Genomic DNA, 230686 nt, shown 5'->3' with positions numbered 1-230686 from the left:
CAGGATTGTCTGTTAAAGCAAGTCTGGCAGGGTTATAGTATACAGCACCAAGATCAGAAACACCACCGATAACAGAACCACTCAGTAACATCGATTGGCTACCATAGTTTCTGGTCCAGTAATGAGAGTTTTGCCCTACTGATGAATAGTATGAAAGCAGTATTAGGATTAAGAAATATCTAATCTGCATTTAGTTAGTTGTTAAGATGATATACATAGGAATTTACACATTTTTTATGTGGGATTTTTACAAATTTTTGTACTTTTTATAACCTGTTTAACAATAGGTTTGAATCAGATACCTGATATTTGATTACTTAAACTCCTTTACCAATGATCAAGTCTGACCTTAGAATAATTTTTAGAAAGCTTAAAAGGCATCTTTCCTTTACATTTATCAATGTCATAGGGCTCTCAATTAGTATGTCCGTAATATTTCTAATTTCAATTTACTTATACAGTGAATTGTCATTTGATGATTTTCATGAAAAAAGTGACAGGATAGAAAGGTTAACCATGCATATTCAAAAACCTGGATATGATATGCATTGGGCAAGGGTGAATTTTGATCTGGTAAATCAACTTGAAGATGAGTTTTCAGAAATCGAACACCTGATCAGGTTTCAGGATTATTATCCACGGAATTTTATAGTTGGAGAAAATTCTTTTCAATTGGAAAATGCCTATTCAGTAGATAAGGACGTATTTGAGGTGTTTGATTTTGAATTATTAGAAGGGGACTCAAAGTATGCTTTAGAAAAGCCAAACTCAATAGTATTGACTGAGTCAACTGCTATGAAATTCTTTGGTAGTACCGATGTAATTGGTAAAGAAGTTGAATTGATACAACCAGATGGAGTTACCAAAGTCAGATATCTGGTAACTGCATTAATGAAAGACTTGCCTGAAAACACTCATTTACCGGTAAATTTATTGACCTCTATTAATGGAGAAGATCAAAGAACAGGTTGGGCCTATGTATACTTACTGCTAAATGATAAAGGTGATGCTAAATCTCTTGAAAGTAAATTTGGGCCTTTTATTTCTGAATTTGGTGGAGAGGATATGAAAGGAGTGCATTTTAAACTCCAAAACCTGGGATCAATACATTTAAATTCAGATCTGGCCAGAGAGATTATCCCAAATGGCAATACTACATATATTTACTTATTTGCCTTGGTAGGGATGGTGATTCTAATCTTGTCTGTAGTCAATTTTATTAATTTAAATGCGGCCAAATCTATCAGAGCGATAAAAGAGGTAGGGGTAAGAAAAGTGTTGGGTTCAACTACTTCTGACTTGAAGAAGTATTATTTTCTGGAATCTTTCCTTGTGGTTCTAGTGGCAGCGATTATTTCTATTGGAGTTACATTTATTACTCTGCCATATTTTAAACAGCTTACTGTTCTTGAAATTAATATTTATCCATTTGTAGGTCTGTTTTTCATATTAGTGATATTAATTTCTTTTGCCGGAGGGTATTTCCCTTCATTTTTCCTGTCAAAGCAAAAAATAGCAGATTCTTTCAGAAATAAAATAGCAGGAATTGAAGTTCATTCACGGTTTAGCCCTCGAAATATATTGATAGCGGGGCAGGTTGTATTATGTATAATTACAATATCAGTTGCCTTAATCACCAGTTCTCAATTCAGTTTTATAGTCAACAAGAATTTGGGTATTGATAAAGATCAGGTACTGGCAATTACCAACATCCCAGGATCTGTTAAATGGAAAATGAATAGGTATCGAAATTCTTTAAATAGCATTTCTGGTGTTAAAGGAGTTACAACTGCAATGGAAGTTCCTTCAAGAGAAATCAGAGATTCAGGGCCTGTTTATGCTGAAGGAAAGATAGCTGAAGATAACAAGGATGTGTCAATGGATATGCAGGTAGTTGATAAGACCTTTATAGAAGTTATGGGGCTTAGCCTAATATCAGGACGCAATTTTTCGAAGTTTAAGAGTAATGATATATCAGAAGAAATAGATAAGGATATATATGGTCATCTTCAGAATTCACCCCGTGAATATATAATCAATGAAACAGCTATGAAAACTGTCGGATGGGATAGTCCGGAGGAAGCAATAGGAAAAATGTTTAGCTGGAGCATTGGGGGTATACAGCTTCAAAAAGGACCAATTATCGGAGTTGTTAAAGATTACCATCAGGAAACCTTGAAAAATGGTGTTGACCCGGTTGTATTTATCAATGAGCCTGTATGGGTAAATAATATTCTGGTTAAAATTGAAGGCAAAAATGTTGATAACACCCTTAATCAGATAATTACGGCATGGGAGGATAATTATCCGGGTTTGCCAATCACTTATAGCTTCCTGGACGATCTTTATGATAAATTATATCGGTCAGAAAAGAACCAGCTTACTTTGATCTATATCTTTTCTTCATTAGCAATTTTAATTGCTTTTGTTGGAATGTTTGGGGTGATCTCTTATTCTATGAAGTCAAGAGAAAAGGAATTAGCTGTTCGAAAAATACATGGAGCGACATTAAAATCATTGGGAGTATTAATGACAAAGGATTTTTTATTGATTACTGTTCCAATACTTCCATTTGCTTTTTGGGCGACTTATAAAATGATGGAAAAATGGTTGTCAAATTATGTGTATAAAATAGATATCGAAGTTTGGCATTTTCTTGTGGCACCAGCAATTATACTGCTCGTGATCAGCATAAATATAAGTCTTCAGTTATTGAAAGCATCGAGTAAAAATCCTGCTTTGATTTTGAAATCTGAGTAAAAGAATCTACTCAGGCTTTAATCCACTAACAAGATATAATAATGCCCCTCCTGATGAATGGTATTCTCCATGCTGGATAGCATATGATTGCCTTGAATTGGCAAAGCTGTATTTGTATTGGTAGGTTTTATAAAAGTCGAGGTATTTAGTTCCTAATGCTTCGAAATAGGTGAGATCGGAAAGTCCTTCTTGTTGTTGCAACCCAGCTTCATCCCACTGGTCAATAGCTGCTTTTTGTTCACGTTTTGTGTATGGTGGATAAAGTGGAATGGCTTTGTCTGACTGATACACTTTAATTCTTTTCATTCCCAGTCGATTCATTACTCCTGGCAGCAAATCTCCAAAGCTACTGTCACCACGGCCAAGTTTTTTCTTGCCTTCTTCGACTATCATGGCATATTTTACATGATCAAGTCGGCTTTTCAGACTGTCTTGCCTGCTCAAAGAGGTTTGAATTAAGGCCTGAACACTATTATTTGGTTCTACACATAATAATAATCCTCCAGGTTTTAATACCCTTATCATTTCCTTGATTGCCTCATCAGGCTTTGGAACATGGATTAACAAGGTTTGACATGTTACTAAATCAAATTCATTATTATTAAAAGGAAGTGTTGAAACGTCAGATTGGACTACTTTAAATCTTTTTAGATTAGAGAAGTGATCATGAGAAAAAGAAGCTGTGTCAACTGTATAATTTTCTTCTTTGTCAACACCTGTGAGATCTACAGTTTCGCCAAGATATGGTATTAGTTTTTTACTCCAATGTCCATGACCGAATCCCACATCAAGAACTTTGTTGTAATTTTCCAGATTTAATCTTTTTGCAATCAATTCAAGAAAGTCATCATTCCACCAATGATCACGATAATTTCCAAAATATGCTTCTGAATGGCCTCCTTCGTTTTGATTCATACGTAAAATTAAATGATTACCCTGATTACTTCATCTGAGAATATAATAAATATTATTCAGCCAGAGAATCTCGTTTTATTAATCATTAAAATAACTATACCTTTGCAATATGAGTTTACCTATTTTGCCTAATTCTTTTATAGAACTTAATCCTGAACAGAGTGTATTTTTAGCCGAATTATCTTTAGCCGAAATAGACTATATCGTTGTTGGAGGTACTGCTATGAAAGTATATGGGATAGAACCTTCTTCGGAAGACCTGGATGTATTATTCAATCCGGTTGAAGCTAATGTTAAAAAATTGATCAAGATTGTGCATGATATGGGGTATATAGAAGCTGCTTTTCATTTGATGCGGTATAACAAGCCTTTGTATCTGGAATTGGGGTATGGAGAATCAAAAATTGACCTGCTAAATGAAACTCCGGGACTTGAGTTTACTCAGGCATTTTACGATGCCAATGATGTCTTGATGAATAACATTCAGGTGTCAGTTTTAAGTGTAGAGGATTTACTGAAAAATAAATCAATGCTGGATGAATCACATCACCAAAGAGATATAAATCACATTCTTTCGGCTTATGCCAACTACTCTAACAACTAAATCATAAAGAAATATTCTTTTTTTCTTTTGACGAGGATATCGCTGCTTCAATGATTTTTATTGTGTTTAGCCCATCAATTCCTGTTACTTCAGGAGTGGATTTTTCTAGTATTGATGTAGCAATATTGCTGTAATAACCTCTGTAATCACCAGGTATTGCAGTTAAATTTTCTTGTGTGCCATCCGGATGAATTATTTTAGGTTGCCTTTCACTAGATTGTTTTCCCCATAATGATGGTGAATCCGCTGGAGTTTTACCCTTTTTTAATAATGCTTCCTGAGGATCAAGTCCATATTTTAAATATGCTCCTTTAGTTCCCTGGACCAGGATTTTTGGTCCTTGCCATGACGCTAGCATTCCGGCATTTAATGTGACTCTTTTATCAGGATAAAAAAGGATTATAGTAAACCTATCTTCAACTACCGCTTCAGGTCTTTGCTTTCTAATGTCAGCATAAACTTCATCTGGCATTCCAAATAAACATACAGCCTGATCAATAAGGTGTGGGCCTAGATCATAGAGTATCCCACCTCCCGGGACATCTTTTTCTCTCCAGTTGTCTTTCAGAAAATCCCTGAACCTATTAAAAGAAATCCCGGCATCAACAATATTTCCTAATCTGTCCTCTTTTATTACTTTTTGCAAGGTCAGAAAATCAGTATCCCATCTTCTGTTATGGTAGACAGATAATACAAGATTCTTTGAATTTGCCAGTTTTATAAGTTCTTCAGCCTCTTTTGAAGTTACTGTCATTGGTTTGTCAATAACCACATTTTTGCCTGCTTCCAGAGCTTGCTTTGCTAGTTGAAAATGAGTTTCATTTGGAGTGGGAATAACTATCAAATCTACATTACTTGCTAATAGATCTTCATATGATTGAAATATATTAACATTTGGATAAGTCTCTTTTATGGTATGCTCAGCCTGGGGATTACTTGTGTTTATTGCTACTAATTCTGTTTTTGAACAAGATGCAATAATTGGAGCATGGAAAACGCTTCCGGCCATACCAAAGCCGGAAATTCCAACTTTGATTGTTTCATTAGATTGGCTCATAATTTTCTAACATTAATATTTAGGAATTTTCCCAGAATCTCCAGGTTTGGCAAAAGTGTTTTGAGTTCGGTATCTTTTAGTAGAAGGAAATTTTCTCGACTACTATGTAAATAAGCTACGTATCGGTTTTTAGGTTTAATTATGCCTTTGCCTTCCGGTTTTTCAGTGTCAACATAAAAGATATGGTCGGCAACTGTATATTGCTCAGGTTTCCCAAATCTTAGTAATAGGATTGAAGTATATCTTTTGATTATTTTATCCTTTTTGTCAATAACAACTCCTTCGTAAGATAGCAAGACAATTAGAGCAGCAACTGAATTAAGAAGACCAATCACCGGATGAGATTTAATGTAGAAAAAACCTACTATTATAAGGATTATGCCGAAGAATCTGAAAGGGATTGCGAATACTTTGGGTCCCTTGATATCAATGATGTTGCCTCTCATATTCAAATATACAATTTATCAGTTAATAGAAGCTATCAAAATTAAAATGAATAGCCTGTAGAATATGAGTTCTGAATGTGATAATGTAACTTTAAAACAAGCCGGATTATTATGGAAGGGTTAAATGGAAATTTGTATACAGACTTGTATCAACTGTCTATGGGGCAGGCATATTTTGATAAAGGGCAGCATGAGAAGGAAGCTTCATTTGACTATTTTTTTAGGAAAATCCCTTTTGAAAATGGTTATGTGATAACTGCAGGCTTGGAAGAAGTTCTGGAGTCATTACAAGATTTTCATTTCCGGCCTGAAGAATTAGAATATCTTAGTAGCCTTGGGTTTAAAAAGGAATATCTGAACTTTTTAAAGGGCTTGCGGTTTTCAGGTGATATTTATGCAGTCCCGGAGGGTAGTGTAGTTTTTCCCTATGAACCGGTAATTAAAGTAGTTGGACCCATGGTCGAGGCTCAGCTGATAGAAACCATGTTGCTAAATCAAATGAATTTTCAATCATTGATAGCAACTAAGGCTGCAAGAATTCGATTGGTTTCCGGTGATCGACCCTTGGCTGAATTTGGGATGCGGAGAGCACAAGGATGGGGTGCTATGCAGGCCTCACGAGCGGCAGTAATTGGAGGGTTTGATTCAACTTCTAATGTCCTTGCAGGGCAGAAATATGGAATCCCCGTTACCGGTACAATGGCCCATTCATATATTCAAAGCCATGATGATGAACTTACAGCATTCAGGAATTTTGCAGAAACCCGTCCCGAAAACTGTGTCTTATTAATCGATACCTATAATACCCTGCGATCCGGATTACCTAATGCTATTACCGTAGCCAGGGAAATGCGTGAGCGAGGACAGGAATTAGCTGGAATCAGGCTCGATAGCGGTGACTTAGCCTATCTTTCAAAAGAAGCTCGAAAGACTTTGGATAATGAAGGCTTTTCAAATGTGAAAATTGTAGCGTCAAACCAGTTAGATGAAGGGGTGATCAAAAGCTTACAAGAGCAAAATGCAGCGATCGATATTTATGGGGTAGGTACAAATTTAGTTGTAGGCAAGCCCAATAGTGCCTTAGATGGTGTTTATAAATTAGCATTTGCCGATGGAAGTCCACGATTAAAGATCTCTGAAAATATTCAGAAACTTACCTTGCCTGGAATGAAACAGGTATGGAGATACATGGATAATAACGGAAAATATCTGGCTGATGCAATTGCCCTTGATGAAGAAGAAGCTCCAGAGCTGATGGTTCACCCCTATGAGCCGGATAAATCGATGTCATTAAAAGGAAAGGATAGTTTCAGGCTTTTGGAGCAAGTTGTGCGAAAAGGCGAAAGGATTTCTGAAAAAAGAAGTCTCGAGAATATCAAAACCTCGGCAAAAGAAAATTTGTCAAGGTTGCCAGTTGAGCATAAACGATTTAATTATCCACATATATACAAAGTAGGAATCAGTGAGCAGCTACTAGATTTAAGGCAATCATTAAAGAATAAAAGTACAGCAAAACTATGAAGGCATTACTCATTGTTGATGTTCAATATGATTTTTTGCCAGGTGGAGCTTTAGCAGTGCCTAATGGAAATCATATCATCGAAGGTATAAACGATATAGTTGAAAGATTTGAAATAGTTGTAGCTACACAGGACTGGCATCCGGATGGACATTTTAGTTTTGCTAGTAGTCATGAAGGCAAACATCCCTTTGAAGAATTAGAAATTGAAGATGGAAAGCATCAGACTCTATGGCCAGATCATTGTGTTCAGGGGTCAAAGGGAGCCGAAATTTCTCATGATTTGGATACTAATGCCATTCAGGCAGTAATTAGAAAGGGAATGGATCCACAAATAGATTCTTATAGTGGTTTTTACGATAATTTCAGAAAAAGAAATACAGGTCTTTCCGGTTACTTAAAAGAACGACAAGCTACTGACTTATATGTATGTGGATTAGCAGCGGATTATTGTGTGTTCTATACGATAATGGATGCCAAAAGAGAAGGGTTTGATACTTTTTTCTTAGAAGATTTGACCAGACCAATTGATCATAAAGGATATGCTAAGGCCAGATTAATTATGGAAAACGAAGGGATAGAATTAATTAATTCTAAAAACATTCAATAGACTAAGCAACCTTTCATTAATTACCTGCATCATAGTAGTAAAAGAAATCTACAACAAAACCATTAGAATATGAAACCATATGTATTACTGCTATTGACTGTATTTGCTATACAGGGGATTTTTGCACAGAATGAAGATGATGAAAGGGCGAGAAGAAGTAAAACTTACCATAAAGTTGGAGGGGAGCTTATTTTTCAATTTGCCGATGTTCAGCGATTTGGAGATGACTTGAGTGGACCTATGAGGTTTAGTGCCGTTTTTCACTTAAATAGTGAATGGCATGTTGATTTTAGCAATCACTTTGGAATGTATATTGGTGGTTCGATCAGAAATATCGGAATGATTACCCGTGATGAACTTCAGTATAATGATGGAGATAATAAAGTTAAAAGAAGAGCCTATACAGTTGGATTACCACTTGCATTTAAATTAGGTAATTTTGAAGAGAATATATTTTTCTTTGGTGGAGGAGAAATCGAAGTACCTTTTGCCTATAAAGAAAAACTGTTTATCGACGGCAGAAAAGAAGCTAAGAATATTGAGTGGTTTTCTGGTAAAGTAAATCCGGTTTTACCAAGTGTATTTGCCGGGTTTCAATTCCCTGGTGGAACCAACTTAAAGTTTAAATATTATTTAACAGACTTCCTTAAGGATAGTTATTCGGGAAGATCTTTTGGTCAGGATGATAATTTTTCTTCATTTGGGAAATCACAGATATTTTATATCTCTATCAGTCATAATTTGAGAGTGAAAAATGTGTGTGATGAGATAAAAAGCTGGTAATAATATACTTATTTTATAATAAAAGGATAGCTGATGATTTAATTAGCTATCCTTTATTTTTTTTGAGTAAACCTATTAATAATACAATATGTTTGGGTGCGCAATCGAGTGCAGGCAAAAATAAAATGAGCATAATTTAATTTTTTATTAGTAATTTTACATCTCAAATCCAACCCGCCAATTCAGGCGGTTTTTTTTAATCATATAAATTCACCTTATGAGTACACAAACAATTCAAAGAACCAAAGCACAAGAATCAAGACAAGCTATTGAACGCCTTTATATCGTAATGAGGCATTTATTCTATCGTGGTTACTACAAACCATTAGGTGCTTCGGGTCAGGCTTTGCTTAATTCGCTCCGAATATTGAGCCCCGAGATTTATGGAAGTATGAATGACTCGGAGAAAGTAGAGCTGGATGGACTTGTGTATGTAATCGACAGGCTACCCAAGGGGATAGAAGAATGTAGGTTTATCAAGCTGACCTCCGAAGAGGGGTATGATCATTCTACTTTCGAAGTTATTGTACCTTCAAAGAGAAGAAGAAATTGTTACCGGGTAGACAAAGAAACAATGTGTATCGAGGTTACACGTGGACGTTCTGAGATTTATGATGTACTGACTCATCTTACATTCTTGTATAATGAGGCTATCAAAATCAAGAATAATGCGACAAATGAAAAGGGTTTGAAAAGACGCGAGTGGGAAAAACTCGAAGAGATTGTACTAAGAAAAGGTGGTAAATTAGACAAAGAAAACAGGGAAGTAGCATTCACTTATCTTTCTACTTTGTTAGGCAGAACTTATGAGGAATCTGAAAACGCTTATTTGAGATTAGAATCAAATAGAGCCGAAAATAACGGGCTGTTTCAGATAGTTTACTGGTTAGGAAAGCTGGCAATTGAATCAGAAGAGGAGGGGAATTCTCGTGAAGTTAGCTTCTCTTCAACATTAAGAGAACGAATTGGTCATCACATTTATGGTGAACAGTGGGCAAACAGAATAAAATCGGTTCTTTCTAAGAAAGATCTTCTAGACAGGCCAATACACATAATAAGTGCCAACCTGCATTCAGTAGTTAATAGCATTTATGCTAAGTCAGCTATTACAGACTTTAAGAAGAGCGATATTTCCTTTGAAGATATGATTGTAAAGATTGCCAAGGATGATACCGGGACTCTTCAAAAAAGCATCTATGACTACGCTAATAAAAACGGAATGATATTTATCGAGAGCAGAAGTGGGACAAACCTTTCTGTTCAAATAATTGATACCGAAAAATCACCTTCCAAATCTGTACATGAGGAACTTGGTTTAGATCCAAAATACATAAAAGAGCAGAAACCTGTAATTTTTGTAATGGATTATGCATTTGGCGAGCAGGCTTTTGAAACAATGGATGAACTTCTAAAACCATATTATAAAGATAACGGTGAAGAAGTGAAGATGAATATATCATCAATATCAATCATGGGGAAAGCCGGAATACTTGAAGGTGATAAAGGTGATATCATGGTTCCGAATTCACACATTTTTGAAGGGACTACAGACAACTATCCTTTTGATAATGACCTTAAGGTAGAAGATTTTAAGAATGAAAAAGCTGATGCTTATGTTGGTCCGATGGTTACGGTACTTGGAACAAGTTTACAAAACAGAGATATCTTGCAATACTTCAAGGAAAGTTCATGGAGTAGTGTTGGGCTGGAAATGGAAGGCGCTCACTACCAAAAGGCAATCCAGCTAGCTTCTAAAATCAGAGGGTTTATAAGCGAAGATGTAGTAGTGAGATACGCATATTATGCTTCAGATAACCCATTAATTACCGGAAAAACACTAGCTTCAGGTAGTTTGGGAATGGCAGGAGTACGACCTACATATTTGATTACCAAGAAAATACTTCAGAAAGTATTGAAAGGTAAATCAGAATCAAAATAACAAGAATCAAATGTGATGATGGCGATTAATTATCGTCATCATCTTTTTTAAGTGATTTGATGAATTTAGCCCAGTTAAAAGGGTTAAGTAATGGGTTTGACCACGATCCGTATCGCTGATGCATTCTGTCATATTGCATATTTTGCATGTAGCGATAGTTTAGAGTTCCGTCATAAGGAGTGTTTCGAAGCATTTGCTCCATAGCTTTGTCCCCGTATAATTCTCTATAGTTAATCGTGTTAGTTTCTTCAGGTATGTTTAAGGCAAGAACTGCTTCTTTGAATAGTTCTTCAGTAGGCAGAGGGAATACCGTTACTTCAGGAAGTTGAGTTATATCCTGATTCATCTGTATTCTGACCGTGTAGTTTTCCTCTACATTTATCGGAATAACAATTCTCTTTTTTTCAAAACCAACAGCACTTACTACTATGGTGTCACCGGCAAGGGTAGGCATTGAAAAGAAACCAATATAATTAGTTGATGTACCACGCCCAGTGCCAGGGACATAAAGGTGAACACCAGGAATACCTATAGAATCAGTGTCGATTATAATTCCTGAAAATTGGATCACACTTCTATCCTGAGCAGAAGATTCTTCTGTTGAACCTAAAAATAAGGCAACAGTTAAAAAGATAGTTGTAATAAAAGCGTTATAAAATTTCAATGCTATATTTGCTATTGGTTATCTTGCAAGATAATAATCTTAACGCACTTCTCTTATTTTGTGTTTATAATATTGTGTTAAAAATCAATAAAACATGAGGCTCAAGAATTTCAGTTTGGCTTTCGGAATTCAAGTATTTAAATCCCTGTCAGATGATGCCAGAGTCAGGATATTAAACCTGTTGTTAAATTATGGAGAACTCTGTATTACTGATATTGAGCAGATTTTATCATTCACTCAGACAAAGACTTCCAGGCACTTGTCATACTTGAAAAATGCAGGGCTGGTAGCTACAAAAAGGTACGATAAGTACGTTTTCTATTACATTAAAGATGAGGTGCTGGATATCCTTCAGCAAGTTTTTTCGTATTTGGAAAAAGACCCCGGACTAATGTCTGACAAAGATACGTTTGTGGTGTTGTATAAGAATAGAGAATTGGTGTTGAATAAATTAAAAGGGATACAATTGTACCCTGACCTTTAAATGAAAGAATCTTACAAGCATATTTTTTTTGATCTTGATCATACATTATGGGATTTTGAGGTCAACAGTAGAGCAACATTAACTGAGTTGTATTTTGAGTTTGGTTTATGTGATCTTGGTGATTTCCTCGCTGATGAATTTATTTCAGTTTTTGAAGAGGTGAATTTTGAACTTTGGGATTTATATAATAAAAATCAGATTGACAAGGAAACCATTCGCGATGTACGTTTTGTTAAATCGCTTGAAAAGTTAGGAATTGCAAAAGAAAATATCCCTACAAATCTGGGTGTTGAATATCTATTGCGTTGCCCAACAAAACCAGCAGTGATAAAGCATACTTTTGAAACACTTGAGTACCTCAAAGAAAGATATAAGTTACATGTAATTACTAATGGCTTTAAAGAAACGCAAGCTACAAAATTAAAGCATAGCGGACTTGAGAGTTATTTTACTTCGGTAGTTACTTCAGAGTGTACAGGGTACAAAAAACCTCAAGGTGAAATATTTCGTTTTGCCCTGGATAGGGTAGAGGCCACTCCTGAAGAAAGTCTTATGATTGGAGATAATCTTGAAACGGATGTTAAAGGGGCATTAAATAATAATATTGACGCAGTATACTTTAATCCTGAAAAGATTATGCATAATACTGAGGTGAGCTATGAAATTAGCTGTCTGAGTGAACTGAAGCATATATTGTGACGGTTTTGATACATGTTTAATCATGGATCAATTGGTGGTCCATTTATCTATACTTAACTTTGCGAACAACATTAAAACAATTCTAAAATGCCAAAAGGAATATATAACATACCCTATCCGGAAAACGAACCGGTAAAAAGTTATGCGCCAGGTACACCTGAGCGAGCAGAATTGAAAGCTGCAGTTAAAGAACTGAAATCACAAGAGATCGACGTTCCAATGTATATTGGAGGCGAGGAGGTTAGAACTGGTAATAAAGTTGCTATGAACCCTCCTTATGAGCATTCTCATGTTCTTGGATATTTCCATGAAGGTGATGCTTCTCATGTTGAAAGAGCTATTGAAGCTGCATTAAATGCTCGTGAGCAATGGTCAAACATGGCATGGGAGCAAAGAGCTGCTATTTTCTTAAAAGCTGCAGACCTTCTTGCTGGTCCTTACAGAGCAAAGATTAATGCTGCAACAATGCTTGGTCAGTCAAAAAATGCTTTTCAAGCTGAAATTGATGCTGCATGTGAATTGATTGACTTCTTAAGATTTAATGTGTATTTCATGCAGCAGATTTATTCTGATCAGCCTGATTCTTCTCCAGGGGTTTGGAATCGTATGGAATATCGTCCGTTAGAAGGGTTTGTGTTTGCAATTACTCCATTTAACTTTACTGCTATTGCAGGAAACCTGCCTTCTTCGGCAGCGATGATGGGTAATGTTGCTGTTTGGAAGCCTGCATATACTCAAGTGTATTCTGCAAATGTAATTATGGAAGTATTCAGAGAAGCTGGTCTTCCTGATGGTGTAATTAACCTTATTCTTGTTGATGGACCAACTGCAGGTGATGTAGTATTTAATCATCATGATTTTGCAGGTCTTCACTTTACAGGCTCAACAGGTGTTTTCAGACATCTTTGGAAGACAATCGGTCAGAATATCGAAAAATATAGATCATATCCTAGAATTGTTGGTGAAACAGGTGGTAAAGACTTTATTGTTGCACACCCATCAGCAAATGCTAAAGAAGTAGCTACAGGTATTATTAGAGGAGCATTTGAATTCCAGGGACAAAAATGTTCAGCAGCAAGCCGTGTATATCTTCCTAAGAGTATGTGGAGCGAAGTGAAAGGATATATTGAAGATGACTTCAAAAATATCAAAATGGGAACTCCTGAGGATTTTGAAAACTTTGTTAATGCTGTTATTGATAAGAGAGCATTTGATAAGATTGCAAAATATATCGATGATGCTAAAGCTTCTGATCTTGTAGAAGTAGTAGTTGGTGGTGAGTATGATGATTCAAAAGGTTATTTTATTCAGCCAACAGTATTGTTAACTCAAGATCCGATGTATACTACAATGGTAGAAGAAATTTTCGGTCCGGTAGTTACAATATATCTATATAATGATGAAAACTTTGAAGATACATTAACTCTTGTTGATGAGACTTCTCCTTATGCATTAACAGGGTCAATTTTCTCTAAAGATAGATATGCTGCAGAATTAGCTACTAAAAGATTAGTGAACGCTGCTGGTAACTTCTATATCAATGATAAGCCAACAGGTGCAGTAGTTGGTCAGCAACCATTTGGAGGAGCCAGAGGTTCCGGAACAAACGATAAGGCTGGATCTGTACTTAATTTATTAAGATGGGTGAGTCCAAGAACGATAAAAGAAACATTGGTACCCCCAACTGATTTTAGATATCCATTTTTAGATAAAGAATAAGTTTCTGATAATCCGAGGGTTGTAAAAAACCTTCGGATTTTTCTTAAATTTTTTTGTTTGAAGTGTTGCAAAAAAGATTCAAGCCGACTAATATTGCATTCCCATTTGAGGGGTAATAAACACAAAAGATTCCTCAGTAGCTCAGCTGGTTAGAGCACCTGACTGTTAATCAGGGGGTCGTTGGTTCGAGCCCAACCTGAGGAGCCAAAGAAACCTTCCGAATTTTCGGAAGGTTTTTTTATTTATAATAGTTTCAGATGTTGATTGCTCCTTTGGTAAAATGATTTCCTGCCTCTAATAATATAAGCTATTGGTATATTGTTTAAATTAAATAGAATAACCAATAGAGTATTATTTTGAAGTGTTTCCGGGTAAATAATGTTTCCGTCATTCTTTTGATGTTGTTTGTGTCTCAGGTTGTTGCTCAGCAAACTCAAAAAGAATCGCTTCAAGTTTTAAATGAAAAGGATGATATAGTAAATAAAGCTGATAGGTTTAAGCCACGTCCAACTTTTATAGAGTTTTCATATGAGGCATTCAGGTCTTTCTTTAGTGAGGCGGAAGTTCCGGATGGTAAAACAGAAGCTGCAACAATTGAGCAGAATCTGGTTAGGAAAGTTAAGTTTAGGTTTCCGATTCTTTTAAAGGATAATTTGAATTTAATAGGTGGGTTTGGTTACAGGCATGAGCAGTTTAAGTTTAGGGATGTTACGGATCCTGAATTTCCGTTGTTTGTGCAGTTTGAAGATAAGCCCTTGAAGCAAATTGCATTTAAACTGTATTTTAAGAAAGATCTATATAATGATAAGTTTTTATATTCTTATTTCCAGAGTTCGCTAAATAGTGACGTTCCTTCTTTTGAAGATCTTGGTAGCCAGCTTAAATTTTCTTTAACAACTATCTATGGAAAAAATATAAATCCACATAAGGCAATAGGCATGGGGATTTCTTTTGGGTATGATTTCGGGAGGCCAGCAATTTACCCTGTTTTTATATTAAATAATGATTTTAATCTGCATTGGGGATATGAGCTGATGTTGCCGAAAAAGGCTGAGCTGAGGTATTCGCCAAATAATTCAAATCATTTTTATGTAGGGCTTGAAGTTCAGGGGGCTAGTTATCATCTACGAAATGAGGTGTTACCAGAATATGATAGGTTAGAGTTTAGGCGATCTTCAATCAGGGCTTTGTTTACCTATGAGAGAGAAGTGTATGACTGGATTTGGGTGGGTTTTAAGGTTGGTTATCGTGAGCCGATAAATATTTATATAAGTGAGCCTAGAAAACGAAGGAAAGATGCTATTTTGTTGTTGAATGCAGATGGCGCTCCGTATTTGAGGTTTTCTGTGTTTTTTGTTCCTCCTAAGGTGTTGGTTGAAAAAAGTAAGACAAGTTTTTGATAGCTGAAAAATAAAGAGCTTCCATATTGAAAGCTCTTTTGATGTTTTTATAATCCTCTGAAAAGTCTTGCAGTTTGATCCCATGGTATTCTTGATAGCATAAGAATTAGTGCGATCAAGTTGAATATCAGCATTGCTTTGTATTTACCTTTGTCTGTAACAGATTTTTTTATTCTTATTCTTCCTATCTGAGCGACTACAACTGCAATGATCATGATTGACATGTGTTCTACTGCCCAGTATCTTAATGCTGCTTCTTTCATTACATTAGCTCCTGAGCTAAACGCATCGAGTCCGACAGGGCTAAGGAAGAAGTATAAAATTAGACCTAGTAATAGTTGTAAGTGCATAGTTCCGATAAAAGCTCCGCTTAGTGCGTTTTGTGCTTTCCCGAATTTTTTACCAGACATTCCACTTAATCCCATTACCACAGTTACTATAGCCAGGATTAAAATTATCCATCTTAACCAGCTGTGTGTGAACAAAAGAAAATCGTACATTTTGTTAAGTTTTGTTTTTCAAAAGTAAAAATAGAATAATAACCACTTCTCACCAACTGGAATTCTGTTAATGTTTATAATGAAATAATGACTGTAAAAATCGCAGATTAAGACATTTTGTCTTAATTGTTTTGTTTAAAAAATCAAAACAGGACAAAAAGGCAGGTTTTTGTTGTGTTTTTGGTGTTGGCACACTTTTGAAGGAAGTGTAAATGAATTTAAAGTTGAATTAAAAATTATACAGATATGGCATTATTAACGTACAACCCAAGAGTTGAGAATTCATTAGATAATCTATTTAAAAAAGTATTAAATGATTTTTCCGAAGGAGTTATAGATTCAAAACCAGATTCATTTTCTCCGAGGACAGATATTTATGAAACTGAACAAAAATTTGTAATGGAACTTTCAGTTCCGGGAATGAAAAAAGAAGATTTTAAAATTGACATAGACAACGATGTGTTGATTATTTCAGGAGAAAGAAAGTTAGAGGAACTCGAAGGTGTAAAATACCATCGAAGAGAAACTTTAAGCGGAAGCTTTAAGAAATCTTATAAAATTACTGATTTGATTGATGTGGAAAATATTACAGCAGGATACGAGAATGGAATTTTGAGTGTGAGTCTTCCTAAGGTTGAGAAAAAGGAAAATAAAAAGGTTATAGAAATAAAATAAAGTTGTGTGGTTATAGGTTTGAAAAGAGGGATGCTTTAGTATCCCTTTTTTTGATTTTTTAAAGTGTTGGGTTAAAGATTGTTAAAGGTAAACACTTTCGTTAAGTCGTGCGTTAAATTAGAGAACGAACTTTAGAATTAAGATCTAGGCTATGAGAAAATACAATTATTTCATTGGATTATTTTTCGCTGCATTTTTCGGAGGAATTGTAGCGATTGGTGGATTTTATTTAATAGGTGGTCAGGAGACTAAGGTTATTGAAGCTGGTCCTAATGAGACTGTTAGATTTTCAAATTTTGTTCCTGATACTGATTATGTAGTTCCGGAAGGACTTAATTTTATTCATGCTGCTGAGGTAGCTACACCTGCGGTAGTACATATTCGTTCGAAAGTCACTCAGCGAGCGGGTGAAGATTATCAAAATCCATTATTTGAATTTTTTCAACCGAGAGGTGGTCAAAGAATGCCAATGGCTGCATCAGGATCTGGTGTAATCGTTTCTGAAGATGGTTACATTGTAACTAATAATCACGTGATTGATGATGCTGACGAAGTAAATGTTACTTTATCCGATAACAGACAATATACAGCTGAAGTAATCGGTACAGACCCGAATACTGATCTTGCTCTGTTAAAAATCAAACCGGAGAATGATTTGCAATATCTTAAACTAGCCAATTCTGATGATGTGAAAGTAGGAGAGTGGGTGCTTGCAGTAGGAAACCCTTTTGAGTTAAATAGTACTGTGACAGCAGGTATCGTTAGTGCTAAGGCAAGAAACATTAACATTATGAGAACTCGGTACGGTATTGAGACATTTATTCAAACTGATGCTGCGGTCAATCCTGGTAATAGTGGAGGAGCATTAGTTAATTTAAATGGTGACTTGATAGGTATAAATACTGCGATCGCATCAAATACAGGCAGCTATCAAGGGTATAGCTTTGCTGTACCGTCATCTCTTGTTAAAAAGGTAATGGAAGACCTTCGTGAGTATGGAGTCGTTCAGAGGCCTCTTTTAGGTGTAGAAATCGTTTCTAACAATGCTCAAATAGCAGAACAGGAAAATCTTGATGTAGTAGATGGAGTCTATATTGCTAACGTAGCGCCAGGTGGTGCCGCTGAAGAAGCAGGAATTGAAGCAGGAGATGTTGTGATAGAAATCGATGGTAACAAGATTAATAATTCTGCTGAGTTACAAGAAATGGTAGCCTTACACCGTCCTGGTGATGTTATAGAGGTAACAGTTAACAGACAGGGTAAAGAGAAAACTTTTGATGCTAAGCTTAAAAATCAAAACCTGGGTTATGAAGTAGTTGAAAGGGCTGAAAGTGGTGAAGCAGGTGGTGCAACGGTAGTTGTTCCTTCTGAAGAAATCATGGATAAACTTGACATTGATAAAGGATTAATGTTGAAAGATATTTCAGGAACCCGTTGGGAACAGCTTGGTATTGATGAAGGCTTCATTTTGACTAAAATCAATAACCGTGAAATTGGAAGTCCGGAAGAATTAAGGCAGATTCTTGAGAAGTCCAAAGGTAGCAGGGTAAAAATAGAAGGTGTCTATCCTGATGGAAGAGAATTGGTGTATGGATTTACGTGGTAAATAATTGTTCATAATATGCTGATAAAAGCAGTGGCTCAGGTCACTGCTTTTTTTATGGAATTAGAAAATAACAATTGTATAATCTTGATTTAGCGTTTAAGACAAAAAGTTAATTATTATCTTTATGGCCCAAACTAAACAACTAAAATAAACCGAAAGAAATGAGTGTTAAAAAGTCATTTGGCATTGAAGAAGCCCTGAATTTATTTGGAATAAAAGATAAAAACCCTGGAACCCTTATTGGGGACAAATCTATTTCAGGTACTGGAGAATATTTTGAAAGTACTTCACCTGTAGACGGAGGATCACTGGGTAGTGTTGAGTCAACTTCTCAGGAAGCTTATGACAAGGTGATTGAAGAGACAACGAAAGCCTATAAAGAGTGGAGAATGCTTCCTGCACCAAAGCGTGGAGAAATAGTAAGACAAATTGGAGATGCACTTAGAGAGTACAAAGAACCATTAGGAAAACTTGTGTCTTACGAAATGGGTAAGTCCCTGCAAGAAGGATATGGAGAAGTACAGGAAATGATCGATATATGTGATTTTGCTGTTGGACTAAGCCGTCAGCTATATGGTTTAACAATGCATTCTGAGCGTCCTGGGCATAGAATGTATGAGCAATATCATCCGCTTGGGATAGTTGGTATAATAAGCGCATTTAACTTCCCTGTGGCTGTTTGGAGCTGGAACTCTATGTTAGCCTGGGTTTGTGGAGATGTTTGTGTTTGGAAGCCATCAGAAAAGGCTCCGATTACCGCACTTGCATGTCAGCATATTGCTACTGAAGTATTAAAGAAAAATAATATACCTACAGCTATATCATGTATTATCAACGGTGATTACAAGGTTGGTGAAATGATGACTACAGATAAGCGTGTTCCATTGATTTCTGCAACTGGAAGTATCCGAATGGGTAAAATTGTTGCTCAGGCAGTAGGTGCACGACTTGGAAAAACCTTGTTAGAGCTTGGTGGTAATAACGCAATAATTATTTCAAAAGATGCTGATTTGGATATTGCGATCAGAGGAGCATTATTTGGAGCAGTTGGTACTGCCGGACAGAGATGCACAAGTACTCGTAGGTTGATTATCCATGAAGACGTATATGATGAAGTAAAAGAGAGGCTTGTAAATGCATATGGTAAGCTGAAAATTGGTAATCCACTAGATCAGTCAAATCATGTAGGTCCACTTATCGATAAACTTGCTGTTGATCAGTATCTAAAATCAATAGAAGCAGTTAAAGCTGAAGGAGGAAACTCAGTGATCGATGGAGAGGTGTTAACCGGAGAAGGTTTTGAAACAGGTACCTACGTTAAGCCTGCTATTTACGAGGTAGAAAATCACTATCAAATTGTTCAGCATGAGACATTCGCTCCGATTTTATATATGATGAAATTCTCGTCATTAGAAGAGGCAATAGAAATGCAAAATGATGTTCCTCAGGGGCTTTCTTCTGCAATTATGACTACGAATATGCGTGAATCAGAAAGATTCCTGTCGCATGCGGGTTCTGATTGTGGAATTGCAAACGTAAACATTGGAACTTCAGGTGCTGAGATTGGTGGAGCCTTTGGTGGTGAAAAAGAAACTGGTGGAGGCAGAGAGTCTGGTAGTGATGCTTGGAAGGTTTATATGAGAAGACAGACGAATACTATAAACTATTCTACTCAATTACCATTGGCACAAGGGATCGAGTTTGATATATAACGAGATTACAAAAATATTTTGATTGTATAAAGTCTCTGTATATATTGTGTAGCAAAACAACATATTTGAACTGCAATCTTTGAGGTTTCAGTCGAAATGTTTTATTTTGGTAACAATACTCGAAAAATTATAACAGGATTTAAGTAAAAAATAGATGGCAGATAAGAAATACTTTTCGGTAATGCTCATTGATGATAATGAGATCGATAATCTGATAAATCAGAAAATGATCGAAGCCGCAAATATTACTGAGCATATTTTTGTTCATACTGGTGCAAAAAGTGCAATCGAATTCCTGAGAAATATTGAAAAACTTGGAGATAATATTGGTAAAGTTTTACCGGAAGTTATATTTCTTGATATTGACATGCCTTTAATGGATGGCTTTCAGTTTCTTGATGAATTTGAAAAACTATCTGATGATACAAAGGGGCAATGCAAGATTGTTATGTTAACATCTTCGATCAATCCTCAGGATGTTAATAAGTCTCAAAAGTATAGCTATGTTAAAAAGTATATTAACAAGCCATTATCTCAAGAAAACTTAGAGTCTTTGTCTATATAATGCCCCTCATAACAAACAATTAGAATTGATAATAAAAAAGCCGGGATATCCCGGCTTTTTTATTGACTAATGTATCTTTTATTAAAGGTGAATTACCTCGTCATAAGCTGCTGCAGCTGCTTCCATTATTGCTTCAGACATTGTTGGGTGAGGGTGAACCGTCTTAATTAGTTCGTGACCCGTTGTTTCAAGTTTTCTAACAGCAACAATTTCAGCGATCATTTCAGTAACATTTGCACCTATCATGTGTCCGCCTAAAAGCTCACCATATTTAGCGTCAAATATTAATTTCACGAAGCCTTCATGTGCGCCTGCTGCCTTAGCTTTTCCTGATGCTGAAAATGGGAATTTACCTACTTTGATATCATATCCAGCCTCTTTAGCCTGCTTTTCAGTATAACCAACCGAAGCAATTTCAGGAGAACAGTAAGTACATCCAGGAATATTGTTGTAGTCAAGAGGTTCAGGGTTTTCTCCGGCCATTTTCTCTACACAAATAATGCCTTCAGCTGATGCTACGTGAGCAAGAGCAGGTCCGTGTACGATGTCACCGATAGCATAGTAACCAGGCATGTTAGTCTGGTAGTATTTATCAACGATTACTTTACCTTTGTCTGTAGAGATACCTACATCTTCAAGACCGATTCCTTCAAGATTTGTAGAGATTCCAACTGCTGAAAGGACAACTTCAGCTTCAAGCTGTTCTTCACCTTTTTTAGTTTTTACAGTTACTTTGCAGTTTTTACCTTTCGTATCAACATTTGTAACTTCTGAGCTGGTCATGATTTTCATGCCTGCTTTTTTGTAAGTTCTCTCAAGCTGCTTGCTTACCTCTTCATCTTCTACAGGAACAATTCTGTCAAGATATTCAACAATTGTAACTTCAGTTCCAATTGAGTTATAGAAATATGCAAATTCAACACCGATAGCACCAGAACCAACAACAACCATCGACTTAGGTTGTTTCTCAAGGCTCATTGCTTTTCTGTATCCGATAATTTTTTTGTTATCAATAGGAAGGTTTGGTAATTCTCTTGATCTTCCACCAGTAGCAATAATTATATTTTTTGCCTGGTATTTGGTAGCTTTTCCATCAGCATCAGTTACTTCAACTACTTTGTTTGGCTGAACCTTACCAAATCCATTGATAACATCTATTTTATTCTTTTTGAAAAGAAATTGAATTCCTTTACTCATGCTGTCAGCAACACCCCGGCTTCTTTTCACCATTCCTTCAAAATCAGGCTTAGCATCCTTGATTTTTATACCGTAGTCTTCAGCATGGCTTATGTATTCAAAAACGTTAGCACTTTTTAATAACGCTTTTGTTGGAATACAGCCCCAGTTAAGGCAAATGCCACCTAAAGATTCCTTTTCAACCACAGCTACTTTCATGCCTAGTTGGCTAGCACGTATTGCGGCTACATAACCTCCGGGACCTGATCCCACAACTATTAAATCATATTTTGCTGACATTCTTCTATTTTTTTATTTGGTGTGTTTGAATCATTTATGGATGTTGCAAATTTACGTTATTTGCTCAGATATGCAATGAATTAACAAGCTGGCGAGCTATTTATCATTCCACAGGCAGATATAATTGATAAATATTCCTAGATTTGCCTTACACAACCTTGATTACTTATATTTTTGAGCGATACCAGACTGATTCTGTGAGCTTTCAAATTTAAATTATTAAAAGATGAAATTATTAGATGGCAAAGTAGCCTTAATAACCGGTGCTTCTAAAGGAATTGGAAGAGCTATTGCAACTTCTTATGCAGAAGCAGGAGCTAATGTTGCATTCACCTACCTTTCAAGTGTTGAGAAAGGTCAGGCTCTTGAAAAGGAACTTGAAGCATTTGGTATAAAAGCAAAAGGATTCCGATCAGACGCGTCTGATTTTAAAGCTGCAGAACAATTGATTAATGATGTGGTAGCTGAGTTTGGTCAGCTTGACGTTTTAATTAATAACGCAGGTATTACTCGTGATAATTTGTTGATGAGAATGACGGAGGAAATGTGGGATGAGGTTATCAATGTTAACCTTAAGTCTTGTTTCAATACTGTTAAAGCTGCAACAAGAACTTTTATGAAGCAAAAAAGTGGTTCTATTATCAATATGTCTTCTGTAGTTGGAGTAAAGGGTAATGCCGGACAGGCAAATTATTCTGCATCCAAAGCAGGAATTGTTGGTTTTACTAAGTCAGTAGCACTTGAATTAGGTTCAAGAAATATCAGAGCAAATGTAGTTGCTCCTGGGTTTATTGAAACTGAAATGACTGATGTGCTTGATGAAAAGACTGTTCAGGGATGGAGAGATGCTATTCCTTTGAAGCGTGGAGGTACACCAGAGGATGTTGCAAATCTTTGTGTTTTCCTTGGATCTGATATGTCTGCTTATATAACTGGACAAGTAGTTCAGGTAGATGGCGGAATGCTGACTTGATCAAAGCATAATAAAAAAATTAAAAGGGGGTATTTAACCCCCTTTTTTTATGTTTGAGGAGTTTTTATTTTGTAGATTTAGAAATTAACTCGTCCATTTTATGGCATCAGATATTTCAACTCAATATAGTTTATTCTGGCTGTTACCGATGATCCTAGTAGCAGCAGGTGTTGCTTATTTTTTGTATTCTGCAAAATCGCCGTGGGGCAAAACCCTGAATATTGTATTAGCTATACTTAGAGGTGTTTTTGTGTTTATTCTTTTGTTTTTATTGCTCGATCCGGTAATAAAGCAATTGGTGAATGAAGATGAGAAGCCACTTTTGCTAATAGGTATTGATAATACTCAAAGTATTGCAGAAGCAACTGATTCGACAGATTTAATTGCTTTAAAAAGGAAGGTTGATCAATTAAAAGATCAATATGAAAAGCAAGGTCTAGAAGTAATTGTCTCTGATCTAAGTGGAAATAATTACGATAATGCTGAAGATATCGTTAATGATGTAAATAATACCAACCTGAATTACTTTTTTGATTATGTTCTAAACAGGTATGGAAATCAAAATTTATCTCATGTGATTATTGTTTCAGATGGGATTATTAATCGGGGAGTTGATGTAAGATATAAAAATTATCCTTTTAATGTTTCGGCTATTGGTGTAGGAGATACTACAACTTATAAAGATGTGGCTATAACAGATGTCTTGACGAATTCTATTGCATATCAAGGGAATAAATTTCCTGTGAATATTAAAGTTCTAGCGGAAAAAGCTCTTGGAGAAGAATTGAATATTCGTCTGTTAAAAGATCAAAAGGTTGTAGCTGATACCTTGATTGCTGTTAAAAATGATGTTCAGTCTTATGATTTTAATTTTTATCCTGAGGCTTCAAGTAAAGGGCTTATTGAGTATGATCTTGTAGTTAATTCCCTTGATGGTGAAAAAAACCTTCTTAATAATAAGGAGAAGATTTTTATCGAGGTCCTTGAGGGTAAAAAGAAAGTGCTGATATATGCAAATGCACCTCATCCTGATATTGGCGCTATCCGATCAGCTATTGAGACCAAAGATGGCTATGAAGTTAGCCTGTATATTAAATCATTGAATGGCAGGGATACTTTGATGAATTCAAGTATGAAGCCAAATTTGGTAATAATGCATGGCTTCCCTTCCTCTGTAAATGAAATTAATATTTTTCGTACTATAGAACGAAAATTTAAAGCTCCTGTGTTTATAACAGGAATAGAAAAACAGGAAATTATTTATGTTTCGAATATTTACAGAGGGTTATCAATTGGTCAGATAGGTGGTCAGATAGATTATGTGACTCCGGTATTAAATTCGTCTTTTAATCTATTTTCTTTACCTGAAAGTACTCCTTCGGTTTTGGCTGATGTTCCTCCGGTAATAACTCCATTTGGTGAGTATTCGATTACAAGTGGTGGGCAGGTAATTCTTGAACAACAGGTGAATGGAATAAATACTGGTAGGCCTTTATTAGTTCTTGATCAGGATAATGGCAATAAGAAAGCACTATTGTTTGGTACAAAATGGTGGGCTGTAAGGCTAATGGAACATAAGGAAACCGGGAAAAATGAAGTTTTTGATGAAATTATTAATCAGACTGTCCGCTGGCTAACTGCTGATACTGATAAAAAAAGGTTTAAAGTATATCCACAGGACAGGGAGATTTTGGAGCAGGAGAGCTTAAATATTATAGCTGAATTTTATAATGATATTTATGAGCCGGTGTATGGAAATCCTCTATCCTTAAAATTATTCAGAAACGATTCTCTGATTAATGAGTATGAATTTAATAATAGCAGGACACCATATAGTATTACAGGATTATCTGCAGGTGTTTATAGGTTTGAGGCTCAGGCAAAATTTGAAGGTAAGCCTGTTTCAGATAGTGGGCAATTTGTGATAAAGCTATTTAGCATAGAAAAAAATAATCTTAAGGCTAACTGGAATGACTTACAGTTTTTTGTAAATAAACAGGCCGGAGAATTTTATACTACGGAGCAAATTGATGAAATATCTGAAAGTCTGGCAGTAGATAATACTATAAGAATTCACTCTAAAACCATGTATCGATCATTGGTAGAGTGGAGTTGGTTGCTTGTTGTTTTGTTGATATGGATTTCCATAGAATGGTTTCTCAGGAAATTTTACGGTGGATATTAAGTAAAAAAATAACCCGGATTTTAACCCGGGCTTCTTATTTATAAACATAAAGTTTTTAATTACTCTTCATCCTTTTTAGCAGATTTTTTTGCTCTCTTGATAGAAAGCGTCAGGTTATCTTTACCTGTTTCATAATCTGCAAGAATGATGTCTCCTTCTGAAATTTCCCCTTTAAGGATTTCTTCTGCTACACTGTCTTCAAGATAGCGCTGTATTGCTCTGTTGAGCGGTCTTGCTCCATATTGAGGATCGTAACCCTTTTCTGACAAGAAATCTTTAGCTGCATCTGTTAATTCTACATCGTAGCCAATATCCTTAATTCTACTGAAAAGTTTTTCCAGAGAAAGATCGATGATCTGATGGATATGTTCTCTTTCAAGAGAGTTAAATACGATCACATCATCAAGTCTGTTAAGGAATTCAGGACTGAAAGCTTTCTTAAGTGCACTTTGAATTGTAGACTTCATGATCTCATCCATGCTCTCCTGTTTCTTCTTAGTGCTAAATCCGATTCCGGCTCCGAAATCTTTTAAATCTCTAACACCAATATTAGAAGTCATGATGATAATTGTGTTTCTGAAGTCAACTCTTCTTCCAAGGCCATCAGTAAGAATACCGTCATCTAAAACTTGAAGAAGCAGGTTAAACACATCAGGGTGGGCTTTCTCGATTTCATCAAGAAGAACTACACTGTATGGTTTACGTCTTACTTTTTCAGTAAGCTGACCACCTTCTTCATATCCTACATAGCCTGGAGGCGCTCCGACAAGTCTTGAAACAGAGAATTTCTCCATGTATTCAGACATGTCAATTCTAATTAAACTATCCTTCTTGTCAAACAAGTAAGTAGAGAGAACTTTAGCTAATTCAGTTTTACCCACACCGGTAGGTCCTAAGAAAATAAATGATCCAATTGGCTTTCTAGGATCTTTCAAACCTACACGAGTTCTTTGAATAGCCTTTGTTAACTTATTGATAGCTTCATCCTGACCAATAACGTTTGTTTTCAACTCTTCTCTCATTCCGAGAAGCTTAACGCTTTCTGTTTCAGCAATACGCTTGGTTGGAATTCCCGTCATCATCGCGATCACATCAGCGACAGCAGATTCATCAACGGTGTATCTTTTAGTTTTAGTGTCTTCTTCCCACTTCTTTTTCTCGAAGTCAAGCTGTTCTAATAATTTCTTTTCTTTATCTCTTAACTGAGCAGCCTCTTCATATTTCTGACTTTTGACTACCTTGTTCTTCTCTTCCTTAATATCCTCGATTGCCTTCTCAAGATTTAGAATTTCATCGGGAACATGGATATTATTAATATGTACTCTTGCTCCTGCCTCATCAAGGATATCAATTGCCTTGTCCGGAAGATACCTGTCACTTATGTATCTGTCAGATAACTTTACACAAGCTTCAATAGCTTCAGGTGTATAGTTTACATTATGATGGCTCTCATATTTATCTTTGATATTGTTAAGGATCTCCATTGTTTCTTCAGGAGTTGTTGCATCAACCATAACGATTTGGAATCTTCTGGCTAAGGCACCATCCTTTTCAATATACTGTCGATATTCGTCAAGAGTAGTTGCACCAATACATTGTATTTCACCTCTGGCAAGAGCTGGTTTGAACATGTTTGAAGCGTCTAGTGACCCTGAAGCTCCACCGGCACCAACAATAGTGTGTAATTCATCTATGAATAGAATTACATCCGGAGACTTTTCAAGCTCACCCATTACAGCTTTCATACGCTCTTCAAACTGACCACGATATTTTGTGCCAGCTACTAACGATGCTAAATCCAGTGTAACAACTCTTTTATTAAAGAGAACTCTTGATACCTTTTTCTGAACAATACGTAGTGCAAGACCTTCAGCAATCGCTGTTTTACCTACACCAGGTTCTCCGATTAATACCGGATTGTTCTTTTTTCTTCTACTTAAGATTTGAGCTACTCGCTCAATTTCTTTTTCGCGACCTACTATTGGGTCAAGTTTGTCTTCTTCTGCCAGCTTTGTCAGGTCTCTACCGAAGTTATCAAGAACAGGAGTTCTGGATTTCTCAGTAGACTTTGATGAGCTAGTACTTCCTGATGATGATCCGCTACCGAATATTCTTGAAGTCTCCTCATCGCCATCGTCTGTGTCAGATGATGCGCTAGGGTGATTCATTTGATATTCTAACAGATCTTTTACTACATCATAAGTCACATCGAATTTCTCGAGGATTTGTGTTGCAATATTATCTTCATCACGAAGAATACTCAATAATAAATGTTCAGTACCTATAAGCTGACTCTTAAAAATTTTTGCTTCAAGATATGTGATCTTCAGAACTTTCTCAGACTGTCTGGTCAATGGTATATTAGCCAGATTCTTAACATTACTTCCTGCTGTAGACTTAGTGTTTTGTTCTATTGTTTCTTTTAATTCCTCGATAGAAACTCCAAGCTTTTTAAGTAAGCTGATCGCTACACCTTCACCTTCACGAATCATGCCCAGCAGGAGGTGCTCTGTACCAATATATTCATGTCCCAGTCGCAGTGCTTCTTCACGGCTCATTGAGATCACCTCTTTTACTCTATTTGAAAATTTTGCTTCCATTCTAATCTGGCTGATTTTTAATAAGATTTTAATCGATGAATCGCATCAATCAATCTATTTAATTCTTTTGAATTATACTAATTAACGTAATAATTATTTGTATTGTTTTATATCTGTTTTTAATGCTCCTTAATATAACTTATTGCATTTGGACCTTCACAGAAAATTAGGTCTAAAACACTTAAATTACTCTCAAATTTATTGCCAAAACACTGAAAGTAAGATTTTGATTTATATTTAAGAGAATCTTCCAGTGGTTTTTTAGGGCTGATCAACGAACGAAGGTCGTATGGGTGGTTTTTTGAATAAAAACTGGTTTCTTCAAGCTTGACAGAAAGTCCGAGTAAGTCACGACATGTTGTCAGGGTATCCAGGTTTAGGTCCCAAAGGTAATTATATTGCTTTTGAAAAAAGGGTAGGAGGTAGTCTATATAATGATCGTAAAATGGACTTTTGCCATATGATGCCTGGATGCTACGCTCATGGATAGCCTGCCATCTCTGAGAGTTGTCTATTTTTATGTCTTTGGTTTTGATTTTCTTTTGTGCTCCAATCACAGGAACTGTAAGACGAACAATATTGTTTGGCCCAAGTATATGGCAGCGATTTCGATATGTTTGCTTTTCAAAAAACTCATGTTTTTCTAATGCTATTGAATCTTGGCTGGCTATTTCAGCCCACCATGCTATAGATGGGAAATATTGGGTGTCTATGATTGGAAATTCTTTAGTCATATTGTAAAAATGCTTCAAAAAATACCAAAAAAAAATGACTGATCTAAAAGAACAGCCATTTTACTAACCAACTAGCACTAATCAACTAAAACCTAAACAACCACTATAAACCATGAAATCTTTATAATAAAATGGCAAGGTTTTTTAATTCACCTGATACCATTAATCCTTTTTCTTCAGCACTTTTTGTGTTTAGTTCAAACCTTAACTTCCCTTGTTTGTTGGTGAAGTTTATTTCTGAACCTTTTTTTCCAAATCCGTCTTTTTCAGAAACAACTAATGTTGGCGATTTGCCTATCGTTTGTTTCACTGCATCAATATCATTTATTTGATCTGTTACAAATAATATGTTGCAATTCAATGCATCATCAAGATTTGTAATTTTCACTACCTTAAAATTTTGTGAAGAGCCTGATCTTGTTTTAGCCATATTTGCTAACGCATTATAAATCGGACCATCACCATATACACCGTATACAAAGCTGCTGTTTTGAGCAGGCCATTGGATGTATCTTGAAAACTGATATAAAAAGGCAGTTTTAATTTTTTCGTTTTGAGCCTCACCATTAAAATTTATTGATGCAGCCAAAACTGTAATAAATAAAAATTTAAAAAATGTTTTCATTCGGTAACTAGTTTTCTTTATGGTTGTGCAAAACTGCTCACAATGCGGCTAAGAAAAAAGATTGAGGCTTAACGGGTTAGTTGAATTGATGTATAGTAGAAGAATAATTTCGATGCTTTTTTGCCAAAAGTATCGAAATTTTATTTTGAATTACACTGTTTGAATAGTGTGATTTAGATTAAAATTTTGTTTAGTGAGGTTTAAAACGATGTAGTTTTTACGAGGCTTCTAAATATGTATCTAACCAGCTTAAGTTTTGATGAAAGTAAGGTTTTTGTTGACTTTTAAATATTTAAATTAACAGTTCGTCAATTTTACCTAGCCCCTCTCTTAAAAGCTCTGCCTGATTACCAGAACAATCAATTACGGTTGATCCTATGTTACCGCCAAAACCTCCATCGATTACTATATCAACAAGATTTTTGAATTTTTCATAAATTAGTGATGGATCAGTACTGTATTCGATAATTTCATCTTCATCTTTAATTGATGTAGTGATAATCGGATTGCCTAGTTCGTTGACAATTTCTCTGGGGATATTATTATCAGGTACACGTATACCAACAGTTTTCTTTTTTACGTTTAGAATTTTCGGAACTTTACTCGATGCATTAAGTATGAAAGTGTAAGGCCCTGGTAGCGCTCTTTTCATTAGCTTGAAAGTGCTATTATCAATGTTTTTGGCATATTCACTGATGTGTGAAAGATCATAACAGATAAATGACAGATCAAGTTTTTTAGATGAAACCTGCTTTATACGACACACTCTTTCAATGGCTTTGCTGTTAGTTAAATCACAACCCATTCCATATACAGTGTCTGTAGGGTATATAACAACTCCTCCTTCTGAAAGTACTTGTGCAACCTCCTTTATCTTTTTAGGATTAGGATTGTCCGGATGTATTTGTATTAATTTTGCTTCCATTTGTTAAGGAGTTTGACTGGCTGATAGTATGTAAAAAGAAAAATACTAATTTTGTGGTAATATGAAAATACGAAAAAGATTAATTTTTGCTTTGGTTGCCGGGACGGTGATCCTTTCTACGTTTTCACTTTATGTGTATCAAATGTTGTATACACCAAATGTCCTGGTTGAAAGAGACGCTAAGGTGGTTTATGTTTCAGATAGTACTGACTTTACCAATTTTTTAAAGCAACTTTTTAATGATAAAGTTATTGAGGACCCTGCCTCATTTGGCTTTGTAGCTAAGGCTATTCTTGATTATGATGAGAATATGAAGCCCGGGAGATATTTGCTCACGCCAAATATGACTAACCTTGAAGCTATCAGGTTGTTAAGAAGTGGAGCACAGACACCTATTAGAATTACGTTTAATAATGTGAGATTTAAAGAAGACCTTGCAGGGAAAATAACAGATAATCTTGAGATAGATTCTGTCACATTCCTGAAAGCCTTAAATAATCCGGAGTTATTACAAAAAGTTGGTTTTACAGAGTCGACAATTCTGGCAATGTTTATCCCAAATACTTATGAAGTATATTGGACAGCAACTCCTGAAGAATTATTTGATCGAATGAAATCTGAATATGATCGCTTCTGGAATGAAGAAAGGTTAGCTAAAGCCTCAAAAGCTGGTTTGACTCCTTTAGAAGTTGCTACTCTAGCAGGAATTATTCAGGAAGAAAGCAATAAACCTGATGAATATCCTAAAATTGCAGGTGTTTATATTAACAGGCTGAAAAAAGGAATGCTTTTACAGGCAGACCCTACTTTAAAATTTGCTCTTGGTGATTTTACTATTAAAAGAGTATTAAACAAGCATAAAGAAATTGACTCTCCTTATAATACCTATATGTATGCAGGCTTACCTCCAGGGCCAATAAATTGTCCTGAGATAAAGTCACTGGAGGGAGTGTTGAATTATGAAGATCATGGTTATTATTATTTCTGTGCAAGACCGGATTTTTCAGGATATCATGATTTTGCTTCTTCATTATCAGAACACTTACGAAATGCCAATAAGTATCAAAGAGCTTTAGACAGAGCAAAAATTTACAGGTAATATGTATACTCACGAAACAAATATTAGGGTCAGATATGCCGAAACTGATCAGATGGGATATGTATATTACGGGAATTATGCCATGTATTTCGAGGTAGGACGTGTTGAGGCATTACGAGCTCTGGGCTATAGTTATAAGCAGTTGGAAGAGGAAGGATACATGCTTCCAGTTCTTGATAGTCAGTTTAAATACCTTGCTCCAGGTAAGTATGATGATCATTTAAAGGTTATTGTGAAAATTCCTGTGAAACCAAGTTTAAAGTTTTATTTTGAGTACGAGATATTGAACGAAGATGGTAAGCTACTGACTGAGGGTAGTACCACACTGGTGGTTGTTGATAAGGAAACCGGGAAACCATGCAGACCACCAAAGAAGCTTATTGAACTGTTTGATAAGTACTATTAATGAGAAAAAAGGTCGAACGACATATAGTAAAATCTGAAGCTTATCGAAAAGCGATAAGGAGACTGAAAGAAAAGCGCCTCAAAAGGCATGACATATCTTTTTACTCTGTTATCATTATATTAGTCAGGAAGTTACAAAGAGATAGGATTTCAGAAAAGGCCAGTAGTGTTGCGTTTAGTTTTACTTTGGCAATATTTCCGGCTATTATCGTGTTGTTTACCTTGATTCCATATATCAATACCGGTGAGATTGATTTTACCCAGAATGTAATGGAATTTCTCAATGAGAATATGCCTGAAAGTGTATATGAATTTACCAGTGCAACCATTGAGGATATAATTAGTAAGCAGCGTGGCGGACTCTTGAGTATTGGTTTGATAAGTTCATTGTTTCTTTCTTCTAATGGTATGGTTTCTTTAATGTCTGCTTTTAATAGTATTCATAGGACAATTGAGAAGAGAGGATTTTTAAAAACCAGATTAATAGGTCTGGGACTTACCTTTATGTTGGCATTGGGATTGATTGTTGCGACTGGTTTATTGATTGTTGCTCAATATGTAATTAAAATTCTCGATGAAATGGATATAATTTTCATCGATGATAAGACCTTTCTCATTTTTGGCATATTAAGATATGTGATTTTGTTTGTGGTATTCTTGTTGACGATTGCCTCTATTTATCATTTTGCACCTAGTATGCATAGTAAGTTGAAGTTTCTTAGTCCGGGGGCTTTATTTGCATCGGTGTCACTTATGTTGGCCTCGATAGGGTTTTCATTTTACATTAATAACTTCGGGACATATAACAAATTCTATGGTTCGATTGGGGCGCTGATAGCAATCATGGTTTATTTGTATATTTTATCAATTATCTTTCTCCTTGGTTTTGAGCTAAATGCGAGTATAGACAAAGCAAAACATGAAGATTATGATTAAAATTTTTGCTAAAATATTGGCGTAGTTTAATTCTGTATTTATATTTGCACTCCCGTTAACAAACAGACGGGATAGATCACGAAGAGGAGTGGCAGAGTGGTCGAATGCACCGGTCTTGAAAACCGGCGTGCCGCAAGGTACCGGGGGTTCGAATCCCTCCTCCTCTGCAACCAAAAGCCGAGCACAAAAGTGCCCGGCTTTTTTATTTTATATTCCCAGTGCTTGCGCTATGGGAATGAAAATAAAAAGTCGGTTGAGCGATAGTAAAGGCGAAGCTAATTTTTGTTGATGGATTTTCTGATCAAAAATTAACCACTTTTAATCTGAACTTCTAAGAGGTCAAGTTAATATGTATCCATCCAATTATCGAGTTTAACTTAACTAAAGCCCATCGATTTAATTCAACTATTTTCTTGATATTGTTTGTCCTTCTAGCTACATATAATTCTGCAACTTTAAATAGATTTATAAAAGATTCGACCGTGGACAGAGTTTTGTAAAAATGTTATAGTCTAATTTAAAATTCCTAAATGTATGTCGGTTTAAGATTTAAAAATTAGCTGAATTAAGTTTTCTCCTATTCTAAGTCCTCAAGTTTTTAATCTAAAAGTCATTTTGATGAAATTGCATTGTGTAACGACAGATATTTTTATCCAATTTCTGACCTAACAGCTAAATGTAAAATCATAAAAGTTTAAAATTTTTTTCCTGATATAAGAAAAGGTTTTTTATTAAAGTAGGATTGCAATAAAAAATCCCCATCTAAAATGATTTTTTCAACAAACCAATTTAATTTAACTTTTTGAAGTGCCTTACATAAACCTAACGGCAATTATTAAACAATCCAATCAAGTTATTGTCACCTTTTGAATTAAAAACAATCGTTTGAATTCATTGATTTTGTAAATTTTTATTACTATCTAGGTAATTATATTTCTTATGAATCCCATTCGATATTTAGTTTCCACGCTTAAAAATCATCAAATTTTTGATTAAAAAACAGTTTATAGATTTTACTGAAAATTCCTCAGAAAAAAGGCAATCTGTTTTTGAGGGGAAGACAGATTATGAAGTTTGGGCACTTTTTAAAGACGGTGACGATGGAGCATTTATTCACATTTACAAAATGTATGTAAATGTCCTTTTTAACATAGGTATTCAACTGACGAAAGATACTGACTTAATCAAAGACTGTTTACAAGATTTTTTTATTGATTTAAGGGAGAGGAAATCACATTTATCTCAAATCGACAATATAAAATTTTATCTTGTAAAAGCATTTAGAAGAAGAATTTTTAAAGCGTTGAAAAGAGATAAAAGAGCTTCATATGATGAAATTGTAAATAACTCATTTGCAGTTGAACTTGCCTTTGATACTAAGTTGATTGACAGACAATTCAAGGAAGATCAATTAAATAGATTAAATAAGGCTATACAAAAATTAAAGCATGAAGAGCGGGAAATACTTTATTACTATTATTATCAAGATTTTAGTTATTCGCAAATAGCCGATTTAATGGGCTATAACTATATTTCTTCTGCAAGAAGGTCAGTTTATAAAATCCTTAAGAAACTAAAAGGGAATTTTAATTTTACTCTTGTTTTTTTGGCTTAAAAAGCTTTCAAATATAAAAAATAGCTAAATAAAATTTTAGCATATCCTACTAAGTAATTCATTTCAATTTATTCTATTAATATTTAAAATACTGATAATCAATAATTTAAATTTTTTATTTTAAAAAAGATTAAAAATTTTGGTATCGTTTGATCAGTTTTTGGATTATCTAATTAAAAGGAACATAAATAACGACGAATGTTCCAAAATGTTGGGTCAATTAAATGAAACAAATTAAAACCGATATTGTAAAAGAGCTTTTGCTGTCACCAGAGTTTAAAAAATGGGTTTTATCACCATCGGAAGAAAGTAATTATTTCTGGAATAACTGGATGAACAAAGGGGAACTTGAGCGTGAGGCAGTTCAAACAGCACGTGAAGCAATTCTTCTAATTCGATTCGATAATGCGAAATTAGATGAAGAAAATAAAGATAAGTTACTCAAAAACATCATAACACGAACTGTTAAATCCAATAAGAGCCAAAGTTCATATTCCAGCAATTGGTTAAGATATGCAGCAAGTGTGGCATTAGTATTGATAGCTGCATTTGGCATATATGCACTTTTAAATTATGCAGATATTTCTTTTAAACAGGAAATGGCAGAGGTAGAGATTAAGAAGTATGTTAAAATTAATCCTAGAGGTCAAAAATCAGTAATTCTTCTTCCAGATGGTTCAAAAGTAAATCTTAATTCAAGCAGTTCGATTACTTATTACAGTAATTATAATGAATCTAGGTTTCTGGAGCTTAAAGGGGAGGCTTTTTTTCAGGTTGCAAAAGATACTACAAGCCCCTTTGTAGTTAAATCGGCGAATGTTTTCACGACAGCATTAGGGACAGCGTTTAATATAAATACCAATTTAAGCGAGTTAGAAATAATACTGGTAGAAGGTAAGGTTAAAGTTGAGGAAGAGGAGGGGAATTATCAAATGCTACTGCCAAATCAAAGAGTGATATTTAATGAAACGACTGGTATTTCTCAACCAACGCAAATTGATGCTGAAAAGAAAGTGCTTTGGACTGAGGGTATATTAGAATTTAATAATAAGGATTTGCATCAGGTAGCGGAAGAATTAGAAGAGTGGTATGACGTTGAAATCTCATTAAAACCAACTCATCATAAATTGAAGTTTTCCGGAAGGTTTGAAAAGGAGCCTCTGGTAAATGTATTGCAGTCTATTTCTTTTTCCTTAGGAATAGAATATTCAATGGAAAATAAAAAAGTAACCTTTAAATAAACTGAAAATCATGAAAGAAAAACACAAAAAAACAGGGTAAATGAATTATACCCTGCCCCAAAAAGAGATATAAGCCATCACGTCCAAATGGGGACTTATATTTCATCGGTAATTTATTTTAATAAACTAATCCAAAGATATGAAATTTAATTTTAGTAAAACCATTTTTATGGTAACAAAACTGTCTATAAGGGCATTTTTAGGCCTGGTTTTTACATTGAATATTGCATTCGCAGAGCCTACAAACGCACAAGTTAAAAGCATCAAAGAAGTTGAAATTTCCCTTGAACTTGATAACTTAAAATTAATCGATGTTTTCAATGAAATTGAAAATATAACTGATTATCATTTCAGTTATAGTAGTAATAAAATCAACTTAAATTCTCCAGTTAGCCTGCATTTTAAAAATGCATCAGTAGAAAAGATATTACTTGAGATATCCAATCAAAAAGGGTTAAAATTCAGACAAACCAATAATAGTATTGGAGTCTACATTAGTGAAACGGAAAAATCAGAAGAAAAGGTTTCGATAAATATTACTGACTTAATAGTTAATGGTAAAATAACTGATGAAAAAGGCTTGCCGCTAATTGGAGTAACAGTAGTAGAAAAGGGAACAGTCAATGGTACGGTTTCCGATGTAAATGGAAATTATAGTTTACAAGTTGCCAATGATGCCACTCTTGTTTTTTCATTTATTGGTTTCATTTCTCAGGAAATCAAAGTTGATGCTCGATCTGAATTGAATGTTCAGATGATTGAAGATGTTGAATCCTTGAGTGAAGTAGTAGTAATAGGTTATGGTGAAGTAAAGAGGGAAGATCTTACTGGTTCTATAGGCACAGTGAGCCAAAAAGAAATAAAACAACTTGCTGTTATCTCTTTAGATCAGGGTATTCAGGGTAGGGTACCGGGAGTTCAGGTTACCCAGTCATCCGCTGAGCCTGGAGGTGGCGTTTCAGTTAGGATACGAGGCATAAACTCTATTAACGGAACAAATGAACCATTATATGTTATTGATGGTATTCCAATTATAAATAATGACGGAGCGGTGGCTGCATCAAATGGTGGAAGAGGAAATGTTGCTTCAAATGCTCTTTCATCTATTAATCCCAATGATATACAGTCTATGGAGATTTTAAAAGATGCATCTGCTACTGCAATTTACGGAGCAAGAGGAGCTAATGGGGTGGTTATTATTACTACAACAAAAGGAAAAGCTGGTAAGACAAATGTAAATTTTGATAGTTATTATGGAGTTCAATCTGTAGCTAATACTTATGACCTGGCTGATGCACAAACCTATGCTAAATGGGCTAATGAATTTGCTCTAAATCAAGGTGAATCACCGTATTTTTCTGAACAGCAAATCGACTCTCTTGGAAGCGCAGGTACAGACTGGCAAGATGAAATTTATCGTACTGCTCCAATTCAGAATCATCAGATATCAGTTTCAGGAGGCAATAATAAAACTACTTTTTATATGAGCACCAATTACTTTAAACAAGATGGTGTCGTAAAAGAATCGAGCTTCGAACGGGTAACCCTCAGACTAAATTTGGACCACTATGTTAATGATAAACTGAAAATTGGTAATTCATTAATGCTAAGTGGATTGCAAAATAGACGAGTGCCTACAAATGGTAATTCTGATGGCGCTACCGCAGCTGCTCAATCAGCTCTTCCAATAATGCCGGTATATAATCAAGATGGGTCTTACATGCTTATTCAAGACTTTCAGCAACTTGTACCAGATAATCTAATGATTGCAGATGTTCAGCCAAATCCAGTTTCTAAAATAAGAGAAACCACCGATATTGAAAGGACGAATACAGTCTTGGCAAACATCTATGCTCAATATGAACTTCTGGAAGGGTTAAAGTTCAAAGTGTCTGTTGGTGCAAATATTAGTGACAGAGGTCGGGATACTTATTTTTCTCAACTTTCAGATGAAGGTAGAAATGCTGGAGGTCGAGCAATCGTTGGTAATTCTGAAAGAAGAATATTCTTGAATGAAAATACACTTTCTTATAATCGATTATTCGGAAAACACGAAATCCAGGGGGTAGCAGGATTTACAGCTCAATATGAAAATTTAAGTAATAATTTTATTGCCAATAGTGGTTTTGGTATTGATGATGCCGACCTAAATATTAATGATATTGGCTCAGGTACTCAGGTAGGCGGCCCAACGGTCAATTCTTTCAAAAGCGAAGAAAGCCTGGCCTCTTTTCTTGCGCGAATAGTTTATTCTTACGATGATCGCTATCTTTTTACATTTACCAGCCGTGCAGATGGATCATCAAAATTTAGTAAAGGTAACAAATGGGGTTTCTTCCCTTCAGCTGCGATAGGTTGGAAAATTAGCAATGAAGACTTTATGAGTGGGATGACTAAGATAAACAACTTGAAAATAAGGGGTAGTTATGGGCAATCTGGTTTTCAAGAAATCAATCCTTATCAATCTCTTGCTCAATATCGCTCACAAAATTACTCTTTTGATAACACCCAAGTCGTAGGTTATGAGCCCTTGATACCAGCAAGTTCGGATCTTTCCTGGCAAACAACAGAACAGCTAGATATAGGTCTTGATGTAGGATTATTTAGTAATAGACTCACTTTTTCTGCAGATTATTACATTAAAAACACAAGTGACCTTTTGTTATTCATAAACCTTCCAGCTAATACTGGTTATTCAAGTCCTTTAGCACTTAATATAGGAGAGGTAAGGAATACCGGATGGGAGTTTAGTTTAGGAACCAATTTAGATATTGGTGAATTGATGTGGTCTTCAAATCTGAATTTTAGTGGAAATAAAAATGAAGTATTGAGCTTAGGATCTCAACAAAGGATTTTTGGAGGGCAGATTTCTTCAGATAGAAAGGATGATGGTAACCTTACTCAGGTAGGCGAACCAGTAGGGGTGTTTTTTGGGTACAGAACGGATGGAATATTTGCTAATGATTCGGAGGTAGAAGCTCACACCTCGATAGTTGATGGGGTAGCAGTTCAAATTCAGCCAAATGCTAAGGCAGGTGAGCGTAGGTTTGTAGATGTTAATGGAGATGGTAGAATAGATGGAGATGATAGAGTGGAAATTGGTGATCCATATCCGGAATTTATTTTCGGGTGGTCAAATAATCTTTATTATAAAAACTTTGATTTGAGCTTCTTTTTCCAGGGTACATATGGCAATGAAATCTTAAATGTTGCCAGTGAAGTATTAAGAGAAAATGACCCTGAAACGAATATACTTGTCGAGAGATATACTGACAGGTGGACCCCCGATAATTTAGGAGCGAAATATCCAAAAGCTGGAGCACAAAATCCAATTAGTGGAGGTTCCGGGGGCTTTGGTGATTATACAGTAGAAGATGGTTCTTATTTACGTTTGAGAGATGTTACATTAGGTTTTACTCCCAAACTTGATAATGTAAAGTGGATTAGCAGGGTAAGGATTTATGCAAGCATCCAAAACGCTTTTACTATTACGAATTATAGTGGTGTAAATCCTGAAAACAGTTCTTTTGGACAGAATGCTACAAACTTTGGTATTGATGTAGGCGGATATCCAATGGCAAGAATATATCGCCTTGGAGTCAATTTTAACCTGTAGAATCATTTTACTATCATTTAAATAGCAAAATCATGAAAAAATTTAAATATATATTTTTACTGTTATTATTTACTTCGGTAAGCTCGTGTGAAAAATTCCTGGAGGAAGATCCTTTTAGTTCTGTTGATCCAGGTTCGTTGTTTACTAATGAACAAGGTGCATTGGCTGCAGTTAATGCTACCTATAAGTTAATGTCCAGTAATCAGGATTATTATGGTCGTGAATTTTTATATATTACTGAGGCAACTACTGAGGCCATTACCACAAGAAGAGATGCTTCTGATGAGCGTGGACAAATGGATAATTGGTTGTGGGATCCTAATCATTCTTTTTTAGCACTAACCTGGGTTTCAGCATATCGAGTAATAAATGCTGCTAACGGAGTCATAGAGAATGTACCAGTCATAGATATGGATGAATCACTTGCAAACAGAATTGTAGGTGAAGCCAAATTTCTTCGAGCTATAAATTACTTTAATCTTGTAAGGTTGTGGGGTGATGTTCCTATCCGGACTGAACAAATAAAGGGTGCGACTGAATCATTAGAGTTGGAACGAAGGTCTGCTGCAGAAGTATATGATTTGATTATTTCTGATCTTGAGGAAGCTATTAATGTATTGCCAACAAGAAGTGGTTATGATGCCTATGATGGAGCTAATACAGGGAGGGTTACTCAAGGCGCTGCCCAAACTTTGTTAGCCAAAGTTTATTTACAAAGAGGAAGTAACCCAGAGGTAAGCATGGCGGGTGACTTTCAAAAGTGTTTAGATTATTGTAATGCTGTAATAGCTAGCAATGAATACATTTTAGTTGACGAATACAGGAGCATTTTTGATGTAAACAGCGAAAATGGGCCGGAAGTAATATTTGATATTCAACATACTGCTATTGCCGGTCTTGGTGGTGATGTTAGTGGTCATGTAGTGCCTAGAAGATCAGGGATCGGTCGGACTTCCTTTGGAAATCTTCATGCGGAAGTGCCTTGGTATAAAACTCTAAATCAAAATGGTGACCAAAGAATAGATAGCTTCATCCTTCAGTATGTATTGGACGGAGACACTATAACATATGACCCTGATGATTTTGAAAATGATAATTACGTTCATGATGGCCCAGGTCTATTTAAACTGGCTGAGTTTGACGCTACAATACCTGAAGATGCTGCTGAAAGTCCAAACAAGGTACTTCTTAGATATGCGGACGTATTATTAATGAAGGCTGAAGCAATCAATGAAATAAATTCAGGGCCAAACGGCGAGGCTTATGATGTGATTAATGAAGTTCGTGAAAGAGCTGGTATTGGAGAACTTACAGCTGGCCTTGATTATCAGCAATTTAAAGATGCAGTCTTTACTGAAAGACGAAAAGAGTTAGTCTTTGAATATCATGGATGGTTTGATGGCCTTAGAAACTGGGATACATTTATCGATAGGGTGCTTGCCAACGTTCAAACTCGAAATGAAAATATTGACGCCGGAATTTGGCCAGGCGGCACTAATGCTGCCCCTCGGTTTTTTACCAATCAAGATATAAGGAGTGACAAGTTTAAGTTGTTTCCTGTACCACAATCTATTATGGATACAAACTCGAAATTGGATCAGAACCCTGATTGGTAATCTTTTAAGTATAAAATTAAAATAAGGGAATCTAAAAATATCCTAAAGTTTCATAAGCAGGAAAACTCCCGCTATTAATTTGATAGTGGGAGTATTTCCAAGACTTCTCTTACTCATTACAAAATCAACGAATAATGAAAAATATAATAAACATTTTGTTTGTCAGCTTCACTATGCTTTCGACTTTGTACGGTCAACAAGTATTATCTGAAGGTGACCCGGTATTAAAACTTTCCAATAACAATTGGACCAAAATGGCAGATGAAGATGGAATTTTAGATACCTTTCAAGGTTTTCAAATCCCAGTATCTACAGAAACCTCAGTATATTCTAATGATGAGACTAAGGTCGCAACTACAGCTAAAGGTGATTTTACAGTGAGGGTTTTTAGGACTTCAGATGGTATGCAGTTATGGGAGGTGGATGCACAAGCAGAAACTGAAGCAGCAGATTTTACTAATGATGATCTATACTTAGTTACAGGTGGAGAATCTAGTCCTCAGATTAAAGTATGGCGAGTAAGTGACGGACAATTGATAAGAACAATTAATGATAATAAGAGCATCGAGGGACTTCAATTTAGTCCGGATGGAAATTTACTGGCGTGTGGTAATGAGTGGGGAGAAATTAGGATTTATAATACTTCAAACGCCAACCCATTAAACTGGCCAGCAACGCCAACATATGTTTTAACTCAAGGTACTGATAAAGATAAAACAGGTGTTTCTTCAGATGGTGAATCGGATGTTAACCAGGTAGACTGGAGTAGCGATGGACAGTTTTTGTATACTGCAGGACGTAATTCTTTGGTGAAAAAATGGAAGAGATCAGATTTTGGAGATGCCGACGGAGGATTAGAACGTACCTATACCGGACAACAGGGGTCAATAAAATGTGTCAGGTTATCTTCAGATGGAAGCCTTGTTGCTTCTGGCAGTGGTAAAAATACCGGTGCTGCAGCTGAGGCAAGAGTGGTAGTATGGAACGAAGCTACAGGACAGCAAGTAATGAATAAATTGTTACCAAGCACAAGGATTGTTGAAACGGTTACTTTTGATCCTTCAGACCAGATATTGATTTCTGGAGGCTCCAACAAAAGCCTTACCAGAGCAGATAGTGAATCTTGGGTATGGCGGGTAAGTGATATGCTTGCCGGACAAAGTGATCCTGATCAGATTATTACATGGTATGATGTAGAGTTTTTGGAATTTAACCAGGCAGGTAATACACTGATTAGTGCTCATGCTGATGGATCTTTGAGATCATGGTCAGTAAGTATAAACACCTCGGCAAGTAGTACAATTGTAAAAAAAAAGGTGACTGCAACTAACGATGATGCCGAGCAAAATGTTGATAATACCATGAACTTATCTAGTGATGATCTTGATATGGGTGAACGAAGAGCCGGAATGAGATTTACAAATTTAGCAATACCACAAGGTGCTACTATTCAAAGTGCGTTTATTAATTTCAAGTCAAAAAGTGGAAATACAAATCCATCTTATTTAACAATTAAAGGCCAGGCCGCAAATAATGCTGGATCATTTACCAGTAGCAATTTTAATATTAGTAATCGTCAAAGTACAAATGCAACTGTTAGCTGGAGTGTTCCACATTGGTCTGCAAACCAGAGATCATCAGCACAGAAGACTCCTGATATTAAAGATGTTGTTCAGGAAATAGTAAATCGCTCGGGCTGGAGTAGTGGAAATGCAATGGTGTTTATCATAGAAAATACTTCTGGAGCTAGAAAGGCTCTTTCGTTTGATAGCCCTAATTCTGCTGATGCTCCAGAGTTGGTTATAAATTATACCACTTCTACTTCCCCAGTTTCCAGTGATGTCTGGCTTGAAGCAGAATGCGGTTCTGTTGGAAGTAATGGCTTTGCTATTAATTCAGGACTAAATTCCTCCGCTGGCAGTTATGTAAATACACTTATTAATTCATATTCTTCAGCTCCTACAGGAACCAATAATCAGATATTGTTTTCATTTTCAGTCCCGGAATCAGGTACATACAAGGTGTGGGGAAGAGTAATTGCTGAAGATGAAGGCGACGATTCATTTTGGGTAAAAATGGACTCAGGACCATTTGTTGCCTGGAATAATATACCTCAAAGTACTACTTGGATATGGGACGATGTTCATGATAGTAACAACAATAATCAGGCAGTAACATATAGTCTTTCAGCTGGTAACCACAATTTGCTTATAGCTGCTAGAGAAGATGTAACCAAGTTAGATAAATTGTATGTTACAAAATCTGGAAATCAACCTTCAGGTCAGGGTCAGTCTGCTTCAAATTGTTCTGGTTTATCTTCGGCAAGACAGACAAATGCAAATATAGAGGAACAAGATATTATGATAGGGGAAACCAAAAAATCGCAGTTTGGAGTATATCCAGTTCCATCCAATAGTGGCAACCTAAATATAGTCTTACCTGAGGCTTATACAGCAAAACCTGGAGTTGTTTCGATTTTGGATTTATCAGGAAAAGAGTTGTTTAAAAGAACCTTTAATGAAAACCAAAAGCAGGTAGTTATAGACTTGTCATATGGTAAACTTAACCCAGGAGCATATCTTGTGAAAGTTGAACAGGCAGGTAAACCTGTGTTGTCTAGAAAAATAATTGTTGATAACAGATAGAGCAGGATTAGATAATTAAAATTTTCATCCTGACAATGGATCGATTTTATTTTTTGAATTATTCAATAATTAAATATTAAATGATGAAACGAAGGGATTTTGTCCTTAATTCTTTAAAAGGGGTTATGGCAGTATCGGTAGGTGGTTTATTACCTGCTTGTGAATTTTCAAATAAAAACACAGATAGTTTTAAAATTGATAAAATAGAGCTTTTTAGATATGATAGCAATATTCCAAGGTATTTTTCATGGGGTACTTGGTATAACAGGCAACAGGTTTTTTTGAAGCTTACCAGTGGAAATCATGTAGGTTGGTCTGAAACTAATGGCAGTACTAATAATCCCGATCTGGACCTTAATATTTGGGCACAGTTTCTAAGGCCGTTATTGGGCATAAATGTTTATGATGCGTACAAGAAAATTAAAGAAAACCAGGTCGAATCTAGTAACTTTTCTGTACCTCAGCTGGAATTTATTGAAATGAATCTTCTTGACCTCATTGGCAGAATTGAAAATAAGCCAGCGGTTGAATTACTGGGTTTGAAAGGTACAGCTGCAGTTCCTGGTCTATTTTGTATTTTGAATAACGATTTGAGGGAAGTAGAACAAAATATATACAAGGCAATTGATCAAAAGCTTGATACTCATGTGAAATTTAAGATGTATGGCAAAAAAGAATTTGATCTGCAAATTGCTGAAATGGCCAGAAAGCTTCTTGGAGAAAAAGCCTTTATCCTTTCAGACGTTAATAAAGGGTATAAAGATTGGAGTCAGGTAGAGCAATTGGCAGAGATTCTCATTGACTTAAATAAAGCGGGACTAAATGCCTGTGAAGATCCTGCAAAATTAACAAATGAACAATGGATTCAACTTCAAAATGAAGTTGGAGATCTTGATCTCATCCCGGATTATGTGCTCCGTCCTGCCTGGGAAGGAATTGGTCGGATTGAAGCTGGCATGGGTCGTTATTTTAATATGCATCCTGACACTATGGGGAGTTTTCATCATCTGCCTGCAATGAGTGAAAAAATCAAGTCATTCGATGCAGGTATAATGATTGGTGATGCTAGCCTTGTTGGGCCTGCATGTAGTGCCTGGCAACAGGTTGCTATTGGTGTGGGTGCCTCATGGGTGGAGGCGATCGAAAAGCAGGAAGATTCAGAAGCATATCTTAACTGCGTGATCACTAAACCCACTTTTAGAAATAACGAGGGCCGTTTTGCAATGAAGAAGGTACCAGGATTTGGAGTGGAATTGGATGAGGATAAGTTGAAAAGCTTTTGTGCTCAATCAGTATCAATTATCTAATTAAAAATACCATCGATACATTCAGCTAACTATTGGTTAAACCAATTAATATAAGAATTTTTATGTCTAAAACTATAATTTTTTTTTACGGTCTAATATTATTGACCACAAACCTATTGTCTATTGCACAAAGCAATGAACCTTTACTTACAAATGTTGACAACAGAAAAGCATTATTGCTTGATGGAAGCTGGTCTTTTATTGTAGACCCTTACAAAGTTGGCTATAAAGACAGTAAGCGATACAATTTTCATGAATACGTAAACCCACGGGAAAATTTTGCAGAGTATGAATTTTTAGAGACCAATACTTTAGAGGTACCTGGTGATTGGAACTCCCAAAAAAATGAGCTTTTTTTTTATGAAGGGACAGTTTGGTATCAGCGTAAATTCACGAAAGAGAAGATAGCTAATCATCACTATTCCCTCTACTTTGGTGCTGTAAACTATAAGGCAGATGTTTTTTTAAACGGTAAAAAAATTGGCAGTCATGAAGGTGGGTTTACACCATTCAATTTTGACATTACTGATTATTTAATATCAGGAGAAAATTACCTGGTTGTAGCAGTAAACAATGAGAGAAAAGAGAGTCATGTGCCTACATTGAAAACAGACTGGTGGAACTATGGTGGAATTACCAGGTCGGTTAAACTAATTGAACTTCCTTCCGTTCATGTGCGAAATTTTAAACTGCAACTAGATAAAGATAATAATAAAACTCTCTATGGTTGGCTTCAGTTAAACTTACCACTAGTTAAAGATGTGGAAATATCGATTCCAGAATTGAATGTGGTGCAGCAAATAAAAACCAATAATAAAGGCATTGCAGATATCAAAATAAATGCAAATCCTGTTCTGTGGAGTCCCCAAAATCCGAAACTATACGAAATTCAAATTGCTGTAGACGAAAATATTCTGAAAGATCATATTGGGTTTAGGACTATCGAAACTACTGAAGATGAAATTTTGCTTAATGGGAAGCCGATTTTTCTAAAAGGCATAAGTATTCACGAGGAAACTCCAGATCATGGCGGCCGGGTAGTGTCAAAAGAGCAGGGCAGACAATTACTACTATGGGCCAAAGAATTAAATTGTAATTATGTAAGACTTGCTCATTACCCCCATAACGAAGATATGGTAAGATTGGCAGATGAGATGGGATTGCTGGTCTGGTCTGAAATCCCGGTCTATTGGGATATAGAATTTGATAATGATACTACCTATTTATTAGCTGAACGAATGCTGACCGAGATGATAAACAGAGACCAAAATAGGGCCAGTGTAGTTATTTGGTCTATGGCCAATGAAACGCCTCAAACTAAATCCAGAACCATTTTTTTGAATAAATTGATTAAGAAAACCAGGGAGATGGATAAAGACAGGCTAATTTCGGCAGCACTGCATAGGGTAGGTTATGATGCGGAGACAAATACTAAAATAATTGAAGACGAGTTGGCCGACTTTGTGGACATTTTGAGTGTAAATAATTATTGTGGTTGGTATGGCAGTACTCGTGATACGGCTTGTTATGATTTGAAATGGGCAAGAGCTTTTAATAAACCAATGATTATGAGTGAATTTGGAGGTGGTGCTAAACAAGGGTATCATGCTTCAAAAGACCATCGGTGGTCTGAAGAGTTTCAGGCAGAAATTTACAGGCAACATATAATAATGTTCGAAAATATTCCATTTTTGGCAGGTATTTCTCCCTGGATACTAAAAGATTTTAGATCACCAGCCCGGATGCTGCCAGGGGTTCAGGATTATTGGAACAGAAAAGGGCTGATCTCTGAAAAAGGTATTAGGAAAGAAGCTTTTTTTGTTCTACAGGATTATTATAATTCTTACAATAAATAACATTAGAGGTGTACACATTAATAATATTTGATTTATTATAAACATAATCTATTTATGATTGGAGTCAAAAGATAATTTTTATCCCTATTTCTAGTGATACTTTCAAATCGCATTTTTTGGTGATGTTATCCATCTTATAAGTTCCTTTCTTTGTCATATAGTTCAACTGAAACATTTGCAAGTTATTTCGTTTTGGATACTTGCTTTAGAGTTCGATGAACATTGAAAATTTTTAAACTTATAATAATAAACACTTTTACACATGATTTACGGTATCACACTAATTGTACTAGGAGTATTAGCCTCACCAAATTTATTGCTATCTAAAAAACCAAACGCTAAAGAAATTCTTGATAAGATCACACCTTACCAAGGATGGATAGGATTATTATTTTGTATATGGGGAGTATGGGGGTTAATTCAATCAATTCTTAATATTAGTCTTCTTTCTCACTGGCCGATCTGGTGGATCACCTGGTTTGCTAGCAGCGCAGTAGAAGCAGTTTTAGGATTTATTCTTGGATATGGAATGATCAACAAGCTTTTATTGTCTAAAAATGAAGAAGCTAAAAGAAAAGGCGAGCAGCTACTAGCTAAACTAGCTCCTGTTCAAGGAAAATTAGGCTTATTTGGAATCATTGTAGGAGCATGGGTTATTGTAGCTGCAATAATGTTTTATGCATAAGACTTTGCCTTATTTTTTTAATGAAACCGCAAATTAGTTTTCTTAATTCTAATAGTTCTGTAAGCGGTATATTGATTGGTTAAAGCACCTGAAAAGGTGCTTTTTTTATGCTATACCTTCTTCAAGGGCATATTTCACTAACCCGGCAGTGTTTTTTAATCCAAGTTTAGAAAGAAGATTTTTTCTGTGTGAATTAACAGTATGCTGACTGATAAAAAGTTTTTCAGCAATTTCCTGAGTGGTGTCCTGTGCAACTATCAGTTTTAATATTTCGATTTCTCTTCTACTCAGAGGTGGATTTTTGTCTTGGTTCCCTGGTTTTCTTCCAAAAAAGCTCTCAGTATATTTTTGCTTCACTTCATCTGAGAAATAATTTTCTCCTTTTTGTAAAGTATCTATTGCTTCTAAAAGTTCACTTTTGTCTGCATTTTTTAGAAGATATCCATTAGCACCATCCAGTATTATTTTATTGATAATCTTAGGGTCGCTGTGGGTACTTAATACCATTGTTTTTATATCAGGATGGTTAGTTTTTATGTATTTATTTAACTCAATCCCATCCATTTCAGGCATGCTGATATCCATTAATATTAAGTCAATGGTGTCCTTTTTTAAGAACTCAATTACTTCTTTCCCGTTTTTTAGCGTTGCTTTGATTTCAATATTTTGTTCCTGACTTAAAAGGGCTGATAATCCTTCAAGAAACATGTGATGATCATCAACAATTAGTACTTGTGGTATATGTGTATTCATGGATTTATAATGGTATAGTGATGTCAATAATTGTACCTCTGTTAATATTTGAGTCTATGTTGATTCTTCCTTTTAATAATTTTACTCTTGATTGAATGTTACTTAAACCAATGCCCATTGGAATTGCTGTTGTATCGAAACCAGAGCCATCATCTTCGATTATCAGATTTAAACTATAATCATGTTTGGTTAAAGAAATGTCAATGCTTTTCGCATCTGCATGCTTAATTATATTTATTGTTAATTCCTGGATTATTCTGTAAAATTCATTTTTTATATTATCAGATAACTTATTGATTTCACTTTGGGGATGATTAGAAAAACTGATTGCAATAGTGTGAATTTTTGAAATGTCATCCAGATATTTTTCTATGAGTGAAATAAAACTGATTTCTTTAATTCTTGGCGGAACAAGGTGGTGAGAAAGCGTTCTTACTTCAGAATATGTCTGGTCAATGTCATAGATCAATTTTTCTAATCTTTGTTTACCATTATCAGATGCTAATACGTTTTCAAGATTTAGTTTTATTCCTGCAAGATTTCCTGCAATGCCATCATGAAGTTCTCTTGCGATTCTTTCTCTTTCTTTTTCCTGACCATTGATATCTGCTTTTATGGTCTTAAGCTCATTTTCACGGGTCAGCTCTAATTCTTTCTGTTTATTTAATTCTTCTGATTTAATTGCAAGTAGTTTTTGAGCCTTTATTTTTTGCTGATAGTTAATCAGAATAATAGTAAAAACAATTAGCATAACTCCCGCTCCAACGAAAGAAACTGTTTGAGTCATTTCTTTTTGATTAATCTCAGCAAGCTGTAGTTTTTTTTCCTTTTCTAAAATTTGAATTTCTTTTTCTTTGGCTGTAGCATCGAATTTAGCCAAAAGCTCATCTGTTTTAATCTTATTTTGGACTTGATCTATACTGTCTTTCATCTCCTGAAAAATATACAGGTGGTCTAAGGCTTCTTTATATTGGCCTGCATCTTCATGGATCATTGACAGGTTTGCATAAATGTAGTGAGGATATGGATAATTTATTTCTTTAGCTAATTCAAGGGCTTTGTTTGTATAAAAAATCGCGCTGTCATAATTTTTTAAATTTCGGTGAATCAAACCTCGCATATTTAATTCAGCCATAAGATTATTTTTTAAGTTCAATGATTCATACTTTTTTACCAAATGATATGAATACTCCAGTGCCAAATCAAACTGCCCCATGAGTTTGAAAGTAGATATAATATATGTCAGTACTTTTAACTGGCCAGATTCATTGTTGATTTCGAGATGGATACTCAGGCTTTTTTTTAAGAAATCTATTGCTCTGCTATATTCTCCTTTCTTTTGGTAGGCAAAACCTATATTACTTAATGAAGTTGCTTTTACTGATTTATCAACACTCAATTCAAGACATTTATAGAAGAGATCTAGTGCTTTATCATATTGTTTTTCATCAAGATATATGCCTCCTATATTGTTGTTTAGTTTAGCATATTCTTCATTAAAGTTATTCCGTTCGGCAATACTCATTGCCTCAAGGTAATACTCTAAGGCTTTATCAGAATTTCCTATCACCCTGAAAAGCGAACCCATCCATTTATTTGTTAGCGTTAAACCTTTTTGATTGTTGTCGATATTATATTGTTCTAATGCTTTCTCCAGATTTAAATGAGCAGAATCAAATTGTGATAAGTTGGTATAAGAAACTCCACGATAAAAATAACCTTCAGTAGTTATATGTTGGACATTATTTTCTATCCCATAGTCTATTATTTCTGTAGTGATTTCAATGGCCTTGTGTGGGTCATTTTGGCAATAATCATCTAATTGAATTATTAATGAGTCTATTCTTTTATCCGTTGTGGTTTTAAGAAGTTGCCCGTAAATCTGAAATGATGAAATCGATACAAGAAGGAGAAATATAGTTCTTATAATGGTTTGGTCGAAAAATTTTGAATTCATTGTAAAAAAATAATTGTCATTCTGAATAAATAATTCAATGGGCTAATATAGGGTATTTTTTTTAACCCTTTCTTCTTTATTCTTAAAAGTCACTACTTCTAGTGAAACTCTTCTTTCCTAATTATTGGTGATGTGTCGATACTATCATATAAATAGTTTTGTGACTATTAATAAATGGTTTGAAATAAATCTGGCATCAAATTCACCTAAATGACTTCGGCAATATTCCTGATTATATTAAGTACTCTAATAATCTTTTTAATGGTCTTGATCCGGATTCCAAGAGGGAAATTTTTGGCTGGAAAAACATTGATTTTTTTGGGTGTTTTGGGTTTGATCTCTGTGTATCTGGGTGTCTATGAATTCATTTTTAATGTCCTTTTGGGTTCAACTAATCAATATATTTTCTCTTTACCCGGGGTATCTATGATTATGGTACATCTATCTCTGATAAGTCTTGGCGTGATTTTAAGTTATGAAATGGTCATGGATTTTGTGTTTTCAGGAAGCAGTATTATCAGGTTAAAGGGGGAGGAAATTCTATCAAATCTGGCTCCATTACAATTGAAGTTTGCGATTGCAGGTATTGTAATAGGTTGTCAATATTTAATTCTTCAGAGTTTTTAATTTTTTAATAAAATGATGCGTAACAGAATTTTAATGGGGACTATTTTAAGTCTTCTCTTCTTATTTAATCTTACTGCTCAATATTATCCTGCTCAATTTGATTACAATACCCTCGATGGTTCAAATGGGTTCATGATTGAGCCAATGGAAGACTCACTTTATTATGGCTATGACTTACGATTTGTTGGTGACATTAATGGCGATGGCTATGAAGACATTGGCTTTGGTCAGGGGTATCAGGATTTAGGTGATTTTGATATTGCCGGGAGAGCATATATTGTTTACGGCAAGGCTAGTGGATTTCCAAGTGTTTTAGAATTGGCAACTTTTGATAGTTCTACCGGGATTATTATTGAAGGAACTTCAGATCAGGAACGACGGGGGAGGTATCTGTCTGGTGCAGGTGATATTAATAATGATGGAGTTGATGATTTAATTGTTGGGACAGACGGCCAGTCAGAGGTATTGGTTATTTATGGGAACTCAAATTTGCCAGCTAAAATCACCCATGCTGATATTAATGGTACAAATGGATTTTATGTTGCAATCGATGGGCATTCAACAACACAAGTGTCAGGTCTTGGAGATGTTAATGGTGATAATATTGATGATTTTATTGTCGGCCAATCTCATTGGTCAGGACGGGCATGGGTAATTTTTGGTCGAAATGGAAATTTCCCTACTACAGTTGATAAGTCATATTTGGATGGTGCAAAAGGATTTGTGACGGGCTCTTTTGAAGGTAGCCGGCCTGCTTATCGTGTAGGTGGTCCCGGTGATATTAACAACGATGGCATAAATGATATCCTTGTTGGGAATTGGTCTAGATATGGAGATACTGATGAATATACGGTTGGAGTTTATGGAAAGTCATCCGGGTTTGCTCCCCTTGTTACAATGGATCCTATATCTGCAGCAGAGGGGTTTAAAGTAGTATCTCCACATAATTTTGACTATAGAATGAATGTTGGTCCGGTTGGTGATATTAACAATGACGGTATTGATGATTTCTTTTCTGGTAATCATATTGTTTTTGGGTCTGCGACTCTTTCTCAATCTATTTTAGGCAATAATTTGAATGGTAGTAATGGATTTGCGTTTTCTCCAAGAGTAAATTTTGCGGTTCCGGCAGGTGACGTGAATTTTGATGGGATTGATGATATGCTGGTTAATTCCAATAATAGTGTTTTTGTCGTTTTTGGAAAGAATGGTGGCTTTCCTTCAATATTAGATCCTGCAAATATTGATGGTTCGAATGGGTTTGTAATTAAAAATGCAAAAGGAAATTTAAGAGCTCGAATAATAGATGGCGGGAAGGATATTAATGGTGACGGAAAGGCCGACTTTATGTTTGTTGATGGCGGGGCATTTAATGATAGAAATCCAATTTATGTTGTTTTTGGAGGGGATCATTATGCTTTACCTTTTAATGATGGCTATCCTTATGCTACTAATATTACCAATAGTAGTTTTGAATTATTCGTTAATACCCCTGAAGCGGGCACAGCATATTATATTGTTTATCCTAATAATCAAAAGCCAACAAGCTACGATGATATAATTAATGGAAACCAAGCTGTGGTATATGGGAATTTCCCGATTAACACTCCAAATGTAGATGTTTTCGAACTGGTTGATGGACTTGACGCGTCTACAACATATGATGTTTATGTGTTTTATAAAGATGAAGCCGGAAATAATAGTTCAATCTTTCTTATTAATGATTTAACCACACTACAGTTTGTAGACAACACACCTCCGACTTTATCATGTCTATCTAATCAAACGGTAGACTGTAACCTTCAGGTACTTCCGGATTATACAACTATGGTAACTGTATCTGATGATATAGATACCGATGTAGAAGTAACACAAACGCCTGCAGCTGGATCACCTATTGCCTCCGGAATGACGGTTCAAATTACTGCAAAAGATGATGCAGGAAATACATCAGGATGTAGTTTTATTGTATCCCATGAAGTAGATAATGAGCCTCCTTCAATGGATTGTGCTTCTCTGGATAACTATCAGTTTACTGGTGATCTGCCTAATTTTACTCAATTATTAACAGCTACAGATAATTGTGATCAAAATCCAAGTGTTACCCAATCACCGGCGCCAGGAACACCTCTTGAAGCTGGGATGGAGGTGAGGATTACTGCTACAGATGCCTCAGGAAATGCAACGATTTGTAAGTTTAATATCAATATCCAGAATATTCCTGATACTGAACCACCGGTAATTTCATGTTTAAGTGATCAGGTGCTTGCTTGTGGAGATGTTATACCTGATTATACCGGATTAATCTCGGTGACTGATAATATAGATCCGGATCCTGAAATTATTCAATCGCCGGTAGCTGGATCTCCTTTTGTGCCGGGAATGGAAATATCGATTTTGGCTAGAGATGTGAAGGGCAATGAGTCAGTTTGCTCATTTATAATCAATAAGGAAGATAATGTTAGTCCGGAAATAGTGTGTTTGAGTGATCAGATAGTTGATTACGGTTCGTCATTACCTGATTTCACTAGTGTTGTCAGTGTAAGTGATAATTGTTCAGGGGCACTTCAAGTTAGTCAGGTGCCTGAAGCTGGGGTAGAGGTAGTATCTGCAATAACTGTTGTTATGACAGTAATTGATGAATCCGGTAATGAAAAGTCTTGTTCATTCTTAGTTTCACCTGATTCAGATGTTATCGCACCAAGTATTTCTTGTATTGGAAACCAACTACTTGATTGCGATCAACCATTGCCAAACTACACATCAATGATGACGGTATCTGATGACAGGGATCCTTCTCCGGTAATTACACAGTTGCCTGCTGCAGGAAGTGAATTTACTCCTGGGATGATTGTGACAGTTATTGCTACAGATAATTCTGGAAATAGTAATCAATGTCAGTTTCAGGTTGATGCAACCGAAGTTCCGGAAATTGATGCAGGTGATGATATGGTCATTTCTCCAAATCAAAAATATGTGTTAATGCCTACTGTCAGCGACAATGGAGATGGAGAGTTTTTGTGGTCGCCGGATAAATGGATGGATAATAATCAAATCAGAAATCCTGAGGTATCTCCCGTAGAGAGTATTGAATATAGACTGGTTTATACAAATGAATTTGGCTGCTCAGCAGAAGACTATGTTTATATCGATGTTAAAAAATTACCGGGATCATACGGGAAATATGGAATATCAATAGATAATGATGGTGTCAATGAAACTTTAGTTTTTGAAGGGATCGAAGAATATCCTGATAATCATCTAACCATATTTAATCGTTGGGGAAATCTGGTGTTTGAAATGTCCAATTATAATAATGGTTCAAGGGTATTTACAGGTATAGCAAACCGATTAAATGATATAGGGTCAGGAAAACTACCCGAAGGCACCTATTTCTACACCTTAACTCTTTCTCCTGAAATGGAGCCAATCAAAGGTTTTATAGTTATAAAGCGATAATAATTCTGTTATGAAGATATTTTATACCATTTTAGCACTGGCCATAAACGTTTTTTTAGGGTATGGCCAGCAACAGGTTTCCTATTTACAATACACACACAATTCATTGTCAATAAACCCTGCCTTTGCAGGTTATTATAGCACCCCGGCTATCAGTTTTTCCGGAGGAACACAATTTTCGGGTTATGAAGGAGGACAGAAGTCTGCCCTTGTTTCAGTCCAGGGTCCGGTAAGAGGGAAGAAAATAGGTTTGGGAGCGACGATAAGCAGCGATAAGATAGGTGTTTCAAGAAATACCCGAATAGTAGGGAGTTATGCATATAATTTAATCTCGAGAAACAAAAATTCTTATACCAATTGGGGGTTTGAACCACATGTCCTTTCTCTGGGTATTCAGGCAGGTACAGTAATTTACAATGAGAGGCTTAGTGAATTATATGCACCAAATGATCCTCGATTTGAGACTGATGTTCAGGAAGTGGTTCCTCTTCTCGGTTTTGGAGCTTATTATAGTAAAGGTGGAGGGTATGTAGGGTTTTCTATTCCTCAATTACTAGGATCATATATATCTGAGAATGTTGAAATCCGAAATCATTATTATCTCACAGGGGGTAAAAGCTTTGATGTTAGTGCTAAATCAAGAATGAAGTTCTCAGGGATGATGAAATATGTTCATGGAGCCCCGGTTCAATTTGATTTTAATAGTGCAATTAATTGGAGTGATAAAGTAGAAGTGGGAGTGGGATATACTACTTTATCAACAGTTAATATGACTATGCTTTATAACATACAGGAGACCTTGCAGATTGCTTATTATTTCGGATTGCCAGTTCATGATAATGTTACAATAAATGCCAGCAGGCATGAGGTGATGTTAAACCTATTGATTAGCAAAATTGCTCCTAGATAGAGCACTCACTATTTATAGTGATTTAGTTAAATCATATGTATTGGTGATTTACAGAAGAGTTTTTTAGCCTTTTTTTGTCATATAATTATTAATTCACACAAATTAAAAATCAAATGAAAACGTATTTTTTTCGAGTATGCTTTACAGTATTAGTGCTTTTTGTTTCTTTCAGTTCAAATGCACAAAAGCTTGGTAAATTTGGAAGTTCTGTTGAGAAGTCAGTAGGACCAAAAACAATTAAAGTTCCTTATACTGATGTGATCAGTTATTTTGGGTATGCTTCTCCAGGAAATGAGGATGAAGTAAAAGATGGTAAGAAATTTTATTACATCTATGTTTGGATTCCAGCTGTTGCTCCAGAGTTAGGTGTAAGAATGATGTCTCCAGCAAATGATGTGAAAGTTAAAGGAGCAATCGAATCTGAGCAATTTTCTGCTAACAAAGGTTCATCAGACTTTTTTGACACTTACATAACATTAGAGAGATCTTCAATTGTAAGAGTTGATGATATTAATGCTGAAAATGTTCAAAATGCGGAGTGGGTTGTTTTAGAGAGAAATGATGATAGCAGCGAGATGCCTAAAGATCCTGAAGGCCGTAACTATAACTCATTATTAAGATACAAAAGTGAAGCTAGTAATCCGGCAAAAGCATTAACTGTAGGGTTATATAGAGTAGGTTTCACAACATTCAAAAGAGGAGAAGTAAAAGGTACGTTTTTAGCAGAAGTTGCTGCTCCTATTAAATTACCAGGCGTGGCAATGGCAAAGACTTTAGAAGGTTTGTTAGGTCAGCTAAATCAATAATTATAATTAATTTCAAAGAAACTGCCTCGAGCTTATTGTTTGAGGCAGTTTTTTTATTTCTAATTCCTAGTAATCCCTGACAGGCAATTCTGATTATTTATTTCTAATTATTCAAACCTTATTCTAAGCGTTAAGTTATTTTAGAAAATTTACTTTATTCAGTTTGCTAGTGATAATATTGGAAAGAAAAATTTAGGATATTATCAATCGATTAAATAACTTAAGAAACAGAGGAAATAACCAATCTTCTGAGGAATAGATCAGTCATGTTCTAATGACTTGATTTTATGAATAAAGTGAATAAGTGCAAATTATTATGATGTTAGATGATTGATTTTATCAAATTAATAGGTGATAAAATACTGTCTTTATTTAATCAAGACCCAAAGGATGCAGAAAATGAGAAAGTTTTCATTTCCGAAGGATGTTTTGGTAAAATTGAAGAGGTAGGTGACGTCTATTATATAATGATAAGCATTCAAGGAGTGATTGATCCTGATGAATTTAGAAGAGTCATGGAGTGGGCTTTGATCAAAGTGAAATCAGGAAATTATAATATCATAATTAACTCAGGTAGTCTGAAAGCTATGCCAAAAGAATCAATGGAATATATGGATGACTATTGGCTGCCTGAAGCTTTAAAACATAATTTGAATCTTGTAGTAATTATCAGGCCTACTGATTTGTTTGGGTATATTTCGCTGGAAGCTATTTGTAAAAAGTTTCCAATAATGAATTACAAGTTTGTTCCTTCAATGTTAGATGCTCAATTAGAAATATTGAAAATATCATAAAAAAAAAGCGGATTTTTGTATATCCGCTTTTACGATTGATAGATTAGTCTTTCGTAATTAACAAGTCTTTTTGGTGTTGAATTCCAACTATCAAATATTCGTTGGAATTTAATGGTGTAATGGTGTATAAATTGGTTTTTGTTAATTTTCGTGTAATATATTACATATAATTAAACCTTCAAAATATAGCACTATTTTTTTATTTATAATTCAATTAATATTGAGATAAGCTCATTTATATTTATTAGAGTGTGATTTAGGTGTTGATGATATTTTGAGGCTATGAATTGTGAATTTAGAGGATTTTGTGTCGAAAAGTAAAATAATGAACATGTATTACATGTCAAAACATGTCAACTGGTTTGGTTTTCTTAAACGATTATAAAGAGGAAGTAAATTATTTTGATTAAATTAAAAACAAGGTGAGTAGAATTACGTTAATAAAAACATCCCCGAGACAGAAAAAATAAGGCAGTCATTTCGACTGCCTTTTTATTTTTATATGTTTTTATTTTCCAGATCTAGAAGGAATGCATATTCGAAAGCGGTTTCCTTTAAGCTTTCAAAGCGGCCAGAAGCCCCTCCATGACCGGCTTCCATATTTGTTTTTAACAATAAAAGATTATTATCCGTTTTCATGGTTCGTAATTTGGCAACCCATTTGGCAGGTTCCCAATATTGAACCTGACTATCGTGTAAACCAGTAGTAACTAGCAGATTTGGGTAATCTTGTTTTTCTATTTGATCATAAGGGGAATAAGACAACATGTATTCATACGAATCTTTATTTTTTGGATTACCCCATTCATCAAACTCATTTGTAGTCAAAGGAATGCTTTCGTCTAACATTGTTGTAACTACATCTACAAAAGGTACCGATGCCACAACTCCATTAAATAAATCTGGTGCTTGATTTATTACTACTCCCATCAGAAGACCTCCAGCGCTGCCTCCCATAGCATAAAGGTGTTCCCTGCTGGTGTACTTTAGGTCTATTAATCCTTTGGCAACATCAATAAAATCATTGAACGTATTTTGCTTGTTAAACATTTTTCCGTTCTCATACCATTCACGACCATTAATCTGACTCCCTCTTACATGAGCTATTGCAAAGCAAAAGCCTCTGTCGAGCAGACTTAATCTTGCAATACTAAAATATGGGTCTATTGTATTGCCATAACTACCATAGCCATAAAGAAGAAGTGGATTATTGCCATTTTTTTCGAAGCCCTTTTTGTAAACAAGGGATACCGGAATTTCTACTCCATCTCTGGACTTCACAAAAATCCTTTCTGTTTTATAGTCATCCTTTTTATACCCTCCTAAAACCTCTTGTTGTTTTATGAGTGTTCTGGATTTATCATCCATATTATAATCAAATCTTGAAAAAGGAGTAGTTAAAGATCCGTAATAGAACCTTAGGATGTTAGTTTCATAAACATCATTGCGATCAATGCCGGCTATATAGGCGTTCTCATCAAACGATATTTCATGGATCTCTTTACTTGTTTTATTCTTTACTAGTATGTGAGATAATCCACCAGATCGCTCCTCTAAAACTATATGCTTACTAAAAACTTCAAGATTTTCTAATAGTACATCATCTCTATGCTCAAGCTCGGTTTTCCATTCAGAGATTGTTGTTCCAGGCTTTTCGGATGACATCAACTTGAAATTGATAGCATTATCATTTGATAATATCCAAAACTTGCCGTTGTCAGGGGTAATATTGTATTCATGTCCCGGACGTCTTTCTGTAAACTGAATGAAATCTCCTTTAGGATTTTTTGATTCCAAAAGGTGAAAGTCATTTGTCGTTGTGCTACTATTCCAGATTATAATGTACTTACCAGTCTTTTCACGATAAACTCCAATGTAGAATGAGGTATCCTTTTCTTCATAAACTAAAATATCATTTTGTTCATGAATATTATGTCTGTAGATTTTCTCAGTTAGTAAGGTCTCTGTGTTTTGTGAAGTATAAAACAGAGTTTCATTATCATCTGCCCAGGCATATCCTGGTGCTGTATTGGTAACACTTACAGGTAGAATTTCGCCTGTTTCAAGATTTTTTATATGAAGTGAATATTGTCTTCGACTTACAGTGTCAACACCAAAGGCCAGTAGCTTATTGTCTGGGCTAACTTCAAGTCCTGCCGCATTAAAATAATCATGTCCTTCAGCCATTTTATTAGCATCAAGAATGATTTCCTCTTCTGCTTCAAGAGTTTCTTTTTTTCTGCAATAAATAGGATATTCTTTTCCTTCTTCATAACGGCTATAATACCAATAACCATTACTTTTTGTCGGAGCAGACTGATCTTTCTCTTTGATCCGACCTTTCATTTCTTCAAATAGTTCGTTTTGAAGATCTGATGTATGTTTTAATAGTTTGTTGGTATAATTATTTTCTGATTCGAGATAGGATATAACTTTAGGGTTTTCTCTATCTCTCAACCAATAATAAGGGTCAACTCTATTATGCCCGTGGATAGTTAGTGTAGTATCTTTTCTTTCTGCAATTGGAGCACTCATATCACTTTCACTTTTTTCCTGGTTTGTGCAATTAGTTGCCAATAGTAAAAAGCAAACTAGTTTTACCAAACTAAAACTAGCTTTTGTAGGTAATGGTTTCATAGTTGATCGTTTTAATTTACCTGAAGATAAATTAAATATGGCACTGGTACAATAGGGTTGCCTTTGATACCCAGGTTGTTAAGCGAAGCTGCTTTAGCAATTCCAACTCGTTCAACCTTAATGCCTGTGACTTCAAGTCCTTTTGAATGGAGATATTCATAAATCGGAAGGTATGCTTTTGATTGATGAATCATTTTTCCAATAGCATCATAATCGTCCAAAAATGGCTTTTCTTCCAGAGAAAGGTAATATTCTGCTAATGTTTTTAATACATCATCAAATTTTTCCGGCTTCTCAACCTGAATAGTCTTTATTTCAAGTTCTTTTCCATCTATAGCTGATTTCCACATTTCATCAAATGTTGAAATTTCCATGCTTAAGTTCAAGCTGATTTTTTCATGGTTGTCAATCTTGTATTTGGCATGGTCAAAATTTTTCGTAGAATCATTCTGATGTAAATACAAAAACGACTGGCTGTTTTTAGTTTTGATGCTGTAAAGCTCATCTCCAACAATAGATGCTTTTCGAACCTGTGCAAATGAAACTACAGGAAGGATAAATAGAAGTAGTGCAAGTAAGATTCTCATTGTTATGGTATTAAAAAATGAGTGGCAATTTAGAGTTTTATTTTAATTTGCGCCTGAAAAAAATATCTCAATAGGGAAATATAACACTTTTTAATTTTCTATTACATTGGGGTTACTTTTTTAATGTTACTGATATTATATAATAAAGAATCCTTGTAAGAGGCTAACATTCAATTGGTATGAAAAAGACAGCATATTTTTTAGGACTGTTCCTATTTTTTAGTGTTTCAGGATTTTCTCAAGTAAAAGTTCATCTTGGTGCTACTACTACTGGTCAGATGACTTTTGTTCTTGATGAAGGGATTAAGTCAGATCCAAGATACGTACAAACAAATGATGTGAAATTTGCACCCATCGGTCTTTCATTCGGTGCTGATCTTACTGATAATTTTGGTTTGCAGCTAGAATCGATTTACTCCATTCAAGGTGCTTATTATCAGGTAGTTGATATCTATGAGCAAGTTCAGGGGTATCGCGATTTTGAAGCAAATTACCTTCATTTACCTTTGTTGATGAAATTCATGAGTGGCTCGGCAGATCGTGCAAGATTTAATTTTATGATCGGTCCACAACTTTCGTTTTTAACAAAAGGTAGTGAAAAGATAAAATATGATGCCTCTCAGTATTATATCCCTGAAGGAGTAACTCCTCCTGAAGGAGCAGAACCAGTTGATGGTCAGGATTATTATAATTTACCGGCAACGGAAGGTGAGATTGTATTGTTTACAACTCAGGAAGAGGTTGTGAGAGAATTTAAAGAAGCAGAATTTCAGATTGCAGCAAGTTTTGGTTTTGATATTGATATTACCAGAAATTTATTCTTAAGTGCGCAGGTTAGAATGAATTATGCAATCTCTGATTTTAGAAATGAAGATTTTATTCAATACATGCAAGAGCAAAAGTATGATGAGCTATACGGAAGAAGGTCATCATTGCTTGTTGGAATGCAGCTTGGAGTAAACTATGTGTTTGGCGGAACAAGGTTTTTCACTAGATAATTAATCTCCTTGAAAGAATCATTCTTTAATGATGTATATGAAGTAGTGAAATTAGTGCCCCATGGGAGAGTAACATCCTATGGGGCTATTGCTTTATATCTGGGAGCAAAATCATCTGCAAGAATGGTTGGCTGGGCCATGAACAGCGCACATGGTGATCCACAGGTACCTGCTCATCGAGTAGTAAACAGAAATGGCATGCTTACCGGAAAACATCATTTTGAAACTCCTACAGCCATGGAAGAGCGTTTGAAGCAAGAGGGTGTAGAGGTGAAAAATGATAAAATCATCAACTTCCAGGAGATCTTCTGGGACCCATCAAAAGAATTACTTTGATTCTAATTATTCAACAGCAGACAGTTCTTCGTCTCTTGAATTCCAGTCTGTTATAATGAGTAAACCTACAATAGTAAATAGACCATTGATTAGTAGCTTTTCAAATCCGATTTGATACCCGCCAAATAAGTCTTCTGAGTTTAATACTAATAAATAAGTTACAATTGGAGAAATGACTGCTACAACTGGCACCATAATTTCCCATTTTAGTTTCTTGCGAATAAACAATCCATAGGCAAAAAGTCCCAAAAGAGGACCGTAAGTATAACCTGCAGCATTAAATAATTCTTTAATAACATTATCTCTTTTTATTTCATTGAAAATAAGAATAACTATAAGCAGGGTAACAGACATTCCAATGTGAGTAATCAGTTTGATTTTTTTACGTTTTGCTTCAGGATATTTTTTAATATTTAGAAAATCGTAGCAGAATGAGGTTGTTAAGGCTGTAAGTGCAGAGTCTGCACTTGAATATGCAGCCGCAATGATACCGAGCATGAATAAAATTCCTGCAGCAGGTCCAAGGCTATTTAAAGCAAGATTAGGGTATAAGTTGTCTGTATCTTTTGGGATTGGAATGCCATTTTTCTCCGAATACATAAAAAGCAATGCGCCAAGACTCAGAAAAACCAGGTTTACAACCACCAGGATGACGCTAAACCAAAGCATATTTTTTTGTGCATCCTTTAAAGAGCGACATGTCAGGTTTTTTTGCATCATATCCTGATCAAGACCTGTCATAGTTAAAGTAATAAAAGCTCCTGCCAGGAAGTTTTTTAACCAGAAATTTGGTTTATCAACATCCATTTCAAACCATTTGTTAAAGCTTGAAGATTTTACGTTACCTACAATTTCAGTAAAGCCCCAGTCCATTTTATTTCCAATAATAATGATGGTGATAGACACGGCTAAAAGCATAAACATAGTTTGAAGAGTGTCAGTCCAAACCACAGTTTTTATTCCACCTTTCAAAGTGTATACCCAAATCAATGCTATGGCAATCGTAACAGTCACTCCAAAAGGTATTCCCCAATGGTTAAATACTGCTAGCTGTAACACGCCGGCAACAAGAAATAATCGGAATGAAGCGCCAATTATGCGTGAAATCAGAAAGAAGCCGGCTCCGGTTTTATAACTGTAAAAACCGAATCTTTTTTCCAGGTAGGTATAGATAGAAACAAGGTTTAGTCGATAATAAAGCGGAAGAAGAATATATGCGATTGCCAAATACCCTGCCAGATATCCTATTACCATAGACATATAAGTGAATTTGCTGGCTCCAACCCAACCGGGAACCGAGATAAATGTCACTCCGGAAAGAGAAGCGCCGATCATACCAAAGGCAACTACATACCAGGGAGATTGTCTTCCAGCAGTGAAAAAAGTGTCGGTGTCTGCCTTTTTACCTGTAAATCGGGCAATAACGAACAGAACTAAAAAATATCCGAGAATAATTACGGCAACCGAGGTAGCATTCATAATTTTATGTTCAATTTTTCAAAACTAAAATGATATAAAGCTGTTAAATAAAAGTGATAAAAACTATATAATTTGTATTTTCGCTTTAAAATTAAAAATTGTAAAACCATGAGATTTTCCTATCAGGAAGAAACGATCGAAGATGTACTGGAAGTGGTCACTGACCAGTCTGAACGGAATTTGATGGTATATAATGATGACTTTAATACGTTTGAGCACGTTATCAATACCTTAATAAAAGTTTGTAAGCATAACCCGACTCAAGCTGAACAATGTACTTATATCATTCACTATAAGGGGAAGTGCAGTGTTAAATCGGGTACATATGAGAAACTTAAGCCTATGAGGAATTCGATACGAGAAGCTGGTATTGATGCCAAAATAGTTTAGTCATATGGAGTACCCATCAAAGCTTATAGAAAATGCTGTAACAGAAATTTCCCGTCTTCCTGGAATTGGTAAGAAAACAGCATTCAGACTTGTTATGCACTTGCTGAGATCTGAAGAATCTGCATCAATAAATTTGAGCGAATCTATTGTTAAGCTTCGTACACAGACACGTTATTGTGAAAAGTGTGGGATGGTGAGTGAAGAAAGTCTGTGTAAATATTGTGCCTCAGCTAAAAGAGATAAATCACTTCTATGTTTGGTAGAAGATATACCAGATGTTATTGCGATAGAAAATACAGCTCAGTTTAATGGTGTTTATCACATCCTTGGCGGGTTAATTTCACCAGTCAATGGTATAGGTCCGGATGATTTGAGAATCGCCGAACTTTTTGACCGTATCAATGATAAAGAAAACCCGGTTAAAGAAGTTATCCTTGCTCTTAGCCCTACAATGGAAGGGGATACAACTTCATTTTATTTAAATAAAAAATTGGCAGAAAGAGGAGTTGAAGTATCAACTATTGCCAGGGGAGTACCGCTAGGTGGTGAACTGGAATATGCTGATGAACTTACATTGGGCAGAAGTATAGTTACCCGCACTAAGTATTCCTGATCTGGGATTACTAATAATCCTTGTTTTCTTGATTAATTTCAAAATAATTGTTGCGACTTATTAAAAAATCTTCAAAGTATTAGGTCTGAATCAATCATGGTTTTAATTTTGGGACACTATTAATTAAAAACCTAAATAATTATGGCTATAAAATTGGCAGACAGGGTAACATCTATGGCAGAATCAGCAACGCTGGCCATGGCTGCAAAAGCTCGTGAATTCAAAGCTAAAGGAATTGATGTTATCAGTTTAAGTCTTGGAGAACCTGATTTTAAAACTCCTAAGCACATTCAGGAAGGCGCTAAAGAAGCTATCGACAGTGGTAAGTATTTTGGATACCCACCAGTGAACGGATATGCTGATCTTCGTGAAGCAATTGCCAATAAGCTTAAGACCGAGAATAATATCGAATCAAATCCAGAACAAATTGTTGTTTCTAATGGAGCGAAGCAATCTCTGGCAAATCTTTTTCAGGCAATCATTAATCCGGGTGACGAGGTAATTATTTATGCTCCTTACTGGGTTTCATATGAGGCTTTGGTTGAATTGGCAGGAGGCGTTCCTGTTTACATTACCGGAGAGCTTGAAAACGAGTATAAGGCATCTGCGCAACAACTTAAAGATGCTATAACTGAAAAAACTAAAGCAGTAATCTTTTCTTCTCCTTGTAACCCTACAGGATCGGTATTTACAGAAGAGGAGCTAAATGAAATGGCTGATGTTCTTAAAGGTCATCCGGATATTATTGCTATCGCTGACGAAATTTATGAATTGATAAACTATACAGGTAAGCATGTTAGCCTTGCTTCAATTGACGGTATGGTTGACAGAACTGTTACTGTTAATGGATTTGCAAAAGGATTTGCAATGACAGGATGGAGAGTTGGATATTTATCAGCACCAATTCAAATAGCTAAAGCTTGTAATAAAATTCAGGGGCAGCTTACCAGTGCCAACTGTTCTATTGCCCAGCGCGCTGCACTTACAGCCTTGACAACAGATTTAGGTCCTTCAAAGGAAATGGCAGCAGAATATTTAAGAAGAAGGGATTTTGTTTATGAACTTTTAAACGATCTTCCAGGCTTTAAAACAAATATACCTAAAGGTGCATTTTACTTTTTCCCGGATGTTTCGTATTATTTCGGAAAATCTGATGGTAACAAGACGATAAATAACTCTTCAGACCTTGCAATGTATATCCTTGAGGAAGCTCATGTATCAACAGTTGCGGGTGAAGCATTTGGTTTACCAACATCCATCAGGTTAAGTTATGCTGCTTCGGAAGAAGAATTAAGGGAAGCAGTTAAGCGAATGAAAGTAGCTTTAGCTAAATTGCACTAATGGATTTTTCATCAATTGATAATATATTAAAAGAATTTACCCGGTTAAAGGTATTGATCATCGGTGATGTGATGATCGATTCCTACACCTGGGGTAAGGTAGAACGAATCTCACCTGAAGCGCCTGTGCCTGTAGTCAATGTTTCCAGAAGGGAAAAAAGACTTGGTGGTGCTGCAAACGTGGCAATGAATATAAGAGAGTTGGGGGCTACTCCAATTTTATGTTCTGTAATAGGCGATGATCAGGAAGGAGATGAGTTTCTACATCTGCTTAAGGATAATGCTCTACCTGATCAGGGTATCATTAGGAGCAAGACCAGGATGACTACTAATAAACTTAGGGTGTTGTCAGGATCTCAGCAAATGATGAGAATTGATCATGAGACTGATACTCCTCTTGTTAAGCTGGAGGAACAGAGTCTGATAGGTCATATTAAAAGATTGATCGATAAAGGTGTTGATGTTGTGATCTTTGAAGATTATGACAAAGGAACGATCAATGAGCATGTGATCAGTGAAACAGTATCCTATGCCAAGGATAAAAATGTACCTACTGTTGTTGATCCGAAGAAGAGAAATTTCAATTTTTATAAAAACGTAACTTTATTTAAGCCTAATCTCAAGGAGCTTAGAGAAGGACTTCATGTTGATGTTCAAGGCAATAACCGTACACAAATAGATGAAGCAGTTAAATTATTGAAAGATAAATTAAATGCCGATTCAATTTTGTTAACCCTTTCTGAGCATGGAATTCATTATAATGCCAATGGCAGGTCTGTTTACCTTGATGCTCATTATCGAAGAATCTCGGATGTTTCGGGTGCCGGAGATACAGTGGTGAGTATTGCTGCATTATGTCTGGCGTTAGGACTAGAACCTGATGTTCTTGCAGGTCTGGCGAATTTGGGAGGAGGAATTGTCTGCGAATATCTTGGCGTAGTTCCTGTTGACAGAGACAGGCTAAGAGAAGAAGCATTGAAAAATAACATCCCTACATAGCGTGTTAAAATCTCTGATCGACAGAATAAATACACTACTTTTTGATAGTAAGGAAGCCGTTCTCAAGGCCATTGGTGGTCTTGGAAATGTTGCCTTTATTGCTGGCTTTAGCTTACTGATTTATTTACAAGGCTTCGAATTACCGTTAAATGCACAAAAAGCCCTTGCTTTCTGGCTTGAAGTTGTATTTGCAGTATTTATCTCAACCTTTATAATCAAGCTGATATATAGCTCCGAAAGGAAACAATTTTTAAAAGCAAACTTAATTGAGTTTATAATGCTTTTACTAATTGTTTTTAATGGTCTTTTTAACCTATTGACCGAAGCTAGTCTTTTGCAACGGATATATACTTTTTTTGGTGAAGGAGATTATTTTCTTTTCTATAAAAAGGTGTTTTCAGTATATATGTTGATTATCCTGATGATTGAATTCGTCAGGATTATTGAAAGCATTTCTCAGGTCAATGTCAAGCCAGCAGTGTCATTTATTGTCAGTTTTATTTTGCTGATTTTGACCGGGGCAGGATTATTAATGTTGCCTACTGCAAGTGTTGGAGCTGATTCAATGTCATTTATTGATGCGTTGTTTACTGCTACCAGTGCTACTTGTGTTACTGGTTTAATTGTCGTTGATACTGCTACATACTTTTCATTTAAAGGACATTTGGTGATATTAATACTTATGCAGTTAGGAGGTATTGGTATTGTGTCGTTCGCAACTTTCTTTAGTGGGTTTTTACGTCATGGTGTTGGTATCAAACAACAGTCATTAATCCAGGATCACCTAAATTCTGATTCGCTGGCATCGGCAAAAGACCTGCTGAAGCGTGTAGTGATTTTTACCTTGATGATTGAGCTACTAAGCTTTTTTCTTATTTATACATCATGGGAAGATGACTCAATATTTTCATCAATTAGTGAAAAAGTATTTGTCAGTTTCTTTCATGCTGTATCTGCATTTTGTAATGCCGGGTTCAGTCTCTTTACCGACGGTCTTTATAATTCGATGGTAGCAAGTAGTTATGCCTTGCATGTCATTATTATAATGACTGTGATTTTTGGAGGGCTTGGCTTCTCTACACTTCAGGATTTATTTTCAATCAGAAAGCTTAGAGACAGACTTAATAATCCCTGGAAAGACTGGGAGCTTGGAACTAAGGTAGCTGTATACATGGCAGCAACTTTACTTGCCTTTGGAACATTGATGTTTTTTATTCTTGAGAGAAACAACACTCTTGAAGGGAAGAACTTCATGGAAGCATTGATCACTAGTTTTTTTCAGTCAGGAACTGCCCGTACTGCAGGATTTAATACGGTGGATTTTTCAATGCTTACGATGCCGACAATTTTCATATTTGTGTTTCTTATGTTTGTTGGAGCATCATCGGGTTCAGTTGGTGGCGGTATTAAGACAAGTACCTTCTTTATTATTGTTCAGTCTGTTATCGCTACAATCAGAGGTAATAAAAAAGTAGTAATTAACAAGCAGTATATTCCTAATAGTATAATATTCAGAGCACTGTCAACTTTTGTTTTTGCAGTTGTTTTAAACCTAATAGGTATTTTTGTTTTGTCTATTACTGAGCAGGGAAGGGCATTAGAGCAATTGATATTTGAGCAAGTAAGTGCTTTTGCTACTGTTGGGTTGTCAATGGGATTAACTCCCGAGCTATCTTTTGGAGGAAAAATAATGATTATTATTTCGATGTTCCTTGGAAGGGTGGGAACCCTAACCTTTGCGTTAGCCTTGAGTTTTAGAGGATGGAAGGATACAGCAAGATATCCTAGGGCAAGCTTAATGGTTGGCTAAGTATCCCCAGCCAACCAGTAATTTCTATTTTGAAGTATAACTCTTCACAGTTTCAATAAATACTTTTACTTTTTCAGGATCAGTATCAGGATATACTCCGTGTCCAAGATTGGCAATATGTCTTAGTCCTTTAAACTGATCTAGCATTTTTATAGTCTCAGCTCTTACTTCACTTGCAGAACCATAAAGTGCACAAGGATCAAGATTACCTTGGAATGTCTTATTTGGACCGGCCATTTTCACAGCAAAATCAACAGGAGTATTCCAGTCTAGTCCCAGGGTATTACAATCAAGCTTACCAAGAGAATGCATAGAAAAGTATGCGCCTTTAGAAAATACTGTCACCGGAACTTCATCAATAGAGTCAACCAACTGTTTGATATAAGGAATTGCAAATTCTTCATATTGATCAGGACTCAGAATTCCAGCCCAAGAGTCAAAAATCTGTATAAGGTTAGCTCCTGCTTTGATTTGTTCGGCAAGATAAGAGGCAGTACAATCAGTAATAGCTTGAAGTAGGGCGTGAGCAGTTTCAGGCTCAGTATATAACATTTTGCGAGCTTTGCTAAACGTTTTTGATCCACTTCCTTCTACCATGTATGCCATGATTGTCCAGGGTGCACCTGCAAAGCCAATTAACGGTACTCTATCATTAAGTTCTTTCTTAGTGATTTTGATAGCTTCGATTACATAGCTTAGCTTGTCAGCCATATCTGAAGTAGAGAGTTTTTTGACGTCCTCCATTCCTGAAATGGTTTTAGGGAATACAGGTCCTCTTTTTTCAACCATATCATAAGGAAGGCCCAAAGCTTCTGGTATCACCAAAATATCCGAAAAGATAATTGCAGCATCCACATCGAGAATGTCGACAGGCTGGATAGTCACTTCAGCAGCTCTTTCAGGGTTTTTTACCAGGTCAACAAAGCCATTAAGCTTCGATCTTACTGCACGGTATTCAGGTAAAATTCTTCCGGCTTGTCTCATTAACCATACCGGAGTTCTTTCTACGGGCTCGCCCTTTGCGGCCCTGATCAAAAGGTCATTTTTTAAAGGCATGTGCAAATATACATAAATCCATCGCTGCACCCCATAACATTAAATAGCATAAATCGTAAAATTTTATCTAGCTTTGTATAAACATTAACCCAAAAGCAGTATGAAATTTCTTTTTGATACATTCGAATCCTGGAAAAAGCATTGCCAGGAAAACGATTTATCGGTATATCAGCCAGTGATTAATTACGAGGTTGATCAGAAGGGTAAGAAGGAGGAGCATATCTGGGATGGTATGCAACGTGCTCTTGATGTGATGAAAGATGCCGTTAACTCAGGCTTAGCCACAGATATGACCAGTCACTCCGGCATGGTAAATAATGGTGCGAAGAAAGTTTGGAAATCAAAGCAGCACGTTCTAAATGAAGGCTTTACTAAGATGATCTCAAGAGCTCTGGCGGCAAAAGAGGTTAATTCATGTATGGGAAGAGTAGTTGCAGCCCCTACTGCAGGCGCTTCCGGCATTATGCCTGGTGTGCTGACTACCTTACAGGAAGAACATAATATCCCGGATAAGAAAATACTTGAATGTATGCTTGTTTCTGCAGGTATAGGTCTAATCATTGAAAGGAATGCAGGAATTGCAGGAGCAGTAGGAGGATGTCAGGCTGAAACTGGCACTGCTGCAGCAATGGCAGCAGGAGCAATTGTTCATGCTTTTGATGGTACAATTGATCAAATATTTAACTCCGTTGGCATTACAATACAATGCATGCTTGGGCTTATATGTGATCCGGTGGCCGGACTGGTTGAGGTGCCATGTATCGTTAGAAATGCCAGCGCAGCAGCGATAGCAAATTCCTCTGCTCAAATTGCCTTAGCTGATATGGATGCGGTTATCCCGGTAGATGAGTGTGTGATGGCAATGGGAGAGGTTGGTCAGAGTATGGAAGACCGATACAAAGAAACAGCTTTGGGTGGACTAGCAAATACCCCAACTGGTAGATCAATAGCAAAAAGGGTTCTTATTCAGGATATTGAAATGCTTCCTGATGAAGAAAACGATAAAGATTAAATAAAATGCTTCAGGTCTGGCAGTATAAATCTTACTGCAAAGGTGATTGCTGCCGACCAGAATATTGCTGAAACCAGCATTGATGGGATGATCTTTTTGGGTGGGGCTCCTACTGCATTGATTAGTAAGGCTCCTCCAATTGGAGTAAATATTAAAGGAGTAAGCATAGAAACTCCCCAAATGCCATATTTGGACCAGATTTTTACAAATTGTCTACTTCTTTTAGAAAATTTCTTCTTTTTATTTTTCGCATTCTTTTTTGCCCGGTATTCTTTTATCTTTTCGCTTAAAACTGTGATGATAATAACGCTTGTCATCATTCCTAAGGCCGTCAAAACAACGGTTTCGATATAAGAAAAACCCATTGAAGTTCCTGCAACCGGACCAAAAATAAACTTGACCATGCTACTGCCAAAAACAAATAAATACTTGGAAATTTCCTCAATCATATTTCAACTATCACTAAACTTTCAATGTCTCCTGAGAAATTTACTCCGGGGAAGTGTAAGGATTAAAACAAAACTTAAAAGTACGAAATGTATATCTTATTTAACTAAAAAATATAGATTAGGTTTTCGGTCCGAAAGAAAGATCACCGGCATCTCCCAAGCCTGGTACAATATAAGAATCATCGTTTAGACCATCATCAATAGTTCCAAGGTATAATGAATATGCAAAGGGAAGATTTGCATTAAGATATTTTACTCCTTCAGGTGCCGCAATTACACTTGATATATGTAAAGATTGCCAGGAACCGAAATTTGATAAATGTTCAACCGCTTCTACCATAGATTTACCTGTTGCTAACATGGGGTCAATAACAATTACATCTCTGTTGGTCAGGTCAGGAAGGGCAGCATATTCTCTTTTTATTGTAATTTCTTCACTGTCTTTTTCAACTCTTTGCTCTCCTATAAAACCCATATCTGCATCATCAAACATATTCATGAACCCGTCTAGCATTGGTAATCCGGCTCTTAAAATTGTAATAATCACAGGTGGCTTACTTAATTTATAACCTTTGGCAGTACCAAGTGTGGTTTCAATTTCGTAATCCATATAATGAAGCTTTTTTGACACTTCAAATGCTAATAGTGCGCCTACTTTTGAAAGATTAGCTCTAAATAAAGGACGGTTTTTCTGGATAAGTGGGTTTCTCAGATTTCCAAAAAATCGATCAGCAATGGATCTTTGGTCGGTAAGTACGAACATGAGTTTAAAATATATACTATTTAAGCAATGAGTTAAACAAATTTAATCATTATACCAAAATGCTGTGCAACAATTTAAAAAAATGCATTTTTGCACTATGTACGATATGTTAAAACAGTTGTGCGAGGTGTTTGCTCCATCTGGTGATGAAAGTAGAATGACTCGTTTTTTGGTAGATTATATTAATGCAAATAAAGCAAACTGGAGTGTTCAGCCTGAAATTATTCACGGCGAAGAATGGCATGATAATATCATTTTAGTTTTTGGAAAACCACGAACTGCAATTTTTGCGCATATTGATAGCATTGGGTTTACGGTGAGGTATGAAAATCAGCTTGTCCCTATTGGTGGGCCAGATGCACAATCTGGTTATATGCTGAAAGGCGAAGATTCACTAGGCGATATTGTTTGCAGACTCGAGATGAATAAAGAAGGAAATCTTTTTTATCATTTTGGAAGACCAATAGACAGAGGAACAAATCTGGTTTTTGATTGTAATTTTAGAGAAACAGATGAGTATGTTCAAAGTTGCTATCTTGATAACAGGCTAGGTGTGTTAAATGCTCTTAAGGTAGCTGAGACACTTAAAGACGGAATCATTGTATTTTCTACAAGGGAAGAACATGCAGGAGGGGCAGTGCCTCAAATAGCAAGGTTTATTTATGAGAAATATGGAGTAAGGCAAGCGCTTATTTCGGACATAACCTGGGTGACAGATGGAGTGCATCATGGCAAAGGAGTTGTGGTATCCATGCGTGACAGAGGGCTGCCAAGAAGAACCTGGCTAAATAAAATTATTAAATTGGCTAATGAATCTGGTATTGCTTACCAATTGGAAGTCGAGGGTAGCGGTTCTAGTGATGCTCGAGAATTACAATCTTCTCCATATCCGTTTGACTGGTGTTTTATTGGTGCCCCAGAGGATCACGTTCATAGCCCTGACGAAAAAGTTTTTAAATTTGATTTTGAATCCATGATCAGGATGTACAGTTTCCTGATGAAAAATCTTTAAATTAAATATATGGAGATACAAGGTAAGACTGCAAGACTCTACATGAAAAAAGATGTATTAATGAGTAGAGTGAGCGAAATGTCTGAAATGTTGAAAAGTGAATATAAAGATAAAGATCCTGTCTTTCTGATTATTTTGAATGGAGCATTTATGTTCGCCTCTGATCTGCTAAAAGGATTAGACTTTGATTGTGAGATCAGTTTTACCAAGGTTGCCAGTTATGAAAACACAGAATCAACAGGCGAAATAAAATCTTTAATAGGAGTGAATGAACAGCTAGCCGGGCGTGATGTTGTAATTGTTGAAGATATTGTTGATACTGGCAACACTATGAAATGGCTTTTAGATGAGCTAAATCGAATTAATGTGAAATCAATTGCTACCTGTGTTCTTTTGATGAAACCGGAAGTTTTTAACAATCAATTTGAAATCGATTTCCTTGGTTTTGAGATTCCTAATGACTTTGTTGTTGGGTATGGAATGGACTTTAATGGTTACGGAAGAAACCTTCAGGACATTTATCAATTGGATTAACCCGATATTTTATCCTAAACTTCAGGTTTAGTTTATATATTTGCTTTTTATTATCCCTAAATGCAAACAAAATAATATCATGCTTAATATAGTTCTGTTTGGCCCTCCGGGTGCCGGAAAAGGTACGCAAAGTGCCAAATTGATTGAAAAATACAATTTAACACATATATCAACAGGTGATTTATTTCGAAAACACCTTGGCGAAGGAACCGAATTAGGAAAAAAAGCACAGACCTTCATGGACCAGGGAAGACTTGTTCCGGATAGTCTGGTTATCGATATGGTTCGTGATAAAATTAAAGGTGACGGCCAGGTAAACGGGATTATCTTTGACGGATTCCCAAGAACTGTTGCTCAGGCTGAGGCTTTAGATCAGTTAATGTCAGAACTTGAAACTGACATAAATGGCATGGTTGCTCTTGAGGTGCCAGAAGACGAACTTAGAAACAGAATAATGGAAAGAGGTAAGACTAGTGGTCGTACTGATGATCAGGATTCTGAAAAAGTTACTACAAGAATTCAGGTATATGAAAAAGAAACTCTTCCAGTGGCTGAATTTTATAAAAAACAAGACAAGTTTTTCAGTATCAATGGTGTAGGTTCAATTGAAGAAATTTTCAATAATATCTGCGGTGTCATTGATCAGGTGAAATAAATCCAATCAATGTCTGGAAATAACTTTATCGATTACGTGAAATTCTGCTCCCGCTCCGGTCATGGAGGTCCGGGAGCTGTTCATTTCAGGAGAGAGAAACACGTACCCAAGGGAGGTCCTGATGGTGGTAACGGAGGCCGTGGTGGTCATGTTATTTTAAAAGGTAACAGTCAATTATGGACGCTACTCCATTTGAAATACAGAAAACATGTGATCGCAGAAAATGGGATGCCAGGTGGTAGTATGAAAAGTACTGGTGCTGATGGTAAAGATGAAATACTTGAAGTCCCATTAGGAACTGTTGCTAAAGACTCTGAAACTGGTGAAATACTATGTGAAATCACTGAGCATGATCAGGAAGTTATTCTTTCTCCTGGAGGAAGAGGAGGTCTTGGTAATGAAAATTTCAAGAATTCTGTAAATCAGACACCACGTTATGCCCAGCCAGGAGAAGAAGGTGAAACTCGTTGGGTAATCCTTGAACTTAAGTTATTGGCAGATGTCGGACTTGTAGGTTTTCCTAATGCGGGTAAATCAACCTTATTAAGTTCTGTTTCTGCTGCTAAGCCTGAAATAGCAGATTACCCTTTTACAACATTAACTCCCAATCTTGGAGTAGTAGGTTATCGCAACGATCAGTCATTTGTTATGGCCGATATCCCAGGTATTATCGAAGGTGCAGCAGAAGGTAAAGGGCTTGGGCTTCGCTTCTTAAGACATATTGAAAGAAACAGTATGTTGCTGTTTTTAGTACCCGTAGACGCTGAGGATCTTAATAAGGAATATGAAATTCTGGTCGATGAATTAAAGAGATATAACCCGGAGTTATTAGACAAACAGCGACTTATAGCCTTGTCAAAAACAGATATGCTCGATGAGGAATTGATGAAAGAAATGGAGCAAACATTGTCATTTGATGTACCATATGTGTTCATTTCGTCTGTAACAGGACAGGGGATTCAGACGTTAAAAGACAAGATTTGGCAGACGCTAAATTCTGACCGCTGACAAATTGTCATCAGAACAGCTTTTGGCAAACTAATTGAAGAAACATTGCAGGAATTATAATTTAAGTGATATGAGTAGTTCGCAAAAGGATACAAAAAATCAACAAGAACAGGAAGTGAAAGATATTAATCAGGAAAAGGAAGTGGAGAACGCTGTTGAGGAAAAAGAACTTGGAAAAGAACAAAATGAATCAGAGAATCAGTCTGAGGAGTCTAAACTTAAAGCTGAGGTAGATTCTCTGAACGATAAATATATTCGATTATACAGTGAGTTTGAGAATTACCGTAGAAGAACTGCCAAAGAGCGTTTGGAAATGGTAAAAACGGCAGGAGAAGATATTTTGAAAGATCTTTTGCCAATCATGGATGATTTCGAAAGAGGGTTAAACGCTATGAAGGATGAAAATCCTGACGTTGTGGCTGGAGTTAAACTTATTCATGACAAACTTGCAAGAGTATTAGAATCAAAAGGAGTTAAAGTGATGGATGTTAATCAGGGAAGCGTGTTTGATGCAGACTTCCAGGAAGCAGTAACTGCTATTCCTTCACCATCACCAGAATTGAAAGGCAAAGTCGTAGATGTGATTGAAAAGGGATATATGATCGACGAGAAAGTTTTACGATTTGCTAAGGTAGTAATTGGATCTTAATTATGGCGAAAAGAGATTATTACGAAGTACTTGGAGTAGACAGAGGAGCATCTGAAACTGAAATAAAAAAAGCTTATCGGAAGCTTGCTATAAAGTATCACCCGGATAAAAACGACGGTGATCCTGAAGCTGAAGAAAAGTTTAAAGAGGCAGCAGAGGCTTATGAAGTCTTAAGTAATAAAGATAAAAAGGAAAGATACGATCGCTTTGGTCACGATGGAATGCGTGGTGCAAGTGGTGGTATGAACATGGATGATATCTTTTCTCAATTTGGAGATATTTTCGGTGGTAGTGGTAATCCTTTTGAATCATTTTTTGGTGGTGGAGGCGGCGGAGGTCGAGCTCGTCGCAGAAAAGGTTCTAATTTAAGAATTAAACTTAAGCTCACTCTTGAGGAGATGGCTAAGGGTGCAGATAAAAAAATCAAGGTTAATCGCCTTGTATCTGCGGAAGGAGCAACTTTTAAAACTTGTACTTCATGTCAGGGAACAGGCCAGGTAAGAAAGGTAGTTAATACTATGCTTGGTCAAATGGTTTCAAGCAGTACTTGCCCTACTTGTGGAGGTAGTGGACAGATAGTTGAAAATGTGCCTCCGGGAGCAAATAGTCAGGGACTGGAGCCGAAAGAAGAAATAATTTCAATTAAAATACCTGCCGGTGTTTCTGATGGAATGCAACTTTCAATGTCAGGCAAAGGTAACGAAGCACCAAATGGTGGAGCTGCTGGAGATCTTTTGATTCTTATTGAAGAAATTGAGCATGAAACTTTGAAAAGAGATGGCAATAACGTTGTCTTTGATCTTTATATAAGTTTTATAGATGCTGCCTTAGGCGAAGATGTGGAAATACCTACACTTGACGGAAAAGTTAAGATTAAAATCGCGCCAGGTACACAAAGTGGAAAAGTCTTACGCTTGAGAGGTAAGGGAATAAAAGACCTTAATGGATATGGTGTTGGAGATCAGTTAATTCACGTAAATGTATGGACTCCAAAGACATTAACCAAAGAAGAAAAACAAGCGCTTGAAAACCTTAAAGCAAGTAAGAATTTTAAGCCAAATCCCGGAAAAAATGAAAAGGGATTCTTTGAAAGGATGAAAGAGTACTTTTAATATAATATACAGATATAATTCTTTAATCGGCAATCGTGTTGTTAATGCGGTTGCCGATTTTTATATTAGAGGGTTATGCAACTTATTGAATAAAGGTTACGTTACTGATAACGATGTTGTTGAGAGTTATATTTTATAGTGTCTGTGTTATAGCCGGTGTGTTTGAAATAAATGCGCAGGATAAGAAGCATATGGATGTGGACCCTATTCCGGGAACAACATTTGTGCGTCTTAATGTAACCTCGGTAGAGGCAGTCAGCTATTTAAAGCCTTCCCAAAACAGCAAACCACTAAATCTCTATTTCATTTCTGAAGATGAAAACAGTCTGCCAAGATTAGAATCTAAAGTTCTGGGGCCTATGCATGATGTAAGTGTAATGGTCGAAAAGCCAAGGATGGCGAATAGTGGTCTTCTTGGCTTAGGTATTTTTGGAGCAGAAGATTATAAGGAAAAATGTAATTTGTATCTTGGGAGAGATCATGCTTATGAGTTGGACCTTAAATATGGAACTGGTAATGCCTATTTGGACCTATCAGGAATACCGATAAGGAAAATGTCGATAACTTCGGGTAGTGCTGACGTTTTTGTGAACTGTAACAGGAATATGCCTAACCCCTCAGAGCTGGATACATTTAACATCAAGTCAGACCTCGGCAAGATATATATTAAAAATCTGAATGAATTAAAAGCCAAAGTTGTAAAGGCAAACATTAGTTTTGGAAGCGTTGAGCTTGAACTTAATGATCAATTGCTAAACAATACACATGTTCAGGCTAGTTTAGGTGCAGGTAGTTTAAATGTAATTTGCAATAACCAGTCAATACCTGTAAAAGTTGTTATTCAAGATTCTCCTCTTTGCAAAATTAAGTTGAATGAAAAGTTCATTCAGGTTTCAAAAAATACTTTTGTCAATCAAGCCTTTCTAGACAGAGTATCTCCTAATCAGTATTATATAAGATTTGACCTGGCTGTAGCTATGGGTAATATCTCTTTCAAATAATTCAACTTAGTTGGCTGAATTTTTATTTCAAACGATTGAAATGGTTTGAAATTTTTTTGTATCTTAATGATAACCAACCAAATAAATTCAACCAACATGAGAAACTCGACAAGACTCATCCTGGTCATGATATTCATGGTCTCGATGTCATCGTGTGAATGGGAAGACAATCCAGTTCACAGGAACAATTTTGTTCAAATTTCAAAAAGTGAGATCAACTCCCTGATCGACAAATCACTTCAACAAAACGACCAATTTACATGGAGTACATTATCAGATAATGAACTTTATAGTGCAATTATTGCTTATGACAGTGTAGCTGTTATAGGTTATCAGCCCTTGGAGATTTCAGAAATTAACTGGAATTCAATTGATGTTTCTTCCGGAGAATGGTCAAATTCGGTAAAACATATAATCGATAAGGTGGAAGATGCTCATTCAAGGGATGGGATTAAGATTCCTGATGAAGGTCTTCTTTCCAATGCGCATGATCAACTACCATTCTTGAAAATTAAAATTTCTTCGCCTGCAGCTGTTGCTGCTCTACGAAAAATGGGTGAAGTTAGGTTTGTAGAGCCTTACACTTATTATTATTCAGAAGAGGAGGAGGATGCAAATTCCAGAATCATGAGTAAGTTAGGATGTGGCAACTCGCCAGATTCATATCTAGAGCCAGAAGATTTTGTTTCAGCATCTCCATCCGTGAAAATCCCATGGAACTATTATAAAAGTAATATTCCTCAGGCATGGGCTAAAACTACCGGGAAAGGTGTTACGATTGGTATGATCGATACTGGTATTTCTCCTGATCAGGCATTGTTAAACTCGCAGTTTAACTCAGGGAATTCTTCAGGAAGATATATTCAAAAGTATGGAACCTATGTTAGCTCCTGGTGGTGGTGGGCAAACCCTGATGGACCCAATGATAAATGCGGTCACGGAACTCAGATGTCAGGAACTATAGCAGGACCTAGAGGAACTTCCGGAGCTTCGGTAGGGGTGGCTTATAATGCCAATTTTGTAGGTGTAAGAGGAACCGGAGATGTAGTCATCGAAGGAGGTAATGAAAAAGATGGTGTTACTGATGCTTTAGTTCTTCTTGGTAATCGCACTGATGTACGAATTATAAGTATGTCAATAGGATCTCCATTGTCTAGCGGGCAAGTAGCTGATGGTATAAGGTATGCATATGCAAGAGGTAAGCTGATCTTTTGTGCTGCCGGTACCTCAACATCTCTGACTACTTGGTATGGGGTTATATTTCCTGCAAATATGAATGAAACTGTTGCTGTAACTGGCATTACTGATGCCGGTTATAAACGCTGTAGTAATTGCCATTCCGGTAGCAAAGTAGACTTTACAATTGTTATGCAGCGCGATTCTGATAGCGACCGCACCAGTCTTACGCTGGCTCAAAGTGGAAGTGCACCATCAAGAGTAGGTGGGTCTTCTGTTGCAACAGCAACTACCGCTGGAATTGCAGGTCTTATATGGAGTACAGATTTAAGTCAATCAAGGGCAGAAGTACTTGATAAGCTAAAACGCTCAGCCGAATTGTATCCAAACAGGAATGGTTCATTCGGATGGGGAACAATTGATGCAAACAAGGCGATAACACTTCAATAATACCATATTACCATTTAAATAAAAAAGCTGCTGTTATGGCAGCTTTTTTTGTATTTTAGATGAAGATTTATCATTCAAATTTTTTTAATGAAACCAGTAGTTGAAGCAAAGAATATTACCAAGCGCTATGAAAATCATTTAGCTCTTGATGATATTAGTCTTGAAATTAATAAAGGTAAAATATTTGGGCTTTTAGGTCCGAATGGAGCCGGAAAGACCACATTTATTCGAATTCTAACCAATATAATTGCAGCCGACTCCGGACAGATATTTATCAATGGGGAAGGATTAACTTCAAAGTCCATCGAGAAAATCGGATACATGCCTGAAGAAAGAGGGTTGTACAAGAAAATGAAAGTCGGAGATCAATTGATGTATCTGGCCGGACTTAAAGGCATGAAGAACGCAGAAGCAAAAGAATCTATCATGTCCTGGATGAAGCGGTTTGAAATGAAAGGATGGTGGAAGAAAACCGTACAAGACCTTTCTAAAGGAATGCAGCAAAAGGTACAGTTTATCAGTACCGTAGTTCATAATCCTGATTTGATCATCCTTGATGAGCCATTTTCTGGCTTTGATCCTGTAAATGCCAACCTGGTTAGAGATGAAATAATCAGAATGAAAAATGAAGGTAAGACAATAATACTTTCAACTCATAGAATGGAATCTGTAGAGGAGCTTTGTGATGAAATCGCTCTTATAAATAAATCGAAGCTTATTTTATATGGTGAGAAAAATGATGTTAAGATGAAGTTTAAGCAAAATGTTTGGGCATTGGGACATTCACCAGGTGATTTAGTGTTGTCTACCGGGGAGGTTGTGAATATAACCCGTTCAAATGGCATGCAAGTTTCTGAAATAAAGTTATCGGGGAATTTTAATTCAAATGACCTGATTAGGGAAGTAGTAGAGCAGCAGCAAATTATGTTCTTTCATGAAAAACTTCCTTCAATCAATGAAATTTTTATCCAATCTGTAAGTGAACCAAATGAATAAGATATTTTTAGTTATAAAGCGAGAGTACCTCACCAGGGTGACAAATAAAACCTTTATTATAATGACCTTCCTGACGCCACTTTTGGTCGTTGGAGTATATGCTTTGATAATTTTTCTTTCTGTTAAAGGAGGTGATGAAAACAAGAATATAATTGTTCTTGATGAATCGGGTAATTTCAAGGAAGCACTTGTTTCAACAGGCAAATTATCATTTGAGTTTTTGTCAGATAATACAGATGCAGAAAAAGCCAAAAGCACCTATCTGGAGTCAGAATCTTATGGCCTTCTTTATATACCAAAATATAGCGGGTTAGATCCCTCTGATGTTGTATTGAGAACCAAAGGAAATCCTGGGATTGGAACACTGACTACTATTGAATCATTAATGGAAGATGAAATAGAAAAGAGAAAAAGACAGGATAAGGGTATTTCCGAAGAAGTGTTAAATGAAATAAAGGCAAATATTGATATAACTACTATCAACCTTAGTGAAGATGGTACAGAGAGAAAAACTTCTGCTTTAGTAGGTACAATAGCTGGAGGTGTTAGTGCTTACTTGATATTTATATTCATTTTGGTTTATGGTAGTCAGGTTATGCGAGGTGTAGTGGAAGAAAAATCAGGTAAAATCGTTGAGATAATTGTTTCTTCCGTTAAGCCATTTCAATTAATGATGGGTAAGATCATTGGAATAGCAGCTGTTGGACTTACTCAATTATTCATGTGGCTAATTTTAACATTGATATTATTTGGTATTACAACAGCAGTGATTGGTCAGACTGAAATGATGAATACTGCAATTGAAAGCCAAAGTCAGATGAATAGTGCGCCCGTAGATGATTCGATGGTATTTCAGATTAAAGCATTTACAGATGCATTATCTTCGATTAATCTACCACTTATAATTGGATGTTTTATATTTTATTTTCTAGGTGGATTTTTAATCTATGCATCATTGTTTGCTATGATCGGTTCGGCTGGTGATTCTGAAACTGATGCGCAGCAATTTACATTTCCGGTGATACTTCCTATTTTAATCAGTATAGGAGTAGGGTTGCCAGCTGTTGAAAGTCCAAATGGTACAGTGGCTACTATATTTTCAATGATTCCTTTTACTTCTCCTGTAGTTATGATGGCTAGATTGCCATTTGATATACCAACATGGCAAATTATTTTATCGATGGTATTGTTAATTCTGGGAATATTGGGGACTGCCTGGGTTGCAGGAAGGGTTTACAGAATTGGAATCCTGACAAGAGGAGCAAAAATGTCTTATAAGAAACTTTTCAAATGGATGGTTAAAAGTTATTAATGATAAGTTGTTAACCTGCAGTAATCTGTTTATTGCAGGTTGCTGCTTGTCTAGGTGTGTTTGTTTCTATGATTTCAGGTGATTTAGAATTTTCGCATGGCCTGTCTAACATCAGGGAAATCCAAAAAGCTGCATATTTCCTTTCTTCCGGCGTACTTTCGTTATATTTTGATTTAACTGCATTTACATGATAGTTGTAAGTACAGTGAATTGTTGCGGTGGCCTTTTGTGTATATTGATGGTTTAATATGGTGTTTTCGGCAATCACAATAAAAAAGGCTATAATCACCAAGAGCGACAGGGTTACTACAGAGGTTTTCATGGCTGATAGTTTTATATTCCTAAAACGTAAATATATCCCGTTTTGATGCGTTTGTATTTTAATTTATTTTTAATTTATGTTAATTTTTTAACCCCCTAGTTCATGGCCAGACGACAAAATGATGGGAATTTTTGGTTTGAAAGCAATAAGTTCATCCGATGGGTGATTCTTCTTGTTGCAGCAGGAATTAGTTTGGCTACAATTATTTACACTAATATTTTATCAAGAAAATTAAAGGAAAGGGAAACTGAGTCAATTGAATTGTTCGCCAAGGCATTAGAATTTGTGAACAATACAGAGAATGCAGAAAATTTACAATTCGTATATAATGAAATAATTGGTGCTAATTCTTCAGTTCCATGTATAGTTGTTGATAGTGCTGGTAATGCCATTATGCATAGAAATATCGATTTGCCTGAATCTGCCTCTGCGGAAAGGAAAAACGAATTGATAATGGCTGAGCTTGAAGACATGAAAGAGGAGCATGACCCTATAATTATTCAGGCCAGACTTGATAATACAGTATATAATACCTGGGAACTATATTATAATAACTCAAGTTTGTTTAACCAGCTTAAATATTACCCTTATGTTCAATTGTCTATTTTGTTAATGTTTGGCTTTCTTGTTTATGTCGCATTCTCATATAGTAAAAAGGCTCAGCAAAATAAGTTATGGGTTGGTTTGGCCAAAGAGACTGCCCATCAGTTAGGGACACCGATTTCATCACTAATAGCCTGGGTTGAATATTTTAAAGCAGTTCCTGAGTTTCGGAATAATGACTATATAAAGGAGGTTGAAAAAGATATAGAACGCTTAGAGTTGATTACAGAGAGGTTTTCAAGTATAGGAAGTACACCAGCGTTGACAGAAGTTAATCTTGTTGATCATGTTAGATCGACGATAGCTTATTTGCAAACCCGAATATCTAAAAAAGTAAATATTGAAATAGAAACTGTTGTTGACCCGACAATGGTAAGTTTGAATCCTTCTCTATTTGCCTGGGTAATTGAAAATATATGTAAAAATGCCGTGGATGCAATGAACGGTCAGGGAGATATTAAGTTAAAAATAATTAAGGCAAATGAAGGAAAGGTGTTTTTAGATATATCAGATACAGGGAAGGGTATCTCAAAAAGCCAGGTAAAAACCATTTTTGAACCTGGGTTTACCACAAAGAAGAGGGGGTGGGGCCTAGGCCTTACTTTAGTGAAAAGAATTGTTGAAAGCTATCATAAGGGTAAGATTTATATTAAGAGAACTGAAATTGATATGGGCACAACATTTCGAATTATTCTTCCTTCGGTTAATTCTGGTCAGGCGTGATAATGTTTCAGTAGAAACTAATTGATTTCTATTGATTGTGAATTTGTTAATAAAATGTTATTTATATTAACAATGTAGGAAAATTAAGCGTTTAGTATAGTCTTTTGTTGATTTTTAACTCAGTTATTGTTAAAATTGAGTTATGAAAAATTCTATAGAAACAAAAAAATCGGTTTTAAAGAAGTTAATTGAAAGTGAAAATGATGTAAATACGCTGGAGAGAATCGGCAATATTCTAGGAGCAGATGCTGATTCATCAAGCCTTAAAGGAGGGCATAGCCGTCGGACATTGACCCAGAGCGGCAGGCTTCTCAGTCTGAGGGAAACTGATGACTACTTAAGTCGAAGACACGGACTATAATATATAACCCTGACAAAACAAGTTTGTCAGGGTTTTTTTATGGAATATATATAACCTCAGAGGGTGATTTTTTAGATTCTTTGATGCAACCGATTGAACTTCTGTCATAAATTTTATTATAAGCTTTGGTTTCAGACAAATTAGTTCTACTTTTGCAGTCAAATTTTAAGGTTGCAGTTTCTTAATATTTAGAACATACAATGGCAAATATTGGTAAAGTATCCCAGGTTATTGGTCCGGTAGTGGATGTAAGTTTCGAAGGAGGAAATCTTCCTGACATTTTCGATGCACTAGAAGTGACAATGCCTAACGGGCAAAAAAACATTCTTGAAGTACAGTTGCACTTAGGAGAAGATCGCGTTAGAACGATTGCTATGGACGGTACAGAAGGTCTTGTTAGAGGACTAGAGGTCGTTAATACTGGTGCAAACATATCAATGCCTATCGGTGATGATATCAAAGGTCGATTATTCAACGTAGTTGGAGAAGCAATCGATGGTATTCCTCAACCAGCAGGTGCTAACAAACTTCCTATCCATAGAGAAGCTCCAAGATTTGAGGACTTGTCTACAGCTTCAGAAGTATTATACACAGGTATTAAAGTAATTGACTTGATCGAACCATATTCAAAAGGTGGTAAGATTGGTTTGTTTGGTGGTGCCGGTGTAGGTAAAACCGTACTTATTCAGGAGTTAATTAACAACATTGCAAAAGGTCACGGTGGTCTTTCTGTATTTGCCGGTGTTGGTGAGCGTACTCGTGAGGGTAATGACCTTCTTAGAGAGATGATCGAAGCTGGTATTGTAAAATACGGTGAGAACTTCCTTCATTCAATGGAAGAAGGCGGATGGGATCTTAGCAAGGTTGACCCTAATGAATTAAAAGAATCTAAAGCTACATTCGTATTCGGACAGATGAATGAGCCTCCAGGAGCACGTGCTCGAGTAGCTCTTTCTGGACTTACGTTAGCTGAATATTTCCGTGATGGAGAAAACCCAGGTGAAGGACAAGGTAGAGATATCCTTTTCTTCATTGATAATATATTCCGTTTCACTCAGGCAGGTTCTGAGGTGTCTGCACTTCTTGGTCGTATGCCTTCAGCTGTAGGTTACCAACCAACACTTGCTACTGAAATGGGAGCTATGCAGGAGCGAATTACTTCAACAAAAAATGGATCAATTACTTCAGTACAGGCTGTTTATGTACCTGCCGATGACTTAACTGACCCTGCTCCAGCTACAACTTTCGCTCACCTTGATGCTACTACAGTACTTTCAAGAAAGATTTCTGAGCTTGGTATCTACCCTGCTGTGGATCCTTTGGATTCAACTTCAAGAATTCTTTCTCCGGATATCGTTGGTAACGAGCATTATGATTGTGCTCAGCGTGTTAAGGAGATTCTTCAGCGTTATAAAGAACTTCAGGATATCATTGCTATCCTTGGTATGGAAGAACTTTCTGAAGAGGATAAAATGGTTGTACACAGAGCAAGACGTGTACAAAGATTCCTTTCTCAGCCATTCCACGTTGCAGAGCAGTTTACTGGTCTTAAAGGTGTGTTAGTTGATATTAAAGAAACTATCAAAGGATTTAACATGATCATTGATGGTGAGCTTGATCATCTTCCTGAAATGGCGTTCAACCTTGTTGGTGGTATCGAAGATGCAATCGCTAAGGGTGAGAAAATGCTTGCAGAAGCTAAATAAATTTTAAAAACATAAAACAAGAGAGTTTTCTTTCTTGTTTAACTATACTGTGGGAGATATGTATCTAGAAATAGTAACCCCTGACAAAAAGATCTTTGAAGGAGCTGTTCTATCAGCTACTTTTCCTGGATCAAAAGGGTCTTTTCAGGTTTTGAATAACCACGCACCTATTATCAGTTCATTAGATAAAGGTACTTTATCTTATGTTACAAAAGATAATACTAATCATGAGATCACCGTTGATGGTGGTGTTGTGGAAGTTGCCAGCAACAGAGTGGTTGTTCTTGCAGAAAAGGTTATTCAGGAATAGGATCTTTATATAAGACAACAAAAAAAAGACCGATGATTATTCATCGGTCTTTTTGTTTTTATTGCTTTTACCTCCAAACCTTCTAAACATCTTCTTTTCAAATTCCCAGAAGAATTTAAATTGACCAAATATAAAGGCATATACCAAAAGTAATACCTGGTAAATCATAAATGTCATTATAATCACAAAAGGAAATTTTATCCACGGTGAAGTATCATGGCCCATTCCGGCAGCTTCCAGGATAAACATTTTTAATGATACTGCTGTTGAACCCGTTAAAGCAAACACAATCAATACTATTGCTACTTGCTTACCACTCTTAAGATTCCAGCGTTTTTGTAATTTCTCGTACCACTTCATTTGATAATATTTTCAATGGGAATTTCTATTTCACCCAGTTCAAGCATTGCATTAATCAGCGTAACCGATTCAAATTTATCAAGGTCTCTTACATTAAAATCTATTGTGCTGATAGTTCGATCTTCAAGTAATTTTTCTCGTCGTGTACCTTTTAATAATGGGTTAAGAGGTGTGAAATATTCCTCTCCTTTCTTAAAGACTAAATTTGAGTATGAACTATCAGTTACTTTACCTTCTTTAATAATGACTATGTCATCAGCTTCGTTACGTTGATCATATAAATGCATTAGCCTTTTTCTATCTTCAAATTTAAAACTATAATCTAAATCAGAAGTTTCAATCAGCCTTAAGGAGGAAATCTTTTTTGGTATATATTTATTTATACTTATTTCTCTTAACTTCTGATCATAAACCAGTCGTATCTTATACTTATCCTTTTTTTGAGGAAGCTCCTGTTTTGATAATACTTTTTCTAAATCTATCGGTTTACAGTCAGGAAAGTAGAAATCAAATGTCCTGTTTATTCTCGACTGATGATATTTCAGCAGAGGTGATTCATTGTTCACTAAACAAATAGATTCAATAAACTGGCACATAAATTTTGTTTAAAACTTCCTGATATTCTGATTCCGGATTACTTAAATGGGTTATTCCGCCACCACTTCTAAAATAGAGTTTACCCCTAGAATCTTTTTCAATATATCTGATCAATACACAACTGTCAAAATTTTTTCCATCGTATATTCCGGCAACGCCAGTATAAAATCCTCTGGGTCTTTGTTCAGCGGCTTTAATTATTTCTATAGTTTTCTTTTTAGGAGCACCACTAATTGACCCGGCCGGAAGCATAGAAAAAATGATAGACCCAATAGATTTGTGCCAATTATCTTCCATAGGTGTACTAATCTGAGACGACATTTGAAGGAGTTTGCCTTTATGTGTTTCAAGAGTGTCCAGGTATTTGAATTTAGTTACCTCCACTTTTTTACCCAGAATACTCATGTCATTTCTGATCAAATCAACTATGGTTACATGCTCGGCAGATTCTTTATGGTCATTTAGCAGTAACTCTTTGTCAGAATCACTATTCATTACTCTTGTGCCTTTCATAGGAAAAGAGTGCATAGTGTTATTGTTGATTTGGATAAATGTTTCCGGAGAGAAACTAATAAACTTATTTTTCCACCAGATTTTATATTTGGCTTTAGCTCGTTCTATAATTTCTTCAAGTGAAAAATTAGACTCTATTTCTGATCTGAAGGTCAGGTTGAGCAGGTAAGAATTTCCTTGATGAATTTCATTATAAACAATGTCGAAAGCTCTATTAAACTCTTCATAAGTTACTGGATTAAAGTTAAATGCCAATGGCGCAGAATTAAATCCGGAAAGCTTTTCAACATTTTTGAATCCATTGAAATTAAAAGCAATTTCATTAGAGTCGAGGTTTTTTAGGGGAATACAAAGTGGGTTTTCATGTTCAAAATCAACGATAAAAAAAAATGGAGTATGGAGGCTACCCAGTTTATTCATAGTCTGAATAGTCTGGTTTATAGCCTCCATATTGCCTATTTCTAAAATAGGCAGTCGTCTTTTCTCCTCGTATCTATGATCGATGATATTTTCCAGTTTCCGTCTATTTTAATTAATTCAAAAACATTAACTCCGCAATGACTGTACTGTTCTCCTAAAAAGAACTTATATGGAACCCATGCAGATGCTAAAGGTCCATCAACTTTGATTTCCAGATTCTTAATAACTTCATTGAAAATCTGATCGTGTGGAGTTCCCACTGCTTTTGCAAAATCATTTAAGGAGCCACTGTGTAAAATAACCTTACCATCTTTGTTATAGACGGTTTTCATTGCAGGATCATTAATAAACACACTGACGAGAGTAGTGCTATCACCAGCCCTCATTGAATCAAATAGTTTGTTAATTACCTTTTCGACTTCAATGGTTTCATTTTGAGCTTGAAGCGATAAAAAAGCGCAAGTGAATAATGTGATTACTATTAGTTTTTTCATGATCAATTAATTTTATCACATTATACAACCTGTCAGTTAAAATTACTACAAGGTTTCCGTAAGCGGTTTGAGTGATTTCCAAAGGTCATTACCTGGAACCTCAGTCCTTATCTCAATTGTTTCTTTTCTAACAGGATGTGTGAATTTTAACTTAAATCCATGTAATCCTATATCACCGCCTGGGTTTGTAAGAGTTGAACCATATTTTAGGTCACCTTGTATAGGGCAACCCATGCTACTTAATTGAACCCTGATTTGATGTGGACGACCGGTTTCCGGTGTTATTTCAAGTAAAAATTTATCTGCAATACGTCCAACAAATTTATAATGTAAAACCGCCTTTTTTGCACCCTTTTTAGGTTTGATATGTGCGTGTGTTTTGTTTTTAGCTTGATCCTTGAGAAGGTAGTGCTCAAGACTCCCTTCTTGTTCTTTAGGGAGCTTATTAACAATAGCTAAATAAGTTTTTTCAACCTGACGTTCTTTAAACATCTCGTTCATTCTGGTCAGTGCTTTACTCGTCTTGGCCATAAGAACAAGTCCGCTAACTGGTCTATCAAGCCTGTGGATTACTCCAAGGTAAACAGCTCCTGGCTTATTGTATTCATGCTTAATAAAGTCTTTTACTGCGTCTTCCAGAGTAGGATCGTTAGTATTGTCAGCATGTACCAAAACCCCTGCTGGTTTATTTACAGCAATTAGGTGGTTGTCTTCGTAAACTATTTCTATATGCTTGCCTTTTTTAGCCATGCGCTTAAAATTCTGATGTAAAGTGAACTTGTATTTTAGGGAAGTTGTCCTGGATCATTTGTAACCAAGCTCTTGATTCTGCCATGAAAACATATTTCCCATCCTTGTCTTTAGCAATATGTCTGAGTTTTGATTTTACAAACTCATTTAAATCTTTCTCATTTTCAGCAGAGATCCAGCAAGCTTTGTATATGTTTTGAGGTTGAAATGCTACTGAAGCTCCATATTCTTCTTTCAATCGATGTTGAATAACTTCAAACTGTAGTGCGCCAACAGTTCCAACAATTTTTCTGGAACCCATTTCATATGAAAATAGTTGAGCAACACCTTCATCCATTAATTGTCGAAGTCCTTTTTCAAGCTGCTTCGTTTTCATAGCATCTTTGTTAATAACCTCTTTGAATATTTCAGGAGAGAAAGAAGGGATTCCTTTGAAATTACTACCTTCAGTCTCAATCAGGGTATCGCCAATTTTAAGGTTACCAGTATCATAAAGACCAACGATATCCCCAGGGAATGCTTCATCAATAATTTCTTTGTCCTGAGCCATGAAAGCTGTAACGTTCGAAAATCTCATTTTCTGATTTTCTCTAACCCTGTAGTAAAATTTATTTCTTTCAAATTTACCTGAGCAAACCCTGATAAATGCGATTCTGTTTCTGTGCTTTGGATCCATGTTGGCATGAATCTTAAATACGAATCCGGAAAAATCATGCTCTGAAGGAAGTACTACACGCTCTTCGTTTTCTCTGGATTTTGGTTCAGGAGCTATTTCAACGAAGCAGTTAAGTAGTTCGTTTACTCCGAAATTATTTACTGCAGATCCGAAAAATACTGGGGCAACTTTACCATTTAAATATTCTTCAATACTAAATTCCGGATATACACCCTCGATTAATTCTATTTCTTCACGAAGAGTATTTGCTGCATTTTCACCTATATATTTTTCAAGTTCAGGACTATTGATATCCTCAAACTCAATTTGATTGTCAGTAATCTTAGTTTTTCCGGGTTCGAATATGTTTAAAGTCTTTTGAAATAGATTATAAACCCCTCTGAAAGACTTACCCATTCCTATTGGCCACGATAGAGGCCTTACTTTAATATTTAGTTTTTCTTCAATTTCATCTAGCAGTTCGAAAGGATCACGACCTTCACGGTCAAGTTTGTTGATAAAAGCAAGAACTGGAGTGTTTCTCATTCTACAAACTTCCATAAGTTTTTCAGTTTGTATCTCAACACCCTTAACGCAATCGATAACCATAATAACACTGTCAACTGCAGTCAGAGTTCTGAAAGTGTCTTCAGCAAAGTCCTGGTGACCCGGGGTATCAAGCAAATTTATTTTTTTGCCTTTATATTCAAACCCCATAACTGATGTTGAAACTGAAATACCTCTTTGCTTTTCAATTTCCATCCAGTCAGATCTGGCGTGCATTTTTATTTTGTTACTTTTTACAGCGCCGGCAGTATTGATGGCACCACCAAAAAGCAACAGCTTTTCTGTAAGAGTTGTCTTTCCCGCATCAGGGTGGGAGATTATACCGAAGGTACGTCGTCTGGCTATTTCTTGCTCTAGTCCTTTCATCCTCAAAAATTTAAAGATGCAAAGTTAGGTAATATCCCTTACTCATTACAGAAATATAACTGAATACTTATAATATTTGGTGTAGGTGATGAAATGTGCCAAAAAGGCAAAGAAAATTTAGCGATAAACATTTTTGGCAGATGATTATCATAAGCAAATTAGTGAAATATCTGAAAATGACATTTTGTCAGTTAAAATTGCAATGGCACAGTGCTTGTTAAAGAGAGAGTGTTGAAATTAATGTGAAATCATAATTCAGATATAAATTTTAGTATGGGAAAAATTATAGGTATAGACTTAGGTACTACCAACTCCTGTGTGTCAGTAATGGAGGGAAATGAGCCGGTTGTAATTCCAAACAGTGAAGGAAGAAGAACCACACCTTCTATCGTGGCATTTTTGGATGATGGTAAAGGAGAAAGAAAAGTTGGGGATCCTGCAAAGCGTCAGGCTATTACAAACCCTCGAAATACAGTAACATCGGTAAAGCGTTTCATGGGTAAGAAATGGAGCGAAGTAACTGATGAGCGTAAGCATGCATCATACGAAGTAGAAAAGGGTGCAAACGATACTATAAGAGTAAAAATCGGAGACAGAAGTTATACTCCTCAGGAAATATCTGCAATGATTCTTCAGAAGATGAAATCAACAGCAGAAGATTACCTGGGTACGACTGTTACAGAGGCAGTAATTACTGTTCCTGCTTATTTCAATGACAGTGAGCGTCAGGCTACAAAAGAAGCAGGACAAATTGCTGGTCTTGATGTTAAGCGTATTATTAACGAGCCAACAGCAGCAGCGCTTGCGTATGGTCTTGATAAGAAAAATAAGGATATGAAAATCGCAGTGTATGACCTTGGTGGTGGTACATTTGATATTTCAATTCTTGAAATGGGTGATGGTGTTTTCGAAGTAAAATCAACTAATGGTGATGTACACCTTGGTGGTGATGACTTTGATGATGTGATCATTAATTGGTTAGCTGATGAATTCCAGAATGATGAAGGAATTGATCTAAGAAAAGATCCAATGGCACTTCAGCGTCTAAAAGAAGCTGCTGAGAAAGCTAAGATTGAGTTGTCAAGTTCGACAAATACTGAGATCAACCTGCCATATATTATGCCTGTTGATGGTATTCCTAAACACCTTGTTAAATCTCTTAGCAGATCTAAATTCGAACAACTTGCTGATAGTCTGATCAGACGTTCTATGGATCCTGTTAAGAAGGCAATGAGTGATGCTGGTCTTAGCCCATCTGATATTGATGAAGTGATCTTAGTTGGTGGATCAACTCGTATTCCTAAGATTCAGGAAGAGGTTGAGAAATTCTTTGGCAAGAGACCTTCAAAAGGAGTTAACCCAGATGAAGTAGTAGCTATTGGAGCAGCAATCCAGGGTGGTGTACTTACTGGAGAAGTTAAAGATGTATTATTACTTGATGTAACTCCGCTTTCTTTAGGTATTGAAACTATGGGAGGTGTATTTACAAAATTAATTGAGTCAAATACAACTATTCCATCACGTAAGTCTGAGGTGTTCTCTACAGCTGCAGATAATCAGCCTTCGGTTGAGATTCATGTACTTCAGGGAGAGCGTCCGATGGCGAAGGATAACAAAACCATTGGTAGATTCCACTTAGATGGTATTCCACCTGCACCAAGAGGAGTTCCTCAAATCGAAGTGACATTTGATATTGATGCGAATGGTATCCTTCATGTATCTGCTAAGGACAAAGGAACTGGTAAGGAGCAGAAAATCAGAATTGAAGCTTCTTCAGGATTGACTGATGAGGAAATCGAAAAAATGAAACAGGAAGCTGAAGCTAATGCTGAAGCGGATAAAGTTGCAAAAGAAAAGGTTGATAAGTTGAATCAGGCAGATTCGATGATCTTCCAGACCGAAAAGCAGCTTAAAGAGTATGGTGATAAGCTTTCTGATGAAAATAAGTCTAAGATCGAAGCAGCTCTTAATGAATTAAAAGAAGTTCATAAGGCGCAGGATGTTGACAAGATTGAAGGTGCTCTTGAATCACTAAATAAAGCATGGGAAGGTGCCTCTCAGGAAATGTATCAGGCACAACAGGCTGCAGGCGGAGCAGAAGGTGGAGCTCCTGGAGCTGATGCTGGGGCGCAAGCCGGAGCCGAAGGTGGTGCAGATGATGTTTCAGATGTGGAGTATGAGGAAGTAGACGATAAGAAATAGTTCTTATAAAATTATAAATTCATTGGCCCTGACAAGCTTTGCTTTGTCAGGGTTTTTTTATAAATCGTCAAGGTTTTTTACATAGGTAAAATTTAGCATTAATCAGTCATGTAAATTTTTTACCGCTTAAGAAACTTTTTGTTAGTTTTATTAAATCTATTATTAAGTTTGTTTGTTAGGTATATACTAAAGATATTCGTCACTTTGTCAGTTGAATTATGTCTATGCTAGACCAGAAATTTGACTAGGTCATACTTCTAAAGGTTTAGATTTAAGATTAACACCAAATAAATCTAGGACAGAATCTTGACTGATATATGGGCCCGGCATTTGTCGGGTCTTTTTTATTTCAGCTATTATTCTGATATTCAATGATTTCTTAATAAGGATTGTAATTAGTTTAGTGGCAAATAATTTATGCGTTAATTCATTTTATATCCATAAAAAACTCATTGTCAATGTGTATATTTAAACTAATCAACCAATAAATTATGATTCTTTCATATAGTGAAATAAATCAGGATTTGATTCACAGAACTGAATTATGTCTTGATTTTGCAAGATCAATAAGAAATTATTCCTCTGAAAAGTTAAATCATAGGCCTGGTGATACTTCCTGGTCGGCTTTGGAATGTATTGAACATTTAAACAGGTATAGTGAATTTTACTTACCGGTTTTTATGAAGGAGCTTTCTTTGCCAAGTAAAGTTTCTAAAAATCAGTTTTCGCCAGGGTGGTTAGGTGAGAAGTTTGCAGATAGTGTTAAGCCATTGTCTGAAGGGGCTTCAAAAATGCCTACATTTAAAAGCAAAAACCCAATTCATGAAGAATTGGATCCAACGGTTATAGATGAATTCACTACCGACTTGAATGCTTTTTTGAATACTATAAAGAAAGGGTTTTCAGGAGTTAACCTTGATAAGAAAGTTAGTACTACTCTTCCTGTAATAAAATTAAAGCTTGGTGATGCACTTAGAGTATATGCATTTCACAATCACAGGCATATTGAACAAGCCAAAAAGGCAATTGAATCATATTAAATTAAGCTTTCATAAAATACCTCTATTGTATGTAGAGCATTTCTTTGTGTACCATCTTTAATTTGATGTCTACAACTTGTTCCTGGTGCAGCAATAATCGTTTCTTTATCAGTTTTTCTAATAGTTGGGAATAAAACAGTTTCTCCAATTTTCATCGAAAGCTCAAAATGTTCTTCTTCATAACCAAATGAACCAGCCATTCCGCAACATCCTGAAGGTATCATTTCAACAACGTAGTTAGGAGGTAGAGAAAGTAGTTTTTTTACAGGTACCATTGAGCTAAGTGCTTTTTGATGGCAGTGACCATGTAATTTTATTTTTTTACTTTCTTTTTTGAATTCCAAATCTTTTAGATTTCCTAACTCAATTTCCCTCATTAGAAATTCTTCTACCAGATAGGTGTTTTTTGCTAATCTCTCTGCATGGGGTTTAAGTTCAATATCACAAAGATCAAGGTATTCATCTTTAAATGTGAAAAGGGCAGAAGGTTCTATTCCTATCAATGGAGTGTTTTCATCAACTAATTGGCTTAAAATGCTAATGTTTGTATTTGATAATGCTTTTGCTTTTTCAAGCAAGCCTTTACTAATATGTGCTCTGCCACTTTCTTCATGATTAGGTATGATCACCTCATAACCAACTTTGGTAAGTAATTGAATAGCTTTGATGCCGACCGGAGTGTCCAGGTAATTTGTGAATTCATCACAAAATAAAATTACCTTACCTCTGGTAGGTTGTTTAAAGCCAAAATTTCCAGGTTTATTTTTGTCATACCATTTTTTAACTGTGGTATTATGTATTGATGGAAGTGAACGTTCTGTAGCAAATCCATTTATTTTTTTGATGAGATTACCCGTAAAGCTATTGCCAATAAGGAAATTATAGATAGCTGGTGTTATTGAAGCCAGTTTATTTACCTGGTTAACGTTTGCTATCATTTTACTTCTTAATGGAACACCTTTAGACTTGTATCGCTGATGTAGAAACTCAGTTTTGAGTTTTGCCATATCAACATTACTAGGGCACTCTGATTTACATCCTTTGCAACTAACACAATGATCAAGTATTTCAAATGCCTCTTCATTTTCAAATGGTTTTATAGCATTTGGATCTGAAAGCATCTCCCTTAAAATGTTAGCCCTGGCTCTGGTTGTTTCTTTCTCGTCTCTTGTAGCCATATATGTAGGGCACATTGTCCCTCCGGCACTTGCAAGCTTTCTACAATCACCTGACCCATTACAAAGCTCTGCGCTACGGATATAACCCTGATAGTCATCAAACCTTAGGATTGTTTCATATTCAGGAGTGACTTGATCTATAGAGTATCTTAGGGAAGTGTCCATCGGAGGTGTGTCGACAATTTTTCCCGGATTAAAGATATTGTCAGGATCCCAGCTATATTTAATTTGCCTCATCATTTCATAGGCTTTTTCACCAACCATATATGAAATGAACTCTGCTCTTAATCTCCCATCTCCATGTTCCCCACTTAAGCTACCTTTGTACTTTTTAACCAGAGTTGCAATTTCTTCCGCTATAAGTCTGAAATCTTTTTGTCCTTCGGAAGTCTTAAGATTTAGAACGGGTCTTAAATGAAGTTCTCCAGATCCGGCATGAGCATAATGCACGCATGACATGTCATGCTTTTCAAGGATTTCATTGAATTCATTGATATAGTCGGGTAAGTCATTGACATCAACTGCTGTGTCTTCAATAACTGGAGCAGGTTTTGCATCTCCAGGAATATTTGACAATAGCCCAAGACCTGCCTTTCTAAGATTCCAAACCTTTTTAGTGTCCTCACCAGAAACGACTGGGAAATGATAGCCCAGACCCTTTTCTTTTAATTCATTTATAAGTGCATCTACTTCTTTGTTAAGTTCCTCTTCATCGTTCCTTTGGAGTTCAATAACCAGGATTGCGACTGGGTCTCCCTGAACGAAAAATCGATTTTGTCTCTGTTGAATATTGCCTTTCGTTCTTTCAAGAATCTTATCATCCATTAACTCTGATGCACTTGGGCTATATTTTAGACCAATTAGGTTTGCCTTTAGCGAATCATATATAGAGTTAAAATGTGCGCATATCAAAGCACTGTATTTTGGTGGAGTAGGTAAGACATTTACCTTTATTTCGGTTATAAAAGCTAAAGTGCCTTCAGATCCTGCAATGAGCTTACAAAAGTTGAATGGTTTATCAGAATGATCAAAAATTCCTGCCTCACTCAATAAATCAAGAGCATAACCAGTATTTCTTCTGTGAATTGACTTCTTTGGGAAATTATCCTCTATTAGTTTTCTGTTTTCTTCAGGACTGAGGATTTCTAAAGTTTTTCTATAAATGTCTCTTTCTGCAACATTTGGGTTGTTTTCACTACATTTATTTCTGAACTCCTCTTCAGAGATATTTTTAAATGTGGTAATTGATCCATCATGTAATATGGCTCTTACTTCAATTAGGTGATCTCTTGTACTTCCATAAATTACAGAGTTTGATCCGCAGCTGTTATTTCCTACCATGCCACCTAGCATTGCTCTGTTAGCCGTACTGGTTTCCGGGCCAAAAAATAAACTATAATCAGTAAGATGGCGGTTTAGCTCATCTCTGATAACACCAGGTTGTAGTCTAACCCATGATTCATCTTTGTTTACTTCAATTATCTCCGTGAAGTATTTTGAAACATCAACTATAATTCCGTTTCCTACTACTTGCCCTGCCAATGAAGTTCCTGCTGTACGTGGAATTAATCCTACTTTAAATTCTTTTGCTAATTTTATTAAAGCTATTAGATCACTTTCGTTTTTTGGATAAGTAACAGCAATGGGTAATTCTCTATATGCAGAAGCATCTGTTGCATATATATGTCGTAATGCATTTTCAGTATGAATTTGACCTGAAAATTCATTTTTAAGTTCATTAAGTGTCGATAAGATCAAATTTTCATCCATAGTTATTCACTTATCATGTAATTTTTGTACCACTGCTGAAAAACGATCAATGCCCAGGTTGTAGCATGACTATCTCCGGGATTTGATGAAAATAGTTTGTCTGTTAATGCTTTTATAGCATTAGGGTCAAATATTCCCTGGTCAGAAATAACCGATGGATTTAGCCATTCGTTTTTAATCCTACTTTTAAGTTCACCTCTCATCCATGGTAGTAGAGGAACTTCAAATCCTTTTTTAGGTCTATTATATAAAATCTCTGGTAAATCATCTTTAAATGCATCCTGTAATATGCGTTTTTTCATGTTTCCATTGATCTTATAATCAACAGTGAGCGATTGAGCAAAATTCACAACATTATGATCAAGGAATGGCACGCGTACCTCAAGAGCATGAGCCATTGACATTAAATCAACTTTCGCCAACATATCGTTGGTTAATACTAGAGAAAGGTCATTGTTTAACACTTCATTGATCGATCCTTTATGAATATATTTACAAAGTTCTTCAATAACATGTTTAGAATTACCTCTATAATCAGAAGTTAGATATGACTGAGCTTCTTTTTCTTGCATAAATGTAGCCCAAAACCAATATCTATCTTTTGGCTCCAGCTTTGCTCCCCCAGCGAATCTGTTTAATTGCCTGAATGTATTTCCAATTTTGCTACTCCTTGATTGAGGGAGGTATTTCCAGATCGACGAACCTGCCAACGCCAGATTTTCTTTTATCCCGGGATTAAGAACTTTTTGAAAAGCAGAATATTTATTATAACCAGCAAAAAGCTCATCTGCCCCATCTCCTGATAAGGCAACTGTTATATGATCTCGTGTTAACTTACTCAATAAATAAACCGGAAGAGCAGAGCTGTCTGCAAAAGGTTCAGACAGACTATCCAGCATATCATTGAGATTGCTGTAAAGATCATCAATTGTTAAAGAGAATATAGTATGATCAACTCCCAGATGCTTGGCTGTAGCACTAGCATAATTAGTTTCGTCAAAAAAAGGCTGATCATGGAATCCAATTGAAAAGCTTTTTAAATCCGGTTTCTTCTTTGAAGCTATGGCTGTAATTATCGAAGAATCAATTCCACCGCTTAAAAATGTACCCGTGGGAACATCTGCTATAAGTCTTGCTTCTACTGATTTTTCGAGCAACTCCCTTAACTTTTTTTGAGCATCTTCATAGCTAAGGCCTGTGAAATGCTCCGGAGTTGGAAGGTTGTAATAATTGCTAAATGTCAGCTCTCCATTAGAATTACATTTGACATATGTACCAGGCATTAATTTCTTGATTCCCTCGATCATTGTATGAGGTGCCGGTATATAGTTTAGCTGTAAGTATATAGAAAGAGCTTCTTTGTCTATATTTTTTTCAAGACCATAATTATGAATCGATTTGGCTTCAGAAGCAAAAAGTAACTTATCATCATCGATATGATAGTATAAAGGTTTTATTCCAAACCTGTCTCTTGCCAGGTAAATTTCTTCCTTTTGACTATCGTAAAAAGCAAACGCAAAAAAACCGTTGATGCTATCCAGAGCTTCAATTCCTTTATTAATAAGTAATTGGAGTAAAACTTCCGTATCGGAATCACTTGTGAATTCAACTCCACCTTGTTGAAGCTCAGTTCGAAGCTGACGATAGTTGTATATTTCGCCATTAAAAACTATGTGGTATCTTCCTGTTTTATCACTCATTGGTTGATGACCGGCATTTGATAAGTCTATGACAGAAAGTCTACGGTGCCCAAGGGCTACTCTATAATCATTGTATAAACCCTGATCATCCGGGCCACGATGAGCTAATGCAGATGTAGCATTTGATAAATGTATCATTTGCATTCGACCAATCTCATTAAGAGCAAAAACTCCGGTTATCCCACACATTTTCTTAAAAAATTCAATAAATTTAAAATTCGGAGCGTTAAGATACAAAAGAGACAATTAAGTACCCTAATACGTGCTGATTTTTAACTTGAAGAAGTGAAAAAATGAATTTTCGGTAAAAATTGTAATCTTATTTTTAATATTTTTTTAACTATGAGCTTTATGAAACGGTCAGTGAATTCTACTTATATATTTTTGAAATCAATATTGGTTTTAATGTTGATGGTTTTAGTTTTATCTTCATGTGGGTCAGCCAGAAAAATGGCTATTCGTGAACAAAAAGCTAATACTGCAATTAAAACTGCCAGGTCGTATTATGGCACGCCATATAAGTATGGTGGGACAACCAGAAGTGGGATTGACTGTTCTGCATTGACTTGTAAAGCCTATAATTCTATCGATCAAAGTTTACCCAGGACGGCAAAAGACCAGAGTAAGGAAGGAGAGAAAGTTAAAATGAATAAGCTTAAACCAGGGGATCTGGTGTTTTTTAGTTTTAAGCCCGGGAGACGAAAGATTACCCATGTTGGGATTGTCTCTTATAATGATGGTAAAACTATAAAGTTTATTCATGCATCTACAAAGCTTGGTGTGACCGAAAGTGTCTTGAATGAAGGATATTATAAGAGAATATTTGTAAAGGCACGCCGATATTTTTGATTATAAAAATTTGTTATATATTTGCTAGCCTTTGGGGCATTAGCTCAGCTGGCTAGAGCGCTACGCTGGCAGCGTAGAGGTCATCGGTTCGACTCCGATATGCTCCACATAACAAAAATGAGAATGAATTATTTCATTCTCATTTTTTGTTTTCACTTTACTCACATTCTCAACCTCACACTTTTTTATAGTTTCATAATTGAATATTATTGGTAGTTTATCAATGTTTTTTGGTAATAGATCAACTATAAACAGAAGCATTAATTCTAATTCGATCAGATTCACTCACCCCAAAGGAGAAATATATAATCTGAGGCATCTCGTAGCTATTTTGAAAACAGGAGTAATGGTTTGGCTTGAGGAATTAAAAATCTGGGTTTTATATGCTTACAAAAATTATTAGGCATCAATCTATAGCAATTTTGATGTAAGGCTACAATGGTTTTTGGTTTAAAAAGTAGTTTATAGAGTAAAGTTTATGTTCAATCCATTGGGGATATTCGGATTTGATATTACCTAGTTGTCAATATTTATTTTAGCTGATCTAAAAATTTAACATTAGAAGCGATAGTAATTGGGGCCTTTAAAATCATGATATTATTCTAGTTTTATTTCGATTTTGAATTATTTAGGTAATGAAAATAATCTATTATAAGGTCTGTTTTGTCGTTTTTTGACATTTTTATGAGGGTATGAAAAGTATTGTGTTTACTAAAAAATCAACAAGTCTATAAACTAAAAGACTTATTTTGTATATTGAGAGGGTAGATGAAGAAAATACCGATTTTATAGCGATAAAATTTGTATTTTAATTATTTTAAATAAATAAAAACAGAATTAGTTCTTTATGAAGTTATTTATATTATTGTTTATCAATTGGTTATGTTGAATGATAAGTTGCGTTGACTTAAATATGAAATAGTACTTTTATGATAAACAGCTATTCTAATAATTTCTCGTGTAAGGTTTTAACCTAAAAACTAATTTTAATCTTGCAATGACTATATGTTAAAAAATCCTATTTTTGAATATAGAATTGGAATTTGAAAGATAAACCCAATTTGTACCACTTACATTATGGCCAAACTCAAAAATATCATCAAGCAGCTTTCCGATAATGATTATGAAACAATTTATAATCAGCTAATGGAAAGCGGTGCCGACAAGTCTGCATATTTGTTGAAATCTATGCGTGATAAATCCGTTTCAGATACTGCTGTGATGGATGAGCTGGATGTTAATACAAATGCATACTATACCCTTAGGTCTAGATTAAATCAGAAAATTGAAGAATATCTGCTTCAACAGATGGAAAATCCGAGGACTGATATTCTTAAAAAAGTGGCTAATATTAATGAAGTGCTTTTTACTAAGAAAAGAGCTATTGCTATTGCAACTCTTAAAAAGCTGGAGAAAGAACTTCTTGATTATGATTTGGCAAGTGAATTGACTGTGGTTTATAAGGCATTAAAAAAATTGCATATCAATTCTCCTGATCATTTTAATTACAGTCAATTATACAATAAATATGTTGCATACACTTTAGCTGTTGATAAAGCTGAAGATATTTTGGCCGAGTATTTTAAGAAGTATGGTGCATACATGTTAAGTGGTGAAGATACAGATAAGCTTGCTCTTACATTACTTAATAAAGAGATGTTGAGTACCAGTGCTCTTTATGTGTCTCACAGAATGTATGTTTACAAAAGCTGTATTAATATCTTTCATAGGTTATTTGTAGAACAAGATGCTGAAATGGAGAGTGATCTTGAACCTATTGAAGATATTCTCGATAATGTCCAGAAAATATTTGAATCTTATCAGCTTGATACAATTTATTTCCATTTAAAGATTGTGCATGAGTTTCTTACTCTTGAATATTATAATCATTATAAGGTTTACAGAAAGGCAGAAACTTATTTTGAAGAGGTTAATGAATCTGTAGAGAATCTATTGACCAACTACAATCTATTTACCTTTCCTTCTCAGTTCTTATTAACTAAAATGGATCGTCATTTAAGAATGGGGCTTGAGAATGAGATATATGATGAGAATATTGCTTTGTTTCAAGATTATGAAAGTAATACTAATGATATTCCTCAATATGTGATTTACATGACTTATAGATCATTAAGTTGTCATTTTGCAGGTAAATATGAGGAGTCCGCAAGATGGATCAATAACTTGCTTAATGAAGTGAGTTTGAAAAAATATCCATATGCTCAGTTAGAGGTAAAGGCAATTTTAGCACTTCAATACTGTATTATAAATGATTATGATTTATTTAATCAGTTGATTAATAGTATTCAGAGGCAAATAAGAATTTTAAACAAAGATACCTGTGAGCACGTACAAATACTTGCTAAGATGATGAAAATCTCAATTAGCGAGGCTAAACGTGATAAATATGATAAGATTAAAGTGTTAGTAGATAAATTTAAAGCAATTCCGAAATCAGGATTTACCCCTACTTCACTTGTTAAGATGGATGAAGATTTTATTAAATTGTTATCAAGGGAGCAATAAAAAAAATGGCGGATGCAATGCACCCGCCTAACTAAATCCCATATAACAACAGCAAATAATGCCATCGTTGGTTTAAATGTAAAGTTATTTGACATTATTGTCAAGAAAATAGAACATATTTTGAAGAAGTTTAAAGTATTTGGTGAAAATCTAAAGAAGCTTAGGAAAGCAAAAGGATTAAGTCAGGATGAATTTGCAACATTACTTAATGATTCTGCAGGAATTCATTTCAAACGTCATACTATTTCAAATTATGAAACGGGGGTTAGTTATCCATCTCTTGATTTAGTTCCCCATATTGCAAGAATTCTTGATGTTTCAATAGATACAATGCTTGGAGTAAAAGTTGGTGAAGGTGTAGTATCCATTGAAAGTGAAGAAGACCTAATTCCAAATGACTCTTTATCTACTGAAATGATTCTAAGTATGGCCCAAATGGCTCATGCTCAGCCATTGACACCAGGTGGACTTTCAAGAGAACAATTAGAGAGGTTATTCAATAGATTTCAGCAGGTTAATGATCAATTGGTCAAGGAGGTAGTAAGACTAAGAGATGAAAATATTAATCTGAAAGATAGAATGATTTCCTTGCAAGAAAAAATTGCAACAATTATTGAAAAAGAACTTTAGTTCAATAAATCTTTAAGAGATTTTTTAAGCTTTTCTTTTCTTTTCCTTCTTCTGTAAAAGTGAACAGAAACGGCAAAAGACACCAGGCATATAAAAATCAAATATCCCCAGTAATTAATCTTTTTATTTGTCTTTATCCCGGACAGTGCTGATTCGTATCGGTAGTCTGAATCCGCTAATCTTATGAGGTATTGACTTTTACTGTTATTGAGAAGACTGTTTTGTTCTTTTAATAGCTTGGTTTGGTCTACAAGAATCTTTGCAATTCTGTTTGAATTGGAAGACTGCAATTGTAAGCTATCTGAAATGCTAAAATATAAATCTATTGCTCTAAAATAATTTTGATGGAAACCTGCTTGATCCCTTTCTAAAATTCCGTTTTCAAGTATATTAATACTCTCTTTAATTTTCCCTGTTTCCAATAACGCTTTAGCTAGAGTAATCATGGCATCAGGTAGGTCGTATGATTGAGAGTTAGGGTATGGCTCTTCTTTATAAATTAAAGCTTTTCTTGATTCAGAAATTGCTTTTTGATAGTTGCCCTGAACCAAGTGGATTTCAGCCAAGTTTGAATATGCTATCCCAAGCCTTTCTTCTGGTACCTTATCTTTATATATTTCCATAGAAAGCAGATAGTATGATCTGGCTACTTCGTAATCAGCCAGTTTGAAATGAATTGCACCAAGTAAATTATAAATTCTAGAACTCCTGTCTATATCATTTACTTTTTCATTGTTGTCCAGAGCTTCAAAAAAATACTTCTTGGCATCTTCATAGTCATCAATGTTGTAATAGGTTAACCCAAGATTATAGCATACCATTGCAACATTATCATACTTGTTTTGTTCCTTAAAGTATGTTAAGGATTCAATAAAGTAATCAATAGCAGCAACATATTCGCCTCCTTTTCTATAAACCTCTCCAAGAAAGTTATATGTTAAAGCAAGTTTCTCCTTGTCGTTTAACTCAATAAATATATCAGAAGCAGAAAAAAGACTTTGAACACAATTAATTAAGTCTCCTTTAATATTATATGATTGAGCCATCATATATTTGACTTTGCCCATATCTTTAAAGGAGATCGTTTCTGCATTAATTGCATTTATGCAGTTTTCGATAAAATCTTCATGTGAATCAGACTTGAAACTTCTCTTTAATTCATTGTATACAGAGTCTTTATCTATTTTTTCAGCAATAGCAGGAATTGCACTGAAATGTATCAAAAGAATCAATACAAAAGTGATCTTAAGTGCATTGTTGAAATTTTTACAAAAGGACTCCATGGAAAATATATAAAATATTTCCCTAAAATAAAGAAGCCTGAAATCTATATCAAAATAATTTATCGAAAAGAGAACCTATTTTCGATAATCTTTTAACTGTATTATGACGATTAGTCAATATCCTTGACCTCACCGTCTTTATCGCCATCTGTCGCAACTAAATCTTGAACCTGGTCAAGCTCCGGACGAAGTGGTTGTGGATCCTCAGTTTCACACTGTGCGAAGCCTAAAATAAATAAAGCGCATACGAATACAAGTCTTAAAGTTTTCATAATTTAAAAGTTTAATATGATCGTTATTTGATTTAAATTTTATCAGCTAATATTTAGAATCAGCCAGAAATGTTTTCAGGTATTACTTACATTAGTTGATAAGCAACTTAATTTTAAAAAATATAGTCAATAAGATTGTTATATCATATAACTATCTGTAAATAAGTTAATTGTGTAATTATTCCTTGACAATTTTTAATGTAAAGGTCAATATGCTTTACTATTTTATTTCATTTTTAGTAATTGGATTGGTTTTGGCAGTCAGGTATAATGCCTTAACTATTTCGGGTTCAATTTGGGCATTTATTTGTGGTCTACTTGCATACATTCAATTTGGATGGCATATAGTTTTATTACTTTTTGTATTTTTTATCTCTGGAACGGTTGTTAGTATGTGGAGCTATAATCTCACTAAATCCAAAGATATAGATAAAGGTAAAAGGAGTTGGCAAAATGTATTAGGGAACGGAGCTGTAGTGATATTATTAGCTTTAGGGGTTTATTTTTTAGAGTATAAAATTTTATTGACTTATAGTTGTGTTGCTTCTATAGCAGCTGCTAATTCGGATACTATGGCTAGCGAAATCGGACAGAGACTGGGTTCAAAATTTGTATTTTTCCCAACTTTCCGTAAGGCAAATAGAGGTGTTGATGGAGCTATCAGTATAGAAGGTACTATTGCCGCATTTTTTGGGGCAGTATTAATTTCAGGAATTTTCTTGTTTATTAATCAGGATGTTGGATTTAAAGGCTTTTTGATTATAACAATTTCGGGTTTTTCAGGTAATTTGGTAGATAGTATTTTAGGCACGTATTTGGAAAGTAGAGGTTATCTCAATAAGCATTTGGTTAACTTCTTTTGTACTGCTTCTGCTTCGGTGTTTTCCGGAGTACTTTTTATACTTTTTTGAATGTACTATTAATAGTATAAATTTTATTTTTTATAGCATGAGGTGTTTTTTTATAGCATTATTGATCATTACTTTTTCTTCGACATTTTCTCAAGAAAAGAATATTGGCTACTCTGAAAAATCTGGAATTTCAGGAATCTTTCTATCCAATAATGGTACCTTTTTATCTTTGTCAGGTAAATCCGGAGCTTCAATAATTACTCAGGATAGTTCCATCCATGAAATTCAACCTTCAGTAAATTTTCATCTGGTAGGTCTAACCGGATATTCAATTAATAATACCTTGACGGCATCTTTTGAACCGGTTGTTGGTGAGTCTTCAAAATCTCCTACTCATGTAGCCTATTGGAAAGAAGGACAAACCTCTTTAAAATCAAAAGATATTTCTCTTGAACAAGTAGTGAAATCTTCATTTGGCTCTATTGCAATGGTTAATACCAGTGAGCTACCTGAAGTTTCATTTACATTTGTTGGTTCTTCATTTACAGGGGTGATTATTAATCAAGATCAAAAAGCTGTTTGGTTTTCTTCATCTTGTTTTGATTCTTCTGTTCTAAAAAATAAAGGTTCAATTGGTCAAAATTATCTTTTCAAGGCATATCAGGATTATTATTATGGAGACAAAAAGCTTGCTGTAACAAGCTTTGATAAGTATCTGGCTATCGTTAATGATGATAAGAAAGCTTTTGAAATTGCAATTGAACTTTCTATCCAATCAGATGATAAAAACAAAGCAAAATTATTTCTTAATAGACTGTTAGATAAATATCCGGATAATCAAAATGCACTTACAACAAGAGCATTATTAAATTTTGAATTGGAAAGATATTCTGATGTAGTTAATGATATTAATAAAATTTCCAGCCCAGCTGATTCATTAATATTGATGAGAGCAAGATCAAATTATAATATTAATAGAAAGGCTGATGCTATTAGTGATTTCAAAAGGGTAATTAATTCGCTTGGTACTCTTGAAGATCATGAAAAGTTTTCTTTGGCATTGATCGAATTAAATAAAGAAGGAAAGGAATCAGCTGCTATTAATGCTGTTTCAAAAGGGTCTGATAATCTTATATTAATCACTCTTGCAGGAAAGTATTATATTGATTCCAAGGATTATTCAAAAGGAATTGAATTATTAGAAAGAACCTTGAATAAGGGGAATAATAATGAAACTGTTTTAGAGTATCTCGCTAATGGAGCTTTTTCTAATTCTGACTGGGAAAAGGCTGTCAAATATTATGATTTACTACAAGAGAAAAAGCCACTTTCGGCCCAAGAGGCATTTAATGCCGGTCAGTCTTTTATAAATCTTGGTATGAATAGTAAAGCTGTTGCTATGTGGAATAAAGCAGCTGGGGCAGGATATTCAAATGTTGAATTTTTTGTGAAAAAAGCTGAATTGGAATTTGAATCCGGAGATAAAGTAGCAGCTGCAGCTGACTATAAAAAAGCTTATGAATTGAAAGCTAATTCTGCTTATGCCGAAAAGATTGCTACTATTGAAAATTCATTAAATAATAAAAGCCTTGCTTTTCAATGGGCTGAAACTGCAATTAGTGATGGAAGTGAAGACTCGCAAATGAAGCACATTGCAGGAATTAATGCTTATGAGCTTGGTAATAAAGACAAGGCATTTGAATATCTATCGACGTTGAAGGATTCTCCATTGCTTAAAGGCAAGGGTTATTTTTATCTGGGAACTCTTTATGCAGGTAGGGAAGATATTTCTTCAGCATTGCAAACTCTTGATAAAGCTGAAAAATCGGGATATACAGGTGATGAACTTTATCCGATTTTGGTCAAGCTTAATTTTCAAGAAAAGAACTATAAAGAAGTTATTAGAACGGCTTCAAAATTAGTCGAAATACCTGAGCATAAATCTAAAGCACTTGTCTATCGTGGACTTTCATATTTCGAAACGGGTAATAAACAACAAGCCTTATCTGATCTCAAGTCTGTTGGATCAGGAGTGAAAAATGATAAAAAGGCACTGGAAGTATTGGCTTCTTTAATGATAGAGTATAAAGATGAAAATACTGAAAATGTTGTTCGTTCTGCTATTTCTGAAGGAATAGAAAAGCCAGAATTTTATATGTTTCTTGCTAATGTAAGTGAACAAAATAAAGACTTGAAGGGTGTTTCAGTAAATCTTGAAAAAGCAATTAGTTTAGGTGTTAATGATGAAATGACTTTTATAAGGCTTGCTGAAACGTATTATCAGTTAAGTAATTTTTCAGGCGCTGTAAAAGCATATGGTCAGGGTGGAATTTCATCTTCTAATGATAAAAAATTAATATCTCACTTTGGATTGTCACTTATTAAAATAAATAAAACCTCAGAAGCAAAAGATCAATTTTTGAAAGCGGTGTCTTTAAGTACAGATATTTCTGAAGTGTATTTCGAATTAGGAAAGATCCATATCACAGAAGGAGAAAATGATAGCGCTATTGATATGTTTAACAAAGCTCAGAATTTCGGAATGAATTCAGCTGAATTAAATGCTTTATTAGGTAAAGCTTACCTGCAAAATGGATCATTTAATGAAGCCTTAACAAGTTTTGATAAGGCATTAAATATCGATAATCAAAATATTGCCGCACTCAATGGACGTGCACTCGTTAATTTTGAACTTAAGAAATATGATGAAGCATTATCAGATGCCTACAAGATTCAGGAATCAGGAAATGCTAATTCTGAAACATACTCCATTATAGGAAGAGTCTTATTTTTGAAAAATGAATATCAAAAATCAATCGAACCTTTAACAAAAGCAATAAACGGAGGGCACAACACAGGTCAGCTTTATGGTTTCCGTGCGATTGCATTATATAAAAACAACGCTTGTGACGAAATTGGATCAGATATAACTGTTGCTGAGAATAAAGGCTTTACATCCCCGGATCTTAAAGGAGCCAAAGGAGGTTGTTTATTTGCATCGGGTGAATATGAAAAGGCACTACAGGTATTACTGGAAGCAGAGAAATCCGGATATACAGAAACTGAATTGAACAAAATGATTGGTTCATCATATTATCATGGAGGTGAATTCGAGTCTGCAAATCTATACTTGGAGAAAGCATTGGCTGATCTTTCCAATGATATTGATGTTCCTTACACTCTTGGGAATAGTTATTTCAGGGCAAAGTATTATGATAAAGCAGTATTAGCCTATGAAGCTGCGGTTGAAAGAGGCAGCAAGGATCCGTTATTGTTTAATAATTTAGGTAAGGCAAGAGAAAATGATAATAAGCCTGGAGCAGCTCTTGATGCTTATGATAAAGCAATTGAGCTTGATGGTCAGTATTCAAGGGCATTTGAAAATAGAGGTGTTTTACATATTTCAATGGAGAATTATGAAGATGGTATCGATGACCTTCTCTTTGCTGAAAAACTGAATGGAGGTAAGCTATCCGGGGAATATTATGAGATTATTGCTAAGGCATATACATCTCAGGAAAGATTTGGAGCTGCAATTTCCTACTATGAAAAAGCAATAAGTAATGGTGCAAGTGGAGCTGAGCAACTTACCGCATTAGGCGACCTTTTTATTGAAATTGAAAGTTTAAGAGATGCATTAACCAGGTTTACACAGGCAATAAATATTGATAAAGACTATGTACCGGCCTATAATGGTAGAGCATTGGCAAATATGTATTTAGGTAATAATCAGCCAGCCGTAGAAGATTTGAACGTTATTTTGTCAAATGATCCTCAAAATGAGAATGCAAGATATAATAGAGGGTATTTAATGGAGCAACTAGGGAATTTTGAAGCTGCGGTAAGTGATTATTCCAAATTTCTTGAAATTAAGCCCGATGATGCAAAAGTAGTGTTTGATCGTGCAAATGCTTATTTTTCTTTAGAGTCGTATTCTACAGCATTAAAAGATTATGAAAGAGCTATTGAATTAGATTCAGAAAATGGTGAATATTATAGAGGAAAAGGTTCTTCCCTCTATCAAATGAAAGATACGAAGGGTGCTTGTGAGGCATGGACGAAGGGCAGTGGGTTAGGAGATAGGGAATCTGCATTTTATATAAAACAATACTGCCAGCAATGATAGTCGATTTAAGAAGTGATACTGTAACAAAGCCTTCAGCAGAGATGAGGGAAGTCATGCTCTCAGCGCCTGTAGGAGATGATGTGTTTAACGAAGATCCAACTGTAAATGAATTGGAGGAATATGCAGCAAATCTTTTAGGGAAAGAAGCAGCTTTGTTTTGTCCTTCAGGTACAATGACTAATCAAATTGCAATCAGGTGTCTTACTCAGCCTCAAGATGAGGTTATATGTGATCAACGAAGTCATATTTATAACTATGAAGGAGGAGGTCTTGCATCAAATTCTCTGGTATCTGTTAGGCTTGCTGATGGAGAAAGAGGGATTCTTACACCTGAATTAATAGAGCCTTGTATCCATCATGATGATATTCATTACCCGGTAAGTAGAGTAATTGGTCTTGAAAATACTGTTAATAAAGGGGGAGGGGCATGTTATAAAGTGAAGGATATAGCTCCAATTGCAGATCTGGCTAAAGAGAGAAATCTTAAACTTCATCTGGATGGGGCTCGTTTTTTTAATGCTATCGTGTCAACTAATGAAGAAATCACAGATCATGCTAAATATTTTGATACTATTTCAATTTGCCTAAGTAAAGGCCTTGGTGCTCCTGTTGGTTCACTTCTTGTTAGTGATAAAAATACAATTAAGAAAGCAACCAGAGTAAGGAAAGTAATGGGTGGAGGTATGCGACAGGCTGGAATTATTGCTGCAGCTGGACTTTATGCTCTTAAGAACAATATTGACCGTCTGAGTGAAGATCATAGTAGGGCAAAACAGTTTGGTAGCGAATTAAATTCGGTTTCATATATTAGCGAAATTCTACCAGTAGAAACAAATATTGTAATATTTAAAGTAACACCTTCTTTTACTACAGAAAATGTATTGAAAGCAATGGAACAAAAAGGGATATTAGCAGTTCCGTTTGGACCTGGTGCAATCAGGCTTGTGACTCATCTGGATTTTACTGATGACCAGCTTGAATATTCTATCAAGGTTTTTAAGCAGCTTTTCTAGAAAGTTTTGGTTGTGAAACCATATAAACTCCAACAAAGATCAAAATACTATAAAGAATTTTCTCTATTGATAATGAATTGTTAAGTATCAGTACAGATATTATCATTGCACAGACTGGCTGTAAATAGATATAAGCACCAACTACTGACGGATTAACTTTTTTCATGGCTAATAAATTAAGCATATAAGCTAAAATAGTAGTGCATATCACTACATATCCAACTCTAAGTAAAACTGTTGGTGGCATAATACTAAAATTGGTTTGAAGTGTATCGATCAACCCAAAAGGAGTGATGAATATCAATCCAAAAGTAAATACCCATTTAACTACAGTCATTGCATTATATTTTACCATAAGTGGTTTTACCATAACAAGGTAAAAAGCATAAGAAGATGCATTTATTAGAATGAATAAATCTCCTAAAAAGCTCTCATTACTTATATCAAAGTTTTTTTGCCCCATCAATAAAGCTGCTCCAATAGCTCCGATAATAATACCAGTAATTTTAATGGCTGTAATTTTAGTTCTTAATACAATAGCACTTATTATAAGAACAAGAATAGGGCTTAATGTCATAATTACAGATGCATTGACTGAGCTGGTATAAACTAATCCTTTAAAGAAAAACAACTGGTTTATGGCTGTGCCAGTCAATCCGCAGAATATCAATCTTGGAAAATCAGATTTAGCAACACTTTCATTAATTCTCATTAGATAGGCGATAACCCAGAAAGCAAATGTGCCAGAAGCTATTCGAATGAATATGAATGCATTGGGAGTTAGCCAGTCTGGCATGATGGATTTAGCAATTGAATAGTTTGCTCCATAAATTAATGCCACGATGAATAATTGAATATGCGGTATAACTGATTTGTTCATTAATTTGATTTTCCCGGCTCGTTAAACTTGTAGCAAATGTATTACATTGCGTAAGACCTTTTTAAGAAAATGCTAAATAATATGTTGTTCGAAGCAGAAAAACCACTTGCAGAGAGAATGCGTCCTGTAAAAGTAAATGATATTGTAGGGCAGGATCATTTGGTAGGAGAAGATGGAGTTTTATCAAGGTTTATTAGCCGTAATGCTATCCCAAGTATGATTTTGTGGGGACCACCGGGTGTAGGGAAAACAACAATAGCGGAAGTTATCAGTAACGAATTAAATCTTCCTTTTTATACGCTTAGCGCCATTAGTTCCGGAGTTAAAGATGTTAGAGAAGTAATCGAAAAAGCTAAAAGGCAACAAGGAACAATATTGTTTATAGATGAGATTCACCGGTTTAATAAATCTCAGCAAGATGCCTTGTTAGCAGCTGTGGAGAAGGGTACAATAATACTAATTGGTGCAACAACTGAAAACCCAAGTTTTGAGGTGAATGCAGCTTTATTGTCCAGATGCCAGGTATATACTTTAAAACATTTGTCTATTGAGGATTTATTGTCTCTACTTGATAAAGCAAAATCCAAAGATGACAAGCTAAAAAATAAAGAGATTGAAATTAAGGAAAATGGTGCTTTGCTTAAATACAGTGGAGGTGATGCAAGGAGGTTATTAAATTTATTTGAGTTAGCTGTTAATAATGCTTCTGGTGAAGAAAAGGTAATAATAACCGATGAATTAGTCATGAAGGTAGCCCAGCAAAAAATGGCCATTTATGATAAATCTGGTGAGCAGCATTATGACCTTATTTCTGCATTTATTAAATCTATGAGAGGGAGTGATCCAAATGCCTCTTTATATTATCTGGCTAGGATGATTGAAGGAGGAGAAGATGTGAAGTTTATAGCCAGAAGACTAGTGATATTTGCTTCAGAAGACATAGGTAATGCTAATCCTACGGCAATGGTTATGTCGGTAAATACCTTTCAGGCTGTAAACTTAATAGGGTATCCCGAAGCGGAAATCATTTTATCACAATGTGTTGTTTACCTTGCTTGCTCTCCAAAATCTAACGCTTCATATAAAGCAATTAAAGAAGCTCGGAAGTTTGTTAAAGAGACAGGAGACCTACCTATTCCTCTCAATTTAAGAAATGCTCCGACAAAGTTAATGAAAGATCTGGGGTATGGTAAAGCATATAAATATCCCCACGATTATCAGAATAACTTTGTTTTTGAAGAGTATTTTCCGGAAGAAATTATCAAAACAAAGTTTTATGAACCTGGAGATAATGCCAGAGAAAATGAAATGAGAAAACGTATGAGAGCATTATGGAGAGAAAAATATGGTTACTGATCCAAAGGTTTTTTCCCGACATACAAAAACTTAAAAGGTTTTAAACTGCCTACACGTGCAATTATCCTTACTTGTGAAGAGTTAATTACACTTTCAATGTCATCGAGCATATCGAGAGTGTAAAATAACCGAATTACTTTACCATTATCTCCTTTGATTCTGATATAATATTCATCACTCGAATATACTTTTGGATCATGTCTGACTGTGAAGTTTTTAGTTAAAGGAATACCTATAAATTCTACTAACTTACCTTCACTGCTACCCAGATCATTACCCAACTCTGTAAAAGAATTATATGAGGTGTTCCAGTTTATTTGGTTATTGAATTTATCATAAAGTGCAGTAAATGTTTTTGATAGGCCATTGAAGTAATCTTCATTTGAAAAGTATGATTTTGAAATATTTATTATACTATCTTCAAATGCTTTATCGTAATGCCATTTTAAAACTTCACCGGTAGTTAAAGCAAATTGATTATCTTCCTTAGAATAGACATACAAAACTCCATTATCTATATATGGATTTCTGCCGATTAAATTTGAGTATAATCTTCTGCTGACCTCATTTATATCTTCACCTAGTAAATTGTTTATAGAATAAAATACGTATTCAGGCCCATTATCTTCATTAATTCCTCTCATAAAAAATTCTAAAGAAGAAAAATCTTTCTTTTTTAATAGCTCCGCATTATCAAAAACATAGCCTTTGATTTGTGCACTAGTTGAAAAAGAAAATAAAATAAACAATAGATAAAGACCCAATTTTCCTGCCATAACTTTTTCCTCCGGTATTAATATAATATTCTTTGCGAAAAGAATATAAATTTTGCAGTCTTTATTTTAGCCCTCCAACAATCACCTCTGTCCATTGATCATTTAGCAGATATTTATTAACAGTGGATTTGATATCTTCAGGTGTGATTTTATCAAGGTTAGTAAAATATTCATCATAAAAGCTGTAATCAAGCCCAAAAAAATATATGCTTTTAAATTTATCAGTGAGAGCATATGGTGTATTAACAGAAGAAATGAAATTGCCTTTCAAGTAATTTATAACGGTTCTGAACTCTGAATCTGGAACATTTTCAGTAGACAATATTTCTAATTCTTTTTTTATTTCAATAAGAGTATCAGAAGTTTTATCTTTTACTACATCTGTTCCAATGATTAAGTACCCAGCTTCTTCCAAATGCATCAAGCGAGAATGAATACCATATGTATACCCTTTATCTTCGCGGATATTTTTCATTAATCTACTACCGAAGTATCCTCCAAAAATTTCGTTGGTTACGACCAGTTTGTAGTAATCTTCATGACCACGATCAATTACCGGAAGACCCATCCTGATAGATGATTGAAGGCTTTCTGGCCTATCTATAACAATTTGACCAGTAGTTTGATTTCCTTTTGGTAGTGGTGTATTGGTATGTTTTTGAACCGGTATTTTCTTTAAATGATCTTGTAAAGAAGATAACACCCTGTCTGTAATTTTCCCGCTCAATAGTATGATGGGGTTTCTATACATTGTTGGGTGAAAATCTATTAAATCTTGTCTTGTTACTGCTTTTAATTCTTCCGGACCAACTGTTCTGCCATATGGGTGATCCAGTCCAAACAATGAATTCTTAAATATTTCAGCAGCTTTGTATTGATTCTTTTTTCTTTGCTGTGCTATTTGTTCAGCTTTTTGACTTTGGTATCTTTCAATTTCATGCTCTGGAAATGCAGGGTTAAGCCATACATCAGATAACATTTCAATACACTCGGGAAAAAATCTCTCAAGTGTATAACATGAAATATGCTGCCTGTCACTAGTATTATTAAAGTCAGTGAAAGCTCCCAGTTTATCAAATCCTTCTGAAATTTCACTGCCACTTCGGGAAGTCGTTCCCTCATTTAATAAGGATAGAGTTGTTGAAGCTGCAGCCGGGACACTTTCAGATTTTGATCCTGAATCAGTTATAATCTCTATTTTAAGAGCTTCCTGATTGTCAGAATGAACAAAAAACACAGGAGTTTTCTCAAATATGAAAGCCTCCTGTGCTCTGATAATGTCCTGCTGAACTAAATCGTTAATATACGGAGCTTTAGTTCTATCAAGCATGAAAGATATTTTTAGTCTTCTTCAGAATAATCTTTTGCGTCAAAATTGTATTGCAATGTAAATCGCAATGTTTCAGCCAATGGGTGGTTTTGAATAGTTGGGATTAGATATGAAAAATCAATTCCGAATTTTTGATACTCTAATCCAAGACCTAAAGTGAAGTATCTTCTGTTACCTTTCATTTCATTCTCGTAGAAATAACCAGTCCTAGCAAAGAATGCATCTCGATAAGCATACTCCATACCAAAGGCAATTTGAAATTCTTTCATTTCTTCACTAAATCCACCTGGTGCATCAGCAAATGATCCAAACATACCACTAAGTAATCCTCTGTTTGGATCTTTTCCATCCTTAATAATTGGATCTCCTGTATTTGGATCAAAGACGATATTTCCATTTCCATCCCTTTCATAAATAGGTGGTGTTGGAACCATTAATTTATTTAAGTCAATAGCAAATGTGAAGGTATTGTAAGGATCTATTTCAATTCCAAATGAAGTCCCTACTCTAAGGTTTGTTGGTAACCAATCTCTATTGTTATCATTTGTATAGGTCATTTTTGATCCTATATTAGTGATTGAAGCTGCAAACCTCCAATTAGTTGGTTTTCTTAAGAATGTGATTTCTTTATCATTGTAGTACCCAATATCAACTGCAACTGAAGTACCCGGCTTTGTATCAAAAGCACTATTAGTAAAATTGCCAGAAAGGTTTGAATGGATAAACCTGAAAGATGCACCAATTCCTCTTCCTTCGTTTAATTTACGACTATAAACTACATCTATTGAAAATTCTCTAGGACTGAATGTACCAGATTCTGTACCATCATCCGTAGCCAATGGTATATCACCTAAATCAAAGTATTTTAATGATGCACCTAAAGCATTATTATCATCAAGTTTTTTGTAACCATTAAGGTAGTATAGACCCATGTCATTAATGATTTTCCTTAGCCATGGAGAATATGAAAAGGAAAATCCCATATCGCCATCTACAAATACTAGCTTGGCAGGATTCCAATAGGTAGAATTAATATCTGGTGAAAGGCTTCCTCCGGCATCACCCATCCCTGCAGCGCGTGCATCAGGACCAATAGTTAGAAAGGGAACAGCCGTAGTAATAACATTTCGGGTAGAATCCTGTCCGGCAATTATAGCTCCTTGCGAAAAAACTGTGTGGTTAACTCCAAATAATAATATCGGAACCAGAAATAGGATTTTTTTCATTTAAAAGTGAGTTTTTCGAGGTTAAATATAGTTAATAACTTTGTAAAATCATCCGATTATAAATTTCATTTTTGGCTCCGTCCTTTGTAGAACGTACCAATATACGATAAACGTATATTCCATTTCTTAAATTTTCGGTGTTATATGGTATTTGTAAAGTTGAAAGTTCAATTTTATTACTGGCATTATTAATAGTTTCATTGTGACTAAGTATTATATCACCATGAATACTATAAATTTCTAATGTTATATCAAGAGTCTCTCCAGCCCTGTTATGTTCAATTACAAATGTTGTTTCTTCTTTAACCGGGTTTGGATAGTTCCAGGCTTTTTGAATTGTTACTCCATTATCATTATTTACTGTAAATTCCAGTTCCGTGGTTGAAAGATTATTGAAATTATCTCTTATTCTTAATTTCAATTTATGATCACCGGAATTCAGATTTTTTAATGGTAATGAAATTAGGCCTGACTTCTCATCGTCAGCAATTGTAGTAAAATATTCAACCAAATCAAAATAAATTGTATCATCAAGAATGATATGAGGCCCAAAATCCAATGATCTATTACTAAGGTTAATACCGTTTTCATCAAAAACTTCAGCAATAAATAAAGAGTTGTTGCTTACTGTTTGTCCATTGATAAACTCAGGATTATTAATATATGCAGTAACGTCCGGTGAAGTATTATCATTAGCAGGAGCCGGGTTACTACCCGAAATCTTTAGGTCAGTATTAAATCCGGATGCTGTGGTACCTATTTCAGAAATACTGTAAAAACTAGCCTTTCCTTTTCCAAATTGATAATTGATATTTTTTGAGACGGTGAATTCAAAACTAAACTGTCCATTTTCAGCTATTGCTTTACCTTTAAAAAGATAATTGTTTGTTGCCTGATATGTATAAGGGCTGCTTTCATCTCCAAGAGTAGTTCTCGAAACAGGCTGATCAAAGATATTTATATTTATTAATCCATTAAAGCTATCGTCAACATCGTTGGTTTGAGAGTCGATAATACTACCGGAGATTCTTATTTTTGAAAGAGCAGATAGGGTATCTGAATTTGTTGATAGATTTTTAATTTCATCAATAATTATTTCATTCGTAGGTATGGCTGGTTTGACTGCCGGATCTCCCATTAATATAAAGCCTCTGCTACCTCTATTGGTTTGGTTGTTATTTTTGATCGTTGTAAACCATTGACCGACGGTCATATTGCGAATTTCTTTTTTTCTCAAAGATTCAATTAGTGCTTCATTTACTTTATAGTTATCCGAAATACTAACAGGGCGTGTGGTTGTGAGCATTATAATAGCTCCACCATTGGGGTTGAAAAGCATTTTTTCTGCACCTGGAGTAACAGGAGGGTAGTCAAATCCTCCATATTCACATGTGGCAGTAACAAAAATGGTTAGTTTATCAAGGTTAGTAAGAGCCTCAATTGATTCATCATTAAAAAAGTCTTCATGTCCTAACCCTTGTTTTCTACCATGGCCAGTATAGTTAACCATCAGAGCTCCTTTGTTAATCGTATTAATTAGTTCTTGCTTAAATTCAGGCGACCTTTGTCCACTAGGTAAGGATTGTTGTGGGTAGTCATCAAGAGCTAATTTTTTTACATCAAAAGAACTTTCTCCTTGCTGTAATAATAAGCTGAGGTCATTTATATCTGCAATATGGGCGTTAAAATCACCATCATCAGCCACCATGACAACTTGATTTTGCCATGAAGAGGTGTCTAATAATGATGTTGACTCATAGTGCTTGATTTTATTAATGTATGTATTAAAAACTTCCGGATCATCAGTTGGAATTCTTCCCACGCTAATTTCCATATCATGGCCTTCATTAAATTGCTCAAGCCATTCACCTTCACCTTCTTCAAGAAATCCATAATAATCATCAGATACATAACTGTAAACAGGGTCTGAAGAATTATTTGACTGATAGGCAGGTACTATATCTGTTCCTGGGCGCTGAATTCCTCTAAAGTCATAAGATGCATTCCCGGCTAGCAGTAAATACTTAAGTTGTTGCCCTCCTGAAGAATAAGAATGAAGAATGAAATTTCTAATAGCCGTAACATCTTTTCTGCCTAATCCATAAACTTTGTAAATATCTGTGGGAGTAATAATGCCAACATTAAAATTGTTAGTTTGAGAGCGGTAATCTGCAAGATTCCGCGATTCATTTATAAGGTCAGGGTCAGATATAATTATATAATCTAAACTTGAGCTATTTAGTGATGGGATTGTTGTTTTTTCAGCTATAAATGATGGTTTTTGTGCAATGGAAGGATCAAAAACAATAATTTTTTGTCCTTTTTTAACATCAATTTTACACCCATTTGTACAATTAGGTATAAGTTCTATTGCGTTATTCCAATTTGTAACATCCCAAATAAGTGCGTTTTCATTAACCTCAATATAACCTGAAGAAGATACATATGATATTGTATTAGCTTTTGTATGGTTTCCAGAGTTTAAGGAATAATAAATAGCTCTATCTACATAAAAATTCCCCTGGCCGGTGAAGGAAAAACTAATGCTTATATTATCATTTGATAAATTATCTAAATCATAATCTCTTGTTAGATATATCCCTTTAGGAGCATACGTGGAGCTTGAGATTTGCGGAGGTGAAATATTTTCCAGCAATGATCCATTAGCAGATATATCCAAGGATGATGGACCTGTGACAGAGCTAATAGCATCAATTAATAAATGATCTGAGAATTCAGAACTAGTGTTTATTGTTGATAATTCTATTGATTTTGATCCATTAATATTTGATAAAGGACTAAAATACCAGTTCTTACCTGACAATAAAATCTTAGCTTCGTCATTTTCAATAGATCTGGCATTGATCCACTCACCTTTATTTGTCAGGATACTTTCTGAGGTACTCTGTGCTATTTCAACAGCACTAATATTGCTTATAGAAATGTAAATAAATGCGCTATCTGCATATGCACTTTTATTATTATTTATTCTATTAGTTATTTGAGAGTAAGTGAGATTTTGGATCCCTTCAGCATAAAACAATATTTGAGTATTGTCTTCAAAGGTAAGTCCTCCATTAATTATTTTTGTAGGGATTTCCTGTGGGAGGTTATTGGCATCATCAATTTTTTGAGGTAGTGATCCACCAGGAAGAGCTATTATTTTAATATTCTCAGGTTTTAATTCGTCTGTGGATATCCCACTTGAGTTAAGGTATTGCTTGTCAATTTTATATATTCCGGTTTCAGGAATATAAACTTTATAGACATTCCCAGAATATAAGGATACAGGCAGCTCGTTTTGTGCTTCAAGCAGAAATGGAAAAAATATGAAAATAAAAAAGTAATATAAAACTAATCTCAACCTCATCACTCAATCTCAAGTTTCTGTCCTGGAAGAAAGCTTTTTTTCAAGAACAGACATTATTATATACGAAATAAAAATAAATGGTATTCCCTTATATCCTAAAATAATCAAAATAATGATACTTAAGAATACAAGCATATATTTAAAGGCGTTTGCTTTCCAATCGTATGTTTTAAATTTAAATGCAATTAATTCAAGTTTGCTCACCAATAAAAATGAGAAGAAAACTGTACTGATAATAAGAAAATGAGGGTTGCTAAACCAATTTACCCATTCTTCATCAGCATTATTGATAATCAACGGTAATGAACTGATATAAAGAGCATGTGCAGGGGTTGGTAAACCAATAAAAGAATGGGTTTGAGCATCATCAATATTAAATTTAGCTAACCTTATTGCCGACATAATAGGAATTAAAGCAGAAAGATAAGGCACCCAGGAATAAATCATTACAGCATCAATCAGGTGATACATAATAAAGCCTGGTAACACCCCAAACGAAACAACATCAGCAAGGCTATCAAGTTCTTTTCCTATTGGAGAGCTAACCTTTAAAGCCCTGGCAGCAAAACCATCAAAGAAATCCATAATAGCTGCAGTCCAAATCATATATGCAGCTATGTCCAGTCTGTTTGAAAAGGCAAAAGAAATACCAACAATTCCACAAAATAAGTTTAGTGAAGTAATTGTGTTAGGAATATTCTTAATGATTTTATTCACAATATCAGGCTTTAACAAATGGGTTTGACACTTTTTCTTTTCCTATTGTAGTTGAATCACCATGTCCACTATATACAATGACATCATCAGGCAGAGTGTAGAATTTTGATTTAATTGAATTTGCTAAAGTATCAAAATCTCCACCCGGGAGGTCTGTTCTCCCTATGCTTCCATTAAATAAGACATCTCCGCCTATAAGCACTTTTTCTTTTTCATTGTAGAGAGCGATATGGCCTGGTGCATGTCCGGGGACAAATAAAATTTTAAACGTAATATCACCCAAAGATATTTCATCATGTTCACTTAAAAATGAATCCATTTCTGTGCTTTCATAATTGGAAAACCCATAAGAAGGCGCGTAGGCTTCAACTGCTTTTAATGTCTCTTGATCATCTTTGTGTCCTTCGAGAATAACTTTATACTTATTCTTTACGAAACTGTTTCCTAAAACATGATCTATATGGCAATGAGTATTAATTAATCTTTTAACAGTATAGTTATTATCACTAATGAATTTCTCAAGAATATCTTTTTCTTCTATTTCGTAGCAACCCGGATCGATAATTATACATTCTCCATCGTTATTTGCGATTACATAAGTGTTCTCGTAAAACGGATTAAAAGTAAAAGTGTGTATTTTCATAGATATATACTTCGTGCTTTGCAAATTTGTGCCTAAGCGATCATTCCAAAACTATAATGGGCAAAGATAAGAAAAGGATACTAATAATTGGTCAAGGACTTGCAGGTACGATTCTTGCTCTTCAATTAATTGAAAAGAATCAAGATGTAACAATTGTGCGTTCCGCTGGTAATCAGGGTTCTTCATGGGTTGCAGGAGGGATAATTAATCCTATTACAGGAAGAAAAATGGTTAAAACCTGGAATGCAGATATTTTATTTCCGGAGCTAAAGAATTTTTATTCAAGATGGGAGACTGGATTAGGTATTAAGTTTCTCTATGATCGTAATATTTATCGTCCCTTTCCTGAAATGAGTGATTTGAATGATTGGCTTGCAAAATATGATGATGATGAATATTCAGATTATATTGAAAATGTGGAAAGGAAGCCATTATTGGAAGATCTTTTGATTAATCCTTTTGGAGGATTGATGTTGAAAAATAGCGGTTATCTTGATATTCCTCAGTTTTTAATGAAATCTAGAGAATATCTCAATGCAAAAGCCAAAATAATTGAAAGTGAGTTTTCTTTCGATGATGTAGCTGCGGGGCAAACCATTCTATGGAACGGATTAGAATATGATAGTATCATTTTATGTAGAGGGGCTGTGGAGAAAGATTCTTCTGTTTTTGGGTGGCTGCCATTCAGACCTAATAAGGGAGAAGTGTTGACTGTCTCAAGTGATATTGAACTTGACTTTGGAGTAACAAAAGGGAAATTTTTTATGCCAATTGGAAATGGAAAATATCGATTAGGAGCTACCTATGATAACCATTACAAAAATGAGGAAATAACTGAGGAAGCAAAAAGTAGTATTTTGGAAGGCTTTAGCAGTTTCATGAAGTTAAAACCAAAGGTTGAAGAACAAAAGGCAGGTATTCGTCCGGCAACAAAAGATCGCAGACCGATAGTAGGTAAACATCCTGAGTTAAATAACGTTTTTATACTTAATGGACTAGGAGCAAAGGGTGTTTCATTGGCCCCTTGGTGTGCAAAGGAATTGATAAATTTGATTTTAGAAAATAAACCGGTTGAAGACCAAGTAAATATCAATCGTTTTTTCTCGTTATTAATGTAATTGCTTATATTTATTCATATGAAAAAATATCAGTTGTGTTTTTTAGTTCTGACTTTAATAGCATCTTCAGGTCTGGTAGCCCAACAGGCTGAAGTTGAGTTTGGACAGAATCGTTTACAATTTAAGACATTCGATTGGAAATTTTACGAAACCGAAAACTTCAATCTTTACTATTATGATGATGGTAATGAAATAGCGAGAAATGCTATTGATTACCTTGAAGAGGAATTTAATCGTATAAGTGATATTCTAGGGTATCTACCTCCTTATAAAACTGAAATATATCTGTATAACTCTATTACAGATTTACAACAAAGTAATATTGGTATAACCGAAAATGAATACAATGAAGGAGGTCAAACAAATTTTAATCAAAACTTTGTTGAAGTAGCTTATCAAGGAACACAAACTGAATTTCAAAAAGAGCTATCATTTCATGTTGCTAACACATTAATTAATGATATGTTATTTGGTGGTAGTCTTGGTGACATGGTGCAGAATACCTTTTTACTAAGTTTACCCGAATGGTTTAGTGTAGGAGCAGCAAGATACATAGCCTTTGGTTGGGATGAGGAAATGGATGATTATGTTCGGGCATATTTTAATAGTGATTCGCAAAAAGAATTTCATCAGTTATCTAAAAATGAAGCCATAATTTTAGGTCAATCGGTCTGGAATTATATGGTTCAGGAATATGGCAGGATTTACATGAGTAATGTGCTTAACCTGACTCGCATTAATAGAAATGAACAAAGTAGTATTGCATATACCTTGGGAATTCCTTTTAAACAGTTTTTAAAAGGTTGGGAAGATTATTATAAAAGAATCAATGAGCCTGTAATGAATGCGTATGTTGATCTTCCTGATAACCCGATGGGTAAAATAAAAAACACAAAAGAAGGGGTATTTACGGATTTATCAGTTAGTCCTGATGGCAAGAGGCTTGTATATGTAAAAAATATTAATGGTCGACATAAAGTCTATTATCGAAACCTGGAGACCGAAAAAGAAACCATAATTAACCGCGGAGGCCAATACATCATAAATCAAAGGTTAGATGAGGAGCTGCCCAAATTAGCTTGGATGGATTCTGTTACTGTTGGGATTTTAAGTTCAAAAAGAGGGATATCAACCTTAGAAGTTATCAATGTAGAAACTAAAAAAGGATTTAGTCGATCAACAGATCGTTTTTTAAGAATTAATGACTTTAGTTTTAGTCCTTCAGGAAATCATATTGTAATGAGTGCGAGTGTGAATGGACAAACTGATTTGTTTTTATTCAATCTCAGAAGAAATACAGTTAGAAGAATCAATAATGATCCATATGATGATTTAAATCCAAGATTTGTAGAAGGAAGAAGATCATTAGTTTTTTCTTCAAACAGACCACTCGATTCATTATCAGATATAAAGGATCTTAAAACATTTAACATTTACATTTGGCCTACTGATAGTGCTTTTTCTGATTCTTATTCTCCTATTAAAACAATATCTAATGATACAAAACCGGTGGTTAGAGGAGATGAAATGGTGTATTTGAGTGACCAAAAGGGAGTGACAAATGTCTTTTATTATAATCTAAGTACCGGACTTGGCAGGCAATTGACCAACTTCTCACATAGTCTGGACGATATTGATTTTAGTTTTGAGTCAAATACACTCGTTTATACAGTAGGAGATATGGAAGGAGAATATATCTATTCCGAAAGAAATTTTGATCTGAATAGAAATGTATTTACTCCTCAAACTCCTAGGCAGCAGCGAATTTTAGCTACAATAGTAGCGAATAGAATAAATGCTCGACAAGAGCAACCTCAAGTTGTTGAACAAAATCAAACACCTCTTGATACGATAGTTATTAACTCAGATACCATTCCTGAGGAAATTGCTGATGTTATGGTTGATGATCAAAATAAAAATATTATTAATACAGATGATTATCAATTTGATATAGAACAGAATGACAATGATGAGTTTTTAGATACAGAAAATTACGCTTTTGAGAAAAGTAATAATGATGCTACTCAAAACAAGCAGCCTGATATTCAGAGCAAGTCAACTTTCTTGTCTAATTATAGAAAATACAGACGTAAGAGTGAAGTTGAGGGACCATACGAGTATCAACCTAGATTTCATACAAATTTCGTAACGACCACAATTGGAGTTAATCCTTTATTAGGCTTTGGCTTAAAGTTACAAGGTAACATGTCAGATATACTTCAAAATCATATCATGAGCGGAGGAGTATTTCTTTCATTTAGAGATCTAAAAAGTGGAGGGATATTTACTGAGTATCAATTTCTAAAATACTTGATCGATTTTAAAATTAAATTTGAAAGAGAGACTTTCTTTGTTGATCCTGAAACTGAATCATCTCAGATAAATGATGACAGACATAAATACGTTAAGAATAAAATTACTTTAGGAGCTGCATACCCATTTAGTGTTAGATCAAGGTTAGAGTTTAACCCATTTTATTTAAATACTCAGTTTCATAGTTTAAGTCCGGTTTATACTCAATTCCCAGATCCGGATCAGTCGAGACAAATAACGAATTATGGAGGTTTTGATCTGGCTTATGTATTTGATGATACTGAAGTGGTTGGTAGAAATGCAATAATCGGAACAAGAGCAAAAGCAGTATTCACAAGTATGAATGCTTTTGGAGATAAATCGAAATCATTTAATAAGTTGATTGTTGATGTAAGGCATTATGAGGAAATCTTTAGAACAATGACTTTTGCAGTTCGTGGATTTTATGGTCAGTACTTCAATAATAAGCGTCAAACATTTTTGCTAGGAGGGATGGACAATTGGTTGTTTTTTGACAATGCAGACAGACCTAACCAGGAACACCCACTAAACTTTAAGAGCTTTCAGCAAAATGATGATATTTATTTTGTTGATTATATCACTACCCTCCGAGGATTTGATTACAATACTTTTAATGGTTCAAAAGTAGCATTGTTAAATGCTGAGTTGAGAGTACCGATAGCTAGAGTATTATATAGAGGTTTTATAGGATCTAATTTTATACGAAACTTTTCATTTATAGGATTCTACGATATTGGTACTGCATGGACTACCATTAGTCCATTTGATGATGAAAGCGAACAAAATGTAGATATAATTACAACGGGTCCAAATGGTCCATTTGTTGCTAAAGTTCAAAATTTTTCAAACAAATGGCTATATAGTTGGGGTTTTGGAGCAAGGACTGTTTTTCTTGGATATTATATGAAATTTGATGTGGCATGGCCTACAATTAATTACAATGTTCAGGATCCAAAATTCTATTTTACACTTGGCTATGACTTTTAATTTCTATATATAAGACAGGTTTTATTTTATAATTCATATTAGTATATGATTAAATCAATGACGGGGTATGGAATGACCAGACATGAAGATGAGCATTGTCTGGTAATGGTTGAGGTAAAATCACTCAATTCAAAGTACCTAGATACACAAATCAAATTACCAAAAGAGTTTACTGCGAAAGAAATCGAAGTAAAATCTCTTATATCAAAAATACTTCAAAGAGGGAAAGTTACCATTTCCATCGATTTTCAAGTAAAGGATGATAGTTTAGCCAGGATAAAGTATAATAAGCTGTTATTTAAGCATTATTATCATGAATTATCAGAGCTTAAAAATGCAGTAAACCATGTTTCTGATGCGGATATTTTCAGGCTTGCAGTTCAGTCTCCTGATGTAATGGAGGACTTTCTGGATGAAGAAGAAATAGCTCAATTTTGGCCTATAATTGAACAGACAATTCAAGAAGCCTTGAATAAAACAGACGCCTTTCGACAAAAGGAAGGAAAGATATTATCTGACCAGATACATAATGAAATAGATAACATCGGTAATTATCTTGAAAAGGTTAAGGAAAGAGATCCAGCTCGTGTTGAGATGATTCGAGAACGCATTGAAAAGAATATCAAAGAATATATTGACAAGGATAAGGTTGATGAGAACAGGTTCGAGCAAGAACTAATCTATTATATTGAAAAGCTTGATATTAATGAAGAGAAAGTGCGTCTAAAAGCCCATCTTGATTATTTTACAGAGGTGTTGGATTATGATGATAGTAGTGGTAAGAAATTAAATTTTATCGGTCAGGAAATTGGGCGTGAAATTAATACTATCGGAAGTAAAGCAAATGATGCCATGATTCAAAAATATGTCGTTAACATGAAGGAATCATTGGAGCAGATTAAAGAACAAATTTTAAATATTTTATAAAGAAAAAAGGAGCGGTATTTATCGCTCCTTTTTTTAATATTATGCAACTATTTTTTTAGTTAAAATAAGTAAAAAAATTATTGTAATTGAAAGAATACAGGCAATGTCATTCTTTGTTTTACAGCTCTGCCTCTTTGCTTACCAGGATTCCAATTAGGAGCATTTTGAATAACTCTTAAGGCTTCTTCATCACATCCTCCACCAATACCTTTTACTACTTTGATGTCAGTTAACTCACCCGATTTGTCAATTATAAATTGAACATACACTTTTCCTTCTATTCCCATTCGTCTTGCTTGAGATGGGTACTTCATATTTTTTTGTAAATATTTCATCCATGCAGTTTGACCACCAGGGAAGTTAGCTTGTTCTTCTACAATATCATGAATTTCATTATCAACTTTCTCTTCTGTTTTCTTTTCTACATGCGTAACGATATCTACGATTTCAGTTTCACTAGTTTCTAAAGTAAATTCATATTCCGGTTCATCAATTATTTCGTCTTCTTCAACCTCGATAACATTAGGTACCACTGGTTTCGGAGGTGGAGGAGGATCATTAAATGTAACTGGTATATCAATTAGCTCTTCAGTGTTGGTGTTATTTGATGTAAAGTTATCAATATCCAAATCAGGTTTGGTTTTATACTCAAAAGCTGCTAATACTGCTCCCAGGGCTATTAAAAAACCAATACTTAAGAACATTGGAGACTTTTTTTCCAAGTTGGCTTTATCTGACTTTTTAGGTTCCATAAAACTATGATTTTAGTTAAACAATTTAAATTTTTTTATCTTGTATTAGTAAAAGATTTATTGTAATTGAAAGAATACAGGTAACGTCATTCTTTGCTTTACAGCCCTTCCTCTTTGTTTGCCAGGGTTCCATTTTGGAGCATTTTGAATAACTCTTAAAGCTTCTTCATCACATCCGCCTCCGATACCCTTTACAACTTTGATGTCGCTTAATTCACCTGATTTGTCAATTATAAACTGAACATACACTTTCCCCTCTATTCCCATTCGTCTTGCATTGGAAGGATACTTCATGTTTTTCTGTAAATACTTCATCCATTCAGTTTGCCCACCAGGGAAGTTGGCTTGTTCTTCAACAAAATCATGAACTTTATCTTCAACGACCTCTTCCTTTTTCTCTTCAACATTAGTTACTATGTCAATAATATCTATTTCTGATGTTTCAATATCTATTACAAGATCTGGATCCTCTATATCTTCTATTTCAGGTACCTCTATTATTCTTGGTACTACTGGTTTAGGAGGTGGAGGAGGTTCATTAAAGGTGTGTGGAATTATTAATGGATCTTCAATTTCCTTTGTATTAAAAGAACAACCAACAATATCCATATCAGGCTTTGTTTTATATTCAAAAGCAACTAATACTGTACCTAGAGCTATTAAAAAACCAATACTTAAGAACATTGGAGACTTTTTTTCTAAGTTGGCCTTATCTGACTTTTTAGGTTCCATAAAACTATGATTTTAGTTAAACAAATTAAGTTTTTTTAGTTAAAGTAGATTGGTATTATCATTTTTGACCTAACAATTTTATTGCCTAGCTTACCAGGTATCCATTTTGGGAACCCTGAAACTATTGATTTTGCTTTTTCTTCAATTTCTTTATCAATCCCTTTTAAGACATTTACTTCAGTTATCGCTCCATCTTTTTCAACTGTAAATTGAATGTAAATTCTTCCTTCAATACATTTCTTATTTAGGGTTATAGAATTAGTCTTCTCTTTGAGATAGTCATAATAAGCATCCATTCCACCAGGGAATTCAGGTTGTGATTCTATTAAAATACAAGTGAAGTGATCACTATTAACCTCTTCAATACTTTCAATTTTTCTTTCAGAAGAAAATTTCTCAGTTGGATCTTCACAAGCTATAAAAGCGGCTGAGGTAAATATTAGATGGTATAAAAGCTTCTTCATAACTGCTATAACTAATTGTATAGTTAATTATAACTAATTGGTTAGTTATAAACAAGTAAATACAAAAAAAAAGCGTGAGATAATTCTCACGCTTTTAATTTATATTGAGTTGTCTTATTGCAACTTGAACATTATAGGGAAAGTCATTTTCTGAATTACCGGACGACCTCTTTGTTTACCCGGCTGCCATCTTGGCGATTGTTTTAGAACTCTGACTGCTTCTTCATCGCAACCTCCGCCAATTCCTTTTACCACTCTGATATCAGAAAGTTGTCCGGTTTTACTTACGATAAATTCAACATATACTCTACCTTCGATTCCCATTCTTCGAGCTTGTGAAGGGTATTTTAAGTTATCTTTAAGGAATGTATACCATGCATCCATACCACCAGGGAAACCTGCAGATTCTTCAACTATCGTAAATACCTGCTCTACTTCTTCCTCAACTGGTTCTGCTTCGAACTGAACTTCTTCGATTACAGTTTCTTCATCGATTTCAACATCAAGGTCTACTTCGATTTCTTCTTCGATTTCTTCCTCATCTGGTACCTCAATAATCTCCGGCTGTTGAATTTTTGGTGGAGGTGGAGGTGGTTGTTCAGTAATTGGAATATCGATAGTTTCTTCCATGATTTCGTTCATTGACCCGAAATTCTGGATATCTCCCTCTTCCTTGAAGCCATATTCAAATGCGAATAAGACAAAAGCAAGAGTGATCACGTATCCAATACTTAGGAATAGCGGTGACTTCCTTTCGAGGTCTGCTTTTGGACTCTTTTTAACTTCCATAATATTTTTACTTCAAATTGAATCTCAAATATACCTATTTTACAGTACGTATCAAATATACTAAAAGTTTAGTTTAAGACAAATTTATAGTTGCCTTATAAACAAGAAAGAATAGAAAATAGCCTGCTAGGCACCCTATGCTATTGGCAATCAGGTCTATAACTTCCAGTACACGCCCTGGGATTAATGCTTGGGTTATTTCCAGAATAAATCCAAAAATCACACCTAATACCACGGCAAATTTTTCTGGCCTTTCTTTTATCTCCTTAAAAGTATATTGTTTGGTAAAACCAACGCACAACAGAAACACCAGAACTGTGAAAAAACCTACATGAGCAAAAGTAAAAACATCGGCAGTTCCCCAAATATTTACTTCTACCATTTCTTCACCTGGTGTCAGCGTAAGCACTGAAATTATCAATGCCCAAATAATTCCAAAGAGATTATATCTTACAAACAATGTATTTATTATCCAATTAGATCTTCGTATGCCGCAGCATCTAATAGATCATCAAGTTGAGATTCATCTTCAATCTTAACTTTGATCATCCAGCCTTCTCCATAAGGATCTTCGTTTACTTTTTCCGGAGAGCTTTCTAATTCTGAATTAAATTCAGTAATGTTACCTGAGATAGGCATGAAAAGATCTGATACTGTCTTCACAGCTTCTACTGTTCCGAAAGTTTCACCTTTCTCGATATCTTCACCTTCAGTTTCAACTTCAACGTATACAATATCACCTAATTCTTTTTGTGCGAAATCTGTAATACCGATAGTAGCTACATCTCCTTCGATTTTTACCCACTCGTGATCGTTGGTATATTTTAGGTCTTTTGGGATATTCATTGTAATAATTGTTTATTTAGTTTAAGATGGCCAAAAATAAATTAATTTTTGAAGTCTGAAAATCTTTTACTGTATAATAGTTCTTATTGTGCCAGGCTAAATTGTATTTGGAACCCAAATGCAGTGGTTGACCTAGGAAAAGTGTTAGTGATCTTTGGTTTGTTTACATTTCTTTCAAAGTAGAATTGTACATTCCATTTTGGATCAATCATGTATCTAATCGTAGGCTTAATTTGGAAATTATAGTTTCCATTAGTAGCCTGAGGGTCTTCACCAATTGTTCTTTGAACAGTATAAGTGTCACTAATTGTTAACCCAAGCCTGAATTGTAATTCATTTTTTAATGTTAATTTTTCACCTTCAACTTTAAAAGGAAGTTTCATTCCTGTTTTAGTATACCCAACATCAACTACGAAGTCATTTCTTCTTAATTCTGTAACCTGTGAATTATTGATATTCAGTCCTAGGTTTCTTTCCTTTTTATATTCAACCCTAATCGATGTGCGATTCTTAGTTCTTAGATTAACTCCAATTAATGGGTTAAAGGATTCTTTAATAATTACCTGGCTTATTGTATATAGTGGGACCAGTATACCGTTAGGATCATTAGGATCAAGTTGATTTCCATTTTCATCAAAAGGTGCTGCTAATCCGTAGTTACCAAACTTGTTAACTAATTCAAGGTTTTCTTTATATAGTAGTGAGCTTGAATAATTATTTACGTTAACGGATGAATTATACCCGTGAGTAATACTTATTGATCTGAATTTATCTTTGAAAAACTTAAGCTTTGATAGACCATTATATGAAACCGTCCATGAAGGAATAGGGAATTTCGGTAATCTTCCTAACCTTGTTTCTCTTGCGTCCTCACCAGAATATGCAGCAAGGAATGCAGGTATAAGAACATCCTGTGCATTAGTATCATATGAGATCGTACTTTCATTATCAATATTTAACCTTTGTTGAATTATTTCTCTGTTTGATACAAATTCTTCAAAGGCAGGGGAGAAGTAGTCATCTCTAGACTTCTCAAATGCTGTAGCTATAGATAGCCATGATATTTCATATGAACCAGTTCTAACCGGTGTTAAAGATCTAAAACCTGAATTGTCTGATTGGTCATTATTCGGATTATACCTGAATATTTCTTCGAAATTATCTCTAGTTCTCTTTCTGGCATCTAATGTGATTTGAAAATCATTTGCTGGTTCTATTGTTATTCTGAAATTCAAATCTTCCGTTCGCATTTGTCTGAAAGGTGTTGTTAAAGTAGTATCTCTAGTCAACCAATCATTGTTAGCAGCTCTGTATCTGATAGTAGGGTCCTGGCTACCAAAAACAAAATCCCATCCTGGTGAATCAAAATCATTATCCATCCCAAGAATTTGAGGGGTTTTAGTATAACCTGCTAATTGTGTTTCCTGACTTAAGTTATATGAAAAATTAGCTGATCGAATCATCATCATGAACCTTAATATGGAATTACCAGCTTTACCACCTGATTTTACTTCTTCTTCTTCTTGATCTCTGCTTCTGCTTCGACTTCTGGATCTGGAAGTATTTGCCGGAGTATTAATTTTTTGCAGTGCTTTACTTTTGTTGTATAGCTTCACAAAATCTAATCGTCCGGAAATGTTTTGATCATTACGATTCTTAAGAGTATTACCATACCTATCAATTTGGTCTCTAGCTGCAGCTAAGAAATTGTATGCTGCCGTATATCGATAATCGGCACTGACCCAATCAACAAGTGGTATTTTATCCAGAGGAAGTGTATAGTTTAATGTAGCAGTTTGTTCATAACGCTTCATTCTTCCAAAATTCTTGATATTATCCCAAATCTCTCTTTTTTGAGCATCAGTGGTGATTTCTCCTTCAGGTTCATCAATAATTGCATTAGCTATTGCTCTGAAGTCAAGTGATAAATTATTTGAAAGATCCCATCTGAATCCATGTGTTCTATTAAAGAAGAAATATTTTTCAATATTCACTAATGATGGATCTAGCTGAAAATCTTCAGTCCAATATTGTCTTTTGGTGAACTTTCTGTCAAGTTCATATCTGACATTAATACTTCGAGGAATTGGATTAATGTTGAAATCTTTTATTAGACTAAACCAAGGAGATTTCATTTTCTCACTTTTTTCAAACGGACTCCAACCAGTATATTGAGAAGCATAATTATATGCAATACTTCCACGCTGTTGTCTGTTTATAAATTCAGCCATTTGATCATTATTTGCTTCAGACTCACTGAATGAATAAGAAAATGCGAAATTTTCTATATCGTAGATATGAGATTTAGCGTCAGGATTAGTTTTTGTTTTCTGAACATTAATGAAGTTTATTGACCTTTGAGTTCTTCTTGCAATAGCTACTCTTTCATAAAGCTCCCTTTCCTGTGGGTTTTCTATTGCCGCCAGTGCTGCCTCTAATCGAATATCCTTGTCAAAAGGATCAAAAAGTGGAGTGTCTTTTTGTCCATTAAAACTCATGTACATCGGGATTCTCAATCCCCAATCTTCAGGAAAGAATTTATCAAGATTAAATGTCGATGTTATATCATAATTTAATATATCTGATCGTTGAGTTTCGCTTATTCGTTGTTGAATTCCTCCAAAACCAACTGTTGAATATCTTAGACTTGAATTAATAACTGCAAAGTCAGCTAATTTTAATCCCATTCGAGCTGTTGCTGCCCAACCTTTGCTTGTTGCTAATCCTGTCACTCTCAGTTCATCAAACCAAACGCAAACATCATGAGTTAGGCCATCAGGAGTTTCAGGGTTAATTACACCCATGGATAGGTTTCGAACATTTTGAAGGTTTGGTCTACCCTTAATTGTAACTGTATATTGTCTTACTTGTTGAGAGAATGAGAAAGCAACGCTATCTCCAAATTGAATATCCCTGTTCTTTTTTACTGTCTGGATTTCATCAAGCGCAATATCGATCCAGTTTTTTTCTGGCCAAATACCTTCACGATCTTCACTACTTATTCCAAATGGTGTTAATTTTAAAGGAACTGATATTTGGTAGTAGTTTTGTCCATCATCTTGCCCAAGTCTTATAAATGCCATTAATTCATCATCCTTGGCAGTTCGGGAGTGAGCATGTATAAACATTTTTAAACGTTCAAAATTCACCATATCTAGCTCATCTATTTTATAAATAGATTTCTTGGTGCCATTTGGTAAGTCATCAACACAAAGCTGTAGTGATTGCTCATTAAGTCGACGAGCTACGTTAGAGGTATTATCCTGATCTCTCGAAATACCCGGAGGCAGGTTGTATGGAATGTTATCAGGTCCACCACTGCCGTTTTCTTCAATGTTAACTACCGAAATATTTACAGGTATATCTTGTGGCTCAGTAATTTCTCCAAATCCCGGTAAATATGGATACTCAAGAGACTCTCTCCATTGGCTACCTACCAGCTGAAATTTTGCCATTCTTACTACAACCGGTTGCTCAAATTCGGTCATATATAGTCGCATAAACTTTATAGACTTAAAGCCATTTATGCTACCATGAGTCTTTTCAGGTTGTCTGATTGGGATTCTTACAAGATACCAGGTAGAAGGTTCCTGAGCTTCGTTGAAATTATTTGTTACTTTATCTACGATATAATTTTTACCTACCTCAAGTTCTCCAGGACGAAGGTCGAGTGAATATTGATAGTAATTTTCAATATCTGATATGCTATTATCATTGTTAAGGTCTTCATTATCAGGGAAGTTATTTCCTACAGGCGAGAAATTAAGGTTAGTAGAAGTAATAACTGGGGTATTTCCATCGTGATTATTATAATTCTTATACCTTTCAAGAATCTTGGCGTCCCTTGCATCGAGATTCTCCCCCAAGTAATATTCGAAATTATCTGCAGAAGGGTCATCCTGAACAGCTACAGCCGCACCACCGGATAGTGAGTTAATAAAATCTTGATAGAAATCTGCTTCCTTTTCATTTTGAACACCATCGTGACCAACATCCTGATTATCTCGAGAAGCAGGATTATTATCAAAGGCATCAGTTAAGAACTGCCTATTTGTTACTTTTCCCCATTCTGTAATGTCTTCGTTTTGGTCATTACCAGTTGGATCCAGACCATTCTCAAATCCATGCTTACCATCCTTAACAACATCTTCGGAAATATCTCCCAGGTTAAAAACCAGCTTACCTCCAGTGGTGTTAGCTTGTGGATTTCCACGTCCGTCATCAATAAGCCCATTTGGGTTAGATAAATTGCCTTGAGTAACATTTATAAACGGATCTAGCATCCAGAATTCAATATACTGAATATTGTTTCTGTCAAAATCTATGTCTCCTGTTATGGCTCTGGTGATACCTCCAAAATTGTCTTTAGGATTACCACCTAATGTTCCATCATTATTAATGTCAGGATTGTAATTATAAGGACCTCTTTCTTCAGGATAATATGCCAAGTCAAAGACAGGTAGGTTGACATTTATCTGCTGTCTGTCTTGTCGTTCAAAGATTTGCTGAGGATATACAGGCGATACATAGTGATTTTTAATATCATCATCAGTAATATTTGAAGGTTTCTCAACTCCTCCATCGCGATAGAAGACGTTATCAATTGTGTACCAGGCTAGTTTGGCTCTTTTGTAACCATACTGTAAATTGTTAATTCCTGCATCGCCAAAAAATCTGTTATCGTCGGTAGAAGGAGTGGATGAAAGTCTCCAACCCTGTGCACCACCACCTAAATTAAAAGGTGTGACAGCTGATTCAAAGTCATCAATATAGAATGTCTGGTCACCATCAACAACGTTTGTTGTTCCTGAAACTAACTGAGCAAATTCTCCGGATATATTTACAGTGGATGTTTCTTTAGTAGAAATTAATGGAATGGCATCAACCATTCTGGTAAGAATTCGACTATCATCGCTAAAATTGAAATCCACACCATATTTGGTGTTTCGGGTAGGTTCATCACCTATTCTCCAGCGTGTTCTGCTACCCCTTCTCTGCCAATGATGTAAAAGTGTACCTCCAAAGTTTATTTTATCACTTATCCGGTAATCTAGTCTTGTCCCAGCAAGAAAGCGGCTATTAAACGTAAAAACGTCATCTTTTTCGTAGGTAATTTGAATTTGTTTGCCAGAGTTAAGTACACTTTCATTTAGTATTGTTACCCGGCCAATCTGATAATTTACTCTGTAATCTACACCTTCAATAAGTGGCGTTCCACCAGCATAAATCACCACAGATCCTTCTGCTATATTATATCCTCTTAAGGCTATTTCCGAACTGCTACCCGACTGGAAGTTACCTGAGATTAAATATTTGTTTTTAACAGTTTGAAGTTCTGCATCTGCTTTGGTGTTTGTATACAGTGAATCAAAAACATATTTAGCATACCATTGTTCTGAAACCCTTTCCTGGATAGTAGCACCAAAAGGCTCTATGACTGGGAATTTTATTAGTCCACGTTCTGTATCAATTGTTATTCCTTCAATAAAGTCAAAGTTACCATCAGCAGGTGGGTCATTTGCCGGACCTAACTGGTCTAGTTTAACTACTTCAATTAAAGGCAAATCTTTGATTTCACTTTCGGAAAGGTTAGGGTAATATTGACCGGTTCTATCGTCTTGATAAATTACTCTTAATTGAAAATCTTCAGGGTTAATTCTGTTGGCATTAAGATTATAGATGTTCTTCATCATCAAGTCCCAGGTAGGAGCCTTAGTGAGAATCTGCCTTGGCCTTAACATTTTAAGGAAAATCACTGATTCGTTGCTTCGTGATTGATAGTCAGATTGTAATTCTCCAACCTGATATCTTTCTCCGTTATAGGTATATTCATAAGCAACTGCCAGCATTTCATCATTCTGAAGTTTTCTTAGCAGGGTGATATATCCAAGTTGTGAGTTTATGATATATTCGGAAGGGTCAAGTTTACTAGCTGACTTGATTACTTCAAAATCGACCCCTTTTTCGAGGTTAAATTCGTTTTCAAGGATAGGAGAGACGTTGTCCACATCAAAAATTGCGGGACCATAATTTTGAATGTCACTGAATAATGAGTTGGCCTGATTTCTGGTAGGCGACTGAGATGCATTTGTTCCAGAGGCAAATTGATCATTATTTACAATCACATTTTCTCCCAGGTCCATTAAAGCAACAACATTTCTCAATGACTCGGTATCGTTTCTTCTATTTAGGATATAAACTTCAACTCTGGGAGTAACATTTAAACCTGAAGTCAGGTTAGGGATATTATCATGCCATCTGTTATAATTAGATCTGAAAAACTGACCTAAGAGAAAGTGTCTGTTTTCGTCATAATCCGATGCTCTGAATTGAAATTGTCTTCCCTGGAATCCCTGGTTGATGGTTATGGTTTCAGATTTACCTCTTTGTTCAGAAAACAGAGTGGTGACATAAAGTCTACCGAATTGCATTTGGGTTTTTACCCCAAATAAATTTTGACCACCGGTTATTAGTGAATTAGATAACGGTAAACTAACATTACCAACCTCAATTTTTTTAATGATATCTTCTTCAAATCCGGAATACTCAAGTTTCAGGTCATTTTGAAAGTCAAATGAATTATTGTTGTCAAACTGAGCAGTTACTTTCATTTTTTCACCAATACTTCCGACAACATTCATGCTAATTTGCTGGTCAAATTCGAAGGTTCCGTTTCGTTGTTGTCTGACCGGAATTGATGGGTTTAGTACTCTTTGATGCCTGTAGCCTAAGTCAAGAGTTATGAATCCATTTGGGACAATGTTAATTTCAGAGCCACCAAATATTCTGTCAAATACCGGGCTTATATATAAAGTTGGGATCAGGTTTCTTCCGCTTACTGCACTTTCACCGTCAAGTCCTGCTGATTTGTTTTTGAAATAGTCTTTTCTAAGTTGTTGTTCCTGAAGTTGGTTGTATCGGTCAAAAGAAAGCTTAGTTGGAGGCCGATAGGGTATTCTACCTAATTGTTCATAAACATTATATGTGCCCGCAGTATCATAGTCAAGCATGATTTCTGTGCCTTGAGGTTGCCCCAAATCAAAAGGTGAGTAGGCTTTGTTATTAGTAAACGGATCACCGTACCGATCTCTTAATCTCAAATATGGCGTATAAGAACTTTCATAGGGTTTTTTATAGCGATCATCCTTGAGAGTATCAGATATAGCGGTATCCTGAAGGACCTGGAATAGTTCCTCAAAATTTTCAGCTCCCGAGGTGAACGGGATAAATAGAATCCAAAGACAAAGAGTCTTTTTTACAGTTTTAAACAACAAATCGGTATTAGTTGAAAAAATCACGAGATTTTTAATGCTTGACGAATTAATTCTTCCAAACTTATGGTGTTCCCGAGCTTTTTGAGAACGAGGTCAATATTTTTTTCAGCAGCAGATTTAGCAATGCCTAAGGTAGTTAACGCTGTAACGGCTTCTAATCGTATACCGGATACAGAACTTTTTCCATTATTTTCAGTTATAGCCAGTTCTAATGCTTCTTTCTTTAATTTATCTTTTAATTCAAGGATTAATCGCTGTGCTGTTTTAGCACCAATTCCTTTTACACTTTGAATCGTTTTAACATCTTCACTAACAACTGCATCAATAATTTCTGCAGCATGCATGCTTGAAAGCATCATCAAAGCAGTGCTAGGGCCTACTCCTGAAACACTAATAAGGTGTAAAAATAATACACGCTCACTTTCCTCAGCAAAACCAAATAGTGTATGAGAATCTTCTTTAATATGAAGATAAGTAAGAAGTTTTATATTTTCCTTATCTGGAATCTTCTCATATGTTTGTAATGATATTAATAAACGATATCCGACACCTGCAGCCTCTATGACTACCTGTGCCGGATCTTTATAATCTAATTTCCCTTTAATGTATGCGATCATTATTTTTGTTTTTTCGCATTATAGAGTTGTGCATCCACAACTGCTATAGCCACCATGTTTATGATCTCCCTAATGCTAGATCCTAGTTGAAGAATATGAACTGGTTTATTAGTACCTAAAAGTATTGGTCCAATACCTTCGGCACCTCCCATTTCCATTAGCAATTTATAAGCAATATTTCCAGAAGTCAAGTCAGGAAATATTAAAGTGTTAGCACCTTTTTCTGCCAGCTGACTAAATGGGTAACTATTTTGTTGAATTTCGGTGTTTAAAGCAACGTTTGCCTGTATATCTCCGTCAATTGTTAATTCAGGAAACTTCTCTTTGGCAATCTTGACTGCTTTCTGTACTTTTTCCGGGATTCTACCTGAAGAAGATCCAAAATTGCTATAAGAAAGCATGGCAATTCTTGGTTCTGCATCGAAGAATCTTACTCCTTTTGCAATAAGACCTACAAGATTCGCCAGTTCTTCAGCAGTCGGATCTACATTCACCGTAGTGTCTCCGAAGTAAAAAGTACCTTTATTATTTTTAATAATATAAATTCCAGCAACTTTATCGACTCCATCTTCAGTACCAATAACTTGAAGTGCCGGTTTGATGGTTGATCTATAGTCCTTAGTAAGACCTGAAATAAGAGCGTCAGCATCACCTGCTTCGACCATCATCGCACCAAAGTAGTTTCTATCACGAAGAAGCTTTACAGCCTCCGCTGATGTAATTCCTTTTCTTTGACGCTTTTTATACAATAATTCACCATATTCAGCTCTTTTTTCTTTTTCTATATATGGTTCGATTATTTGGCAATCTTGTAACTCAAGACCATTTTCCTCAATAAGCTCTTTGATGATCTTTTCGTTACCTAATAAAATAGGATGAGCAATTCCTTCATCTACTAAAGTTTGTGCTGCTTTAAGAATCTTGATATTATCTGCTTCAGCAAAAACAACCCTCTTTGGATCTTTTTTAGCTCTTTGAATGATTCTAGACATTAAACGGGTATCAATACCTAGTCTTTTTTGCAGATTGATATTATATTCTTCCCAGTTTGTAATGTTTATTCGAGCAACTCCAGAATCAATTGCAGCTTTAGCAACAGCTGGAGAAATAGTTGTAATCAGTCTTGGGTCAAGTGGTTTTGGGATTAAGTATTCCTTACCAAAAGATAGCGTTGGCTCATTGTATGCTTTGGTAACCATTTCAGGTACAGGCTCTTTTGCGAGTTTTGCTAATGCATAAACTGCAGCAAGCTTCATCTCTTCATTGATTTCTTTAGATCTCACATCAAGAGCTCCTCTAAAGATATATGGGAATCCCAATACATTGTTAACCTGATTAGGATGGTCTGATCTTCCTGTTGCCATGATTGCATCAGGTCTGGCCTCCATTGCATCTTCATAAGGAATTTCAGGGTCTGGATTTGCAAGGGCAAAGATTATTGGGTTATCTCCCATCATTTTTATTTGATCTTTGCTTAGTACATTCCCTATTGAAAGACCCAGAAACATATCAGCACCTTTCATAGCATCATCCATGGTATGGATATCTCTTGAAGTAGCGAACTGTGCTTTGATATCATCGAGGTTATCACGATCTTTTCTGATTACCCCTTTGCTATCGAGCATTACGATATTTTCGCTTTTGGCACCTAATGACAAATACAGTTTTGTACAAGAAACAGATGCAGCACCCGCTCCATTTACTACAATTTTCAGATCTTCAATTTTCTTTCCAGAGATCTCCAGTGCATTGATCAATGCGGCAGCAGAAATAATTGCTGTTCCATGTTGATCATCATGCATTACCGGAATATTTAGTTTTTCCTTAAGTTCTTTTTCAATAATGAAACAATCAGGTGCTTTGATATCTTCAAGATTGATTCCTCCAAAAGTTGGTTCCAGTGATTTAACAATCTCAATAAATTTTTGAGGATCATTTTCATTAACCTCAATATCAAAAACATCTATTCCTGCAAATTTTTTAAAAAGGACACCTTTACCCTCCATTACGGGTTTACTAGCTTCCGGTCCGATATCACCTAATCCTAAAACTGCTGTACCATTTGATATTACAGCCACAAGATTTCCTTTTGCGGTATATGAATATGCTTTTTCCGGATCAGCATGAATTTCTTTACAAGGTTCTGCTACCCCCGGAGAATAGGCTAATGCAAGATCCAGCTGAGAACTTAAGGCCTTAGTTGGCACAACCTCGATTTTTCCGGCAGGTTCCTGCTTATGATAGTTAAGCGCGTCCTGTTTTCTTATTTTAATTGCCATAACTGTTTGTTTGTCTCCCATGCAAAGCTATTAAATTAGCTTAAAATTGCCGTATCAAATAGCTATATTATCGTTTTATTTAAATAAAAAAAGCCACTTTTTTAAAGTGGCTTTCAATATTGTAATATGCGAATTTTATTTTTCTTCATGCATTTTAAATGATCTAAGAATTATTTCAATTCTCTTCATGGGATTCCTCTGATCAAGACCCGGAGAATATAAAAATCCTTCGATGTAATAAAGTCTGTTTCTGGACTGATCAACAAATGTATAACTTAAAAATGGGCCTCCCATTGTAACATAGTTAGATCTCCATAAGCCACGCATTTCAACAGCAAAGTTATTGTTGAAATTAACAGTGTCAATTTCAACATCAGAATAATCTTGTTCTGTAGAAATATATGTTCTAGGGTCTTTAGGATCAACATAAAAATTTTCCTTAGCAATTCTGTTTCTAAAGGCAACAAGACTGTCCTTTGTAAAAACAGATTCATCTTTGTAGTCAGTGTAATAAGCCCAAATACTATAATCTGCTTTGTCCAAGGCATTTCTAAACCAAACCATATTATCAGTTTCTTTTGCTAACATGTATTCACCAGGAATCTGCATAGAAAACTGGTGCTTTTTTATTAACTGCTCAGCAACTGATTTTTTTGGCTGATTGGCATATGTTCTGCTTCTGATAACTTTTAAATCACCTGGAACATATAACTCCCTTAATTTCTCTTTATTATCATGAAGGTATTTTATCAATAGAGCTTCATTTTCAGCATATAATAAACCAACAGTTTGGTTTTTTGAATATACATTTCGCTGAACTGAAAAATATTGTGACGGATCTTTTTTTAATTCTTCCTTCGCTTCAGAACTATATAATTCCAGAACTTCCTCAGGAGATTTTGATGTAGCTAAAATTAATACATTCCTCATCTCGCGTAAGGTACGATTCAGTCTTTGAGGGGGGATCTGGAATACATCGTATATTGGCTCTGGCCTTGGTAATCCTGGAGTGTTAACCCCGAATACCTGACCAATAGTTTCTTTAACCATTCCACTATACTGATTATCATCAGCAATGATCATCAACTGCGAAACTTCACCCGCTGCTCTAGGCAAATTGTTTGGGTTAGAATTTTCGTTAGATGACTTATCACAGGATACAATTAGGAGACCTGCAATAACTATAAAAATTGATTTAGATATGGATCTAAGCATAATGATTCTATTAGGATTTATGTAAAACTAACAATTTAGTTTTGATTATCCTATTCTTAATTGCTGACCCGGTTTAATTTTACTACCTGATGTTAGATTATTAAGTTTTTTAAGCTTGTCAACGGTTAAGCCTTCATATTTTCTGGAAATATCCCAAAGAGTATCGCCAGGTTGAACAACATGAACAGGTGAACCATCAGGAATTGGCTGCTTCTTAACTGTTGTTGATGCACTTGCAGTAGTAGAGGATTTTGAAATTGATTGACCAGGAATAATCCAAACACTTAGATTCTGGCCACTTCTGATAAGGTTTCCTCTTATTCCATTCCAAGCTCTTAAGTCAGCAACTCGAACGTGATATTTTTCAGCAATTCGGCCTAGTACCTCACCACTTCTTACTTTGTGATAAACTTTTGTTCTGCCATAAGTTGATCCAACACTGTTTCTTGCCAGGAATGCAATTCTTTCTTTTCCATCCTCTTCGATTTTAGCAAGAATCTCTGTTTTATTTTCCAGAAAGAAAGGTTTTAGGTCAACAGGAATATTTAGAGGGAAGTTCTTAGTGTCTTCCGGAAGAGCTCCATGTTTAATTTGTGGGTTTAACATTCTTAAATCGTCCGCACAAAAATTTAATTCACTTGCAATGGCATTTAAATAAACATAGTTACTCACAAGTACAGTATCTACAGCAATATTGTATTCAAGTTCAGTATCAAGGTTATGCTCATGTCTATATTTTAGAGCATAGATCATTGCATAAAACTGAGGTACGTAACTTCTGGTTTCTCTTGGCAGATATGGGTAAATCTCCCAAAAGCCCTCTTTATATCCGGATCTGCGAATTGCTTTTTTAACATTTCCAGGCCCAGCGTTATAAGCAGCTAATGCCAATTCCCAATCATTAAATATATTGTGTAAAGACTTTAGATATTTACATGCTGCGATAGTAGATTTTTCCGGATCCATTCGCTCGTCAATATAAAAATCATTGCTTAGGCCATACATTCTACCAGTTGCACCCATAAATTGCCATAAACCTACTGCTCTGGCTCTTGATTCAACTTGCGGCTTTAGTGCCGATTCGATAATAGATAAATATTTTAATTCATCAGGAAGGCCATATTCTTTTAAATACTTTTCAAAAAGAGGGAAGTATACCTCAGTCTTGGCAAGCACCTGACGAGTGTGGTTTCTGTTTCTTTCAACGAAAAATTGTATAAATCCATAAACTGTTGGATTTAATTGCATTGGAAGGTCAGTGTCGATTTGATTTATTCTTTCCTCAACTTCCGCATAATTGAAATCTGGAGAATAGTCAAAATCATACTGACTCATATTTGTGATAGTTTCATTCAAACTATCAAGTTCCTCGTCTTCCGAAAGTGCTATTTCAGAAGAAGTCAGCACTTCATTTCCAGAAGTTATAGGGAGTAAAACAATGTTTTCTTCGAATTCTTTAAGTCTCTCTTTAGAAACGGGAAGTGAATTGATCACCTTGTCCTGACCATTGATGCCCAAGAAAAAAGTGACATTAAGGAAGTAAAAAATTATAGCCTTTCTCATCTTATCAACCAATACAATAACCTTTAACTACACAATATATAATTTTTAGAAGATATATAAAAACTTTCTACAAGCTCTTAAAAAATTTTCCTGCCTGTAATATCTCCTGTTCTTTAAACGGAGCCCCTGTAATTTGAACCCCTACCGGATATCCGGATTTCTTATTTAAAAATGGAATATTCAATGATGGCAAACCACACAATGACGCCTGAACAGTAAATACATCACCTAAATACATTGCCATTTGATCTTTATCATGTTCTCCAAGTTTATATGGCTCTGTTGGAGCTGTTGGAGTCATGATGAAATCATAATCATTAAGTATTTCCAAAGTCTTATTCCTAATTAATTTCCGGGCTTTGAGAGCTTTAACGTAATAAGCATCAAAATAGTCTGCTGATAAAACAAATGTTCCCAGAATTATTCTTTTTTGTACTTCAGGACCAAAACCTTCTGTTCTCGATTTTTTATATAATAATTCGGTATTATTATCCTGCTCTGTACGGTATCCATATCTAACACCATCATATCGTGACAAGTTACTACTTGCTTCGGCAGTTGTCAGGATATAGTATGTTGGTAAAAGATAGGGTAGAAGTTCAAAGTTGATTTCTTCAACCTGATGCCCTGCTTCTTTTAAATTTTTAATCTTTTCCTCAAAGACTTCTTTTACTTCAGGAGAGAGACCCTCATGATGCAATGCCTCAGAAAGATAGGCAACTTTATATTTTTGATCGCTTTCTTCACTTAAAGTGTAGTCATTCACTGGAGCAGATGATGATGTACTATCTTTTTCATCTTTTCCTGACATTATTTCTAAAAGCAATGCTGCGTCTTCAGGACAATTAGTGAAAGTTCCAATACAATCAAAGGATGATGCGTATGATGCTAAACCATACCTGCTTATTCTTGAATAAGTAGGTTTTAGGCCCCATACATTGCAAAAAGCAGCAGGTTGTCTCACTGATCCACCGGTGTCAGTTCCTAACGCAACTGTACACATGTCAGCCTGTACCGCAACAGCACTTCCGCCACTTGAACCACCAGGTACCCTCTCTGTATCAATAGCATTTAGAGTTGGACCATAAACTGATGTTTCGTTTGATGATCCCATTGCAAATTCATCGCAATTTAGGGTTCCAATTATGATTGCATCTTCGTCAATCAAACGTTGAACTGCAGTAGCAGTATATAAAGAATTGAAACCTTCTAATATTTTGGAACCACATGTTAATTTATGGTTTTTATATGCCAAAACATCCTTAATACCAACTACAACACCGGCTAATTTTCCGGCATTGCCCGATTTGATTTTTTCATCAATAAGGCCGGCCTGGTGGAGAGCTTCTTCTTCGAATACCTCCACAAAAGCATTAAGGTGTTTTTGCTTATTAATTGAAGAAAGGTAATGCTTTACTTGTTCTACACAGTTAGCATTACCTTTCAAAATTGAATCTTGAATTTCTTTGATTGTCTTTGAAGGCACGGAATATAATTATTTCTCTACTTCTTTCTTGCTATCTTCAATTTCTTTTGAGATATCCTTAGTAGCATCTTTGAACTCACGGATTCCCTTACCCATTCCTCTGGCTAGTTCAGGAATCTTCTTTGCTCCAAATAGTAGTACTACCACAAAAGCAATTAAAATTAATTCTCCGGCTCCCGGAGTCCATGCTAAGATTAAATCTAACATTACTAAAGAGTTTTAATTTATATGTAAAATTAAACAATTTACAATCATCAACAAACACACAATCATTTATTTAAATGTTCATGTAATGTTATTAACGTAATGATAATTAATAAGTTATTAGAAAAGCTTCACTATATCCGAAATCTTTTATTTCTTTAAGTGCATCTAACGCTTCTTCTTTATTACTGTAGGGACCAAGATGATATTTAAATAAGCCCTGATTATTCTTTTTAACTATTACGGTTTGATTTATGCTTTTGGGAAGGTCCAGGTTCTTATTACCATTATTTAAAGCTGCAAGTTGAATGTAATAACCATTATTCTCCAGGTAATTAGATGATTTTAGTGAGTTTTTAGCTGGGTTGATATTTAACACTCCACTATAATTAGTTTTGAAATCAAGAAATTTATATGATCTTCTTAAAGTGAAATTTTTAAGTAGTGGAGAATACCTGTATTCTGAAACTCGGTAGTTGTTTTTTGATAATAATGACCGACTATCGGAAATGAATGTATTTAACATTGCTTTTTCACTGGGTTCGAATGGTAATTTTGAGGTTAACTCAAAATTGTCAGCCGGAATTACATGAAATCGTTTAGTTCCTTGATAATATTCTTTATAAACCCAGGTGAGATAGTGTCCTGCATCACCAAATCGAACCTCATTTGTAATAGGATTTCTATTGATTTCCAAACTTACAATCAGGCCGCCATCAGTGTATCTTTTTCTTTGGTTACTAACAAAATTCCCAAGACTATAAGCTGTAATCTTCTCTTTATTGATAGTTGGATCAAACACCCTTTTTATTGGCTGAATAACATGTGGATGCATTCCGATAACAGCATCTACACCATTATCATAAAACAACTTTTCCCATTTCAATTGTTCTTGACCAGGTAGTCTTTGATATTCCAATCCCCAGTGTACAACAACGATTATTTTGTCGGGTGAAGAAGTTTTGGCTTTTTTTATGTCGGCAATAATTATGCTTTCATCCAGTCGATTGACTATTGTTGGCGGGGAATCAGGAATACCGTTCGTGCCATAAGTATAGTTTAGTAATGCTATTTTGAAGCTATCCTTTTCAATAATTAGGGGGTATTCCTTATTACGTTCTTCTTTATTTCTAAATGTCCCGGTATGTTTAATTCCGAGACTGTCGAGAATGTCCAACGTTCTTTTAACCCCTTTTCCTCTTCTGTCATTAGAATGGTTATTTGCGGTAACAAGAATGTCAACACCTGAGTTTTTTAATGCAATAGCTAATTCGTCAGGGGCAGAGAATTGAGGATACCCTCTAAATGGAGGTCCTGCCAGAGTCAATTCCAGATTAGCAATAACCAAGTCATGATTATGAAATATTGGTGATATATATTTGAAGACCGGCTCATAATCATAGCCTTTATCTTTATAATACGCAGCATTAATTTGCGAATCATGCTGCATTACATCTCCTGTAAATAGCAATGAGATACTCTTTTCCTGACAAAATGATTCGAAGAAAAAGAATAAGAGAAGGAAGGAGAAAATTATTTTTTTGTAAGCCATATTTCAGGGTTTAACACTTGAGCACCATGTCTCACCTGGAATTTAATTTCAGAAAGGCCATCACTGTTTGTATAAACCTGACCAATAGATTGACCAGCTTTAACTTTATCACCTCTCTTTACACTAACATTTTTGATATTAGTATAAACTGTTCGGTATTCTCCATGTTGGATGATTACTACAGAACCTGCCATATCTCGGACACTTCCTTCAAAAGTAACTATCCCGTCAAACACCACTCGAACCGATTCATCAGCTTGAGTCTGAATGTTTACACCATTATTTTTTATAACTACCTGTTTTAGTACAGGGTGTTTTTGTTCTCCAAACCCTTGTGAGATAAACCCTTGTGACACAGGCCATGGCAGTCTGTTTTTATTTTCAGCAAAAGAAGCAGACAGGATTTTACCTTCCGGAGTATTTTCCATTCGAGTGTCTGAAGATTTTGAAGCTTCAGCAGCGATTAGTTTGTCTATCAAATTTGAAATTTCAACAGCTGCACGCTTATTTTTTTCAATTTCAGCAATTAGCAGATTCTCTTTTTTGCCTAGTTCTGCAATTACAGATGACTGTTTGTCTTTGAGTGTTTCAAGTTTTTCGTTTTCTGCTATTTGTTCATTTAAGAGGATTTCTTGTTCAACTCTCTTTGTTTGTTTGGAAAGTCTGTTTTCTTTGAGTAATTCTTGAACAGTTTGAATTTGATTTACCTGGGATTTTCTTGCTTCAGAGTATTGCTGAAGATATTCCATTCTTCGAACAAACTGGTTAAATGATTCTGCACTAAATAGAAATGCTAGTTTTCCGTAGGAGCTACTGTTTTTGGATAACCCATAAATCATTTGAGCATATTCTTCTTTTAGATTTTCAAGGTCACTGTCCAAGGCATCATAGAGAAGATCAATTTCGCCAATTTCAGAATCCAGAAGGCCAATTTCAGATTCTATTGCTGACATCAGCTCTCTTCTTGTCTTGATCTGCTGATTTAAAGCACTCAACTGTCCCAAAGTGTTTTTCTTTTGGGTAGTAGTTTGCTTTAAGATTTTTTCAGCTTCATTAATCTTTTTAAGAGTTTGCTGCTTTTTTTGCTGAAGTTCAGCTTTATTCTGACCTAAGGAAGCAAAAGAAGAAACAATAAATAATAATATAATTAAAAAATAGCCTTTACACATATCTATTCTACTCTGGTATATTTGTCAGGAAGACTAAAAGGAAAGCTTACGGGTTTATCCTCAAGCTCAACTTTATTATATTCTAATCCAATCTGAGCCATAAATTTAGCATTGTCCTCATAATATTCAAGATAAATCATTGAAGTAAATGCCACAGGTACTGTTTTACCCTTCGGATAATCAAAGTTTCTATATGTTACATTCAGCTTATTGGGTACGGGTGAATCCGTCATGGTAATGTTCTCAAGTTTAAGTGTAACAGAATTCACCATATTAACGACTTCTTTATCACGATAATTTTGAGTCACCTTATAAAAATTACCCGATCTTTCTATTTCAGCATCATCAAGGTCTTCTATTGGCATTTCTCCCAATAGAAGTGATTGCAATATGTCGTAGTTAACATCGAATTTATACTTCTCAGAAAGTTCCTCGAACGTAAAGACTTTATAGTTTTTATCAAGCCTGTTAATCATAATCATTGAATCACGGTTGATAAGAACTCTACCTCCTTCAATACCAATTGCAGAACCAAGAGACATCCATATAATTGAATCTTTTTTTATCCGGATATTTACAGTAGCATTTGTTTCATTGGCATCGGTTTCAAGCTTAATCTTTCCTTTAGCTTTTAAGTAGTTGAAATCGAGGTTTTCTACCTTAAGTTTTTTCTTATTACCAAAACTGAAATTTAAAGTTGAAAATTTTTTATTACATGAAGTCAATATCAAAAAAGCCATTAATATAATGGCTACAAACTTAATTTTCATATAAGCGTTGTTCTGCAATTTTTTTATCAATATACTCACTTGTCGATCCTTTACTTTTGGCAATTTGCCATTGTTCAACTGCTTTTTGCTTTTCACCTAATTTAAACAATACATCACCGTAATGTTCATAAATTGTAGCATTGGCATCTTGTGTATCTATCGCTGATTTTAGAAAGTTTTTTGCTTCTTTATATTTGCCCTGGTTAAACAAAACCCATGCATGTGTATCCAGGTATCTTGCATTGCCCGGGAATAATTTTATTAGTTTTGTAGAAAGCTCGTATGCCTTGGAAAGGTTATATTTTCTAATGGCTAAAAAATAGGAGTAATTATTAAGGACATGAGCTAACTCAGGGTTTATTTCCAATGCTTGTTCATACGATTTGTAAGCAGTTTCATATTCTTCCTGTGCATGATAGGCATCACCTTTAAGTCCGTAGAAGACAGCTTGAAGATCCTTGTCGTTATTTGTATATGGAATAGCTTGATCAAAGTATAGTGAAGCCTCCTTGTAATCTTTTAAATTTAAAGCGGCAGTACCTGCATAATAATATACTGAAGGCTGATTTGGGTAAAGAATCATAGCTTCTATAGCATGAATTTTTAAGTCTTCAAAGTACCCTAATCCATATTCGAGATTTAAAATATTCTGCCAAACTTCGAAATTATTATCATTTTTTTCAATCGCTGTCAGATATTTTGTCAAGGCAGATTTTTTATCTCCGGCTTGAAAATATATATCTCCCAGTAGTGCATGAGACTTGGGTTCATCAGGATGTGTGGCAATAATATCATTACCCATTTCAATAATAAATGGAGCTACCTCAGGGTTTTTAATTTCTTTGATATATTCAGCAACAATGTTGACTTTAGTGTCAAAATCAAGATCGGGATTTTTTACTGCATTAGTTAAAATTCTTCTGCATTCGGCTTCATTTCCTTTTTTGCGATATAATTCAGCAAGCATTACTTGCCCTTGAGCGTTATTAGGGTCATTTTCTAATAACAGATTCACCATTTCTTCTGCCTTATCAAATTGATTCAGACTCATATATAAATCTCCAAGTTCATATATGTATAAATTATTGTCTGGATAAATATTAACTAGTTTTTGTAATTCATCGGCAGCTTCTTGTTCTCTACCCATTTGAAGCAACAGTGATTTTTTCCTAAATGCAGTTTCTTTTGAAACTCCCATTTTTTGTTCTGCTTCATTTAAAATCTCTAATGCCTTTTCAAAATCTTTGCGATATTGATAAAGTGTAGCCAGATTGAAAAGGTAAACATTTGAATTAGGAATGTTTTCAAGGAGCTTTTCATAGATTTCTATTGCTTCCTTTATGTTGCCTGTCTGGGTATTGACTTCAGCAGCTAGAAGATAGATGTATTTGTTAGACTTGTCATTTTTCAACGCTTCTTCAGCAAAAGGTTTTGCTTCAAAAGGTTTACCAAGGTTCAGGTAGATTTCACCAATTTTATATAAAACAGTAGAATTATTTTTATCTACTTCCAAAGCTAATTTATAAAGCTCAATAGCAGTGTCGTATTCCTGGAGAATAAAATACTTATTTCCCTCTCCGAAAAAGTTTTCGAAAGCTCTTTTATCTTTATAATTCAGGTTTTTAGATTGACCATAAATTACAGAGCTTCCGATTATTATCAGAAAGAGAAATAAGAAGTATTTTAATCTATCCTGGTGCATTCTATTTTTTTACAACATTGTAATCGCCAATGCTTAAATCATCAGCTATTTCATGATATTGAACGAAATTTCCAATCATTGAGTTTGTAGCATTCATTCCATTTACAACTGAGTTGTTTTGAATCAGAGATGTATCAATAATACTTCTACTGATTTTCGTGTTATCTCCAATTGAGACATGGGGCCCAATAACTGAATTATTAATTTCTACATTTTCTCCGATATAAACCGGTTCGATAATGGTTGAATTTGAGATTTTGGCAGAGTCTGAAATTAGTTTTTTATCCTTGATAAAGTCTAAATATCTCATGTTAGTATTGACAGTAACGTCTTTATTACCACAATCTAACCATTCATCAACTTTGCCTGGAACGAATTTACTGCCCTTCAATCTCATGTTTTCAAGGGCATTGGTAAGTTGAAACTCTCCTTTATCCTTGATGTCATTATCAATAAGGTATTGAAGTTCGCTTCTAAGGAAGTCGCCATCCTTCATGTAATAGATACCAATAATTGCCAGATCGCTTACAAACTCTTGTGGTTTTTCTACAAAATCAGTGATAACTCCATCGTCATTAAATTTAACAACACCAAAAGCCTTTGGGTCATCTACTTTTTGAACCCAGATAATGCCATCCTTTGAGCTATCAAGAGTGAAGTCAGCTCTGAACAAGGTATCAGCGAAGGCAATAATTGTTTTTCCGGTTAACAATTCTTCAGCACATAAAATAGCGTGTGCAGTACCCAAAGCTTGCTCCTGATGATAAATGTGCCCTTTAGCTCCGAGGCTTTTTGCAATTTTTAAAAGATGCTCTTCAACTTCCTTTCCGAAATCACCGATTATGAAACCAATATTTTCAACTTTGTCATCACAAACCTCAACAATATCTTCAACAAGACGTTGAACGATAGGCTTTCCAGCAATTGGAATTAATGGTTTAGGGATTGTAAGAGTATGTGGTCTCAATCTGGTGCCGCGTCCGGCCATTGGAATGATAATATTCATACTTGGTTGTTTAGTTTTATTTAATAAAAATGGCTATTTGATCAAAAATATAAAATTTTAACCAGTTTTTACTGCGATTTTCTTTCTTTCCATAAGGAATATTAAAAGAACAATTACAGATGTGATTAATATACCTGATAATCCATTTTGCATTCCGGATTTGTCTGTAATAAAGATTATCAACCCCCCTGCAACAATGTAGCCAATGATATTTAGCCATTGGTAAGGAATTGGGAAGTGTTTATTTCCTAGTACAGCACTAAGGATAACCATAGTGAAATATGACAGGACAAGTGTAACTGCAGAAGCCCAATATCCAAATACGGGGATAAAGAAATAATTGCCAATCAGTGTAATGAAGGCTCCTGCAATACTTAATAATGTCCCAAAATAGGTTTTATCACTAAGCTTAAACCAGATACTTAAATTCACATATAATCCATATAATAATTTACCAAAAAGTAATACAGGAACAATGTAAATTGCACTTTTAAATGCAGCACTTCCTAGAAGAATGTTGCTCAAAAGCTCCAGGTTAAGACTAATGCCTACCCAAATTAATACTCCAAATACCATGAAATAATAGGTTACTTTTGCAAATAGCTCTGGAGAGTTTTTTTCTTTTGATTGAGAGAAAAAAAACGGCTCGCCTGCAAACCTGAATGCCTGAACTGCAATTCCCATTACCATAGACAATTTAAATGCTGCTCCATATACTCCTAAAGCTTCCTGAGAAGTAAGGCCCTCATAGAAGTTGTCGGGTAATCGGAGCTCCATCAGGATTTTATCCAGATTATCATTAGCCATTCCAGTTAAACCCATAGCCATGATCGGTAGAGCATAGATTAACATTGGCTTTAGGATTTTTTTTGTTAATCCAAGTTTTACATTAAACATGGATTTATATAAAATCACGATAGCTATACCATTTCCTATGAGGTTGGCAGCAAACAAATAGGGGAGGGGATTGTCAGGGTTATATATCTTGCCGATAAAGGGCTTCCATCCCGGAAATAGATTTCCTGTTAAAACCTTTTCGCATATTAAAAGGAAGAAAACCTGAATTCCTATTTGAATGAAAATACTTAATAATTTTGCAGAGGCAAACTTTATTGCTTTTCTCTGTAGCCTTAATCTAGCGAAAGGAATGGCCGTAATTGCATCCACAAAGAGTATCAGAGCTAGCCATTTTATGAATTCTGAATAATCGGCATTGCCTATTAAAGATGCCCAGTAATCTGATCCAAACCACAAGATTATTGTAAGGATTAATCCAGTAATTAGTAAGAAAGTAAAGGATTGGTTGTAAGCATCTTTTTCATTGTCTTTTGTAGCAAATCTGAAATAGGATGTCTCCATTCCCATGGTATAGATTACCAGAAAAAATGCAGTATAAGAATATAAGTAAGTATAGGTGCCATACTCACCTTCAGATAAGACACTAGTGTGTAACTTAATAAGTAGAAAATACAAAAAGCGTCCCAGAATAGTTGGAACGCCATATATTACCGTTTCACCGGCAAGTTTTTTTAGTGGATTCACTATATGTAATTATTCTCCTGTGAACTCAGGTTTTCTTTTTTCAAGAAAAGCCTGTGTTCCTTCCTTAAAATCTTTTGATTTGCAACAGTTACTAAAGCTGTTAGCTTCAGTTTGATAACCATTCTCATCATTATTATATACTGCATTAACACAATCAATTACCATGCCGATAGCCAGAGGAGCTTTGGTCATGATTTTGTTAAGTATATCTATTGATTTTGAGATTAGTTGTTCGTGATTTTCAGCAATATGATTAATCAATCCCAGACGATGAGCCTCATTTACATCAATCATATCGCCGGTGAGCATGTACTCCAGTGCTTTTCCTTTGCCAATTAATTGCGTCATTCGTTGTGTACCACCGTAACCTGGGATTACACCTAGGTTTACTTCCGGCTGTCCAAATTTTACATTTGTTGTTGCAATTCTAAGATGGCAGGCCATTGCAAGTTCACATCCGCCACCTAACGCAAAACCATTAACAGCAGCAATTACCGGTTTCGGACTACTTTCTATTCTCTGGAATATCTCCTGACCTTTTTCAGCAAAACCTCTTGCAGTCATTTCATTAAGCTGCGCTAGCTCACTGATGTCGGCTCCGGCCACAAAAGCCTTTTCACCGGATCCGGTTATTATTATAGCTTTTACCTCGTTGTTATCTAAAGCTAGTTGCATAGCCTCTTCTAACTCATCCAAGGTTTGAGAATTTAATGCATTCAGCTTATCCGGACGATTTACGGTTATGGTTAGAATAGAATCTTCTAACGACAACAGTAGGTTTTCAAATTTTTGCATAAAAGCTAAATTGTCTTTCGTTATGGTTCAAATATAAACTGGCTCGGTGTAATCACAAAATGAATAGGCCATGATTTATGGTCATCCATTTTATGCTATTTTCATAAAAATATAAATAAATATAGAATAAATAAGTGTAGTTTTGTGCTTATTCTTAGTAAATGTTGGATAATTCACCCCGGTTGATTGCTTTATTTCGTGAATTATTTTTAGCTGTTCTAGGATAATATTGGTCGTAATTAATCTATTGTTTATCGAAAGAGGAGGTAGGTATTGGTTACACCATTATACTATATGGTATCAAGAGTTATAAGAATTTCATAAACCAGCGAGATGAAGAATTTTTTAATGTTTGTAGTGCCAATGTTTATTTTGGCTTTTAATGTAGATGGGCAGGTCTGTACGTTCTTAGGTACTGATAGCGATAAATGGCAAGTTGCTTCAAATTGGAGTTGTGGATTTGTTCCCAATGGCTCCCAGGCAATTGATGAAATTATAATTTCTGCGGATGTAACCATTCCTAATAATACAACCTACAATTTTTCTTCAACTTCTATTGCGAAGATTACCATACAGTCTGGAAATACCTTGACATTTGGATCAAATTCAAAATTGATATTGCCTTCTGGTGCTGAAATAGATGTTCAAAGTGGAGCTTTACTCGAAGCTGGAAATAATAGTAGTGGTACGTTAATTGAAATTGGAGGAAATGGTGTTTGGGGACGTGGTTGTGAGTCTGATGGTTGCACCAATTCTGATTTAAATGGGCCTTTAGTAATTGATGAAAATTCTATACCAGGGAAATTGCCGGTAGAGCTAATTTCATTTAGCGGCGAATCTTACAATGATTATGTTGAGCTTGAATGGGCTACTGCTTCGGAAGAGAACTTTAATTTTTTTACTGTAGAAAGGTCACTTAACGGAATAGATTTCACTTCTGTGAATGATGTTTATGGAAAAGGTGGTAGTAGAATAAATTATTATTCTTATACGGATGAGTATTCTGTTAAACAGACAACCTATTACAGGTTGAAAGCAACTGATTACGATGGGTTTATTGAATATCACCCAATAATTGCTGTATATCCGGATGTACAGTACGGGAGTCAGGAGATAGCAGTATATCCAAATCCTCTAAATGATTTTAATAATAGATTAATAATAGATTTAAAAGATAATAATTTAGCCGGTAGTGCAAGTATGGCAGTTTTTAATAGTTCAGGGCAATTGGTTTTTGAACAAGGACTCAATGAAAGAGTAACAGTAATAAATAATCTGAATTTAAATCCAGGTATTTATGTTGCGAAAATTCAACATGAGAAAGGACAGTTTACAACAAAACTTGCAGTTGAGTAAAAATTGATTTGATCGTAATATGTGTGGAAACGCCAATCGGTACCGATTGGCGTTTTTTTATTTTTGCAGTTAATAAATTGGCAATTTGCACTCGATTTCTGTTGTTTATTTTTTAATTCTTGTAAAAATTTATTGTCAATTAACGCTAATGTCGGTAGTTCTTTTGAAATAATGACAGAATCGTTAAATTCAGCATTCCAATTTCATAACAGTACACATGGAGGATCAACAAGTAAACAAAATTCAGAAAATTCTTGTAGCTAACCGGGGAGAGATTGCAATCAGAGTATTCCGGGCTGCATCGGAGTTAAGTATCCGAACAGTAGCAATTTTTACATTTGAAGACAGGTATTCACTTCACAGGTATAAGGCAGATGAGGCCTATCAGGTTGGGGCTGACGACGACCCTTTAAAGCCATATCTTGATATAGAAGAAATCATCAGTGTTGCCAAAAGAGAAGGTGTTGATGCTATTCACCCAGGATATGGATTTTTGTCCGAAAACACCACATTTGCGAGAAGATGTAGAGAAGAAGGAATAATTTTTATCGGGCCGACTCCTGAGGTGATGGAGAAACTTGGAGACAAAGTTGAGGCTAAGAAAGTTGCAATAGAGAGTAATGTTCCAATTATCGAGGACTCTAAGGAAAAGTTAGTTTCTTATGAAATAGCACTAAAGGAAGCAAATCGTATCGGCTATCCTGTTATTGTTAAGGCTGCTGCAGGTGGCGGAGGTCGCGGGATGCGTGTTGTTAAGGATGATAAACAGTTAGAAGTAGCTTTTCATGAAGCAAAAAATGAAGCAAAGAATGCATTTGGTGATGACACCATCTTTTTAGAAAAGTTTATCGATAGCCCTAAGCACATTGAAGTGCAGATAATGGCTGATAATTACGGAAATACTGTTCATTTGTATGAAAGGGATTGTTCCGTTCAAAGACGTTTTCAAAAGGTAGTTGAAGTTGCTCCATGTGTTAGTATAAAACAAGAAACTAAAGACAAGCTTTATCAATATGCATTAGCATTAGCTAAGAATGTAAATTATAATAATGTTGGTACTGTCGAGTTTCTAGTTGATGCAGATGAGAATATTTATTTTATCGAAGTAAATCCTCGTATCCAGGTAGAGCATACAATTACTGAAGAAATAACCCAGATTGATATAGTCAGGTCTCAGATCCAGATTGCCAGAGGGTATGCTTTGGCTGATCCAAGAATTTATATAAGGAGTCAGGATGATGTTAAATGCGAGGGGTATGCTATACAGTGTAGGGTTACAACTGAAGATCCAGCTAATAATTTTAAGCCTAATTATGGTACAATCATAGCCTACAGAAGTGCTGGTGGGTATGGTATCAGGTTAGATGCTGGTAACTGTTATACCGGAGTAAAAGTATCTCCTTTCTTCGATAGTATGCTTGTTAAGATTTCAGCAAGTGGAAGAACCTTGAAAGGAACGGCTCAACGTCTGGATAGGGCGCTTCGGGAATTCAGGATCAGGGGAGTAAAAACTAATATCGGATTCCTTGAAAATGTAATTAGACATGAAATATTCTACACTGGAAAAGCTACAGTGAAGTTTATTGAGGATCATCCTGAATTATTTGATATCGGAATAAAGTTTGACAGAGGTACAAAGATGTTGTCATATCTGGCAGACGCTACTATAAATGGTAATCCTGATGTAAAATATGTAGATAGATCAAAGACTTTTGTAACTCCAAAAGTTCCTGAATATCCAAAATTTGCCTCTCATCCGGCAGGAAGCAAAGATAAGCTGACTGAATTAGGTAGAGAGAAATTTATAGAGTGGTTAAGAAATGAAAAGGAAATAAAGTATACTGATACAACATTTAGAGATGCTCACCAGTCACTTTTAGCAACCCGATTCAGGACTCATGATATGATGAAGGTTGCGGAGGGGTTTGCAAAAAATCACCCAAATGTTTTCTCAATGGAAGTTTGGGGTGGAGCTACCTTTGATGTTGCTTATAGATTTTTAAAGGAAGATCCTTGGGAAAGATTACGTTTGCTAAGAGAGGCAATGCCTAATATCTTGCTGCAAATGTTGCTTAGAGGATCTAATGGTGTAGGATATAAAGCCTATCCGGATAATCTTATAGTTAAGTTTATTGAAGAATCTGCTGAGACAGGTATTGATATATTCAGGATATTCGATTCACTAAACTGGGTTGAGAATATGCAAACCAGTATCAAAGCTGTTGTTGAAAGAACAAATTCTTTGGCTGAAGCTGCAATTTGCTATACTGGCGATATCATGGTTCCGGATAGTAAATACAATCTTCAATATTATGTCGATATGGCAAAGAAGCTTGAGGATTGTGGAGCGCATATTCTTGCAATTAAAGATATGGCCGGACTGCTTAAGCCTTTTGCTGCTGAAAAATTAATTCCGGCATTGAAAGATGCAGTGGACATGCCGATTCATTTACATACACACGATACTTCATCAATTCAATCTTCGACTTATTTAAAAGCTATCGAGTGTGGTGTTGATGTTGTTGATGTTGCTTTAAGTTCAATGAGTGGTCTTACTTCACAACCTAATTTCAACTCTTTAGTTGCAGCACTTGAAGGCCACGAAAGATCTCAAAGTTTTGATCTTGAAAGTCTGAATGCATATTCCAGATATTGGGAGGAAGTAAGAGAGTATTATTATCCTTTTGAATCAGGATTGAAGGCAGGTACAGCTGAGGTTTATGAAAATGAGATTCCGGGAGGTCAGTATTCTAATTTGCGTCCACAAGCAAGAGGGCTTGGTCTGGAAGACAAATTTGAGAAAATAAAGAAGAATTATGCAGAGGTAAACAAAATGTTTGGAGACATAGTAAAGGTAACACCTTCATCTAAAGTTGTGGGTGATATGGCTCTTTTCATGACTTCGAATAATTTGACTCCGGCAGATGTTCTTGAAAAAGGAGCAGGTTTGTCATTCCCTGATTCTGTTGTTTCTTTTTTTAAAGGAGATTTGGGACAACCTCATGGTGGATTTCCGGAAGCATTAAGCAAAATTGTTTTAAAAGGAGAGAAGCCATTCCATGATCGTCCTAATGCACATCTTGAACCGATTGATTTTGATAAGGAATTTAAGGAATTCAAAAAGGAGTTTGGTGAAAGTGTAACCTTCAAAGAATTCTTGTCTTACAAATTATATCCTAAGGTGTATAGGGATTACCATGTATTCAAAGAAGTATATGGTAATGTAGATTATCTTCCTTCGACCGCATTCTTTTATGGAATGAAAGTTGGAGAAGAAATTTTAGTTACCATAGGTAGAGGTAAAACCCTAATTGTTAATCTTCTATATATATCTGAGCCTGATGAAAAGGGAATGAGAACTGTGAGTTTTGAGCTTAATGGGCAAAGCCGACGTATCTTGATTCGCGATAATAGTGTGAAATCACAAGTTGTGGTGAATAAAAAGATAGAAAAGGAAGGTGATGTTGGAGCTCCATTACAAGGTAGGTTAGCCGATATTAAGGTTAAAAAAGGAGATAAAGTCAAAGAAGGACAAATTTTATTTGTAATTGAGGCAATGAAAATGGAATCTAATGTAACTGCCCCAAAAGCTGGTGAAGTTGGTGGAGTTTATCTGCAGCCCGGAGCAATGGTTCAACAAGATGATCTCGTTGTAGAATTGAAATAATCATAATAAAAAAAGAGGCTGCGGCCTCTTTTTTTTATTCTTCGATGTTTTAATATTTAGTTAAAATTCCTAAAAGTCTTTCTTTTTAATAATTCCATGTATTTCATTAATCTTCATTAAAGCTGCAGTTCCATACCAGGGATGGAGTTCCATAACCAGTCTTCCGGCCTTAATTGCCGGGTCCGTTTCAGTTAATTTCCGAGCCTCCTCTATTGTTTCCACATTAAAAACATAAATACCCTGAATATCTCCGCCATCAATAAACGGCCCAGCTAAAACAAGATCACCCTCTTCAGCCATTCTCCTAATATTAGCCATATGAGCATTTTGAAGTTCAGCAGCTTCTTTTTCTGGTTGGTTTCTATTTGGACCTTTTTTTAGGAAGGCCATAACATATTTTTTCATCCCATAGGCATCAGCATCCAGCGATTCGACAGATAATGAATCATACTTTAATACAGCATTATCCTGTGCAGGTGAATATGAAATGCAAAAGCAAAATATAAATAGAGTTGATAGAATTGTTTTCATAACAGGTTTTTGTATGAAATTAATTTTTTCCCGGAATAATGTTTAGTGATTTTGGTAGAATCTTTACTCTATACTGGTTTTCTCCTTCCGGAACTTTTACTACTTCACCATCAATGTGCATATAGTCACATGTAGTTTTAATTGTAAAAGTTTTTGGCATATCTATAGTTTGATAGTACCTGTCTTTCGAAAGTTTCTTCTGAAATAGTTTGTAAAGAAATCCAGGGAGCAGATATGAAGGTAATTTTTTTAAGATTACCAATTCTGCTTTTCCATCAGTAATATCTGATAGTGGGCTTATCCAAGCATTGTTACCATATTGCCCGGCATTTGCAATTGTAATTCCAATGGCTTTTGTATTTATCAACTCTTTACCTTGTGATAGGATTTCAAAAGATTGATCCGGGAAATTAAAATATGATCCCATTGAAGCTTTTGCATAGCTCATGAAACCTCTTTCAGGCATATTGTGGAACTCATGAGTTACAAATGCATCAAACCCAAAACCTGCAGTGCAGAAGAAAGCTTTACCATTAATTTCAAGGCTATCAATAGCAACCGGAGTATTGTTAACTGCAGCATCCCATGCTCTGGATCTATTCATTGGTATATATAGCTGTCTGGCAAGTCCATTACCAGAACCTGCCGGTATAATAGCCAGGGCAGTTTTAGTATGAACAAGTTCTTTTGCTATTTCATTTACAGTTCCATCTCCACCAACAGCAATTATTTTTTGTACTCCTTGTTTTATTGCTTTTCTTGTTATTTCAGAAGCGTGACCAGCATATTGGGTTTTAAAAAGGTTCTGACCTGCAGATGTTCTGATCTGTTTTGCTTTTGATTCAATATCAGGTATCAGGCTTTTATCATTTGTGCCTGCGTTGGGGTTTAATATGATCCAGGTACTATTCATGCTTGGCAAAGATACAGACCTGAATCAAAAATTAAAGTTTTATTAAAAAGAAAAGGGCCTGAGAGGCCCTTATTTATTACTTTATATAAGCAACTTGATCAATCATTAATCTTTTCAAGGTCACCACTACCCATGGTGTTATTATTTACTTTGTCAGGATTACCTTTATAGCCAATATCACCACTACCCATAATACTGCTATTTAGAGATTGAGTAACATATACCAGAAGGTCACCACTTCCAGTTACCTTGGCATCCATATTTTTTACTTCACAGTTTTTCATGTCAATATCACCTGAGCCAGTAACCATTGCCGAAGCATCGTTTCCTGAACCTTTCAGGTTAATATCGCCACTACCTGTTAAATACACTTTTAATTCATCTGCATCAACATCAAGATTGATATCTCCAGAGCCGCTTAATGAAATTTTCATTGATGAAGATTTGAATTTTGATTTTCCTTCTATGGTACCTGAACCTGATAAGGATATATCATTTACTTGTGGAGTACTAATATATATTTTAATGTCATCACTACTTGACCAGCCCCATGACTTATTGTTTCTTTTCCTTATGTCTAGTTTGCCTCCTTTAATTTCGGTTTCTAGTTCTTCAATATCATCAGAGTCTCCCTCAAATCGAATGCTGGTAGATCCAATGCTTAAGTAAACAGTAGCTGGAACAGATATAGAAATCTGGTCAAAATCATCCGGGTTTTGTATGCTTTGGGCGTTAATCCCTAATGTAGCTGCAAGAAAGATGATCAATGAAGTTAGTATCGGATTTTTCATTTTCTAATAATTTTATTTCAAAGATGAAGAAGCTCCATAAATGGTTGCATCAACATAAAAGAAATTTAATAATTTATCTTCAATTTGTTAAAAATGAAATGCATTAACCATGCCGGTCCGATTAATAAAAATTGTACATCTTTCAGGAAAGAAGGCTTTTTACCTTCAATATTATGGCCAATAAATTGACCAATCCATGCAATAATGAATATTCCGATACAAAATATCCAAAGAGGAAAAGGGAGGGTTGTATCTAATAGTTGGCATAAATAAAGGCAGATAACTCCAAATACCAGCATTCCTAATGCTAATTTGAATGATAAGGAAAAGTAATAAATAGATACAAGGATTAGAGTAATAGTGGCCCAGTTTACATAGGGTGTGAAATCTCCTAAATTTATGGAGCCTAAAGGACCTTTTGGAATACTCCAGATTAATCCGACTATGCTAAAGAAAATTGTTGGTACACAAATCCAATGAATAGTTTTGTTAGTATGATTTTTATGGCTTTCACCGTACTCTGACAAAAGTTGCTCTATTTTTCTCATATTCTTTGAGTTAAGCTTTGGTTTTTACTTTTTCCCATGACTTAATCTGCCAATTAACAGTTCCGGTACTGATAAGGTTATTGTCTTTATCATAAGTCTTAACGATACAAGGAACAACAATTTTCTCTTCTTTGGTTAAAGGAGAGAAAATATTTTCTTCTAACCAGGATTCATTAGCCATAAAAGTAGCATAACAATCAGTTTTTCCCTGATAGTGATATTCCATTTCAAGCTTTTGAAGAATTATCCGGTAATTTTTCCCAAGCTTTCTCAATAGAAGTGCTCCACTTGAATATTCACTCACTGTTGCAAGTGCACAAGCATGAACTCCTTTAATATGGTTAAAATTTCTTTTTATATATGGTAACTTTACCGTTATTGAGTCATCTTCAATTTTAAAAATCTCAAATTGATGAGGTTTATTAAACGGAACCATTTTATATAAAACAGTATTTAGTAATTTCCGGTATATATTTGAAGATTTAGCTTTTTCGAACAATTCGTCTTGAGATAACATATTAATTTATTTGGTTATTAGTAATCCGAAAGATACATAAATAATAAAAATACATGCTAAGCTTTTGGGAAAAGTCTGCGATGATTGAAGCAGATATTATCATAGTTGGAGGTGGAATCACTGGACTGTCAGCCGCAGCGACACTCATTGAAAATAATCCTAAGTTAAGAATTAAGGTTCTGGAAAGGGGAGTATTGCCAAGCGGTGCCAGTACTAAAAATGCAGGTTTTGCTTGTTTTGGTAGTCTGACTGAAATTCTGGATGATTTAGATGCCATTTCTCCTGAGGAATCTGCTGCTTTAGTCGAAACCCGATGGAAGGGGCTTGAGAAGCTCAGGAAACGTCTGGGGGATGAAAAAATAGGCTATGAAGGGCATGGTGGTTATGAGCTGATAAGTACTAAAGACTATGATTGTCTAAATAGAATTGAAGAAATAAATAAGCTGCTACATCCGATTTTTCATAAGCACGTATTTCATGAAGATGAAGAGTTAAAGGAAATTTTCGGGTTTAATGCTGAAAAGGTTGAAACCATTATTTCTAATCCGTTGGAGGGGCAGCTTCACCCCGGATTGATGATCAGGTCATTATCTAATTATGTTAAAAATAAGCATGTTGAAATAATAACTGGCGCAGATGTTGTTGGTTTAAATAAAGGAGGCAACCATGTAGAAGTTGAAGTGCAAGTGCCTTTTGATCATTCCGAAACTATACAGTTTAGGGCTGAGAAAGTATTGATATGTAATAATGCTTTTGTTAATAAATTACTTCCTCAAGTAGATATGAAGCCGGGAAGAGGATTTGTGATGGTAACTAAGCCAATTGAAGATCTGAAATTTCAGGGTACTTTTCATTATGATCGAGGCTACTTTTATTTCAGGAATATAGAAAACCGTGTTTTGATTGGTGGAGGTAGAAATCTTGATTATATAGGAGAAGAAACCACTGAGTTTGGAACTAATCAACTTATTAAAGACAGGTTAATTGATGATTTAAAAAATGTCATTTTACCTGGTGTTGATGTGGAAATAGATCATGAGTGGTCGGGTATAATGGGGTTTGGTCCAAATAAGCAACCGGTTATCCAGAATGTGGGCGATGGCGTCTTTACTGCGGTCAGATTAGGAGGTATGGGGATAGCAATTGGAAGTAGTTTAGGAGAAAAATTAGCAGAAATAGTAATTAACAATTAAATTCGTAGATTGATTTTTATAAAAGACACCAATCTGAGTATATGACTAATACAATTAAACGACCACATTTTTTTCTGGCACTTATCCCGGTAATTTTATTAACAACCATTTTATTTTTTAATGTAAGGGTGTTTGGTGATTCATCGTTGGACGGGGCGAATCAAATAGGATTACTGTTTTCTGCTGCCCTTGCAGCAATTATTGCATTATATCTTGGTGTTAAATGGGATGCCATTTTAGATAAAACCGTACAAAGTATTAGCGCAGCTATGGGATCAATACTGATACTTTTGGTTATCGGTTCCTTAGCTGGAACATGGATGCTCAGCGGTGTGGTACCTGCAATGGTATATTATGGTCTGGATATTATGAAGCCTTCCTACTTTTTGGTTGCATCTTGTATCGTAAGTGCGATTGTATCATTGGCTACTGGCTCTAGCTGGTCTACTATTGCTACTATTGGTGTGGCGTTATTAGGTATTGGTAAAACTCTCGGGATAGATATCGGGCTGACTGGTGGAGCGATTATTTCCGGTGCTTATTTTGGTGATAAGATGTCTCCTTTGTCTGATACTACAAACCTTGCACCTGCGATGGCAGGAACAGATATTATCACGCACATTAAATATATGGCATTTACTACGGTTCCAAGTATATTGATAACATTGGTAATATTTGGAATTATTGGGTTGAATATAGAGGCAAATGGAAGTATGGATGAGGTAGTTGCCGTTCAGGATGCAATAAAAGCGCAGTTTAATATTAATGGGTGGCTTTTTCTTGTGCCAGTAACTGTAATATTATTGATAATAAAGAAAGTTGAAGCATTACCGGCATTATTGATAGGAACCTTGATGGGAGCGATTTTCGCACTGATTTTTCAAAATGAGCAGGTATTTGAATTAGGTAAATCTATTTTAACCGACCTTCGTGGTCTTGATGCAGCTGGAGTTCAGGCTCTGGTAAGCGAATCTTCTTTTGCTATATATTTTTCTGCTATCATGAAAAGTATGTATGGAGATGTTGCTATCACCTCTGCAAATGAAAAGGTAAGTAACCTTTTATCTACAGGTGGAATGGCAGGGATGTTAAATACTATCTGGCTAATCCTTTGTGCCATGATTTTTGGTGGAATGATGGAAGCAGGAGGATTGTTAAAAAGAATTGCAGATGAAATTATCAGACTTGCAAAATCTACGGGATCATTGATTTTTAGTACTGCTGCAACTTGTATATTCTTTAATGGTACCGCATCTGATCAATATATGGCTATTGTTGTACCGGGAAGAATGTTTCGTAAGACATTTAAAGATAAGGACCTTAAGCCTGAAGTATTAAGTCGTACCTTAGAAGATAGTGGTACTGTTACCTCCGTATTGTTCCCATGGAATACTTGTGGAGCGACTCAGGCCGGAGTATTGGGTGTAGCTACCCTTATATATGCTCCATATTGCTTTTTTAATATAATTAGTCCTATCATGACTATTTTGTTTGGGGTGTTTAATATTAAGATTAGAAAATATACTCCTGAGGAAAAGAGCAAATTAATAAAAGAAAATACACCTGAATATGCGCAAGAAAATAACTAAAGAAGAGGTAAATGAGCTTCCTCTACAGGCATATGAGGGGGAAGTAGTATTGTTAGAAGACCCTAAAGGGTATAAGGAAGCAGTAAAAGAAATAAGAGAATATTCAATTATTGGTTTTGATACAGAGTCAAAACCTTCTTTTACAAAAGGAATAAAGAATCAGATTGCGTTAGTTCAGCTTGCTACTGATGAAAAGGTGTACTTATTTAGGCTTCCTAAAGGAGATATGCCAGCTGAATTAAAGAAAATTCTCGAGGACCCGAATATTGAGAAAATTGGTATTGGTATAGATGATGATATTAATGATCTTCGAAGAATAGGTGTAGCCAAACCTAAATGCTTTCTGGATTTGAATAAACTGGCAAAAAAGGCTGGCTTTCATAATACCGGAGCAAGAAATCTATCTGCAATGGTTCTCGGTTTCAGGATTAGTAAATCTGCCCAGACTTCCAACTGGGAAAGAGATGAGCTTACAGATAAGCAGATAAGTTATGCGGCTACCGATGCCTGGATTTGCCTCAAGATTTATGAGAAGTTATATGAATATGATCATCAATCTAATATTGAGAAATGATCAATTTTTGAGAAGATTTAATCCGTGATAGTTGTTAATTGCATCTATAACTTCATTTTTTTCAGATAACGGTACATCAGCCCAGAGTTTGCAATCAATGAGTAGTTCCTGATGAACAATATCCAGATTTCTATCTTTGAAAAATCTCATAGCATCATTAAGCATCGGATATTCACATTGTAATCCTACTCTTTCTGTTAATGTTTTTTCGATAATTTCTGAATTATCAAGTGCATCCTGTGCAGCAGTTTTGTAAGCATGGATTAATCCTCCAACACCAAGTTTAGTGCCACCAAAGTACCTTACCACTACAATTAAAATACCTGATAATTCAAATGATCTTATTTGTCCGAGAATAGGGTCGCCTGCCGAATGGTTAGGTTCACCATCATCATTGGCTCTAAAATTTTCACCACTTACACCCAAAGCATATGCATAGCAATGATGTCTGGCATCATAGTATTTTTTTCTTAGATCATCTAGATGTTCTTTTATTTCATCTTCTGAGTTAACCGGGTATGCATGAGCAATGAATTTTGAACCCTTTTCTTTGTAGAAACCTTCAGAAGGTTTAATAATTGTTTTATAAGTATCTTGAATTTCACTCATGATATTTATTCTAATTACCTGCTGACAATAATAGTATTGCAATTACTGCCAAACCAATTCCAGCAGCTTTTTTTAATCCGATAGCCTCATCATAGAAAAATTTACCAACCAGGGCACTTATTCCTATTATAGAAATATTTATAAATGGGAAAACAAAAGATCCATCATTTCCGAAAGCAGATAGTGCTTTCAATAACAGGTAAATTGAGAAGTAATTTGGAATGCCTAAGAGGATTCCTCCCAGAACATTTTTGATATTGAATGACTGTTTTTTAATTATTGAAGTTATTAATCCAAATAATCCTGCTGAGAAAAAAATGAAGACCGGGAAAATTTTTTGTTCACTTTCATCAAGAAGAAAACTATTTGCATAATTAAGTGATGTATCTAGTCCACCTGAGAAAACAAATACCCCTAATGGCAAAAGATAGACCCATTTATTAGTTACATTTTGTTCGATTTTCTTACTTTTTCTAGAAACACTAACCAGTACAATTGAAGCTAAACCCAGGATAATTCCACTTATTTTAAAGAAGTTGACTTCATTTGATTGTGTGTTGAATATAAAAAGTGAGAAAAATGCAGGAATTACCAGTGATATTTTAGTTGCCATACCTGCTGCAGCAACACCAGTCTTTTGAGTAGCTGCAGCCATAAGGAAAAAGGTGAATATGAAAATAAAACCTAAGGCAAAAGCAAAATAAGACCATTCGGGATTAAATATTTTTACCTGGTCAATAGTATCGTATGATAAAATTAGCCCTACAATCCCGCATGTAAAGTAATTGACAGTTAAAGCAGGAAGTAGAATTATATTTCTTTTTCCGAATTCTTTAAAGCATACAAAAATGTATACATTTAATAAAATTACAATTATTAGATAAAGCATGTGCAAAAATATAATTTCTGCTTTCAAAGATTATAGTAATGACTTCTTATCTTTTAATTTAGTCTCGAGAATATTTCATACAACATGAGTAAATGGTCTTTTGATATTATTGATGGCAGACAACAACTGGATCTTGGTCAGTTTTCCTTATTTGAGACAGATAGGTATCTGAATTGCAAAACCAGTTATTCAATCAGATTGATATTAAGAAAGGGAGAGGAGTTGTTCGGTCATATATCATTTACAATTCAGGATGATGTGCTTATTTCAGGATACCGAGCTTCTTATGGAGGTTTTTACCTACGTTCTTTTCCAGGGACAGAAGTGTTAAGGTCGTTTGTAGAGCAAGCTATAACAATTGCTAATCAGACACATTGTAAAAAAATAATAATCCGTCAACCACCAGAGTTTATTTATAGGGAAGTTACTCCTTGGGTCAATGCTCTTCTTAAAGAACAAGGATTTGGTTTAACAGATATGAAAATTCATCATCATCTGGATTTAAAAGATGAACAACTTTTTCAGAAATATTTAAAGGGTAAACACGGTAACAGGTTAAAAAATGTAGATAGTTTTGAATTGGTAGAAAAACCATCAACTGAATGGGAAGAATTTTATGATTATATCAGAGCTGAGCGGGATAGAAAGGGGTATAAATTAAGTTTGACACGTGAACAGTTAGAAGAGCAAGTGAAGTGTATGCCTGATGATCATGTGTTTTATGAGTTGGTCAATAAAGAAAACCATGATGTAGTAGTTAAATGTGTGTCATTAAAGATTAATGAAGATTTGATTTATAACTTTTACCCTGCTTATTCTCCAGGTTATTCAAATGTTAGTCCATACGTAGTATTTTTATTTCATCAAGCCAGAAATCTTAAGAGCAACAGTTATAATTTTATTGATCTTGGAACATCTATGAATGAAGACTTTATACAAAATGATTTGGCTGATTTTAAATCTTCTATTGGAGGAAAACCATCCGTTCAATTAAACTGGTTGAAAGAAATTTGAAAAATATTTATCCATTTTTAACTCAAGGTTTAAAAGCTGTTTTTCAAGCTGGAATTAACAAGATTTTTAGCGTTTACGGTGGATCGGAGGGGTTATTAACTTATTCTCATTTATCTAACTTTTTTCAGCTTTGTCTGGCACCTGTTAATACTTTTTATAATCAGAGTTTGCTACATTATTATGGTCAAAATGATCAGAACATAAATAAGTATAATGGATTCGTTTTATCAGTAGCAACATTAACCTCTTATGTGATAGCTTTAATAGCAATTCTTTTGAGATCAGTGTTGTTCAGCTCTTTTAATGGATCATTGATATTAATAATCATTCCATTGTCAATATTGGTATTTCCATTGTATACACTATTGACTGTTCTTGAAACGAAGTTAATCTTTGATAAGAACTTCAAACTTCAATTTTACGGCTACCTTTTTAATACTATTGTGACAGGGTTGATAGTTCTGGGGCTAGCTACTTACAATTGGTTTTATGGATTAGTATTATTTTTTGGGGTTCGTGTAGTTGTATTACTTATCGTTTTTTTTAGAGGTAAGAGCATAATATCATTGAGTTTTAAAAAGCATTTTACTGTTTTTTTTAAGTCTGTCAGGCCTTATATAGGAATTTCCTTATTGGTTGTACTACTCAGTCAATCTATTCTATTGATTGAAAGAAATATTGTTGTAAAATACACCTCGCTTTTAGATTCAGGTGCCTGGCAAGCAGCTTATACAGGGGGTTTTTATATTCAGCTTATTGCACTTACTCTTTATAATAGTTTCTATATCCCTGAAATTAGCAGAAAAAATGATGACGGGTTGAGACGCTATATCTTTGAATCATTTTATAAGATGTTGATTTTATTAATCATTTTAGGGTTAGTATTTTCGACTTTTAGCTATTATTTACACAAACTATTATTTTCTTCAGAGATTGAATTTAGGTCAGAAGTTTACACTATTTTCATTACAGGTTTTGTATTTCGTGCTTTAAGTCAAATCTTCACGCTTTACTTTCTCAGAATGAAAATATGGAAGAGCTATCTATTCGTGTTATTCTTTGTTTCCGGAACATATATATTCGGATTACTATATCTTATTAGTGTTAGTTTTAGCGTTAAGGATATTGCATTATTATTTTTAGCAGCGTGTGTTTTTCAGTTTATACTTGCGATAGGCTTGTATTTTTATCGAATAGTTTTTCAAAGGAATGTCTGACATCAAAGTTACAGTAATATTAATTTGCCACAATCAGCGAAAATGGATTAAGGAGGCTGTTGACTCTGTGTTAAATCAAAGTCATAAAAATATTGAATTAATCCTTGTTGATGTCGGAAGTAACGATGGATCTCAATTGTATCTTAAAAGTTTAAGTGATCGTTTGGGAGTTAGGTTTATAGGCTTCAGTGAAAATGTTGGGAATTGTAAAGCCTTTAATGTTGCTTTTGAGCATTCAAATGGAGATTTTATAATTGACCTTGCTGCTGATGATGTTTTGTATCCTCATCGAGTTTCAAGTGGCTTACAGAAATTTGGTGAGATGGGGTTGGATTATGGGTTTCATTATTCAAATGCTGAGTATATTGATTCGGAAAGTAACTTGATTGGACTACATCACGATTCATTGAAACATCTTGATCCTACTGTTTTTTCATCACCTTTTCCCGAGGGAGAAGTCTTTGATCTGATATTGAGGAGTTATTTTATATGTCCTCCGACTATGATGGTTAGACGTGATATAGTTGAGGCGGTTGGCGGATATGATGAAAACCTTTCATTTGAAGACTTTGATTTTTGGCTCAGGGCATCAAAAGTTACCAGGTTTTGTGCCTCCCCGAAAGTACTCGTAAAAAAGAGAACTATTATTGGTTCACAGTCTAATAACCCAAAATTTCATAGAGATCATGCCAGGTCGATGGTTAAGATTTGCCAAAAAGTTAAGGATAATTTAATTGATGATTCGAATGATCCGGAGGCTTTTAATAGCAGGCTAGAATATGAAATGAGAATTTGCTATCGGCGACTTTTGAAAACCGAACTTAAAAAGCTCGCAGAAATTTATAAACGATTCAATGAAGATAGGAAGAAATCCTGGAAGTATTACCTTCATATATTAATGAGTAGATTTTAACTATCTCCTGTTGTCTTCATCTTCAATGATACTCAGATAACTTAAATATCTGCTTTCACTAACTTCACCATTTTCAATTGCAGCTTTAACAGCACAGCCAGGTTCGTTGGTGTGTGTACAATTGTTGAATTTGCATTCCAGACGAAGTTCTCTCATTTCAGGGAAATAATCACTTAACTCATACTCATCCATATCAACAAGGCCTAGTTCTTTTATTCCAGGAGTATCGATAATTGAAGATTTTTCATTAATGAAAAACATTTCGGCAAAGGTTGTAGTATGTGTTCCTTTGTTTGCAAAGTCAGATATTTCACTGGTTTTTTGATCTGCTTCAGGTATTAACCTGTTTAATAAAGTTGATTTACCAACTCCACTATGGCCCGCTATCAAACTAGTTTTATCATTCAGGATTTCAAATAAAGGTGAAATATCTTCATCCTCATGGGCTGACATCAAGATACAAGGATAGCCAAGGTCTGAGTACAAATCTGACATGGCTTCAAAGAGTTCCATGTCATCTTCATTCATAATATCACTTTTATTAAATAGTAAGAGCGCTGGTATTCTAAAGCTTTCACATGCTACAAGAAATCTATCAATAAATCCAACCGAAGTTCTCGGACGTGATAGTGTTACCATTAATATTGCCTGGTCAATATTTGTAGCAATTATATGATGTTTGTGCTTATGTTTAGGAGATCTTCTAATTACGTAATTCTTCCTTTCAATTAGTTCAGTTATTATAGCTGATTCTTCTTCATTATCTTCAAGTTCAATAATAACATAATCACCAACAGCTAATGGATTCGTACTTTTAGATCCTTTTAACCTGTATTTCCCCCTTAACCTTGAGTCAATTATTCCTCTTTCAGTTAAGACTTTGTACCAGGAACCGGTAGATTTTATTATTCGCCCATCTATCATAGATCTAATTTAATACCTTTTGGATGTATTTTAGAATAGTTTCGGTAGCTCCTTTATTTTCTCGTACAAATTTATATGACTTAGAAGAAATAGATTTTCTGTTTTGATCATCAGCAAAGAGCTTCTGAAGAATTTCATTTGTTTCATTAGAATTACCTACAGGAAAGGCAGCATTTTCATCTATAAGAAGAATAGCTTCGTTAAACTTCTTATAGTTTTTGTCACCAAATAAAACAGGCATTCCAAATGTTGCAGCCTCTAAAATATTATGGAGACCATCTTTAAAAGCCCCACCAACAAATGCTATGTCTCCATATTGATAGGCTGATGCCAGCATACCGAAATTATCGATTATAAGAAATCTTTCTTCGTCTGGGATATAACTATTTGCATCAGTTTTTGTAAAACGAATTGATTTGGAAGGTAATTGAGTAGTCAATTCTGTTATGCTTTTTTCAGATATCTCATGAGGAGCAATGACTACTTTAACATCAGGTGGTAGATGGTTGAAGAACAAAGAAAGGGCTTTAATGTCTTCAGGCCAGCTACTGCCAACCATTAATAATTTAAAATTTCCCTTAAATTTTTTTATTAAGTCTATTTCAGAAACAGAATTACAAGTATCAATTACTCTGTCAAACCTTGTATCTCCAGCTATTTCTACATTATTTATTCCAATATTTGAAAGTAATAATCTTGAGTCTTCGTTTTGAACATAAATCAGACTAAAGCATCTGAGCATATTTCTGAAAAACTCCCCTGATTTCTTAAAAAATGACTGATTTGGTCTGAAAATCGCTGAGAATAGAGCTGTTGGTATATTTCTGTTATTTAGTTCGCTAAGGAAGAAATGCCAAAATTCGTATTTGGTGAATAATACAAGGTCGGGGTTAATAATATCAATAAATGATTTAGCATTTGATTTTGTATCAAAAGGTAAATAGGTAATTAGGTCTGCCTTATCGTAATTCTTTCTTACTTCATATCCACTTGGCGAAAAAAAAGTAACAATTATAAAAGTTTCATCTCTATTAATTCGCTCAATAACAGGTCTAGCTTGTTCAAATTCACCGAGTGAAGCACAATGAAACCAGATTTTTTTTCTAGAGTCATTCGGGATTTTGCTTTTTAAATTAGGCTGCCAATCTTTTCGCCCTTCAATCATCATTGAAGCTTTATCGTTAAAAGGTGCTGCAGCCTTTATTAAAAGCTTATATAGATTTATTCCCAGTGAATAGGTAGTACTGTTCATGTGGCAAAGATAGTTTAAAATGGTCTTTAAATGGTGTCTAAGTGGGTTCTATTGAGAATAAGATTTGTATAATATGTTGTTCTGATTATGTAAAACATAATGAAAATAAATATTGTGTTAAGCTCAATTATTGAAACAATGTTTTGTTATAAGGGTTATTTTTTCAGAAAAAAAAGATATTGGTTATGAAAGAATATTTGATCATATATACCAATGGTAAAACTGAAAACGTAATTGTTCCTGATAAGCAAACTTTGATTAACGCAAAATTTAAAGGAGATAAGGATGTGTTTATGAAAAAGGTTAAGATGCTGCAATGGAATACATTGAGTATGAAATTTGTTGAGCATGTTAAATCGGGTAGGGTTGATGCAGTTATCAGTACAGCTGATGCAAATCCATTTGGGTGGAGAGTATAGACATAAAAAAAAGACTATCCATCAGGATAGTCTTTTTTTATGTTAAAAGCTAAACTTAGTTAGCGTGTTTGCTTAGGTAGTCAGATACACCTTCTCTTGTAGCAGACATTGCATCTTCGCCTTCTTGCCAGTTAGCAGGGCAAACTTCACCATGCTCCTGAACGTGATGCCATGCATCTACAATTCTAATCATCTCATCGATATTTCTTCCTAGTGGAAGGTCATTTCTAGTCTCGTGTCTTACGATGCCATCTTTGTCGATAAAAAATGAACATCTGTAAGCAACAGGAGTACCTTCGAATTCTAATTCACCTTCTTCGTTGTAGTTCCAGTCACCAGCAAGAGCTTCGTAGTTTGTAGCGATTGTTTTAGAAGTATCAGCTACTAATGGGTATGTAACACCTTCGATACCACCTTTATTAGTTGGCGTTGATAACCATGCAAGGTGAGTCTCCTCAGTATCTGTAGAACATCCTACTACTACAACACCTCTTCTTTCAAATTCTTCAAGCTTCTTCTGGAAAGCAAGAATCTCAGTTGGGCAAACGAAAGTGAAATCTTTTGGGTAAAAGAAGAATAAAACCTCTTTTTTTCCAATGTACTGCTCAAGAGAGAAGTCCTGAACAATAGAGTTTCCGTCTAATACAGCCGCAGCTTTGAAAATAGGTGCTTTTTTTCCTAATAATGACATACTATTTATTAAATTTTAAGTGAATGTATATGCTTAATTAAAATTATTTTTCTTTACTCTAATCTGTAACTCAATATCCCTTACGTTGAATCCTGCTATAGGTTTTTTGTCCAGATAATTTTTTATAAGGTTTGTAAGTTCCGGGTCGAAATAGTCTAAAACTTCCTGAGAATCATCGCAAATCAAATGATGATGTGGATTGTCTATGATGTCAAATTTTTTTGGTCCTCTGGTCATAGATAGTCTTTTTGCCAGTCCTTTTTCACAGAAAATATCCAAAATATGGTATACTGACCCTAAAGAAAGTGAAGGAATACTGTTTTTTAGCTTTTCATATATTTCTTCAGCAGTATAATGCTTTTCGGATTCAGCAAGGCATTCCAGAACTTCAACCCTTTGACGGGTTGCCCTGATGTCTGCCTTTTTTAACATCTCTTTGATATTTTGCTTGCTTTGATCCAACTTTTTCTAGTTCGGAATTTTTACGAAGTGCAAAGATAGGAAAGCGATTTTTTTTCATCAACCTTTCTTCAAAAGTTTATGATAATAGTTATGTTTTGGTAGGGGATGGCTAATTATTATTGGTTAAATTTAATTAACTACAACACGAAAAATTATGGCCACTTCGAAATTAGACGGACAAGAAATCCAGCTTGCAGGGAAGATTCCTGAGATAGGTGGAGAAGCTCCAAAATTTACTATAGTTAAATCTGATTTGACAGAAATGAAGCTTTCAGATTTAGCTGGTAATGTGATTGTTATCATGTCAATACCCAGTTTGGAAACTGGTGTGTGTTCAAAAGAAATCAGAACGTTTAACGAGAAGCTATCAGGAATGAATGGCGTGAAGGGTCTTATGGTTTCCAAAGATCTGCCATTTGCTATGCATCGGTTTTGTGAAGTCGAAGGAATTGAAAATGTGATTCCGGGTTCAGATTTTAGATATGGTGAATTTGGCAGACAATATGGAATGGGGATTCTTGACGGCGCATTTAAAGGATTGTTGGCAAGAGCAGTTTTTATTGTGGATAAAAATATGCAATTAAGATATTTGGAGCTGGTTGATGATATCGCACATGAGCCTGATTATAGTATGGCTTTGGATGTAGTCAATAAGTTACTTAAAGATTGATCTTTAAATCATAATTCAAATAAGAATGAATTCGAATTTATCTACTTGATGAGTAAGGATTGTAATGTGCCTAAAAAAAGAGACCTTCTACTTGCTGCAGAAGGTCTTCAACTTTAAACAGGCCAACAAATTATAATCATTCATACATATATACAGGACGGTGACCATAGGTAACCACCTGAATAAAAAAAGTTCGTAAATATTTTAATATTTTTTTTCAGACACAGCAATGGCCTTAGGGAAATCAGGGATTGAAGCCTTTTTAATCTGAATAGAATCAGTTTTTGGCTCAATTTCAGTTATTTCTAATTCATTATTCGGTTGAACTTTTAAAAGCAACAGAATGAATAATGAAATAACTTTCAATAAAAAAATACGGTGATTGAATAATGCCTTCATTCAAAGTTTGAAGTTTGCCACTAAAATAAATCTTGCTTTTTAATCTTCAATGAATATTGTGTCTTTTTCGATATTCTTGGCGAAATTGTCAATAAATATTTTGTTTTACTAATAAAAATAGTCTTTCGACCGATAATTTAATTTGTAGCCTTCGACGTATAGTATTAACATGAAAAAGAAAGTGCTTTTTGTTTGTCTTGGAAATATTTGCAGGTCACCAATGGCTGAGGGTATTTTCAGACATATCGTAAAGAAAAATAATCTAGAATCTGTAATTGAATGTGATTCTGCTGGGGTTGCCGGCTATCATATCGGTGAACGTCCTGATTCCAGAGCAATAAAAACAGCCAGAGATCATGGGGTTTCTCTTGAATCCAGAGGTAGACAGTTCAGGTACGCCGATTTTGACGATTTTGATGTTATTCTCGCTATGGATAAAAGCAATTATCATCACATATTGGCACTTGCAAAAAATGATGATTCTTATGTTGCAAAGGTTCATATGATGAGGGAGTTTGATGATAACCATGATGAAATGGATGTTCCTGACCCATATTATGGAGGAAATCAAGGGTTTGAAGATGTATATCAAATGTTATATCGATCATGCACTAACTTGTTAAAAGAGCTAAATGCGAAGTAATGATATAGCAAAATATATAATTGAGGCTTCTGGTTTTTCATTTAATGATGACTTGAAAATAATTGGTGTAGGTGGGGGGAGTATAAATTATGCTTACCGAATTCAATTTGGCAGTGAATATATTTTTGTCAAACTTAACCAGGGGGTTAATGATGATTTTTTCGAAGCAGAGAGAAAAGGGCTTGAACTATTAAGCAAACATAGTGGATTCAAAATACCTAAAGTTTTCGTATCTGGAACTATAGGTCAGCACAGGTTTATAGCGATGGAATATATTAATTCATCATTGAAAGTGGCAAATTACTGGTTTCAAGCTGGAGTGACTTTAGCAGAAATGCATAAATCATCAAGTGAAAAATATGGTCTCTCTTTTAATAATTATATGGGTTCTTTGCCTCAAAAGAACTCATGGACTGATAAATGGGCTGATTTTTTCATTGAAAAAAGACTTCGTCCTCAAGTTGATTTGGCCCATAATAATGGGTTGATGGATGTGAATCATGTTAAATTGTTCGAAAAGTTGTATTCAATTATTGAAAGTATTGTGCCCGAAGAAGTTCCGTCATTAATTCATGGAGACCTTTGGAATGGGAATATCATGACTGATGAAAATGGGTTAGCAACAATTATAGATCCGGCCATTCATTATGGTCATCGTGAAAGTGATCTGGCAATGACATTTATGTTTGGTGGATTTGCAAATGAGTTTTATCAGGGGTACTCACAAACATATCCGCTCCAGTCAGATTTTAGTTACCGGGTGGGATTGTATAACTTATACCCCTTATTAATTCATGTGAATTTATTTGGAACAGGTTATTTAGGAGAAACAATAAGTACATTAAAGAAATATTTGAATTAGAAGGTTTTAGTTTCCTTTACTACTATTCGATAATTATTTCTTGATCTTTGTTCAAGTAGTACTTTTTCATCTTTAAATCTTTCAATACTCTTTTCAGTATAATTTTTTACTGTAATTAATTGAAGTCCATGATTAAATAAGATTTTAAATTCCTTTTTTAGTTCCTCAATTAATCTGGTCACTTGATACTCCTTATAATCAATGCAAATACTAAAGGAGGTTGCTGAGTTTTGCATCAAATTTATCTTAATATTTAGAGTTGAAATAACATGAAATATTGTTGAAATATTTTTCTCATCTATGAATGAAAAGTCCTTAACCTTAAATGAAATAATAGCCTGATTATCTTTTGTTATGTAAGCAGGAAAAACTTCATGAGATTTTTCATTTGCAATAACAGTTCCTTCTTTGGCTGGTGATTCAAAACTTCTAACATGTAAAGGAATGTTTTTGTTAGCTAGGGGTTTAATGGTTTTTGGGTGAATCACTGATGCTCCATAATAAGTCATTTCTGCTGCTTCACGATATGAAAGATATTTATAAAGTTGAGCATCATGAAACTTTTTAGGGTCTGCATTCAGAATTCCCGGAACATCCTTCCAGATTGTCAGCGATTCGGCATTTAGGCAATTAGCAAAAATAGCTCCTGTGAAATCTGATCCCTCTCTACCTAAAGTTGTTGTATTATTGTATGGGTCAGATCCAATAAAACCCTGTGTGATTTTAATGTTACCCGAATCATTATTTAGTTCTTTTATCAGGGAAGTGGTCCTCTTCCAGTTTATTTTTCCTTCTGTATAGGTGCTGTCAGTTGAAATTACAGTTCTTGCATCGAACCATTCATTTTCGGTTCCGGTAATGTTCATATACTCTGAAACAATCTTCGAACTAAGGAGCTCTCCATAGCTAACAATCTGATCGTAGCTGAATTGGTAAGATTCTATTGAACCATTGTATTGAGACTTAAGTTCTTTTAGTTTTATTTCAAACGATTGAAATAAGTCATTTATAATGTTTGTAATTTTTGAAGAATTATTGTTTTCTAATTCAGAAGCAGTATTAATATGATACTCTTTAAGCGATTCGACCTCTTGCATATATTCTTTGCCGTTCAAGGCATTTTGCAAGATTAATTCTAATGCATTTGTTGTTTTTCCCATAGCAGATACAACTACAATTAATGGGTGGTCGTTTTTGTTATTGCAAACGATTGAAACCATGTTTTTAATTGCAATTGCACTTTTTAAAGAAGCTCCGCCGAATTTGAAAACTCTCATTTTATTTAATTATTATATGTTGTAATTTCGGGTTTAATTTAAACATTACAATTCTGGATTTCTCGATAAAAGCTCTAAAAAATATGAATGCACAAACTGAAAGGCTCGCTTTACCAGTCGGTACTACTTTGGACAGGTTTATAAAAAAGAAGCAGGACGATTTCCCATTTGCAACTGGTGAATTATCTCAATTGCTTAGAGATATAGCTTTAGCTGGTAAAATTATCAACCGGGAAATAAATCGTAGTGGTCTTTTAGGGATTGAAGGAGCTTTTGGAGCACAAAATATTCAGGGAGAAGAGCAGCAAAAACTTGATGTTATTGCTGATATCAGATTTATGCGAGCATTGAGAAATGGCGGTGAGGTTTGTGCTGTAGTCAGCGAGGAACAAGATGAGATTATTGATCTTGATAATCCGAATGGTCGTTATATTGTTGCAATGGATCCCCTAGATGGTTCTTCAAATATAGATGTTAATGTGTCTATCGGAACTATCTTTTCAATATACAGAAGGTTGAGTCCTGTCGGTGGTCCGGTTCAGTTAGAAGATGTTTTACAGCCTGGTGTGTCTCAGGTAGCTGCGGGATATTTATTGTATGGATCTTCGACAATGCTGGTTTATACTACAGGCAGGGGAGTAAATGGTTTTACCTATGAAGCGGGGTTGGGAGAGTTTTTCTTATCTCATCAGAATATTCAAACACCTTTGGATGGTAAAATTTATTCAGTTAATGAAGGTTCTTACAATTATTTTGAGCCAGCTGTTAAAGATTATATCGAACAATGTAAAGAGAAGAGATTTTCAGGAAGGTATATTGGTTCATTAGTTGCTGATTTCCATAGAAACTTATTTAAAGGTGGTATTTATATTTACCCAAGAACAGATCAGGCTCCTGAAGGAAAATTAAGATTATTATATGAAGCAAATGCTTTAGCGTTTATTGTAGAGCAAGCTGGAGGTAAAGCTTCAAACGGAAAGAAAAGAATCCTTGAATTGGAACCACGAGAGTTACATCAGAGAACTCCTTTATTTATAGGGAGTAAAAAAATGGTAGAAAATGCTGAGGGTTGCTTTTAAGCAACCCTCTTTTTTTATTTATCTTCTTTTTCAGCCTCTTCTTCAGAACCTTTTGAAAGAAGGTCTTTCTCATATTTATAAAGAATATTGTACCAGCTGACTAGCTTTTTAATGTCAGAAGCATATACTCTTTCTTCATCATAATCAGGGACAAGGTGTTTAAGAAATGCATGAAGTTCATCATCGTCAGATGTTGAGTTTACACCAGGGTCATTATCAAATTCTTCATTGATTTTCTTAAAAATGTCAGCCACAGGTACAGAACCTTCTGCATCGAGTGTATAAATGGAGATATCAGATAGAACTGATACTCTTGCATTACCCCCTACGACCAACTTTTTTTTGCTATCATCTATTGTTTCAAGAATTACACCTGCTCTTGTTGGTTTTACAATATTGAATAACCCTCCTTTTCCGGCAACAGCCGCTATATTTTCATAGCCCATATCTAAATTGATTTATTGTCTTTGTCTAATGGCAAAATTAGTTCAAAAAAAATCACTCAACCAATAAATAGTATACCTTAATATGACTTATTGATCTCTTCGATGTATTTGATAATATCTTCCCTGCCTTGTCCTGTCTCAGAAGAAGTGACAAATGTTGGAGGCATAGTTTCCCAGAATTTCTTTAAATATTTATTGTGCCTGGCAACCATACTTTGAACTTTGTTTTTAGATAGTTTGTCGGCTTTGGTGAAAATTCTGGCAAAAGGTATTCCTTTAAGTATAAGGTCATTCATGAATTCATGATCAATTGGTTGCAGATCATGTCTGATATCAATTAATACAAATAAACACGTTAGGTTTTCACGATTGGCTATATAATTATTAATCATTATGTTCCAATCATCCTTTTTTGATTTGGATACTTTAGCCCATCCATAACCGGGTAAATCAACCAGATACCATGAATCGTTAATTATAAAATGATTCATCAATTGTGTTTTTCCTGGCCTGGAAGAAATTTTAGCTAATTTCTTCTGACCAGTAAGCATATTGATTAGTGATGACTTACCAACATTCGATCTGCCTATAAATGCATATTCAGGTAATTCAGCTTTAGGTAAACCACTTAATTTGGTTTCACTTTTAATAAATTTTGCAGACTTTACTAGATTGTCCATAGATTTCAAGCACAAAATTGCTTTACTGGTTTTAAATATTCTTATAATAGTGCTTCTTTGTAGAATTATTTAGTCAATAAAGATTTTTTATTTTCTAAACTTTCTGCGAAATTAAAGAAATAATTGCAGGAATTTGAGATCAATCAGTCAGAATTGCTGATATTTTAGTTGTTGAGTTTGAATATTCTAATATACTTTAGTAATATTAATTTAATTTTTTCATTTTATGAAAGTAATGCCGCGTATAATTTTTTATGCTGGCTTGATGCTGTTACTAGTAACAAAGCCATTTGATATTACGGCCCAAAATGATAACGAGGAGATTGCAAAACAACTCGTTGAATTGGGTAAGGAAACTATGCGAGCTACGCAGGCACTTGAAATTGCCAAAGAACAATTTGTACAAGCTGCAGATTTGGATCCTGATAATATCGAAGCCAATTGGTTATCTGGTGAGTACATTCAAAGAACTTCCAATAAAGATCGTAGTGTAAAATATTTCAAGAAGGTATATGAGTTAGATCCTGATTATAGGTTTGATGTACTCTACTGGATCGGAAGAGGATATCAATATGGATATGATTTTTCCAGTGCATTAGAATATTACCAGAGATATTACGATAAGCTTTATGCTGATGTCAATTATCGTGGCATGGATAAAGTAACTGTTAAGGAAGTAGAGAAGAAAATTCAGGAAGCTAAAAATGGAATTGAATTCATGGCTAATCCTATGAATTTTTCGATTGTAAATGTCGGTTCTCAGATTAATTCTCCAATGCCTGATTATGGTCCGGTATTGAATGAGGATGAAACAATAATGATTTTTACTTCAAGAAGGAAAGAAGATAACCTAAACCAGGACGTATTCGAAGATAACTTTCCTTATGAAGATATATTTATCTCTTATAAAAAGGATGGACAGTGGACGCAAGCCAGAAACATTGGTGATGCTGTTAATACTCCTTTTCATGATAGTAACCTCGCATTATCGGCAGATGGTAATGATTTATATATTTACATGGATGAGAATGAGGGTGATATCTATATTAGTTCCAGAATAGATGATTCTACCTGGTCTGAACCAGAGCCTCTTTCTGATGCAATCAACAGCTTAAACTTTAATGAAAAGTCAATTTCCATTTCTCCTGATAAAAGTATAATGTTCTTTTCATCTAACCGACCTGGTGGTTTTGGTGGTGATGATATTTATTATGCTACTAAAAATGAAAAAGGAGAGTGGTCACGAAGTAAGAATCTTGGGCCGGTTATTAATACTGAATATAATGAGGATGGTCCTTTCATTGATTATGATGGTAAAACTCTATACTTTTCAAGTAATGGTAGAGGGGGAATGGGAGGTTACGATCTTTTCAAAGTAGAATATGATAGTGTAGGTGATACATGGGGTGATCCTGTTAACCTGGGATATCCGATTAATACTCCTGATGATGATATTTATTTTGTAAGTACTAAAGATGGAAAAAGAGGATACTATGCATCTATAAGGGAAGACGGAATGGGATTTACCGATATTTATATGGTTACCATCCCTGAAAATCTTGACGAGCAATTACTGGCTGCAAAAGTGGATGATAATGTTTCAGAAGAAAAGGATATAGTTACTCCGGTTATTGATCCGGTAGTTGAAGAAACAATACCTGAACCTGAGATAGATCCTGAGCCTGAAATAGAAACTGAACCGGTGCCAGAACCCGAGCCAATGGTTAAAGAGCCTGTGCAGCTTGTTGTAGCTACTTTTGGTGATGGGGCTCCGATAAATGCAAAAGTTAGATTAACTAAAAAGGATGATAATACAGTAGTTGCTGTTGGAACAAAGCAGCCGGGAGTTTATATTTCTAATCTGACATTGGACGAGCCAGCAGAATATGTGTTATCTGCGGAGTTTCCGGGGTATGTATTTAAGAATATGGTAGTTAATATACCAGCATCAACTTCGGAAGTTCAAACAATAACAAAAACTATTGATCTACAAAGGGCATCAACTGGTGCACGTGGGGTTCTTAGAAATATTTATTTCAAATTTGATAGAGCTGAATTAACTGATAATTCGTTTAATGAACTAAACAAGCTTGAGCGAATGATGGCAGAAAATCCGGGAATCCGAGTTGAAATAGCAGGGCATACTGATAATATTGGTGCTGCTGCTTATAACAAGGATCTTTCCAAGCGTAGGGCAATGGCCGTTGTAAATTATCTAATTGATAAAGGTATTGATCCTAGCAGACTCACTTCAGTAGGTTATGGTGAAGAGAGACCAATGGCATCAAATGATGATGAGTCAGATGGTAGGGAACTTAACCGTAGGGTTGAATTTGAGATAATTGAATAATTAAACTAAAAATATTATAAAGAAGGGGCTTTTGCCCCTTTCTTTTTTTAACAAATAGGGATGTTACAGGTTATACTCATTAACTTTGTGACTTAATATTTTAACAATGACAGTAGTACCATACAAGAATAAAGAAGAAGGCAAGAAGCAGCAGGTTGCTGATATGTTCAATAGTATTAGCACGAAATATGATTTTTTAAATCATTTTTTAAGTTTGGGGATAGATATTCTTTGGAGAAAAAAGGCGGTAAATCAACTTAAAGCATACAAGCCGGAAGTGATACTTGATATTGCTACAGGAACAGGTGATTTTGCAATAGAAGCTGCAAATGGACTTCCTGCGAAAGAAATTATTGGTGTTGACATATCAGAGGGCATGCTGTCTGTTGGAAGAGATAAGTTAAAAGAAAAGAAACTTGACAAACTCATTACAATGGAACTGGGGGATAGTGAAAACCTTCGATTCGAAGACAATAAATTTGATGCTGTTATCGTTGCATTTGGAGTGAGAAACTTTGAAAACCTGGAAGCTGGATTAAGTGAGATGTACAGAGTTTTGAAACCTGGAGGTAGACTTTCTATCATTGAATTTTCACAACCGGAGAAATTCCCGTTTAAACAGTCATATAATTTTTATTTTAAATATATATTGCCAGTAATCGGAAAAGTTGTTTCAAAAGACAATGCAGCATATACATATTTGCCAGAATCTGTTGAAGTTTTTCCATATGGTAAAAAATTTGTTAATATATTAACGAAGTTAAACTATAAAGAAGCTAAATGTCAACCCTTAACCTTCGGAGTAAGTTCAATATATACAGCTACAAAATAGTATTATTTTTTATACTTTTTTCTGCAATTGGTGGAAGCAGTGCTAAGGCACAAAATAGATCTGACATAAACCTGCCTAATTATGATGATCGCTGGTTACATTATGGTTTCCAGTTAGGTATTCACTCTTCCATGTATAAACTAAAGTACAGTGATGCATTTAACTCTCCAGATCTGGCAAATCTTCAGGCTATTTACACCAAACCAAGTGTCGGCTTCTCTGTAGGTTTTATCGCAAATTTTCGCATAAGTGAATTTTGGAATTTCAGAGTTCAGCCAAAGATCGGCTTCTATGATTTCAGATTAGAATATATTTATAATGATCCAGACCAACCAGTATTAGAGGAGCTTGTTGAATCGACTTTTATTGAGATACCTTTGCTATTTAAGGTTAAGTCTTCCAGAATGAAGAACACCAGGGTTTACCTTGTTGGTGGGGTGACTCCGATGTTTGAAGCTAATGGAAAGAAGAAAAGAGAGAATGATGACAGGTTACATACAGACAGCTTCAATCTGGCAGTTGAATTTGGGCTTGGACTTGATAAGTATAATGAGTTTTATAAGTTTTCTCCTGAAATTAGATATTCACTTGGCGTAACCAATCTTTTAGGAAATGTAAATAATGAATTCAGTGAGGGAATTAAATATATAAATACTCATACTATAACATTATATTTCTTATTTGAAGGTGGAAAGTAAAACTATATTTATAACCGGCGCAACTTCAGGCATTGGTCTGGCAACTGCTAAGTTAATTGCTAGGAGGGGTTGGAGAATAATTGCTTGTGGAAGAAGACAGGAACGCTTAATTAGCCTCTCTGAAGAACTTAAAGGTATTACCAAAGTATTTACACTCAATTTTGATGTTAGGGATAATAGTGCCGTTGAAAAGGCTATTGCCTCTTTACCACATGAATGGTCGAATATTGATGTATTATTGAATAATGCCGGAAATGCTCATGGTCTGGATACTGTCGATGAGGCGAGTATTGACGACTGGGATGCTATGATCGATATAAATGTTAAAGGTTTACTTTATGTTAGCCGGGCTATAATTCCTGGGATGGTATCAAGAAAGAGTGGTCATATTTTAAATATTGGATCACTCGCAGGAAAAGAGACTTATAGTAAAGGAAGTGTTTACTGTGGTACAAAGCATGCTGTTGACGCAATTTCAGCTGGAATGAGAAAAGATCTTCTACAACATGGTATAAAGGTTAGTCAGGTGTGTCCGGGGCTTGTAGATACTGAATTTAGTAATGTCAGGTTTAAGGGAGATACAGAAAAGGCAGAGAATGTTTATAAAGGTATGGAGCCTCTTCACGCTGATGATATAGCCGAAATTATTGAATTTGTAATTACAAGGCCTAAACATGTAAATATAGCCGATTCATTAATTCTTCCATTAGATCAAGCATCTTCTACAGAAGTAAAAAGAGATTAGATTGTAATCGAGATAAAACTAAAAAAGGGTAAGACTTGTCTTACCCTTTTTTAATATCCTTATATAATATTAATTATCTCTTGAATCCTAGCACGGCCCCACCACAATTATTATTTGAATTGTTAAATGTAAAAGTGATGTAATAGATTCCAGTTGCATTACATGGATAAGCAATAGTACTATAAAGCTTACCATTTGCATTGTTTGTACTTACTAATTGTCTGTTTGAGTCATATAGAGAAACAACAATTCCATCAGCATCATTAGTGCCAGTACACATGTTAATCATATATTGAGTTCCTTTTGCAAAGACATATGAGTATTCAATCTTTTTCTTACTTCCTCCTTCTCCGTCAATTTTGTAACTTTTTACAAAGTTGAATCCTTGCTTAAGTTTAGGGATGCATGCTTCTGCGTAAGAACCAGCTTCACATTGTGCAAAAGTTTCACTAGGATTAAGGACGAAAAGAAGGCCGAAAAATAAAGCTAGGTGAAGTATCCTTTTCATACATTTAAAGGGTTAGTTAGCTAATAATGTTTTTTCTTATTTCTGAAGTTATTTCAATAATTTTTTCAAGTTGCTCATCAGACATAATTATCTCTGATGTTGTTTCCTGAACAATGGTTAAAACACCGTCAACTTCTTTAAACGTTGATTCACCATAAGTATATTTTATTTCAATGTCTGCATATACATCAGCCAATTTTCTCATTTCAGTTTCAAGCTTTGCGATGTCCGGATCATCATTATAAAATGAAAGTAACAGCATGATGTTTTCCAGAATGATCTTTTGCTCTCCGATTTTTTCTCTAAGTGCATCACTTTCAGGCTTTTCTTTATATACCTGTTCAGCAATGTGAAGAGCTTCAAGCCATCCACCAGTCAACAATAAGATACTTAGATTGGCTCTTCTTTGCTCTTGAAGGTAGCTATTGATATCATTAAAGTTTTTTGTAGTTATCAATAACAATGAATCAAGGTTATTTGAATTTGTAGCCAGCCTTTTTATCGTATTAAAGTCAAAAAATTGTCCGATGTTTAGTTCATCAGCCAGTTCTTTAATAGATGAAAGATAGACAATACCATCCTGGTTCTGCTCATATATATTGGTGTATCCAAGATCCGTGCCATAAATTCCAAGGTTTAATGCTTTTTCAAAATTAGTGTTATAATTTGAAGCATTATCAGAAGAATTTAGTGTTGATTTATTGTACTGGTGACCTGACTCCTTAAGAAGTACAGATATTTCCAGCGGCGAAGGTATTTGCTGAATAATCGCATTGAGTGTTTCCTGAGAAATTTCAGGTTTAGTTGAATCACCTTCGTTAATGTCTTCAAGTAGGTCGCCTTCCTGAGCTGATTCTTTGCCATCTCCACATGATGCAATTATAAACACAGCCAGGAACAGAACTAAAAATTTCCGTGTAAATGAGATTTCGTTTAGTTTCATTTTCCTAATATAAAAAATGGAGTTCAAATATAAAACTTTACTGTAGTACCTCTTGCAAATTTTAAAAGATTAGAGATACTATGTAATATTTATTCTTTATTTATCTGAATCTTTTCCCAGAGAAATATTCCCTAGTTTGTCAACAAATTTTTTCAATAGTTCAAAATACAAGAATATATATAATATTAATGTCATGAACCATATCACAAGAATATTGAATGTAAAGGTATTGAATTTAATGCCTAAAAACTGCTTTTGTGGAGCATAAAAATGAGCTCTGTAATCAAGTATATTTTTAGGATAAGTTTCAGTATTATAAATAGGGTTTATTTGCTGAAGTAAGCCCCCTTTGTATTCTAAAATTCTATCTTCGGTTGATATATTTCTTACCAGATCACTCAGGCTTTCATTGAAATAATCATTTTTTAATTCAGCAATATATTTACTACCAAACTCTTCCTCAGCCTGATGAGCAATAGTAGCAAGTTTTTTATTCATGAAATTAAAAATTTCATAATATCCATCTTCAACCTGACCTAAATATGTCTTTAATTCGGCAGCTTTGCTTTTATTGAATTCAGTGTAGCCATCTTCTATTAACTCAGGTTTCGAAGCGTTTTTAAATTGCTCGATACTACCTGCATGAACAGAGTAACCGGCCTGTAACTTATTCAATTCACCTATTAATAGTTTATAATCTTTTTGTGCTAATGCCAATGTTGAATCATTTCCTTTTTCAACATTCTTAACAATTTCATCAATTTTTTCTTCAATCTTTGGAATATGATAAGCAGTAGCATAATCTGCTTTCATTTGAAGCTGTTCATAAGGATAAATTTCGCTTTCATAACGGTTATCCTTGAATTGTTTTACTGCCATGGCTTCAAATGCCCATCTTGAAGCCATCATATCCGCTACTATTGGTACTTCACCTTTACTGCTAATAGTCGAATTAAGTTTGTCAAATGGGAATAAAAGTCCACTCAAAATCATCTGAGGAATTAGCAATATTGGAATTAAAATATATACGGTTACTGCTGAGTTAAACGCAGAACTGATATTTAATCCAAGTATATTGGCAAAGCAGCTTAAGCTAAATAATGCAGCCCAGTAGGGTAGAGTCATCCCTTTGATTTCGAGAATCAAATTACCTATCAGAACAAATAATAAAGTTTGAATTGCTGATAGCAGGAATAAGTTAATAACTTTTGAAGTCAGGTATGAATTCCAGCTTAAATTCAGGAATGCTTCCCTTTTTAATATCTTTCTATCCTTGATAATTTCTTCAGCACTTACTGATAACCCCATAAACAAGGCCACGACAATGGCCATCATCATAAAGGCAGGGATATTCTCGTTAAATCTGAAAAAGTAACTTCCTGCATCCGGGGAATTCTTGTATCTAATAATGAATGCCAGGATAACAGCAAGAAGCGGTGCTTCAAGGAAGTTGATCGTCAGGTACTGTTTGTTACTAATTTTTGAAAGGAAGTCTCTTTTAACAAATACACTTAACTGTTTAAGTTTCGATGGTATGTTAAGAGACTTTGGAGGTTCTTCTTTAACCGGATCAACCTTTTTAAGGGAGAACTTCTCCTTAAAAAGGTTGTACCAGTCTTTAGGATTCATTTTTCTTTTGTTGGTAAACTCTCCGTATTCATCGACAACCTTGGCTTCGATGATATTAAAAATCTGTTCCGGATTTACATTACCACAAGATGCACACTGGCCTCTTTCACTATCAACCTGGTTGGTTGCACTTTTAAAATAAGTAACAGCTCCTACCGGGTTTCCATAATATACAGGGTATCCGCCTGTATCCAGAATGTACATTTTATCAAACATCTTATAGATGTCTGATGAAGGTTGGTGAATTACTACAAATATCAGCTTACCTTTTAAAGATAGTTCTTTGAGCAGGTCGATAACATTTTCAGAATCTCTTGATGATAAACCTGAAGTAGGTTCATCGACAAACATTACTGATGGTTCCCTGATCAGTTCGAGAGCTATATTTAGCCTTTTTCTTTGACCTCCGGAAATAGTTTTATCTAGTACAGAACCAACTCTTAAATCTTTTCTTTGCTCAAGTCCCAGACTTTGAAGGACATCCATTACTCGTTTGTCTATCTCTTCATCATTGAGATCGGCAAAACAGAGCTTAGCATTATAGAAAAGGTTTTCGTAAACAGTTAGTTCCTCAATCAATAAATCATCCTGTGCAACATATCCAATTACACCATGAATGCTATCCTTGTCTTCAAAGATATCAAGTTCATTAATGGTGATTTTTCCTGAAGTAGGTTTATTGATTCCAGCCAGAACATTCAGTAGTGTTGTTTTTCCGGCTCCACTGGCACCCATTATTCCGATTAGTTTTCCTGGACCTTCAGAGATGTTTATATCTCTTAAGCCAATCCCACCATTCGGAAAATTGTATTGTACATCTGTTACATTAAAGCTTAATTTAACATCTTCAGCGTCGGATCTGAAATTTCTAATTAATTCAGAATAATACAACGCTGCTCCTGTTGGAGTTTTGATTGTTGAACCATGCCCAAAAAGATATACTCTACCGGGCTTCATAATAAAGCCGTTTAAGACTACCTCGTCACTTCCGATGTATTTTACAAAGTAAAGATCAACACTTGAAACGACCAGGAATATTATTTCTCCATTGATATCTGTTTCAAGGTGCTTATAAGGAACGTCTTCAGAAGGAGACTGATTACTTAAACAAAGGATATTTTCAAACTTGATATTAGAACACTGCTCTTCAGAAACAAAGCTTCTGATGAGTTCATATTCTTCATTTGAAAATTTAAATACCTCCGAAACCGTATTAATGATTTCCATACGTTGCGGAGTAAATTTTTTATCCGATGCAACAAGTTCGAATAGCTTAATCAGAACTACTACCTTTTGTTTTTGAGTCAGTGTCTTATTGATCTTTTTACAGATCGCCAGAGTTTTAACTGAGTCTCTAACTGAAGTTAGCTTACGTTCCTTCTTAGGCTTATCATCGTCAGTATCATCATCAGATTTTCTTCTTCGTTCCTTTTTTTCGTCCTTACTAAATTGATCGTATAGATCGAGGTATTCTTTAATTGAATCCTGATCAAGTTCCTGTTTGAAATAATCAATTACAAATTTGCGCTCATTATCAGTTACTCCACCATCCTGTTTTGTAATAATTGCAAACAGTTGAGTTAAGGCTTTTAATATTTCTTCACTCATAAATCCTGATCAAAAAATGCTAACTAAAAGAAAAAAGTACCTATTTATTAATAAGTTTTGAATTCGAAAGGAATCTCAACAAGTTCTGAGAATTCTTCGCCAGCTTCTTCCATATCCTCGTCATCTTCATGAAAATACCACTGAATAGTAGTGTTTTCAATGTCTTCTAAAGATGAAAGAATGTCAAGAATTAATTTTGAAGATGCTGTATTGAAATATTCAAGTTTGAAAACAAAATCTGTTTTATCATTTGGGCTCTCAGCATAAGATTCGATCCATTCAAGAATCGGATTAAAGAACTCAGCAGAGTCTTCAGGTAATGATCTTCCTGAGATCTCGAAAATTCCATTTGATTTATCAAGGATAATCTTTGGAGTATCTTCTGTACCTTCCAGGTTTATAATTTCCATTTTTTTGTAATCGTTAATTTGTTAAACTCTTGAAATTAAAGTTTGCAGTGAGAAAAATGAATGTTCATCATCGATCTTTATAAAATCAAAGTTAAGAGGTTTTCCTGATTTTCTTGCCATATCAACAAAACCTAATCCGGCACCACCTTTTTCAGAAAGTGAACCGCTCTTGATAGTATCCTTATAAAGTTGTTTTAATCCATCTTTATCAAGTGAATTGATCTTCTCAAGTTTTACCTTGATTTCATCCACATCTGAAATCTTACAAGCATTACCTGATGTAATCAAATATTCATTGTTGCTTTTGCCAAGCATGAAAATGGCATTTTGTCTACCGGAGCCATCCCTTTCAGTGTTCTCACTGTGCTTTACAATGTTTTGGAGTGCTTCAACCATTACATTGAATACTTTCCTTTTGATGCTGGAGTCCTCACCAATCGCGTCCATGTTTCTTTCAGCCATGGATAATACCGACTTAGTTATTTCCTGAGTGAATTCTCCCTCATAAACAAGGATCAAATGGTGATCCAACATTGTTTTATGCAGGTCATATACATATTTCATTGGAACAGATTTAATAAAAATTATGTTTAAAAAATTATTTTATTATATAATCAAAAATTCAATTCATCTTTGAAAAATCCAAGATAACTATTTTATCTTGAAATGTTTGAGTGTTGATTAAAACTTCATTCCGATCATTAGAACGTCATCAGTCTGCTTTTCATCACTCATCCAGTTTTCCCATTCGTGCTTAAATATACCGTAAACATCTTTCATTGGCTTATTATGGTTGTCCATAATTAGCTGTCGTGTACGTTTTGGACCAAATTTGCGGTTTTGTGGACCTCCAAACTGATCTGGGAACCCGTCTGAACAGATATATGCCGAATCACCCGGGTTAAATTTGATTACAGTATTGGTGAATTCTGTCTGATTTTTGAATAATCCACCACCTATCGGGAATTTATTACCTTTTACTTCAACCAATTCACCATTCTGAACCATATACAATGGTCGGTGTGCACCAGCATACTCTAATGTACTATCCTTAAGATTGATTTTACATAGTGCTATGTCCATACCATCCTTGGTCTTCGAATCATCACTGTCCTGACGTAAGGTAGTTGTTACTCCTTCATCTAGTAAATCAAGGATCTTTCCTGGTTCTGTGATTTTTCTTGATCTAACAATATCATTTAGTAAGAAGTAACCAATTAATGATAATAGTGCTCCAGGTACTCCGTGACCGGTACAGTCAACTGCAGCAATGAATATATCATCACCTTGCTGTAAGTACCAAGGGAAGTCACCACTTACTACATCTTTAGGACGATAGAAAATAAATGATTCCGGCAGGGTTTTATTAATAACCTTATTGTTAGGTAGAATAGCTCCCTGGATTCGTTTAGCATAATTAATCGAATCGTTAATCTTTTTGTTCTTGTTTTGAATCTCTAGTTCAATTGCCTTTCGGGCAGTGATATCGTGAGAAACTACAAGTACAGACTCAATTAGATCAGCCTCATTATATTCTGGAATAGCATTAACCTGCATGACAAGATTACCATTGTCTGTCGGGAAGTCTATCTCATTAGTGATTTTTTCTTTATGTTCTTTAACCTGATTCAGAACTTCCATCCAGTAATCTGTAATTCCTGAATTCAGATCTAATTCTTCAACATGTTTGTGAAGGTATATATCAGGTTTCTGACCAGTAAACGCCTCAATTGTCGGGTTGATGTAACTAACTTCACCATCAGACTCAATCCTGGTAATAAGATCCGGCGAGTTTTCAGATAGAGCCTGCATTTTACTTCGCATTCTTTGCTCTTGCTCAGCCAGTCGTTTTTCAGTGATATCCCTTGAGTTTACAATGATTCCCTGGATAGCCTTATCATTTAATAAGTTGTTTCCAGTAGACTCAATCCAGATTAGATTTCCATCAGCAGTCTGATATTCGTATTGAATGGTGATCTGCTCATCAGGATTCTCAAGAAGCTTATTAAACATTTCGTTAACGCTCTCTTTGTATGATGCCTCAACGAATTTAATATCCTTGATTCCAATCATCTCTTCAGTCTTGTGACCCAGGATCTTTTCAACTGAAGGAGAAATATATCTGATAGTTTGATCTTCTTCGTAAATAGTAATAACCTCAGATGCATTTTCAAGAAGTAGCTGCATACGCTTCTGCGTTCTGTTTACCTCTTCAATTTGCTCTTCAAGCTGGTTGTTGGTTCTTCTCAATTCTTCCTGAGTAGCTTCCATTTCTTCGGCATTTTGCCTTAAAACTTCCTGCTTCTCCTGAAGCTCATTACTCATTGCCTGAGATTCTTGTAAAAGCTTTCTCGTTCTGTCATTTACCTGGATATTGAATATTGTCTGGGCAATGATTGTAGATAATTCTTCAACAAATTTGACATGAGTAGGGGAGAATTTTTTGAAACCCGCAATTTCAATTACCCCATAAACTATTTCATTAGCAATTAATGGAACAATCAATAAAGAGGTAGGTCTTTGCTCACCTAATAAACCACTAGTCAGAGTCACATAATCATAAGGAATTTCTGTTCTGAAAATAGTGTCTCTTTCAGCCCATGCTTGTCCTACCAGACCTTCAGCAAACTTGAATTTTGCTCTAAGTTGCTTTTGTTTGTTGTAGGCATAAACAGCTCTTGCTTCTGCATAGTCATCAGAGTCTTTTTCATTTTGAACGACATAAAAAGCTCCCTGAATTGCCTCTGTTTTCTTTGTGATATACTTAATTAGTTCATATCCAAGAGTATCAAGGTCGTTATGAGCACGAAGAATTTCACCAATTTCAGCTACACCAATTACGATCCAGTTCCTTTCCTGATCTCTTTTTTCAGCTTGCTGAATACTATCTCGCATGTTGATTAATGAAGTACCGATAGTATCTTCATTAGACAATGGCTGGAATTCAGCATCATAATGACCTTCTCCAATTTGCTTGGCAAAGTTTGCAGTACGTTTTAGTCCTGATACAAGGTTTCTTGTAGCACTGGCTATTTGCCCTATTTCGTCTTTCCCTCTAATTCCAATTTTATTTGGTAGAATACCTTTGGAAAGGTTTTTAACTATATTTTGTAACTCTTTTAACGGCTTAGTTAGCGTTCTTGTGATTAATAAGCTTATGATGATTGTGAATATCAAAGCTCCAATACCACCTAAGATTAATTTTCTAAGAAGCTCATTTGAAGATGAGTAAATTTCATCCTGATCAATCTTGGTAACAATACCCAGGTTAGTTCCTTGAATAGGCCTCCATACTGAAAGAACTTCTTTATTAGCGTAGTCAATATCTTGCATGCTACCAAGAGTATCTGTAACCATCACTCTTCGTACAGCGTTTTGACTTGCAGTTTGCTCTTCAATACTAACACTTCTTTTTATAAGCTCACTACCCTCTGTTCTTGAAGGGCTAACATAGATTGCTCTATCTAATACTCTTGAAACAAGAAGGTTTTCACCTGTTTTTCCAAGGTAAGAAGTGTCTTCTAAAATTGGGTAAAGAGTATTTAATGAATGTCCGGTAACAATATAACCAACATTTGAACTGTTAAACTTAACAGGAGCTGCAGCATATATTGCAAATCCGGATTCGTTTTCCTGAAGATTTCCAATAGCTGAAGTTTCAGTCGCTTTTTGAAGGATAGATTCAGCAATTGTCTCAATATTTACGTCGGTAATACCATCAGTTGAAGCTAGAATATTACCTGTAATATCAGTAATGTATAAGTTGCTTTGTGTTGATGAATAGATCTTTCTATTCAAAACAGGAGCAATTAGACTGTCAACGCTATCCGGGTTAATGTAGCTGTAATCATTGTAAAGAGATAGAGCTTCTTGAAGATCTTGAGTTCCCGCTATTGCTTCAACTGTATTCTTATACATATTGAAACGGTTGGAAATATCTTTATCGATTGCTCTGTTAACTACAGACAACTGGTTTAAATATTCCGACTCTAATTTGTCTTTGTTCAGATTGTATGCTACTGTTATTGAAATAGCAACACCAATCAAAACAATTAGGGCAGTTAAAGTCGTTATTTTTCCCCCGATATTGATGTTTTTAAACATAGGTGAAAAAATTAAAATTATTAATCATTAGTATTTTCTGACTTATTATCTTCCTTTTTGGCTTTAGCTTCATTTTTAAGCTTTTTAGCCATATAGGTCAAGCATTCTGAGATATACTCCTTTTGAGCATCCGAGAAATTTTTGAATGAAGCAATTTCAACTACTCCATATACAGTAGAGTTTTCTACTATTGGTGCTACAAGCAAGGAGTTAGGAGTTGATTTACCCAATCCTGAGACAATGTTTATATACCCATCAGGGATATCATTAATCTCAAGTAATCTTTTTTCCTTACCCACAGTTCCAACAATTCCTTCTCCGATATCAAAAGAGATTTTTCTTCCTTCACCAAAGCTAAGTGCATATCCAGCAATTAGATTAAGTTTAGTTTTGTCATCTTCTCTTACCTTTGAATAAATTGCGGCCTGACCTGCTTCAATGAAATTACTTATTTTAGTAATCGCTTTTTCAAGGATTTTTTCAGTATCTCCTTCAGAATTTATTATTTGAGCAACTTCTTTTAAGTTAGAATCTTCTATTTCATCATCATTTACAATTCTTTGATCAGCATCATCTTCTTCAGATTGTGATTTGGAAGAATCTTTAAGGTTGCTAGAATTTTCATCTCCTTTTCCTGCTTTGTTATCAGAAATAAATAAGAATACAATGCATATCAATGCAATGCTATAAACTCCCATTACTGTATAAAAAAGTTCATTGAATACATTCTGACCAGATTGGATGTTGTTTAAATTCAATGAAGGGATATTCTGAATTAAAGCTCCTTTGAAGCCTTGCATCAGATATGCCAACAACAAACCACCAACTAAAAAAATTATAAATAGCAGGCCAGCAATTTTCTTCAGGCTATTTTTCATTTAACTTATATTTTATATCTAAAAATTCAGCTGTATAAATTATTTATACTGACTGTCAAGTTGTTTCAAAAAATTCACGATCTCATCAATATTCAATGAATGATCGATTTCAGTTAATTTCATTGCAGCAGTTGGCATGGTGTCGATCATACACGTTGCGGGATCCTGAATAATGGTCATTCCGCCTCTGTCTTTGATCTTTTTCATTCCCATGGCTCCATCTTTATTTGCGCCAGATAAAAGAATGCCAATTAGTTTGTCTTTATAAACATATGCTGCTGTTTCAAGCGTTATGTCAATGGCAGGTCTGGAATTGTTTTCTAACCTGTCTGTAGACAAAGCAAAGGTATTACCTAGTTCAACATGCAAATGATAATTAGCAGGTGCCAAATACACTCTGCCTTTTTTTATGCTTTCTTTATCAAACGGCTCATGTACCGGTTTGACACTTTTAATGCTCAAGGCTTCAACAAAGCCATTTCTTACATGCTTGAGTCTATGCAAGCACATGATAATTGGTAATGTGAAATTTTCCGGAATACTAGATAAAATCTTTACGACTCCCTGAAAACTTCCAGCAGACCCACCGATAACTACGGCCTTATATTTATCACTTAAATCGTATTTTTTCATATTAATAGATTCAAGGTCTGCTTTCTATTCTTTAATCTTTTTATAAATTTTTTCTTCGTTATTAACTACGATAAACTTATTGGCGATCTCACACCATATCAATGACTCCTTATTACCAATAGCCAGATAACCGTATTTAAACATGGACTCATGAATTTTCTTTAATACCTCATTTTGAAGGTTCTGATTAAAGTAAATCATTACATTTCTGCATAGCACAAGATCAAACTTGTTAAATACAGGTCCATTAACAAGATCATGTTCCCTCCAGCTTACATTTCTTACAAGGTCTGGGTTCATCTGAACATCGTCACCTCTAATGGTGTAATAGTCTTTAATCGAATGAGTTCCCTGAAATCTGATATAGTTCTTCTCATTCAACTCCATGTTTTTCAGTTTAAACCTACCTGCACGTGCTCTTTCAAGAATACCTTTGTCAAGATCTGTTGCTATGATTTTGGATTTATCAAGAATGCCCATCTCATTTAAAAGAATACACATTGAGTAGACCTCTTCTCCAGATGAACATCCTGCATGCCAGATGTTTATACTTGAATGATTCAAAAGCAAATTAGGTACTATGTCTTCTCTTAATATTCTCCAAAAAGAAGGGTCTCTAAACATTTCTGTTACGTTGACTGTGATTTCTTGTACGAATGTCTCAAAAAAAGCACGATCAGTCTGGATCTTTGATATCAATGCATCAACAGATGCAAAATTGAAAAGATCCAAAACTCTTCCAATCCTTCTCTTAAATGAAGACATTGCGTAATTCGTGAAATCGTAGTTATATGTTGATTTTACGACTTCAGTCAGCCTTCTTAAATTTGCTATTTCAATTTCTTGCATTCCGATCACTTAACAGACTTTGGGTGTTAATAACTAAAAAATCAAAAAGGTAACACCTCTAGCTTGGGTTATTTAAAAAGTTACCGAAAACTAGGAATAATTTTGGAATTAACCGTTTTGATGTAAGTTATTTTTTGAAAATGACGGCTACGATAAATCCAATCCAGCCTAATATTAGGAAAAGTCCTCCGATAGGTGTGATCATGGCCAGAGTTTTTAACCCTAATAAGGAATAAATATATAAGCTTCCGGAAAAGACTATCATCCCTGCTAATGTAGATATGAAACTAAACTGGGTATATCTTTTTGGTATCCGGCGAGATAATATCCCTAAGGCAATTAGAAGAAATGTATGATAGAAGTGATATTCTGAAGCTGTTTGAAATGTATCTAAAGTGTTGTTTGCAACCAAAATTGGCTCAAGTTTATGTGCTCCAAAGGCACCAACTATAACGGCAGCCATTCCTGAAAAACCAGCGATTGTCAGAATAGTTTTTTGCATCTTAGTAATTTCTTTCTCCAAATATTTTACTTCCAACTCTAACCATTGTAGATCCTTCTTCTATGGCAATTGCAAAATCATCACTCATTCCCATTGATAAGGTTTTCATAGAGATGTTTTGTGAAGCACCAATGGCTTTTATTCGGCCGAAAATTTCTTTAAGATTTTTAAATTCTTTTCTTACCTGATCCTGGTCGTCAGTAAATGTGGCCATTCCCATTAAACCGACAATTTTAATATTGTCAAATTCAGAGAATTCATTATTGCTGATGATTTCTATAATTTCATTTTCATCAAAACCAAATTTGGACTCTTCTTCTGCAATATGGACCTGAAGAAGACACTCAATTATTCGGTCGTTTTTTTTTGCTTCTTTATTAATTTCTTTAGCTAGTCTTTTGCTATCGACAGAATGAATTAATGAAACAAAAGGAACTATATACTTAACCTTATTTCGCTGAAGATGGCCAATCATATGCCACTGTATGTCTTTGGGTAGTTCTTCTTGCTTACTGGTTAATTCCTGAACTTTATTTTCTCCAAATACCCTTTGGCCGGCATTATACAGTTCAAGTATATCCTGATTTGGTTTAGTTTTACTAACTGCCACAAGAGTAACATCCTCAGCAATTTGTTCTTTTACCTTATTGTAGTTATTTATTAGTTCAGACATAAACTTAGTCAACTAGAATATTTGAAAAGATTGTTAATTTGGTCAATAACCAACCCAGGAATAAAGCTAAGGCCCAATACAGATAAACGAAATAATAATCAAAAGTATTTTTATACCTGTTTTCGTATATTTTAGCTTTTTCTAATTGATCAATAGTATTAAATACCTCTTGTAAGCCTTTGTTGTTTTCAACTCTGAAGAATTTTCCGTTTCCAATTTCTGCAATCATTCTCAGGGTAGTCTCATCAATACTATTTTCAACATAGTAAGGCTGTCCGAAATTATCGGTACCATACCTAACTCTACCTTCACGACCAATAGCTATTGAATACATTTTTATTCCATAGCCAGCTGCAAATTCAGCTGCAGTTTTAGGGTCTATATTTCCAGCGGTATTGTCTCCATCACTTAACAAAATGAATACCTTTGATTTCGCTTCAGACTCCTTCATGCGGTTAATTCCCATTCCCAGGGCTAGGCCTATTGCTGTTCCGCTTTTTCTTATTTTGCTAAATGTGATGTCTTCAATTTCAGATCTGAGCAGGTCATAATCTGTAGTCATTGGAGCAAGAGTAAATGCTTCACCAGCAAAAATCACCACACCAATTCTGTCCTGATTTCTACCATCAATAAAGTCAAGAGCAGTCTTTTTTGCGGCTTCAAGTCTGTTTGGCTTTAAATCCTGGATTTTCATTGATTCTGAAATATCCAGTAGTAGCATTATGTCAATACCTTCTGACCATTGTTCTATTTTTTCATTTGTTTTTTGAGGTCTTGCCAGTGCAATTACCATACATATAAATGAAAGAGATAATAGTATTGTTGGTATAAAACGCAAATAAGAAGTAAAGTCAGTACCAACATCTTTCTTTGGCAATGCAACTTCCAAGGTTTGAATTTTTTTTCTTAAAAATGGAATTACAGCCAGAATAATAGGAATGAGCAGGAGCAAATAGAAAACCCACTCGTTTTTCCAATCGAAGTATTCTCCCGTTCCAATTAAAGGGAATTTATCCGGGTTAAACCAATCTAGCGAATACCACGGAATATTTGACAGGTTATCACTTTCTTGCATGGCTTAGGCGCTGTAGTTTTTGTTCTAAAATATTATCTGAAAGACTGAGAAGCTTATCATAAGCTACCATCAGGTCTGAGTTGTCATTTTTATTGCTGTAAATATATCTGTCAATTGACCTGAGTTCAGTTTCAATTTGAGAAGTATCAGAAAATTTAATTATTTCATCAGTAGTTAAGGCCGGAACAGGAATATCAGTAGGGACTTCAAGTAGTCTTTTCCATAAAGCCAGTTTTTTAGAAGCATCATGCCTGTTGTTGACCTCTTGTTTTTCAAAGGAGTTTCTGATTCTATTATATTTTCTCTTTAACCTCCATTTTTTCAAGGCAATTTTTAAAGGTCTTGCTAATACAATTATTAATATGATAATAACAACAATTACAAAAATTACAACAAGCGTTAGTATCGGATAGTTAATTAGCTTTTCAAGAGGCTGGAAGGCTGTGTTTTCTTTTACTTGTAAAGTATCCGAAACGACAGGAATATACTCTACAAAATACAACGTGTCAGTATTTGTATTTAGTTCACCACTATCACTTTCTGTGTAATATTTGATAGGTAACGATAATGTTTGAATTTTTTCAATACTAAAGCTTGTCAATTCATAAACAACACTATCATAACTGAAAATAGAATCGGAATATGTAGGAGCAAATTTTCTACCAGTCAATAAAAAATCTCCAAAGTTGAAGGTTGTATCCGGTAGAAGAACATCAATTTCTTTTGGGTATTGAACGTTTAAAACATACTCCAATGGCATACCTGCCTTAACGCTATCAGAGCGAAAGTATGCCTCATAAGTGATATCCTGAGCTAGAATTGAGCTTGTTGTCAGGAAAAAGAATAAGAAGTACCTTAAAAAATTAACCACGCTTAAATGTCTGATTTCTGATTTTAAATAATTGAATAAGTTTTGGTACGTAATTTTCTTTTGTATCTATATGTACATAATTTATCTGGTGCTTGTTCGAAAAGTCCTGAAGTTCGTCAGAATGTCTTTCAAACCTTTTTGCAATATGGGTTCTGAAAAATGAAGAAGACGAATTAATCCACTTTGTTTTTCCAGTTTCTTTATCATGAACAGGGACTATTCCTAGTTTAGGCATCTTTCTTTCCCTTCGATCAGATACATGAACTGCTATTACATCATGTTTTCTGGCAAGGCCTTTAAGTGTGTGCTGGTAATCTTCATCAATAAAATCTGAAATAAGGAATACAACACTTTTCTTTTTTAAATGATTAAGGGTGTACTTGAAGGCGCCATCTAAATCAGTCTGCTGTGATTTAGGCTGAAGTGAAAAAAGACTTTTTATCAACTGATAAATATGATTCTGGCCTCTTAATGGCTTAAGAAAAAGTTCTTTCCTATCAGAAAAAGCAATTAATCCCACCTTACTGGCTTCTCTTGACGCAGCCATTGCCAAAACACCAGTTATTTCCTTACATATTTCAAGTTTCGTCTGATTTCTTGAACCGATGTCTTGTGAACCACTGACATCAACAATGAAATATACTACCTGTTCTTTATCTTCAATAAACGTTTTTACAAACGTTCCATGCCCCTTTGCACTTACCCTCCAGTCGATAGTTCTGACATCATCACCATATTGATATTGTCTGACGTCATCATATTCCAGACCGGAACCTTTAAATACAGATTTGAAATCACCCTGAAGCTGAGTGTTTATCGCTTTTCTTATCTGTATTTCATATTTACGGAGCTTTTTTATTAGTTCCCGCATGATATATTAATTTTCCGGATCAATGACAAAGTCACGAATCTATTCATTTAAATGTATAATTGGCGTTAAAGTTACTATTTTATTGATTTGGGTAACGTTAAAAAATGTAAAATGAATTTTCATTTATGGGGATATACAATATAAAAAATCGAAATTTGAACTATATGAAAGTTAGTTATATTCTTATGACCTTGTCGGTTTTAGCTTTTATTTCTTGTTCAGAAAAGGAAAATAAAAAGCCTGATAATTTAATCGATAGGGAAAAAATGATCTCAATTCAAAAGGAACTTTATCTTTTGGATAGTGAAGTTAATTATGTTACTGGTTCGGTAGATTCTCAACGAGTTGTATTTGAAATTTATCAGGATTCTATTTTTGAGAAATTTGAAGTGGATTCAATGACATATTTTACTTCATATCAATGGTATTTGGAGAACCCTGATGAATTAAAAGAGGTAACTAATGCTGTAATAGATAGTTTAACTCTTGAAGAACAAAAATTAGAGTAGATATTAATGCTATATCCTAAAAATTTAGAGGAAAAATTTGGTTTTCAGCATGTTAGAGCTGTGTTGCTGGAAGGGTGTAAAACCAAGACTGGAAAGGAATTTGTTGATAAGATCAGATTTTCGCACGATAGGGGTGAAATCTCAAGGATGCTTACTCAAACAAATGAGTTTAAAAGGCTTTTGGAAGAAGGTGTAGTTATAGACCTGGCAGATGGCATCGAAATATTTCCATTCATAAACAAAATTAAGCTTTCTGGTTCCTGGCTGGAAGCATCTGAATTATTATATCTGGTACAATATTTATCTAAGTCTTTATCTCTCATTACGTTTTTTGAATCTCAAGAAGATGAGTATCCTTCATTAAAGCGTTTAGGAGAAAATATTTCAATTCCATCTCACTTATTTAGAGAGGTTGAAAGATCAATAGACGAAAAGGGAGCGGTTAGAAACACAGCTAGCAAAGAACTTAATCTCATTCGGAAAGATTTGATTGATGCTGAAGTTAAAGCTCGAAAGGTTCTTAATCGGGTGATGTCGGAAGCTGATAAAAGTGGATTTATTCCTGAAGGGATGACACTAACTGTTCGGGGTGGTAGAATGGTGATACCCGTTCATGCAGAATATAAACGTGTATTGAAAGGTTTTGTACATGATGAGTCGTCAACGGGGCAAACAGTTTTTATGGAACCAACGGAGGTTCTGGAAATAAACAATGACATCAGAGATCTTCAATTAAGGGAAAGAAGGGAAGTAATAAGGATATTAACTGCTTTAACAGATCAGTTTAATCCTTTTTTTGAAGATTTGACTAGTGTGATCAGGTATATCGGACTTCTGGATTTTATTCGTTCTAAAGCTAGATTGGCAGTTTCACTAGATTGTGTTTATCCAAGCATCAATAAAGATGGGAAACTGGAAATTATTGATGGATATAACCCTGTATTATTGATAACTCACAAAGGATCTGAAAAACCGGTAAGACCTTTAACGGTAAGTCTGGAAAGGGAAAACAGAATATTAATTATCAGTGGTCCTAATGCAGGTGGTAAATCAGTGGCTTTGAAGACTATGGGGTTGATTCAATATATGCTACAATGTGGTATGTTGGTGCCTGTAGGAGAAGGAAGTACATTTCCTTTATTCAGAGAGATTTTTGCTGATATAGGTGATGAGCAATCTATAGAAAATGATTTGAGTACATATAGTTCTCATCTTAAAAACATGTCCCATTTCATTAAATTTTGTGGTAAAAGGACATTGTTTTTAATTGATGAATTTGGTACCGGAACCGAACCGAAATTTGGAGGGACTATAGCTGAAGCTATTCTTGAAGAACTTCTTAAATCTCTTTCTTATGGTGTTATAACAACACACTATGGTAATTTGAAGGCGAAGGCAGAGTCTACAGATGGATTGGTAAACGGAAGTATGCTATTTGATCAGCAAAAGTTAGAGCCACTGTATATGCTCGAACAAGGTAAGCCTGGTAGTTCATTTGCTTTTGAAATAGCATCCAAAACCGGAATACCTGAATCTGTAATTGAAAAGGCAAAGTCCTTTTTAGGAGAAGAAACAGTTAATATGGAAGAACTTCTTCATCAATTAGAGAAGGAAAGACTTTCATATTCACAGCTTGTAATTGAGAATAAACAGCTAAAACAACAGTTGTCTAGTCAAATTCAAAGCTTTAGGGATAAGGAAAGTAATCTTGATGTTAATAGGAATAAATATATTTCTGAAGCAAAGGAAGAGGCCAAACGCTTAATAAAACAAGCAAATAAAGATATAGAAAATACGATCAGGCGTATTAAGGAAGCTAATGCTGAAAAAGAAGCAACAAAAGAAGCTCGTAAAAAACTTTCAGAAACGGAGAGTAAGCTAAAACTTTCTGAAAAGGAAAATTTAGTTTCTCAGGAAGAGGAAACAATTAATGTTGAGGAAGGACCAATAGAAATTGGTGATTCAGTCAGAATTAAGGGACAAGAAGCTATTGGAGAGGTCTTAGAGATGAAAGGAAAAGATGTTACTGTTGCGATAGGTCAGCTTCAAAGTACTATCAAACTTAACAGACTTGAGAAGATCTCAAAGCGGTCAGCAAGAAAACAGGATCGTGATCAGAAATATAAAGGAGGTATTTATTCTTCCTTGAATTTAAATAAAAAGCTGGCAGAGTTTAATTCAGAGCTTGATATCAGGGGAAAGCGTGTAGAAGAGGCTTTTAGTGTTATCGAAGCCTTTATGGATGATGCTCATATGTTAGGCATGAAGGAAGTAAGGATATTACATGGAAAAGGCAATGGTGTATTAAAAGAATTTGTCCGAAATCAACTAGGTAATTTATCTTTTGTTAAATCCTTTAGAGATGAACACGCAGATCGAGGAGGAGCAGGTATTACAATAGTAAAGCTTAGTTAAGCAATTACGGTATAAAAAAAAACAGCCACTCAAGAGTGGCTGTTTTTTTATGTTCTTTTATTAAGTTCTTATCTAGTGAATTCGAAAACGAAATTTCCTGAAATACCTTGTACTTTAGCTCCAGATGGAGGATCAGCAATAGTAAAAGCTGCTGTAAGAGTTGATTCAGTAACATTAGAAAGACTAATTTCTACACCACCAGCAGTTTGAGCATTTCTTATTAATGTATTGATATCAGGAGTTCCGTTGTTACTAACATAATCCCAGTTTCCTGATACAGGCCATGTGGTATATAGTTCAGTAGGAGTAGAACTTGTGTATGTTGCTACATAAGTTTTGTTACTATTAAAAGTAACAGTCATGCCAGCATAGCTACTTGTAACAACTTCACTACTGTTTCTTGTAGCTGTCTGAAGAGTCCAAGCACCATTTGATAATAGTTCAGTTCTTACCTGATCAGCAGGTTTCTCATTATCATCGTTCTTTTTACATCCAGTTAAGGATAATGAAAGCGCTAAAAATAGTCCTAATAAAATGGTTAGATTCTTTCTCATAAAATGCAAAAATTAAAAAGTTTCTTTAAATATAGTATCAATTTTTTTGATTCCAATAGAGGTCAATTCATAAAATTATTTATAATCTATCATATTTAAAACAAAATCTGCTAATTCATATTCAAATTTTTGATTTGAAGAAATGATAATTAATCTTTTCGAATGAATTTCCTGCATTTGTTTTTTATACCAAGTTATCCCGGTTTCATCCAGGTTAGTACATGGTTCATCTAGTAATACAACTGGCACATCACTAAAAAAAGCAAGTCCGAGTTTCAGTCGTTGCTTCATTCCTGATGAAAAATGCTTTATAAATTTATTTTGAGCTCCGTCAAGAAGCATTTTTTTCGGAAGATCTTCCATTTTAATGCCTTTAACTAAAGGTTTAAATGAAAAATGAAAATCCAGTGCTTCATTTAATGTGAATTCTTCTATTAGATCGAAATATGGAGCAACGTAGATTAGGTATTTATAAATTTCTTCATCAGAAATAGCTTTACCTTGCTGATCAAAATACTTTATATCTCCTTTGGTAGCTAGGAGTGCTCCGGAAATAGACTTTATAAGAGTGCTTTTACCTGATCCATTATTCCCTGTAATAGCATAAGATCTACCGTGCTCGAATTTGTAGTTCAGATCACGGTAGATCCATTGTCTAATATATTTTTTACTTAAATTTTCGCAGGAAATACTAGGCTTAAGCATAAATTAAATACCATACCCTTTCATGATTCCTCGATCAGAACCTGAAATGAAGTTAATGATATAATCTCTTTCTTTACTAGCAGGAATTTCAAGCCTGATTTGATCTATAGATCTTGAACGATTTAACCCTTTTTGGTAGATGATTCGATAAATCTCTTGAATCTGATTTATCTTTTCGTTATCAAAACCTCTTCTTCTCAAGCCCACAGAATTAACACCACAATAACTGATTGGTTCTCTACCTGCAGTAACATATGGAGGAATATCTTTTCTTACCAAAGACCCACCTGATACCATTACATGTGCTCCAATTTTTGCAAACTGATGTACAGCACTAGCTCCACCAATTATAGCAAAATCATCTATTTCAACATGGCCGGCAACTTGCACAGCATTGGCAATGATGCAATTGTCTCCAACCAGGCAGTCATGAGCTAAATGAACATAGGCCATTAAAAGACAGTTAGATCCTACTCTGGTTTCTTCTCTGTCTACAGTACCTCTGTTAATTGTTACACATTCTCTGATAACCGTATTGTCTCCAACAACCGCTTTTGTTTTTTCACCTTTAAATTTTAAGTCTTGAGGAACAGCTCCAATAACTGCACCAGGAAAGATCTTACAATTTTGACCGATTCTTGAACCGGACATGATGGTTACATTAGGACCAATCCAGGTATTGTCTCCGATCTCCACATCATCTTCGATTGTTACGAAAGGGGAGATGGTAACATTTGTACCAATCTTAGCATTAGGGTGAATGTAGGCTAGGTTATTGCTCATGAATCTTTTCTTACAATGCTTGCAGTCATGGTTGCCTCACATACCAGGTTATTGCCTACATAGGCTTTCCCAGACATTTTGGCAATTCCTCTTCTTATCTGACCGATTAATTTACATTCGATAATAATAGTATCTCCTGGTAGAACCATTTTTCTAAACTTACAGCTTTCTACTCCAAGGAAGTAAGTCCAGTAATTTTCCGGATCTGGTACAGTATTAAGTACCAAAATACCTCCAACCTGAGCCATAGCCTCTATTTGTAAAACACCCGGGAAAACCGGATTGTTTGGAAAATGTCCCTGAAAAAAAGGTTCATTAATAGTTACATTTTTAATACCGGCAACACTTGTTTCATCCAGATGATATATCTTATCAACTAACAAGAACGGAAATCTGTGAGGTAAAGTATTTGAAATCTGATTAATATCTAGAACCGGAGGTAACTTCGGATTGTATTTTGGGATATTATTGTTCGTTGTAGATTCCATCAAACGCTTAAGCTTCTTAGCAAAAGCAACATTTGATGCGTGACCAGGACGCGCTGCAAGAATTTGTGCTTTGATTGGTTTACCAACAAGAGCAAGGTCACCCACAACATCTAATAATTTATGACGAGCAGGCTCATTCTTATATCTAAGGTCAACATTGTTTAGAATACCTTCTTCTTTTACTGCAACCTTATCTTTATTAAATAATCCTGCTAGATGATCAAGTTCATTATCAGAAACAACCTTGTCCACAATTACAATTGCGTTAGAAAGGTCACCACCTCTGATAAGATTTTGACTATGAAGCATTTCAAGTTCATGAAGGAAACAGAAAGTTCTGCATGATGCAATTTCATCTGCAAACTGACTGATGTCATTTAATGACGCATGCTGGCTTCCTAATACCGGAGAATTATAGTCTACCATTACGGTAACTCTGTAGTCATCCAAAGGAAGAGCGGCCATTTCAACATTTTTCTCATGATCACGATAGAAAATGCCTTCAGGAATTTCGAAGAAGTCTCTTAATGCACTTTGCTCTTCAAGTTCTGCTTCGCGAAGAACTTCAATGAAGGGCTGTGCAGATCCGTCCATAATTGGAATTTCCGGTCCGTCAAGTTTGATAAGTATATTGTCAACCTGTTCACCAACCAGTGCAGAAAGTACGTGTTCAATTGTATGAACTCTTGCGCCATCTTTTTCAAGTGTTGTACCTCTTGAAACGTCAACCACAAGGTCACAATCTGCTTCAATAATTGTCTGGCCTTCAACATCAGTTCTCTGGAACTTGATGCCATGATCAGGCGGTGCCGGACAAAAAGTCATCGTAGTCATTGCTCCGGTATGAAGACCGACACCTTTTACTGTTGTTTCTTTCTTTATTGTATGCTGTCTCGTATACATGTGCTCCCTAAAATTCTAACGAGGGCGTAAAGTTAATCTTTTTTTTCAAGTTTCGTAATTCTGGCAACTAATTCGGGTAACTTCTTGAAATATATAAATGATTGCCTGAAATTTCGAATATCAATAGCCGGACTTCCTAATACTGTAGAACCAGCTTCCTTGATCGATTTTGTTACGCCTGCTTGTGCTGCAATAGTGGTTTTATCTGCAATTTTCAAGTGTCCGACAATTCCTGCCTGACCTGCAATTACACAGTTTTCGCCAACTTTCGTTGAACCACTTATACCTGATTGAGATGCTGCAACTGTGTTTTTCCCAATCACCACATTATGAGCTACTTGAATCAAGTTGTCTAATTTAACTCCTTTTTTAATTACTGTAGCGTCAAATGTAGCTCTATCTATAACCGTATTGGCTCCGATATCAACATTATCTTCAATAATTACAGTGCCAAGTTGAGGGATGGTTTTGTATGTCCCGTCTTCTTGAGGCGCAAACCCAAAGCCATCGCTTCCAATAACAGCTCCTGCCTGGATAGTGCAGTTTTGACCTATTTTGCATCTAGGATAAATTTTTACACCACTGTAAAGAATAGTATTATCACCAATTTCAACATCATCACCAACAAATGCATTTGGATAAATTTTTACATTGTTACCAATTTTGCACCTTTCACCGATATAACTAAAAGCACCACGATAAATATTGTTACCTACAATAGCCGAGTCACATTGGTAAGAAGGAGATTCTACACCCATTTTAACCGGGTTAATCATCTTCTGAATTTGTTCTAATAGAGTAGTGAAACGAGTGTAGGGGTCATCAACAAAAATTAGGGTTGTGCCAACTTCTTTTTTAGGTTGGAAGTCGTTTTTGACAATTACAGCTGAAGATTCTGTTTCGTAAATGTATGGTTCATATTTAGGATTTGACAAAAACGAAATACTTCCTTTCGTTCCTTCTTCAATTCCTTTGATCGTAAATACTTTTTCTTCACCATTGCCGTCTACTCGACCTTCAAGTAATTCTGCGACCTGATTTATAGTGAATTCCATTAATTTAGGTTTTTAATCATTACAAAGATAAAGATTTGGGCCAGCATAGGTAATATTTTTTTACGATTTTGGACATCGCCTTAATATTAGGTAAATCTGATGCTATTGCAACATCCTCAATTTTGCCTTTTTTTGTTAGAATATATATCGGCTGGTTGGTAGGCAAGTATGCTGAATTAGTCATGCTACCATTATCGATCATATATTCAGCCTCATGCTGAGCAATATCAAAATGCTTTTGAATTTTATCAGTCATTTGCTTGATCTGATCTTCATCAATAGGTTCAGAGCTTAAATGTATTTTGAATAACCTTCGGTCTATAATCATTCTACATAATGATGATAATATTTTGTCTTCATGTCTTGACCAACTTTTTACAGCGTTCCAAATATCAGAGTCATCAAGTTGGCAATAATTATTAAGAATTTCAGGGTTATTTTTAATTTGTTCTATGGTATAGTTATTCTCTAGAAAGGGTTTTAAAAACGGAGAGCAATGTACTTCAGTGCCTGTTCGAGCAAGAAATTTAGCTCGCTTAATAATCTGAATTAACATTTTTTCGGCAGCTACAGCAGTTTTGTGAAGGTAAACCTGCCAGTACATTAACCTACGACTATTGAGGAAATTTTCAATTGAATATATCCCTTTTTCTTCAACTACCAGTTTGTCGTTATATATTTCAAGCATTTTTATAATCCTTGATGAACCAACGGTACCTTCGCTAACTCCTGTAAAAAAACTATCCCGCATCAGGTAATCGAGTCGGTCGATATCAAGCTGGCTACTAACTAACTCATGAAAGAAATGTCTGTTATATTGATTTGTGAATATGTCTAGAGTAAGGTTAAACGCACCATCAAATTGATCATTCAGCCTTTTCATTATCTGGATGGACATTTCTTCATGTCTGATTCCCGGCATCAGTGAGTACTCCAAAGCATGGCTGAAAGGCCCATGCCCGATATCGTGAAGCAAAATGGCCATTTGAGTAGCCTGAAATTCTTCTGCAGAAATTTGGTGTCCTTTATTTCGGAGTTGGTCTAAAGCAAGGCCCATTAAATGGTAAGCACCTAAAGCATGGTGAAAACGTGTATGCAATGCTCCTGGATAAACAAGTTCAGCAAGACCTAACTGTTTGATTCTTCTTAATCGCTGGAAATAGGGATGATCTACCGTGTCAAGAGGCAAGCCGTATGGAACGGAAATAAATCCGTAAACCGGGTCATTAAAAATTTTAGTTCGGTGTTTCAATCTTCTTTCAGTTCCTTATTTTAGTTATTTAGCGCAAAAATGTTAAATTATGCTTAGTATTATGTTCAAATCACAATAAAATGTTAATCTGATTAAAGTCTTTTCCGATGCACAAGTATAATATTTTATGGGCCGATGATGAAATAGATCTTTTGAAGCCCCATGTTTTATTTTTAGAAAGTAAAGGCTATAACGTCACAGGCGTTAATAGTGGTTTTGATGCGTTGGATGAGGTCGCAAATACAAATTTTGATATTGTGTTTCTCGACGAGAACATGCCCGGGATGAGTGGTTTGGAAGCTCTTCAACAGATTAAAATTAAAAAACCTTCTCTTCCTGTTATAATGATCACCAAATCGGAAGAAGAGCATATTATGGAGGAGGCAATTGGTCAGAAGATTGCAGATTACCTCATCAAGCCTTTGAATCCAAATCAGATACTGCTATCTGTAAAGAAGATCCTTGATAACAAAAGGTTAGTGACCGAACGAACTAACATGGGTTATCAGCAGGATTTTAGAAATATCAGTATGGCTTTCGGTGATAATCTGGATTTTAATGAATGGGCAGAGCTGTATAAAAAATTAGTTTACTGGGAAATGCAGATTGATGACACTGAAAGCAGAAGTATGGCGGAAGTGATAGATTCTCAGAAAATAGATGCTAACCATAATTTTGCCTCATTTATAGAGGATAACTATGAAGATTGGCTTAACAATCCATCTGTTGACAGGCCTGTATTGAGTCATCGTCTAATGGATGAGTATGTTTTTCCGGAAATAGAGAAAGACTCTTCATTATTTTTCATAGTTATTGATAATCTTAGATTTGATCAGTGGAAAATGATAGAACCAATGGTAAATGATCATTTTTCCGTTGTTTCCGAAGAAACCTATTTTAGTATATTACCTACAACAACCCAATATGCCAGAAACTCAATATTTAGTGGTTTATTACCTTTGGAGATGAGTAAAAGGTACCCGGACCTGTGGATTGGAGAGGAAGAGTCCGAAGGGAAAAATAATAATGAAGATAAGTTTCTGGAGGAGCATTTAAAGAGAAAAAGAATTGATGTAAAATTTTCTTATCACAAAATTAAAAATATTCATGAGGGTAAGAGCCTTGTAAAAGATCTGCCGAATTTATTGAATAACCAGCTAAATGTTGTTGTATATAATTTTGTTGATCTTTTATCTCATTCACGTACTGAATCAAATATGATAAAAGAGCTGGCTCCAGATGAATCAGGTTATCGATCATTAACTCAATCTTGGTTTTCTCATTCACCTTTACTTGAAGCACTTGAAAGAATAGCCGCCTCCGGATCGAAAGTGATTTTGAGTACAGACCATGGTACAATCAGAGTGAAAAGGCCATTTAAGATTATTGGAGACAGAAATACAAATACTAACCTTAGATATAAAACCGGTAAAAATCTCAATTTTGATGGTAAAAATGTATTTAATGTTCGTCATCCGGAGAAATTATACTTGCCAAAAGTTAATGTGACTTCTACTTTTGTATTTGCTATAGAAGATCAATTTTTCGCATATCCCAATAACTTTAATTACTATGTGAACTATTATGATGATACCTTTCAGCATGGAGGTGTATCTTTGGAAGAAATGATTGTTCCTGTGGTAAAACTTAAACCTAAAAATATTAGATGAGTATTGACATGACTGAATTCCATTTTGGAATTGATGATTTAGACAAAGTGGCTGAAGAATTGATATCCAATTTTGGTGATTATAAAATTTGGTTATTCGAAGGAGATCTTGGTGCTGGAAAAACTACTTTGATAAAAAAGATTTGTGAAAAGCTGGAAGTTGAAGATCAGGTTAGCAGTCCTACCTTCGCTTTGGTTAATGAATATGCCTCAAAAATTGAAAACACAATCTATCATTTTGATTTTTACAGGATTAAACATGAGTCTGAAGCTTTTGATATCGGGTTTGATGAATATTTGTATTCGGGATACAGGTGTTTGATTGAATGGCCAGAGCTTGTTGCATCTTTCTGGCCTGAAAAATATATACACATAAAAATTATTGCTAATTTAGACGATAGCAGAACTATAGAAATAGGTAGGCATGACGAAACAGCTTAAAACTGGACTCGAAGCATTATCGAGGGAGCACGGTCTGATGACTCAGGAAAAACCGGAACCAATTAAAAAAGATCAAAAATCCTTATTTATAGGTATCCCTAAAGAAACAGCCTATCAGGAGAATCGGGTTTCCCTGACTCCGGAAGCAGTAGGTTTATTGATAAATAATGGTCATGAAGTGATGATTGAAGCCGGTGCTGGTGAAAGGTCTAATTTTAGTGATAATCAATACAGTGATGCCGGAGCAAGAATTTGCTATGATCCGAAACAAATATTTAAGGCAGATATTATTCTGAAGGTTGAGCCGTTAACTGCTGAGGAGTTAGAATGGATCGAACCGGGGAAGACTCTGTTTTCAGCTATGCAAGTTGGTAATCAAACTCCTGAATATCTTAATGCATTAATTAGTAAGAAAATAACAGCAGTAGGCTTTGAATATATTGAAGATAAAGTAGGAGGGATGCCTGTAGTCAGAGCAATGTCTGAAATTGCAGGTAGCACCGTAATGCTTATCGCAGCCGAGTATTTGAGTAGTGTAAAACGTGGTATGGGTGTAATCCTTGGAGGTATTACCGGAGTTCCACCAACAAAAGTTGTTATTTTAGGCGCTGGAACTGTCGCTGAATATGCTGCTAGAACTGCCATAGGCTTGGGTGCAGAAATCGAAGTTTATGACAATCATATTTATAAGTTAAGGAGAATCAAGCATGCTTTGGGGCAGCAGGTTTTTACTTCTGCTATTGATACCATCAGACTTGGTAGATCTTTGGAAACTGCTGATGTAGTCATTGGAGCAGTTAGAGCTGAAAAGGGTAGGAATAAAATAGTTGTCAGCGAGGATATGGTTAGCAGAATGAAGCAGGATTCAGTGATCGTTGATGTATCGATTGATCAGGGAGGATGCTTTGAAACAAGCAGAATCACTACTCACGATGATCCAATTTACCGTAAGCATGGAGTTTTGCATTATTGTGTTCCAAATATTGCTTCAAGAGTTGCAAGAACTGCAACCGAAGCTTTTTCAAATATTTTCACACCTATTTTGTTGCGTATTGGTGAGCTTGGTGGCGTCGATGATATGATTTTTACAAATCCCTGGTTTATGAAGGGAGTTTATGCTTATAGAGGAAGCCTTACTAATAAACATCTTGCACATCGCTTTAATTTAAGATATAGAGATTTGGAATTATTGATTACCGCCAGGTTTTAATTTTTTAATATGGATGAAAATAAACTTCAGACACTAGTTAGTGACGCTGAATATCTATTAAAAACCGGAAGTACTATCAAAGAGGTAGTGAATAACTTAAGGTCTAAAGGTGTTGATGATGAGACAATAAGTCATATTATTAAGTATGTCGAGAATAAAAAGAAGAATGATGAGTCTCGTATCATTATTGATGATCCTTTTAAGTTAGAAAGGAAGAAAAGTAAATCATCAAGGATGTTAAATTCAGGTGGGATGATGTTGCTTTATCTCATTATATTTTTTACTCCTGGTATATTATTACTTACCGGGGATATGGAATTCCTTTTAAGTGATAGTAATTCCGGAAGAGGGAAAGTAAGATTGTTGAAATCGATTATTCGAGCACTCTACTCAATTCAGGGTGAACCATTGGGGTATTTTATTGCTATTATATTAATCGGGCTGGGATTTTATTTTATTTACAAAGAAGCAAAGAAATTTAATGAGGTCATAAGTACCTAATTATTGAAGTTCTCTAAAAATAATTTTTGAAAATTTTTAAAATCGGATTCAGCAAATTCAATAGGGTCTAGTTCATCTTTTGAATGAGTTGTCGTAATTCCAACTGTAGGCATACCGGCTCTTCTACCTGCTTCAACACCTGCCAGGGAATCTTCGATAACAAGGCATTCTTTAGGTTTAAAACCAAATAATTCTGCTGCTTTCAGGAATATATCTGGTTCAGGTTTGCCGTTTTCAACCATTGTGCCATCAACTATACATTCAAAAGCCCTTCTGATATTAAAGCCATCAAGGATAAAATCAATATTACTTCTATGTGCGGAGCTGGCGACTGCCAATTTAATATTTCTGGATTTTGCGAAATCAATAAACTCAATAAGGCCATCAACCGGCTTTAATTCTGGAAGGATCATTTCACGAAAAATAGCTTCTTTTTCCTCACCCATTTTAAAAGTAAGCTCCTTATCAAGCTTTTTACCCATCAGGTTTTGTAAAGCATCATGGTTTGTATGACCATACACGTGTTTTTCCATTAAGTCATCATCGATGTCAAGTCCGATTTGTTTGCCATAGACAGGCCATGCGGCTTTATGATACGGATTGGAGTCAACCATAACTCCATCCATATCAAATAATATTGCTTTTATTTTAGTCATTTTTCTGCAATAAAGTTAACCAGGCTTCTTCAACCTCATTTGAATTCAGATATTTTTGAGCTAATAAATGAAGAAATTTACGATACTCATCTGGCTGGTCTCCATGCTGGTTTTTAAGCGATACTATTTCTGGGTCATTGACTCCGAAATCATCTATTGCTGACTGATCTGGAAGGCTTTCGACATTGCCTAATTTCCCCAAATCATTTCCTGTCAGGATACTTGAGTTTTTAACATGTCCCGGCATTGCATCAACGCCAATACCTTTTGTTGTAAGTGGTTTTGCAATTTCAAAAAGTGCATCTCCATTAGCTCGGCAATACCAGTTTCCACCCATTCTGGCTACCAAATCTATTTTTTTGATATCAATACTGTCATTTTCATCTAATACTGATTTTTTGATATGCATTTTTAGCACTTCACAAATGATGAGGTTTCCTGCACCACCTTCTGTTCCAGTTTCAACAACTTCATTTACTTTACATTCAAAAGCTACAGGAGACTCGCCAACCCGAGGAGGAGTGACAATTTCAGATGCAACCGGTGTAAGACCTGATTTTACAAATTCATTCACCCCTTTATCATATTCTGTACTGGCAAGTGACATTTGCTCGACAATGCTATAATTAACAATGTTGATTACAACTTCTTTCACTTCCTTCACATTTTCAAAAGTATGCTTAGTTGTGTTATCACGTCCTCTGCGCGCCGGAGAGAAAATCATGATTGGTGGGTTAGCACCAAAAACATTGAAAAAGCTAAAAGGGCTTAAGTTTACATTACCTTCTTTATCAACTGTTGATGCGAAGGCTATGGGACGTGGGGCAACAGCACCAAGTAAATAATGATGAAACTTGGGTACAGAAATATCGCCAGGCTTAATGGTTAGGTATTCTTCAGGGTTCATTGTCAGGTTGATTTATCAATAAAATTAAACGGGAAGAAAACCTTCCCGCTTATTCAATTGTTTTAATTATTGTTCTCTTGCAGGTAGAATTTTTGCGGTGACTTCACCAAAGCCTACTCTGACACCATCTTTTTCAGACCAGCCTCTCATTGTTACAGTATCCCCATCATGTAGAAATACTCTTTCTGTGCCGTCTTTCATTTTTACTGGTTTTGTACCTTTCCATGAAAGCTCCATCATAGATCCGTATGAATCTTCTGTTGGCCCTGAGATGGTACCAGATGCATACATATCTCCAACATTTATGCTACAGCCATTTATAGTCTGGTGAGCTAATTGTTGTTTGATGTTCCAGTATAAATATTTATGGTTTGAACGGCATACAGTTACCGCCTCACTGTTTTCAGGTTTGATATCTACCTCAAGGTTGATGTCAAAATTGTTATCACCTTTTGATTGTAAGTAAGGTAATACTTCAGGGTCTTGTTTCGGCTGAGCAACTCTGAATGGCTCAAGTGCTTCAATCGTAACAATCCATGGACTAATAGAAGAAGCAAAGTTTTTAGCTAAGAAAGGTCCTAATGGCTGATACTCCCATACTTGTATGTCTCTGGCAGACCAGTCATTGAATACTACCATTCCAAAAATATAATCATCTGCTTCATTTATATTCACAGAATCTCCTATTTGAGTTGCTTTCCCTGTTATGAAAGCCATCTCCAATTCAAAATCTAATCGTTTGGTTGGGCCAAAAGTAGGATTTTCGGCATCAGGAGCTTTTGTTTGTCCTAATGGTCTTTGAATTGGAATTCCAGATGGAATGATTGTTGAAGAACGACCATGGTATCCGACAGGTAAATGTCGCCAGTTTGGCATTAATGCATTTTCAGGGTCTCTAATCATGGTTCCTATATTTGTAGCATGTTCAATACTACTGTAAAAGTCAGTATAGTCACCTACTTTAACTGGCATCTGCATTGTGGCATCTTCCATTGGGATAAGAGCTCTTTCCCTCATTTCTTCGCTGTCACGTAACTCAGGATTGTCTTCTTGTAAAATCTCTGAAAGTCTTTCTCTTACGGCGTTGGTAGTTTTTTTGCCTAAGGATATAAAATCATTTAGATAAGGTTGGGTAAATACTTCACTTGGAAGTTCAATTCCTTTGAAGAAATCATTTACCAGCAGGTAGTCCATATCTATAATATTATTCCCGATAGCAACTCCAACTCTTTTATTGAGATAAGAAGTAGAGAAGATTCCAAATGGAAGGTTTTGTATTGGGAAATCAGAGTTTTCAGGAACTGAAACCCAAGACTTGAGTTTCGGATCGTTTGCTTTACTCATGGTAATTTGTTTAATGTTGTTTATTTTTTGTTTTCGTAAAATTAACAGATATCGGCTAAAGTAAAAACCTATACAAATATCAGTGCTTTTCTACAATGGAAGCTACTCAATAGAACGAAATTTGCTATTTTTGCCAATCAAATTGAAATAAAACTAATACAATGAGTATATCGGCTAAATATAATCCTGCTGAAATAGAAGATAAGTGGTATAAGTACTGGATGGATAATAAATTTTTCCATTCAAAACCAAATCCTGATAAAGAACCTTATACAGTGGTCATTCCACCTCCGAATGTAACAGGAGTGTTGCATATGGGGCACATGCTTAACAATACTATTCAGGATGTATTAGTCAGAAAAGCCAGAATGGAAGGTAAGGAAGCTTGTTGGGTTCCGGGTACCGACCATGCATCTATTGCTACTGAAGCAAAAGTTGTTGCAATGCTTAAGGAAAGAGGTATTGACAAGAAAAGTATTTCACGAGATGAATTTTTGAAATATGCATGGGAATGGAAAGAGAAATACGGAGGGATAATTCTTGAGCAACTTAAGAAACTTGGAGCGAGTTGTGATTGGGATCGAACAAGGTTTACCATGGAAGAAGACCTTTCAGATGCTGTAATTAAGGTATTTGTTGACCTTTATAATAAAGGGAAGATTTATCGCGGTATCAGAATGGTTAACTGGGATCCTCAGGGTCAGACGGCATTGAGTGATGATGAGGTTATCCATAAGGAAGTTAATTCAAAGCTATATTATGTGAAGTATCAGATTGAAGGTTCTGATGAGCATGTTATTATAGCTACAACCAGACCTGAAACAATTTTAGGCGATACAGCAATATGTGTTAATCCTGAGGATGAAAGATATGCTCATTTGAAAGGTAAGAAAGTTATCGTTCCTGTTGTAAATAGATCTGTACCGGTAATTTTTGATGAGTATGTATCAATGGAATTTGGTACCGGGGCATTGAAAATTACTCCTGCGCATGATGTTAATGACTACGAGCTTGGAATCAAACATAAACTGGAAAGCATCGATGTTATTGCCGATGACGGTACAATGTCTGAGGCAGCTCAGCATTTTGTAGGCGAAGACAGGTTTGTAGTTAGAAAGAAAATAGCTAAAAAACTTGAGGAGTTAGAGTTACTTGAAAAAGTAGAAGACTATAAAAATAGTGTTGGGTTTTCAGAACGAACTGATGCGGTAATTGAACCAAAGCTTTCGATGCAGTGGTTTTTGAAGATGGAAGAAATCACGAAGCCTGCTCTTGAAAATGTGATGAACGATGAGATTCAACTTCATCCGCCGAAGTTCAAGAACATGTATCGCAGCTGGATGGAGAATGTGAGAGATTGGTGTGTTAGCCGTCAGTTATGGTGGGGACACCGTATTCCTGCATTTTATTTGCCAAATGGGGAGTATATTGTAGCTGAAACAGCTGAAGAAGCATTGAAATTAGCTCAGGAAAAGGATAGCTCGATAAAAGCTGAAGATTTAAGGCAAGATGATGACGTACTTGATACTTGGTTTAGCAGTTGGTTATGGCCGATCTCAGTTTTTGATGGATTTAAAAATCCGGAAAATGAAGATATCAAGTATTACTATCCAACCAATGATTTGGTTACTGCTCCGGAGATCTTGTTTTTCTGGGTTGCCAGAATGATCATTGCCGGATATGAGTACATGGGCGAAAAGCCATTTAAGAATGTATATCTGACAGGTATCGTAAGAGATAAGCAGAGAAGGAAAATGTCTAAATCCTTAGGTAACTCTCCTGATCCGCTAGATTTGATAAAAGAATTCGGTGCTGATGGTGTTCGAACAGGAATGCTATTTAGTTCTCCTGCTGGTAATGACTTGCTTTTTGATGAGAAGCTTGTTGAGCAAGGAAGAAATTTCAGTAATAAACTCTGGAATGCTTTCAGACTTGTTAAGGGATGGGAAATAGACGAAAGTGCAAGCAACCCATCAAATAAAGTTGCAATTGACTGGTTTGAATCAAAGTTTAATAAGGCTCTGGCAGAGATTACTGATCATTTTGAGAAGTTCAGAATTTCAGACGCCCTTATGGTTGCTTATAAGCTAACCTGGGATGATTTCTGTAGCTGGTATCTGGAAATGATCAAGCCTGAATTTGGTAAGCCAATTGATAAAGCTACCTTCGATGCTACCATTAATTTTTTTGAAAAGGTGATTAAGTTACTTCATCCGTTTATGCCATTTATTACTGAAGAAATTTGGCATGAAATCCGTGAAAGAAAAGATGGTGAGTGTTTAATAGTTGCAGAATGGCCTAAGGCTAGTGTAACTAATGAGAATTTGCTTGATAATACTGAAAGGGTATTTGAAATTATTACTCAAGTACGAAACTTTAGAAATAATAAGGGTATTTCTCCGAAGGAGGCGTTAGTGTTGGCGATTAAATCTTCAGATCAAGGATTATATGATGCATTTGAAGACTTGATAATAAAGATGGCTAATCTTGAAAGGATTGATAAGGTAGCAGAACAGCCTGAAAATGCAACTGGCTTTGTAGTGAAGGGTGATGAGTTCTTCATTCCTACGGATGGCCTTATTGATGCTGAAAAGGAGATGGAGGAAATTCAGAAAGAACTTGAGTATACAAAAGGGTTCTTGAATTCTGTACAGAAGAAACTTAGCAATGAGCGGTTTGTTAGTAATGCTCCTGAAAAAGTTGTTGCAATGGAACAACAGAAAAAGGCAGACGCCGAAGCAAAAATTAAAGCTTTGGAAGAGCAACTTGCTACATTGAAGTAAAACAAAAATTAGATATAAAAAAGAGCGCTCATAAACTTATGAGCGCTCTTTTTTTGTCTTATTCTATATGTGTTTTTTTAATGACATAATAATCCCAAGATGTAACGCTTCATGTACATTATTAAATGAAATCGCATCGTTAACATTCGAAAGCTTTACCCCGTAACTGGTTTCATATTCTTTGAAGTCAGAGTTCAGGAGCTTCTCATAATCCTCTTTTAATTTTGCCGACTGGCTCATTAAATTTTCATTGATAATTTCAATATCCGATTCCGATATTTCACCGTTTGCAGGGGAAGAACCTTTTCTGAATTTTTCAATAAAAGAAGGTGGAAGAGTCATTTCGTTATTGCTTAGTGCATAAATAAGCAATTGTTGGGTGACAATACAGTGCCCAATGTTCCATAAGATGTTGTTTTTGTGGTCTTTAGGGATAGTTGAAAGTTCTTCAGGAGTAAGAGAATCCCATACTTTTTTAATGAGGTTTCTTGTTGCCTCATGAATAATTATTGTACTATTAATCGAAATATCTTGCATAAACTTGACCGTTTGTGAAATATGTGCAAAAATTGTACATAATTTTTTAAAGTATGAATGGTATTAGTAAACTTTTTAAGCTAGGAATTAAAGATGAAATGGAAAGCTCACTGAAATATAAGGTGAAGCTGACTAATATTATGGCATCAATTTTTGTTGTCGTTATAATAGCATATTCCATAATTTCATCAATTATATTCTTACCTATTCTTCCGTTTTGTTTGGCAGGTTTCATAGGGTATGCTTCAGTCTTGGTTCTTAATAGGTATGGAGCCACCAATATGAGCCGCTATTTAATATCTATCCTTCCTTCAATTGTAATTGCTGTGTTGCATTCAGCTATAGTTCCTGAAGGGAAGGCATTCAACATAGAGATTTATATATTTAGCTTTGCGACACTGGTATTGCCACTAGCTGTATTTTCTCTATCGGAAAAAGTTAGTCTGATCAGTGCTTTTCTAATAAATCTCGCAATATTTTTTGGTGTTGATACAATTAATGGATGGATTGAATTATCTGAAACTACAGATATCTTTGATGTAACCTGGGTAAGATATTCGATATTAATTGGAGCGGCTTCAATTGCCTCTGTGATTGTTATATTTTTACAATACTTAAACTCTCAGTTCTCTAACGAAATGAACTCTCTTTTAGCGAAATATGATGAAGAGTCAAAAATAGCTAAAGAGAAGGAGCAAGAGACTGCAAAATATCTTCAGGAGTTAGAAAGATCTCAGGCTGAAGAAAAGAAGAGAAACTGGGCAACTCATGGATTAGCAGAGATTGGAGCGTTGTTAAGAAAAAGTGATAACCTTCAGGGTCTTTGTGATGAAATAATATCATTTACTGTTAATTATTTGAAAGCAAATCAAGGTGCATTATTTCTTGTTAACAGAGAAGGTGGTGATGACGATGTTACGATAGAACTTAAATCGAAATATGCTTATAGCAGAAAGAAGTTTGAAGATAATGTAATCTTACCTGGTCAAGGTTTGGTTGGACAGGTTTACCTTGAAAAATCATCATTGATTTTAAAAGAAGTTCCTCAGGATTATGTTAGAATTACTTCTGGTTTAGGTGAGGCAACACCAAGTTGTTTGGTTGTGGTGCCAATGGTAGTGAATGAAGAAATACATGGAATTTTTGAGATTGCTTCTTTTAATGAATTTGAAGATCATGAAATTAAATTCCTAGAGAATATTGGTGAGAATATCGCAACATCACTGAATAGTATTCTTGTTAATGATAAGACCAAAAGGTTATTAGAAGAGTCACAAGAATACACAGAACAGCTACAGTCTTCTGAAGAGGAAATGCGTCAAAACCTTGAGGAGATGCAGGCAATTCAGGAAAACCAGTCAAGATTGCAAAATGAGGTAGCAGAGAAGCAAGCTCAACTTACTGAAAAGATCAATAGAATTGACAGGTTTAATTTTGTGCTTGATAGTCTTCGTACTATGGCTGAGATTACAAACGGCGATATGGATGGTCTTAAGCTGATTATGGAAGAGATAGCAAAGGCGATGAAAGTAAATACTTGTTCGTTTTGGAATTACTCTCCCGGAGGATCTGTTATCAAATGTGAAAACATGTATGACTTAGTAGCTGATGAACATGAATCAGGAGAAGAGTGGAAGAGATCAGCTGTTCCTAATTTCTTTAAAGCACTTGATGCAGATAAAGTGATTATGGCAGGAGATATAACTAATCACGAGAATACTTTTGAACTTCCTGAGAAATACTTAAGCGGCACATCTATAGTTTCAATATTAAGTGTTCCTGTGTATGTTGGTGGATCGGCTATAGGAATTTTAAAAGTAGGACAGGAAGACGATAATAGAAATTGGAATCAGGAAGAATTGACATTTATGAAATCAGCTGCCGATTTAATTACGATTTTATATCAGAATAGAAAAAAAGTGGCTTAAGCTATAAAGATAAATCACTCTCTAATCACCGAAGGAAACCTATTTGTTTAGGTTTCCTTTATTTTTTTTTATTAGATTAAAACAAAAGATCTTAGTCATAGTTGTTTAAACATATATGTTTCATTTTAATTTTTATGGTGAATTATTCCAAGAAGAAAAAATCAAAATGAAACCTATTAAGTCAGTAATAATTTTTTGTTTATGCTTTTGAAAATATTTATTTGAATACGATTTTAAATATTGTATTATTAGATTCAGAAGTAGTTATTTTTTAAGAGATAATATTTATTTTGTAAGGTTGTCAAATGATAATATTCAGAATGAATTGTAATCCGGTTGAATATTATGGGAGTAAAGGGCATTAATCACTGTCTATTTTTATTAATATTCTTTATTAGTATTTCATATAAATCTGAAGGTAAAGATTTAATTGATTCACTTAAGCAAGAGTATAATTCAGTTGTTGAAACTGGAAATTTAGAGGAGCAGATTTTATTATTAAATAAAATCGCGGATCAATTATATCAAGTTGGAGAATTAAGGGAAGCGCATTCAACTTATTCCAAAGTTGTGGATCTTTCAATGGAATCCAATTTATTGAAACAACATGCCAGGGCACTTTCAGGATTGGCCCATATAGACTGGCGCTGGGGTGAAAATATCACTGCAATTGAATATGCGCTTGAAAGTCTGGATATATTTTATTCAATTGGTGATACAGTAAATATTTGTTATACATCAGATATTCTCGCTGGTATTTATGTAAGCCTTGGAAAGCTCTCAGAAGCCGAAAAATTATATGTTGAAGTTTTAGAAATAGCAAAAAAGACTGGGAATAGATTGAATGAAGCAATTTCTTTTGAACATTTGGGAGTTGTGAAATTTTTTGAACAAGATTATAAATCTTCAATTGAATATTATACTAAAGCCGGGGTTATTTTCGAACAATTAGGTGATAATCTCAGGTTAGCAATAAGCAAGGCAAATACCGGAGAAGCTTATCTATATTTAGGTGAATTTGAATCAGCAATTGATTTATTGTGCGATGCTAAGGAGATTATGGAAATGGAGTCCTTTCTCTCTGGATTAATTTTTTCATATTATAGTATTGGAAATTGTTTTACTCAGTTAGGCCAGTTTGATAAAGGAATAAAATATTATGATATGGCTCTGGAGTTAGTAAAACAAACTGGCGAAGACAGAGAGAAACCTCAAATTTTTAAACTGATATCTGAAAATTACTCAGCACAGGGGAAATATCAGGAGTCTCTTGATTATTTCCAAAAGAGTGTTACGCTTGGAGATAGTATTGATAATATTCAGAAAACAAGGTTGATAGAAGAGATTCGTACAAAGTATGATTTTGAGAAGAAGGAAAAAGAAAATAATGCACTGCTTGAACAAAACAAGCTAAAGGAAGCATCAATCCTGGTTCAAAACAGAAAGATTTATATACAGTATATAATTGGGATTCTTTTGATTTCTTTTTTATGTGTAAGCTATTTTTCTTACAAAAAAGTTAATAAACAAAAGGATGAATTAAATGCAGTGAATAGAATTAAAGACCAAATACTTAGAGTAATTGGTCATGATTTACGAGGCCCTGTAGGTAACTTAAAAGTAATTACAGATATTATTACTTCTGATCATGTAATCTCTGATCCTGAAGAGCAAAACAAAATCCTTAAACAGTTGAAAGAAGAGATTAATGATACCTATTTTCTATTGACTGATTTACTAGCGTGGTCACAACTCCAAAGAGATAATCCAAAGCTGATATTTTCAGAATTTAATATTTTGGAGCAAATAGATAAAGCCGTAAGGATTCTTGAACCAGGTGCAATAAGAAAGAATATTACTATTGAATTTACCAAAAAAGATTTAACTGAGATGGTATGCTTTTCTGATCCGAATATGATACAGTCAGTAATCAGAAATATAGTAGGGAATGCAGTTAAGTTTACTCCGGAAAATGGATCAATTCGAATTTTTGTAGATAGGGATGATAAAAATAATTGTGCCTTGATTCGTGTTTCCGATTCTGGTCTTGGGATTCACCAACCTAATATTAAAAGGATTTTTGAATACAAAGGAATAAATAATTCAAAGGGAACTATGAACGAATCTGGTACCGGGATTGGTCTATCACTTTGTAAAGACATCATAGAAATGTGTAATGGTGACATTGGGTTAGAAGAGAATCATACCAGTGGAACAACCTTTTATTTTACTGTACCTCTTTCTACAACCTGATAATCAATAAGAATATTTTTTTAAGTGGTATGTGATTTAACATGATTGATAGTTAAATTATAAAGGAAATAGTTTAACCATATCAATCATGAAAAATATCAACATATACCTGACCTTTAATGGGAATTGTGAAAAGGCTTTTAATCTTTATAAAGACGTTTTTGGAGGTGAATTCACCAATTTCAGTCGATTTAAGGAGATGCCACCACCAGAGGATAACAGTTTTTCCATTCCAGAAGATCAATTAGAGAGAATTATGCATGTTTCACTGCAGATAAATGACAATATAATTCTGATGGGAAGTGATACAGGTGGAGAATGGGGGAAAGGTTTTAAAGAAGGAAATAATTTTTCAATATCAATAGATTCTGATTCAAAGAATGAGGCTGATTTAATATTTAAAAAGCTTTCTGAAGGCGGAAAAATAACAATGCCACAGTCAGATACTTTCTGGGGGTCATACTTTGGTTCTCTTATCGATCAATTTGGTGTCAATTGGATGGTAAGTTACGGGTAATATTTATTTTACTGATCAAGAATACTCTTGAAAGTATTTACCTTTTCACGGCTTACAATTATTTCTTCATCTGGATGATTTCTAATAATTAGTTTCAAGCGACTGTTTGAATAAATGATGATGTCTTGAATTGATGATAGCCTTATTATAAATTTCCTATTTACCCTGAAGAAAATATCTGGATCAAGCATGCTTTCAAGGCTTTCCAGAGAATGGTCCAAAAGTAAATTTTTATTATCATTGGTATTACAGAATGTTGCCTTTTCTTTTGAATAGAAATACTCAATATCCGAAACAGCCACTGATTTATAATGTTCACCAATTTTAATTAGAAATCTGTTTTTATAGCTTTTTGTAAGCTTTCTCATTGTAGCGGCAATATCCGGGATATTTTGTGATCCCTGAAATGAAGATTTAAGTCCTTCTAATTTATTGAGTGCTTTTTCAATATCATCTTCATCAATAGGTTTTAATAGGTAATCTATTGAGTTTACCTCAAATGCTTTTAATGCATATTCATTATAAGCTGTGGTAAAAATAATGGGGGTATTAACTTTTATGTGATCAAATATTTCAAAACTCAATCCGTCAGAGAGTTGTATGTCTAGAAAGATTACATCATAATTGTTTCCATTTTGTAAAAATTCAACTGCATCCTTAACTGAAGTAAGTTTTTCTAAAACCCTTATGTCAGGATTAATACTTACCAAAAGGTTCTCCAGTCTTTTAGCTGCGGGTTTTTCATCTTCAATAATTATTACATTCATCTTGTTATGATTGGTAGCTCTATTCTAAATATTGAATTGTCATTACTTATGATAACAGGTTTTTTGGTCAGATATTGATATCTTGATTTAATGTTTTCAAGACCAACACCTGTACTTGAGTTATCGATTATATTTTTTAGCTGAATATTGTTTTCAACAACAATACAATCATTTTCTTTATAAACCTTTATCAATAATGGTGAATCTTCAGATAAAATATTGTGCTTAATTGCGTTTTCAATCAATAATTGAATTGAAAGTGGAGGAATCATTTCGCCCGGGTTTAAGGGTAAATCTTTTATTAGCTCAAGTGAACCTTCATGTCTGATTTTTTGTAGGAAAATATATGAGTCTACAAATGATATTTCATCTTTAATATCGACTAATTCTTTATCTCTAACCTCAATTACATATCTATACACTTTTGAAAGTTTGCTAATAAACTTTGCGGCTGTATCCTGATTTTCATAAACGAGGTTTGTGAGAGTGTTTAAACTATTAAAAAGAAAATGAGGGTTGACTTGGTTTTTGAGTGTTTCATATTTAGCCGATATGATTTCCTTCTGCATTCTTTCCTTGTCAATTGCTGCCTGTTTCCAGGAAAACAGGAATTCTCTTGAATACAGGATTAACGTCATTACAAGTGTTATTCCAATAGATATAATAACCGTTTCCAGGTTGTTTTCTATGTTGATGCCAAATAGACTTGCCCCTTTAATAATAGCAGTTACAATAAATGCCGTTAACAAAGTATGGCCGATTACACCTGTGATAGCTCTTACTAATGGCTTGTCGACCCATGAAATTTTAAGGTCTAATAAGGCTGATAAAAATTGATTCCCTTTCCAAAGAAACACCCAGAAAATACTACTAATTGCCACTCTATATATCATATAACCACATGAAGGACACATGATGTATGCAAATGGAATTCCAATTAATGAAATCAAGAAAATTTCTTTTAATTCTTTCTTGAAATTGAAGTATAAAACCGGGTTTTTTTTCATAAGCCAAATTAGATTTCAAGTTTAATAAATTATAAGGCTTATTAAAAAAAATATAACCTTTTGTATTTCTTGAAAATAATAACTATTGCTAAAGTTACTGTTAGTTAAAATCTACCACATTATTTTAACTTCCAATTATAAATGGTACTGCAGAAACCATATTTGAATAGTGGTTCCTGCAATAATATAAAACTTTAAGAATACTGCTATTTTAATGTTATAGATGTCTCAGTGTCTTTGGTGAATGACATTTTTGCGCTAGCAAAGGGAGCAGGGCCATACGGGTTTGAGGCATTATTCGAGTATCCAAGTGGTTCTTCCGGTCCTCTCATCCCTATATCTAAATCTCCATTTTCATTGAGATCCTGATAAACTATAATAGCATATTCATCAGGGACAATATCTTCAATTAAAACAGTATTTGTATTCGTTTTTTTAAGATCAATAGTAACAAATTTATATCCTTTATCCGGATATCCAATTTCAGAATTATATATACCAACCATCAACTGACCTTTTCCTTCTTTAATTCCATTGACTTTTAAAGTGATTGAAATTTTTTCTGTTTCCTGGGCGGTAGCGCATAAACCAGCCATGATTAAACCGATTGTAAATAGAATAATTTTTTTCATGATTTTGATTGATTTCGTTTCGTAATGATTCAAAGATGCAATATCAAACCATGGATTTATAATAAATTTTACCGAACCGTTGATTTTGAAGGATGAACCGTTGAAAATCTAATATAAATGTTTATTGAATGATATTTGTCACAAGTTAGGGTGAGTAAATTCCTGTATTTCTGACACATAGTGCTTAAATTAATATAGATAACCGATAAGGTATCATTAACCCTTTTTTGCTCAAAATTTAATAATCATGAAAGAACCTATAGACGAATCACGTGATGAAGTGGTTATTCACTTTGCAGGAGATTCAGGTGATGGAATTCAGCTTACCGGGGGCCAGTTTACTGAAACTGTAGAATTATTTGGTAATGATATAAGCACCTTTCCAAACTTTCCGGCTGAAATAAGGGCTCCAATTGGAACATTAGCTGGAGTTTCAGGATTTCAACTCAAATTTGGAAGTGTTGAAGTGTTTACACCTGGGGATAAGTTTGATGTACTTGTGGTGATGAATGCTGCAGCACTCAAAATTAATTTGAAGAACTTGAAACAGGGAGGTATTATAATAGCTAATACTTCCGGGTTTGATTCCAAAAACCTTAAGCTCGCTAAATATATCGATGGTGAAAATCCATTGATAGATCACTCACTCGATAATTATCAGCTGCATGCAATTGATATTACTAAACTTACACGTGAAGCCTTGAAAGAATTGGGGCTGGGTGTGAAAGAAGTCGACAGATGTAAAAACATGTTTGTATTGGGGTATGTATACTGGATGTTTAGCCAGACCCCTGACAATACAATTAAATTTATTCGAGAAAAATTTTCTTCAAAACCAGAAATAGCCGAAGCAAATATTAATGCTTTGAAAACAGGCTATCATTTTGGAGATACGAATGAAACATTCAAGACCAGATTTCGAGTTAAAGCAGCCTCCTTACCCAAAGGAAAGTACAGGAATATTAATGGCAACAGAGCTTTGGCTCTTGCATTAATTTCGGCAGCACACAAAAATAATCTTGACCTTTTCTATGCCAGTTACCCAATAACACCTGCCTCAGACATTCTCCATGAGTTAAGCAGGCATAAAAATTTCGGAGTAAAGACATATCAGGCCGAAGATGAAATAGCAGCTGCTTGTGCTGCGATTGGGGCATCATTTGGTGGAGCATTAGCAGTTACAGGATCTTCGGGCCCGGGCATTGCTCTAAAAGGCGAAGCATTAGGATTAGCAGTGATATTAGAAATACCAATGATCATTGTTAATGTCCAAAGAGGAGGGCCATCTACCGGTTTACCGACAAAAACTGAACAAGCAGATCTGCTACAAGCCGTTTATGGTCGGAATGGTGAAGCACCAATCCCTGTGTTGGCAGCATCGTCTCCAAAAGACTGTTTTGACACAGCCTATGAAGCCTGCAGGATTGCAGTTGAGCATATGACTCCAGTATTGATTTTATCAGACGGATATATTGCAAATGGATCAGAACCTTGGAGCTTCCCAACTTCAGCAGATTTGGGGGAATTTAAAATTCACAAACCTAAAGGAGATGAATTTATCGATGAACAATATTTGCCTTATTCAAGAGATAAAAACTTGGTAAGACCTTGGGTTATTCCCGGAATGAAAGGATATACTCATAGAGTTGGAGGGCTTGAAAAAGAAGACCTCACCGGAAATGTTTCCTATGATGGTAATAATCATGAAAAAATGGTTGGAATCAGGGCAGAGAAAGTTAATAAAATTGGTGAGTTAATACCCCTACAAGAAGTAAACAGGGGAGAAGAGGGAGCTGATATTCTGGTTTTAGGATGGGGTTCAACTTATGGAGCGATTGAAACTGCAACCAAAGAGTTAATTGATGAAGGCCTTTCAGTGGCACACATTCATTTGCGATATTTATTTCCATTCCCATCTAATTTAGGGAAGTTATTAAAGTCGTTTAAAAAGGTACTTATACCGGAAATGAATCGTGGTCAGCTTTCTAAATTGATTAGAGATCAATTTCTGATTGATGCAAAAACTATTAGCAAGGTAAAAGGCATCCCTTTTACTATCGATGAAATCAAAGAACAAATCATAAAACACTCACAACATGTTAACCAAGAATAATTCAAACGGCAATAGTTTGACTGCTAAAGATTTTGCTACAGATCAAGATGTGCGATGGTGTCCAGGTTGTGGGGATTACTCTATTTTAAAGCAGATTCAAACAATTTTACCTTCGACAAATGTTCCCAGAGAAGATATTGTATTCATATCTGGTATAGGATGTTCGTCACGCTTTCCATATTATATGAATACCTATGGGATGCATAGTATTCATGGTAGGGCAGGAGCCATTGTTAGTGGTCTGAAAGCAGTGAATCCAAGTTTGGATATCTGGATGATCACGGGTGATGGAGATAGTTTATCTATTGGAGGTAACCACTTCATTCATTTATTAAGGAGAAACTTCAATGTTAATATTGTACTATTTAATAACCAGATTTACGGTTTAACAAAAGGTCAGTATTCTCCAACATCACCAAAAGGTCAGGTAACCAAGTCAACACCATTTGGCTCTGTGGATATGCCCTTTAACCCTATAACCCTGGCTTTAGGTAGTGAAGGGACATTTGTGGCAAGAACTATCGATAGAAATCCGGTCCATATGCGTGAAATCCTTACTGAAGCACATGACCATAAAGGGGCATCTTTTATCGAGATTTATCAAAATTGTAATGTATTTAACGATGGTGCATTTGAAACATTCACTGATAAATCTATGAAGGATGAAAACACACTGTACCTTGAACATGGTAAGCCATTGTTATTTGATAATGACAGCAAGGGTGTTATTCTCGATGGTTTCAAGCCTGTGATTGTTGACATGGATAAGTATTCTGCAGAGGACTGCTGGGTACATGATATGAATGACAAGATAAAGGCTTCAATTCTGGCTGAGTTTTTCGATTATTCAGAGGAAAGAGGAAAATTGCCACGGCCATTTGGAGTTTTTTATAAATCTCAGAGAAATACCTATGAACAAGTTTTTCAAGATCAAATAGATCTGTTTAAAGCTGAAAGGAAAGCTGATTTGGATACCTTATTAAGTGGTAAAAACTTTTGGGAGATTAAATAAATTAGTTTAACTGATTTAAAAGCTGAAGAATATTCTTCAGCTTTTTTTTGGATGTGATAGAGGGAATTTTTGAATTTCACTTTTATTAACGAAATTATATTATAAGCTAATACTTAAATAAAATATGAAATCAAATGTATATCTATTTTGTATTTTGATTCTAGGATTTGTTTCATGCAATCCAAATGCAAAAGAAAAAGCAAATGAAGCTGATTCTGCAGCGGTTCAACAAGCATTATATCCATATGATGTAGAAAAAAAGATAAGCGAATTAGGAATCAATATTCCTGAAGCTGGTGCTCCTGTTGCAAATTATGTCAATGCTGTTAGAAGTGGTAATCTAATATTTCTAGCTGGCAAAGGACCAAAACTAGCTGATGGTACATATATCACAGGGAAAGTAGGTTCGGATTTAACTATCGAAGAGGGTTATGAAGCAGCCAGTTTAACTGCTATTCAGCAATTAGCTTCAATAAAGGCAGAAATTGGAAATCTTAACAATGTGGTCAGGATTGTTAAAGTTCATGGAATGGTTAATGCTGGTCCCGACTTTAAAGATCATCCATCGGTAATCAATGGTTTTAGTGATCTAATGGTTGAAGTATTTGGAGAACGAGGGAAACATGCTCGTGCAGCAGTAGGAATGGGATCATTACCATCAAATATTGCTGTTGAGATAGAAGTTGTGGTTGAAGTTAGAGATTAATTATTCAAATAAACAGAAAAACTAAGTTCTCTGGGAAAATAACACTTTTTATTATCACAGGGCTGATAGAACAATGTGCCTTTGATGAAATATGATTTGGGTCTGTTTTTATATATAAGTGGAATTTTCACTTCGAACACATCCTCAAATACCTTAGTTTTTATTTCACTTATATAAAAAGTTTTTGAACCGGGGAAAACTGGTTCACCAAATATTAAACCATCAATTGAATCAAGTTTTATTTTAGTTGGAATCACCATATCATCACCAGGGTCGTTAGATTGGATATGATAGCCTTGTTCAATCTGAAATTCAAGGTAGATAGTATCAGGTTTGTGATCTGAGTTAGTTTTATATCCATTAAAGGTTACCCAGTCAGTATCCTGACTAAAAGATAGTGAGTGAGTTAGTATTATCAATATAATACTAATTCTCTTGTAATAGCTCATCCAACCTTTTTTGTAATGCAATCAGTTTAGCATCGAAATTTTTTGAATCTAATAACGACATAAACTGAATTTGGCCATTAGGATCAATTATAAGGTTTGATGCAAGCATTACTTCATCTCTTGCTAAATCTGGTAATACAACATCAGGAGCAAATGAAGCAGCAACTTTACCATCAGAATCGAGTAAAATTGGAAATGAAAAATTAAACTTATCTTGAAGTTTCATCTTTACAAGATCCAAAGGCTCTTTCACATCAATTATAAATACCTTTACATTTTTAGATGCATATTCCTGAGAAAGCTTTTCAAGGTAAGGTGCTTCTGCATTACAAAAAGGGCACCATGTAGTAGCTATGTGTATAACAACAAACTGCCCTGAATAATCACTCATTGAAATTTCATTACCTGATAGATCATTTAAGGTGAATTCAGGAGCTTTCTGAATTGGGGTAATGTTGGCATTATTCTGAGAATACGATATCGACAGGTTAAAAAGCAGAAGTATCGACAACAATACCCATTTGTAATTAGAATGGGTCATTGCATTAAAATGTTTTGTGGTAATTAAATTTACCCAAAAATTCACCCAAATGAAACTATATTCTACTTTTTACCAAAGGGAACAGTGATACCGGTGATAGGTATTCCAAAAATGAAGGAATCTTCGAGGTCTGCAATAAACAGTAGTCCATAATTGAAACTAATATGTTTCGATCCGGATTTTCCTCCTATTGTAAATAAAGCAACATCACTAATATCTCTGTCATCAACGAAATTTAGTCCTAGAAAATAGCTTTCCATCATAAGAAAAGTAGACTTTGATACCCTAACAGCTCCACTTAAAGTGCCATAGGGATAGTTCGCAAATCCATATTCCTTTTCGAATGGTAAACCAAGACCTACAGTGAAATTTAAGTTTTTATCTCCAAATGTTGTTGCCCCATATAATATGCCAAAGTATGAGTTATCTCCTGAACCTAACCTTAACCCTGACATTCCAAGTGAAAAATTAACATTGTCTTTTCTGTTGGTTATTCCATACTTTGCATTTATCCATACAGGAAAATCGCCTTCTAAAAAGAAAAATGGAACTAAACCAATCCCCAGGGTCAGGTTGTCTGTCACTCCATATGCAGCATTATTAATACTTATTAATATGTTGTCATAATAGCCTTGACCTTTTTTTAGAGTCATACCGTTTCCGGATATGAGATACCTAGTTGCTTGTATATAGTCTGGCCAGTTTTGTCCATCTTTAAAAATTTCGCCATTAGCAGTTTCAATCCTTTTAATTTCTTTTTTGTTAATTTTCAGAACACCATATTTTTCAGTTTGTAAGAATACATACTCGTCGTCCTGATCAGTGACTTTTCCAGAGTAACCAATATTATCTTTAGTGATCAAGTATACAACTTCAGTAGAGTCATACTCAAAGTTTTGTCCGATTGCTTTTGTCATTAGCAAACCGAAAAACATAAAAAATAGAATTGTCCGGGTAACCATTTGATAGAAGTTGAATGTTGATAAACACAGGCCAAGTTAATAAAGCTTTAATCAAAAATCATAATCTCAACTGATAATTGTTTCATATTTATAAGCTGTTGATTACTAGATTAATATTGAATTAAAACAGCCATAACTATGGGGGAACACTCAGTAAAATCAATTTCAGATGGAAATTTAAGAACCCAATATATAAAGAGATTATTGGAGGATATTGAATTGTTAGATCAGTTGATAATGCTGGATAGTTTTGAAAACGATGTAGTAAGAATTGGTGCTGAGCAAGAGTTTTGTCTAATAAATGATCAATGGAAGCCCGCAAACAACTCTTTGGATGTTCTTAAAGATATTAATGATTCCCATTTTACTACCGAGTTAGCCAGGTACAATCTCGAAATAAACCTTGATCCTTTAGTATTTGAAAATAACTGCTTTTCAACTTTGGAAAATAATTTAAAATCCCATTTGAAAAAAGCAGGTAAAGCAGCTAAGAAAAATGGGAGCAAGGTATTATTGACAGGAATATTGCCAACTATCAGCCGGAAAGAACTACAGATGGACTATATGACTCCGATTCCACGGTATTATCTGTTAAATGAAGTGGTTAAAGCAATTAGAGGTACTGATTTCAGCTTTCATATAATGGGGGTTGACGAATTGACATTTATACATGATTCGGTGTTGTTTGAGGCATGTAATACCAGTTTTCAGATGCATCTGCAAATTTCTTCAGATGATTTTATATCTGCATACAATTGGTCTCAGGCTATTGCCGGACCTGTATTGGGGATTTGTGCTAATTCCCCATTGCTTTTGGGTAGAGAATTGTGGTTTGAAACCAGGGTAGCGTTGTTTATGCAAAGTGTAGATACTAGAAGTAGTTCTTATGCTTTAAGAGACCAAGATGCCAGAGTGTCATTTGGTGATTCATGGGCCCAGGGAACTGTTACTGATATTTTTAAAAAGAATATTTCAAAATATAAGGTTTTACTAACTAAGGAACTGGAAGCGAACATTTATGGTAAAATGAATAATAAGCTAAAGGATATCCCCAAACTGGAAGCTCTAAGTCTTCATAATAGTACAATATATCCATGGAACAGGCCTTGTTATGGAGTTGGTGGAGGTAAGCCACATTTGCGAATAGAAAATCGATATATACCTGCTGGACCTACTATTGTCGATGAGATAGCTAATTTTGCTTTTTGGGCTGGATTGATGAAGGGGAGACCTGAAAAATATAATGATATGCTTTCCCAAATGGATTTCAGAGATGCGAAAAGCAATTTTATAAGAGCA

At 35.0% G+C, this 230686-nt stretch carries 199 protein-coding genes and 3 tRNA genes (2 of these 202 running past the window's edge); 100 read left to right on the top strand and 102 right to left on the bottom strand.

What is annotated here, in order from left to right; all coding sequences use genetic code 11:
- Positions 1-190 carry the 5' end (the start) of an OmpP1/FadL family transporter gene (locus tag HH304_RS10210; protein WP_169681014.1) on the bottom strand. Its footprint begins 1274 nt before the window's first position, so the window shows 190 of its 1464 coding nt (coding positions 1-190); the start codon lies at positions 188-190; its stop codon lies beyond the left edge, outside the window.
- A 143-nt stretch (positions 191-333) separates the two neighbouring features.
- Here HH304_RS10210 and HH304_RS10205 point away from each other — a divergent pair, with 143 nt between their 5' ends.
- Complete coding sequence (locus HH304_RS10205) at positions 334-2760, top strand: ABC transporter permease (RefSeq protein ID WP_169681012.1); 2427 nt, start codon at positions 334-336, stop codon at positions 2758-2760.
- Positions 2761-2766: 6 nt separating this feature from the next.
- Here HH304_RS10205 and HH304_RS10200 read toward each other — a convergent pair whose 3' ends face one another.
- Positions 2767-3675, bottom strand: a complete 909-nt coding sequence (locus HH304_RS10200) for a class I SAM-dependent methyltransferase (RefSeq protein ID WP_169681011.1) — start codon at positions 3673-3675, stop codon at positions 2767-2769.
- A gap of 109 nt (positions 3676-3784) precedes the next feature.
- Here HH304_RS10200 and HH304_RS10195 point away from each other — a divergent pair, with 109 nt between their 5' ends.
- On the top strand, positions 3785-4279 hold the full coding sequence (locus tag HH304_RS10195) for a hypothetical protein (RefSeq protein WP_169681009.1): 495 nt from the start codon (positions 3785-3787) through the stop codon (positions 4277-4279).
- Position 4280: 1 nt separating this feature from the next.
- On the opposite strand, the gene HH304_RS10190 is transcribed toward HH304_RS10195, so the two are convergent.
- Positions 4281-5336: an oxidoreductase gene (locus tag HH304_RS10190; protein ID WP_169681007.1), complete on the bottom strand. Its 1056-nt coding sequence runs from the start codon at positions 5334-5336 to the stop codon at positions 4281-4283.
- Positions 5333-5782 carry a hypothetical protein gene (locus HH304_RS10185; protein ID WP_169681005.1) on the bottom strand — a complete coding sequence of 150 codons (450 nt, stop codon included), beginning with the start codon at positions 5780-5782 and terminating at the stop codon, positions 5333-5335. The genes HH304_RS10190 and HH304_RS10185 overlap by 4 nt, the downstream gene beginning before the upstream one ends.
- A gap of 111 nt (positions 5783-5893) precedes the next feature.
- On the opposite strand from HH304_RS10185, the gene HH304_RS10180 reads away from it, so the two are divergent.
- The 4 genes from HH304_RS10180 to HH304_RS10165 all read left to right on the top strand — a co-directional run bounded on the left by HH304_RS10180 (position 5894) and on the right by HH304_RS10165 (position 10633).
- Positions 5894-7303 (top strand): nicotinate phosphoribosyltransferase, encoded by a 1410-nt coding sequence (locus tag HH304_RS10180; protein WP_169681003.1) that lies wholly within the window; start codon positions 5894-5896, stop codon positions 7301-7303.
- Entirely contained in the window at positions 7300-7911 is a 612-nt protein-coding gene (pncA, locus tag HH304_RS10175) for a bifunctional nicotinamidase/pyrazinamidase (protein WP_169681001.1), read from the top strand. Before HH304_RS10180 ends, pncA begins: the two co-directional genes overlap by 4 nt.
- A gap of 69 nt (positions 7912-7980) precedes the next feature.
- Positions 7981-8694: a hypothetical protein gene (locus tag HH304_RS10170; RefSeq protein WP_169680999.1), complete on the top strand. Its 714-nt coding sequence runs from the start codon at positions 7981-7983 to the stop codon at positions 8692-8694.
- A gap of 217 nt (positions 8695-8911) precedes the next feature.
- Positions 8912-10633: a DUF6909 family protein gene (locus HH304_RS10165; RefSeq protein ID WP_169680997.1), complete on the top strand. Its 1722-nt coding sequence runs from the start codon at positions 8912-8914 to the stop codon at positions 10631-10633.
- 25 nt (positions 10634-10658) lie between these two features.
- On the opposite strand, the gene HH304_RS10160 is transcribed toward HH304_RS10165, so the two are convergent.
- Positions 10659-11297: a carboxypeptidase-like regulatory domain-containing protein gene (locus tag HH304_RS10160; protein WP_169680995.1), complete on the bottom strand. Its 639-nt coding sequence runs from the start codon at positions 11295-11297 to the stop codon at positions 10659-10661.
- Between the two features lie 94 nt (positions 11298-11391).
- On the opposite strand from HH304_RS10160, the gene HH304_RS10155 reads away from it, so the two are divergent.
- From HH304_RS10155 to HH304_RS10135, 5 genes are all read left to right on the top strand, one after another.
- The gene (locus HH304_RS10155; protein ID WP_169680993.1) at positions 11392-11781 is read left to right on the top strand and encodes an ArsR/SmtB family transcription factor; all 390 of its coding nucleotides are present in this window, start codon (positions 11392-11394) and stop codon (positions 11779-11781) included.
- Complete coding sequence (locus tag HH304_RS10150) at positions 11782-12480, top strand: YjjG family noncanonical pyrimidine nucleotidase (protein WP_169680991.1); 699 nt, start codon at positions 11782-11784, stop codon at positions 12478-12480.
- Positions 12481-12567: 87 nt separating this feature from the next.
- Positions 12568-14199, top strand: coding sequence for an L-glutamate gamma-semialdehyde dehydrogenase (pruA, locus tag HH304_RS10145; protein WP_169680989.1), 1632 nt, complete (start codon positions 12568-12570; stop codon positions 14197-14199).
- A 130-nt stretch (positions 14200-14329) separates the two neighbouring features.
- A tRNA-Asn gene (locus tag HH304_RS10140) sits at positions 14330-14406 on the top strand.
- Positions 14407-14555: 149 nt separating this feature from the next.
- Positions 14556-15599, top strand: coding sequence for a hypothetical protein (locus HH304_RS10135; protein WP_169680988.1), 1044 nt, complete (start codon positions 14556-14558; stop codon positions 15597-15599).
- Positions 15600-15646: 47 nt separating this feature from the next.
- Here HH304_RS10135 and HH304_RS10130 read toward each other — a convergent pair whose 3' ends face one another.
- Complete coding sequence (locus HH304_RS10130) at positions 15647-16099, bottom strand: hypothetical protein (protein ID WP_169680985.1); 453 nt, start codon at positions 16097-16099, stop codon at positions 15647-15649.
- Positions 16100-16345: 246 nt separating this feature from the next.
- Between HH304_RS10130 and HH304_RS10125 the strand changes: the two genes are divergently transcribed.
- The 4 genes from HH304_RS10125 to HH304_RS10110 all read left to right on the top strand — a co-directional run bounded on the left by HH304_RS10125 (position 16346) and on the right by HH304_RS10110 (position 20657).
- Positions 16346-16774 (top strand): Hsp20/alpha crystallin family protein, encoded by a 429-nt coding sequence (locus tag HH304_RS10125; RefSeq protein ID WP_169680983.1) that lies wholly within the window; start codon positions 16346-16348, stop codon positions 16772-16774.
- A 151-nt stretch (positions 16775-16925) separates the two neighbouring features.
- Positions 16926-18380, top strand: a complete 1455-nt coding sequence (locus HH304_RS10120) for a Do family serine endopeptidase (RefSeq protein ID WP_169680981.1) — start codon at positions 16926-16928, stop codon at positions 18378-18380.
- Between the two features lie 161 nt (positions 18381-18541).
- Positions 18542-20092, top strand: a complete 1551-nt coding sequence (gene amaB, locus HH304_RS10115) for an L-piperidine-6-carboxylate dehydrogenase (protein WP_169680979.1) — start codon at positions 18542-18544, stop codon at positions 20090-20092.
- Between the two features lie 154 nt (positions 20093-20246).
- Positions 20247-20657: a response regulator gene (locus HH304_RS10110; protein ID WP_169680977.1), complete on the top strand. Its 411-nt coding sequence runs from the start codon at positions 20247-20249 to the stop codon at positions 20655-20657.
- Positions 20658-20738: 81 nt separating this feature from the next.
- On the opposite strand, the gene lpdA is transcribed toward HH304_RS10110, so the two are convergent.
- Positions 20739-22133 carry a dihydrolipoyl dehydrogenase gene (lpdA, locus tag HH304_RS10105; RefSeq protein WP_169680975.1) on the bottom strand — a complete coding sequence of 465 codons (1395 nt, stop codon included), beginning with the start codon at positions 22131-22133 and terminating at the stop codon, positions 20739-20741.
- Positions 22134-22359: 226 nt separating this feature from the next.
- On the opposite strand from lpdA, the gene fabG reads away from it, so the two are divergent.
- Positions 22360-23106: a 3-oxoacyl-[acyl-carrier-protein] reductase gene (fabG, locus tag HH304_RS10100; protein WP_169680972.1), complete on the top strand. Its 747-nt coding sequence runs from the start codon at positions 22360-22362 to the stop codon at positions 23104-23106.
- Between the two features lie 100 nt (positions 23107-23206).
- Positions 23207-25291, top strand: coding sequence for a hypothetical protein (locus HH304_RS10095; RefSeq protein ID WP_169680970.1), 2085 nt, complete (start codon positions 23207-23209; stop codon positions 25289-25291).
- A gap of 59 nt (positions 25292-25350) precedes the next feature.
- Here the strand turns inward: HH304_RS10095 and HH304_RS10090 are convergent, their stop codons facing one another.
- The 4 genes from HH304_RS10090 to HH304_RS10075 all read right to left on the bottom strand — a co-directional run bounded on the left by HH304_RS10090 (position 25351) and on the right by HH304_RS10075 (position 30175).
- Positions 25351-27891, bottom strand: a complete 2541-nt coding sequence (locus tag HH304_RS10090; protein ID WP_169680967.1) for an ATP-dependent Clp protease ATP-binding subunit — start codon at positions 27889-27891, stop codon at positions 25351-25353.
- A gap of 119 nt (positions 27892-28010) precedes the next feature.
- Positions 28011-28625: a WbqC family protein gene (locus HH304_RS10085; RefSeq protein WP_169680965.1), complete on the bottom strand. Its 615-nt coding sequence runs from the start codon at positions 28623-28625 to the stop codon at positions 28011-28013.
- 121 nt (positions 28626-28746) lie between these two features.
- The gene (locus HH304_RS10080; protein ID WP_169680963.1) at positions 28747-29250 is read right to left on the bottom strand and encodes a YfiR family protein; all 504 of its coding nucleotides are present in this window, start codon (positions 29248-29250) and stop codon (positions 28747-28749) included.
- Positions 29251-29542: 292 nt separating this feature from the next.
- On the bottom strand, positions 29543-30175 hold the full coding sequence (locus tag HH304_RS10075; protein ID WP_169680961.1) for an L-threonylcarbamoyladenylate synthase: 633 nt from the start codon (positions 30173-30175) through the stop codon (positions 29543-29545).
- A 61-nt stretch (positions 30176-30236) separates the two neighbouring features.
- Here HH304_RS10075 and mltG point away from each other — a divergent pair, with 61 nt between their 5' ends.
- The 12 genes from mltG to HH304_RS10015 all read left to right on the top strand — a co-directional run bounded on the left by mltG (position 30237) and on the right by HH304_RS10015 (position 47196).
- A complete protein-coding gene (gene mltG, locus HH304_RS10070) occupies positions 30237-31274 on the top strand; it encodes an endolytic transglycosylase MltG (RefSeq protein WP_169680959.1) in 1038 nt (345 codons plus the stop codon).
- 1 nt (position 31275) lies between these two features.
- Positions 31276-31680: an acyl-CoA thioesterase gene (locus HH304_RS10065; protein WP_169680957.1), complete on the top strand. Its 405-nt coding sequence runs from the start codon at positions 31276-31278 to the stop codon at positions 31678-31680.
- Entirely contained in the window at positions 31680-32615 is a 936-nt protein-coding gene (locus HH304_RS10060; protein WP_169680955.1) for a YihY/virulence factor BrkB family protein, read from the top strand. Before HH304_RS10065 ends, HH304_RS10060 begins: the two co-directional genes overlap by 1 nt.
- A gap of 82 nt (positions 32616-32697) precedes the next feature.
- A tRNA-Ser gene (locus HH304_RS10055) sits at positions 32698-32782 on the top strand.
- Between the two features lie 821 nt (positions 32783-33603).
- Positions 33604-34230, top strand: a complete 627-nt coding sequence (locus HH304_RS10050) for an RNA polymerase sigma factor (protein ID WP_169680953.1) — start codon at positions 33604-33606, stop codon at positions 34228-34230.
- 224 nt (positions 34231-34454) lie between these two features.
- Positions 34455-35471: a FecR family protein gene (locus HH304_RS10045; protein ID WP_169680951.1), complete on the top strand. Its 1017-nt coding sequence runs from the start codon at positions 34455-34457 to the stop codon at positions 35469-35471.
- Between the two features lie 169 nt (positions 35472-35640).
- Entirely contained in the window at positions 35641-39087 is a 3447-nt protein-coding gene (locus tag HH304_RS10040) for a TonB-dependent receptor (protein WP_169680949.1), read from the top strand.
- Positions 39088-39119: 32 nt separating this feature from the next.
- Positions 39120-40703, top strand: coding sequence for a RagB/SusD family nutrient uptake outer membrane protein (locus HH304_RS10035; RefSeq protein ID WP_169680947.1), 1584 nt, complete (start codon positions 39120-39122; stop codon positions 40701-40703).
- Positions 40704-40837: 134 nt separating this feature from the next.
- The gene (locus tag HH304_RS10030) at positions 40838-43348 is read left to right on the top strand and encodes a WD40 domain-containing protein (protein WP_169680945.1); all 2511 of its coding nucleotides are present in this window, start codon (positions 40838-40840) and stop codon (positions 43346-43348) included.
- A gap of 80 nt (positions 43349-43428) precedes the next feature.
- Positions 43429-44655, top strand: a complete 1227-nt coding sequence (locus HH304_RS10025) for an enolase C-terminal domain-like protein (RefSeq protein WP_169680943.1) — start codon at positions 43429-43431, stop codon at positions 44653-44655.
- Positions 44656-44717: 62 nt separating this feature from the next.
- Positions 44718-46511 carry a glycoside hydrolase family 2 protein gene (locus tag HH304_RS10020; RefSeq protein ID WP_169680941.1) on the top strand — a complete coding sequence of 598 codons (1794 nt, stop codon included), beginning with the start codon at positions 44718-44720 and terminating at the stop codon, positions 46509-46511.
- 262 nt (positions 46512-46773) lie between these two features.
- Entirely contained in the window at positions 46774-47196 is a 423-nt protein-coding gene (locus HH304_RS10015; protein ID WP_169680939.1) for a hypothetical protein, read from the top strand.
- 105 nt (positions 47197-47301) lie between these two features.
- Here the strand turns inward: HH304_RS10015 and HH304_RS10010 are convergent, their stop codons facing one another.
- Positions 47302-47949, bottom strand: coding sequence for a response regulator transcription factor (locus tag HH304_RS10010; protein ID WP_169680937.1), 648 nt, complete (start codon positions 47947-47949; stop codon positions 47302-47304).
- A gap of 4 nt (positions 47950-47953) precedes the next feature.
- A complete protein-coding gene (locus HH304_RS10005) occupies positions 47954-49906 on the bottom strand; it encodes a tetratricopeptide repeat-containing sensor histidine kinase (RefSeq protein WP_169680935.1) in 1953 nt (650 codons plus the stop codon).
- A 210-nt stretch (positions 49907-50116) separates the two neighbouring features.
- Between HH304_RS10005 and HH304_RS10000 the strand changes: the two genes are divergently transcribed.
- From HH304_RS10000 to HH304_RS09980, 5 genes are all read left to right on the top strand, one after another.
- Positions 50117-50533 carry a hypothetical protein gene (locus HH304_RS10000; RefSeq protein WP_169680933.1) on the top strand — a complete coding sequence of 139 codons (417 nt, stop codon included), beginning with the start codon at positions 50117-50119 and terminating at the stop codon, positions 50531-50533.
- A 12-nt stretch (positions 50534-50545) separates the two neighbouring features.
- Positions 50546-53992, top strand: a complete 3447-nt coding sequence (locus tag HH304_RS09995) for an HYR domain-containing protein (protein WP_169680931.1) — start codon at positions 50546-50548, stop codon at positions 53990-53992.
- Between the two features lie 10 nt (positions 53993-54002).
- Entirely contained in the window at positions 54003-54902 is a 900-nt protein-coding gene (locus HH304_RS09990; RefSeq protein ID WP_169680929.1) for a PorP/SprF family type IX secretion system membrane protein, read from the top strand.
- A gap of 113 nt (positions 54903-55015) precedes the next feature.
- Positions 55016-55708 carry a Lipl32 family lipoprotein gene (locus HH304_RS09985; protein WP_169680927.1) on the top strand — a complete coding sequence of 231 codons (693 nt, stop codon included), beginning with the start codon at positions 55016-55018 and terminating at the stop codon, positions 55706-55708.
- 326 nt (positions 55709-56034) lie between these two features.
- Positions 56035-56502, top strand: coding sequence for a hypothetical protein (locus HH304_RS09980; RefSeq protein ID WP_169680925.1), 468 nt, complete (start codon positions 56035-56037; stop codon positions 56500-56502).
- A gap of 498 nt (positions 56503-57000) precedes the next feature.
- Here the strand turns inward: HH304_RS09980 and HH304_RS09975 are convergent, their stop codons facing one another.
- The gene (locus HH304_RS09975; RefSeq protein WP_169680923.1) at positions 57001-59139 is read right to left on the bottom strand and encodes a S9 family peptidase; all 2139 of its coding nucleotides are present in this window, start codon (positions 59137-59139) and stop codon (positions 57001-57003) included.
- An 11-nt stretch (positions 59140-59150) separates the two neighbouring features.
- Positions 59151-59726 (bottom strand): hypothetical protein, encoded by a 576-nt coding sequence (locus HH304_RS09970; RefSeq protein WP_169680921.1) that lies wholly within the window; start codon positions 59724-59726, stop codon positions 59151-59153.
- Positions 59727-59905: 179 nt separating this feature from the next.
- Between HH304_RS09970 and HH304_RS09965 the strand changes: the two genes are divergently transcribed.
- Positions 59906-60724, top strand: a complete 819-nt coding sequence (locus HH304_RS09965; protein WP_169680919.1) for an outer membrane beta-barrel protein — start codon at positions 59906-59908, stop codon at positions 60722-60724.
- Between the two features lie 9 nt (positions 60725-60733).
- Positions 60734-61060 carry an MGMT family protein gene (locus HH304_RS09960; protein ID WP_271711580.1) on the top strand — a complete coding sequence of 109 codons (327 nt, stop codon included), beginning with the start codon at positions 60734-60736 and terminating at the stop codon, positions 61058-61060.
- Between the two features lie 6 nt (positions 61061-61066).
- Here HH304_RS09960 and HH304_RS09955 read toward each other — a convergent pair whose 3' ends face one another.
- Entirely contained in the window at positions 61067-62539 is a 1473-nt protein-coding gene (locus HH304_RS09955; RefSeq protein WP_169680917.1) for a sodium:solute symporter, read from the bottom strand.
- 108 nt (positions 62540-62647) lie between these two features.
- Between HH304_RS09955 and HH304_RS09950 the strand changes: the two genes are divergently transcribed.
- From HH304_RS09950 to HH304_RS09930, 5 genes are all read left to right on the top strand, one after another.
- Complete coding sequence (locus HH304_RS09950) at positions 62648-62929, top strand: ATP-dependent Clp protease adaptor ClpS (RefSeq protein ID WP_169680915.1); 282 nt, start codon at positions 62648-62650, stop codon at positions 62927-62929.
- Positions 62930-62933: 4 nt separating this feature from the next.
- Positions 62934-63542 carry a recombination mediator RecR gene (recR, locus tag HH304_RS09945; protein ID WP_169680913.1) on the top strand — a complete coding sequence of 203 codons (609 nt, stop codon included), beginning with the start codon at positions 62934-62936 and terminating at the stop codon, positions 63540-63542.
- A gap of 141 nt (positions 63543-63683) precedes the next feature.
- On the top strand, positions 63684-64883 hold the full coding sequence (locus HH304_RS09940; RefSeq protein ID WP_169680911.1) for a pyridoxal phosphate-dependent aminotransferase: 1200 nt from the start codon (positions 63684-63686) through the stop codon (positions 64881-64883).
- Positions 64883-65881 (top strand): bifunctional heptose 7-phosphate kinase/heptose 1-phosphate adenyltransferase, encoded by a 999-nt coding sequence (locus HH304_RS09935; protein WP_169680909.1) that lies wholly within the window; start codon positions 64883-64885, stop codon positions 65879-65881. The genes HH304_RS09940 and HH304_RS09935 overlap by 1 nt, the downstream gene beginning before the upstream one ends.
- 1 nt (position 65882) lies before the next feature.
- Positions 65883-67691 (top strand): TrkH family potassium uptake protein, encoded by a 1809-nt coding sequence (locus HH304_RS09930; RefSeq protein ID WP_169680907.1) that lies wholly within the window; start codon positions 65883-65885, stop codon positions 67689-67691.
- A 24-nt stretch (positions 67692-67715) separates the two neighbouring features.
- Here the strand turns inward: HH304_RS09930 and hemE are convergent, their stop codons facing one another.
- Positions 67716-68747 carry a uroporphyrinogen decarboxylase gene (hemE, locus tag HH304_RS09925; RefSeq protein ID WP_169680905.1) on the bottom strand — a complete coding sequence of 344 codons (1032 nt, stop codon included), beginning with the start codon at positions 68745-68747 and terminating at the stop codon, positions 67716-67718.
- 100 nt (positions 68748-68847) lie between these two features.
- On the opposite strand from hemE, the gene sdaAA reads away from it, so the two are divergent.
- The gene (sdaAA, locus tag HH304_RS09920; protein ID WP_169680903.1) at positions 68848-69759 is read left to right on the top strand and encodes an L-serine ammonia-lyase, iron-sulfur-dependent, subunit alpha; all 912 of its coding nucleotides are present in this window, start codon (positions 68848-68850) and stop codon (positions 69757-69759) included.
- Here sdaAA and HH304_RS09915 read toward each other — a convergent pair.
- Positions 69756-70208, bottom strand: coding sequence for a hypothetical protein (locus HH304_RS09915; RefSeq protein WP_169680901.1), 453 nt, complete (start codon positions 70206-70208; stop codon positions 69756-69758). The genes sdaAA and HH304_RS09915 overlap by 4 nt on opposite strands.
- A 118-nt stretch (positions 70209-70326) precedes the next feature.
- Positions 70327-70971 carry a uracil phosphoribosyltransferase gene (upp, locus tag HH304_RS09910; RefSeq protein WP_169680899.1) on the bottom strand — a complete coding sequence of 215 codons (645 nt, stop codon included), beginning with the start codon at positions 70969-70971 and terminating at the stop codon, positions 70327-70329.
- Between the two features lie 106 nt (positions 70972-71077).
- On the opposite strand from upp, the gene HH304_RS09905 reads away from it, so the two are divergent.
- The 10 genes from HH304_RS09905 (at position 71078) to HH304_RS09860 (ending at position 80876) form a co-directional block, all read left to right on the top strand.
- Positions 71078-71983 carry a M20/M25/M40 family metallo-hydrolase gene (locus HH304_RS09905; protein ID WP_271711579.1) on the top strand — a complete coding sequence of 302 codons (906 nt, stop codon included), beginning with the start codon at positions 71078-71080 and terminating at the stop codon, positions 71981-71983.
- 9 nt (positions 71984-71992) lie between these two features.
- Positions 71993-72517, top strand: coding sequence for a hypoxanthine phosphoribosyltransferase (gene hpt / locus HH304_RS09900; RefSeq protein ID WP_169680897.1), 525 nt, complete (start codon positions 71993-71995; stop codon positions 72515-72517).
- 79 nt (positions 72518-72596) lie between these two features.
- Positions 72597-73172, top strand: coding sequence for an adenylate kinase (locus HH304_RS09895; protein WP_169680895.1), 576 nt, complete (start codon positions 72597-72599; stop codon positions 73170-73172).
- Positions 73173-73181: 9 nt separating this feature from the next.
- A complete protein-coding gene (gene obgE / locus HH304_RS09890) occupies positions 73182-74180 on the top strand; it encodes a GTPase ObgE (RefSeq protein ID WP_169680894.1) in 999 nt (332 codons plus the stop codon).
- A gap of 70 nt (positions 74181-74250) precedes the next feature.
- Positions 74251-74829 carry a nucleotide exchange factor GrpE gene (locus HH304_RS09885; protein WP_169680892.1) on the top strand — a complete coding sequence of 193 codons (579 nt, stop codon included), beginning with the start codon at positions 74251-74253 and terminating at the stop codon, positions 74827-74829.
- 2 nt (positions 74830-74831) lie between these two features.
- Positions 74832-75941 carry a molecular chaperone DnaJ gene (gene dnaJ, locus HH304_RS09880; RefSeq protein WP_169680890.1) on the top strand — a complete coding sequence of 370 codons (1110 nt, stop codon included), beginning with the start codon at positions 74832-74834 and terminating at the stop codon, positions 75939-75941.
- A gap of 113 nt (positions 75942-76054) precedes the next feature.
- Positions 76055-76942: a hypothetical protein gene (locus HH304_RS09875; RefSeq protein ID WP_169680888.1), complete on the top strand. Its 888-nt coding sequence runs from the start codon at positions 76055-76057 to the stop codon at positions 76940-76942.
- Between the two features lie 96 nt (positions 76943-77038).
- Complete coding sequence (locus HH304_RS09870; protein WP_169680886.1) at positions 77039-78568, top strand: S8 family peptidase; 1530 nt, start codon at positions 77039-77041, stop codon at positions 78566-78568.
- Positions 78569-78655: 87 nt separating this feature from the next.
- Positions 78656-79564, top strand: a complete 909-nt coding sequence (locus HH304_RS09865) for an ABC transporter ATP-binding protein (protein ID WP_169680884.1) — start codon at positions 78656-78658, stop codon at positions 79562-79564.
- On the top strand, positions 79557-80876 hold the full coding sequence (locus HH304_RS09860; protein ID WP_169680882.1) for an ABC transporter permease: 1320 nt from the start codon (positions 79557-79559) through the stop codon (positions 80874-80876). Before HH304_RS09865 ends, HH304_RS09860 begins: the two co-directional genes overlap by 8 nt.
- Before the next feature lie 10 nt (positions 80877-80886).
- On the opposite strand, the gene HH304_RS09855 is transcribed toward HH304_RS09860, so the two are convergent.
- Positions 80887-81198 carry a hypothetical protein gene (locus HH304_RS09855; protein WP_169680880.1) on the bottom strand — a complete coding sequence of 104 codons (312 nt, stop codon included), beginning with the start codon at positions 81196-81198 and terminating at the stop codon, positions 80887-80889.
- A 102-nt stretch (positions 81199-81300) separates the two neighbouring features.
- Here HH304_RS09855 and HH304_RS09850 point away from each other — a divergent pair, with 102 nt between their 5' ends.
- The 4 genes from HH304_RS09850 to atpC all read left to right on the top strand — a co-directional run bounded on the left by HH304_RS09850 (position 81301) and on the right by atpC (position 84901).
- Positions 81301-82524, top strand: a complete 1224-nt coding sequence (locus HH304_RS09850; protein ID WP_169680878.1) for a sensor histidine kinase — start codon at positions 81301-81303, stop codon at positions 82522-82524.
- A gap of 142 nt (positions 82525-82666) precedes the next feature.
- A complete protein-coding gene (locus HH304_RS09845) occupies positions 82667-82885 on the top strand; it encodes a hypothetical protein (protein WP_169680876.1) in 219 nt (72 codons plus the stop codon).
- Between the two features lie 200 nt (positions 82886-83085).
- Positions 83086-84591 carry a F0F1 ATP synthase subunit beta gene (gene atpD / locus HH304_RS09840; protein ID WP_169680874.1) on the top strand — a complete coding sequence of 502 codons (1506 nt, stop codon included), beginning with the start codon at positions 83086-83088 and terminating at the stop codon, positions 84589-84591.
- 58 nt (positions 84592-84649) lie between these two features.
- A complete protein-coding gene (atpC, locus tag HH304_RS09835; RefSeq protein ID WP_169680872.1) occupies positions 84650-84901 on the top strand; it encodes an ATP synthase F1 subunit epsilon in 252 nt (83 codons plus the stop codon).
- A 36-nt stretch (positions 84902-84937) separates the two neighbouring features.
- On the opposite strand, the gene HH304_RS09830 is transcribed toward atpC, so the two are convergent.
- The 6 genes from HH304_RS09830 to HH304_RS09805 are packed head-to-tail and all read right to left on the bottom strand — an operon-like array spanning position 84938 to position 89623.
- The gene (locus HH304_RS09830) at positions 84938-85261 is read right to left on the bottom strand and encodes a DUF6787 family protein (protein WP_169680870.1); all 324 of its coding nucleotides are present in this window, start codon (positions 85259-85261) and stop codon (positions 84938-84940) included.
- Positions 85258-85827, bottom strand: coding sequence for an aminotransferase class IV (locus HH304_RS21400; protein ID WP_169680869.1), 570 nt, complete (start codon positions 85825-85827; stop codon positions 85258-85260). Before HH304_RS21400 ends, HH304_RS09830 begins: the two co-directional genes overlap by 4 nt.
- Positions 85828-85840: 13 nt before the next feature.
- Positions 85841-86821, bottom strand: a complete 981-nt coding sequence (locus HH304_RS09820) for an aminodeoxychorismate synthase component I (RefSeq protein WP_169680867.1) — start codon at positions 86819-86821, stop codon at positions 85841-85843.
- A gap of 11 nt (positions 86822-86832) precedes the next feature.
- Positions 86833-87285, bottom strand: a complete 453-nt coding sequence (locus HH304_RS09815) for a nuclear transport factor 2 family protein (RefSeq protein ID WP_169680865.1) — start codon at positions 87283-87285, stop codon at positions 86833-86835.
- Between the two features lie 45 nt (positions 87286-87330).
- Complete coding sequence (locus HH304_RS09810; protein ID WP_271711578.1) at positions 87331-88035, bottom strand: RluA family pseudouridine synthase; 705 nt, start codon at positions 88033-88035, stop codon at positions 87331-87333.
- 4 nt (positions 88036-88039) lie between these two features.
- Entirely contained in the window at positions 88040-89623 is a 1584-nt protein-coding gene (locus tag HH304_RS09805; RefSeq protein WP_169680863.1) for a peptide chain release factor 3, read from the bottom strand.
- Between the two features lie 273 nt (positions 89624-89896).
- On the opposite strand from HH304_RS09805, the gene dnaK reads away from it, so the two are divergent.
- Together dnaK and HH304_RS09795 are read left to right on the top strand one after the other, a co-directional pair.
- Positions 89897-91825 carry a molecular chaperone DnaK gene (dnaK, locus tag HH304_RS09800; protein WP_169680861.1) on the top strand — a complete coding sequence of 643 codons (1929 nt, stop codon included), beginning with the start codon at positions 89897-89899 and terminating at the stop codon, positions 91823-91825.
- Between the two features lie 491 nt (positions 91826-92316).
- A complete protein-coding gene (locus HH304_RS09795; RefSeq protein ID WP_169680859.1) occupies positions 92317-92865 on the top strand; it encodes a DinB family protein in 549 nt (182 codons plus the stop codon).
- Here the strand turns inward: HH304_RS09795 and HH304_RS09790 are convergent.
- Together HH304_RS09790 and asnB are read right to left on the bottom strand one after the other, a co-directional pair.
- Positions 92862-95813 carry an FAD-binding and (Fe-S)-binding domain-containing protein gene (locus HH304_RS09790; RefSeq protein WP_169680857.1) on the bottom strand — a complete coding sequence of 984 codons (2952 nt, stop codon included), beginning with the start codon at positions 95811-95813 and terminating at the stop codon, positions 92862-92864. The genes HH304_RS09795 and HH304_RS09790 overlap by 4 nt on opposite strands.
- 2 nt (positions 95814-95815) lie before the next feature.
- Positions 95816-97702 (bottom strand): asparagine synthase (glutamine-hydrolyzing), encoded by a 1887-nt coding sequence (asnB, locus tag HH304_RS09785; protein ID WP_169680856.1) that lies wholly within the window; start codon positions 97700-97702, stop codon positions 95816-95818.
- 162 nt (positions 97703-97864) lie between these two features.
- Here asnB and HH304_RS09780 point away from each other — a divergent pair, with 162 nt between their 5' ends.
- The 4 genes from HH304_RS09780 to HH304_RS09765 all read left to right on the top strand — a co-directional run bounded on the left by HH304_RS09780 (position 97865) and on the right by HH304_RS09765 (position 101518).
- Positions 97865-98362: a C40 family peptidase gene (locus HH304_RS09780; RefSeq protein ID WP_169680854.1), complete on the top strand. Its 498-nt coding sequence runs from the start codon at positions 97865-97867 to the stop codon at positions 98360-98362.
- A 33-nt stretch (positions 98363-98395) separates the two neighbouring features.
- Positions 98396-98469: transfer RNA gene (locus tag HH304_RS09775), tRNA-Ala, on the top strand.
- Positions 98470-99439: 970 nt separating this feature from the next.
- On the top strand, positions 99440-100888 hold the full coding sequence (locus HH304_RS09770) for a hypothetical protein (protein WP_169680852.1): 1449 nt from the start codon (positions 99440-99442) through the stop codon (positions 100886-100888).
- Between the two features lie 12 nt (positions 100889-100900).
- Entirely contained in the window at positions 100901-101518 is a 618-nt protein-coding gene (locus HH304_RS09765; protein WP_271711577.1) for a helix-turn-helix domain-containing protein, read from the top strand.
- Here HH304_RS09765 and HH304_RS09760 read toward each other — a convergent pair.
- On the bottom strand, positions 101515-102801 hold the full coding sequence (locus HH304_RS09760; protein ID WP_169680848.1) for a tetratricopeptide repeat protein: 1287 nt from the start codon (positions 102799-102801) through the stop codon (positions 101515-101517). The two genes, HH304_RS09765 and HH304_RS09760, sit on opposite strands and share 4 nt — an antisense overlap.
- Positions 102802-102911: 110 nt before the next feature.
- Entirely contained in the window at positions 102912-103073 is a 162-nt protein-coding gene (locus tag HH304_RS09755) for a hypothetical protein (RefSeq protein ID WP_169680847.1), read from the bottom strand.
- Between the two features lie 212 nt (positions 103074-103285).
- Between HH304_RS09755 and HH304_RS09750 the strand changes: the two genes are divergently transcribed.
- From HH304_RS09750 to ltaE, 3 genes are read left to right on the top strand one after another with little or no spacing between them, the layout of a single operon-like run.
- On the top strand, positions 103286-103984 hold the full coding sequence (locus HH304_RS09750) for a DUF92 domain-containing protein (RefSeq protein WP_169680845.1): 699 nt from the start codon (positions 103286-103288) through the stop codon (positions 103982-103984).
- Between the two features lie 37 nt (positions 103985-104021).
- Positions 104022-108047 (top strand): tetratricopeptide repeat protein, encoded by a 4026-nt coding sequence (locus HH304_RS09745; RefSeq protein WP_169680844.1) that lies wholly within the window; start codon positions 104022-104024, stop codon positions 108045-108047.
- Positions 108044-109063 carry a low-specificity L-threonine aldolase gene (gene ltaE, locus HH304_RS09740; RefSeq protein ID WP_169680842.1) on the top strand — a complete coding sequence of 340 codons (1020 nt, stop codon included), beginning with the start codon at positions 108044-108046 and terminating at the stop codon, positions 109061-109063. The genes HH304_RS09745 and ltaE overlap by 4 nt, the downstream gene beginning before the upstream one ends.
- Here ltaE and HH304_RS09735 read toward each other — a convergent pair.
- Entirely contained in the window at positions 109047-109943 is an 897-nt protein-coding gene (locus HH304_RS09735; RefSeq protein ID WP_169680840.1) for a DMT family transporter, read from the bottom strand. The genes ltaE and HH304_RS09735 overlap by 17 nt on opposite strands.
- Before the next feature lie 81 nt (positions 109944-110024).
- Here HH304_RS09735 and HH304_RS09730 point away from each other — a divergent pair, with 81 nt between their 5' ends.
- Positions 110025-111299: a replication-associated recombination protein A gene (locus HH304_RS09730; RefSeq protein ID WP_169680838.1), complete on the top strand. Its 1275-nt coding sequence runs from the start codon at positions 110025-110027 to the stop codon at positions 111297-111299.
- Here the strand turns inward: HH304_RS09730 and HH304_RS09725 are convergent.
- From HH304_RS09725 to HH304_RS09700, 6 genes are all read right to left on the bottom strand, one after another.
- A complete protein-coding gene (locus HH304_RS09725) occupies positions 111293-112075 on the bottom strand; it encodes a TPM domain-containing protein (RefSeq protein ID WP_169680836.1) in 783 nt (260 codons plus the stop codon). The two genes, HH304_RS09730 and HH304_RS09725, sit on opposite strands and share 7 nt — an antisense overlap.
- A 61-nt stretch (positions 112076-112136) precedes the next feature.
- Positions 112137-113405 carry a M16 family metallopeptidase gene (locus tag HH304_RS09720; RefSeq protein WP_169680833.1) on the bottom strand — a complete coding sequence of 423 codons (1269 nt, stop codon included), beginning with the start codon at positions 113403-113405 and terminating at the stop codon, positions 112137-112139.
- Between the two features lie 11 nt (positions 113406-113416).
- Positions 113417-114631: a type IX secretion system outer membrane channel protein PorV gene (gene porV / locus HH304_RS09715; RefSeq protein WP_169680831.1), complete on the bottom strand. Its 1215-nt coding sequence runs from the start codon at positions 114629-114631 to the stop codon at positions 113417-113419.
- A 31-nt stretch (positions 114632-114662) separates the two neighbouring features.
- Positions 114663-118001: a type IX secretion system sortase PorU gene (gene porU, locus HH304_RS09710; RefSeq protein ID WP_169680829.1), complete on the bottom strand. Its 3339-nt coding sequence runs from the start codon at positions 117999-118001 to the stop codon at positions 114663-114665.
- A gap of 9 nt (positions 118002-118010) precedes the next feature.
- Positions 118011-118718, bottom strand: coding sequence for a CDP-diacylglycerol--serine O-phosphatidyltransferase (gene pssA / locus HH304_RS09705; protein WP_333908750.1), 708 nt, complete (start codon positions 118716-118718; stop codon positions 118011-118013).
- A 4-nt stretch (positions 118719-118722) separates the two neighbouring features.
- On the bottom strand, positions 118723-119361 hold the full coding sequence (locus HH304_RS09700) for an MBL fold metallo-hydrolase (protein WP_169680827.1): 639 nt from the start codon (positions 119359-119361) through the stop codon (positions 118723-118725).
- Between the two features lie 56 nt (positions 119362-119417).
- On the opposite strand from HH304_RS09700, the gene HH304_RS09695 reads away from it, so the two are divergent.
- The 3 genes from HH304_RS09695 to HH304_RS09685 are packed head-to-tail and all read left to right on the top strand — an operon-like array spanning position 119418 to position 124727.
- On the top strand, positions 119418-120479 hold the full coding sequence (locus tag HH304_RS09695) for an NAD(P)/FAD-dependent oxidoreductase (RefSeq protein ID WP_169680825.1): 1062 nt from the start codon (positions 119418-119420) through the stop codon (positions 120477-120479).
- Between the two features lie 18 nt (positions 120480-120497).
- Positions 120498-123800 (top strand): PD40 domain-containing protein, encoded by a 3303-nt coding sequence (locus HH304_RS09690; protein WP_169680823.1) that lies wholly within the window; start codon positions 120498-120500, stop codon positions 123798-123800.
- A 45-nt stretch (positions 123801-123845) separates the two neighbouring features.
- Positions 123846-124727, top strand: a complete 882-nt coding sequence (locus HH304_RS09685) for a YicC/YloC family endoribonuclease (RefSeq protein ID WP_169680821.1) — start codon at positions 123846-123848, stop codon at positions 124725-124727.
- Positions 124728-124804: 77 nt separating this feature from the next.
- On the opposite strand, the gene HH304_RS09680 is transcribed toward HH304_RS09685, so the two are convergent.
- From HH304_RS09680 to HH304_RS09585, 20 genes are all read right to left on the bottom strand, one after another.
- Positions 124805-125479, bottom strand: a complete 675-nt coding sequence (locus HH304_RS09680; protein WP_169680819.1) for an energy transducer TonB — start codon at positions 125477-125479, stop codon at positions 124805-124807.
- A gap of 57 nt (positions 125480-125536) precedes the next feature.
- On the bottom strand, positions 125537-126211 hold the full coding sequence (locus HH304_RS09675; RefSeq protein ID WP_169680817.1) for an energy transducer TonB: 675 nt from the start codon (positions 126209-126211) through the stop codon (positions 125537-125539).
- A 35-nt stretch (positions 126212-126246) separates the two neighbouring features.
- The gene (locus HH304_RS09670; RefSeq protein ID WP_169680815.1) at positions 126247-126675 is read right to left on the bottom strand and encodes an energy transducer TonB; all 429 of its coding nucleotides are present in this window, start codon (positions 126673-126675) and stop codon (positions 126247-126249) included.
- Between the two features lie 114 nt (positions 126676-126789).
- Positions 126790-127464, bottom strand: a complete 675-nt coding sequence (locus HH304_RS09665; protein ID WP_169680813.1) for an energy transducer TonB — start codon at positions 127462-127464, stop codon at positions 126790-126792.
- A gap of 73 nt (positions 127465-127537) precedes the next feature.
- Positions 127538-127885 carry a VanZ family protein gene (locus HH304_RS09660; protein WP_169680811.1) on the bottom strand — a complete coding sequence of 116 codons (348 nt, stop codon included), beginning with the start codon at positions 127883-127885 and terminating at the stop codon, positions 127538-127540.
- A gap of 47 nt (positions 127886-127932) precedes the next feature.
- Positions 127933-128310 carry a glycine cleavage system protein GcvH gene (gene gcvH, locus HH304_RS09655; protein ID WP_169680809.1) on the bottom strand — a complete coding sequence of 126 codons (378 nt, stop codon included), beginning with the start codon at positions 128308-128310 and terminating at the stop codon, positions 127933-127935.
- A gap of 83 nt (positions 128311-128393) precedes the next feature.
- Entirely contained in the window at positions 128394-135584 is a 7191-nt protein-coding gene (gene sov, locus HH304_RS09650; protein WP_271711575.1) for a T9SS outer membrane translocon Sov/SprA, read from the bottom strand.
- Positions 135585-135604: 20 nt separating this feature from the next.
- Positions 135605-136201 carry a Holliday junction branch migration protein RuvA gene (gene ruvA / locus HH304_RS09645; RefSeq protein WP_169680807.1) on the bottom strand — a complete coding sequence of 199 codons (597 nt, stop codon included), beginning with the start codon at positions 136199-136201 and terminating at the stop codon, positions 135605-135607.
- Positions 136201-138480 (bottom strand): NADP-dependent malic enzyme, encoded by a 2280-nt coding sequence (locus tag HH304_RS09640; protein WP_271711574.1) that lies wholly within the window; start codon positions 138478-138480, stop codon positions 136201-136203. Before HH304_RS09640 ends, ruvA begins: the two co-directional genes overlap by 1 nt.
- Positions 138481-138615: 135 nt before the next feature.
- On the bottom strand, positions 138616-139695 hold the full coding sequence (locus tag HH304_RS09635; RefSeq protein ID WP_169680805.1) for a DUF4837 family protein: 1080 nt from the start codon (positions 139693-139695) through the stop codon (positions 138616-138618).
- Positions 139696-139740: 45 nt separating this feature from the next.
- Positions 139741-141258 (bottom strand): lytic transglycosylase domain-containing protein, encoded by a 1518-nt coding sequence (locus tag HH304_RS09630; protein WP_169680803.1) that lies wholly within the window; start codon positions 141256-141258, stop codon positions 139741-139743.
- 67 nt (positions 141259-141325) lie between these two features.
- On the bottom strand, positions 141326-142744 hold the full coding sequence (gene gatA / locus HH304_RS09625) for an Asp-tRNA(Asn)/Glu-tRNA(Gln) amidotransferase subunit GatA (protein WP_169680801.1): 1419 nt from the start codon (positions 142742-142744) through the stop codon (positions 141326-141328).
- Positions 142745-142753: 9 nt separating this feature from the next.
- On the bottom strand, positions 142754-142951 hold the full coding sequence (locus HH304_RS09620; protein WP_169680799.1) for a Sec-independent protein translocase subunit TatA/TatB: 198 nt from the start codon (positions 142949-142951) through the stop codon (positions 142754-142756).
- Between the two features lie 106 nt (positions 142952-143057).
- Positions 143058-144500 (bottom strand): CapA family protein, encoded by a 1443-nt coding sequence (locus tag HH304_RS09615; RefSeq protein WP_169680797.1) that lies wholly within the window; start codon positions 144498-144500, stop codon positions 143058-143060.
- Positions 144482-145669, bottom strand: a complete 1188-nt coding sequence (locus HH304_RS09610) for a murein hydrolase activator EnvC family protein (protein WP_169680796.1) — start codon at positions 145667-145669, stop codon at positions 144482-144484. The genes HH304_RS09615 and HH304_RS09610 overlap by 19 nt, the downstream gene beginning before the upstream one ends.
- Positions 145670-145671: 2 nt before the next feature.
- Complete coding sequence (locus HH304_RS09605) at positions 145672-146439, bottom strand: DUF4292 domain-containing protein (protein ID WP_169680794.1); 768 nt, start codon at positions 146437-146439, stop codon at positions 145672-145674.
- Positions 146429-148141 (bottom strand): tetratricopeptide repeat protein, encoded by a 1713-nt coding sequence (locus tag HH304_RS09600; RefSeq protein ID WP_169680792.1) that lies wholly within the window; start codon positions 148139-148141, stop codon positions 146429-146431. The genes HH304_RS09605 and HH304_RS09600 overlap by 11 nt, the downstream gene beginning before the upstream one ends.
- A gap of 1 nt (position 148142) precedes the next feature.
- Positions 148143-149147: a sugar nucleotidyltransferase gene (locus HH304_RS09595; RefSeq protein WP_169680790.1), complete on the bottom strand. Its 1005-nt coding sequence runs from the start codon at positions 149145-149147 to the stop codon at positions 148143-148145.
- A 57-nt stretch (positions 149148-149204) separates the two neighbouring features.
- Positions 149205-150689 carry a lipopolysaccharide biosynthesis protein gene (locus HH304_RS09590; protein WP_169680789.1) on the bottom strand — a complete coding sequence of 495 codons (1485 nt, stop codon included), beginning with the start codon at positions 150687-150689 and terminating at the stop codon, positions 149205-149207.
- 9 nt (positions 150690-150698) lie between these two features.
- Complete coding sequence (locus HH304_RS09585; protein ID WP_169680787.1) at positions 150699-151484, bottom strand: enoyl-CoA hydratase/isomerase family protein; 786 nt, start codon at positions 151482-151484, stop codon at positions 150699-150701.
- Positions 151485-151817: 333 nt separating this feature from the next.
- Between HH304_RS09585 and HH304_RS09580 the strand changes: the two genes are divergently transcribed.
- Both HH304_RS09580 and HH304_RS09575 read left to right on the top strand, forming a co-directional pair.
- Positions 151818-152840 carry a T9SS type A sorting domain-containing protein gene (locus tag HH304_RS09580; RefSeq protein ID WP_169680785.1) on the top strand — a complete coding sequence of 341 codons (1023 nt, stop codon included), beginning with the start codon at positions 151818-151820 and terminating at the stop codon, positions 152838-152840.
- A gap of 217 nt (positions 152841-153057) precedes the next feature.
- On the top strand, positions 153058-156507 hold the full coding sequence (locus HH304_RS09575; RefSeq protein WP_169680784.1) for a pyruvate carboxylase: 3450 nt from the start codon (positions 153058-153060) through the stop codon (positions 156505-156507).
- 69 nt (positions 156508-156576) lie between these two features.
- Here HH304_RS09575 and HH304_RS09570 read toward each other — a convergent pair whose 3' ends face one another.
- The 5 genes from HH304_RS09570 to HH304_RS09550 all read right to left on the bottom strand — a co-directional run bounded on the left by HH304_RS09570 (position 156577) and on the right by HH304_RS09550 (position 159807).
- The gene (locus HH304_RS09570) at positions 156577-157038 is read right to left on the bottom strand and encodes a YciI family protein (RefSeq protein ID WP_169680782.1); all 462 of its coding nucleotides are present in this window, start codon (positions 157036-157038) and stop codon (positions 156577-156579) included.
- A gap of 19 nt (positions 157039-157057) precedes the next feature.
- A complete protein-coding gene (locus tag HH304_RS09565; RefSeq protein ID WP_169680780.1) occupies positions 157058-157951 on the bottom strand; it encodes a diacylglycerol/lipid kinase family protein in 894 nt (297 codons plus the stop codon).
- A gap of 98 nt (positions 157952-158049) precedes the next feature.
- Positions 158050-158742: a head GIN domain-containing protein gene (locus HH304_RS09560; RefSeq protein WP_169680778.1), complete on the bottom strand. Its 693-nt coding sequence runs from the start codon at positions 158740-158742 to the stop codon at positions 158050-158052.
- Between the two features lie 65 nt (positions 158743-158807).
- Positions 158808-159290, bottom strand: coding sequence for an Mpo1 family 2-hydroxy fatty acid dioxygenase (locus HH304_RS09555; RefSeq protein ID WP_169680776.1), 483 nt, complete (start codon positions 159288-159290; stop codon positions 158808-158810).
- 10 nt (positions 159291-159300) lie between these two features.
- Positions 159301-159807 carry a DUF4442 domain-containing protein gene (locus HH304_RS09550; RefSeq protein WP_169680774.1) on the bottom strand — a complete coding sequence of 169 codons (507 nt, stop codon included), beginning with the start codon at positions 159805-159807 and terminating at the stop codon, positions 159301-159303.
- A gap of 53 nt (positions 159808-159860) precedes the next feature.
- Between HH304_RS09550 and HH304_RS09545 the strand changes: the two genes are divergently transcribed.
- The 3 genes from HH304_RS09545 to HH304_RS09535 are packed head-to-tail and all read left to right on the top strand — an operon-like array spanning position 159861 to position 163163.
- Positions 159861-161000 (top strand): NAD(P)/FAD-dependent oxidoreductase, encoded by a 1140-nt coding sequence (locus HH304_RS09545; protein WP_169680772.1) that lies wholly within the window; start codon positions 159861-159863, stop codon positions 160998-161000.
- A gap of 41 nt (positions 161001-161041) precedes the next feature.
- Positions 161042-162589, top strand: a complete 1548-nt coding sequence (gene nhaC / locus HH304_RS09540; protein ID WP_169680770.1) for a Na+/H+ antiporter NhaC — start codon at positions 161042-161044, stop codon at positions 162587-162589.
- Positions 162570-163163 (top strand): 3'-5' exonuclease, encoded by a 594-nt coding sequence (locus HH304_RS09535; RefSeq protein ID WP_169680768.1) that lies wholly within the window; start codon positions 162570-162572, stop codon positions 163161-163163. Before nhaC ends, HH304_RS09535 begins: the two co-directional genes overlap by 20 nt.
- Here HH304_RS09535 and HH304_RS09530 read toward each other — a convergent pair whose 3' ends face one another.
- Both HH304_RS09530 and HH304_RS09525 read right to left on the bottom strand, forming a co-directional pair.
- Complete coding sequence (locus tag HH304_RS09530) at positions 163164-163763, bottom strand: IMPACT family protein (protein ID WP_408631354.1); 600 nt, start codon at positions 163761-163763, stop codon at positions 163164-163166.
- Positions 163764-163782: 19 nt separating this feature from the next.
- The gene (locus HH304_RS09525) at positions 163783-164661 is read right to left on the bottom strand and encodes a hypothetical protein (protein ID WP_169680764.1); all 879 of its coding nucleotides are present in this window, start codon (positions 164659-164661) and stop codon (positions 163783-163785) included.
- An 84-nt stretch (positions 164662-164745) separates the two neighbouring features.
- Between HH304_RS09525 and HH304_RS09520 the strand changes: the two genes are divergently transcribed.
- The 3 genes from HH304_RS09520 to HH304_RS09510 are packed head-to-tail and all read left to right on the top strand — an operon-like array spanning position 164746 to position 167805.
- A complete protein-coding gene (locus tag HH304_RS09520; protein WP_169680762.1) occupies positions 164746-165675 on the top strand; it encodes a hypothetical protein in 930 nt (309 codons plus the stop codon).
- Positions 165672-166892, top strand: a complete 1221-nt coding sequence (locus HH304_RS09515; protein WP_169680760.1) for an MATE family efflux transporter — start codon at positions 165672-165674, stop codon at positions 166890-166892. Before HH304_RS09520 ends, HH304_RS09515 begins: the two co-directional genes overlap by 4 nt.
- Positions 166885-167805, top strand: a complete 921-nt coding sequence (locus tag HH304_RS09510) for a glycosyltransferase (RefSeq protein WP_169680758.1) — start codon at positions 166885-166887, stop codon at positions 167803-167805. The genes HH304_RS09515 and HH304_RS09510 overlap by 8 nt, the downstream gene beginning before the upstream one ends.
- On the opposite strand, the gene rsgA is transcribed toward HH304_RS09510, so the two are convergent.
- Complete coding sequence (gene rsgA / locus HH304_RS09505) at positions 167806-168729, bottom strand: ribosome small subunit-dependent GTPase A (RefSeq protein ID WP_169680756.1); 924 nt, start codon at positions 168727-168729, stop codon at positions 167806-167808.
- A 4-nt stretch (positions 168730-168733) separates the two neighbouring features.
- Positions 168734-169981, bottom strand: a complete 1248-nt coding sequence (locus HH304_RS09500) for a 3-deoxy-D-manno-octulosonic acid transferase (RefSeq protein ID WP_169680754.1) — start codon at positions 169979-169981, stop codon at positions 168734-168736.
- Positions 169982-170166: 185 nt separating this feature from the next.
- Here HH304_RS09500 and HH304_RS09495 point away from each other — a divergent pair, with 185 nt between their 5' ends.
- Entirely contained in the window at positions 170167-170400 is a 234-nt protein-coding gene (locus HH304_RS09495; RefSeq protein WP_169680752.1) for a hypothetical protein, read from the top strand.
- Between the two features lie 55 nt (positions 170401-170455).
- Here the strand turns inward: HH304_RS09495 and HH304_RS09490 are convergent, their stop codons facing one another.
- Positions 170456-171091: a peroxiredoxin gene (locus HH304_RS09490; protein ID WP_169680750.1), complete on the bottom strand. Its 636-nt coding sequence runs from the start codon at positions 171089-171091 to the stop codon at positions 170456-170458.
- A 33-nt stretch (positions 171092-171124) separates the two neighbouring features.
- Positions 171125-171523, bottom strand: a complete 399-nt coding sequence (locus HH304_RS09485; RefSeq protein WP_169680749.1) for a Fur family transcriptional regulator — start codon at positions 171521-171523, stop codon at positions 171125-171127.
- A gap of 184 nt (positions 171524-171707) precedes the next feature.
- On the opposite strand from HH304_RS09485, the gene tpx reads away from it, so the two are divergent.
- On the top strand, positions 171708-172223 hold the full coding sequence (gene tpx, locus HH304_RS09480; RefSeq protein WP_169680747.1) for a thiol peroxidase: 516 nt from the start codon (positions 171708-171710) through the stop codon (positions 172221-172223).
- A 204-nt stretch (positions 172224-172427) separates the two neighbouring features.
- On the opposite strand, the gene HH304_RS09475 is transcribed toward tpx, so the two are convergent.
- Entirely contained in the window at positions 172428-172622 is a 195-nt protein-coding gene (locus tag HH304_RS09475; RefSeq protein WP_169680745.1) for a hypothetical protein, read from the bottom strand.
- Between the two features lie 169 nt (positions 172623-172791).
- Between HH304_RS09475 and HH304_RS09470 the strand changes: the two genes are divergently transcribed.
- The gene (locus HH304_RS09470; RefSeq protein WP_169680743.1) at positions 172792-173265 is read left to right on the top strand and encodes a low molecular weight protein-tyrosine-phosphatase; all 474 of its coding nucleotides are present in this window, start codon (positions 172792-172794) and stop codon (positions 173263-173265) included.
- Positions 173255-174127, top strand: a complete 873-nt coding sequence (locus tag HH304_RS09465) for a fructosamine kinase family protein (protein ID WP_169680741.1) — start codon at positions 173255-173257, stop codon at positions 174125-174127. The genes HH304_RS09470 and HH304_RS09465 overlap by 11 nt, the downstream gene beginning before the upstream one ends.
- Here the strand turns inward: HH304_RS09465 and HH304_RS09460 are convergent.
- Positions 174124-175404, bottom strand: coding sequence for an aspartate kinase (locus tag HH304_RS09460; protein WP_169680739.1), 1281 nt, complete (start codon positions 175402-175404; stop codon positions 174124-174126). The genes HH304_RS09465 and HH304_RS09460 overlap by 4 nt on opposite strands.
- Before the next feature lie 83 nt (positions 175405-175487).
- Here HH304_RS09460 and fbp point away from each other — a divergent pair, with 83 nt between their 5' ends.
- Positions 175488-176483, top strand: coding sequence for a class 1 fructose-bisphosphatase (gene fbp / locus HH304_RS09455; RefSeq protein ID WP_169680737.1), 996 nt, complete (start codon positions 175488-175490; stop codon positions 176481-176483).
- Positions 176484-176497: 14 nt separating this feature from the next.
- Here fbp and HH304_RS09450 read toward each other — a convergent pair whose 3' ends face one another.
- The gene (locus HH304_RS09450) at positions 176498-176929 is read right to left on the bottom strand and encodes a DUF5606 family protein (RefSeq protein WP_169680735.1); all 432 of its coding nucleotides are present in this window, start codon (positions 176927-176929) and stop codon (positions 176498-176500) included.
- 77 nt (positions 176930-177006) lie between these two features.
- Positions 177007-177609, bottom strand: a complete 603-nt coding sequence (gene yihA, locus HH304_RS09445; protein WP_169680733.1) for a ribosome biogenesis GTP-binding protein YihA/YsxC — start codon at positions 177607-177609, stop codon at positions 177007-177009.
- Between the two features lie 226 nt (positions 177610-177835).
- Between yihA and HH304_RS09440 the strand changes: the two genes are divergently transcribed.
- The 4 genes from HH304_RS09440 to HH304_RS09425 all read left to right on the top strand — a co-directional run bounded on the left by HH304_RS09440 (position 177836) and on the right by HH304_RS09425 (position 182234).
- Positions 177836-179959 carry an OmpA family protein gene (locus tag HH304_RS09440; RefSeq protein ID WP_169680731.1) on the top strand — a complete coding sequence of 708 codons (2124 nt, stop codon included), beginning with the start codon at positions 177836-177838 and terminating at the stop codon, positions 179957-179959.
- Between the two features lie 106 nt (positions 179960-180065).
- The gene (gene ubiE, locus HH304_RS09435; protein WP_169680729.1) at positions 180066-180791 is read left to right on the top strand and encodes a bifunctional demethylmenaquinone methyltransferase/2-methoxy-6-polyprenyl-1,4-benzoquinol methylase UbiE; all 726 of its coding nucleotides are present in this window, start codon (positions 180066-180068) and stop codon (positions 180789-180791) included.
- Complete coding sequence (porT, locus tag HH304_RS09430) at positions 180740-181489, top strand: type IX secretion/gliding motility protein PorT/SprT (protein ID WP_169680727.1); 750 nt, start codon at positions 180740-180742, stop codon at positions 181487-181489. The genes ubiE and porT overlap by 52 nt, the downstream gene beginning before the upstream one ends.
- Positions 181479-182234 (top strand): SDR family NAD(P)-dependent oxidoreductase, encoded by a 756-nt coding sequence (locus HH304_RS09425; RefSeq protein ID WP_169680725.1) that lies wholly within the window; start codon positions 181479-181481, stop codon positions 182232-182234. The genes porT and HH304_RS09425 overlap by 11 nt, the downstream gene beginning before the upstream one ends.
- Before the next feature lie 73 nt (positions 182235-182307).
- Here HH304_RS09425 and HH304_RS09420 read toward each other — a convergent pair whose 3' ends face one another.
- From HH304_RS09420 to HH304_RS09355, 14 genes are all read right to left on the bottom strand, one after another.
- A complete protein-coding gene (locus HH304_RS09420) occupies positions 182308-182742 on the bottom strand; it encodes a hypothetical protein (RefSeq protein WP_169680723.1) in 435 nt (144 codons plus the stop codon).
- A 16-nt stretch (positions 182743-182758) separates the two neighbouring features.
- Complete coding sequence (locus HH304_RS09415) at positions 182759-183685, bottom strand: hypothetical protein (RefSeq protein ID WP_271711572.1); 927 nt, start codon at positions 183683-183685, stop codon at positions 182759-182761.
- Between the two features lie 96 nt (positions 183686-183781).
- Entirely contained in the window at positions 183782-186922 is a 3141-nt protein-coding gene (locus HH304_RS09410; RefSeq protein WP_169680720.1) for an ATP-binding cassette domain-containing protein, read from the bottom strand.
- 47 nt (positions 186923-186969) lie between these two features.
- Positions 186970-187332 carry a DUF1987 domain-containing protein gene (locus HH304_RS09405; protein WP_169680718.1) on the bottom strand — a complete coding sequence of 121 codons (363 nt, stop codon included), beginning with the start codon at positions 187330-187332 and terminating at the stop codon, positions 186970-186972.
- A gap of 21 nt (positions 187333-187353) precedes the next feature.
- Positions 187354-187896 carry a SiaB family protein kinase gene (locus tag HH304_RS09400; protein ID WP_169680716.1) on the bottom strand — a complete coding sequence of 181 codons (543 nt, stop codon included), beginning with the start codon at positions 187894-187896 and terminating at the stop codon, positions 187354-187356.
- Positions 187897-188013: 117 nt separating this feature from the next.
- The gene (locus HH304_RS09395; protein WP_169680713.1) at positions 188014-191436 is read right to left on the bottom strand and encodes a PAS domain S-box protein; all 3423 of its coding nucleotides are present in this window, start codon (positions 191434-191436) and stop codon (positions 188014-188016) included.
- A gap of 20 nt (positions 191437-191456) precedes the next feature.
- Complete coding sequence (locus tag HH304_RS09390; protein WP_169680711.1) at positions 191457-192314, bottom strand: GAF domain-containing protein; 858 nt, start codon at positions 192312-192314, stop codon at positions 191457-191459.
- Between the two features lie 39 nt (positions 192315-192353).
- Entirely contained in the window at positions 192354-192947 is a 594-nt protein-coding gene (locus tag HH304_RS09385) for a chemotaxis protein CheB (RefSeq protein ID WP_169680709.1), read from the bottom strand.
- Between the two features lie 24 nt (positions 192948-192971).
- Positions 192972-193796: a CheR family methyltransferase gene (locus HH304_RS09380; protein ID WP_169680707.1), complete on the bottom strand. Its 825-nt coding sequence runs from the start codon at positions 193794-193796 to the stop codon at positions 192972-192974.
- Positions 193797-193923: 127 nt separating this feature from the next.
- A complete protein-coding gene (locus HH304_RS09375) occupies positions 193924-194298 on the bottom strand; it encodes a DUF423 domain-containing protein (RefSeq protein ID WP_169680705.1) in 375 nt (124 codons plus the stop codon).
- Position 194299: 1 nt separating this feature from the next.
- A complete protein-coding gene (locus HH304_RS09370; RefSeq protein ID WP_169680703.1) occupies positions 194300-194971 on the bottom strand; it encodes a YggS family pyridoxal phosphate-dependent enzyme in 672 nt (223 codons plus the stop codon).
- A gap of 4 nt (positions 194972-194975) precedes the next feature.
- Positions 194976-196046, bottom strand: a complete 1071-nt coding sequence (locus HH304_RS09365; protein WP_169680701.1) for a vWA domain-containing protein — start codon at positions 196044-196046, stop codon at positions 194976-194978.
- Positions 196033-196917, bottom strand: a complete 885-nt coding sequence (locus HH304_RS09360; RefSeq protein ID WP_169680699.1) for a hypothetical protein — start codon at positions 196915-196917, stop codon at positions 196033-196035. The genes HH304_RS09365 and HH304_RS09360 overlap by 14 nt, the downstream gene beginning before the upstream one ends.
- Positions 196910-197788, bottom strand: coding sequence for a DUF58 domain-containing protein (locus tag HH304_RS09355; RefSeq protein ID WP_169680697.1), 879 nt, complete (start codon positions 197786-197788; stop codon positions 196910-196912). Before HH304_RS09355 ends, HH304_RS09360 begins: the two co-directional genes overlap by 8 nt.
- Before the next feature lie 164 nt (positions 197789-197952).
- Between HH304_RS09355 and HH304_RS09350 the strand changes: the two genes are divergently transcribed.
- On the top strand, positions 197953-198297 hold the full coding sequence (locus HH304_RS09350; RefSeq protein WP_169680695.1) for a DUF4296 domain-containing protein: 345 nt from the start codon (positions 197953-197955) through the stop codon (positions 198295-198297).
- A gap of 6 nt (positions 198298-198303) precedes the next feature.
- On the top strand, positions 198304-200712 hold the full coding sequence (locus HH304_RS09345) for an endonuclease MutS2 (protein ID WP_169680693.1): 2409 nt from the start codon (positions 198304-198306) through the stop codon (positions 200710-200712).
- A 68-nt stretch (positions 200713-200780) separates the two neighbouring features.
- Here the strand turns inward: HH304_RS09345 and HH304_RS09340 are convergent, their stop codons facing one another.
- The 6 genes from HH304_RS09340 to HH304_RS09315 all read right to left on the bottom strand — a co-directional run bounded on the left by HH304_RS09340 (position 200781) and on the right by HH304_RS09315 (position 206452).
- On the bottom strand, positions 200781-201266 hold the full coding sequence (locus tag HH304_RS09340; protein WP_169680691.1) for a hypothetical protein: 486 nt from the start codon (positions 201264-201266) through the stop codon (positions 200781-200783).
- 75 nt (positions 201267-201341) lie between these two features.
- A complete protein-coding gene (locus HH304_RS09335) occupies positions 201342-201971 on the bottom strand; it encodes an ABC transporter ATP-binding protein (protein WP_271711571.1) in 630 nt (209 codons plus the stop codon).
- A gap of 3 nt (positions 201972-201974) precedes the next feature.
- The gene (lpxA, locus tag HH304_RS09330) at positions 201975-202754 is read right to left on the bottom strand and encodes an acyl-ACP--UDP-N-acetylglucosamine O-acyltransferase (protein WP_169680689.1); all 780 of its coding nucleotides are present in this window, start codon (positions 202752-202754) and stop codon (positions 201975-201977) included.
- The gene (locus HH304_RS09325) at positions 202751-204145 is read right to left on the bottom strand and encodes a bifunctional UDP-3-O-[3-hydroxymyristoyl] N-acetylglucosamine deacetylase/3-hydroxyacyl-ACP dehydratase (protein ID WP_169680687.1); all 1395 of its coding nucleotides are present in this window, start codon (positions 204143-204145) and stop codon (positions 202751-202753) included. The genes lpxA and HH304_RS09325 overlap by 4 nt, the downstream gene beginning before the upstream one ends.
- Positions 204146-204177: 32 nt before the next feature.
- Positions 204178-205200 carry a UDP-3-O-(3-hydroxymyristoyl)glucosamine N-acyltransferase gene (gene lpxD / locus HH304_RS09320; RefSeq protein WP_169680685.1) on the bottom strand — a complete coding sequence of 341 codons (1023 nt, stop codon included), beginning with the start codon at positions 205198-205200 and terminating at the stop codon, positions 204178-204180.
- Positions 205201-205219: 19 nt separating this feature from the next.
- Positions 205220-206452, bottom strand: coding sequence for an HD domain-containing protein (locus HH304_RS09315; RefSeq protein ID WP_169680683.1), 1233 nt, complete (start codon positions 206450-206452; stop codon positions 205220-205222).
- Between the two features lie 107 nt (positions 206453-206559).
- Between HH304_RS09315 and porX the strand changes: the two genes are divergently transcribed.
- From porX to HH304_RS09295, 4 genes are read left to right on the top strand one after another with little or no spacing between them, the layout of a single operon-like run.
- Positions 206560-208122 carry a T9SS response regulator signal transducer PorX gene (porX, locus tag HH304_RS09310; RefSeq protein ID WP_169680681.1) on the top strand — a complete coding sequence of 521 codons (1563 nt, stop codon included), beginning with the start codon at positions 206560-206562 and terminating at the stop codon, positions 208120-208122.
- Entirely contained in the window at positions 208119-208562 is a 444-nt protein-coding gene (gene tsaE / locus HH304_RS09305) for a tRNA (adenosine(37)-N6)-threonylcarbamoyltransferase complex ATPase subunit type 1 TsaE (protein ID WP_271711570.1), read from the top strand. Before porX ends, tsaE begins: the two co-directional genes overlap by 4 nt.
- Complete coding sequence (locus HH304_RS09300; RefSeq protein ID WP_169680679.1) at positions 208546-209772, top strand: alanine dehydrogenase; 1227 nt, start codon at positions 208546-208548, stop codon at positions 209770-209772. Before tsaE ends, HH304_RS09300 begins: the two co-directional genes overlap by 17 nt.
- 9 nt (positions 209773-209781) lie before the next feature.
- Positions 209782-210273 carry a hypothetical protein gene (locus tag HH304_RS09295; protein WP_169680677.1) on the top strand — a complete coding sequence of 164 codons (492 nt, stop codon included), beginning with the start codon at positions 209782-209784 and terminating at the stop codon, positions 210271-210273.
- Here HH304_RS09295 and HH304_RS09290 read toward each other — a convergent pair.
- The 3 genes from HH304_RS09290 to fahA all read right to left on the bottom strand — a co-directional run bounded on the left by HH304_RS09290 (position 210270) and on the right by fahA (position 213180).
- Positions 210270-210929, bottom strand: coding sequence for an HAD family hydrolase (locus HH304_RS09290; protein WP_169680675.1), 660 nt, complete (start codon positions 210927-210929; stop codon positions 210270-210272). The two genes, HH304_RS09295 and HH304_RS09290, sit on opposite strands and share 4 nt — an antisense overlap.
- Positions 210922-211836, bottom strand: coding sequence for a flavin reductase family protein (locus HH304_RS09285; RefSeq protein WP_169680673.1), 915 nt, complete (start codon positions 211834-211836; stop codon positions 210922-210924). Before HH304_RS09285 ends, HH304_RS09290 begins: the two co-directional genes overlap by 8 nt.
- A gap of 66 nt (positions 211837-211902) precedes the next feature.
- A complete protein-coding gene (gene fahA, locus HH304_RS09280) occupies positions 211903-213180 on the bottom strand; it encodes a fumarylacetoacetase (RefSeq protein WP_169680670.1) in 1278 nt (425 codons plus the stop codon).
- Between the two features lie 161 nt (positions 213181-213341).
- Here fahA and HH304_RS09275 point away from each other — a divergent pair, with 161 nt between their 5' ends.
- On the top strand, positions 213342-215963 hold the full coding sequence (locus HH304_RS09275) for a valine--tRNA ligase (RefSeq protein ID WP_169680668.1): 2622 nt from the start codon (positions 213342-213344) through the stop codon (positions 215961-215963).
- Between the two features lie 63 nt (positions 215964-216026).
- Here HH304_RS09275 and HH304_RS09270 read toward each other — a convergent pair whose 3' ends face one another.
- On the bottom strand, positions 216027-216500 hold the full coding sequence (locus HH304_RS09270) for a DinB family protein (RefSeq protein WP_169680666.1): 474 nt from the start codon (positions 216498-216500) through the stop codon (positions 216027-216029).
- 53 nt (positions 216501-216553) lie between these two features.
- On the opposite strand from HH304_RS09270, the gene HH304_RS09265 reads away from it, so the two are divergent.
- The 3 genes from HH304_RS09265 (at position 216554) to HH304_RS09255 (ending at position 221198) form a co-directional block, all read left to right on the top strand.
- Positions 216554-218428 carry a GAF domain-containing protein gene (locus HH304_RS09265; RefSeq protein WP_169680665.1) on the top strand — a complete coding sequence of 625 codons (1875 nt, stop codon included), beginning with the start codon at positions 216554-216556 and terminating at the stop codon, positions 218426-218428.
- A gap of 345 nt (positions 218429-218773) precedes the next feature.
- Positions 218774-220681 (top strand): tetratricopeptide repeat-containing sensor histidine kinase, encoded by a 1908-nt coding sequence (locus HH304_RS09260; RefSeq protein WP_169680663.1) that lies wholly within the window; start codon positions 218774-218776, stop codon positions 220679-220681.
- Between the two features lie 88 nt (positions 220682-220769).
- Positions 220770-221198, top strand: coding sequence for a VOC family protein (locus HH304_RS09255; protein WP_169680661.1), 429 nt, complete (start codon positions 220770-220772; stop codon positions 221196-221198).
- Between the two features lie 8 nt (positions 221199-221206).
- Here the strand turns inward: HH304_RS09255 and HH304_RS09250 are convergent, their stop codons facing one another.
- From HH304_RS09250 to HH304_RS09240, 3 genes are all read right to left on the bottom strand, one after another.
- Complete coding sequence (locus HH304_RS09250) at positions 221207-221965, bottom strand: LytR/AlgR family response regulator transcription factor (protein WP_169680659.1); 759 nt, start codon at positions 221963-221965, stop codon at positions 221207-221209.
- Positions 221962-222972 carry a sensor histidine kinase gene (locus HH304_RS09245; RefSeq protein ID WP_169680657.1) on the bottom strand — a complete coding sequence of 337 codons (1011 nt, stop codon included), beginning with the start codon at positions 222970-222972 and terminating at the stop codon, positions 221962-221964. Before HH304_RS09245 ends, HH304_RS09250 begins: the two co-directional genes overlap by 4 nt.
- Positions 222973-223178: 206 nt before the next feature.
- Entirely contained in the window at positions 223179-223604 is a 426-nt protein-coding gene (locus tag HH304_RS09240; RefSeq protein ID WP_169680655.1) for a DUF2141 domain-containing protein, read from the bottom strand.
- 247 nt (positions 223605-223851) lie between these two features.
- Between HH304_RS09240 and HH304_RS09235 the strand changes: the two genes are divergently transcribed.
- From HH304_RS09235 to HH304_RS09225, 3 genes are all read left to right on the top strand, one after another.
- Positions 223852-225717 (top strand): 2-oxoacid:acceptor oxidoreductase subunit alpha, encoded by a 1866-nt coding sequence (locus HH304_RS09235; protein ID WP_169680653.1) that lies wholly within the window; start codon positions 223852-223854, stop codon positions 225715-225717.
- A complete protein-coding gene (locus tag HH304_RS09230; protein WP_169680651.1) occupies positions 225701-226729 on the top strand; it encodes a 2-oxoacid:ferredoxin oxidoreductase subunit beta in 1029 nt (342 codons plus the stop codon). Before HH304_RS09235 ends, HH304_RS09230 begins: the two co-directional genes overlap by 17 nt.
- Before the next feature lie 124 nt (positions 226730-226853).
- Positions 226854-227435 carry a RidA family protein gene (locus HH304_RS09225; protein WP_169680649.1) on the top strand — a complete coding sequence of 194 codons (582 nt, stop codon included), beginning with the start codon at positions 226854-226856 and terminating at the stop codon, positions 227433-227435.
- Here HH304_RS09225 and HH304_RS09220 read toward each other — a convergent pair.
- From HH304_RS09220 to HH304_RS09210, 3 genes are all read right to left on the bottom strand, one after another.
- The gene (locus HH304_RS09220) at positions 227432-227884 is read right to left on the bottom strand and encodes a protein-disulfide reductase DsbD domain-containing protein (protein WP_169680647.1); all 453 of its coding nucleotides are present in this window, start codon (positions 227882-227884) and stop codon (positions 227432-227434) included. The two genes, HH304_RS09225 and HH304_RS09220, sit on opposite strands and share 4 nt — an antisense overlap.
- Positions 227862-228425 (bottom strand): peroxiredoxin family protein, encoded by a 564-nt coding sequence (locus HH304_RS09215; RefSeq protein ID WP_169680645.1) that lies wholly within the window; start codon positions 228423-228425, stop codon positions 227862-227864. The genes HH304_RS09220 and HH304_RS09215 overlap by 23 nt, the downstream gene beginning before the upstream one ends.
- 62 nt (positions 228426-228487) lie before the next feature.
- Positions 228488-229360 (bottom strand): hypothetical protein, encoded by an 873-nt coding sequence (locus tag HH304_RS09210; RefSeq protein WP_169680643.1) that lies wholly within the window; start codon positions 229358-229360, stop codon positions 228488-228490.
- Between the two features lie 165 nt (positions 229361-229525).
- Between HH304_RS09210 and HH304_RS09205 the strand changes: the two genes are divergently transcribed.
- Positions 229526-230686, top strand: the 5' portion of a protein-coding gene (locus HH304_RS09205) for a CBS domain-containing protein (RefSeq protein WP_169680641.1). Its footprint extends 723 nt past the window's final position; only the first 1161 of its 1884 coding nucleotides appear in the window; its start codon is at positions 229526-229528; the stop codon falls past the right edge of the window.

Source organism: Marinigracilibium pacificum, from assembly GCF_012926615.1.
GTDB lineage: Bacteria > Bacteroidota > Bacteroidia > Cytophagales > Cyclobacteriaceae > Mangrovivirga > Mangrovivirga pacifica.
The sequence above is the reverse complement of the archived record's forward strand: the minus strand, read 5'-3'. Positions and strand labels throughout refer to the sequence as shown.

Coding starts and splice junctions, on each gene's coding strand:
- HH304_RS09605 (WP_169680794.1), bottom strand. CDS start 146,439: ATGAAAATTAAGTTTGTAGCCATTATATTAATGGCTTTTTTGATATTG.
- HH304_RS09760 (WP_169680848.1), bottom strand. CDS start 102,801: ATGGAGTCCTTTTGTAAAAATTTCAACAATGCACTTAAGATCACTTTT.
- HH304_RS09475 (WP_169680745.1), bottom strand. CDS start 172,622: ATGAAGGCATTATTCAATCACCGTATTTTTTTATTGAAAGTTATTTCA.
- HH304_RS09340 (WP_169680691.1), bottom strand. CDS start 201,266: ATGAGAAAGAATCTAACCATTTTATTAGGACTATTTTTAGCGCTTTCA.
- HH304_RS09955 (WP_169680917.1), bottom strand. CDS start 62,539: ATGAATGCTACCTCGGTTGCCGTAATTATTCTCGGATATTTTTTAGTT.
- HH304_RS09245 (WP_169680657.1), bottom strand. CDS start 222,972: ATGAAAAAAAACCCGGTTTTATACTTCAATTTCAAGAAAGAATTAAAA.
- HH304_RS09295 (WP_169680677.1), top strand. CDS start 209,782: ATGGATGAAAATAAACTTCAGACACTAGTTAGTGACGCTGAATATCTA.
- porX (WP_169680681.1), top strand. CDS start 206,560: ATGCACAAGTATAATATTTTATGGGCCGATGATGAAATAGATCTTTTG.
- HH304_RS10015 (WP_169680939.1), top strand. CDS start 46,774: ATGATTTACGGTATCACACTAATTGTACTAGGAGTATTAGCCTCACCA.
- HH304_RS10180 (WP_169681003.1), top strand. CDS start 5,894: ATGGAAGGGTTAAATGGAAATTTGTATACAGACTTGTATCAACTGTCT.
- HH304_RS09620 (WP_169680799.1), bottom strand. CDS start 142,951: ATGTTAGATTTAATCTTAGCATGGACTCCGGGAGCCGGAGAATTAATT.
- HH304_RS10200 (WP_169681011.1), bottom strand. CDS start 3,675: ATGAATCAAAACGAAGGAGGCCATTCAGAAGCATATTTTGGAAATTAT.
- HH304_RS09375 (WP_169680705.1), bottom strand. CDS start 194,298: ATGCAAAAAACTATTCTGACAATCGCTGGTTTTTCAGGAATGGCTGCC.
- HH304_RS09565 (WP_169680780.1), bottom strand. CDS start 157,951: ATGAATAGTACCTGGATCATATTAAACCCCAACGCAGGCACAAATGAT.
- HH304_RS10030 (WP_169680945.1), top strand. CDS start 40,838: ATGAAAAATATAATAAACATTTTGTTTGTCAGCTTCACTATGCTTTCG.
- HH304_RS09510 (WP_169680758.1), top strand. CDS start 166,885: ATGTCTGACATCAAAGTTACAGTAATATTAATTTGCCACAATCAGCGA.
- HH304_RS10090 (WP_169680967.1), bottom strand. CDS start 27,891: ATGGAAGCAAAATTTTCAAATAGAGTAAAAGAGGTGATCTCAATGAGC.
- asnB (WP_169680856.1), bottom strand. CDS start 97,702: ATGTGTGGGATAACCGGAGTTTTTGCTCTTAATGAGATTGGTCGAATG.
- HH304_RS09595 (WP_169680790.1), bottom strand. CDS start 149,147: ATGAATATTATCATTCCAATGGCCGGACGCGGCACCAGATTGAGACCA.
- HH304_RS09980 (WP_169680925.1), top strand. CDS start 56,035: ATGATTGATTTTATCAAATTAATAGGTGATAAAATACTGTCTTTATTT.
- HH304_RS09335 (WP_271711571.1), bottom strand. CDS start 201,971: ATGCTTAAGCCTAGTATTTCCTGCGAAAATTTAAGTAAAAAATATATT.
- HH304_RS09755 (WP_169680847.1), bottom strand. CDS start 103,073: ATGAAAACTTTAAGACTTGTATTCGTATGCGCTTTATTTATTTTAGGC.
- lpxD (WP_169680685.1), bottom strand. CDS start 205,200: ATGGAATTCACTATAAATCAGGTCGCAGAATTACTTGAAGGTCGAGTA.
- HH304_RS09745 (WP_169680844.1), top strand. CDS start 104,022: ATGAGGTGTTTTTTTATAGCATTATTGATCATTACTTTTTCTTCGACA.
- HH304_RS09630 (WP_169680803.1), bottom strand. CDS start 141,258: ATGAGAAAGGCTATAATTTTTTACTTCCTTAATGTCACTTTTTTCTTG.
- HH304_RS10120 (WP_169680981.1), top strand. CDS start 16,926: ATGAGAAAATACAATTATTTCATTGGATTATTTTTCGCTGCATTTTTC.
- HH304_RS09545 (WP_169680772.1), top strand. CDS start 159,861: ATGCTAAGCTTTTGGGAAAAGTCTGCGATGATTGAAGCAGATATTATC.
- HH304_RS09770 (WP_169680852.1), top strand. CDS start 99,440: ATGGCCAAACTCAAAAATATCATCAAGCAGCTTTCCGATAATGATTAT.
- HH304_RS09695 (WP_169680825.1), top strand. CDS start 119,418: ATGGGCAAAGATAAGAAAAGGATACTAATAATTGGTCAAGGACTTGCA.
- hpt (WP_169680897.1), top strand. CDS start 71,993: ATGGAGATACAAGGTAAGACTGCAAGACTCTACATGAAAAAAGATGTA.
- HH304_RS09495 (WP_169680752.1), top strand. CDS start 170,167: ATGAAAGAATATTTGATCATATATACCAATGGTAAAACTGAAAACGTA.
- nhaC (WP_169680770.1), top strand. CDS start 161,042: ATGACTAATACAATTAAACGACCACATTTTTTTCTGGCACTTATCCCG.
- HH304_RS10020 (WP_169680941.1), top strand. CDS start 44,718: ATGTCTAAAACTATAATTTTTTTTTACGGTCTAATATTATTGACCACA.
- HH304_RS09670 (WP_169680815.1), bottom strand. CDS start 126,675: ATGAAGAAGCTTTTATACCATCTAATATTTACCTCAGCCGCTTTTATA.
- HH304_RS09220 (WP_169680647.1), bottom strand. CDS start 227,884: ATGAGCTATTACAAGAGAATTAGTATTATATTGATAATACTAACTCAC.
- HH304_RS10010 (WP_169680937.1), bottom strand. CDS start 47,949: ATGAATACACATATACCACAAGTACTAATTGTTGATGATCATCACATG.
- HH304_RS09255 (WP_169680661.1), top strand. CDS start 220,770: ATGAAAAATATCAACATATACCTGACCTTTAATGGGAATTGTGAAAAG.
- HH304_RS09735 (WP_169680840.1), bottom strand. CDS start 109,943: ATGAACAAATCAGTTATACCGCATATTCAATTATTCATCGTGGCATTA.
- HH304_RS09575 (WP_169680784.1), top strand. CDS start 153,058: ATGGAGGATCAACAAGTAAACAAAATTCAGAAAATTCTTGTAGCTAAC.
- HH304_RS09355 (WP_169680697.1), bottom strand. CDS start 197,788: ATGCGGGAACTAATAAAAAAGCTCCGTAAATATGAAATACAGATAAGA.
- HH304_RS09750 (WP_169680845.1), top strand. CDS start 103,286: ATGCTTTACTATTTTATTTCATTTTTAGTAATTGGATTGGTTTTGGCA.
- HH304_RS09390 (WP_169680711.1), bottom strand. CDS start 192,314: ATGAAAAATAGCCTGAAGAAAATTGCTGGCCTGCTATTTATAATTTTT.
- HH304_RS09965 (WP_169680919.1), top strand. CDS start 59,906: ATGAAAAAGACAGCATATTTTTTAGGACTGTTCCTATTTTTTAGTGTT.
- HH304_RS09680 (WP_169680819.1), bottom strand. CDS start 125,479: ATGGAACCTAAAAAGTCAGATAAAGCCAACTTGGAAAAAAAGTCTCCA.
- ltaE (WP_169680842.1), top strand. CDS start 108,044: ATGATAGTCGATTTAAGAAGTGATACTGTAACAAAGCCTTCAGCAGAG.
- HH304_RS10150 (WP_169680991.1), top strand. CDS start 11,782: ATGAAAGAATCTTACAAGCATATTTTTTTTGATCTTGATCATACATTA.
- HH304_RS10060 (WP_169680955.1), top strand. CDS start 31,680: ATGAGAAAAAAGGTCGAACGACATATAGTAAAATCTGAAGCTTATCGA.
- HH304_RS09665 (WP_169680813.1), bottom strand. CDS start 127,464: ATGGAAGTTAAAAAGAGTCCAAAAGCAGACCTCGAAAGGAAGTCACCG.
- HH304_RS09950 (WP_169680915.1), top strand. CDS start 62,648: ATGAGATTTTCCTATCAGGAAGAAACGATCGAAGATGTACTGGAAGTG.
- HH304_RS10035 (WP_169680947.1), top strand. CDS start 39,120: ATGAAAAAATTTAAATATATATTTTTACTGTTATTATTTACTTCGGTA.
- HH304_RS09555 (WP_169680776.1), bottom strand. CDS start 159,290: ATGAGAAAAATAGAGCAACTTTTGTCAGAGTACGGTGAAAGCCATAAA.
- HH304_RS10170 (WP_169680999.1), top strand. CDS start 7,981: ATGAAACCATATGTATTACTGCTATTGACTGTATTTGCTATACAGGGG.
- HH304_RS09290 (WP_169680675.1), bottom strand. CDS start 210,929: ATGACTAAAATAAAAGCAATATTATTTGATATGGATGGAGTTATGGTT.
- upp (WP_169680899.1), bottom strand. CDS start 70,971: ATGTTCGTACTTACCGACCAAAGATCCATTGCTGATCGATTTTTTGGA.
- HH304_RS09210 (WP_169680643.1), bottom strand. CDS start 229,360: ATGTTTTTCGGTTTGCTAATGACAAAAGCAATCGGACAAAACTTTGAG.
- hemE (WP_169680905.1), bottom strand. CDS start 68,747: ATGCCTTTAAAAAATGACCTTTTGATCAGGGCCGCAAAGGGCGAGCCC.
- HH304_RS09765 (WP_271711577.1), top strand. CDS start 100,901: ATGCAATGCACCCGCCTAACTAAATCCCATATAACAACAGCAAATAAT.
- obgE (WP_169680894.1), top strand. CDS start 73,182: ATGTCTGGAAATAACTTTATCGATTACGTGAAATTCTGCTCCCGCTCC.
- HH304_RS09585 (WP_169680787.1), bottom strand. CDS start 151,484: ATGCAAAAATTTGAAAACCTACTGTTGTCGTTAGAAGATTCTATTCTA.
- HH304_RS09610 (WP_169680796.1), bottom strand. CDS start 145,669: ATGTGTAAAGGCTATTTTTTAATTATATTATTATTTATTGTTTCTTCT.
- HH304_RS09370 (WP_169680703.1), bottom strand. CDS start 194,971: ATGTCTGAACTAATAAATAACTACAATAAGGTAAAAGAACAAATTGCT.
- HH304_RS09235 (WP_169680653.1), top strand. CDS start 223,852: ATGAAAGAACCTATAGACGAATCACGTGATGAAGTGGTTATTCACTTT.
- HH304_RS10065 (WP_169680957.1), top strand. CDS start 31,276: ATGTATACTCACGAAACAAATATTAGGGTCAGATATGCCGAAACTGAT.
- HH304_RS09380 (WP_169680707.1), bottom strand. CDS start 193,796: ATGCAAGAAATTGAAATAGCAAATTTAAGAAGGCTGACTGAAGTCGTA.
- HH304_RS09325 (WP_169680687.1), bottom strand. CDS start 204,145: ATGTATACGAGACAGCATACAATAAAGAAAGAAACAACAGTAAAAGGT.
- HH304_RS09225 (WP_169680649.1), top strand. CDS start 226,854: ATGAAATCAAATGTATATCTATTTTGTATTTTGATTCTAGGATTTGTT.
- dnaJ (WP_169680890.1), top strand. CDS start 74,832: ATGGCGAAAAGAGATTATTACGAAGTACTTGGAGTAGACAGAGGAGCA.
- HH304_RS09885 (WP_169680892.1), top strand. CDS start 74,251: ATGAGTAGTTCGCAAAAGGATACAAAAAATCAACAAGAACAGGAAGTG.
- HH304_RS09860 (WP_169680882.1), top strand. CDS start 79,557: ATGAATAAGATATTTTTAGTTATAAAGCGAGAGTACCTCACCAGGGTG.
- HH304_RS09640 (WP_271711574.1), bottom strand. CDS start 138,480: ATGGCAATTAAAATAAGAAAACAGGACGCGCTTAACTATCATAAGCAG.
- lpxA (WP_169680689.1), bottom strand. CDS start 202,754: ATGAGCAATAACCTAGCCTACATTCACCCTAATGCTAAGATTGGTACA.
- HH304_RS09895 (WP_169680895.1), top strand. CDS start 72,597: ATGCTTAATATAGTTCTGTTTGGCCCTCCGGGTGCCGGAAAAGGTACG.
- HH304_RS09935 (WP_169680909.1), top strand. CDS start 64,883: ATGGATTTTTCATCAATTGATAATATATTAAAAGAATTTACCCGGTTA.
- HH304_RS09675 (WP_169680817.1), bottom strand. CDS start 126,211: ATGGAACCTAAAAAGTCAGATAAGGCCAACTTAGAAAAAAAGTCTCCA.
- HH304_RS09990 (WP_169680929.1), top strand. CDS start 54,003: ATGAAGATATTTTATACCATTTTAGCACTGGCCATAAACGTTTTTTTA.
- HH304_RS09580 (WP_169680785.1), top strand. CDS start 151,818: ATGAAGAATTTTTTAATGTTTGTAGTGCCAATGTTTATTTTGGCTTTT.
- HH304_RS09795 (WP_169680859.1), top strand. CDS start 92,317: ATGATTCTTTCATATAGTGAAATAAATCAGGATTTGATTCACAGAACT.
- ruvA (WP_169680807.1), bottom strand. CDS start 136,201: ATGATCGCATACATTAAAGGGAAATTAGATTATAAAGATCCGGCACAG.
- HH304_RS09970 (WP_169680921.1), bottom strand. CDS start 59,726: ATGAGAATCTTACTTGCACTACTTCTATTTATCCTTCCTGTAGTTTCA.
- tsaE (WP_271711570.1), top strand. CDS start 208,119: ATGAGTATTGACATGACTGAATTCCATTTTGGAATTGATGATTTAGAC.
- HH304_RS09465 (WP_169680741.1), top strand. CDS start 173,255: ATGCGAAGTAATGATATAGCAAAATATATAATTGAGGCTTCTGGTTTT.
- lpdA (WP_169680975.1), bottom strand. CDS start 22,133: ATGTCAGCAAAATATGATTTAATAGTTGTGGGATCAGGTCCCGGAGGT.
- HH304_RS09395 (WP_169680713.1), bottom strand. CDS start 191,436: ATGTTTAAAAACATCAATATCGGGGGAAAAATAACGACTTTAACTGCC.
- fbp (WP_169680737.1), top strand. CDS start 175,488: ATGAATGCACAAACTGAAAGGCTCGCTTTACCAGTCGGTACTACTTTG.
- HH304_RS09520 (WP_169680762.1), top strand. CDS start 164,746: ATGAGTAAATGGTCTTTTGATATTATTGATGGCAGACAACAACTGGAT.
- HH304_RS09405 (WP_169680718.1), bottom strand. CDS start 187,332: ATGGAAATTATAAACCTGGAAGGTACAGAAGATACTCCAAAGATTATC.
- HH304_RS09525 (WP_169680764.1), bottom strand. CDS start 164,661: ATGCTTTATCTAATAATTGTAATTTTATTAAATGTATACATTTTTGTA.
- HH304_RS09690 (WP_169680823.1), top strand. CDS start 120,498: ATGAAAAAATATCAGTTGTGTTTTTTAGTTCTGACTTTAATAGCATCT.
- HH304_RS09905 (WP_271711579.1), top strand. CDS start 71,078: ATGTTAAAACAGTTGTGCGAGGTGTTTGCTCCATCTGGTGATGAAAGT.
- HH304_RS10025 (WP_169680943.1), top strand. CDS start 43,429: ATGATGAAACGAAGGGATTTTGTCCTTAATTCTTTAAAAGGGGTTATG.
- HH304_RS09810 (WP_271711578.1), bottom strand. CDS start 88,035: ATGGCTAAAAAAGGCAAGCATATAGAAATAGTTTACGAAGACAACCAC.
- HH304_RS09570 (WP_169680782.1), bottom strand. CDS start 157,038: ATGAAAACAATTCTATCAACTCTATTTATATTTTGCTTTTGCATTTCA.
- HH304_RS09450 (WP_169680735.1), bottom strand. CDS start 176,929: ATGGGCTATGAAAATATAGCGGCTGTTGCCGGAAAAGGAGGGTTATTC.
- HH304_RS09345 (WP_169680693.1), top strand. CDS start 198,304: ATGCTATATCCTAAAAATTTAGAGGAAAAATTTGGTTTTCAGCATGTT.
- HH304_RS09635 (WP_169680805.1), bottom strand. CDS start 139,695: ATGCTTAGATCCATATCTAAATCAATTTTTATAGTTATTGCAGGTCTC.
- yihA (WP_169680733.1), bottom strand. CDS start 177,609: ATGGACAATCTAGTAAAGTCTGCAAAATTTATTAAAAGTGAAACCAAA.
- HH304_RS09700 (WP_169680827.1), bottom strand. CDS start 119,361: ATGAAAATACACACTTTTACTTTTAATCCGTTTTACGAGAACACTTAT.
- HH304_RS09790 (WP_169680857.1), bottom strand. CDS start 95,813: ATGGATGAAAATTTGATCTTATCGACACTTAATGAACTTAAAAATGAA.
- HH304_RS09870 (WP_169680886.1), top strand. CDS start 77,039: ATGAGAAACTCGACAAGACTCATCCTGGTCATGATATTCATGGTCTCG.
- gcvH (WP_169680809.1), bottom strand. CDS start 128,310: ATGAATATCCCAAAAGACCTAAAATATACCAACGATCACGAGTGGGTA.
- HH304_RS09285 (WP_169680673.1), bottom strand. CDS start 211,836: ATGAACCCTGAAGAATACCTAACCATTAAGCCTGGCGATATTTCTGTA.
- pruA (WP_169680989.1), top strand. CDS start 12,568: ATGCCAAAAGGAATATATAACATACCCTATCCGGAAAACGAACCGGTA.
- HH304_RS09215 (WP_169680645.1), bottom strand. CDS start 228,425: ATGACCCATTCTAATTACAAATGGGTATTGTTGTCGATACTTCTGCTT.
- HH304_RS09270 (WP_169680666.1), bottom strand. CDS start 216,500: ATGCAAGATATTTCGATTAATAGTACAATAATTATTCATGAGGCAACA.
- HH304_RS09300 (WP_169680679.1), top strand. CDS start 208,546: ATGACGAAACAGCTTAAAACTGGACTCGAAGCATTATCGAGGGAGCAC.
- HH304_RS09420 (WP_169680723.1), bottom strand. CDS start 182,742: ATGAAAAGGATACTTCACCTAGCTTTATTTTTCGGCCTTCTTTTCGTC.
- HH304_RS09995 (WP_169680931.1), top strand. CDS start 50,546: ATGATGCGTAACAGAATTTTAATGGGGACTATTTTAAGTCTTCTCTTC.
- HH304_RS09865 (WP_169680884.1), top strand. CDS start 78,656: ATGAAACCAGTAGTTGAAGCAAAGAATATTACCAAGCGCTATGAAAAT.
- HH304_RS09940 (WP_169680911.1), top strand. CDS start 63,684: ATGGCTATAAAATTGGCAGACAGGGTAACATCTATGGCAGAATCAGCA.
- dnaK (WP_169680861.1), top strand. CDS start 89,897: ATGGGAAAAATTATAGGTATAGACTTAGGTACTACCAACTCCTGTGTG.
- HH304_RS09805 (WP_169680863.1), bottom strand. CDS start 89,623: ATGAAAGGACTAGAGCAAGAAATAGCCAGACGACGTACCTTCGGTATA.
- fabG (WP_169680972.1), top strand. CDS start 22,360: ATGAAATTATTAGATGGCAAAGTAGCCTTAATAACCGGTGCTTCTAAA.
- HH304_RS09855 (WP_169680880.1), bottom strand. CDS start 81,198: ATGAAAACCTCTGTAGTAACCCTGTCGCTCTTGGTGATTATAGCCTTT.
- HH304_RS09615 (WP_169680797.1), bottom strand. CDS start 144,500: ATGGCTTACAAAAAAATAATTTTCTCCTTCCTTCTCTTATTCTTTTTC.
- porT (WP_169680727.1), top strand. CDS start 180,740: ATGTCAACCCTTAACCTTCGGAGTAAGTTCAATATATACAGCTACAAA.
- HH304_RS09250 (WP_169680659.1), bottom strand. CDS start 221,965: ATGAATGTAATAATTATTGAAGATGAAAAACCCGCAGCTAAAAGACTG.
- HH304_RS09260 (WP_169680663.1), top strand. CDS start 218,774: ATGGGAGTAAAGGGCATTAATCACTGTCTATTTTTATTAATATTCTTT.
- HH304_RS09410 (WP_169680720.1), bottom strand. CDS start 186,922: ATGAGTGAAGAAATATTAAAAGCCTTAACTCAACTGTTTGCAATTATT.
- HH304_RS10205 (WP_169681012.1), top strand. CDS start 334: ATGATCAAGTCTGACCTTAGAATAATTTTTAGAAAGCTTAAAAGGCAT.
- HH304_RS09830 (WP_169680870.1), bottom strand. CDS start 85,261: ATGAAGTGGTACGAGAAATTACAAAAACGCTGGAATCTTAAGAGTGGT.
- HH304_RS10000 (WP_169680933.1), top strand. CDS start 50,117: ATGACTTCGGCAATATTCCTGATTATATTAAGTACTCTAATAATCTTT.
- HH304_RS09685 (WP_169680821.1), top strand. CDS start 123,846: ATGATTAAATCAATGACGGGGTATGGAATGACCAGACATGAAGATGAG.
- HH304_RS10085 (WP_169680965.1), bottom strand. CDS start 28,625: ATGACTAAAGAATTTCCAATCATAGACACCCAATATTTCCCATCTATA.
- HH304_RS09460 (WP_169680739.1), bottom strand. CDS start 175,404: ATGAGAGTTTTCAAATTCGGCGGAGCTTCTTTAAAAAGTGCAATTGCA.
- HH304_RS09820 (WP_169680867.1), bottom strand. CDS start 86,821: ATGGAGGCTATAAACCAGACTATTCAGACTATGAATAAACTGGGTAGC.
- HH304_RS09470 (WP_169680743.1), top strand. CDS start 172,792: ATGAAAAAGAAAGTGCTTTTTGTTTGTCTTGGAAATATTTGCAGGTCA.
- HH304_RS09240 (WP_169680655.1), bottom strand. CDS start 223,604: ATGAAAAAAATTATTCTATTTACAATCGGTTTAATCATGGCTGGTTTA.
- HH304_RS09350 (WP_169680695.1), top strand. CDS start 197,953: ATGAAAGTTAGTTATATTCTTATGACCTTGTCGGTTTTAGCTTTTATT.
- HH304_RS09550 (WP_169680774.1), bottom strand. CDS start 159,807: ATGTTATCTCAAGACGAATTGTTCGAAAAAGCTAAATCTTCAAATATA.
- HH304_RS09440 (WP_169680731.1), top strand. CDS start 177,836: ATGAAAGTAATGCCGCGTATAATTTTTTATGCTGGCTTGATGCTGTTA.
- fahA (WP_169680670.1), bottom strand. CDS start 213,180: ATGAGTAAAGCAAACGATCCGAAACTCAAGTCTTGGGTTTCAGTTCCT.
- HH304_RS09535 (WP_169680768.1), top strand. CDS start 162,570: ATGCGCAAGAAAATAACTAAAGAAGAGGTAAATGAGCTTCCTCTACAG.
- recR (WP_169680913.1), top strand. CDS start 62,934: ATGGAGTACCCATCAAAGCTTATAGAAAATGCTGTAACAGAAATTTCC.
- HH304_RS09490 (WP_169680750.1), bottom strand. CDS start 171,091: ATGTCATTATTAGGAAAAAAAGCACCTATTTTCAAAGCTGCGGCTGTA.
- HH304_RS09560 (WP_169680778.1), bottom strand. CDS start 158,742: ATGAAAAATCCGATACTAACTTCATTGATCATCTTTCTTGCAGCTACA.
- tpx (WP_169680747.1), top strand. CDS start 171,708: ATGGCCACTTCGAAATTAGACGGACAAGAAATCCAGCTTGCAGGGAAG.
- HH304_RS09230 (WP_169680651.1), top strand. CDS start 225,701: ATGTTAACCAAGAATAATTCAAACGGCAATAGTTTGACTGCTAAAGAT.
- HH304_RS10155 (WP_169680993.1), top strand. CDS start 11,392: ATGAGGCTCAAGAATTTCAGTTTGGCTTTCGGAATTCAAGTATTTAAA.
- HH304_RS09975 (WP_169680923.1), bottom strand. CDS start 59,139: ATGAAACCATTACCTACAAAAGCTAGTTTTAGTTTGGTAAAACTAGTT.
- amaB (WP_169680979.1), top strand. CDS start 18,542: ATGAGTGTTAAAAAGTCATTTGGCATTGAAGAAGCCCTGAATTTATTT.
- porV (WP_169680831.1), bottom strand. CDS start 114,631: ATGAAAAAAATCCTATTTCTGGTTCCGATATTATTATTTGGAGTTAAC.
- HH304_RS10195 (WP_169681009.1), top strand. CDS start 3,785: ATGAGTTTACCTATTTTGCCTAATTCTTTTATAGAACTTAATCCTGAA.
- HH304_RS09875 (WP_169680888.1), top strand. CDS start 76,055: ATGTTGTTGAGAGTTATATTTTATAGTGTCTGTGTTATAGCCGGTGTG.
- mltG (WP_169680959.1), top strand. CDS start 30,237: ATGAAAATACGAAAAAGATTAATTTTTGCTTTGGTTGCCGGGACGGTG.
- HH304_RS09725 (WP_169680836.1), bottom strand. CDS start 112,075: ATGGCAGGAAAATTGGGTCTTTATCTATTGTTTATTTTATTTTCTTTT.
- HH304_RS10110 (WP_169680977.1), top strand. CDS start 20,247: ATGGCAGATAAGAAATACTTTTCGGTAATGCTCATTGATGATAATGAG.
- atpD (WP_169680874.1), top strand. CDS start 83,086: ATGGCAAATATTGGTAAAGTATCCCAGGTTATTGGTCCGGTAGTGGAT.
- HH304_RS10095 (WP_169680970.1), top strand. CDS start 23,207: ATGGCATCAGATATTTCAACTCAATATAGTTTATTCTGGCTGTTACCG.
- rsgA (WP_169680756.1), bottom strand. CDS start 168,729: ATGATAGATGGGCGAATAATAAAATCTACCGGTTCCTGGTACAAAGTC.
- HH304_RS10125 (WP_169680983.1), top strand. CDS start 16,346: ATGGCATTATTAACGTACAACCCAAGAGTTGAGAATTCATTAGATAAT.
- HH304_RS10045 (WP_169680951.1), top strand. CDS start 34,455: ATGAAACAAATTAAAACCGATATTGTAAAAGAGCTTTTGCTGTCACCA.
- HH304_RS10040 (WP_169680949.1), top strand. CDS start 35,641: ATGGTAACAAAACTGTCTATAAGGGCATTTTTAGGCCTGGTTTTTACA.
- HH304_RS10080 (WP_169680963.1), bottom strand. CDS start 29,250: ATGAAAACATTTTTTAAATTTTTATTTATTACAGTTTTGGCTGCATCA.
- HH304_RS10005 (WP_169680935.1), bottom strand. CDS start 49,906: ATGAATTCAAAATTTTTCGACCAAACCATTATAAGAACTATATTTCTC.
- HH304_RS10075 (WP_169680961.1), bottom strand. CDS start 30,175: ATGGAAGCAAAATTAATACAAATACATCCGGACAATCCTAATCCTAAA.
- HH304_RS10165 (WP_169680997.1), top strand. CDS start 8,912: ATGAGTACACAAACAATTCAAAGAACCAAAGCACAAGAATCAAGACAA.
- HH304_RS09720 (WP_169680833.1), bottom strand. CDS start 113,405: ATGCTTGATAGAACTAAAGCTCCGTATATTAACGATTTAGTTCAGCAG.
- HH304_RS09415 (WP_271711572.1), bottom strand. CDS start 183,685: ATGAAACTAAACGAAATCTCATTTACACGGAAATTTTTAGTTCTGTTC.
- HH304_RS09275 (WP_169680668.1), top strand. CDS start 213,342: ATGAGTATATCGGCTAAATATAATCCTGCTGAAATAGAAGATAAGTGG.
- HH304_RS09815 (WP_169680865.1), bottom strand. CDS start 87,285: ATGAAAAAACTAATAGTAATCACATTATTCACTTGCGCTTTTTTATCG.
- HH304_RS09845 (WP_169680876.1), top strand. CDS start 82,667: ATGAAAAATTCTATAGAAACAAAAAAATCGGTTTTAAAGAAGTTAATT.
- HH304_RS09385 (WP_169680709.1), bottom strand. CDS start 192,947: ATGAAAAAATACGATTTAAGTGATAAATATAAGGCCGTAGTTATCGGT.
- HH304_RS09365 (WP_169680701.1), bottom strand. CDS start 196,046: ATGCAAGAAAGTGATAACCTGTCAAATATTCCGTGGTATTCGCTAGAT.
- HH304_RS09400 (WP_169680716.1), bottom strand. CDS start 187,896: ATGAAATATGTATATGACCTGCATAAAACAATGTTGGATCACCATTTG.
- HH304_RS09265 (WP_169680665.1), top strand. CDS start 216,554: ATGAATGGTATTAGTAAACTTTTTAAGCTAGGAATTAAAGATGAAATG.
- HH304_RS09780 (WP_169680854.1), top strand. CDS start 97,865: ATGAAACGGTCAGTGAATTCTACTTATATATTTTTGAAATCAATATTG.
- ubiE (WP_169680729.1), top strand. CDS start 180,066: ATGACAGTAGTACCATACAAGAATAAAGAAGAAGGCAAGAAGCAGCAG.
- HH304_RS10190 (WP_169681007.1), bottom strand. CDS start 5,336: ATGAGCCAATCTAATGAAACAATCAAAGTTGGAATTTCCGGCTTTGGT.
- porU (WP_169680829.1), bottom strand. CDS start 118,001: ATGAGGTTGAGATTAGTTTTATATTACTTTTTTATTTTCATATTTTTT.
- atpC (WP_169680872.1), top strand. CDS start 84,650: ATGTATCTAGAAATAGTAACCCCTGACAAAAAGATCTTTGAAGGAGCT.
- pncA (WP_169681001.1), top strand. CDS start 7,300: ATGAAGGCATTACTCATTGTTGATGTTCAATATGATTTTTTGCCAGGT.
- HH304_RS09600 (WP_169680792.1), bottom strand. CDS start 148,141: ATGCACCAGGATAGATTAAAATACTTCTTATTTCTCTTTCTGATAATA.
- HH304_RS09485 (WP_169680749.1), bottom strand. CDS start 171,523: ATGTTAAAAAAGGCAGACATCAGGGCAACCCGTCAAAGGGTTGAAGTT.
- HH304_RS09915 (WP_169680901.1), bottom strand. CDS start 70,208: ATGATTGAGGAAATTTCCAAGTATTTATTTGTTTTTGGCAGTAGCATG.
- HH304_RS09985 (WP_169680927.1), top strand. CDS start 55,016: ATGAAAACGTATTTTTTTCGAGTATGCTTTACAGTATTAGTGCTTTTT.
- HH304_RS09500 (WP_169680754.1), bottom strand. CDS start 169,981: ATGAACAGTACTACCTATTCACTGGGAATAAATCTATATAAGCTTTTA.
- HH304_RS10130 (WP_169680985.1), bottom strand. CDS start 16,099: ATGTACGATTTTCTTTTGTTCACACACAGCTGGTTAAGATGGATAATT.
- HH304_RS09850 (WP_169680878.1), top strand. CDS start 81,301: ATGGCCAGACGACAAAATGATGGGAATTTTTGGTTTGAAAGCAATAAG.
- HH304_RS09730 (WP_169680838.1), top strand. CDS start 110,025: ATGTTGTTCGAAGCAGAAAAACCACTTGCAGAGAGAATGCGTCCTGTA.
- HH304_RS10185 (WP_169681005.1), bottom strand. CDS start 5,782: ATGAGAGGCAACATCATTGATATCAAGGGACCCAAAGTATTCGCAATC.
- sdaAA (WP_169680903.1), top strand. CDS start 68,848: ATGAAATTTCTTTTTGATACATTCGAATCCTGGAAAAAGCATTGCCAG.